Source organism: Microvirga mediterraneensis, from assembly GCF_013520865.1.
Taxonomy (GTDB): domain Bacteria; phylum Pseudomonadota; class Alphaproteobacteria; order Rhizobiales; family Beijerinckiaceae; genus Microvirga; species Microvirga mediterraneensis.
Window position 1 is genome coordinate 3,564,589 of the sequence record NZ_JACDXJ010000001.1, and the last position, 220,759, is coordinate 3,785,347.

Annotated in this window: 229 protein-coding genes, 4 tRNA genes and 2 pseudogenes (2 of these 235 running past the window's edge); 128 read left to right on the forward strand and 107 right to left on the reverse strand. The window is 64.0% G+C overall.

The window, feature by feature from the left end:
- The 6 genes in view from H0S73_RS16870 to H0S73_RS16895 are tightly spaced (at most 2 nt apart) and all read right to left on the reverse strand, a layout consistent with a single transcriptional unit that may run on beyond the window.
- Positions 1-14, reverse strand: partial view of a hypothetical protein gene (locus tag H0S73_RS16870; protein ID WP_202049821.1) — the start only. 346 nt of this gene lie to the left of the window's left edge; only the first 14 of its 360 coding nucleotides appear in the window; it begins with the start codon at positions 12-14; its stop codon lies off the left edge, out of view.
- Positions 14-277 carry a hypothetical protein gene (locus tag H0S73_RS16875; protein ID WP_181053236.1) on the reverse strand — a complete coding sequence of 88 codons (264 nt, stop codon included), beginning with the start codon at positions 275-277 and terminating at the stop codon, positions 14-16. The genes H0S73_RS16870 and H0S73_RS16875 overlap by 1 nt, the downstream gene beginning before the upstream one ends.
- A complete protein-coding gene (locus H0S73_RS16880) occupies positions 274-759 on the reverse strand; it encodes a RuvC family protein (protein ID WP_181053237.1) in 486 nt (161 codons plus the stop codon). The genes H0S73_RS16875 and H0S73_RS16880 overlap by 4 nt, the downstream gene beginning before the upstream one ends.
- Positions 760-761: 2 nt before the next feature.
- Positions 762-1,037, reverse strand: a complete 276-nt coding sequence (locus tag H0S73_RS16885; protein WP_181053238.1) for a DUF2312 domain-containing protein — start codon at positions 1,035-1,037, stop codon at positions 762-764.
- Positions 1,034-1,339, reverse strand: coding sequence for a hypothetical protein (locus H0S73_RS16890; RefSeq protein ID WP_181053239.1), 306 nt, complete (start codon positions 1,337-1,339; stop codon positions 1,034-1,036). The genes H0S73_RS16885 and H0S73_RS16890 overlap by 4 nt, the downstream gene beginning before the upstream one ends.
- Positions 1,339-1,833, reverse strand: a complete 495-nt coding sequence (locus H0S73_RS16895) for a phage regulatory CII family protein (RefSeq protein WP_181053240.1) — start codon at positions 1,831-1,833, stop codon at positions 1,339-1,341. The genes H0S73_RS16890 and H0S73_RS16895 overlap by 1 nt, the downstream gene beginning before the upstream one ends.
- 457 nt (positions 1,834-2,290) lie before the next feature.
- On the opposite strand from H0S73_RS16895, the gene H0S73_RS26280 reads away from it, so the two are divergent.
- Complete coding sequence (locus H0S73_RS26280) at positions 2,291-3,112, forward strand: S24 family peptidase (RefSeq protein WP_181053241.1); 822 nt, start codon at positions 2,291-2,293, stop codon at positions 3,110-3,112.
- Here the strand turns inward: H0S73_RS26280 and H0S73_RS16905 are convergent.
- Entirely contained in the window at positions 3,109-3,369 is a 261-nt protein-coding gene (locus tag H0S73_RS16905; protein ID WP_181053242.1) for a hypothetical protein, read from the reverse strand. The genes H0S73_RS26280 and H0S73_RS16905 overlap by 4 nt on opposite strands.
- Before the next feature lie 313 nt (positions 3,370-3,682).
- Between H0S73_RS16905 and H0S73_RS16910 the strand changes: the two genes are divergently transcribed.
- From H0S73_RS16910 to H0S73_RS16990, 18 genes are all read left to right on the forward strand, one after another.
- Positions 3,683-4,162 carry a hypothetical protein gene (locus H0S73_RS16910; RefSeq protein ID WP_181053243.1) on the forward strand — a complete coding sequence of 160 codons (480 nt, stop codon included), beginning with the start codon at positions 3,683-3,685 and terminating at the stop codon, positions 4,160-4,162.
- A complete protein-coding gene (locus H0S73_RS16915; RefSeq protein ID WP_181053244.1) occupies positions 4,159-4,380 on the forward strand; it encodes a hypothetical protein in 222 nt (73 codons plus the stop codon). Before H0S73_RS16910 ends, H0S73_RS16915 begins: the two co-directional genes overlap by 4 nt.
- Complete coding sequence (locus H0S73_RS16920; RefSeq protein WP_181053245.1) at positions 4,373-4,615, forward strand: hypothetical protein; 243 nt, start codon at positions 4,373-4,375, stop codon at positions 4,613-4,615. Before H0S73_RS16915 ends, H0S73_RS16920 begins: the two co-directional genes overlap by 8 nt.
- A 232-nt stretch (positions 4,616-4,847) precedes the next feature.
- Positions 4,848-5,018, forward strand: a complete 171-nt coding sequence (locus H0S73_RS16925; protein ID WP_181053246.1) for a hypothetical protein — start codon at positions 4,848-4,850, stop codon at positions 5,016-5,018.
- Entirely contained in the window at positions 5,015-5,209 is a 195-nt protein-coding gene (locus H0S73_RS16930) for a hypothetical protein (protein ID WP_181052421.1), read from the forward strand. The genes H0S73_RS16925 and H0S73_RS16930 overlap by 4 nt, the downstream gene beginning before the upstream one ends.
- On the forward strand, positions 5,206-5,334 hold the full coding sequence (locus H0S73_RS26130) for a hypothetical protein (RefSeq protein WP_281369164.1): 129 nt from the start codon (positions 5,206-5,208) through the stop codon (positions 5,332-5,334). Before H0S73_RS16930 ends, H0S73_RS26130 begins: the two co-directional genes overlap by 4 nt.
- The gene (locus H0S73_RS16935) at positions 5,331-5,477 is read left to right on the forward strand and encodes a hypothetical protein (RefSeq protein WP_181052420.1); all 147 of its coding nucleotides are present in this window, start codon (positions 5,331-5,333) and stop codon (positions 5,475-5,477) included. The genes H0S73_RS26130 and H0S73_RS16935 overlap by 4 nt, the downstream gene beginning before the upstream one ends.
- Entirely contained in the window at positions 5,474-5,740 is a 267-nt protein-coding gene (locus H0S73_RS16940; protein ID WP_181053247.1) for a hypothetical protein, read from the forward strand. The genes H0S73_RS16935 and H0S73_RS16940 overlap by 4 nt, the downstream gene beginning before the upstream one ends.
- Complete coding sequence (locus H0S73_RS16945) at positions 5,740-6,243, forward strand: siphovirus Gp157 family protein (protein WP_181052418.1); 504 nt, start codon at positions 5,740-5,742, stop codon at positions 6,241-6,243. Before H0S73_RS16940 ends, H0S73_RS16945 begins: the two co-directional genes overlap by 1 nt.
- The gene (locus H0S73_RS25810) at positions 6,243-6,860 is read left to right on the forward strand and encodes a trna delta -isopentenylpyrophosphate transferase (protein WP_246388847.1); all 618 of its coding nucleotides are present in this window, start codon (positions 6,243-6,245) and stop codon (positions 6,858-6,860) included. The genes H0S73_RS16945 and H0S73_RS25810 overlap by 1 nt, the downstream gene beginning before the upstream one ends.
- On the forward strand, positions 6,857-7,291 hold the full coding sequence (locus tag H0S73_RS16955) for a hypothetical protein (RefSeq protein ID WP_181052417.1): 435 nt from the start codon (positions 6,857-6,859) through the stop codon (positions 7,289-7,291). Before H0S73_RS25810 ends, H0S73_RS16955 begins: the two co-directional genes overlap by 4 nt.
- Complete coding sequence (locus tag H0S73_RS16960) at positions 7,288-7,647, forward strand: HNH endonuclease (protein ID WP_181052416.1); 360 nt, start codon at positions 7,288-7,290, stop codon at positions 7,645-7,647. Before H0S73_RS16955 ends, H0S73_RS16960 begins: the two co-directional genes overlap by 4 nt.
- On the forward strand, positions 7,644-7,916 hold the full coding sequence (locus tag H0S73_RS16965; RefSeq protein ID WP_181052415.1) for a hypothetical protein: 273 nt from the start codon (positions 7,644-7,646) through the stop codon (positions 7,914-7,916). Before H0S73_RS16960 ends, H0S73_RS16965 begins: the two co-directional genes overlap by 4 nt.
- Positions 7,913-8,485: a hypothetical protein gene (locus tag H0S73_RS16970; RefSeq protein ID WP_181052414.1), complete on the forward strand. Its 573-nt coding sequence runs from the start codon at positions 7,913-7,915 to the stop codon at positions 8,483-8,485. Before H0S73_RS16965 ends, H0S73_RS16970 begins: the two co-directional genes overlap by 4 nt.
- Positions 8,475-8,762: a DUF551 domain-containing protein gene (locus H0S73_RS16975; RefSeq protein ID WP_181052413.1), complete on the forward strand. Its 288-nt coding sequence runs from the start codon at positions 8,475-8,477 to the stop codon at positions 8,760-8,762. Before H0S73_RS16970 ends, H0S73_RS16975 begins: the two co-directional genes overlap by 11 nt.
- Positions 8,755-9,420 carry a hypothetical protein gene (locus H0S73_RS16980; RefSeq protein ID WP_181052412.1) on the forward strand — a complete coding sequence of 222 codons (666 nt, stop codon included), beginning with the start codon at positions 8,755-8,757 and terminating at the stop codon, positions 9,418-9,420. Before H0S73_RS16975 ends, H0S73_RS16980 begins: the two co-directional genes overlap by 8 nt.
- Positions 9,417-9,845, forward strand: coding sequence for a hypothetical protein (locus H0S73_RS16985; protein WP_181052411.1), 429 nt, complete (start codon positions 9,417-9,419; stop codon positions 9,843-9,845). Before H0S73_RS16980 ends, H0S73_RS16985 begins: the two co-directional genes overlap by 4 nt.
- Positions 9,846-10,220: 375 nt before the next feature.
- Positions 10,221-10,436: a hypothetical protein gene (locus H0S73_RS16990; protein WP_181053248.1), complete on the forward strand. Its 216-nt coding sequence runs from the start codon at positions 10,221-10,223 to the stop codon at positions 10,434-10,436.
- Here H0S73_RS16990 and H0S73_RS16995 read toward each other — a convergent pair.
- The gene (locus tag H0S73_RS16995) at positions 10,400-11,707 is read right to left on the reverse strand and encodes a site-specific integrase (protein ID WP_246389013.1); all 1,308 of its coding nucleotides are present in this window, start codon (positions 11,705-11,707) and stop codon (positions 10,400-10,402) included. The genes H0S73_RS16990 and H0S73_RS16995 overlap by 37 nt on opposite strands.
- Before the next feature lie 236 nt (positions 11,708-11,943).
- Between H0S73_RS16995 and H0S73_RS17000 the strand changes: the two genes are divergently transcribed.
- Positions 11,944-12,297, forward strand: a complete 354-nt coding sequence (locus H0S73_RS17000) for a Rid family hydrolase (protein ID WP_181053250.1) — start codon at positions 11,944-11,946, stop codon at positions 12,295-12,297.
- Positions 12,298-12,301: 4 nt separating this feature from the next.
- Here H0S73_RS17000 and H0S73_RS17005 read toward each other — a convergent pair whose 3' ends face one another.
- The 3 genes from H0S73_RS17005 to H0S73_RS17015 form a co-directional block, all read right to left on the reverse strand.
- Positions 12,302-13,105: a glycosyltransferase family 2 protein gene (locus tag H0S73_RS17005; RefSeq protein WP_181053251.1), complete on the reverse strand. Its 804-nt coding sequence runs from the start codon at positions 13,103-13,105 to the stop codon at positions 12,302-12,304.
- Between the two features lie 62 nt (positions 13,106-13,167).
- On the reverse strand, positions 13,168-13,782 hold the full coding sequence (gene gstA, locus H0S73_RS17010) for a glutathione transferase GstA (RefSeq protein ID WP_181053252.1): 615 nt from the start codon (positions 13,780-13,782) through the stop codon (positions 13,168-13,170).
- Positions 13,783-13,913: 131 nt separating this feature from the next.
- Positions 13,914-14,723 carry an endonuclease/exonuclease/phosphatase family protein gene (locus H0S73_RS17015; RefSeq protein WP_181053253.1) on the reverse strand — a complete coding sequence of 270 codons (810 nt, stop codon included), beginning with the start codon at positions 14,721-14,723 and terminating at the stop codon, positions 13,914-13,916.
- Between the two features lie 247 nt (positions 14,724-14,970).
- Here H0S73_RS17015 and H0S73_RS17020 point away from each other — a divergent pair, with 247 nt between their 5' ends.
- Both H0S73_RS17020 and cueR read left to right on the forward strand, forming a co-directional pair.
- The gene (locus H0S73_RS17020) at positions 14,971-17,496 is read left to right on the forward strand and encodes a heavy metal translocating P-type ATPase (RefSeq protein ID WP_181053254.1); all 2,526 of its coding nucleotides are present in this window, start codon (positions 14,971-14,973) and stop codon (positions 17,494-17,496) included.
- Positions 17,493-17,948 (forward strand): Cu(I)-responsive transcriptional regulator, encoded by a 456-nt coding sequence (cueR, locus tag H0S73_RS17025; protein WP_181053255.1) that lies wholly within the window; start codon positions 17,493-17,495, stop codon positions 17,946-17,948. Before H0S73_RS17020 ends, cueR begins: the two co-directional genes overlap by 4 nt.
- Positions 17,949-18,145: 197 nt before the next feature.
- Here the strand turns inward: cueR and H0S73_RS17030 are convergent, their stop codons facing one another.
- Complete coding sequence (locus tag H0S73_RS17030) at positions 18,146-18,724, reverse strand: tyrosine phosphatase family protein (RefSeq protein ID WP_181053256.1); 579 nt, start codon at positions 18,722-18,724, stop codon at positions 18,146-18,148.
- A gap of 329 nt (positions 18,725-19,053) precedes the next feature.
- On the opposite strand from H0S73_RS17030, the gene H0S73_RS17035 reads away from it, so the two are divergent.
- The 3 genes from H0S73_RS17035 (at position 19,054) to H0S73_RS17045 (ending at position 20,737) form a co-directional block, all read left to right on the forward strand.
- Entirely contained in the window at positions 19,054-19,713 is a 660-nt protein-coding gene (locus tag H0S73_RS17035) for a L,D-transpeptidase (protein ID WP_425488229.1), read from the forward strand.
- A 107-nt stretch (positions 19,714-19,820) separates the two neighbouring features.
- A complete protein-coding gene (locus tag H0S73_RS17040) occupies positions 19,821-20,024 on the forward strand; it encodes a YgaP family membrane protein (RefSeq protein ID WP_114945121.1) in 204 nt (67 codons plus the stop codon).
- 332 nt (positions 20,025-20,356) lie between these two features.
- On the forward strand, positions 20,357-20,737 hold the full coding sequence (locus H0S73_RS17045) for a DUF1622 domain-containing protein (protein WP_246389015.1): 381 nt from the start codon (positions 20,357-20,359) through the stop codon (positions 20,735-20,737).
- Here H0S73_RS17045 and H0S73_RS17050 read toward each other — a convergent pair.
- Complete coding sequence (locus tag H0S73_RS17050) at positions 20,720-21,679, reverse strand: homocysteine S-methyltransferase family protein (protein WP_181053258.1); 960 nt, start codon at positions 21,677-21,679, stop codon at positions 20,720-20,722. The genes H0S73_RS17045 and H0S73_RS17050 overlap by 18 nt on opposite strands.
- A 206-nt stretch (positions 21,680-21,885) precedes the next feature.
- Between H0S73_RS17050 and H0S73_RS17055 the strand changes: the two genes are divergently transcribed.
- The 3 genes from H0S73_RS17055 to H0S73_RS17065 all read left to right on the forward strand — a co-directional run bounded on the left by H0S73_RS17055 (position 21,886) and on the right by H0S73_RS17065 (position 23,420).
- Positions 21,886-22,662: an EAL domain-containing protein gene (locus H0S73_RS17055; protein ID WP_181053259.1), complete on the forward strand. Its 777-nt coding sequence runs from the start codon at positions 21,886-21,888 to the stop codon at positions 22,660-22,662.
- Between the two features lie 231 nt (positions 22,663-22,893).
- On the forward strand, positions 22,894-23,193 hold the full coding sequence (locus tag H0S73_RS17060) for a hypothetical protein (protein ID WP_181053260.1): 300 nt from the start codon (positions 22,894-22,896) through the stop codon (positions 23,191-23,193).
- Positions 23,194-23,282: 89 nt separating this feature from the next.
- Positions 23,283-23,420, forward strand: coding sequence for a hypothetical protein (locus H0S73_RS17065; protein WP_181053261.1), 138 nt, complete (start codon positions 23,283-23,285; stop codon positions 23,418-23,420).
- 12 nt (positions 23,421-23,432) lie between these two features.
- Here the strand turns inward: H0S73_RS17065 and H0S73_RS17070 are convergent, their stop codons facing one another.
- Entirely contained in the window at positions 23,433-24,173 is a 741-nt protein-coding gene (locus tag H0S73_RS17070; protein WP_181053262.1) for a LuxR C-terminal-related transcriptional regulator, read from the reverse strand.
- Between the two features lie 418 nt (positions 24,174-24,591).
- On the opposite strand from H0S73_RS17070, the gene H0S73_RS17075 reads away from it, so the two are divergent.
- Positions 24,592-24,792 (forward strand): hypothetical protein, encoded by a 201-nt coding sequence (locus H0S73_RS17075; protein WP_181053263.1) that lies wholly within the window; start codon positions 24,592-24,594, stop codon positions 24,790-24,792.
- Positions 24,793-24,974: 182 nt separating this feature from the next.
- Here the strand turns inward: H0S73_RS17075 and H0S73_RS17080 are convergent, their stop codons facing one another.
- Together H0S73_RS17080 and H0S73_RS17085 are read right to left on the reverse strand one after the other, a co-directional pair.
- A complete protein-coding gene (locus H0S73_RS17080; RefSeq protein WP_181053264.1) occupies positions 24,975-25,370 on the reverse strand; it encodes a hypothetical protein in 396 nt (131 codons plus the stop codon).
- A 96-nt stretch (positions 25,371-25,466) separates the two neighbouring features.
- Positions 25,467-25,634 (reverse strand): hypothetical protein, encoded by a 168-nt coding sequence (locus H0S73_RS17085; protein ID WP_181053265.1) that lies wholly within the window; start codon positions 25,632-25,634, stop codon positions 25,467-25,469.
- Positions 25,635-25,888: 254 nt separating this feature from the next.
- Here H0S73_RS17085 and H0S73_RS17090 point away from each other — a divergent pair, with 254 nt between their 5' ends.
- Positions 25,889-26,113 carry a NepR family anti-sigma factor gene (locus H0S73_RS17090; protein WP_181053266.1) on the forward strand — a complete coding sequence of 75 codons (225 nt, stop codon included), beginning with the start codon at positions 25,889-25,891 and terminating at the stop codon, positions 26,111-26,113.
- A gap of 24 nt (positions 26,114-26,137) precedes the next feature.
- Here the strand turns inward: H0S73_RS17090 and H0S73_RS17095 are convergent, their stop codons facing one another.
- On the reverse strand, positions 26,138-26,497 hold the full coding sequence (locus H0S73_RS17095) for a hypothetical protein (RefSeq protein ID WP_181053267.1): 360 nt from the start codon (positions 26,495-26,497) through the stop codon (positions 26,138-26,140).
- A gap of 102 nt (positions 26,498-26,599) precedes the next feature.
- A complete protein-coding gene (locus H0S73_RS17100; protein WP_181053268.1) occupies positions 26,600-26,995 on the reverse strand; it encodes a response regulator in 396 nt (131 codons plus the stop codon).
- 379 nt (positions 26,996-27,374) lie between these two features.
- Here H0S73_RS17100 and H0S73_RS17105 point away from each other — a divergent pair, with 379 nt between their 5' ends.
- Both H0S73_RS17105 and H0S73_RS17110 read left to right on the forward strand, forming a co-directional pair.
- The gene (locus tag H0S73_RS17105; RefSeq protein WP_181053269.1) at positions 27,375-27,614 is read left to right on the forward strand and encodes a hypothetical protein; all 240 of its coding nucleotides are present in this window, start codon (positions 27,375-27,377) and stop codon (positions 27,612-27,614) included.
- 153 nt (positions 27,615-27,767) lie between these two features.
- Positions 27,768-27,920 carry a hypothetical protein gene (locus H0S73_RS17110; RefSeq protein ID WP_181053270.1) on the forward strand — a complete coding sequence of 51 codons (153 nt, stop codon included), beginning with the start codon at positions 27,768-27,770 and terminating at the stop codon, positions 27,918-27,920.
- 782 nt (positions 27,921-28,702) lie between these two features.
- Here the strand turns inward: H0S73_RS17110 and H0S73_RS17115 are convergent.
- The 5 genes from H0S73_RS17115 to H0S73_RS17135 form a co-directional block, all read right to left on the reverse strand.
- The gene (locus tag H0S73_RS17115) at positions 28,703-29,959 is read right to left on the reverse strand and encodes a porin (protein ID WP_181053271.1); all 1,257 of its coding nucleotides are present in this window, start codon (positions 29,957-29,959) and stop codon (positions 28,703-28,705) included.
- A 284-nt stretch (positions 29,960-30,243) separates the two neighbouring features.
- Entirely contained in the window at positions 30,244-30,534 is a 291-nt protein-coding gene (locus H0S73_RS17120) for a hypothetical protein (RefSeq protein WP_181053272.1), read from the reverse strand.
- Positions 30,535-30,650: 116 nt separating this feature from the next.
- Complete coding sequence (locus H0S73_RS17125) at positions 30,651-32,207, reverse strand: AMP-binding protein (RefSeq protein WP_181053273.1); 1,557 nt, start codon at positions 32,205-32,207, stop codon at positions 30,651-30,653.
- 18 nt (positions 32,208-32,225) lie between these two features.
- Complete coding sequence (gpt, locus tag H0S73_RS17130; RefSeq protein ID WP_181053274.1) at positions 32,226-32,732, reverse strand: xanthine phosphoribosyltransferase; 507 nt, start codon at positions 32,730-32,732, stop codon at positions 32,226-32,228.
- Between the two features lie 41 nt (positions 32,733-32,773).
- Positions 32,774-33,520, reverse strand: coding sequence for a competence/damage-inducible protein A (locus H0S73_RS17135; RefSeq protein ID WP_181053275.1), 747 nt, complete (start codon positions 33,518-33,520; stop codon positions 32,774-32,776).
- 154 nt (positions 33,521-33,674) lie between these two features.
- Here H0S73_RS17135 and sfsA point away from each other — a divergent pair, with 154 nt between their 5' ends.
- The gene (sfsA, locus tag H0S73_RS17140) at positions 33,675-34,394 is read left to right on the forward strand and encodes a DNA/RNA nuclease SfsA (protein ID WP_181053276.1); all 720 of its coding nucleotides are present in this window, start codon (positions 33,675-33,677) and stop codon (positions 34,392-34,394) included.
- 170 nt (positions 34,395-34,564) lie between these two features.
- On the opposite strand, the gene H0S73_RS17145 is transcribed toward sfsA, so the two are convergent.
- Entirely contained in the window at positions 34,565-35,392 is an 828-nt protein-coding gene (locus H0S73_RS17145; protein WP_246389025.1) for an FkbM family methyltransferase, read from the reverse strand.
- Positions 35,393-35,626: 234 nt separating this feature from the next.
- On the opposite strand from H0S73_RS17145, the gene map reads away from it, so the two are divergent.
- Together map and radC are read left to right on the forward strand one after the other, a co-directional pair.
- The gene (map, locus tag H0S73_RS17150; RefSeq protein ID WP_181053278.1) at positions 35,627-36,448 is read left to right on the forward strand and encodes a type I methionyl aminopeptidase; all 822 of its coding nucleotides are present in this window, start codon (positions 35,627-35,629) and stop codon (positions 36,446-36,448) included.
- A gap of 92 nt (positions 36,449-36,540) precedes the next feature.
- Positions 36,541-37,227, forward strand: a complete 687-nt coding sequence (gene radC / locus H0S73_RS17155) for a RadC family protein (RefSeq protein ID WP_181053279.1) — start codon at positions 36,541-36,543, stop codon at positions 37,225-37,227.
- A gap of 27 nt (positions 37,228-37,254) precedes the next feature.
- Here the strand turns inward: radC and H0S73_RS17160 are convergent, their stop codons facing one another.
- On the reverse strand, positions 37,255-37,851 hold the full coding sequence (locus tag H0S73_RS17160; RefSeq protein WP_181053280.1) for an exopolysaccharide biosynthesis protein: 597 nt from the start codon (positions 37,849-37,851) through the stop codon (positions 37,255-37,257).
- Positions 37,852-37,933: 82 nt separating this feature from the next.
- Positions 37,934-38,203 (reverse strand): usg protein, encoded by a 270-nt coding sequence (locus tag H0S73_RS17165; protein ID WP_181053281.1) that lies wholly within the window; start codon positions 38,201-38,203, stop codon positions 37,934-37,936.
- A 207-nt stretch (positions 38,204-38,410) separates the two neighbouring features.
- On the opposite strand from H0S73_RS17165, the gene H0S73_RS17170 reads away from it, so the two are divergent.
- Positions 38,411-39,259 carry a methionyl-tRNA formyltransferase gene (locus H0S73_RS17170; protein WP_181053282.1) on the forward strand — a complete coding sequence of 283 codons (849 nt, stop codon included), beginning with the start codon at positions 38,411-38,413 and terminating at the stop codon, positions 39,257-39,259.
- Between the two features lie 440 nt (positions 39,260-39,699).
- Here H0S73_RS17170 and H0S73_RS17175 read toward each other — a convergent pair whose 3' ends face one another.
- The gene (locus H0S73_RS17175) at positions 39,700-40,227 is read right to left on the reverse strand and encodes a flavin reductase family protein (protein WP_181053283.1); all 528 of its coding nucleotides are present in this window, start codon (positions 40,225-40,227) and stop codon (positions 39,700-39,702) included.
- A 301-nt stretch (positions 40,228-40,528) separates the two neighbouring features.
- Here H0S73_RS17175 and H0S73_RS17180 point away from each other — a divergent pair, with 301 nt between their 5' ends.
- The 7 genes and pseudogenes from H0S73_RS17180 to H0S73_RS17210 all read left to right on the forward strand — a co-directional run bounded on the left by H0S73_RS17180 (position 40,529) and on the right by H0S73_RS17210 (position 46,906).
- On the forward strand, positions 40,529-41,449 hold the full coding sequence (locus H0S73_RS17180; RefSeq protein ID WP_181053284.1) for a branched-chain amino acid ABC transporter permease: 921 nt from the start codon (positions 40,529-40,531) through the stop codon (positions 41,447-41,449).
- Positions 41,450-41,462: 13 nt separating this feature from the next.
- The gene (gene livM / locus H0S73_RS17185) at positions 41,463-42,875 is read left to right on the forward strand and encodes a high-affinity branched-chain amino acid ABC transporter permease LivM (RefSeq protein WP_181053285.1); all 1,413 of its coding nucleotides are present in this window, start codon (positions 41,463-41,465) and stop codon (positions 42,873-42,875) included.
- Positions 42,875-43,687: pseudogene (locus H0S73_RS17190) on the forward strand (ABC transporter ATP-binding protein); the annotation flags it as partial. The gene livM and the pseudogene H0S73_RS17190, both read left to right, overlap by 1 nt.
- Positions 43,688-43,713: 26 nt before the next feature.
- Positions 43,714-44,481, forward strand: a complete 768-nt coding sequence (locus H0S73_RS17195) for an ABC transporter ATP-binding protein (protein ID WP_181053287.1) — start codon at positions 43,714-43,716, stop codon at positions 44,479-44,481.
- Positions 44,481-44,843, forward strand: coding sequence for a DUF6867 family protein (locus H0S73_RS17200; protein ID WP_181053288.1), 363 nt, complete (start codon positions 44,481-44,483; stop codon positions 44,841-44,843). The genes H0S73_RS17195 and H0S73_RS17200 overlap by 1 nt, the downstream gene beginning before the upstream one ends.
- A 241-nt stretch (positions 44,844-45,084) precedes the next feature.
- A complete protein-coding gene (locus tag H0S73_RS17205; RefSeq protein WP_181053289.1) occupies positions 45,085-46,212 on the forward strand; it encodes a branched-chain amino acid ABC transporter substrate-binding protein in 1,128 nt (375 codons plus the stop codon).
- 307 nt (positions 46,213-46,519) lie between these two features.
- Positions 46,520-46,906 carry an ACT domain-containing protein gene (locus H0S73_RS17210; RefSeq protein WP_181053290.1) on the forward strand — a complete coding sequence of 129 codons (387 nt, stop codon included), beginning with the start codon at positions 46,520-46,522 and terminating at the stop codon, positions 46,904-46,906.
- Here H0S73_RS17210 and H0S73_RS17215 read toward each other — a convergent pair whose 3' ends face one another.
- Positions 46,907-47,374, reverse strand: coding sequence for a DUF1203 domain-containing protein (locus H0S73_RS17215; protein ID WP_181053291.1), 468 nt, complete (start codon positions 47,372-47,374; stop codon positions 46,907-46,909). It abuts the gene before it with no gap.
- Between the two features lie 71 nt (positions 47,375-47,445).
- Positions 47,446-48,174, reverse strand: a complete 729-nt coding sequence (locus H0S73_RS17220) for a cytochrome c biogenesis CcdA family protein (RefSeq protein WP_181053292.1) — start codon at positions 48,172-48,174, stop codon at positions 47,446-47,448.
- Between the two features lie 97 nt (positions 48,175-48,271).
- Here H0S73_RS17220 and H0S73_RS17225 point away from each other — a divergent pair, with 97 nt between their 5' ends.
- The gene (locus H0S73_RS17225) at positions 48,272-49,273 is read left to right on the forward strand and encodes a P1 family peptidase (RefSeq protein ID WP_181053293.1); all 1,002 of its coding nucleotides are present in this window, start codon (positions 48,272-48,274) and stop codon (positions 49,271-49,273) included.
- Here H0S73_RS17225 and H0S73_RS17230 read toward each other — a convergent pair.
- A complete protein-coding gene (locus H0S73_RS17230; protein WP_181053294.1) occupies positions 49,270-50,511 on the reverse strand; it encodes an NAD(P)/FAD-dependent oxidoreductase in 1,242 nt (413 codons plus the stop codon). The genes H0S73_RS17225 and H0S73_RS17230 overlap by 4 nt on opposite strands.
- Positions 50,512-50,727: 216 nt before the next feature.
- Here H0S73_RS17230 and rpe point away from each other — a divergent pair, with 216 nt between their 5' ends.
- The 5 genes from rpe to H0S73_RS17255 all read left to right on the forward strand — a co-directional run bounded on the left by rpe (position 50,728) and on the right by H0S73_RS17255 (position 55,379).
- Positions 50,728-51,399 (forward strand): ribulose-phosphate 3-epimerase, encoded by a 672-nt coding sequence (gene rpe, locus H0S73_RS17235; protein WP_181053295.1) that lies wholly within the window; start codon positions 50,728-50,730, stop codon positions 51,397-51,399.
- A gap of 58 nt (positions 51,400-51,457) precedes the next feature.
- The gene (gene purB, locus H0S73_RS17240) at positions 51,458-52,771 is read left to right on the forward strand and encodes an adenylosuccinate lyase (protein ID WP_181053296.1); all 1,314 of its coding nucleotides are present in this window, start codon (positions 51,458-51,460) and stop codon (positions 52,769-52,771) included.
- A 72-nt stretch (positions 52,772-52,843) separates the two neighbouring features.
- The gene (locus H0S73_RS17245; RefSeq protein WP_181053297.1) at positions 52,844-54,097 is read left to right on the forward strand and encodes a cyclopropane fatty acid synthase; all 1,254 of its coding nucleotides are present in this window, start codon (positions 52,844-52,846) and stop codon (positions 54,095-54,097) included.
- 31 nt (positions 54,098-54,128) lie between these two features.
- Positions 54,129-54,680: an RBBP9/YdeN family alpha/beta hydrolase gene (locus tag H0S73_RS17250; protein WP_181053298.1), complete on the forward strand. Its 552-nt coding sequence runs from the start codon at positions 54,129-54,131 to the stop codon at positions 54,678-54,680.
- A gap of 114 nt (positions 54,681-54,794) precedes the next feature.
- Positions 54,795-55,379, forward strand: coding sequence for a Spy/CpxP family protein refolding chaperone (locus tag H0S73_RS17255; RefSeq protein ID WP_181053299.1), 585 nt, complete (start codon positions 54,795-54,797; stop codon positions 55,377-55,379).
- A gap of 114 nt (positions 55,380-55,493) precedes the next feature.
- Here H0S73_RS17255 and rpsD read toward each other — a convergent pair whose 3' ends face one another.
- From rpsD to H0S73_RS17290, 7 genes are all read right to left on the reverse strand, one after another.
- Positions 55,494-56,111 carry a 30S ribosomal protein S4 gene (rpsD, locus tag H0S73_RS17260; RefSeq protein ID WP_009494134.1) on the reverse strand — a complete coding sequence of 206 codons (618 nt, stop codon included), beginning with the start codon at positions 56,109-56,111 and terminating at the stop codon, positions 55,494-55,496.
- 208 nt (positions 56,112-56,319) lie between these two features.
- Complete coding sequence (locus tag H0S73_RS17265; RefSeq protein WP_181053300.1) at positions 56,320-59,478, reverse strand: multidrug efflux RND transporter permease subunit; 3,159 nt, start codon at positions 59,476-59,478, stop codon at positions 56,320-56,322.
- Position 59,479: 1 nt separating this feature from the next.
- On the reverse strand, positions 59,480-60,673 hold the full coding sequence (locus tag H0S73_RS17270; RefSeq protein ID WP_181053301.1) for an efflux RND transporter periplasmic adaptor subunit: 1,194 nt from the start codon (positions 60,671-60,673) through the stop codon (positions 59,480-59,482).
- A gap of 103 nt (positions 60,674-60,776) precedes the next feature.
- Positions 60,777-61,655: a glutamate racemase gene (gene murI / locus H0S73_RS17275; RefSeq protein ID WP_181053302.1), complete on the reverse strand. Its 879-nt coding sequence runs from the start codon at positions 61,653-61,655 to the stop codon at positions 60,777-60,779.
- A gap of 9 nt (positions 61,656-61,664) precedes the next feature.
- Positions 61,665-62,867, reverse strand: coding sequence for a dienelactone hydrolase family protein (locus H0S73_RS17280; RefSeq protein WP_246389027.1), 1,203 nt, complete (start codon positions 62,865-62,867; stop codon positions 61,665-61,667).
- A 65-nt stretch (positions 62,868-62,932) separates the two neighbouring features.
- Positions 62,933-63,667: an RNA methyltransferase gene (locus tag H0S73_RS17285; protein WP_181053303.1), complete on the reverse strand. Its 735-nt coding sequence runs from the start codon at positions 63,665-63,667 to the stop codon at positions 62,933-62,935.
- Between the two features lie 165 nt (positions 63,668-63,832).
- The gene (locus H0S73_RS17290) at positions 63,833-64,120 is read right to left on the reverse strand and encodes a hypothetical protein (protein WP_181053304.1); all 288 of its coding nucleotides are present in this window, start codon (positions 64,118-64,120) and stop codon (positions 63,833-63,835) included.
- A 249-nt stretch (positions 64,121-64,369) separates the two neighbouring features.
- On the opposite strand from H0S73_RS17290, the gene H0S73_RS17295 reads away from it, so the two are divergent.
- The 5 genes from H0S73_RS17295 (at position 64,370) to H0S73_RS17315 (ending at position 67,912) form a co-directional block, all read left to right on the forward strand.
- Positions 64,370-64,753, forward strand: a complete 384-nt coding sequence (locus tag H0S73_RS17295; RefSeq protein ID WP_343058398.1) for a phospholipase A2 family protein — start codon at positions 64,370-64,372, stop codon at positions 64,751-64,753.
- A gap of 109 nt (positions 64,754-64,862) precedes the next feature.
- Positions 64,863-66,077: an NADP-dependent isocitrate dehydrogenase gene (locus tag H0S73_RS17300; protein ID WP_181053305.1), complete on the forward strand. Its 1,215-nt coding sequence runs from the start codon at positions 64,863-64,865 to the stop codon at positions 66,075-66,077.
- Between the two features lie 629 nt (positions 66,078-66,706).
- A complete protein-coding gene (locus tag H0S73_RS17305; RefSeq protein ID WP_246389029.1) occupies positions 66,707-66,958 on the forward strand; it encodes a hypothetical protein in 252 nt (83 codons plus the stop codon).
- A gap of 85 nt (positions 66,959-67,043) precedes the next feature.
- Positions 67,044-67,427 (forward strand): hypothetical protein, encoded by a 384-nt coding sequence (locus H0S73_RS17310; RefSeq protein ID WP_181053306.1) that lies wholly within the window; start codon positions 67,044-67,046, stop codon positions 67,425-67,427.
- 23 nt (positions 67,428-67,450) lie between these two features.
- Positions 67,451-67,912 (forward strand): GFA family protein, encoded by a 462-nt coding sequence (locus H0S73_RS17315; protein WP_181053307.1) that lies wholly within the window; start codon positions 67,451-67,453, stop codon positions 67,910-67,912.
- A 17-nt stretch (positions 67,913-67,929) separates the two neighbouring features.
- Here the strand turns inward: H0S73_RS17315 and H0S73_RS17320 are convergent, their stop codons facing one another.
- Together H0S73_RS17320 and alaS are read right to left on the reverse strand one after the other, a co-directional pair.
- Positions 67,930-69,096, reverse strand: a complete 1,167-nt coding sequence (locus tag H0S73_RS17320; RefSeq protein ID WP_181053308.1) for an ion transporter — start codon at positions 69,094-69,096, stop codon at positions 67,930-67,932.
- A gap of 11 nt (positions 69,097-69,107) precedes the next feature.
- Entirely contained in the window at positions 69,108-71,762 is a 2,655-nt protein-coding gene (gene alaS / locus H0S73_RS17325) for an alanine--tRNA ligase (RefSeq protein ID WP_181053309.1), read from the reverse strand.
- Positions 71,763-71,961: 199 nt separating this feature from the next.
- Between alaS and H0S73_RS17330 the strand changes: the two genes are divergently transcribed.
- Both H0S73_RS17330 and H0S73_RS17335 read left to right on the forward strand, forming a co-directional pair.
- Complete coding sequence (locus H0S73_RS17330) at positions 71,962-72,411, forward strand: DUF2231 domain-containing protein (RefSeq protein WP_181053310.1); 450 nt, start codon at positions 71,962-71,964, stop codon at positions 72,409-72,411.
- Positions 72,408-73,733, forward strand: coding sequence for a PQQ-dependent sugar dehydrogenase (locus H0S73_RS17335; protein ID WP_181053311.1), 1,326 nt, complete (start codon positions 72,408-72,410; stop codon positions 73,731-73,733). The genes H0S73_RS17330 and H0S73_RS17335 overlap by 4 nt, the downstream gene beginning before the upstream one ends.
- Before the next feature lie 132 nt (positions 73,734-73,865).
- On the opposite strand, the gene recA is transcribed toward H0S73_RS17335, so the two are convergent.
- Entirely contained in the window at positions 73,866-74,960 is a 1,095-nt protein-coding gene (gene recA, locus H0S73_RS17340; RefSeq protein WP_009489491.1) for a recombinase RecA, read from the reverse strand.
- A 333-nt stretch (positions 74,961-75,293) separates the two neighbouring features.
- Between recA and H0S73_RS17345 the strand changes: the two genes are divergently transcribed.
- From H0S73_RS17345 to H0S73_RS17355, 3 genes are read left to right on the forward strand one after another with little or no spacing between them, the layout of a single operon-like run.
- Complete coding sequence (locus H0S73_RS17345; protein ID WP_181053312.1) at positions 75,294-75,698, forward strand: DUF350 domain-containing protein; 405 nt, start codon at positions 75,294-75,296, stop codon at positions 75,696-75,698.
- A gap of 37 nt (positions 75,699-75,735) precedes the next feature.
- On the forward strand, positions 75,736-76,290 hold the full coding sequence (locus H0S73_RS17350; protein WP_181053313.1) for a DUF1190 domain-containing protein: 555 nt from the start codon (positions 75,736-75,738) through the stop codon (positions 76,288-76,290).
- Positions 76,290-77,450, forward strand: a complete 1,161-nt coding sequence (locus tag H0S73_RS17355) for a glutathionylspermidine synthase family protein (protein ID WP_181053314.1) — start codon at positions 76,290-76,292, stop codon at positions 77,448-77,450. Before H0S73_RS17350 ends, H0S73_RS17355 begins: the two co-directional genes overlap by 1 nt.
- A 26-nt stretch (positions 77,451-77,476) precedes the next feature.
- Here the strand turns inward: H0S73_RS17355 and cckA are convergent, their stop codons facing one another.
- Positions 77,477-80,008, reverse strand: a complete 2,532-nt coding sequence (cckA, locus tag H0S73_RS17360) for a cell cycle histidine kinase CckA (protein WP_181053315.1) — start codon at positions 80,006-80,008, stop codon at positions 77,477-77,479.
- A gap of 387 nt (positions 80,009-80,395) precedes the next feature.
- On the opposite strand from cckA, the gene H0S73_RS17365 reads away from it, so the two are divergent.
- Complete coding sequence (locus H0S73_RS17365) at positions 80,396-81,607, forward strand: hypothetical protein (protein WP_181053316.1); 1,212 nt, start codon at positions 80,396-80,398, stop codon at positions 81,605-81,607.
- 71 nt (positions 81,608-81,678) lie between these two features.
- Here the strand turns inward: H0S73_RS17365 and dksA are convergent, their stop codons facing one another.
- The 4 genes from dksA to H0S73_RS17385 all read right to left on the reverse strand — a co-directional run bounded on the left by dksA (position 81,679) and on the right by H0S73_RS17385 (position 85,838).
- On the reverse strand, positions 81,679-82,098 hold the full coding sequence (gene dksA / locus H0S73_RS17370) for an RNA polymerase-binding protein DksA (protein ID WP_009489488.1): 420 nt from the start codon (positions 82,096-82,098) through the stop codon (positions 81,679-81,681).
- A 174-nt stretch (positions 82,099-82,272) separates the two neighbouring features.
- A complete protein-coding gene (locus H0S73_RS17375) occupies positions 82,273-83,259 on the reverse strand; it encodes a YcjF family protein (RefSeq protein WP_181053317.1) in 987 nt (328 codons plus the stop codon).
- Positions 83,256-84,704, reverse strand: coding sequence for a YcjX family protein (locus H0S73_RS17380; RefSeq protein ID WP_181053318.1), 1,449 nt, complete (start codon positions 84,702-84,704; stop codon positions 83,256-83,258). Before H0S73_RS17380 ends, H0S73_RS17375 begins: the two co-directional genes overlap by 4 nt.
- 69 nt (positions 84,705-84,773) lie before the next feature.
- Positions 84,774-85,838, reverse strand: a complete 1,065-nt coding sequence (locus tag H0S73_RS17385; RefSeq protein ID WP_181053319.1) for a hypothetical protein — start codon at positions 85,836-85,838, stop codon at positions 84,774-84,776.
- Between the two features lie 252 nt (positions 85,839-86,090).
- On the opposite strand from H0S73_RS17385, the gene H0S73_RS17390 reads away from it, so the two are divergent.
- Complete coding sequence (locus tag H0S73_RS17390) at positions 86,091-87,602, forward strand: MDR family MFS transporter (protein ID WP_181053320.1); 1,512 nt, start codon at positions 86,091-86,093, stop codon at positions 87,600-87,602.
- 10 nt (positions 87,603-87,612) lie between these two features.
- Here H0S73_RS17390 and H0S73_RS17395 read toward each other — a convergent pair whose 3' ends face one another.
- Complete coding sequence (locus H0S73_RS17395; RefSeq protein WP_181053321.1) at positions 87,613-87,864, reverse strand: hypothetical protein; 252 nt, start codon at positions 87,862-87,864, stop codon at positions 87,613-87,615.
- A gap of 201 nt (positions 87,865-88,065) precedes the next feature.
- Between H0S73_RS17395 and H0S73_RS17400 the strand changes: the two are divergent.
- Positions 88,066-89,605, forward strand: a pseudogene (locus H0S73_RS17400) (helicase HerA domain-containing protein).
- Positions 89,606-89,710: 105 nt separating this feature from the next.
- Here the strand turns inward: H0S73_RS17400 and H0S73_RS17405 are convergent.
- The gene (locus H0S73_RS17405) at positions 89,711-90,532 is read right to left on the reverse strand and encodes a class I SAM-dependent methyltransferase (RefSeq protein WP_181053322.1); all 822 of its coding nucleotides are present in this window, start codon (positions 90,530-90,532) and stop codon (positions 89,711-89,713) included.
- Between the two features lie 223 nt (positions 90,533-90,755).
- Here H0S73_RS17405 and H0S73_RS17410 point away from each other — a divergent pair, with 223 nt between their 5' ends.
- The 3 genes from H0S73_RS17410 to H0S73_RS17420 all read left to right on the forward strand — a co-directional run bounded on the left by H0S73_RS17410 (position 90,756) and on the right by H0S73_RS17420 (position 94,891).
- Entirely contained in the window at positions 90,756-92,609 is a 1,854-nt protein-coding gene (locus tag H0S73_RS17410) for an ABC transporter ATP-binding protein (protein WP_181053323.1), read from the forward strand.
- A 249-nt stretch (positions 92,610-92,858) separates the two neighbouring features.
- Positions 92,859-94,295: a M20 family metallopeptidase gene (locus H0S73_RS17415; RefSeq protein ID WP_181053324.1), complete on the forward strand. Its 1,437-nt coding sequence runs from the start codon at positions 92,859-92,861 to the stop codon at positions 94,293-94,295.
- A 71-nt stretch (positions 94,296-94,366) separates the two neighbouring features.
- Positions 94,367-94,891: a GNAT family N-acetyltransferase gene (locus H0S73_RS17420; RefSeq protein ID WP_181053325.1), complete on the forward strand. Its 525-nt coding sequence runs from the start codon at positions 94,367-94,369 to the stop codon at positions 94,889-94,891.
- On the opposite strand, the gene H0S73_RS17425 is transcribed toward H0S73_RS17420, so the two are convergent.
- Complete coding sequence (locus H0S73_RS17425) at positions 94,888-95,412, reverse strand: SixA phosphatase family protein (RefSeq protein WP_181053326.1); 525 nt, start codon at positions 95,410-95,412, stop codon at positions 94,888-94,890. The two genes, H0S73_RS17420 and H0S73_RS17425, sit on opposite strands and share 4 nt — an antisense overlap.
- The gene (locus H0S73_RS17430; protein ID WP_181053327.1) at positions 95,412-96,260 is read right to left on the reverse strand and encodes an AAA family ATPase; all 849 of its coding nucleotides are present in this window, start codon (positions 96,258-96,260) and stop codon (positions 95,412-95,414) included. Before H0S73_RS17430 ends, H0S73_RS17425 begins: the two co-directional genes overlap by 1 nt.
- 109 nt (positions 96,261-96,369) lie before the next feature.
- On the opposite strand from H0S73_RS17430, the gene H0S73_RS17435 reads away from it, so the two are divergent.
- From H0S73_RS17435 to H0S73_RS26135, 5 genes are all read left to right on the forward strand, one after another.
- Positions 96,370-97,656 (forward strand): cystathionine gamma-synthase family protein, encoded by a 1,287-nt coding sequence (locus tag H0S73_RS17435; RefSeq protein ID WP_181053328.1) that lies wholly within the window; start codon positions 96,370-96,372, stop codon positions 97,654-97,656.
- Between the two features lie 358 nt (positions 97,657-98,014).
- Positions 98,015-99,862 carry a cation:proton antiporter domain-containing protein gene (locus H0S73_RS17440; protein ID WP_181053329.1) on the forward strand — a complete coding sequence of 616 codons (1,848 nt, stop codon included), beginning with the start codon at positions 98,015-98,017 and terminating at the stop codon, positions 99,860-99,862.
- Between the two features lie 113 nt (positions 99,863-99,975).
- A complete protein-coding gene (locus H0S73_RS17445; RefSeq protein ID WP_181053330.1) occupies positions 99,976-101,151 on the forward strand; it encodes a vWA domain-containing protein in 1,176 nt (391 codons plus the stop codon).
- A 61-nt stretch (positions 101,152-101,212) separates the two neighbouring features.
- On the forward strand, positions 101,213-101,779 hold the full coding sequence (locus H0S73_RS17450) for a hypothetical protein (protein WP_181053331.1): 567 nt from the start codon (positions 101,213-101,215) through the stop codon (positions 101,777-101,779).
- Positions 101,780-101,949: 170 nt separating this feature from the next.
- Positions 101,950-102,078, forward strand: a complete 129-nt coding sequence (locus H0S73_RS26135) for a hypothetical protein (protein ID WP_281369183.1) — start codon at positions 101,950-101,952, stop codon at positions 102,076-102,078.
- Between the two features lie 97 nt (positions 102,079-102,175).
- Here H0S73_RS26135 and H0S73_RS17455 read toward each other — a convergent pair whose 3' ends face one another.
- Both H0S73_RS17455 and H0S73_RS17460 read right to left on the reverse strand, forming a co-directional pair.
- Positions 102,176-102,601, reverse strand: a complete 426-nt coding sequence (locus H0S73_RS17455; protein WP_181053332.1) for a universal stress protein — start codon at positions 102,599-102,601, stop codon at positions 102,176-102,178.
- Positions 102,602-102,616: 15 nt separating this feature from the next.
- Complete coding sequence (locus tag H0S73_RS17460) at positions 102,617-102,937, reverse strand: 2Fe-2S iron-sulfur cluster-binding protein (protein ID WP_181053333.1); 321 nt, start codon at positions 102,935-102,937, stop codon at positions 102,617-102,619.
- A 316-nt stretch (positions 102,938-103,253) separates the two neighbouring features.
- On the opposite strand from H0S73_RS17460, the gene H0S73_RS17465 reads away from it, so the two are divergent.
- The gene (locus H0S73_RS17465; RefSeq protein WP_181053334.1) at positions 103,254-107,993 is read left to right on the forward strand and encodes an apolipoprotein A-IV repeat region-like domain-containing protein; all 4,740 of its coding nucleotides are present in this window, start codon (positions 103,254-103,256) and stop codon (positions 107,991-107,993) included.
- Between the two features lie 90 nt (positions 107,994-108,083).
- Here the strand turns inward: H0S73_RS17465 and H0S73_RS17470 are convergent, their stop codons facing one another.
- The gene (locus tag H0S73_RS17470) at positions 108,084-108,692 is read right to left on the reverse strand and encodes a flavin reductase family protein (RefSeq protein ID WP_181053335.1); all 609 of its coding nucleotides are present in this window, start codon (positions 108,690-108,692) and stop codon (positions 108,084-108,086) included.
- A 25-nt stretch (positions 108,693-108,717) separates the two neighbouring features.
- Entirely contained in the window at positions 108,718-109,281 is a 564-nt protein-coding gene (locus tag H0S73_RS17475) for a nitroreductase family protein (protein ID WP_181053336.1), read from the reverse strand.
- 291 nt (positions 109,282-109,572) lie between these two features.
- Between H0S73_RS17475 and H0S73_RS17480 the strand changes: the two genes are divergently transcribed.
- The 3 genes from H0S73_RS17480 (at position 109,573) to H0S73_RS25815 (ending at position 114,652) form a co-directional block, all read left to right on the forward strand.
- Positions 109,573-112,017, forward strand: a complete 2,445-nt coding sequence (locus H0S73_RS17480; protein ID WP_181053337.1) for a YfhO family protein — start codon at positions 109,573-109,575, stop codon at positions 112,015-112,017.
- Between the two features lie 16 nt (positions 112,018-112,033).
- The gene (locus H0S73_RS17485; protein WP_181053338.1) at positions 112,034-112,915 is read left to right on the forward strand and encodes a hypothetical protein; all 882 of its coding nucleotides are present in this window, start codon (positions 112,034-112,036) and stop codon (positions 112,913-112,915) included.
- A gap of 363 nt (positions 112,916-113,278) precedes the next feature.
- Positions 113,279-114,652, forward strand: coding sequence for a CBS domain-containing protein (locus H0S73_RS25815; protein ID WP_246389037.1), 1,374 nt, complete (start codon positions 113,279-113,281; stop codon positions 114,650-114,652).
- Positions 114,653-114,947: 295 nt separating this feature from the next.
- Here H0S73_RS25815 and thrS read toward each other — a convergent pair whose 3' ends face one another.
- From thrS to H0S73_RS17510, 3 genes are all read right to left on the reverse strand, one after another.
- The gene (thrS, locus tag H0S73_RS17500; protein ID WP_181053339.1) at positions 114,948-116,960 is read right to left on the reverse strand and encodes a threonine--tRNA ligase; all 2,013 of its coding nucleotides are present in this window, start codon (positions 116,958-116,960) and stop codon (positions 114,948-114,950) included.
- A 74-nt stretch (positions 116,961-117,034) separates the two neighbouring features.
- On the reverse strand, positions 117,035-117,364 hold the full coding sequence (gene yidD, locus H0S73_RS17505) for a membrane protein insertion efficiency factor YidD (RefSeq protein ID WP_181053340.1): 330 nt from the start codon (positions 117,362-117,364) through the stop codon (positions 117,035-117,037).
- Complete coding sequence (locus H0S73_RS17510; RefSeq protein WP_181053341.1) at positions 117,365-117,811, reverse strand: iron-sulfur cluster assembly scaffold protein; 447 nt, start codon at positions 117,809-117,811, stop codon at positions 117,365-117,367. It lies immediately after the preceding gene.
- Positions 117,812-117,970: 159 nt separating this feature from the next.
- Here H0S73_RS17510 and folE point away from each other — a divergent pair, with 159 nt between their 5' ends.
- The 4 genes from folE to H0S73_RS17530 all read left to right on the forward strand — a co-directional run bounded on the left by folE (position 117,971) and on the right by H0S73_RS17530 (position 121,367).
- Complete coding sequence (gene folE, locus H0S73_RS17515) at positions 117,971-118,606, forward strand: GTP cyclohydrolase I FolE (protein ID WP_181053342.1); 636 nt, start codon at positions 117,971-117,973, stop codon at positions 118,604-118,606.
- 8 nt (positions 118,607-118,614) lie between these two features.
- A complete protein-coding gene (hisI, locus tag H0S73_RS17520) occupies positions 118,615-119,031 on the forward strand; it encodes a phosphoribosyl-AMP cyclohydrolase (RefSeq protein ID WP_181053343.1) in 417 nt (138 codons plus the stop codon).
- An 82-nt stretch (positions 119,032-119,113) separates the two neighbouring features.
- On the forward strand, positions 119,114-120,268 hold the full coding sequence (locus H0S73_RS17525; protein WP_181053344.1) for an MFS transporter: 1,155 nt from the start codon (positions 119,114-119,116) through the stop codon (positions 120,266-120,268).
- Positions 120,269-120,356: 88 nt separating this feature from the next.
- Positions 120,357-121,367 (forward strand): patatin-like phospholipase family protein, encoded by a 1,011-nt coding sequence (locus tag H0S73_RS17530; protein ID WP_181053345.1) that lies wholly within the window; start codon positions 120,357-120,359, stop codon positions 121,365-121,367.
- On the opposite strand, the gene H0S73_RS17535 is transcribed toward H0S73_RS17530, so the two are convergent.
- Together H0S73_RS17535 and H0S73_RS17540 are read right to left on the reverse strand one after the other, a co-directional pair.
- Positions 121,368-121,799, reverse strand: coding sequence for a CBS domain-containing protein (locus tag H0S73_RS17535; protein WP_181053346.1), 432 nt, complete (start codon positions 121,797-121,799; stop codon positions 121,368-121,370).
- Between the two features lie 139 nt (positions 121,800-121,938).
- Complete coding sequence (locus tag H0S73_RS17540) at positions 121,939-122,754, reverse strand: rhomboid family intramembrane serine protease (protein WP_181053347.1); 816 nt, start codon at positions 122,752-122,754, stop codon at positions 121,939-121,941.
- Positions 122,755-123,040: 286 nt separating this feature from the next.
- Here H0S73_RS17540 and H0S73_RS17545 point away from each other — a divergent pair, with 286 nt between their 5' ends.
- Entirely contained in the window at positions 123,041-123,724 is a 684-nt protein-coding gene (locus tag H0S73_RS17545; protein ID WP_181053348.1) for a transglutaminase-like cysteine peptidase, read from the forward strand.
- A gap of 210 nt (positions 123,725-123,934) precedes the next feature.
- Here H0S73_RS17545 and H0S73_RS17550 read toward each other — a convergent pair whose 3' ends face one another.
- The 5 genes from H0S73_RS17550 to cysE form a co-directional block, all read right to left on the reverse strand.
- The gene (locus H0S73_RS17550; protein ID WP_181053349.1) at positions 123,935-124,216 is read right to left on the reverse strand and encodes a type II toxin-antitoxin system RelE family toxin; all 282 of its coding nucleotides are present in this window, start codon (positions 124,214-124,216) and stop codon (positions 123,935-123,937) included.
- Positions 124,206-124,451: a type II toxin-antitoxin system prevent-host-death family antitoxin gene (locus tag H0S73_RS17555; protein WP_181053350.1), complete on the reverse strand. Its 246-nt coding sequence runs from the start codon at positions 124,449-124,451 to the stop codon at positions 124,206-124,208. The genes H0S73_RS17550 and H0S73_RS17555 overlap by 11 nt, the downstream gene beginning before the upstream one ends.
- A 118-nt stretch (positions 124,452-124,569) precedes the next feature.
- Positions 124,570-125,100 carry a gamma carbonic anhydrase family protein gene (locus H0S73_RS17560; protein WP_181053351.1) on the reverse strand — a complete coding sequence of 177 codons (531 nt, stop codon included), beginning with the start codon at positions 125,098-125,100 and terminating at the stop codon, positions 124,570-124,572.
- A 61-nt stretch (positions 125,101-125,161) separates the two neighbouring features.
- Entirely contained in the window at positions 125,162-125,374 is a 213-nt protein-coding gene (locus tag H0S73_RS17565; RefSeq protein ID WP_040637969.1) for a DUF3126 family protein, read from the reverse strand.
- A 91-nt stretch (positions 125,375-125,465) separates the two neighbouring features.
- Positions 125,466-126,302, reverse strand: a complete 837-nt coding sequence (gene cysE, locus H0S73_RS17570) for a serine O-acetyltransferase (protein ID WP_181053352.1) — start codon at positions 126,300-126,302, stop codon at positions 125,466-125,468.
- Between the two features lie 77 nt (positions 126,303-126,379).
- Here cysE and H0S73_RS17575 point away from each other — a divergent pair, with 77 nt between their 5' ends.
- A complete protein-coding gene (locus H0S73_RS17575) occupies positions 126,380-127,180 on the forward strand; it encodes an enoyl-CoA hydratase (RefSeq protein WP_181053353.1) in 801 nt (266 codons plus the stop codon).
- Between the two features lie 2 nt (positions 127,181-127,182).
- Here the strand turns inward: H0S73_RS17575 and H0S73_RS17580 are convergent, their stop codons facing one another.
- From H0S73_RS17580 to H0S73_RS17600, 5 genes are all read right to left on the reverse strand, one after another.
- Positions 127,183-127,674 (reverse strand): class I SAM-dependent methyltransferase, encoded by a 492-nt coding sequence (locus tag H0S73_RS17580; protein ID WP_181053354.1) that lies wholly within the window; start codon positions 127,672-127,674, stop codon positions 127,183-127,185.
- Positions 127,675-127,690: 16 nt separating this feature from the next.
- Complete coding sequence (locus H0S73_RS17585) at positions 127,691-128,455, reverse strand: alpha/beta fold hydrolase (RefSeq protein ID WP_181053355.1); 765 nt, start codon at positions 128,453-128,455, stop codon at positions 127,691-127,693.
- Between the two features lie 355 nt (positions 128,456-128,810).
- On the reverse strand, positions 128,811-129,134 hold the full coding sequence (locus tag H0S73_RS17590; RefSeq protein ID WP_181053356.1) for a hypothetical protein: 324 nt from the start codon (positions 129,132-129,134) through the stop codon (positions 128,811-128,813).
- Between the two features lie 585 nt (positions 129,135-129,719).
- A complete protein-coding gene (locus H0S73_RS26140) occupies positions 129,720-131,876 on the reverse strand; it encodes a calcium-binding protein (RefSeq protein ID WP_181053357.1) in 2,157 nt (718 codons plus the stop codon).
- A gap of 257 nt (positions 131,877-132,133) precedes the next feature.
- Positions 132,134-133,624, reverse strand: coding sequence for a cadherin domain-containing protein (locus tag H0S73_RS17600; protein ID WP_181053358.1), 1,491 nt, complete (start codon positions 133,622-133,624; stop codon positions 132,134-132,136).
- 860 nt (positions 133,625-134,484) lie between these two features.
- Here H0S73_RS17600 and H0S73_RS17605 point away from each other — a divergent pair.
- The 6 genes from H0S73_RS17605 (at position 134,485) to H0S73_RS17630 (ending at position 139,093) form a co-directional block, all read left to right on the forward strand.
- Positions 134,485-134,748, forward strand: a complete 264-nt coding sequence (locus tag H0S73_RS17605) for a hypothetical protein (protein WP_181053359.1) — start codon at positions 134,485-134,487, stop codon at positions 134,746-134,748.
- An 87-nt stretch (positions 134,749-134,835) separates the two neighbouring features.
- Complete coding sequence (locus tag H0S73_RS17610) at positions 134,836-135,099, forward strand: zinc-finger domain-containing protein (protein ID WP_009489367.1); 264 nt, start codon at positions 134,836-134,838, stop codon at positions 135,097-135,099.
- Positions 135,100-136,287: an FAD-dependent oxidoreductase gene (locus H0S73_RS17615; protein ID WP_181053360.1), complete on the forward strand. Its 1,188-nt coding sequence runs from the start codon at positions 135,100-135,102 to the stop codon at positions 136,285-136,287.
- 65 nt (positions 136,288-136,352) lie between these two features.
- Positions 136,353-136,438: transfer RNA gene (locus H0S73_RS17620), tRNA-Leu, on the forward strand.
- 95 nt (positions 136,439-136,533) lie between these two features.
- Positions 136,534-138,177 (forward strand): site-specific integrase, encoded by a 1,644-nt coding sequence (locus H0S73_RS17625; protein ID WP_181053361.1) that lies wholly within the window; start codon positions 136,534-136,536, stop codon positions 138,175-138,177.
- A 346-nt stretch (positions 138,178-138,523) separates the two neighbouring features.
- A complete protein-coding gene (locus H0S73_RS17630) occupies positions 138,524-139,093 on the forward strand; it encodes a hypothetical protein (protein WP_181053362.1) in 570 nt (189 codons plus the stop codon).
- A 1,146-nt stretch (positions 139,094-140,239) separates the two neighbouring features.
- Here the strand turns inward: H0S73_RS17630 and H0S73_RS17635 are convergent.
- Positions 140,240-140,881: a hypothetical protein gene (locus H0S73_RS17635; RefSeq protein ID WP_181053363.1), complete on the reverse strand. Its 642-nt coding sequence runs from the start codon at positions 140,879-140,881 to the stop codon at positions 140,240-140,242.
- A 278-nt stretch (positions 140,882-141,159) separates the two neighbouring features.
- Between H0S73_RS17635 and H0S73_RS17640 the strand changes: the two genes are divergently transcribed.
- The 6 genes from H0S73_RS17640 to H0S73_RS17665 all read left to right on the forward strand — a co-directional run bounded on the left by H0S73_RS17640 (position 141,160) and on the right by H0S73_RS17665 (position 145,726).
- A complete protein-coding gene (locus H0S73_RS17640) occupies positions 141,160-141,705 on the forward strand; it encodes a recombinase family protein (protein WP_181053364.1) in 546 nt (181 codons plus the stop codon).
- A 390-nt stretch (positions 141,706-142,095) separates the two neighbouring features.
- Positions 142,096-142,452, forward strand: a complete 357-nt coding sequence (locus H0S73_RS17645; protein ID WP_181053365.1) for an HNH endonuclease family protein — start codon at positions 142,096-142,098, stop codon at positions 142,450-142,452.
- A 264-nt stretch (positions 142,453-142,716) separates the two neighbouring features.
- The gene (locus H0S73_RS17650) at positions 142,717-143,376 is read left to right on the forward strand and encodes a hypothetical protein (RefSeq protein WP_181053366.1); all 660 of its coding nucleotides are present in this window, start codon (positions 142,717-142,719) and stop codon (positions 143,374-143,376) included.
- 66 nt (positions 143,377-143,442) lie between these two features.
- Positions 143,443-143,895: a ribonuclease HI gene (rnhA, locus tag H0S73_RS17655; protein WP_181053367.1), complete on the forward strand. Its 453-nt coding sequence runs from the start codon at positions 143,443-143,445 to the stop codon at positions 143,893-143,895.
- Positions 143,896-144,086: 191 nt separating this feature from the next.
- Positions 144,087-145,211, forward strand: coding sequence for a hypothetical protein (locus tag H0S73_RS17660; RefSeq protein WP_181053368.1), 1,125 nt, complete (start codon positions 144,087-144,089; stop codon positions 145,209-145,211).
- Positions 145,208-145,726, forward strand: a complete 519-nt coding sequence (locus H0S73_RS17665) for a hypothetical protein (protein WP_181053369.1) — start codon at positions 145,208-145,210, stop codon at positions 145,724-145,726. The genes H0S73_RS17660 and H0S73_RS17665 overlap by 4 nt, the downstream gene beginning before the upstream one ends.
- Before the next feature lie 267 nt (positions 145,727-145,993).
- Here the strand turns inward: H0S73_RS17665 and tyrS are convergent, their stop codons facing one another.
- From tyrS to msuE, 7 genes are all read right to left on the reverse strand, one after another.
- Positions 145,994-147,262 carry a tyrosine--tRNA ligase gene (gene tyrS, locus H0S73_RS17670; RefSeq protein WP_181053370.1) on the reverse strand — a complete coding sequence of 423 codons (1,269 nt, stop codon included), beginning with the start codon at positions 147,260-147,262 and terminating at the stop codon, positions 145,994-145,996.
- Between the two features lie 1,106 nt (positions 147,263-148,368).
- On the reverse strand, positions 148,369-149,082 hold the full coding sequence (locus H0S73_RS17675; RefSeq protein WP_181053371.1) for a hypothetical protein: 714 nt from the start codon (positions 149,080-149,082) through the stop codon (positions 148,369-148,371).
- Between the two features lie 170 nt (positions 149,083-149,252).
- Entirely contained in the window at positions 149,253-150,227 is a 975-nt protein-coding gene (locus H0S73_RS17680) for a phosphoribosylaminoimidazolesuccinocarboxamide synthase (RefSeq protein WP_181053372.1), read from the reverse strand.
- 126 nt (positions 150,228-150,353) lie between these two features.
- Positions 150,354-151,454 carry a LolA family protein gene (locus H0S73_RS26145; protein ID WP_181053373.1) on the reverse strand — a complete coding sequence of 367 codons (1,101 nt, stop codon included), beginning with the start codon at positions 151,452-151,454 and terminating at the stop codon, positions 150,354-150,356.
- Positions 151,455-151,464: 10 nt separating this feature from the next.
- Entirely contained in the window at positions 151,465-152,145 is a 681-nt protein-coding gene (locus H0S73_RS17690; protein ID WP_181053374.1) for a DoxX family protein, read from the reverse strand.
- A gap of 117 nt (positions 152,146-152,262) precedes the next feature.
- The gene (galE, locus tag H0S73_RS17695) at positions 152,263-153,255 is read right to left on the reverse strand and encodes a UDP-glucose 4-epimerase GalE (protein ID WP_181053375.1); all 993 of its coding nucleotides are present in this window, start codon (positions 153,253-153,255) and stop codon (positions 152,263-152,265) included.
- A 575-nt stretch (positions 153,256-153,830) separates the two neighbouring features.
- A complete protein-coding gene (gene msuE / locus H0S73_RS17700; protein WP_181053376.1) occupies positions 153,831-154,415 on the reverse strand; it encodes an FMN reductase in 585 nt (194 codons plus the stop codon).
- Between the two features lie 374 nt (positions 154,416-154,789).
- Between msuE and H0S73_RS17705 the strand changes: the two genes are divergently transcribed.
- Both H0S73_RS17705 and H0S73_RS17710 read left to right on the forward strand, forming a co-directional pair.
- A complete protein-coding gene (locus tag H0S73_RS17705) occupies positions 154,790-156,163 on the forward strand; it encodes a pyridoxal-phosphate dependent enzyme (protein WP_181053377.1) in 1,374 nt (457 codons plus the stop codon).
- A complete protein-coding gene (locus H0S73_RS17710) occupies positions 156,163-157,323 on the forward strand; it encodes a cystathionine gamma-synthase (protein WP_181053378.1) in 1,161 nt (386 codons plus the stop codon). The genes H0S73_RS17705 and H0S73_RS17710 overlap by 1 nt, the downstream gene beginning before the upstream one ends.
- Positions 157,324-157,551: 228 nt before the next feature.
- Here the strand turns inward: H0S73_RS17710 and hutC are convergent, their stop codons facing one another.
- Positions 157,552-158,256 carry a histidine utilization transcriptional repressor HutC gene (gene hutC / locus H0S73_RS17715; protein ID WP_246389038.1) on the reverse strand — a complete coding sequence of 235 codons (705 nt, stop codon included), beginning with the start codon at positions 158,254-158,256 and terminating at the stop codon, positions 157,552-157,554.
- Between the two features lie 17 nt (positions 158,257-158,273).
- Entirely contained in the window at positions 158,274-159,632 is a 1,359-nt protein-coding gene (locus H0S73_RS17720; RefSeq protein ID WP_181053380.1) for a formimidoylglutamate deiminase, read from the reverse strand.
- 150 nt (positions 159,633-159,782) lie between these two features.
- Between H0S73_RS17720 and hutI the strand changes: the two genes are divergently transcribed.
- From hutI to H0S73_RS17775, 11 genes are all read left to right on the forward strand, one after another.
- Positions 159,783-160,985 carry an imidazolonepropionase gene (hutI, locus tag H0S73_RS17725; protein ID WP_181053381.1) on the forward strand — a complete coding sequence of 401 codons (1,203 nt, stop codon included), beginning with the start codon at positions 159,783-159,785 and terminating at the stop codon, positions 160,983-160,985.
- Positions 160,982-162,532 (forward strand): histidine ammonia-lyase, encoded by a 1,551-nt coding sequence (gene hutH / locus H0S73_RS17730; RefSeq protein WP_343058401.1) that lies wholly within the window; start codon positions 160,982-160,984, stop codon positions 162,530-162,532. The genes hutI and hutH overlap by 4 nt, the downstream gene beginning before the upstream one ends.
- Positions 162,529-163,359: an N-formylglutamate deformylase gene (gene hutG / locus H0S73_RS17735; RefSeq protein WP_181053382.1), complete on the forward strand. Its 831-nt coding sequence runs from the start codon at positions 162,529-162,531 to the stop codon at positions 163,357-163,359. The genes hutH and hutG overlap by 4 nt, the downstream gene beginning before the upstream one ends.
- A 16-nt stretch (positions 163,360-163,375) precedes the next feature.
- Positions 163,376-165,040, forward strand: a complete 1,665-nt coding sequence (gene hutU / locus H0S73_RS17740) for a urocanate hydratase (protein WP_181053383.1) — start codon at positions 163,376-163,378, stop codon at positions 165,038-165,040.
- A complete protein-coding gene (locus tag H0S73_RS17745; RefSeq protein ID WP_181053384.1) occupies positions 165,040-165,618 on the forward strand; it encodes a HutD/Ves family protein in 579 nt (192 codons plus the stop codon). Before hutU ends, H0S73_RS17745 begins: the two co-directional genes overlap by 1 nt.
- Positions 165,619-165,800: 182 nt before the next feature.
- A complete protein-coding gene (locus tag H0S73_RS17750; protein WP_181053385.1) occupies positions 165,801-166,742 on the forward strand; it encodes an ABC transporter substrate-binding protein in 942 nt (313 codons plus the stop codon).
- A 103-nt stretch (positions 166,743-166,845) separates the two neighbouring features.
- On the forward strand, positions 166,846-167,622 hold the full coding sequence (locus tag H0S73_RS17755) for an ABC transporter permease (protein WP_181053386.1): 777 nt from the start codon (positions 166,846-166,848) through the stop codon (positions 167,620-167,622).
- Complete coding sequence (locus H0S73_RS17760) at positions 167,619-168,410, forward strand: ABC transporter ATP-binding protein (RefSeq protein WP_181053387.1); 792 nt, start codon at positions 167,619-167,621, stop codon at positions 168,408-168,410. Before H0S73_RS17755 ends, H0S73_RS17760 begins: the two co-directional genes overlap by 4 nt.
- Before the next feature lie 232 nt (positions 168,411-168,642).
- Positions 168,643-169,767 (forward strand): hypothetical protein, encoded by a 1,125-nt coding sequence (locus H0S73_RS26150; protein ID WP_181053388.1) that lies wholly within the window; start codon positions 168,643-168,645, stop codon positions 169,765-169,767.
- A 248-nt stretch (positions 169,768-170,015) separates the two neighbouring features.
- Entirely contained in the window at positions 170,016-170,237 is a 222-nt protein-coding gene (locus H0S73_RS17770; protein WP_181053389.1) for a hypothetical protein, read from the forward strand.
- 163 nt (positions 170,238-170,400) lie between these two features.
- Positions 170,401-170,574: a hypothetical protein gene (locus tag H0S73_RS17775; protein ID WP_181053390.1), complete on the forward strand. Its 174-nt coding sequence runs from the start codon at positions 170,401-170,403 to the stop codon at positions 170,572-170,574.
- A gap of 95 nt (positions 170,575-170,669) precedes the next feature.
- Here the strand turns inward: H0S73_RS17775 and H0S73_RS17780 are convergent.
- A tRNA-Phe gene (locus tag H0S73_RS17780) sits at positions 170,670-170,746 on the reverse strand.
- 174 nt (positions 170,747-170,920) lie between these two features.
- Between H0S73_RS17780 and H0S73_RS17785 the strand changes: the two genes are divergently transcribed.
- The 7 genes from H0S73_RS17785 to H0S73_RS17815 all read left to right on the forward strand — a co-directional run bounded on the left by H0S73_RS17785 (position 170,921) and on the right by H0S73_RS17815 (position 180,221).
- Entirely contained in the window at positions 170,921-172,213 is a 1,293-nt protein-coding gene (locus tag H0S73_RS17785) for an integrase arm-type DNA-binding domain-containing protein (protein WP_181053391.1), read from the forward strand.
- Positions 172,210-173,439 carry a hypothetical protein gene (locus H0S73_RS17790; RefSeq protein WP_181053392.1) on the forward strand — a complete coding sequence of 410 codons (1,230 nt, stop codon included), beginning with the start codon at positions 172,210-172,212 and terminating at the stop codon, positions 173,437-173,439. The genes H0S73_RS17785 and H0S73_RS17790 overlap by 4 nt, the downstream gene beginning before the upstream one ends.
- Before the next feature lie 994 nt (positions 173,440-174,433).
- The gene (locus H0S73_RS17795) at positions 174,434-175,126 is read left to right on the forward strand and encodes a hypothetical protein (RefSeq protein WP_181053393.1); all 693 of its coding nucleotides are present in this window, start codon (positions 174,434-174,436) and stop codon (positions 175,124-175,126) included.
- Positions 175,127-175,739: 613 nt separating this feature from the next.
- Positions 175,740-177,740, forward strand: coding sequence for a phage tail tape measure protein (locus H0S73_RS17800; RefSeq protein WP_181053394.1), 2,001 nt, complete (start codon positions 175,740-175,742; stop codon positions 177,738-177,740).
- Between the two features lie 10 nt (positions 177,741-177,750).
- The gene (locus tag H0S73_RS17805) at positions 177,751-177,978 is read left to right on the forward strand and encodes a hypothetical protein (RefSeq protein ID WP_181053395.1); all 228 of its coding nucleotides are present in this window, start codon (positions 177,751-177,753) and stop codon (positions 177,976-177,978) included.
- A 39-nt stretch (positions 177,979-178,017) separates the two neighbouring features.
- Positions 178,018-178,461: a hypothetical protein gene (locus H0S73_RS17810; protein ID WP_181053396.1), complete on the forward strand. Its 444-nt coding sequence runs from the start codon at positions 178,018-178,020 to the stop codon at positions 178,459-178,461.
- A 570-nt stretch (positions 178,462-179,031) separates the two neighbouring features.
- Positions 179,032-180,221 (forward strand): IS3 family transposase gene (locus H0S73_RS17815; protein WP_425488198.1). Its coding sequence is split into 2 segments (ribosomal slippage): positions 179,032-179,284 and positions 179,284-180,221, totalling 1,191 coding nucleotides; the frame shifts between segments, so codons are not numbered across the junction.
- A 314-nt stretch (positions 180,222-180,535) separates the two neighbouring features.
- Here H0S73_RS17815 and H0S73_RS17820 read toward each other — a convergent pair.
- From H0S73_RS17820 to H0S73_RS17850, 7 genes are all read right to left on the reverse strand, one after another.
- Positions 180,536-180,611: transfer RNA gene (locus tag H0S73_RS17820), tRNA-Phe, on the reverse strand.
- Between the two features lie 100 nt (positions 180,612-180,711).
- Positions 180,712-180,915: a DNA gyrase inhibitor YacG gene (gene yacG / locus H0S73_RS17825; protein WP_181053398.1), complete on the reverse strand. Its 204-nt coding sequence runs from the start codon at positions 180,913-180,915 to the stop codon at positions 180,712-180,714.
- A gap of 70 nt (positions 180,916-180,985) precedes the next feature.
- Positions 180,986-181,636, reverse strand: coding sequence for a Maf-like protein (locus tag H0S73_RS17830; protein ID WP_181053399.1), 651 nt, complete (start codon positions 181,634-181,636; stop codon positions 180,986-180,988).
- A 107-nt stretch (positions 181,637-181,743) separates the two neighbouring features.
- Positions 181,744-182,598: a CDP-alcohol phosphatidyltransferase family protein gene (locus H0S73_RS17835; protein WP_181053400.1), complete on the reverse strand. Its 855-nt coding sequence runs from the start codon at positions 182,596-182,598 to the stop codon at positions 181,744-181,746.
- A 203-nt stretch (positions 182,599-182,801) separates the two neighbouring features.
- Entirely contained in the window at positions 182,802-183,503 is a 702-nt protein-coding gene (locus H0S73_RS17840; RefSeq protein WP_036352163.1) for a phosphatidylserine decarboxylase, read from the reverse strand.
- Positions 183,504-183,559: 56 nt separating this feature from the next.
- A complete protein-coding gene (locus H0S73_RS17845; protein WP_181053401.1) occupies positions 183,560-185,473 on the reverse strand; it encodes an ABCB family ABC transporter ATP-binding protein/permease in 1,914 nt (637 codons plus the stop codon).
- 105 nt (positions 185,474-185,578) lie between these two features.
- Positions 185,579-186,886 (reverse strand): LysM peptidoglycan-binding domain-containing protein, encoded by a 1,308-nt coding sequence (locus H0S73_RS17850; RefSeq protein ID WP_181053402.1) that lies wholly within the window; start codon positions 186,884-186,886, stop codon positions 185,579-185,581.
- A 127-nt stretch (positions 186,887-187,013) separates the two neighbouring features.
- On the opposite strand from H0S73_RS17850, the gene H0S73_RS17855 reads away from it, so the two are divergent.
- Positions 187,014-187,622: an LOG family protein gene (locus H0S73_RS17855; protein ID WP_181053403.1), complete on the forward strand. Its 609-nt coding sequence runs from the start codon at positions 187,014-187,016 to the stop codon at positions 187,620-187,622.
- Positions 187,623-187,628: 6 nt separating this feature from the next.
- Here H0S73_RS17855 and H0S73_RS17860 read toward each other — a convergent pair whose 3' ends face one another.
- Positions 187,629-188,078 (reverse strand): DMT family transporter, encoded by a 450-nt coding sequence (locus H0S73_RS17860; RefSeq protein ID WP_181053405.1) that lies wholly within the window; start codon positions 188,076-188,078, stop codon positions 187,629-187,631.
- A 239-nt stretch (positions 188,079-188,317) separates the two neighbouring features.
- Between H0S73_RS17860 and H0S73_RS17865 the strand changes: the two genes are divergently transcribed.
- A complete protein-coding gene (locus H0S73_RS17865) occupies positions 188,318-188,671 on the forward strand; it encodes a BA14K family protein (protein ID WP_246389043.1) in 354 nt (117 codons plus the stop codon).
- A 37-nt stretch (positions 188,672-188,708) separates the two neighbouring features.
- Here H0S73_RS17865 and cimA read toward each other — a convergent pair whose 3' ends face one another.
- Genes cimA through cysS form a run of 4 tightly spaced genes read right to left on the reverse strand, consistent with a single transcriptional unit; the run spans position 188,709 to position 192,428 of the window.
- Complete coding sequence (cimA, locus tag H0S73_RS17870) at positions 188,709-190,304, reverse strand: citramalate synthase (RefSeq protein ID WP_181053407.1); 1,596 nt, start codon at positions 190,302-190,304, stop codon at positions 188,709-188,711.
- A complete protein-coding gene (locus tag H0S73_RS17875) occupies positions 190,301-190,810 on the reverse strand; it encodes a GNAT family N-acetyltransferase (RefSeq protein ID WP_181053408.1) in 510 nt (169 codons plus the stop codon). The genes cimA and H0S73_RS17875 overlap by 4 nt, the downstream gene beginning before the upstream one ends.
- Positions 190,810-190,962, reverse strand: a complete 153-nt coding sequence (locus tag H0S73_RS17880; RefSeq protein ID WP_181053409.1) for a hypothetical protein — start codon at positions 190,960-190,962, stop codon at positions 190,810-190,812. Before H0S73_RS17880 ends, H0S73_RS17875 begins: the two co-directional genes overlap by 1 nt.
- The gene (cysS, locus tag H0S73_RS17885; RefSeq protein WP_181053411.1) at positions 190,959-192,428 is read right to left on the reverse strand and encodes a cysteine--tRNA ligase; all 1,470 of its coding nucleotides are present in this window, start codon (positions 192,426-192,428) and stop codon (positions 190,959-190,961) included. Before cysS ends, H0S73_RS17880 begins: the two co-directional genes overlap by 4 nt.
- A 293-nt stretch (positions 192,429-192,721) precedes the next feature.
- Between cysS and H0S73_RS17890 the strand changes: the two genes are divergently transcribed.
- Complete coding sequence (locus H0S73_RS17890) at positions 192,722-193,045, forward strand: hypothetical protein (protein WP_181053412.1); 324 nt, start codon at positions 192,722-192,724, stop codon at positions 193,043-193,045.
- Here the strand turns inward: H0S73_RS17890 and H0S73_RS17895 are convergent.
- Complete coding sequence (locus H0S73_RS17895; RefSeq protein ID WP_181053414.1) at positions 193,042-193,932, reverse strand: LysR family transcriptional regulator ArgP; 891 nt, start codon at positions 193,930-193,932, stop codon at positions 193,042-193,044. The two genes, H0S73_RS17890 and H0S73_RS17895, sit on opposite strands and share 4 nt — an antisense overlap.
- A 94-nt stretch (positions 193,933-194,026) precedes the next feature.
- Here H0S73_RS17895 and H0S73_RS17900 point away from each other — a divergent pair, with 94 nt between their 5' ends.
- A complete protein-coding gene (locus H0S73_RS17900) occupies positions 194,027-194,638 on the forward strand; it encodes a LysE/ArgO family amino acid transporter (protein ID WP_181053416.1) in 612 nt (203 codons plus the stop codon).
- A 15-nt stretch (positions 194,639-194,653) separates the two neighbouring features.
- Here H0S73_RS17900 and H0S73_RS17905 read toward each other — a convergent pair whose 3' ends face one another.
- Together H0S73_RS17905 and H0S73_RS17910 are read right to left on the reverse strand one after the other, a co-directional pair.
- Positions 194,654-195,157: a CreA family protein gene (locus tag H0S73_RS17905; protein WP_181053417.1), complete on the reverse strand. Its 504-nt coding sequence runs from the start codon at positions 195,155-195,157 to the stop codon at positions 194,654-194,656.
- A gap of 63 nt (positions 195,158-195,220) precedes the next feature.
- The gene (locus H0S73_RS17910; RefSeq protein ID WP_181053419.1) at positions 195,221-195,604 is read right to left on the reverse strand and encodes a VOC family protein; all 384 of its coding nucleotides are present in this window, start codon (positions 195,602-195,604) and stop codon (positions 195,221-195,223) included.
- 158 nt (positions 195,605-195,762) lie between these two features.
- Here H0S73_RS17910 and H0S73_RS17915 point away from each other — a divergent pair, with 158 nt between their 5' ends.
- The 3 genes from H0S73_RS17915 (at position 195,763) to H0S73_RS17925 (ending at position 198,720) form a co-directional block, all read left to right on the forward strand.
- Positions 195,763-196,887 (forward strand): DUF2865 domain-containing protein, encoded by a 1,125-nt coding sequence (locus H0S73_RS17915; RefSeq protein WP_181053420.1) that lies wholly within the window; start codon positions 195,763-195,765, stop codon positions 196,885-196,887.
- Positions 196,888-197,014: 127 nt separating this feature from the next.
- A complete protein-coding gene (locus H0S73_RS17920; protein ID WP_181053422.1) occupies positions 197,015-197,962 on the forward strand; it encodes an ABC transporter ATP-binding protein in 948 nt (315 codons plus the stop codon).
- Complete coding sequence (locus H0S73_RS17925; RefSeq protein WP_181053423.1) at positions 197,959-198,720, forward strand: ABC transporter permease; 762 nt, start codon at positions 197,959-197,961, stop codon at positions 198,718-198,720. The genes H0S73_RS17920 and H0S73_RS17925 overlap by 4 nt, the downstream gene beginning before the upstream one ends.
- A 143-nt stretch (positions 198,721-198,863) precedes the next feature.
- Here H0S73_RS17925 and gltX read toward each other — a convergent pair whose 3' ends face one another.
- From gltX to gor, 4 genes are all read right to left on the reverse strand, one after another.
- Positions 198,864-200,204, reverse strand: a complete 1,341-nt coding sequence (gene gltX / locus H0S73_RS17930; protein WP_181053425.1) for a glutamate--tRNA ligase — start codon at positions 200,202-200,204, stop codon at positions 198,864-198,866.
- 151 nt (positions 200,205-200,355) lie between these two features.
- Positions 200,356-202,092, reverse strand: a complete 1,737-nt coding sequence (locus H0S73_RS17935) for an NAD+ synthase (protein ID WP_181053426.1) — start codon at positions 202,090-202,092, stop codon at positions 200,356-200,358.
- A gap of 388 nt (positions 202,093-202,480) precedes the next feature.
- On the reverse strand, positions 202,481-203,866 hold the full coding sequence (locus tag H0S73_RS17940) for a class II 3-deoxy-7-phosphoheptulonate synthase (RefSeq protein WP_181053427.1): 1,386 nt from the start codon (positions 203,864-203,866) through the stop codon (positions 202,481-202,483).
- A gap of 129 nt (positions 203,867-203,995) precedes the next feature.
- A complete protein-coding gene (gene gor, locus H0S73_RS17945; RefSeq protein WP_181053428.1) occupies positions 203,996-205,381 on the reverse strand; it encodes a glutathione-disulfide reductase in 1,386 nt (461 codons plus the stop codon).
- A 232-nt stretch (positions 205,382-205,613) separates the two neighbouring features.
- Between gor and H0S73_RS17950 the strand changes: the two genes are divergently transcribed.
- From H0S73_RS17950 to H0S73_RS17960, 3 genes are all read left to right on the forward strand, one after another.
- Positions 205,614-206,585, forward strand: a complete 972-nt coding sequence (locus H0S73_RS17950) for a Bug family tripartite tricarboxylate transporter substrate binding protein (RefSeq protein ID WP_181053429.1) — start codon at positions 205,614-205,616, stop codon at positions 206,583-206,585.
- Between the two features lie 68 nt (positions 206,586-206,653).
- A complete protein-coding gene (locus tag H0S73_RS17955; protein WP_181053430.1) occupies positions 206,654-207,127 on the forward strand; it encodes a tripartite tricarboxylate transporter TctB family protein in 474 nt (157 codons plus the stop codon).
- 10 nt (positions 207,128-207,137) lie between these two features.
- Positions 207,138-208,637: a tripartite tricarboxylate transporter permease gene (locus H0S73_RS17960; RefSeq protein ID WP_181053431.1), complete on the forward strand. Its 1,500-nt coding sequence runs from the start codon at positions 207,138-207,140 to the stop codon at positions 208,635-208,637.
- 74 nt (positions 208,638-208,711) lie between these two features.
- Here the strand turns inward: H0S73_RS17960 and H0S73_RS17965 are convergent, their stop codons facing one another.
- From H0S73_RS17965 to H0S73_RS17975, 3 genes are all read right to left on the reverse strand, one after another.
- Positions 208,712-209,218, reverse strand: coding sequence for a DUF2059 domain-containing protein (locus tag H0S73_RS17965; protein ID WP_181053432.1), 507 nt, complete (start codon positions 209,216-209,218; stop codon positions 208,712-208,714).
- 30 nt (positions 209,219-209,248) lie between these two features.
- Positions 209,249-209,944, reverse strand: coding sequence for a ribose-5-phosphate isomerase RpiA (gene rpiA / locus H0S73_RS17970; protein WP_181053433.1), 696 nt, complete (start codon positions 209,942-209,944; stop codon positions 209,249-209,251).
- Between the two features lie 127 nt (positions 209,945-210,071).
- Complete coding sequence (locus H0S73_RS17975) at positions 210,072-210,527, reverse strand: hypothetical protein (protein WP_181053434.1); 456 nt, start codon at positions 210,525-210,527, stop codon at positions 210,072-210,074.
- Positions 210,528-210,618: 91 nt separating this feature from the next.
- Between H0S73_RS17975 and H0S73_RS17980 the strand changes: the two genes are divergently transcribed.
- On the forward strand, positions 210,619-211,320 hold the full coding sequence (locus tag H0S73_RS17980; RefSeq protein WP_181053435.1) for an HAD family hydrolase: 702 nt from the start codon (positions 210,619-210,621) through the stop codon (positions 211,318-211,320).
- A 66-nt stretch (positions 211,321-211,386) separates the two neighbouring features.
- Here H0S73_RS17980 and H0S73_RS17985 read toward each other — a convergent pair.
- Positions 211,387-211,461 (reverse strand) — tRNA-Val (locus tag H0S73_RS17985).
- Between the two features lie 247 nt (positions 211,462-211,708).
- Between H0S73_RS17985 and H0S73_RS17990 the strand changes: the two genes are divergently transcribed.
- On the forward strand, positions 211,709-212,293 hold the full coding sequence (locus H0S73_RS17990) for a L,D-transpeptidase (protein WP_181053436.1): 585 nt from the start codon (positions 211,709-211,711) through the stop codon (positions 212,291-212,293).
- Between the two features lie 66 nt (positions 212,294-212,359).
- On the opposite strand, the gene H0S73_RS17995 is transcribed toward H0S73_RS17990, so the two are convergent.
- Complete coding sequence (locus tag H0S73_RS17995; RefSeq protein ID WP_181053437.1) at positions 212,360-212,728, reverse strand: gamma-butyrobetaine hydroxylase family protein; 369 nt, start codon at positions 212,726-212,728, stop codon at positions 212,360-212,362.
- 94 nt (positions 212,729-212,822) lie between these two features.
- Here H0S73_RS17995 and moaA point away from each other — a divergent pair, with 94 nt between their 5' ends.
- The 3 genes from moaA to H0S73_RS18010 all read left to right on the forward strand — a co-directional run bounded on the left by moaA (position 212,823) and on the right by H0S73_RS18010 (position 215,722).
- Complete coding sequence (gene moaA, locus H0S73_RS18000; RefSeq protein WP_181053438.1) at positions 212,823-213,860, forward strand: GTP 3',8-cyclase MoaA; 1,038 nt, start codon at positions 212,823-212,825, stop codon at positions 213,858-213,860.
- A gap of 10 nt (positions 213,861-213,870) precedes the next feature.
- Entirely contained in the window at positions 213,871-214,677 is an 807-nt protein-coding gene (locus tag H0S73_RS18005) for an ABC transporter substrate-binding protein (RefSeq protein WP_181053439.1), read from the forward strand.
- Between the two features lie 109 nt (positions 214,678-214,786).
- A complete protein-coding gene (locus H0S73_RS18010; RefSeq protein ID WP_343058459.1) occupies positions 214,787-215,722 on the forward strand; it encodes an NAD(P)-dependent oxidoreductase in 936 nt (311 codons plus the stop codon).
- 67 nt (positions 215,723-215,789) lie between these two features.
- On the opposite strand, the gene H0S73_RS18015 is transcribed toward H0S73_RS18010, so the two are convergent.
- Complete coding sequence (locus H0S73_RS18015; protein ID WP_181053441.1) at positions 215,790-218,105, reverse strand: caspase family protein; 2,316 nt, start codon at positions 218,103-218,105, stop codon at positions 215,790-215,792.
- 180 nt (positions 218,106-218,285) lie between these two features.
- Here H0S73_RS18015 and H0S73_RS18020 point away from each other — a divergent pair, with 180 nt between their 5' ends.
- Positions 218,286-219,578, forward strand: a complete 1,293-nt coding sequence (locus tag H0S73_RS18020) for a cadherin domain-containing protein (RefSeq protein ID WP_181053442.1) — start codon at positions 218,286-218,288, stop codon at positions 219,576-219,578.
- Between the two features lie 36 nt (positions 219,579-219,614).
- Here H0S73_RS18020 and H0S73_RS18025 read toward each other — a convergent pair whose 3' ends face one another.
- The 3 genes in view from H0S73_RS18025 to H0S73_RS18035 are tightly spaced (at most 11 nt apart) and all read right to left on the reverse strand, a layout consistent with a single transcriptional unit that may run on beyond the window.
- Complete coding sequence (locus H0S73_RS18025) at positions 219,615-219,821, reverse strand: hypothetical protein (protein ID WP_114945452.1); 207 nt, start codon at positions 219,819-219,821, stop codon at positions 219,615-219,617.
- Positions 219,822-219,832: 11 nt separating this feature from the next.
- A complete protein-coding gene (locus H0S73_RS18030) occupies positions 219,833-220,624 on the reverse strand; it encodes an enoyl-CoA hydratase-related protein (protein ID WP_181053443.1) in 792 nt (263 codons plus the stop codon).
- A gap of 3 nt (positions 220,625-220,627) precedes the next feature.
- Positions 220,628-220,759 carry the end of a uracil-DNA glycosylase family protein gene (locus H0S73_RS18035; protein WP_425488230.1) on the reverse strand. It continues 519 nt past the right edge of the window, so 132 of the gene's 651 nt are visible here — the last part of the coding sequence; its start codon lies beyond the right edge, outside the window; the stop codon is at positions 220,628-220,630.

A 220,759-nucleotide genomic window follows, 5' to 3' on the forward strand; every position in this document is an offset into this window, starting at 1 on the left:
GCAGAGATAGGCATCAGGAAGCGCTCCTTTTGCTGGCGACGTACTCGCGAACGGCTTCCTCATTGGCCTTGAGCCAGCGGAGGGTTTCGACGGCAGCCTCAAGGGCAGGCTGCGATTTGAGGGTGTTCATGCGATCAAGTTCGATGACCTGGCGCTCGTTGTCCTTGAGCTTTGGGCTCATCAGCCGGCGCTCGGCAGCATCAAGGAAGCCGCGCCGAGACAGCATGTCGGAGGCAACTGCACTGATCTGCTGATCGAGGCTCGGCTTCTCGCTCATTCGGCGGCTCCCTGACGGAAGTCCGCGTACATCGTCTCTGCGGCATAGCGGGCGATGAGGGCGGCCTCGGCACGGCCGTGATCCTTCTTGCGAGAGAAGCACGTAGCGGCCGGCCAGAGACGGGTAGCAAGCGCCCTCGCCTCTTCCTTGTCGGAGGACAGGCGGAAATGCTTCTTCCACTTGCCGGGGGTGACAAGGTGCATGGGGATGAAGGCAGCACCGATGACGCCACGGACGAGGCCGTAGGCAACGCCGAACTTGAAGGTGGACGACACGCCCTGCTTCGGCATGGCGCCGACGAGCTCGACCATCGCGAGCGACGGACGTGCCTCTTCTAGGCGGCGGGCAAGGGCTGCCGGGTTGATCGCGCCGTCAACGGTCGGAACGTCCTCGGCAATGATGGTGTGCGGGGCGGAAGGCCAGTACAGGGCGATTGCGCCCGATGAGCCTGGATCCACGCCGAGAATGCAGATCTCGCTCATGCTCAGCCCTCACGCGTATGCGTATGCGCGTGAGGCGCGTTCGTGTAGGCGTCGAGATACAGGTCGAACAACGACGAGCGCTCGGCCTGCTTCTCAGGGTTCTTCGCCTGCTTGCGGAGATGGGTGACCAGATCGCCCAGGGCAGTCTTGTCCAAGCCGTTGCTCTTAGCCTCAGCGTAGATGTCCTTGATGTCCGCCTTCAGCGTGTCCTCTTCCTCCTTGATGCGGAGGATGCGGTCCACGTAGGAGCGGATAAGATCGGGGGCCATGTCGCTCATGCAGCGCTCCTGCCGGTCTTGAGGGTGCGGTGAACGTTGGAGACAGCGCAGCCGAGACGTGCAGCGATGGCCCGGTAGGTGAGCCCCTGATCCTTCAGCGCCTTGCAGACATTGAACGCGATCTTCTTCCGGGGGCCGCGCTTGAGCGGGCCGAAGGGCAACTGGATGCCCTGCGTATGCCGGTGGATCGTGCCCCTGCCCCGAACCTTCGTCAGTGCAGCGACCTCGCTGATGCTGTGCCCCTTGGCACGTAGAGCCTTGATGGCGGCGATCTTGTCGTCAGAGATCGGGAGGCCGGGCATTAGCGGCCCCCCTTCGCCGCACGGGCCTTTGCGGCTTCCGTGAACTCATGCACTTCCGCGCCCGCCTTCTGACCGACAGCGGCAAGGTTCTCGGCTTCCTTGGGAGTGATCACTCCGTCCTTTGCGGCCTCGTAGAAGGCAGATGCCATCTGCCCGACTGCGCCAATGGCTTCGACGGCGGCAGTGTCGAGAACGGGGAGAGGGTTCTCAACGGCGGCTTTCGGAACAGCCACGAACCCGAGCGCATCGGCATAGGCCATCAGGAATTCAGGGCGGCCACCAGCGTCGACGACCGCCTTCTCGATCTCGTACATGATGTCGATCGGCGTGAAGACGCTCTCGTGAACCTGCCCGTATCGAGACAGGAGCGATGCGCTGCCTCGCGTGAGGTCCGCGCGCTCGACCGCGGAGACACCGCCAAGCGTATCGAGCAGCATACGCCAAGCAGCCTTGAAGCCGGAGAAGGGAAGAATACGACCGCGATCTTGAGACATGCGCGTGTTCCGTGAGTGTTCTAAGTTCGATTGAAGATGACGGTGGGCAGAGCCGGTGCGATATTCCCCAGCGTGGAAGCGGGGGCTGAAACGAAAGCGCGGGCGGCTAAGGGATTGGCGGTTGAGCCGCCCGCGCTCTTCTCATCGGCCGAAGGGGCAGAGCCGATGGAAGCGGAAAGGGATAGGAGAAAGCTCAAGCAGCCCTCTCCGTATTAGCTGTGGCCCCTGGCTCGTTTGCGGGACTATCTTTTCCGCGCACAGAGGGACGAGCATGGGCAGCTACAAGCACCTCGTAGGAGACCCCCTTGATGCGCCGCTTTTTTGCGGCCTGCACCAAGGCTGGCCAGTAATCGACGGGGATGGAGCCGCGCGCCTTCATGACAGTGGCGTGGCTCTCCCGTTTCAGACCCAAATCACGGGCCAATTCCGAAGCGGATGGCCACAGGGCGAAGATCTCGTGAACGCTGCTCATCCCTTATTACTACGATACGTAGCAGATGAAGTCAACACCATTCGGAGTAGCGAGTTTGCTACAACCAGTGTCATGAAGACACGGGGCGAACGTCTGGCTTGGGCCAGGGAGCAAGCAGGATATAAATCCAAGAGCGAAGCAGCGCGCGCTCTCGGCATCGCCGTCGCCACTTATAACGCGCACGAGCGGGCCGAAGAGCCAGGCGGCAGAGACTTCAGCCCTGAACAGGCAGAAGCGTACGCCCGCAAGTTCCGAGTCGCCCACGCATGGCTTGTGACCGGAAAAGGGGACCCGAAGGCGGGAGGTGACGAAGTGCCACCTCAACTCCGCCCGGTAGAAATGTCAGTGACGAACTACGTCATTGCCGGCGCCGTTGCAGCTGGGACATTCCGCGAGGTTAGCGAATTCTTTGACGAGGAACTGCCAAAGATCACCGCTGCCGCAGACATGAGATACCCTGAGGCCCGACATATGGCCTTTGCGATCGAAGGCGATAGTATGAACAAGGCCCGGCCGCCGATGCTTGAGGGCGGCTATCTCCTCTGCGTCGATTACGAGGATCTGGAGGGCCGCGTTCCGCTCAGAGACGGCATGAAAGTCGTTATCGAGCGTACAAAGGACGCCGGTCACCTCCGCGAGTGGTCTGTCAAAGAGGTCGAGCTGTACGAGGACCGGGTCGAGTTTCACCCCCGATCTGACAACCCCAAGCATAAGCCCATTGTTGTGAGACGGGATTTTCAGCCGGACGACGGAACTGAGGTGAAAGTCCTCGCGCTGGTCAACAGCGTTCACTACCCGACTTACTAATAGGGAACGCTGATCCATTCGACCTTCACTCCGGTGATAGTCCCGATTGGGCACTCACACTTCCCGCACAGGAAAGCCTGCTTCGCCAGTAGGCCACTCTCAATCAATTCGTCTTCTGTCGTGATCTCCGGTGGAATGGCCTGAAGGTAGCGCGATGAGGGCCGCTGGCAGTTGTAACAGTTGAGGAAAATTTGAAAGCGCGGCACCTCGCTTCGATAATCGTCGCCGTAGTACTCGGGAATCATTTGGCTCGACATTCGCCCCTCCTGTTTACCCCGTTAGGCTGAACGAGGTTCTAGAACAAAACAAGAACATACCCCTGTGGAAAACGGGGATGGACGTTCTTTTTCTTCCTAAGCGGATCGAAGCCCATGCGGATTATATCTGCTACGTATCGTTACAAGTCGCTTGACAAGTCTTACTACGTGTTGTAGCAATAAGCATCCAACGCCAATCGGATGACCCTCATGCCCCTCCTGAAATCCATTGCTGGAACAGCACTTGAATTAGCCTGCCTCGCCATGTTCGCGTCGGCGGTCGGCGTCCTCTCGATTGCGATGGGGGCGTAACATGGCTGAAAGCAAGCGTCCGACCAGCCGCTCTCCTGAAGTCATTGAGATCGCGGCTGAGAAGCTGGCTCCAGAGGTTGCCAAGTGGTGCAACGAGCCGGTCAATGATGAAATCCGCGAGGGCCTCGTTAGCGCCCTACGTTATGGCACTGACGGCTACAAGCTCGCACGAGAGCTTGAAGACAAGTGGTACATCAGCCCTGACGCTGAACTGGTCGAGATCCTCGAAGGCGCATCTTCTATCGTATGGGATGCCGAGCGTCAGGCTGTAGCCGAGTGGGTCAAGACGAACGGCATCGCCGCTGACCTCCCGATCGAGACCCTCGTTGAGACGCCGCATGGCACTGGGGTCATCCGGGATAAGAGCGAAGAGCAGGCTACCTATACGGTCTGCATTCCTGAGCATGCAGAGCGCAGCACCGGTTACATCGGCACCATCTACCCGGTCGAGAAGTGCAAAGTCGTGGAGGTGGCGCAATGAGAGCCTCCCGTTCTCCCCGCCGTTCCCTCCCCGGCTTTTCCGTCGATATGGCTCTGCGTGATATGCGCAGGAAGCCGGATCCGGTTTTCGATGACATGCTGACCGCCTTGAAGGCTGTCTCGTCGTATCACGGCAACATCGGCTTGAATGAGCCCTTCGGTGGCATCCTTTCGCTTGTTCGTGATGCGATCGCCAAAGCGGAGGCGCGCAATGGCTGATGTCATCGCCTTCCCGCGCCATCTGCGCGTCGTCTGCTCCGAAGTCACCGAGGCCCGGACAACAGCCCTGACAGCGTTCTTCCGCGATGTTCTCCCGGCTTGCCCATGCTGCCATGGCCGGGGCGTGTTCCTCTTCCGCGATCCTGTGACGAGGCTTCCCGATCATGCTCCCTGCCCTTGCGGCGGGACGGATGAAGACCGGATCGACCTGAACGACTTCGGAGGGGCTGCGTGATGAGAACTCTCAGCACTAGCCGCCTGAAGAAGGGTGATGTCGTAGAGATGGCCTCTGGCGGCTCTCGTGACATCGGACGGCGCTTTCTCATCCTCGATCCGCCGTCACCTCTCGATAGCTTGCATCTGACCTACGCCACGAAGGCAGGGCTTGAGGATCGCAGACATACACCGTGGACCGGATGGTACGGCGATTGCACGTGGCGGCTCATCCACCGAGCGGAGGCTGCCTAATGCCCCACTTCTCCAAGGAAGAGCGCGAAGTCCTGATCCCTCTCATTGAGGATTGGGCCAAGAACGCGAAGGACGAGAACGCTCGGCGGCAGCTCACCCGCTCCCTCAAGCGGTTGCAGGACTCCGATCGTCACCATGCAGCCAAGGACGCCGAAGGGAGGAAGGCATGAGCAAGCGCCGCCCCTGGAGCGAAGCGGACGACCGGTTTCTAACGACCTACTACGGCGAGTGCGGCGTCTCCGCTGAAATGCTCGCCGAAGACCTGCAACGCACGGTCGGATCTGTCAGGCAGCGTCTTCTGGTTTTGGGCGTGAAGGCTCCTGAATGGAAGCGCAAGTCAAAACAAGGAGCACAGTCATGAACCTCTGCTCTCCCCGCTGCAAGGCCTACTGCGAGAAGGCGTTCACGATCTTTCTGATCGCCACGATCCCCGCTCTGGTCGGGTTCATCGTCTTCGCTGCCTGCCAGGCGATGAAGACACCATGAAGCCGGTCGTGATCAATCCGCGCTGGCGCGGACCTCTCACCAAGCGGGCCGAACGTGTCCGCATCGAAACAACGGCGCGTCTGTGCCGTGAGCTGGGGCGCGAGAAGCCGGTGATCCGGCTCCCCAAGGGAGACCAGAAATGACCATCCTAAAAGCCTTCGGCCCACGTGCCCGAGAGATCAAGCATTCGGTCGACAACTTCGCCCACTGTGCCGACATCGCCGCCGCCTACATGAGCGACACGGCCAACGGACCCGGGCAGGCGGAATACGACATCGAGCAAGCCGTCAAGGAATTGCGCCGCGCCGCCGACACCCTGGAAGCGCTGGACGCCAAGATCAAAGCGGCCCGCCCGATGACACAGCAGGCCCCGCGTGTTCCCGTTCTCACATACGGACAGTACTGATGAACCCCATTCAAATCTCTGCCCTTGAGCGGCAGATCGAAGACCTGATCGCCTCCTATCCGGAGCTTGCCGAAGACGAGACGCTGCGGGCGGATATGGTCCAAGGCTCCACCGATGCCGAGGAGATCCTCTCCAAGGTGGTTGATCGGATGATGGAAGCCGAGAGCATGGCTTCCGCAATCGGCAAGCGGGTAGACGATCTGAAGTCGCGTCAGGCTGCCTACGACCGCCGCAGCGATGCAATGCGCAAGCTGGCGTTCCGCATCATGAGTGCGGCCCAGGTGCGCAAGATGCCCCTACCCGAGGCGACCCTCTCAATCCGGGCCGTTCCTCAGTCAGTCGTTGTGACGGACATGACCAAGCTCCCGCGTGAATACGTGAAGACCAAGACCGAGGAGAGCGCCGATCGACAGAAGCTCAAAGAGGCTCTGCAGGAAGGCAAGGAGATCCCCGGCGCCATGCTGTCGAACGGTGGCGAGACGCTCGCGGTAAAGGTGAAGTGATGAACCACAAGGACAAGAAGATTGCCGAGACCCTCGCCAAGTTTGGCGAGCCTATGGGCGACAACATCTGGCGCGTCCAAGGGACAGCAGTCATCTACCACAAGACGCTTGAGCGGATCGCAGCGCAGGCAAAGATCCAGTTCGACGTTCCGACCGTCCTTCGTGCCGAGAAGGAGGAAGCTGTCCTGATGGTCGTGGGCCGGATGGGCGACCGCCTGGAATGGTCCATTGGTGAAGCCACCATCGGCATGAACTACCGGGTTTCCGGCAAGCAAGCAGCCTACCCCTATGCCATGGCCGAGAAGCGCGCGAAGGATCGCGTCATCCTGAAACTGATCGAACTCTCTGGCGACGTGTATTCGGAAGAGGAAGCCGACGAGTTCAAGGAGAGCCGACCGGATCGCGGCCAGTCTCAGCAACGACAGGAGCAGCGCCAGAGCACGAAGGTGAGCGAGGCCGACATCATTGCCGAGTTCCGGAAGGCCGGCAGCGTGGAAAGCCTGAAGGGAGTCTATGCGACGGCCAAGCAGTACATCGATCTGATGAACGAGAAGGCTGTCGATGAGGTGCGCACAGCCTACACCGAACGGCTCCATGAGCTCCGGGAGGCGGCATGACCACCCGCGTCGTCGCCACGGAAGCTGACCGGCAAGGTCTGATGCGCCTGATCCAGGCCCGCGAGCTTCCCTTCACGGTTGAGATCGTGAAGGGCAAGCGTCGCTCCGTCGATCAAAACAGGCTGCAGCGCCGACTCTTGAGCGAGATTGCCGAGCAGACCGACCAGACCGCGGAGGAGGTTCGCGCCTACTGCAAGTTAACGATCGGCATCCCAATCCTGCGGTCTGAAAGCGAGCTGTTCGCGCAGAAGTACGACGCGCATATCCGCTCCCTGCCCTATGCGACCAAGCTGGCAATGATGGCTGAGCCGTTCGACTTTCCCGTAACTCGTTTGATGTCGGTGGCGCAGAAGACCCGCTACCTCGATGAGATCCAGCGCCACTTTGGCGCCCAAGGCGTGATCTTCTCTTCTCCCCTGGAGGCAGCATGACCGATCCCCGCCCCTCCCTCTCTGACAAGAAGCGCCGGGAGCTCTTCCTCATGCACGGCGGCGTCTGCCACCTGTGTGGGATGAAGATCGACGGCACCCGCCAGCGCTGGGAAGTCGAGCATGTCATCCCCCGCTCCATGCTTGGGAAGCTTGCCGACACCGACGACAACATGAAGCCTGCGCATGTCGACTGCCACAAGGTCAAGACGGCCGAGGATAAGGGGAACCTGGCTCGAGCCGTTCGCCGGCAGGATCGCCATACAGGCGTTCACCGATCAAAGACGCCCATGCCGTTCGGACGCAATTCGCCATTTAAGAAGCGGATGGATGGGTCTGTCGTTCGGAGGTCGAAATGATCACCGTTCAAGACCGCTATGCGCAGGAGTGGCGCCCGGGTTCCTGGCGCAAGCAGGGCGTGGACTGGAGCTGGCGCCGAGGCACGCTCGGCGGATCCCGCTGGCGCATGCGGCTCGATGGCGTGACGGTCGGATCTGTGTGGCCCTCTGGTGCCGGCTGGCGGGCCTTCGGCGGCATCGGATCCACGGCCAAGAGCCTCGGCGTCTATGACGATCTGGAGCGGGCCAAGACCATCGTAGAGGCATGGACGAGAGGGGTTGAACAATGAGCACGACCGAGACCGAGAAGACCCTCCCCCCTGGAGATGTAGAGAAGGTGATAGCCCGACTGCGCGGGTTTCGATCCATCAATGAGTGGGGCGACCCATGTCATCATACGGAACTCGACGCAATCGCCGATCAGTTCGCCTCCCTCCTCACCACCTCTACAGAGGGAAACAAGAGGCTGAGAGTGGAGAATGAGCGGCTACGGGCGGATTTGCACGACGAATGCTTTGAGCATGGCAAGGTGATCGCCCAAAGGGACGCCTCTCAATCTCAAGCAGAAGCGATGAAGGCGGCTCTGGAGGAGTCCGCCAAGATCGTCCGCGCTTATGAAGATGCAAAACGCGATTGGGGCAACGAGATCGAGCGGCTACAGGGCGTCAAGGCACGTCTGGAGGGGGAACTGCTCGACATGACCGAAACCGCCAGCCACGCCCGCTCCGAGGCCAAGCGGTTACGCGAAGCCCTCAAGGGAGAGATGCGCAGCACCGGGCTCTATCGCCCTTCGATGAGGCAGATGGATGAGGGAGATGCTGCCCTCTCCATAAAGGGAGGCGAGAGCAATGGCCGGTAAGATGACAGATTGGATCGACGTGAATGATCGCCTCCCCGGCGAGCAGGGCCAGGACAGCGAGGATGTGCTGTGCTTCCTCAACGGCCATTGCGGCATTCTCGATACCGAGGCTCGTATGGGCGGCGGATGGGGCATTCGGCTGGGGTTCTATGACGCCGGTAAGCGCATGTTCCGCTGCTCTGGCCAGCCCACATGGGAGGTGACCCATTGGATGCCTCTCCCCGAGCCTCCCTCCCTCACCCGCCCCACCATCAAGAATGAGACACGCCATGACTGAGATGCGAGAGAAGATCCTCGAGCGCGCCCTCCGTTCGATTATGCAAGCCTGCGAAGATGGTCGTGTCTGCGATGATGTGGCTTGGTACGACCAGTACATCACCCTGTACGACTTCTGCGCCACGGAACTGGAACGCAGCCAGAATGCTGAGGCTCAGACGGAACTCGCCCTCCTGTCCCAATCCTCTCCTTCGGGAGGGGGTATGAGTAAGGGCGCACCCCTGACGGGGCCAGGCTCTCGTCCTGCGGACCATGCCCTTTCAGGTCATGGCCGTTCCGGCTTCGATCCTTTGCGCGAGACGGAGGCAAGCCGCCATGTTGAACGCATCACGCAAAGCATTCTGGACAACTGCCCAGGCGCGACACCTGACGGTGCCCGGTATGCTGCGGTTGAACCGGCCCAGGAAATTGAGCGGCTGGAGCGAGAGCGCGACGGCGCACACAAAGCCGCCGATTGGAATATGCTGGTTGTGGCCGACAGGGATGCTGAAAACGAGCGGCTGAAGGCGGAGATTAAAGCTGTCCGCGAGGGCATCCAGAAAGCCAAGAACATGCTGGACGAAGGTATCCCATCAGGAGAGCCCGTCCACCCTGTCTCCGCCTACCTAACGACGCTCGCCGTGCGCCTTGGAGAAGCCTTCAAAGGAGAGAAGGCATGAGTGACATCGTTAAGCGGCTACGCCAGTGGGACGAGAACAGCCAGTTTGGGAAAGCCCTCTTAGTGGAGGCGGCTGGCGAGATCGAGCGGCTGCGGAAGGACGCCGCGCGGCTCGATTTCCTCGACGGGCTGAATGCTCGGCTCAATACGGCCTGGGGCACGACCTACAAATGGGAGCTGGTCATCAACCACAACGTCAACCGTCTGCTGCTGTCGGACATGAAGGTTGACCTGAACGACATGGCGGCAAATGGCCTGAAGTCGTGCCGGGACGCCATCGACGCGGCAATGGTTCGCGTCAGCGATCTGCGCCCCGAAGGGGTCAAGACCGAAGGGCTTGATCCGAAGGACGCGAGCGCGGTCGGCGTAGCCGAGACGCCCTTTTCCCCCTCTTCAATCTCCCAGGAACAGGAGAAGGGGGTATGAGACGACACGAGCGGGAAGGCTACACCAAAGGCGATATCCAACGCCGTGCCAATGACGCCCTTGTAGCCGATCAGGAACGCCGAGGCTTAGATGTGCGTGGCTGGTCTATCCCAGGCACAGCCGCCCGAGGGTTCGCAGAATTGGCCGCGGCCGCATGGAACAGGTTCTACCGGCTTTGGCTCTTGCGGGCTTACCTCACACCCTATGAACGTGAATACCATCTGCGCCGAGCCCGCATCTGCTTAGATTATGCCCGCCAATGCGACAGACCCCGCTTGCCGGGCGCTTCCCTAACCCCCTGAACTCAAACAATCGAAGCGCGGAGACGGAAGGGATCTGCGCTTCCCCTACGGTCATGGATGATTGAGGAAGATGATGGGACAGGAGCCTGTCACAGAAGAGCGGTTGGAAAGGGCGCTCGCGTATGCGGCCTGGGTAGTTGCGCGGCATGGAGCGGTCTATGTGCCCCTCTTCGACCGGCTGGAGCGCGAGTTGACCGCCTACCGCAGCCAGCACTCCTCGATTGAGGAGCGCGTCAAGCGCCTCCTCTCGCCTCAGACCCGCGATGGTGCCGTAAAGGCGATCCGCTGAAGCCACTCCCGTTTCTGTGCCAGGCTTGGCCCTGTTCCGTACTTGGGTCGGCTGTATTTATGCCCCATGAGATTGGCGATGAGCTTTTCCGGGGCCTCCACGGCGGTAAGCCGGTCCTCGAAGGTATGCCGTAAAGAATAGAGGGTTTGCCCTTCCGGACGCAGCTTGGCGTTCCTCATCACCTTGTTGACGATGGCAGACAGGCCGGCGCCCTTATCCCGGTAGCGGGGGAAGCCGTCAGGCTGGGCCTCCATGGCCATGAGCGCCACCCCGACCAAAGGGATATCCCGTGCCGATTGCTCCGTCTTCATCTTCCGGCCAATCGGTCGGACGGAAACATAGGGGATCGCGGCGTTGAGATGGATCGTCCCTCGCGTCAGGTTCACGGCCTCGGACAGACGGAGCCCGGTTTCGGCGATCAGATACAGGACCCGCCGCGCCTCGTCGTTGAGTTGATCGAGCGCCCCGTCCTTCAAGATATGCTCCTGCACGAAGCTGGCGGGGTACGGGATGCGCGAGGCCGTGGACTCGCCCTCGATCCGCAATTCGCCGAAGACTGGCTGGAGCCCGAGCCGGTCGGCCCGTTCGATCTCGCGGAACATCTTGTTCAGGTGCCCGATGTCCTTGTTGGCGGTCCCAATATCGACCTCTCCAGTAAGAACACGGTCCTGCCACCAGACCCGGAAATCTAAGGCGTCGCCTCGGGTCACGCGGTTGATGGGCTTGTCGCCTATGACCTCCAGCAGGTTGGCGATGGCCCGCTTCTTCGGGTTCTTCCACTTGCGGATCTGGTCGGGCGACATGTTGACCCGAGAGGCCGCCGTGATGGTCTCGAACCGCTCGAACAGGCCAGAGAGGGACAATTCCGGCTCCGGCTCACCACCCAGGACAGCAGCATGAACTTGCTCATCATCGGGTAGCTTAAGAGCGATCAGGCGCTCGAACCGCTCCAGAATGTCGGCAATGGGCCGGTCCACCAGCTCGGGCACGGTCGCATAGTCGAAGCCCAGGGACCGGGCACGGCGGCGGGCCTCCATATAGCGGTCGCGGGCCTCCATCGACCGGCCGTCCCTCAGCCCCTTCCAGTAGGCTTCCGTTTCCTTATTCAGGCGCTCGGCCACCTTGCGGGCTCTGACGGCTCTAGGGTCATCGGCAATGCGGATCTTGGTGGAGAGCTTGACCACGCCCCGCAGATCGAGCTTTGTGAACTCGTCGGGCACCCGTCTGGCGTATTGCCAGAACCCGTTTCTCTTGGTCAGATAATCGGCCAATTGGATGCCTGCATGTTGGACGCCGTGTTGGACGTTTTGTGGCAGACATCGAAGGAGGGAGTCAAGGAAAGTTTCAAAAAACCCTTGCTTTTCAATGAGAAATGGGGATGATGGTTGACGGACTCCGTCTCCGCCATTTCCCACGGCTCCATTCTTCTGAAAATCTTCGGCTGTCATCCGTGCGCGGACCTGTGGTAGGAGCCTGGCCTGTGATCGGGCATGGGGAGAATCGCATCGTGGCGGATATTCGGCGGATCGGCGTTGCGGCGCGCTACAGCGACCTCGTGATTCTCGACGGAAGAGCCTATTTCTCCGGGTACGTGCCCGAGACGACTCTGGGCCAGTCGGCAGCGGAGCAGACCCGGGACATCCTGGGGCAGATCGAGCAATCCCTTGCGGAGATCGGCAGCGACAAGTCCAGGCTCCTCCAGGCGACGATCTGGCTGGCCGACATCGCCTTCTACGACGAGATGAATGCTGTCTGGGATGCCTGGGTGGTCCCCGGGCAGGCGCCTGCTCGCGCCTGCGTGGAATCCAAGCTGGCGGACCCGGATTACAAGCTCGAGATCCAGGTCGTCGCCGCGCTCTGAGCGCTTAGGCCTTGACCCGCTTCACCTGGGCGTCCGATTTCGCGAGCGCTCCCAGGCGCTTGCGCTCGTAGTGCTTCGCCAGACGCAAGTGACGCCAGGTCGCGTAGTTCATGGATATCAGAAAGCCGTAGGTGCCGCGCAGGAAGTGCAATCGGCCGAAATAGACTTTCAGGAACGCCGCCGGAAACTCGAAATAAACGCGCCATGTGGGGATCGAGACTCCCCTCACCTCGAGGTCGACCGCCTGCTGGTCCGCGTAGCTGTTGAGCTTGGCCAGCTGGTCGCCGAGAGAACGGACCGACCTGTGATGCACGAGCCCTTTCAGCTTGCCGACCTTGGTCTTCGGCTTCAGGTCGACCCGGTCGTGAACGAGCGACGACGAATACCGCCCGGCATCCCGGCGATAGAGCCGGACGGGCGCGATCCGGTAGGCCAGCGGATGGGGTGCCGCCTCGCCTGGATAAGTCTCGGCGATGCGGATCCCATAAGCCTGGCAGGGCGGCTCTCCTTGAGCGAACAGCCTGCGGATCTCGGCCAGCAGCTCCGGCGAGACCTCCTCATCCGCGTCGAGGTTCAGCAGCCAATCGTACCGGCACTGGTCTTCCGCGAAGCGCTTCTGGAGCCCATAACCGGGCCAGGGATTGAAGATCACCCGAGCACCGAGTTCCTCGGCCACCGTCTGCGTTCCATCCGTCGAGCCTGAATCGACCACGACGATATCGTCCGTCAGCCCCCGGATGGCGCGGATGGTCGCTCCGATACGGTCGGCCTCGTTCTTGGCAATGATGAAAACGGAAACAGGAAACATGGCACCGGGTGCCTAGCGCATCGTGCAAACAAGTGAAACCGGTTTTTCGTCGCCGTCTCGCTTCAGGCGACGATCGACAGGCCCTCGGCCTGCAGGGCCCGCTTGACCATCTGGCGAGTGGAGATCCGTCGCATGTACTCCAGAACCGTCACATGGCCGGTCAGGTCGATTCTGTGGAAGCGAGCCCAGCTCAGTACGGTGAAGCAATAAGCATCGGCCACAGTGAACCTGGGACCACCCAGATAGAGCTGCCCTCGAAGGCACTGATCCACGTAGGCGATGCGCTTCTGGAGGCGGCAGACGGCCAGTTCCCGGGCGTTCGGGGGTGTGGGTGCCTCCCAGAGCGGATCGAACCCCTTGTGGAGCTCGGCTCCGGTGAAATCGAGCCATTCCTTGACCTGATAACGCTCCCAGGAGCCGAGTTTCGGAAGAAGCAGGGCCGACGGGGCCTGATCCGCGAGGTATTCGAGGATCACGGGAACCTCGGCCAGGATACCGCCGCTCTGTAACGCCAGGGCGGGAACATGGCCCTTCGGATTGATCCGGCTGAAGTTTCGTCCCGACGCAGTGGTCTGCGTTCTCAGGTCGACCTTGTCGTATTCGATGTCCAGCCCGGCCTCGAAAGCGATGATACGCGGCGCAAGCGAACTGGCCCCGGGAGAGTAGTACAGCTTCATGACGGTTCTGCGCCCCGCTGACACATGGATACGTAACGTGACAACGAGGGTTGTTTCTATGTCACAAAATTACACCTTCAAGGCATCCTGGCGACCTGCCCCATCATTTCTGTTGCCGGCGCAACGATGACCTACAGGAACTCTCCCTCGCGCGCCTGACTCGGCATGGCGGTTCCGAGCCGCTTGCGCACACGCAATTCCGCAAGGAGCGGGAAATGATCCGATGCGACGCGGGTCATGGGATTCCGAACGGGACCGGCGTCCACCACCTCGATGGATTTCGTGACGAAGACATGGTCGAGGCGCAGGACGGGCGCCCGCGTGTGGAATGTCGGCTGGGGCTCGCCGAAGGAATTCGACAACTGGACGTCCTGCATCCGGTTCGCGATCAGACGGTAGGAGCGCGAGTAAGGCGGCGCGTTGAAATCGCCCAGCAGGATCGCCGGGTCGCCGCAATCCGGATGGCCGATCCAATCGGGGCCGATCAGGGCGGCCGCCTGGGTCCGCCGCTCCCCGGAGCGCAAGGAGAGATGGGCGTTGACCACCTGGACGGTCTGGCCGTCGATCTCGACGGACACCCAGAGGGCGCTCCGCTTCTCGAAGGACGGTCTGGTCGATTGCGTGGGAAGGCGGCCCGACTGCACGATTTTCGACGCATGGCGGGTCAGGACGGCAATGCCGTACTGCTCTCCCAAGATGCGGATTGTGGGCTGGAAGTGCAGATCCATGCCGAGCCTCGACGCCACGGCTGCGGCTTGATCGATCTCCCCTGCCCGCACGCGCCCGACACGGACCTCCTGCAGGGCGACGATGTCCGGATTGCAGGACGCGATGACATCGGCGATCCGGTGCGGTGAAATCTTCCTATCCGTGCCGAGCCAACGATGGACGTTGTAGGTGAGGATCCGAAGGGTTGGCCCCTGTTTGTCGCTATGCTTCAAAGGTCGGCACCGGCTCGATTATCGTTAAAGGTCAGAATACCGCGTCATTCGCCAAAGCGGGAGGTCGCCTCCGCCACCTAGGTGGCAAACGTGTCGGATCAATGACCCAGGTTCAAGCATGGTTCCCCAAGCAGGGCCGGAGTTCCCGTCGACCTGGGTATGCGAAGCCCATATTCAGGGCGCGCTTGACCTTCCCATGATTGGAAGGATTACACCTTGCTCCTATATGAAGAGCAGGAGATTCATCATGCCCGCCGGCAGCCTCGCCCCTATCGACAGCATCGACATCCCCGTCCACGGCATGACCTGCGCGTCATGCGTGGGACGTGTCGAGAAGGCGATCCGCGCCGTGGAGGGCGTCACGGCCGCGAACGTCAATCTGGCGACGGAGCGGGCGCATGTGGAGTTCGCCCCGTCCGGAGCCGATCCCGCGGCGGTCGCGGAGGCGATCCGGGCCGTGGGCTACGAGCCGTCCGAGAGCACGGTCGAACTGAAGATCGACGGCATGACCTGCGCCTCCTGCGTCAACCGGGTCGAGAAGGCGCTCACGCGCGTACCCGGCGTGGTGGGAGCCTCCGTCAATCTCGCGACCGAGCGGGCTGCCGTCCGCTATCTCGGCAGCGGGGCTATCGTGAGCCGCCTGATCGGCGCCGTCGAGCAGACCGGCTACGAGGCCAAGCCGGTCCAACGGGAGGGGGGCCAGGCTGACCGGGAGCGCGAGGCTCGGGAGGCCGAACTGGCCTCTCTGCGGCGTTCGCTCGTTTTATCCGCCGTTCTGACGCTGCCTGTCTTTGTCCTGGAAATGGGCTCCCACTTCGTCCCGGCGATCCACGACTGGGTCATGGACACGATGGGACACCGGGAGAGCTGGTATCTGCAGTTCGCTCTCACGACCCTGGTGCTGTTCGGCCCAGGCTTGCGCTTCTACCTCAAAGGCCTTCCGGCCCTCGTGCGCCTTGGCCCCGACATGAACTCGCTCGTCGCCCTGGGAACGCTGTCGGCCTACGGATACTCCCTCATTGCGACCTTCGCATCCACACGCCTGCCTGAGGGCACGGTGAACGTCTATTACGAGGCGGCGGCCGTGATCGTGACCCTGATCCTGCTCGGCCGCTTTCTCGAAGCCAAGGCCAAGGGCCGCACGTCGGAAGCGATCAAGCGCCTCATGGGCCTGCAGGCGAAGACCGCCCGGGTGCTGCGCGACGGCGCGGCCCGGGAGGTCCCCCTCGACCGGGTCGAGGCCGGTGACCTCGTCCAGGTCCGGCCCGGCGAGCGGATCCCGGTCGACGGCATCGTCGTGGACGGATCGTCCTATGTGGATGAATCCATGATCACGGGCGAGCCCCTTCCCGTCGAGAAAGCAGCCGGCCAGGAAGTGGTCGGCGGCACCGTCAACCGCACCGGCAGCTTCACCTTCCAGGCCACCCGCATCGGCGCCGACACGGTGCTGGCCCAGATCATCCGCATGGTCGAGCAGGCGCAAGGCTCGAAGCTCCCGATCCAGGCCCTCGTGGACCGGGTGACCGCCTGGTTCGTGCCCGCCGTCATGGCCGCGGCCGCCCTCACCTTCCTGGTCTGGCTTGTCTTCGGCCCCGACCCGGCCCTCACCTTCGCGCTGGTCAATGCGGTCGCCGTGCTGATCATCGCCTGCCCCTGCGCCATGGGCCTGGCTACCCCGACCTCGATCATGGCCGGCACCGGCCGGGCGGCGGACCTCGGGGTGCTGTTCCGCCAGGGCGAGGCCCTGCAGAGCCTCAAGGAGGTCGGCGTCGTCGCGCTCGACAAGACCGGCACCCTGACCCAGGGCCGCCCCGCGCTGACCGACTTCGTCACGGCTCCCGGCTTCTCCGAGGCCGAGGTGCTGGGGCTGGTCGCCGCTGTCGAGAGCCGCTCCGAGCATCCGATCGCGCAGGCCATCGTGGCGGCGGCCGAGCGGCGCGGCCTGCCTCCCTCGTCGCCCGACGGCTTCGAGGCCGTGCCGGGCTTCGGCGTCTCGGCCCTGGTCGAGGGACGCAAGGTGGAGGTGGGGGCGGACCGCTTCATGGCGAGGCTCGGCCACGACACGGCTGAGTTCATGCCGGCCGCCACCCGGCTCGGCCTCGAGGGCAAGAGCCCGCTCTATGCCGCCCTCGACGGCCGGCTCGCGGCCATCGTGGCGGTGGCCGATCCCGTCAAGGCGACGACGCCGGAGGCGATCGCGGCGCTGCATGCGCTCGGGCTCAAGGTCGCGATGATCACCGGCGACAACCGCAGGACCGCCGAGGCCATCGCGCGGCGGATCGGGATCGACGAGGTGGTGGCGGAGGTTCTGCCCGACGGCAAGGTCGAGGTGGTCAAGCGCCTGCGCCGGGCGCACGGCTCGATCGCCTTCGTGGGCGACGGCATCAACGACGCGCCGGCTCTGGCGGAGGCGGATATCGGCCTCGCCATCGGCACGGGCACGGACATCGCCATCGAGAGCGCCGACGTGGTGCTCATGTCGGGCGACGTGCGCGGCGTCGTGAACGCCATCGCGCTCTCGAAGGCGACGATCCGCAACATCCGGCAGAACCTGTTCTGGGCCTTCGCCTACAACGTGCTGCTGATCCCGGTCGCGGCGGGCGTGCTCTATCCGCTGGACGGCACCCTGCTCTCGCCGATGGTCGCCGCCGGCGCCATGGCGCTGTCCAGCGTCTTCGTCCTCGGCAACGCCCTGCGCCTGCGCGGCTTCAAAGCGCCCATCGCTACGGTGCAATCGGCTTCTCACATCCAAACCGTCGAAGGTGTCGCATGAATATCGGACAGGCAGCCGCGGCATCGGGCGTATCGGCCAAGATGATTCGCTATTACGAATCCATCGGACTGATCCCCAAGACCGTGCGGACGGAATCCGGATACCGGGTCTATTCGGATCACGACGTGCACACCCTGCGCTTCATCCGTCGCTCGCGCGATCTCGGCTTCTCCGTGGAGCAGATCACGGATCTCGTGTCGCTCTGGCAGGATCGCGAGCGCGCGAGCAAGGACGTGAAGGCCATTGCGCTCCAACATGTGGGCGTGCTCGAGCGCAAGATCCAGGAGCTGCAGGAGATGGCATCGACCCTGAAGCATCTCGCCAGGAACTGTCACGGCGATGCGCGTCCCCATTGCCCGATCATCGAGGAACTGGCGAGCGACCACGTGGAGCCTGTTCCCGCGAAGGCGGATGCGAAGTTCGGCGCGTTGGGGAAAGTGGCGGCGCGATGAGGGCTGCTGAGCACGAGTGCGTCAAGCCTCATTCAAGAGGCGGAGCGGGTTCTAGCGTCTTATCATCACCGGCCTTGTGCCGGTGATCCCGATGATATGATGCGCAGCGCCTCACTGGATCGGGATGGCCGGCACAAGGCCGGCCATGACGTGGAGGACGGCATTCACAGCAGGAGCATCAACGGATGGTTGCTCTATTATGCTGCCATCTCGACCTCGCGGCCGCGCCCGAGATCGTGCATCACCTGCACATAGTTCGGCATGCGGCGGATCTGCCGGCCGTAATGGCGGCGCAGTGCGTCGGTGAGCCGTCCATGACGCGACAGGAGGTCGTCCGCGAAATCGACCATGAGGGAATTCGGCCAGGCCTGGGGCCGGATCTCCGCCAGCCGCTCGAACAGCCTGTCCTCGCTCTCATCCGGATTGGCCTGAGCCATGAGCGTCAACATCGCGGCGGTCGAACGCGAGATGCCCATATGGCAATGGACGAGCAGATGCCCCTCGACGCGCCCGCCTTCCTCCTCCGCCACGTCGTCTCCGAAGCGGAGAATGGCTTCCACGTCCTGCGGCGTGGGTAGGATCATGCCCGGGATCGGGTTGATGATGTCGTGGAAGCGCAAGATCGTCCTGCGATGCCGGTCGTAGGCCTCGAAAGCCTCCGGATCGGGGTGGTTGGGATCGAGAATCGAGAGAACATGAGTCACGGACCTGTCGCGCTGGTCCGGCAGTTCGGCGATGCCGCAGATCGTGAGCATCTGTATGGGTATGCGCTGCATGAAAACGCTCGCTCGAGGCGTGATTGAGACAGAAAACTTAACGAACCTATCCAAAGCATTAACTCGCCACCAGTCGGTTGGATCGAGACGTTCAAAATACTGTGTCTTGCAAACCACACCCAGGCCTTGCCACATTTCCGCCATGCGAGATCCACCTTGTCGTCACCGCCAAGACTATGTCTCTTCATGAGTATTGCCGTCGCGCCCGAGCCTCGGCAGATGACACCCAAAAACAGAAACTGCAGGTCACCCTACTGATGTTTGCTGCCCTGGCTTCGCGCCCGTTACCGTTGAAAAACGCGCCCCGCTTCCTTGCGGTTCTTCTTCCGATGGCCTTGGCGGCCTGCGTTTCCACGCAAGGTCCCTCGCAGCAAGCCGTCCGCCGCATCGACCCCGCCTATGCGGCCATGTACGGACCGCGCCCGGATGAGCCGCATCCGCTGCCCGCCACCGACATTTCCGAAGTCGATCCGCGCTTCCTGCGTCGTGAGGTCGCCTATTACGGGCGCGAGGAGCCCGGCACCATCGTGGTCGACACGGAGGCCCGCCATCTCTACCTCGTGCGCGAGGGCGGCCGCGCGATCCGCTACGGCATCGGCGTCGGCAAGGAAGGCCTCGCCTGGAGCGGCCGTGCCCGGATCGGCCGCAAGGCCATGTGGCCGCGCTGGACTCCCACCGCCGCCATGATCCGTCGCGAGCCGGAGCGCAACGCCCGCTGGGCCGGCGGCATGGAAGGCGGTTTGAACAACCCGCTCGGCGCGCGCGCGCTGTATCTCTACAACAACGGCGTGGACACCATGTACCGTCTGCACGGCACCACGGAGCCCTGGTCCATCGGCCAGTCCGTGTCGAGCGGCTGCATCCGCCTGTTCAATCAGGATATCATCGACCTCTACAGCCGCGTGCCCGTCGGCTCGCCGGTGGTCGTGCTGCGCGGCCAGCGCCTGTTCGAGGTCGAGGACGAAACGCGGGTGTCCTCACGGTATTGAGTGACAGGAATAAAGTTCTAAAAAGGGTCGGCCGATCGCCGGCCCTTTTTCTTTTGTTCCCGTCAGGCCCGAGGTAGAATCGGCATGTCTCTGCTGGAGGCATGGTCATGACCGTAGAACGCGCGATCCTTCTGACCGTCGGCGGGCTCATCATCGTTTCTGTGCTGCTCGCCGTTACAGTCAACATCAACTGGCTCTGGCTCACCGGACTCCTCGGCGCCCATCTGGTGCAGGCATCCTTCACCGGGATGTGCCCGGTCGTGATGATGTTCAAGCGCATGGGTCTTCCCAGCAAACCGGGATTCACCTGACCGGTACGCAGCCATACCCCGTGAGCCGACCGCTTGATCCCTCATTCGAAGGAGGCGTGTCGCGTCGTCTCGAAGGAACGAGGGCGTCCACCTCCTCGTCATGACCGGCCTTTTGCCGGCCATCTCGCTTCTTTGAAGCGCCGCGCCTCATGGGGTCGTAATCACCGTCACAAGGCCGGTGATGACAAGGCGGGAGCTTCTTGTCTGGCTCTGACGATAAGCCGTGTGCTTGATGCATCCCTACCCACCCCGTTCATTTCCCCGCATGCCGCCGCTGGCAGCTTCGTCGAGCTGTCCTATGAATCTAAGTCCATGAAGGTGAAGGATCGCTCATGGACGATTGGTTTTTCTCGGCGCTGAAGCTGACGACACGCGCCATCGAGGTCGGCGGGATCGCCATCATCGTCCTCGGCATCCTCGGATCGAGCATCGCGGCGCTCTGGCAGATCCTGCACGGCCGTCCGGGTGCGGGCGCCTTCACCCTCTACCGCTCGAATGTGGGCCGCGCCATTCTGCTCGGCCTCGAGTTCCTCGTCGCTGCCGACATCATCAACACGGTCGCCATCGAGCCGACGTTTCAAGGACTTCTGATCCTCGGCGGCATCGTGCTCATCCGGACGTTCCTCAGCTTCTCGCTCGAAGTCGAGATCGAGGGACGCTGGCCCTGGGACCGGCATAAGGCCGAAATCGAACCTTCACGCCGGCCGGCCTGAGGACGGAATGCAAGCCTCGCAGATTGCCGCGATATGACGATGATCGGTGCCGCAACATCCTCCGAGCACGGAAAGCCGGGGCAGGCGCTGGCGCAGCGCCCGGTAATGCCGCCCGATATCGACCGGATCGCCGGAATCGAGCTCGGTGGATTCATCGAGCTCCGCGTGGCTTTTGACCGAGGCATTGGCGCGCAGCCCCCGGACACGCCGGGTCCATTCATCCCTCTCAGACAAGATACCCTCGAAGTGGGTCGGGTGCGCGCAATTGATCATGTAATAGGCCGGAGCATCCCCCGTCTCCCGATCTGTCCGCTCGATGGCGGATCGGAGCGTCTCGCCTGAAGCGAGCCTGCCGTCGGTTTCGACCGTGAACGATATCACCACCGGCATGCCGAGCGCCTCTGCGGCACGGGCAATTCCAATGGCTTCTTCCGCATAGTTCATGGTGATGGCGCTCACCAGGTCCGCCCCGGCCTCGCGGAAGGCCTCCAGCTGCGGCGCATGATAGGCCTGAGCCGCCTCCGCCGTCATCCGCGCATCGGCCCTGTAACCGTCCCCGCGCGGGCCGACGACACCGTTGATCAGGATCCGATCCGGCTCATCGGAAAGCCGTTCGCGAAGAGAGGCGGCCCAGCGGACGGCCTCCCGGTTCACCTCCGCCACTTCGTCAGGCAGGACATTCAGCTTCGCGCCCCAGTCCGCATTGGCCCGCCATGTGGGCGTATCCAGAATGAACCCGACATCCCGATCCATGGCAGTGCGGATGTATGGCTCGAAATACCGTTCGAGCCGGTCCCGTCCCTCCTCGCTGCCCAGAAGGGGAAAGGCCGCGAAGCAGGGAAGATCGAGGCCTTCGGCGAAGACGAGCGTGGTCTCGAGACCGCCGTCGGTCAGGAAGATCGCATCGTCGGAGGGTGGAAAAGCAAATCGGCGACCGCGCATGGCAACGCCTCCCGCATTCCTTGCGAAACACCGCGCCGTCAGCCCGCCTCACGGCGATGACCGGCATTGCTCCACCGTCGTTCGACCTCAAAATGGCGGGCCCGGCGATCCGCAAGCTTGCCCCAGCGCCCGTCCGCTGGATGTGCCATTCCTCACGTTAGGGCAATCGCAAGATCTTTCCCCGTATTACTCTGTGAAATTCTCCAATGATCAGATCGGAAACGCCCGTGGACACGAGATCGGGATGCCAGGGATGCCGGACCAGTGACCGGCTTCCCTTCGAGTTCACCATGGCGTTCCACCCGATCGTGGATATCGACCGGGAAATTGTCTGGGGCTACGAAGCGCTGGTCAGGGGGACGGAGGGGCAATCGGCATGGCAGATCCTGAGTCAGGTCGATGAGGACAGTCAGTACAAGTTCGACCAAGCCTGCCGGGTGAAGGCCATCGAACTGGCCGGCCGCCTCTTCCCGAAAACCGAGGAGACGCGGCTTTCCATCAACTTCATGCCGAATGCGGTCTACGAGCCCTCGGCCTGCATCAGGACATCCCTCGAAACCGCTCGCCGCGTGGGATTCGACACGCGGCGCATCATGTTCGAGTTCACGGAAAACGAGCGGATGTCGGACACGAAGCACGTCGCCCGGATCATCGCGGAGTACAAGCGCCTCGGGTTCATCACGGCCATCGACGATTTCGGCGCGGGCCACGCGGGCTTGAACCTCCTCGCCAATTTCCAGACCGATCTCATCAAGATCGACATGGAAATCGTCCGCGGCATCACGGATTCGTCCGCGCGCCAGGCCATCATCGCCGGCATCCTGGTGATGGCGCGCGCGCTCGGCATCACGATCATCGCCGAGGGCATCGAGACGGAAGCCGAACTCTCCACCCTGCGGGCCGCGGGCATCAGCCTGTTCCAGGGCTTCCTCTTCGCCCGGCCCGCTCTCGAAGACCTTCCGGCGGTTGCGCTCAGCTCCTGATACGACGGGGTTCGCCCGGACATGCGCCATGAGCGCGACCGGGATGCGCCGAACCTCCGGAACATCCCGTCGACGGTAGCCCTGACGAGGATGGGCAACGCCTCTTCATCTCCCTGAGCCCGACGGGAGCCGCGATGGCCATGAATGACCCCGCTGCGGTATTATCATCGGCGGCATGGTCTTCGTCCTGGCCGGTGTCAGGACGGAGCGCTCCACACAGGGAGGTTAGCCATGGATCGCATGAAACTCGCATGTGCCGCCATCGCGCTGATCGGTATCCGCTCCGACGCCGTCGCGCAAAGCCACCCGCCGACCACCGGAATGACCTGCGCCGAAGCACGAAGTCTCGTTGTGGCGCACGGCGCCGTCGTCCTCAGCACCGGCCCGACGACCTATGAACGCTACGTGTCGTATAGCGGGTATTGCGGGCTGGGCGAACTCGCGGGACCGGTGTGGGTTCCGACCCAGGATACTCGCCAATGCCCCATCGGCGGGCGCTGCGTGCCCGTCGGTCGCGGCGACCGGTCTTGATCGAGCGCATGACGTGAAACGCTTCACAGCGGCCTCGGCCGAACTGCGTCATCCTTCGGGCTATCGAGAAAAGCCGAAAGGAAGACGTCATGAAGGCGACGGATCATCACTGCAAGGAACTGGAGCCGGCCTTGCGGCCCTTCCCCGTATCGGTCGCACTGCTGCTCGTGGTCATGGGCATCAACGTCGCGGCAACCATCCTGTCCCTGCTCGCGACGCTGGCATGACGCTTCCCTTGCTCAGCTCAAGCGCCGCACTTCGCGAACCGCGCCGGTCGTCGAACCGGCATCGCGGAGATTCCCTGTCGCCCACATGGCGGCCTGAGTGCGGTTGGCAACGCCGATCTTGCGCAGGATCGCCTTGACGTGAACCTTGATCGTCGCCTCGGTGATATCGAGCTTGCGCGCAATGACCTTGTTCGGGTCGCCGCCCATCAGGGACTGGAGGATCACGGTCTCGCGCGGCGACAGCTTCGAAACCTTCGCATCCGGCAGCCGGTGCTCGACCACGGGGGCGACCTGGGCCGCGCCGGCGGATACGTACTCCCGGGCGAGGAGCTGGCGCACGACCGAACCAGGCAGGATCCTCTCGCCCAGCATGGTGAGTTCGAGCGTCCTGATCAGAACCTCACGGGCACTTGTGGCAAGGCAAAAACTATCCACCCCGGCTTCGACGGCGGATTGCACGGCCTGAATATCGAACTGCTGCGAGATCGCCACGACCCGCGTGGCGGGATGCTGAGCCTTGGTCTCCCGGATGAGAGCGAGCGTTTGCTGGAAATCTCCAGTGGCGTCGACGATGCAGAGATCGGGTCCGCTCGATGCCGTTCCGGGCACATCGAAGCAGGTGCCCGACAGAAGCTGTGAAAGGCCAGCCTGCAGCAGAACGTTCCCGCAGAGCAACTTTGTTGCCACGCGCTGCATGGAATCGCTTGCCGGCGCAGCAGGCGCTGCGGCATGTTCGGAATGATCCTTGATCATCGGTTGCCCCCCTTAGGACAAAATGGTGCGAGTTAGTCCTCCTGGGCGTATCAGGACTCAAAGTCCTAACTTGATCAAGGGATGAAAGCCCTCCTCTACTCACTAAGGAGTACTACGTACCTCCTAATGGCTCCGTTACGGAAAGCTCCTGTTAATATCTTCCAAGAACACGCCCGAAGCTCAGGCTCGGCAACCAACCAGCCAAGTCAGAATCGACAGGGATGTCCCGCCTTTCATCCTCCGGATTACCGACTTGGAGCCGGGCCTTTAATCCGCAAGCTTAGATTGCATGCGTTGCCGCCTCACCGTCCAGGACGATATTATTCCTGACGGCTTGGGAAGGCTGGAGGGGCACATGCAGGTCGGCAAGGCGAGTAGGTCGGATGAACATCCCGGGAGGAACCCGCTCAAAGGCTGCATGACCGACAATGACTTGAAAATTCTCTGGGTGGCGCGGACGCTCACCAATATCGACTTCCAGTACGGCGAGGACATCCTGAACCTCGACCACAGCGCCATCGATGCCGAGCAGAAGCGATATATCGCGACGCAGCTGCTCCTGAAGTATCGCGAGAGGCGGGCCCCCTATCAGCAGCTCCTCGATAGCCTCCGGTCCTGAGAGCCGCCGAAGAATAGTCAATAAAAGAGGCCCCGAGAGGGGCCTCAGTTCTTCGGAGGGAGCAACCAATGCTGTCGGCCACGCATCAGTGTCACTCCGTCCGAGGCAAGGGTCAATTCACGTATCCTTACGAATCATGACGTTTGCGAGCGCCGCGCCCCTCCCCCAAAGCCAGCTGTCCTTCAACGCGCGCCCGACGAAGGCTCCTCCTTCGTCCCGGGCCGCTGGATCTTGCTCTCGTGGAAGCGACGGACATTCTCGGTGCCGATATTCGTTCTCGAGACGCTCGCAGCCTGCTCGCGGTTGGCCGCGTAGCAATCCTGCATGGCGAATTTCTCGTTGGCCCGAGGATGATAGAAGGTCTTTTCCGTGCGGTTATACGTCCACGGCTCGTCGCTGCAATTGCGCCCGAAAGCCCCGATCGTATTCTCGACGGCCATCCATTTCAGAGCAGAGCCGGGGCATTGTCCCTCATACTGCCCGCTATAGGGGCCGATGCGGGGATAGCAGGTCGTCTGGGCCTGAACTGCGCCGAGGGATGACAACAGGATCGCGGTGGACAGGATCGCTCTGGACATGGGTTCATTCGAGAAGTGGTTGCGGCTCAGCTTAGCAACAACAATTCCGCAAGGGAATGCACCTGCGCGTCAGAATGGACCCGAGAGCCCGCGCCGTCAGCGGCCGTTCCACGCGCGCAAGGCGAGGATCGGCGTCAGGATGGGCCAGCCGAAGCCCGCGATGAGGATGTGGTCGAGACCGACACCCTCCTCGCCGTCGATCGTGGTCGACACTGCCAGCAGCAGGATCACACCGCACAGATAGACCATGAGAACTTCACGCATGAACCCAGCCCGCCTTTGTCGTTAAGGTCGAGCTTTGACGCAGTGCTCATGGGAATCCAATGCGACCGGCGGTCGCCGCATCCTTTGGTCGAAGATGCCCGGGCCGCTCCGGAGGAAAGAGAAAGTTCGTCCCAAGGCTTGGCCCGGCGCTTCAGCTACCCCAAAAAAGTATTCTCTTCCATAAAGTTAGCTGAAACCCAATTCGGTCTCGCCCGTTCTCAGGCTCAAGGATGCGAAGCAGATGGAGGACATGGATGCCAAAGCGGCACCACCCTTATGACGCAGAGAGTGAACGAGGCTGGAGCATCGGCTCCGGCAATCTGACGCCGACCGGCCAGTCGGAACTTCTGAAAGATCTCGGGCGGCAGTTGCAGCAGAACTATCAGCCCATGCTGAAAGAGCCTGCCCCGGATCGAATCCAGCACCTGCTGGAGCGTCTGGAGCAGGCTCAGCACCAAGAAGACGACGAGGGTCTCTGACCCCCGGACCGGCCGCTCGCGGCCTTAGCCCCTGCGGCGTTTCCGGTGGCCGGAGGACGTCTCGCGCGGAATGAGATTATAGATCAGGAATCCCGTCAGGATTCCGGCCCCGAGCAGAACCAAAGGGTACGACCTGGCGCTATGAACCACGTCGGAAGCTTTCTCCCGCACCACATACAGTGGGGCGGAATCGTGGATCAGACGCTCGGCGCGCCTGAGATTCTCGCGGCGGGTATGAATTTCCAGGTCATATCCATCGTCGTCCTCGCGCTCGTGGACGGCAATGCTGTTGCGGGCGAAGCCACCCGCTACCAGACGCTGAACGGCCTGGTTGGCCTCCTTGCGAGACGGGAAGCTTCCTGTGGCGATGGACGTATGCGGCATCAGTCAATCCTTTTCAAACTGCTGACGCAAATTCCTGGCAAGCGCCAAGGTTCCACGCACCCCGGCGGGATGAGAACCCGGGTTCGCCCGATCGCCGTAGTGTCAATGCCGCCGGGAGGCGTCCGCCGCCCTCTCGGCTTCCATCAGGACCTCCAGCGCCTTCCAGGGCTTCGGCATGAAGCGAACATCGCGCGGAACATCGGCCTCACGTTGATCGAGAGGCCGTCCGGATGTCAGGACGGTGCGCACCCAGGGCCATTTCAGGCGCACGGTACGGACAAGGTCCAGCCCATCCATCAGACAGGGAAGACGGACATCGGCGAACAGGAAGGCCACCTCGTCGGAATGCTGCCGCAAATAGTCCAGGGCCTCTTCCGCGCTGGAAGCCTCAACGACCTTCAGGTCGGTTTCCTCAAGGAGCGCTGCCGCCAAGCCTCTGACCTCGAAGTCGTCCTCGACGATCAAGGCGACGCGATACGGCTCGATCTTCTGTCCCATCCGGTCATCTCCTCTATAATCCGGCGGCTGTTCTTGGAGCCTGCCGCGCGTGCAACGACGCGCGAGGCCCGGTGATCGTTGGAAGGACCGTCCCGGAAACGCAAAGCGGGTGGTCGCGGTGACGAAGCGAGGCGCGACGCAAGCTGCTGTCCGGCTTGTCGCGCAACGAAGAAATCTATTCGTGGGCGCGAATACAAAAACTCGATGTCCCGATGGTTCGCCATCGGGTGAAGCCCTGATCACAGAACGGTGAACCTCGGGCTCCGTTTCAGCTTGGCCGTTAAGAAAATTATCGGAAGGTCGTTTTTGCCTTGGAGGAACCTGCCCCCAGGCTGTAGCTTAAGCTCTGACCCGACTGTCCGCACGCGAGATCCCGATTGTGCTCAAGGAGACCAAGCTTCATCAAGAGTTCTTGGATCTGGAGCAACACATGCGGCTTCTGGATCGGCAGCTTGCAGACGCCATTCAGCGCATCCGCCACGGCTCCTCCCCTGATCTGGTCGAGAAGGCCAAGGAGGACGAGAAATTTCTTCTCTCCGAGCTCGATCGCCTGATGACCCGGATGCGCGCCGTCGAAGGTCAGCTTCTGCAGATTCAGAAGACCGCCACGCGTCACTGACACATCGTGCGATCCCTGAGGACCTCCCTAAAGGATTTTCCCTCAACGAGAGGCGCATCGTAGCCCGTGTGCGGCAGAGCACCTCGCGCAGCCCGATGAAGGTTCATGGTGACACGCGATTAACGTTAGGTCAGATCACGAAGAGGATGAGGTATGACCTTCGACGGTTCTCATCTCACATCACGACGAACTGAGATTGCCAGCGATCGTGCTCCCCGGCGCCTTGGCATTCCGCTGATCCCGGCTTTGCTCAGCGCATTGGCGATCCTGAACGTCGTGTCGGTTGTCATGGCGCTAATGGACTAGCTCACTTCGCCGGCCGTCGATGAGGCGAGAGTTCGTGGGACAAACAGGAAGAACTGCAAGGCGCGTTCCGGAGAAGGCGGCCTTGCAGTTTCATGAAAAATGGTCAGCGCATCGTGCGAACTTAAGTGTTTGCGTCAGATGGTGCGCCGGCCGGAAACGAACACCGCAATGGCCCAAAAGCATCCTCGCTTTTGGGATCTATGCCTTATCGCAACCCGAGGAACGACAAGATCGCGAGGACGACCACGATCGCTCCGATGAGCCAGATGATGTTGTTCATGATGATGCTCTCCTGACGTTGGCTTGACCCCATGCCAACGGTCAAGGTGAGCCTTCGTTCCGTCGATTGAGCCGGTCCGACTAATCGGCCGCGCAATCGGTCACATCCCGGCCAGCCACGTTTCCTGCGGGGCCGATCTGGCGTCTCGACACGGTCGTGCACGCCTCACGCGTCAAGCCACGGCTCGTATCCGCCCGCACGCTGCCGTCAAAGACGCGCTCCGTTTCATAGCCCGGCCCGGATTGATATTCCCAAGTGGAAACGCCCGCCGTGCCCACGCATCCGGACAGCCCGGCTGCAAGAAACGCAACAGACGCCAGGTTTCTGAAGGCTTTCCGCATCGCTCATCCCAATTGTTGGTTTCGCCTGTTCCACGCACGTTATAAACCGCACTTCCGATACGGCAACGCAGTTCGCGACATCTCACCGAGATGCCGAAGACATCAAAAGAAAAACCCCGGCGTTGCCACCGGGGTTCTCCGATCGGATCGGGATAGGCCGATCAGAAGTCGCGCTGAACGCGCAGGCGGCCTTCCCAGGTGTCGCTGTCCTGGCCGAAAGTCGGGCCGCGCGGATCGATGTTGGAGTAGAGAACCTCCACACCGAGATCGAGGCCCGAAACAGGCGACCAGATCAGGTTCGTGCCGGCGCGCCACTCGGTGAAATCGAACACCGAAGCGTTGACGAAGGTGCCAACCGGAACGCCTACCAGGTCGTTGCTGTAGTCGACGCGGGCATACGAACCGAACACGCTCTGGCGGACCGTCGGGGTCCAGTAGTGGTTCAGGCCACCGGCGATCGACCAGCCGCGGCCGGTATTGATGTCGCCATTGGTGCCCACATAGGCGTCGACCACGTCGCGAGTCGTGGCGCCGGACGTGACGTTCGGATCGAAGCCCAGGTAGCCGAGAGCGCCGTCCGCATAGGTGGCGGCGAGCCACAGGGCATCACCCTGGCCGAGCGCCGGCAGGTTGACATAGCCCTGCCCCGTGACGGCCCAGCCGAGCTTGGTGTCAGGGTAATCCACGCCACCGCCGGGGAACGTGACCAGATTGTCGCTGCGCAGCTGGTGCAGGGCGGCACCGAGCTGAGCCGAGCCCCAGGAGCCCTCATATTTCAGGTTGCCCACCACGTCCGGCATCGTCTGGCCGGCTTCGGTGAATACGGTGGTTCCGGCGAAGGTGTTGCCGGTGAAGCTGCCCTCTTCGATCGCCAGCGTGGCCGAGAAGCCGTTGCCGAACGAGAAGGTGTAGGCGAACGCGTTCACAGTCGGAGCGTCATAGAAGCGGAGCGTGCCCCAGTTCTCGTTCGGCAGGTCGCTGTTCATGAAGAACGAGATCGTCCGACCGGCGGTGAGGCCGCCGAACTGCACGAAGGCCTGGTCGACGTTCGGCGAGGTCGAGCTGAATTCGTAGGCGCCGGTGTTGCGGGTCATCTCGAAGCGCACGAAGGTGCGGAGCAGACCGTAGGCGGTGGCGGTGCGGGCGTCGAGCTGGATACGGCCACGAGCGCGGAAGCCGATGGCGTCATCGGCGCGTGTGTTCGGCTCAAGGTACAGGGCCTCGGCGCGGACTCGGCCGCCGATGCGGAGACAGGTTTCGGTGCCGGGGATGTAGAAGAAGCCTGCGCCGTAGGTGGAGCAGACGCGCACGTATTCAACAGCAGCGGCCTTCTTCGCGGGAAGATCGGCAGCTTGAGCTCCGGCAACAGCCGCGAGACCCGCGACCGATCCGAGGAAGAGGCTCTTAGCGAGCTTCATGGTGATCTCCAAATATTCCTGAGTCCATGACTCATACACAACCGTGACCATAATCGAGCGTCGGCTTGGCGCAATCGGGGCCACCGCGCAGTTCGCCCATTCATGGCGCAATCTGCTGAAAAGATAAGCAAATCTGGATCGCGCCCGAAATTATCTCCGCCAGTGTGTCATTATTTCAACATCGACAACCCGGGCTTACGAAAGGTCATTTGGAGTGCCAGGATGCTTCCGTAACGGAAGAAAGCGGAATGGTCCTATCCCCGAGCAGCAGGCCGTTTCAGTCCTCAGTCGTTGAAGAAATAATCGGAGTCCCGACAGACATATCCCGCAAAGCATTGCGGCGTGTCCCGGGTCGGCACGTAGCGCGGCTCGATCGTCTCGTTGATCTCGCAGAAGCTGCGGTCCCTGACGTACCGGTCGTAGGTATAGGTGCCCGTGCCGAGAACGACGGCCCCGCGCGAGAACACGAGGCCACGGGCCTGGGCGCAGGTCATGCTCGGAGTGAAGGGTCGGTTTTGAGCCAATGCGCTCGAAGCGAAGGACAACGCGACCAGAACAAGAGCAACTCGTCTCATACCCGAACCCTTCATGCGGATGTCCGTAGCGGAAGCATATTCCCGTATGACAACGTGGAAAGGCGGGCCCGGTTACGCACGAGGTTCGAGGTTTTCGGGAAAACGAGAGCGCGATCCTAAAGCATAGGCTGCAGGCGCCGCGCCAGCTCGACGGCGGCGGCGTAATCGGTCTTTCCCGAGCCCAGCACCGGAATGCCGGAGACCAGGATGGAGCGGGGCACCCAGAGCTCGGGAAAGCCCTGTGCCTTGGCGTGGGCCAGCAGCACGTCCCGGTCCGCTTCCGGCTTGTCCGTGATGAGGATGATCTGCTCGCCCTTGCGCGGATCCGGCACGGCCACGACCACATGGTTACTGTCGGGCCAGAGGCTCTGAACGGTGGCCTCGATGGCGGCCAGCGAGATCATCTCGCCGCCGATCTTGGCGAACCGTTTCGCCCGCCCCCGGATCGTCACGATCCCGTCGTCCACGGTCACGATGTCGCCGGTATCGTGCCAACCCTGGACGGGAGGACGCAGACCGCCGGGAGCGGTGGGATCGAGATAGCCCTTCATCACGTTCGGGCCGCGCACGTGCAGGCGGCCGCCCTCATGGATCCCTTCCACCGGGTCGAGGCGCCATTCGAGGGCCGGCAGGATCGGGCCGACCGATCCGGGCCTGTTGCGGTCCGGTAGACTCACGGAGATGACCGGAGAGCATTCGGTCGCCCCGTACCCTTCAAGGATCACCGTGCCGTGCTTGGCCCAGAGCCTGCGCGTCTCGTCCTTCACCCGTTCGGCCCCGGCGATGACATAGCGGACGCTCGCCAGATCGTTCTCCCCCGCCGCGCGGGCATAGCCCTGCAGGAAGGTATCCGTCGCGAGCATGATCGTGGCGTGCGTCCCGGCCACGAGCTTCGGGATCTGCCGGTAATGGAGCGGACTCGGATAGAGCACGGACTTCATGCCGTTGAGAACCGCCGTCAGCAATCCGGCGGTCAGGCCGAAGGAGTGGAAGATCGGCAGGGGATTGAAGAACACGTCGTCCGGCCGCAGCACGTCGCCCGCGAGCGCCTTGACCTGATAGGCATTGGCGACGAGGTTGGTGTTCGACAGCGCCACGCCCTTCGGCACGCCTTCCGAGCCTGAGGTGAACAGCACGACGGCCGTATCGTCGGGTTCGACCTTGGCGCCGGCGTGAACGCGCCTCGCCATCCAGGAATCGACGAGCCCACGCAGCTTGTCGAGGCTCGTCAGCTGCCCCCGGACATCCTCGAGCCACAGGATCCGCCGCCCCTCCCCCAGGATCGCCACGAGGTCGTCGAGCTTGCCCTGCTCGACGAAGCGGCGGGAGGTCACGATGGTCTTTATTCCGGCGAGCTCGCATGCGGCCTTGAGATTCTTGGATCCCGCCGTGAAGTTCAGGAAGGCGGGAACCCGCCCGAAGGCGTTGAGCCCGAACAGGGTGACGGCGATGGCCTGGACGTTCGGGAGTAGCACGCCGATCGTCTCGCGCTCCGCCGTCAGGCCCGCCAGCTTTCGCCCGAGGACAAGCGAGCCCAGGACGAGGCGCCCGAAGGTGATCGGCTGGCGCTCCAGATCCTCGAGGGCGACCTTGTTCCGGCCGAAGCGGTCCCTCGCGTCGAGAAGGGCGCCGAACAGGCTCTTGCGCGTCCGCGCGATGTCGAACTCCACCACCGGCGCCCCTCGATCCTGTTAACCCGCCGAGCCTTCGCGGATCGGCGCCTGGTAGGCGAGACCCATATCCCAGGGGAAGTAGATCCAGGTGTCCTGGCTCACTTCCGTCACGAAGGTGTCGATCAAGGGACGCCCGGCGGGCTTGGCGTAGACGGCGGCGAAATGCGCGTTGGGGAGCATGTCGCGCACGATCTTGGCGGTCTTGCCCGTATCGGTGAGGTCGTCGATCACGAGGACGCCCTTGCCCTTTCCGTCGCCCACGGCCTTGATCGAGGGCGCGATGTCCTTCAGCACCTGCAGGTCGCCCTGGTTCTTGTAGTCGTGGTAGCTCGCGATGCAGACGCTCTCGATGAGACGCAGGTCGAGCTCGCGCGCCACGATGGCGGCCGGCACGAGGCCGCCGCGGGTGATGCAGACGATCGCCTCGAAGGGACCGGCGGAGGCCAGACGCCAGGCAAGGGCCCGGCAATCGCGGTGGAACTGATCCCAGGAGACAGGGAAGGCTTTCGGAGAGGTCGGGGACATGGCTCTGCTCTTGTAGGGCTGTCTGGTGAAACGAATAACGCTTACAGGGGTGCCCGGTCGCCCTTGAGGCGGCCGAGAAGCTCGCGCACGGCAGCGGCGGCACCGGCCACCGCGTCCGGGTCCTTGCCCCGCACGACGATCTGGTTGCGGAAGCCGCTCGTCGAGAACGACGGATAGGATCCGATGGACACGGCCGGGTTCGACGCGGCGATCAGGCTCAGCCCCTCGGCATAGATGCCCTCGGCCAGACCCTCGGCCTCGATGGTCTCGATGATCATGCGGGCGCCGGTCTGGAGCGATGGGGCGATGAGGTCGAGCATGGCCTGCATGATGGACGGCACGCCCGCCATGACGAACACATTGCCGATCCGGAAGCCGGGCGCCTTGGAGATGGGGTTCTCGATCAGGTCGGCCCCCTCGGGGATCCGGGCCATGCGCAGGCGCGCCTCGTTCAGCTCGTGGGGCTGGTAGCGCTCCCGCAGCATCGCGACCGCCCGGGGATCCTGCCCGATCCCGACATTGAAAGCCTTGGCGATGCAATCGGCCGTGATGTCGTCATGGGTCGGACCGATGCCGCCGGTGGTGAAGAGATAGGTGTAGCGGCCGCGCAGGGCATTGACCGCCGCGACGATCTCCCCCTCCACGTCCGGCACGACGCGCACCTCGCGCAGGTCGATGCCGATCCCGGTCAGGTACTCGGCGATATAGCCGATATTCTTGTCCTTGGTGCGCCCCGTGAGGATCTCATCGCCAATGATGAGGAGGGCGGCTGTAACGGAAACGGCCATGCGCAGCGATCCTTTTGGGGGCGTTTAGCGTTAGAAGCTGCAATTCTCAAGCGGAAGCAAGCGTTCATTCCCTGTCGTCCCCTCGCTTCGGTCGCAGTTGAACCCCCACCGCCTCCCCTGCTACCAGGAAGTCCCTTTCAATCATTGGATACCGATGCGTTTTCAGGAAACCCTGCTCGAGGGCCGCCTCATCGAGCGATACAAGCGCTTTCTGGCGGATATCGAGCTCGATACGGGCGAGGTGGTCACGGCCCATTGCGCCAATCCCGGCGCGATGATGGGCCTGAAGGAACCCGGCAGCCGGGTCTATCTCTCCCGGGCGACGAACCCGAACCGCAAGCTCAAGTACAATTGGGAATTCGTGGAGGTCGCGGCCGGCGGCGGGCCGCGCCAGCTCATCGGCATCAACACCTCCCGGCCGAACCTCCTGGTCGCCGAGGCTCTGGCGGACAAGCGCCTCGCCCCCTTCGCGGATTACGAGCGGGTCAGGCCGGAGGTGAAGTACGGCCGGAACAGCCGGGTCGACTTCCTGCTCGAGAAGGACGGCGAGCCGCCCTGCTACCTGGAGGTGAAGAACTGCCACCTGATGCGGGAGGCAGGCTTCGCCGAGTTCCCGGATTGCGTCGCCGCCCGCAGCGCCAAGCATCTCTACGAACTCGCCGACATGGTAGCCACGGGCGCGAGGGCCGCGCTGGTCTACGTCATCCAGATGGACGCCGAGCGCTTCGACGTGGCCCGCGACATCGACCCGGCCTACGACAAGGCCTTCCGCCACGCCCTGGCGGCGGGGGTCGAGTCCTACGCCTATGTCTGCCGCATCACGCCGGAGGAAGTGACCATCGACCGGCCGGTGGCAATCGTGACGCCGCGGTAAGGCGTCAGCGGCCGGCTTACAGGTCTCCAACCTCATCCTGAGGAGCCACGAAGTGGCGTCTCGAAGGAGGATCCAGAGAGCACAGGCAACGCCCTCGTCCTTCGAGACGGTCGCTCCGCGACCTCCTCAGGATGAGGGCTGGGTTGGAGGCCAACTTTTCGTCGGACCATTCACCCCCGCTCGAAGGCCAGGTTCATCTTGTTCTTGAGGATCTGCCGGTAGCCCTTGCCCTTCAGGAGCTTCACCACGTCGATCTGCCAGCGCTCCGGTACGTTGGCGACGATGAACAGTGAGGGGTAGAGGGACGCGGGGGCGTCCCGGAAGAACGGGTCGAGCACCAGGTCCTCGGCCCCCTCCACGTCGAGCTTGATCGCGTCGACGCGGGTCAGGCCTTCCCGGCTCAGGAGCTCCAGCATCGTCACGGCCGGGACGCGGATCGCGTCCGTCTGGCTCGAATTGACGATCTTCAGGCTTGCCTCGCCCCGATTGAGGGGATCGAGGAAGAGGGTCAGCTCGCCGGTCTTGTCCGCCACCGCGCAGTCCACGGCCTTGATGGTGCAGGAAGGGTTCTGACGGATGTTGTAGATCAGGCGGTCGAAGATCTCCGGCTGCGGCTCCACGGCCAGGATCCGCACCGGAACGGCGCCCGCCTCCCGGGCGACGGAAAGGGCGTACCAACCGACATTCGACCCGATGTCGATGAAGGTGAAGCCGTCCGCGATCCGGGACGTCAGGATCTTGATCTCGTCCACGTCGAAATATTGCGGCGTGAACAGGATGCGCCGCTCGCAGACGTTCTTGTAGGGGTAGAGCCGCATGCGCAGGCCGAAGGTCTCCAGGTCGAGCGGCACGCCCTTCAGCGTCTTCATCGCCAGGCGGCGCAGCATCAGGGCCACCCGGCGGCCGGCCCATCCCTCGGGCAGCCCGCGCGTGCGGTCGATCACCCAGCGGGCGAGTCCTGAAGGCGCAAAATCGCCGAAGGGGCGAGAATCATTCATTAAGCGGGAATCCACGGCCGTCGAATGGGAACGAACAGGGTTGCTCATGACACCCTCGGCGGCCAATCGCAAGCGCGGCAGCAGGTCTTTAGAACATCGGGCGGAAAAGTAGGTCCCGGTTTTCCGCAAGAACGATACTCTCATTCAAGGGGCAAGCATCGGATCGATCCGATGCTTTAACTTGCGTCAGGCGCGACGATCCTTACATTCCGGACAAGAGTTCAAGGAACGAAAATGACCGAAACCGACATTGTCGAGCGCAAGCGCTCCGCCGAGATCCCGCTCCACGGGCCGGAGGATTTCGAGGCCATGCGGCGTGTGTGCCGCATGACGGCCGAGTGCCTCGACATGCTGACCGACTATGTGAAACCCGGCGTCACGACGGAATTTCTAGACAAGCTCGCCTTCGAGTTCATCCGCGACCATGGCGCCTATCCGGCCTGCCTGAACTATCGCGGCTACACCAAGACGATCTGCACCTCGATCAACCACGTGGTCTGCCACGGCATTCCCAACGACAAGCCCCTGCGCGACGGGGACATCATGAATATCGACGTGACCCTGATCCTCGACGGGTGGCACGGCGATTCGAGCCGGATGTATTATGTGGGCGAGGTGCCCCGCCGGGCCCAGAGGCTCTGCGAGATCACCTATGAATGCCTGATGCGCGGCATCGCGGCGGTCAAGCCCGGGGCCACCACCAACGATATCGGGGCGGCGATCCAGTCCTATGCCGAGGCCGAGCGCTGCTCGGTAGTGCGGGACTTCTGCGGCCACGGCCTCGGCCGCGTGTTCCACGACTCGCCGACGATCCTCCATTACGTGGAACCGGCCTACAACGTGGAGCTGAAGCCCGGCATGCTCTTCACCATCGAGCCCATGATCAACCTCGGCAGGCCGCAGGTGAAGGTGCTCGCCGACGGCTGGACCGCCGTGACCCGCGACCGTTCCCTATCGGCCCAGTTCGAACACACGGTCGGCGTTACGGAAACCGGAGTCGAGGTCTTCACCTTCTCGCCGAAGGGCATGGACAAGCCGCCCTACAACGCGTCTTGACTCTAGCCTGACGCGTCGCTTCAAGCCTACAAAGTAACATCGGCGCTCCTGGTTTTCTCATGGAGCACCGCAGGCAACGGCGACGGGCGGGCATGAGCGGCGACCAGATTCCCCATTATCACGGCCATCGCGACCGGCTGCGCGCCCGCTTCATGGAGACGGGCGGCGACCCGCTGCCGGATTACGAATTGCTGGAACTGGTCCTGTTCCGATCGATCCCGCGCCGGGACGTGAAGCCCATCGCCAAGGAGCTCATGAAGCGCTTCGGCACCTTCGCCGAGGTGCTGGCGGCCTCCCCGGCCCGGCTCATGGAGGTGGACGGGATCGGCGAGAGCGTGGTGACCGACCTCAAGATCGTGGAGGCTTCCGCCCGCCGCCTGGCCAAGGGCGAGGTGGCGAAGAGGCCGGTCCTGTCCTCCTGGACATCCGTGCTCGATTATTGCCGCACCGCCATGGCGTTCATGGACAAGGAGCAGTTCCGGCTGCTCTTCCTCGACAAGCGCAACGCGCTCATCGCCGACGAGGTGCAGCAATCGGGCACGGTCGACCATACGCCGGTCTACCCGCGCGAGGTGGTCAAGCGGGCGCTCGAACTCTCGGCCTCCGCCCTCATCTTGGTCCACAATCATCCAAGCGGCGATCCGACCCCCTCCTCGGCCGACATCAAGATGACCCGCGAGATCATCGACGTGGCCAAGCCCCTGGGGATCGCCGTCCACGACCACATCATCGTCGGCCGCGAGGGACATGCCAGCCTGAAAGGCCTGAAGTTGATCTAAGTCCCGAAGGGGGGGCCGCACGATGCCCTAGAAAAGCGTCTCGATCCCGGCGAAGATCGCGTAGACGAAGCCGAGGCTCAACGTCAGGCCGATGGAGCCGATGATCAGGCCGCCGATGATCACGAGGCCGTCGCGCTCGACGAGGCCGAGCCCCACCAGGCATACGGCAAGTCCCAGCGGGATCTGCCCGACGAACGGGGGCGCGAACAGCAGCCCCAGGGCCAGGATCAGGATGACCGCGCCCATGAGCCGCATGGAGATGGGCGTGTCGAGGAAGGTCATGCGCGGGCGCGAGATGCGCTCCAGCCGGCGGAAGACCGGGATCGCCCGCCCGACGGCCCGTTCCACGTCCGTGCGGGCCACGGACCGGTTCAAGAGCTGGCGCGGCAGCCAGGGTGCCTCCCGGCCGAAGGTGATCTGGATGGCGACGAGCGCCAGCAGCAGGCCGCAGACCAGGGGGATCGGCGGCGGCATGGGCAGGCAGTTCGGCAGGCCGAGGAGAACGATGAGCAGAGCGAAAGCCCTGTCCTGGAGCACCGTCATGATCTGACGCACAGTCAGGCGCTCGCCAGGCTGTGAGGCAAGGGCGAGCAGGATTTGTGAAGTGCGCGCGTTGGAAAACAAGGAGCCCTGGCAGGTTCGGGGATGCTCAGGGCGCCTCTCTACCTGACTTAAGGTCCGGGGCCAAGGGTTTGAGGTCACTTCCTCAATGAATGTTGATCTCGCCCTGGACCGCCCGAAATTCCGCCGGCTTGATCAAGCGGGCATGGGTGACGGTGACCGAATGCAGAGGGCCGGCGAGTTCGCGCTTCCAGAAATCGAGAAAGTCGATGAGGATGGGAAAACGGGGAGCCAGATCGTATTCCTGCCAGATATAGGTCTGCAGGAAGGTCGGATGATCGGGCATACGGTAGAGGATCTTGGCGGTCGTCAGCCCGTAGCCTTCCATCTGGCGGATGAAGTCTTGGGATACCATGCGAACTCCTTCTCTCAAGCTCCAGCGAGCCTAGCGACAGGTGTCCGCCCCAATGGCACAGGCGGTTCACTGCCCTATGCTCAAGGCTAAATCTTGAGTGTGATTCCGGGTTCCCGCAAGCCGATGGGGTTGCACATTCCTGCGATGTTGCGTTGATTGCCTGCAATCACATGTGAGCCAGGACGCCGGAGAAGGAGATCACCGGGAATGCGCTTTGCCTTCGCCGGAATCGATTTTCTCGGAGATGTCTTCGAGACGCTGGTCGCCCGAGGCTGGGAGCCGGTCAAGCTCTTCAGCCGCCCCTGCGATGGCATCTACGACTTCAATGACGTAACGGTGGCCCGCGCCAGAGCCTTGAGGCTGCCGATCCAGATGTCGCGGATCCTTCCAGCGGATCTGGCCGGCCTGAAAGCCCTGGGCTGCCAAGCCCTGGTGGTTGCGGGCTATCCCTGGCTGGTGACCGGATGGGAGCGGCACCTGCCCTTTGCGTTCAACTTCCATCCGTCCCCGCTCCCGATGGGCCGCGGGCCCTACCCGCTCTTCCAGGCCATCCTGGACGGCCATCCGGAATGGGGCCTGACCGTCCATCGGCTGGAGCCCGCATTCGACACGGGCGCCATCGTGACCCAGACGCGGTTCTCTTTAAGCGGAACGGAGACGCACGACACGCTCCTGGCCAAGTGCCAGATCGCCGCCAAGGAGATTTCCGTGCAGCTGGCCGAGGATCTCCCCCGGCTCTGGGACGAGGCACGCCCCCAGGGTCCGGGCAGCTACTGGCCCCGGGTCACGCAGGCGCAGCGGACGATCCACTGGACGGGAAGCGTTCGCGACGTCATGCGCACCATCCGCGCCTTCGGGTCCATCGAGGCCTTCGCGCAGATCGAGTCCCGCTACGTCTATGTTTGGGAGGCTACCGGCTGGGAGGAGCCGCACCGCTACCGGCCCGGCACCCTGGTGCACAAGCACCGCAGGCACATGGTCGTGGCCGCACGAGACGGCTTCGTGCAGATCACGGGCTGGAGCCCCTACGCTCCGGGACCCGCGCGGGGCAAGTAGCGTTTCGGCCCTTTTCAGCGCCGGCGCTTCACCAGCTTCCAGGCCTGGCGGAGGATGAAAATGTTTCTGATCAGCTTGAACATCGGGTCTCCTTGAAATTCTTCCTGGCTTTCAAGGGCGGACGGACGGGAAGGTTCCAAGCCTGACCAGGAACGGGACCCGTGCTGGATTTTTGACCCCTGATCGTGGAACCAAGCATCCGCAACGGCATTATTCCCTCACGAAGGCCATATGCCCCCAGGTCTTCGAGACCCTCAAAGCCCTTCACAGCCCCCGTGAAGGGCTTTTTCTTTTTCCGCATTTCATCGCAGCCGAGCTGAAACCCTCCGGCGCCTCGCCCGTTGCCCTGTCGAAGGCCATCCTGTGGCCTTCGGGACCGGGAGGCCTCCTCATGTGCCGGCGACGGCGGGTGAGGAGGCCTTTCCGTTTGTCCACAGATTTCAGAGCCTTTGGTAATGCCGTCCCTGGTAGACGAGCGTCGGCCTGCGTTCGCCCAGCCGGATGCGGACGATCTCGCCGATGATGACGTGGTGGGTCGCGATGATCCGTGCCTCGGCGATGCGGCAATCGAAGGAGACGAGGCTTGTCGCCAGAGCGGGCGAGCCCGTATCGAGCTTCTCCCATTCCCCAACCGTGAAGCGCTCCTGGCCCTGGAGACCGGTGCGCCCCGCAAAGATGTCCGCGAGCGCCTGATCCTCGGCGCTCAGGGTGTTCACGCAGAAAACCTTGTTGGCCAGCAAGGCTTGGGCCGAGCGCGAGGTGGTGTTGACGCAGACCAGGAGCGAGGGCGGGCTGTCCGTCACCGTGGTGACGGCCGTAGCCGTAAAGCCCGCGCGCCCGGCCGCGCCGTCGGTCGTGACCACGTGAACGGCAGCGGTCACCCGGCTCATGCCTTCCCTAAAGAGAAGGGCATCGGGGCTCGCGGCACCTGTGGCGGCGGAATCGGGAGAGGCTTGAGACTTCGACATGATGTTCCAGACGAGCCTCTTCCACTCTTTCAGGGCAGAGCACAAGGCCGTTCGGCCCCATATGGTTCCTGGCCTTAGCCTTTGGAAGCGGTATGCAGACCGGAACTTGCACAGTATTGCATCAGCCCCCGCCGCTTATTCCATCATGGACGGGAATAGGAAACTTAACAGAAAGTTGTCGAACGAAAATCTGGTTGCTAGAGAAACAACATCTTACGACAGGCTTGGCGTTGCTCAGGCATCGTGCTTTCCTGCAGTGTTTCCCAAGAATGACCCCATTCCAGAGGGGCAAGGGTAGGACATGGAAATTTTTGTGCAGCAGCTCATCAATGGGCTGACTCTCGGGTCGATCTACGGCCTCATCGCCATCGGCTATACGATGGTCTTCGGCATCATCGGCATGGTGAACTTCGCCCACGGCGACGTCTTCATGCTCTCCGCCTTCATCGCCCTGATCTTCTTCCTGATCCTGACGACCTGGCTCGGGATCTCGTCGGTGGTGCTGGCGCTGTTCTTCGTCCTCATCATCGCGATGGTGCTCACCTCCCTATGGGGCTGGGCCATCGAGCGGATCGCCTACCGGCCCCTGCGCGGCTCGTTCCGCCTGGCGCCGCTGATCTCGGCCATCGGCGTCTCGATCTTCCTGTCCAACTTCGTCCAGGTCGCCCAGGGCGCGCGCAACAAGCCGACCCCGCCGATGGTGCAGGACGTGATCGTGCTGTTCCAGGGCGAGAGCGGCTACAACGTCGCCCTCTCCTACAAGCAGATCATCATCATGGTCGTGACGGCCGTGCTGCTCTCGATCTTCTGGTACGTCGTCCAGAAGACCTCGCTCGGCCGCGCCCAGCGCGCCTGTGAGCAGGACCGCAAGATGGCCGCCCTTCTCGGCATCAACGTGGACCGCACGATCTCCCTCACCTTCGTGATCGGCGCGTCGCTCGCGGCCGTCGCTGGCACCATGTATCTGCTGTATTATGGCGTGGTGAGCTTCAACGACGGCTTCGTGCCGGGCGTGAAGGCCTTCACGGCAGCGGTCCTGGGCGGCATCGGCTCCCTGCCGGGCGCGGTCCTCGGCGGGCTGATCATCGGCCTCATCGAGACCTTCTGGTCGGCCTATTTCTCGATCGAGTACAAGGATGTGGCCGCGTTCTCGATCCTCGCCATCGTGTTGATCTTCATGCCCTCCGGTATTCTCGGACGGCCTGAGGTCGAGAAGGTTTAAGGGGCCTGAGAACATGAACGCTCCTTCCATCACCACCGCGGGCCAGACCCAGGCCGCGACGCGGACCTTCGACCTGGGCGCCGCCCTGAAGGATTCGCTGAAGACGGCCCTCATCATGCTGGGCCTGTCGATCCCGATCCTCGCCTACAAGACCGACCAGTCCGGCGCCGACCTCTTCCTCACCCCCCGATGGGGCCTGGTTGCGGTCATCTGCGCCATCGTGTTCGGCATGCGCCTCGTGCTGCACGCCTTCACCGCCTCCAGGGCCTATCGCCAGGCGACGCCCAGCGCCCATCAGGCGACGGAGCCGGTCCATGCGGAGCCGAGCGCCTTCCAGCACGTCTCCAGGTTCGCCATTCCCTTCTTCCTCGGGGTGGCCCTGTGCTTCCCGGTGATCATCTACCTAATCCAGGGCGGCCTGAACGAGTCGCGCTACTGGGTCGACCTGGGCATCCTGATCCTCACCTACGTGATGCTCGGATGGGGCCTGAACATCGTGGTGGGCCTCGCGGGCCTGCTCGACCTGGGCTACGTCGCGTTCTACGCGGTCGGGGCCTATTCCTACGCCCTGCTCTCGACCACCTTCGGCCTGTCGTTCTGGATCTGCCTGCCGCTGGCCGGCATCCTGGCGGCCTTCTGGGGCATGATCCTCGGCTTCCCGGTGCTGCGCCTGCGCGGCGATTACCTCGCCATCGTGACCCTTGCCTTCGGCGAGATCGTCCGCCTCGTCCTCATCAACTGGGTGGACCTGACCAACGGCGGCGCCGGCATCTCGTCGATTCCGCGCGCGACCTTCTTCGGCATCCCGTTTACGGCGGGCGAAGGCGGCTTCGCGCAGACCTTCGGGCTCGAATTCAACGGCATGCACCGGATCATCTTCCTCTACTACCTGATCCTGGTGCTGGCACTGATCACCAACTTCGTGACCATGCGCCTGCGCAAGCTGCCCGTGGGACGCGCCTGGGAGGCCCTGCGAGAGGATGAGATTGCCTGCCGGTCGCTCGGCATCAACACCACGAACACCAAGCTGACGGCCTTCGCCATCGGCGCCATGTTCGGCGGCTTCGCCGGCTCGTTCTTCGCGGTCCGCCAGGGCTTCGTCTCCCCGGAAAGCTTCAACTTCCTGGAATCGGCGATCATCCTGGCCATCGTGGTGCTCGGCGGCATGGGTTCGCAGATCGGCGTCGCCATCGCGGCCATCGTGCTGGTCGGCGGCCCCGAGATCCTGCGCAACCTGACCTTCCTCCAGGCCATCTTCGGATCGGGATTCGACCCGAACGAGTATCGCCTGCTGCTCTTCGGCGCCGGCATGGTGGCGATGATGGTCTGGCGTCCGCGCGGCCTGATCTCGGAACGTGAACCCTCGGTGATCTTGAAAGAGCGCAAGGCCATTTCCGGCTCGCTCGTGAAGGAAGGACACGGCTAATGCGCTGGCTGCAGGATCCCATCCTCGACGTACAGCATCTCACGATGCGCTTCGGCGGCCTCGTCGCCATCAACAACCTCTCCTTCCAGGCCGGGCGCGGCGACATCACCGCCCTCATCGGTCCCAACGGAGCGGGCAAGACCACGGTCTTCAACTGCATCACCGGCTTCTACAAGCCGTCGGAGGGCATGGTCGCCCTTCGCAAGCCCGACGGTTCGCACCTGCTCCTGGAGCGGCTGCCGGGCTACGACATCAACTGGAAGGGCAAGGTCGCCCGCACCTTTCAGAACATCCGCCTGTTCTCCGGCATGACCGTGCTCGAGAACCTGCTGGTGGCCCAGCACAACCCGCTCATGATCGCCTCGGGCTTCACCTTCCTGGGCATTCTCGGGATCGGCGGCTACCGCAAGGCCGAGAAGGAGGCCATCGAGAAGGCCAAGTACTGGCTGGAGAAGGCCCGCCTGATCCATCGGGCGGACGATCCGGCCGGCGACCTGCCCTACGGCGACCAGCGTCGCCTGGAGATCGCCCGCGCCATGTGCACGGACCCGCTCCTGCTCTGTCTCGACGAGCCGGCGGCCGGCCTCAACCCGCGCGAGTCCCTGGAGCTCAATGAGCTGCTCCTGTCGATCCGCAAGGACAACGGCACGTCGATCCTCCTGATCGAGCACGACATGTCGGTCGTGATGCAGATCTCGGACCACGTGGTGGTGCTCGATTACGGCACCAAGATCTCGGACGGCGCCCCCGCCGATGTCAGGAACGATCCCAAGGTCATCGCCGCCTATCTGGGCGTGGCCGACGAGGAAGTGGAAAAGGTCGAAGCGGAGATCGGCGCATGACCGCTGCAACGAGCATTCAACAAGCCGCCATCGACGCGGGCCGGCAGCCGCTTCTCAGCGTCCGCGGCGTAAAGACCTATTACGGCAACATCATCGCCCTCAAGGGCGTCGACATGGATGTCCATGAAGGCGAGATCGTCACGCTGATCGGCGCCAACGGGGCGGGCAAGTCCACCCTGATGATGACGATCTTCGGCAACCCGCGCGCTCGCGAGGGCAAGATCACCTATGCGGGCCAGGACATCACCAAGATGGCCACCCACGAGATCGCCCGCATGTCGATCGCCCAGTCTCCCGAAGGCCGGCGCATCTTCCCGCGCATGACGGTGTTCGAGAACCTGCAGATGGGAGCGTCCCTGCACAACATGGCGCATTTCGACCAGGATCTGGAACGGGTCTGCACCCTGTTTCCGCGCCTGAAGGAACGCCTGCAGCAGCGCGGCGGCACCCTGTCGGGCGGCGAGCAGCAGATGCTGGCCATCGCCCGGGCGCTCATGAGCCGCCCGAAGCTCCTCCTCCTGGACGAGCCGTCGCTCGGTCTGGCGCCCCTGATCGTGAAGCAGATCTTCGAGATCATCAAGGAGCTGAACCAGAAGGACGGCATGACGGTCTTCCTCGTGGAGCAGAACGCCTACCATGCCCTCAAGCTGGCCCATCGCGGCTACGTGATGGTGACGGGCAACATCACCATGAGCGGCACCGGTAAGGAGCTGCTCGAGAACCCGCAAGTCCGGGCAGCCTATCTCGAAGGGGGGCATCACTGATGCAGGGCATCCTTTACGAAGAGCCTTCGATCTGGCTCTTCCTTCTCATCACCGTGATCATGGGCGGCTGGGCGGCCTGGATGACCGGGCGGGCCATCGCCCTGACCTGGCGTCCGTTCTGGACCCTGATCGTCTACCTGTTCATCCTCGGCGCCGCGGTGCGCTTCATCCACTTCGCCCTGTTCGGAGGCACGCTGCTGTCGGTCCATTATTATGCCGTCGACACCATCGTGCTGCTGATCATCGGGGCGCTGGGTTTCCAGTACCGCCGCGCCCGCATGATGACCACCCAGTACCGCTGGCTCTACGAGCGGACCGGCCCTTTCTCCTGGCGGGAAAAGGCGTCTGCCGCCAAGGGCTAAGCGCAGCGTGCGGAAAGGTGGATCAGCCTTCCGCGCCAAACGACGCGCCGCTTTAAGAAGCAAGTGCATCGGATTGATCCCAAAAGTGGTTTCCACTTTTGGGCCCGATGCTCCGGCCTTCAAAATTCCCAGGTGACATCCGCTTAAAAAACAGCATGATGTTACCTTGGATGACGGATCTACCGTCAAACCGGCCCCCAAAGGAAGGGGGGCCTATAAAACCACCCAGAGGAGTGACCTCATGAAAAAACTGCTGTTGACCGGCGTGGCGCTTGGTCTTGGCCTCGCCTTCTCCAGCGCCGCCAGCGCCCAGATCAAGATCGGCGTCGCTGGCCCCATCACCGGCCCGAACGCGGCCTTCGGCGCCCAGCTGAAGAACGGCGTCGAGCAGGCTGTCGAAGACATCAATGCCGCTGGCGGCATCAACGGGCAGAAGCTCGTGGTTGTCGTCGGCGACGACGTGTCCGATCCGAAGCAGGGCGTGTCGGTGGCGAACAAGTTCGCGGCCGAGGGCGTGAAGTTCGTCGTCGGCCACTTCAACTCCGGCGTTTCGATCCCCGCCTCCTCGGTCTACGAGGAAGCCGGCATCGTCCAGGTTTCGCCGGCCTCGACGAACCCGCAGTACACCGAGCGCGGCATGTGGAACACCTTCCGCACCTGCGGCCGCGACGACCAGCAGGGCCTCGTTGCCGGCAGCTACCTGGCCGACAAGTTCAAGGGCAAGAAGGTCGCCGTCATCCACGACAAGACCCCCTATGGAAAGGGCCTTGCCGACGAGACCCAGAAGACCATGAACTCCAAGGGTCTGAAGGAAGTCGTCTATGAAGGCGTGAACCCGGGCGAGAAGGACTACTCCGCTCTCGTGTCGAAGCTGAAGCAGGCCGGCGTGGACGTGGTCTATTTCGGTGGTCTCCATACGGAAGCCGGCCTCATCATCCGCCAGATGCGCGACCAGGGCCTGAACGCCCCGCTCATGTCGGGTGACGGCATCGTGTCGGCCGAGTTCGTCTCGATCGCCGGCCCGGGCGCCGAAGGCACCCTGATGACCTTCTCGCCGGATCCGCGCAAGAACCCGAACGCCAAGGACGTGGTGGCCAAGTTCAAGGCCAAGAACTACGAGCCTGAAGCCTACACGCTCTACAGCTATGCGGCCGCCCAGATCCTGGCCGAGGCCGCCAAGCAGGCCGGCAGCTTCGACGGCAAGAAGGTTGCCGACGTCATGAAGGCCGGCAAGCCCTTCAAGACCGTCATCGGCGATCTCTCCTTCGACAAGAAGGGCGACATCACCCGTCCGGACTACGTCATGTATGTCTGGAAGAAGGGCGCCGACGGCAAGATCGACTACACGGGCAACGAGATGTCCATGTAATCCATCGGCCCGATAGCCGACATTCGGAAACCCGCCCTGGCGACAGGGCGGGTTTTCTTATGGATAGTGAATTATCCCGGCCATCCCGATACGGAGAGGCGCCCCGCTATCATCCCCGGCGAACCGAAGGCTCGGGAAGGGGATCCATGATCAAGCGAGACGCTATGAACTCTCTACGTCATGGCCGGCCTTGTGCCGGCCATCCCGATACAATGAAACTCAGCGCTCCTCCAATCGAGATCACCGGCACGAGGCCGGTGATGACGAGCGAAGTGATCCTATTGGCCACCCGCAGAAATTGGTGATCATGCCCACTCTCAGCCTGTCCCTGCTCAGTGGCCCCTACGCCATCTGCCGTTTCCCAGTCGGGACACCGGTGGCGGCTCCTGCGCCCGGTTCGTTCTCGCTGCTCGTCCAGGCGGCCGAGGAAACCACGCTCGTCTGCCTGCTCGACCAAGCTCCGCCGGGAGCCGAGATCGATTCCGGTTGGCGCTGCTTCCGGATCGAGCAGAGCTTCGATTTCAGCGTCCCGGGAATCCTGGCCTCCGTACTCGCGCCGCTGGCAGGCGCCGGAATCGGCATTTTCGCCACCTCCACCTTCAGCACCGATTACGTGCTGGTGAAGGCAGGCGACGCGGACAAGGCGGCGGCGGCCCTGAGAACCGCCGGGCACATGGTGCGGACCGCGGATTGATCAGGCCCGTTCGATCCGGGCCGCGAAGCAGCCGCGCCGGGCGAAATGGGCATCGATATGCGCGACCCGGGGATCGGCGAAGAACCGCCCGATCACCTGGAGAACGTCATCGCCCTCGGCCACTTCCGCGTCGACGATGAAAGCATCCGCATCATAGGCCCGCAGGGACAGGAGCCGGTCCCGCATCATCGGCGGCAATTCGCCCCGATACAGCCCCGTCCTGGCGGTTCGGCTGACGAAGATCGGCCCCGCCGCGCGATAGGGCGATGTCGCCATCGTCTGGTGGGCATGGTTGAGCAGCAGAAGCTCCTCCCCGACCGCGACCCGGGTCAGGGACACACGGCACGGATACGCATCGGCTTCGACGGCATGAACCCTCTGGGCGCCGATGGCCCTGAGGTCGGCCTCATTCAACTCGAAAAGCGGCGCGAAAGGCTCGGCGTCGAGGCCGCGGATTTGGAAGGACATGGGTGATCTCCGTGTGAGATCACCTCATTGCCAAACAGGATGTCTCTGGACGACCCGATTCCTGTGGGGGCCTACCCCAAAGTCCCCAGCGCCGGGAATGTCTCCAGGAGCCAGAACGACATGTTGCTGATCCAGCCGGTGAGGAAGGCGATGCCTGTGAGGACGAGGAGGACGCCCATGATCTTCTCGATCATGGCGAAACGCGAGCGCATGCGCTTCAGGAGCGCCACGAACGGCTTCATGGCGAAGGCGGCGAGCAGGAACGGGATGCCGAGGCCGGCCGAATAGGCGGCGAGCAGGAGGGCACCGTAGGACACGCTGTCCTCCGAGCCGGCAACCGTCAGGATCGCGGCCAGGACCGGGCCGATACAGGGCGTCCAGCCGAAGGCGAAGGCAAGGCCCATCACGTAGGCGCCCCAGAGCCCCACCGGCCTCGCCACCTGGAACCGGGCCTCGCGGTAGAACAGGCCGATGCGGAAGATCCCGAGGAAATGCAGGCCCATCACGATGATGGCGATGCCCGCCACCGTGCTCAGGACATCGAGATATTGGCGGATCGCCTGCCCCAGGGCCGAAGCGGTGGCGCCGAGCAGCACGAAGACGGTCGAGAAGCCAGCCACGAACAGCAGAGCCGCCAGCATCGCCCGCTGCCGGACGGCGCGGTCGTCGCCCGCGCTCAGCCGGTCGAAGGTGGTGCCGGCGAGAAACGACAGGTACGGCGGCACCAGCGGCAGGACGCAGGGACTCAAAAAGCTGATGAGGCCGCCGAGCGCCGCGGCCGGATAGGAAACACTGAGCATGGAAGCCTTCTATCCTGTCGCGGCGACTTGAGAAAGGCGGTGAAAGGCCGGTTCTCCAGCTTGTGAAGACCGCTGTTTTTCGGTTTGCTTCACCCCCATGACACAGCGCCGCAACCTCATCACCGACGTCCCTGGCCTTCGCATCGGCAACTCCCAAGATTCCGCCCTCGGCTCCGGCGTGACCGTCGCGCTCTTCGATGAGCCGACCGTCGCCTCGGCCTTCGTCATGGGCGGGGCACCGGCCACCCGAGAGACCGATCTGCTCGACCCGGACAAGATGGCGCCCGGCATCCACGGGGTCGTGCTTTCCGGCGGCTCCGCCTTCGGCCTCGATGCGGCCAGCGGAGTCCAGGCCTATCTGCGGGAACAGGGGATCGGCTTTGCCGTCCGGGATGCGCTCGTCCCGCTGGTCCCACAGGCGTGCATCTTCGATCTCATCAACGGCGGCGACAAGGATTGGGGCCGTTACCCGCCCTATCGGGAGCTCGGCTACGAGGCGGCCCGCCAGGCCGGCCCGGACTTCGCGCTCGGCACGGCCGGTGGCGGATACGGCGCCACGACGGCGAATTTCAAGGGAGGCCTCGGCTCGGCCAGTGCCATCACCTCCGCCGGACACATGATCGGGGCGCTCGTGGTGGTGAACAGCATCGCCTCGGCGGTCATCGGCAATGGCCCCCATTTCTGGGCCGGCGCCCTGGAAGAAGGCGAGGAATTCGGCGGATACGGGCATCCCGAGCGCGTCGATGCGGAGAAACGCAGGCTCATCTGGAAGGGCGGCCCGCAGCCGGCCACGACCATTGCGCTCGTCGCGACCGATGCGGCCCTCACGAAGGCTCAGACGAAGCGCCTCGCCATTGCGTCCCACGCGGGTCTCGCCCGGGCCCTGCGCTTCTCTCACGCCCTTTTCGACGGCGACACCATCTTCGCCGCCGCCACGGGCCGAAGGCCGCTCACGGAGGAGGCGGCGGAGTTCACGGAACTCACGGCTCTTGCCGCCGACGCGCTGACCCGCGCCATCGCGCGCGGCGTCTATGAGGCAACGGCCTTGCCCTATCCGGGCGCGCAGCCGGCGTGGAAGGATCGGTTCCCGCGAGCCTAGAACCGGTCCGCCCGGTACGGCTTGGGATCGACCACGGGCGTCTCGCCGGTGATCATCTCGGCCAGGAGCCGCCCCGTCACCGGGCCGAGGGTCAGGCCGTGATGGGCGTGGCCGAAGCCGAACCAGAGATTTTTGTGCTTGGGCGCCGGGCCGATGATCGGCATCATGTCCGGGGTGCACGGGCGCATGCCCATCCAGGGCTCGGGATCGACCCGCTCGCCCAGGGGGAAGAAGTCACGGGCGATGGGCTCGGCCCGCTGAAGCTGGACCGGCGTCTTCGGCGCATCGCGATTGGCGAACTCGGCCCCCGTCGTCAGGCGGATGCCCTTCGTCATCGGGGCGAGGAAATAGCCCCGGTCGAAATCGAGCGTCGGCCGGTTGAGCACCGCATTGCCCACGGGCTTGTAATGCATATGGTAGCCGCGCTTGACCGCGAGCGGCAGGTTGTAGCCGAGCTTCGTCGTCACCACGTCGGCCCAGGCGCCCAGGGCGATGACGACCTCTCCGGCCTCGACCGGTCCCTTCTCCGTCTGGACGCGCCAGCCGGTCGGCGTCTGTTCCAACGACCGGGCATCACCCGCCGCGAGCTCGCCGCCGAGGCGTTCGAACAGCCCGACATAACCCATGGTCAGCATGTGCGGATCGGACACGGAAGCCGGATCGGTCCAATGAATGCCGCCCTTCGTCTCGACCTTGAGATGCGGCTCGCGCTCAGCGACGGCCCGAGTGTCGAGCGCATCGAAATTGACGCCGAAATCGCGCTTGACGTCTTCCGCATCCTTGAACTGCTCGTCGCGGCTCTTCTCGTCGCGGAATACCTTCATCCAGCCGGTCGGGCGGATCAGGTGCGTGGAGCCGGATTCCTCCGCAAGGGCCATATGTTCGGTGACGCTGCGCTCGATGAGCGGCGCGTACATCCGGGCGATCGCCTTGTGCTGGGCGGGACGGGAATGCATCCAGTACTGCCACAGGAACGGCGCGAGCTTCGGGATCGCCGCCCAATGGTAGTGGGCGTCGATGGTGTTGTTCAGGGCATAGCGCAGCAGGGCGCCGAAATCGTGCGGGAAGCCGTAAGGATAGACGCCTTCGCGTTGAATCAGGCCGGCATTGCCGAAGGAGGTCTCCTCGCCGGGCTTGCGCTTGTCCACAAGGAGAACCGACCGCCCACGCTTCTGCAGGTGCACGGCAATCGACACGCCGACGATGCCGGCCCCAAGAACAACCACATCCTTACGCATGAAGACCCTGCCCCATTAAAGCCGCTTCGGTCGAGAAGCGAACCCGTATCCTTGTGACGTGGCCATCTTTACTCCCGTTGACGGAACGCCGTCCATGACTTTCCTGTCGCAAACGGACCTCTCCCCAGCCAAGTGGTCTTCAATTGGTTCTGGGACCATGCGCCGGTGGCTCAATGTCCCGTTGCGGCGGGGAAAGGCTCGTGCTACCGGCGCGGCATGACACGCCCGCTCCTCATCGCCCCCTCCATCCTCGCCTCCGACTTCTCGAAGCTCGGAGAGGAAATCCGCGCCATCGACTCCGCCGGCGCGGACTGGATCCATATCGACGTGATGGACGGGCATTTCGTGCCGAACATCACCATCGGGCCCGATGTGGTGAAGGCCCTGCGCCCTCACACGTCCAAGCCCTTCGACGTCCACCTGATGATTGCTCCGGTCGATCCCTACCTCGAGGCCTTCGCCAAGGCGGGCGCCGACATCATCAGCATTCACGCGGAAGCCGGGCCGCATCTGCACCGCTCGCTCCAGACCATCCGCAAGCTCGGCAAGAAGGCCGGCATCGTCCTCAATCCCGGCACCCATGAAGGCTCCATCGAGCCCGTGATCGACGAGGTCGACCTGATCCTCCTGATGACCGTCAATCCTGGCTTCGGCGGGCAGGCCTTCATCCCGTCGGTTTGCCACAAGCTGCGCCGGATCAAGGAGATGGTCGGCGACCGCGACATCGATATCGAGATCGACGGCGGCGTGACGCCCGAGACCGCGCCGCTCGTGGCCGAGGCCGGGGCCAATGTGCTCGTCGCCGGCTCCGCCACCTTCAAGGGCGGCCCGTCGGCTTACGGGGCCAACATGGCGGCCATTCGCGAAGCGGCCGCAAAGGCGCGTTGAGATCAAAGGGCTATCGTGCTACCGCGCGGGCACATCACCCGCGTGGAAGTGGAAAGCCATGATCCCCCGTTACAGCCGTCCCGAGATGGTGGCCATCTGGTCGCCGGAAACCAAGTTCCGCATCTGGTTCGAGATCGAGGCCCACGCCACGACGGCGCTCGCCAATCTCGGCGTCGTGCCGAAGGAAGCCGCGGAGACTGTCTGGGAGAAGGGCTCCAAGGCCACCTTCGATGTGGAGCGGATCGACGCCATCGAGCGCGAGGTCAAGCACGACGTCATCGCGTTCCTGACCCATCTGGCCGAGATCGTCGGTCCCGAGGCCCGCTTCGTCCATCAGGGCATGACCTCCTCGGACGTGCTGGACACGACCTTCAACGTGCAGCTCGCCCGCGCGTCCGACCTTCTGCTGCGCGACCTCGACGAGCTGCTCGCGGCCATCAAGCGCCGTGCCTTCGAGCATAAGATGACGCCGACCATCGGCCGCTCGCACGGCATCCATGCCGAGCCCACCACCTTCGGCCTCAAGCTGGCCCAGGCCTATGCGGAGTTCGAGCGCTGCAAGGTGCGCCTGATCGAGGCGCGGCGGGAGATTTCCACCTGCGCCATCTCGGGCGCGGTCGGCACCTTCGCCAATATCGACCCGAGCGTCGAGGAATACGTGGCCGAGCAGATGGGCCTCCAGGTGGAGCCCGTCTCGACCCAGGTCATCCCCCGCGACCGGCACGCCATGTATTTCGCCACGCTCGGCGTCATCGCGTCCTCCATCGAGCGCCTGGCCACGGAAGTGCGCCACCTGCAGCGGAGCGAGGTCCTGGAGGCGGAAGAGTTCTTCTCGGCCGGCCAGAAGGGCTCCTCCGCGATGCCGCACAAGCGCAATCCGGTGCTCACCGAGAACCTGACAGGCCTTGCCCGCATGGTCCGCGCCTATGCCATGCCGGCCATGGAGAACGTGGCGCTCTGGCACGAGCGTGACATCTCCCACTCGTCCGTCGAGCGCATGATCGGCCCCGACGCCACCGTGACCCTGGACTTCGCCCTCGCCCGCCTGACCAACGTCATCGACAAGCTCGTGGTCTACCCGGAGAACATGCAGAAGAACCTGGACCGTCTCGGCGGCCTCGTCCATTCGCAGCGGGTTCTCCTGGCGCTCACCCAGAAGGGCGCATCCCGTGAGGACGCCTATCGGCTCGTCCAGCGCAACGCCATGCCGGTCTGGCGCGGTGAAGGCGACTTCCTGACCCTCCTGAAGAACGATGCCGATGTGACGAAGTACCTGTCGGCTGACGAGATCGCGGCCTGCTTCGACCTCGGCTACCACTTCAAGCATGTGGATACGATCTTCGCGCGGGTCTTCGGCGCAGGAGGCGCATAGCTCGGGGGGTGGAAATTTTTCCAGAGTGAGCAACAATCCCCTGTCAGGAGACCAACGGCGGGGATTGTTGCCATGCTGTCGGAGAAGCTTCTCGATCTTGCGTTCACGCGCGCCGTGAAACACGGCACCCTGGAAATGACGACGGCCAGGGGCAGGCGGTTCACCTTCGGCGACGGGGCCGAGCCGCAGGTCTCGATCCGGTTCACGGACGCCGCGGCCCAGATGGCCCTCTGCCTACACCCGGAGCTGAAGCTCGGCGAATTGTTCGTCGACGGCCGCCTCATCATCGAGAAGGGCAATATCCTCGACCTGCTCCAGCTCCTCCTCCAGGACACCCATGGGGAGCTGGACGAACTTCCTCTCCATCGCCTGCGCAAGATCCGCGCCTGGATGATGCGCCGGGCCGAGAACGATGCGATCCGCTCGAAGCGCAACGTCGCCCACCACTACGACCTGGACGGCAGGCTCTACTCCCTCTTCCTCGACAGCGACCGCCAGTATTCCTGCGCCTATTTCGACCACCCCGACGCGAGCCTCGAAGAGGCGCAGATGGCCAAGAAGCGGCACATCGCGGCCAAGCTGCTGGTCGATCCGGGCCATAGCGTGCTCGATATCGGCTCCGGTTGGGGCGGCATGGGGCTCTATCTGGCCCAAGTAGCGGGAGCCGCGACGGTCAAGGGCATCACCCTCTCCGAGGAGCAGCTGGAGGCTTCGCGCAAGCGCTCCGCCACGGCCTGCCTTCAGGACCGGGTGCGGTTCGAGCTTCAGGACTACCGCGACACGAGGGGCTCCTTCGACCGGATCGTCTCGGTCGGCATGTTCGAGCATGTGGGCGTGGCCTCCTACGATGCATATTTCCAAGCCTGCCGGAGCCTCCTGAAGCCGGACGGCGTCATGCTGCTCCACACCATCGGACGAACGGGCACGCCCTACCCGACCAATCCCTGGATCACGAAATACATCTTCCCCGGCGGGCACCTGCCCGTCCTGTCGGAGATGATGCCCGCCATCGAGCGCGCGGGGCTTGTGGTGGCCGATATCGAGGTCCTTAGGCTGCACTACGCCTATACGTTGAAAGCCTGGCGCGAGCGCTTCATGGCCCATCGCGACGAGGTGTTGCGGCTCTATGACGAACGCTTCTGCCGGATGTGGGAATGCTACCTCGCCATGTCCGAATCCGCCTTCCGCTGGCAGGACGCCGTGGTTTTCCAGCTCCAGCTCGCCCGCCGCAACGACGTGGTCCCCCTCACCCGCAACTACATCGCCGAACGGGAGGCCGTGCTCAAGGAGGCCGAGCAGAACAGGGAGTTGAAGCGGAGCGCTTGAACCTGCCTCCGCGGGTCTTTATCTCCGGCTCATGAAAACCTCCGATTGCGAAATCCTCATCGTTCCCGGCCACACCAATTCCGGCGACGACCACTGGCAGAGCCGATGGGAGCGCCAGCTCTCGACCGCGTGGCGCGTCGAGCAGGAGAACTGGGACGCTCCCAACAAGGACGCCTGGGTCGAGCGCATCGTGCGCGACGTGGAGCGCGCCGAGAGGCCGGTCGTGCTCGTCGGGCACAGCCGGGGCGTGTTGGCCATCGCCCATGCGGCGCCCCGGCCCGCGGGCGGCAAGGCGAAGGGCGCCTTCCTAGTCAGCCTGCCGGACGTGGGGCGGCCCGACTTCATCCCGGCCATCGACCGGGCCTTCGCGCCGATCCCGCGCGAGCCGTTCCCCTTCCCGTCGGTCCTCGTCGCCAGCCGGACCGACCCGCATTGCGACTACGCCAAGGCGGAAGACATCGCTTATGCCTGGGGCTCGGCCATCGTCGACGCGGGTGATGCCGGCCATCTGAACACGGAAAGCGGCCACGGCCCCTGGCCGGAAGGCCTGATGCGCTTCGCCGGGTTCCTGAAGCGGCTCTGAAGCCCGTTCGTTTCCTCCAAACCTTGTCCACATGACGAAAAGTTCATGCGGCGGTCCCCTGGGTGAGAGCAGGATCGGAGCAATCTTGTCCTATCGCCACAACGGAGGATATTCATGAAGACCCTTGCAACCGTCGCTCTGGCCGCCCTGCTGGCAGGCTCCGGGACTTACGCGTTCGCACAGCAGCAGACGCCGGCCCCGAATGCGCCGGCGGCCTCCCAGGACCAGGGCCAGCAGAACCGTCGTCCCCGCATGAGCCAGGACGATTACAACCGGCTCGTGGATGCCCGCGTCGCCTCGATCAAGGCCGGCCTGAAACTGTCCGCCGATCAGGAGCGCCTGTGGGGTCCGGTGGAAACCGCGATCCGGACCTCGGCCTCCGAGCGCTATACCCGCATGCAGCAGTTTCGTGAGAACCGCGACCAGCGCCGGTCCATGGACATGATGCAGCGCCTCGAGCAGCGCAGCACGATGCTGAACGAAAGCGCCCAGCGCTCCGCCGCGCTGACCAAGGCCCTTCGCCCGCTCTGGGACAGCTTCAGCGAGGACCAGAAGCGGATCGCCCCGCGTCTCATGCGCGAAGCCATCAACGGGGGCTGGGGCGAGCGTCGCGGACGGGGCGATCGCGACGGGCATCACGGCCGACGCGCCGGGATGATGATGGACCATGGCCCACGCGGCCCGGCCCAGCAGCAGTAATGCATCGAACGCAAAGGCGAGAACCGGTTCTGCGTGAGGGATGCAAAAACCCAAACAATAAAAAAGGCCGCCCTCGGGCGGCCTTCTTCATTTTCGAAACCGGCTCTTCGCGGATTAGCGCGAATAGAACTCGATCACGAGGTTCGGTTCCATCTGGACCGGGTACGGCACTTCCGACAGGGTCGGGATGCGCGTCACGCGGGCCGTCATCTTGGAATGATCGACCTCGATGTAGTCCGGAACGTCGCGCTCGGCGAGCTGGGACGCCACGACGACGACCTCGAGCTGCTTCGACTTGTCCTTCACCTCGATCACATCGCCGGCCTTCACCTGATAGCTCGGGATGTTCACGCGGCGGCCGTTGACCTTCACGTGACCGTGGTTCACGAACTGACGGGCGGCGAACGGGGTGGCGACGAACTTCGCGCGGTACACAACCGCGTCGAGACGACGCTCGAGCAGGCCGACCAGGTTCTCACCCGAGTCGCCCTTCAGGCGGATCGCCTCCGCGTAGTAGCGGCGGAACTGCTTCTCGGTGATGTTCGCGTAATAGCCCTTGAGCTTCTGCTTGGCGCGCAGCTGCGTGCCGAAGTCAGACATCTTGCCCTTGCGGCGCTGGCCGTGCTGGCCGGGGCCGTATTCGCGGCGGTTCACAGGGCTCTTCGGGCGGCCCCAGATATTCTGACCCATGCGGCGGTCAAGCTTGTGCTTGGCCTGAATGCGCTTCGACATCGCTGTTCCTCTTGTTGTCGAATCTGCGAGGAACGCGCCCTCCTCTTCCCTTCATGCCCGAGGAGGTCCAAAGGACCGTCTCGAGGGACGGGACGACAGGCCGGCCGGAACCGGGCCACGGGAGCGTAAAAAGTTACGCGGCCCCGTTAAGGACCGCGTGAACGGAATTGCCTTAGTCGAGACGGGCCGACCTGTCAAGGAACTCGCCTCATTCGGCTGCCTGGGCACGCGGCTCAGGCCGCCCCTCGACCTCGGGATGGCGGCCGGACCACCAGGAGCGGACCGCCAGGGACAGGCTGTCGAGATAGAGATAGACCACCGGCGTCGTGAACAGCGTCAGGGCTTGGCTGACCAAAAGGCCGCCCACGATGGCGTAGCCGAGGGGCTGGCGGATCTCCGAGCCCGTGCCGTGTCCTAGCATGAGCGGCACGCCGCCGAGAAGCGCCGCCATGGTGGTCATCATGATCGGGCGGAACCGCAGGATCGCCGCCTTCCGGATCGCATCGCGGGGGCTAAGCCCCTCGTCCCGCTCGGCGCTGATCGCGAAATCGACCATCATGATGCCGTTCTTCTTCACGATGCCGATCAGCAGGATCACCCCGATGAAGGCGATCAGGCTGAAATCGAACCCGAACAGCATGAGCGTCACAATGGCACCGAGACCCGCCGAGGGCAGCGTCGACAGGATCGTGATGGGGTGGATGTAGCTCTCGTAGAGAATGCCGAGGATCAGATAGACGACCACGAGAGCCGCCAGGATGAGGAGCGGCACCGTCGCGAGCGAGGCCTGGAAGGCCTGCGCATTCCCTTGGAACGTCCCGGCGAGCGACCCAGGCGGATTGAGCGAGGCCACGGCCCGCTGGATGGCCTGGGTCGCTTCTCCCAGGGCGGTGCCCTGCGCGAGGTTGAAGCTGATCGTGATCGCCGGGAACTGCCCCTGGTGGTTGATCGCGAGCGGCGCGATCTTGCGCGTCGTCCAGCTCGCGAAGGTCGAAAGCGGGACCTGCTGTCCGGACATCGGAGACTTCAGGTAGATCTTGCTGAGCGTTTCCGTGTCGCCCTGCAGCTCCGGCAGGACCTCCATGACCACGTTGTAACTGTTGAGCTGGGTGAAGTACTGGGTGACCTGTCGTTGCCCGAAGGCGTCGTAGAGCGTGTCGTCGATCTGCTGCGGCGTGAAGCCGAAGCGCGAGGCCTGGTCCCGGTTGATCGTCAGGGTCAGGGTCGTGCCGCTCACCTGCTGGTCGGTCGCAACGTCGCGCAGTTCGGGCAGCGAACGGAGCTTTTCCAGGATCCTCGGAGCCCAATCGTTCAGCTCGTCCAGGTTCGCGTCCTGGAGGGTGTACTGGTACTGGGTGCGCGCCTGGCGCCCGCCCACATTGATGTCCTGCGAGGCCTGAAGGAAGAGGCGGATGCCCTCCACCTTGTCGATTTGCGGCCGCAGGCGGGCGATGATCTCGGTGGCGGATGCGCTGCGCTCCGACCGGGGCTTGAGACTGATATAGAACCGGCCCGTATTGAGGGTCGAAGCGCCGTTGCCCGCCCCGATCGACATGGCGAAGGTCGCGACGTCGGGGTCGTTCGCCACGATTTCGCCGAGCGCCTGCTGGCGCTCGTACATGTCCTTGAACGAGATGTCCTGTGCGGCTTCGGACGTGCCGACGAGAAAGCCCGTATCCTGCTGTGGGAAGAAGCCCTTCGGGATCGCCATGAACAGCGCGACCGTCGCGGCGAGCGTCGCGAAGAACACGAGGAGCGTGAGGAAGCGGTGGCGCAGGACCGCGTCGAGGCCCCGCTCGTAGCCGCGCTCCATGGCGGTGAACGACGCCTCGAGCCGGCGGTAGAGCCGGCCGTGCCTCTCCTCGGGCCCATGCGGCTTGAGGAGACGGGATGCCATCATGGGCGTCAGCGTCAGCGACACGATGGCCGAGACCGCGATCGTCATGGTCATGACGATGGAGAACTCGCGGAAGAGCCGACCGATGATGCCGCCCATCAGCAGGAGCGGGATGAAGACGGCGACCAGGGACACGCTGATGGACAGGATGGTGAAGCCGATCTCCCCGGCCCCCTTGTAGGCCGCGTTCATGGGCGTCTCGCCGCTCTCGACGTGACGGACGATGTTTTCGAGCATGACGATGGCGTCGTCCACGACGAAGCCTACGGAGATCGTCAGCGCCATGAGGGACAGGTTGTCGAGACTGTAGCCCGCGAGATACATCAAGCCGCAGGTGCCGAGCAGGGCCAGGGGAACCGTGACGCTCGGAATGACCGTCGCCCAGAGCCGCCGCAGGAAGACGAAGATGACGAACACCACGAGGGCGATGGTGATGAGCAGCGTGAACTGCACATCGGCCACGGAGGCCCGGATGGTCTGGGTCCGGTCGCTCAGGACCCCGATCCGGATGGCGGGCGGCATCGCGGCTTCGAGCCGGGGCAGCTGGGCCTTCACCCGGTCTACGGTCTCGATCACGTTGGCGCCGGGCTGCTTGAAGACGATGAGGAAGACCCCGCGCTTGCCGTTTGCCCAGGCGGCCAGCTTGGTGTTCTCGGGGCCGGCCACTGCCCGGCCGATGTCCCGAACCCGGATGGGAGCCCCCTCCGCATAGGCCACGACGACGTCGTTCCACTCCTCCGCCTGGACCAGTTGGTCGTTGGCATAGATGGTGAAGCTGCGGGTCTCGCCGTCGATGGAGCCCTTGGGCGCATCGACCGTGGAGATGGCGAGCTTGGCACGCACGTCCTCCAGGGACAGGTTCTTGTTCACGAGCTTCGTGGGGTCAACCTGCACCCTGATCGCCGGCTTCTGCTGCCCGCCGATCACCACCTGGGCCACGCCCGAGATCTGGCTCACCTGCTGAGCGAGCTTGGTATCGGCATTGTCGCTGACCTCCGTGAGCGGCAGGGCATCGGAGGTCACGGAGACGATGAGGATCGGCGTGTCGGCCGGGTTGACCTTCCTGTAGGTCGGCGGACTCGGCAGGTTCTTCGGCAACTGCCCGCTGGCGGCGTTGATGGCCGATTGCACGTCCTGGGCAGCCGCGTCGATGTTCCGGTCGAGATCGAACTGAATCGTGATCGAGGTCGAGCCGAGGGCGCTCGCCGACGACATCTGCGTCACGCCCGGAATCTGCCCGAACTGCCGTTCGAGGGGCTGGGCCACGGACGAGGCCATGGTCTGCGGGCTCGCGCCCGGCAGCGTTGCGGAAACCTGGATCGTGGGGAAGTCGATCTGGGGCAGCGGCGCAACCGGCAGGAACGGATAGGCCGCGAGCCCTGCGAACAGGATCCCGATCATCAGCAGCGTGGTCGCCACCGGATAGCGGATGAACGGTGTCGAGACGCCGCCTGGAAACCCCACGCTCATCTCACTTGATCTCCCCGGCGGCGACATGGGCTTCCGAAGCGTTCGTCACCCGCACGGGCGACCCGGGCTGGAGGCGGTAATGACCCGCCGTGACGACACGTTCCCCAACGTTCAGCCCATCCTCGATCACCGCCTTGTCGCCGGTGATCACCCCGACCTTGACCGGACGCATCTCGACTGTGTTGTCGGGCTTGACGACATAGGCATAGAGGCCCTGCGGCCCTCTCTGGACCGCCGTGCTCGGCACGGCCGCGACTCCTTGCAATGTGCGCACGAGCAGGCGCGCATCCACCGACATTCCGGGCCAGAGGCTATGATCCTTGTTGGCGAATTGCGCCTTGAGCCGCACGGTCCCCGTGGCGCTGTCGACCTGGTTGTTCACGAGGGTGAGCTCGCCTTCGGCCAGGGGTGTCTTGCCGTTCGACGACAGAGTCAAGACCTTGAGCGGCCCCTCGCCATGCGCTTTCAGGATGCCCGACAATTCCGCCTCGGGGGCGGTGAAGATGACGGCAATCGGCTCGATCTGGGCAATCTGTACGATGCCATTCGTATCGGCCGCATGGACGATATTGCCCTGATCAACCCGGCGCAGGCCCGTGCGGCCAGAAAGCGGAGCACGGATCGTCGTGTAGCTCAACTGTGTGGTGGCATTGTCGATGGCCGCCTGATCCGCTTGGATCTGGGCGTTGAGCGAGCTCACATTCGCCTGCTGAACGTCGAGTTGCTGCTTGGACGCGAAGTCGCGGGTGATGAGCTGACGGGTCCGTTCGAGGTCCGCCTTGGCGCTCACGAGCTGCGCCTCGTCCTGCGCCTTCTTCGCGACGGCCTGGTCCAGGGCGGCCTGGAACGGGCGCGGGTCGATCTGGAGCAGGAGGTCGCCCGCCTTGACCATCTGCCCTTCCTGGAAGGCGATCTTCTCGATCTGGCCGTCGACCCGGCTCTGGACAGTCACCGTGTTCAGGGCCTGCACCGAGCCGAGCCCCGTCAGGTAGATCGGGATGTCGGCGGCTTCCACCGGTGCCGCCTGGACCGGAACGGGAGCAGGCGCGGCAGGCCGCGCTGCGGCCGCCCTTTGCGCCGTTCGGGCCTCATACCAACGCCAAGCTCCCCAGCTCCCTCCGACTAGGACGAGAACGAGAAAAACGGCAAAGAGGCCTCGGGACCTGTGCCCCGACGTCGGCTTCGGCTCGACCATGGAGCTCTCCCGCGCGTGGACCTGAGCTTCGTATTTAGGAAGCGCCACCAGGAGAGATAGGGCGAGGCCCTACACACTTTCGTGCGTCGGATCTTATTCCGAGTTAAGGCGCCGGGAGGCGCATCGGCCAGGGTTCCACGACCACCTGCGACAGCCCCCGCGCCTGGAGCGCAGACCGCAAGGGGGCACCGATCCCGGCGCCGTCCGTGAAGACCGCAATGGCTTCGTTATCGTCGGCCTCGTGGCCGGGGACAAGACCGCCGATGAGCTGGATCACCCGCCGGGCGATGGCCGGGGCCGGGTCGATCCAGGTCACGGGCCAGGGCGCCAGGGCCTGGAAGCGCGGGAGCAGCAGCGGGTAATGGGTGCAGCCCAAGGCCACCACGTCCGTCCTTCCGCCCGAACCTTCGATGAAGCAGGGCAGCAGCTCGTCCAGCAGGTCCTGATCCGGAACGGGCGTCCCCGCAAGCTCCGCCTCCGCGAAGCCCGCGAGGCGCCGCGAGCCGACGAGGTTGACCTTGCAGTCCGCCGCATAGGTTTCGATGAGATCGCGCGTGTAGTCCCGCGCCACGGTGCCGGGGGTGGCGAGGATGGAGATGTATCCGGATCGCGTCGTCCGAGCTGCGGGCTTGATCGCCGGGACCGTGCCGACGAAGGGAACGGAAAACCGCCCGCGCAGATGCGGCAGGACGATTGTAGAAGCCGTGTTGCAGGCGATCACCACGATGTCGGGATCGTGCAGGCCGATCAGCCGCTCCATCACGGCGACGACCCGCTCGGCCAGGACCGTCTCGCTCAACCGTCCGTAGGGAAATCCCGCATCGTCCGCCGCATAGACGTAGCGCGCATCGGGGCGAGCCTTCAGCACCTCGGCAAAGACCGTGAGGCCGCCGAGACCGGAATCGAAGACGAGGATGGTGGGAACGGGAGACGGCATGACGGCGGGATTATAGGTGGCCCCCGCCAGAAGATCGACACGCATAACCAACCCTTACGAACGCGACTTGGTCAGAAAGTCTGATAATCCCTGTTTGGTTTCCGGAGGCGCCATGTTCAGCTTGCGGCGCGGCGCCGGCTCGTCCTTGCTCTCCGGCGTCGCTCCCTTCGGCACCTGGGCCGAGAGGCGCTTGACGGGCCAGCCGTCGCTCCAGGTGCTCATGTCGACGAATTTGGGATCGCGCAGGAGAACCGAAGCCTCCTTGCCGGAGAAGGCCGCATCGGAAGCAAGATCGAAGGTCTTCCAGAAGGCGAGGAAGTCGAGAGCGTCCGTGCCGTTGGTGCCGAGCTGCTGGGTCAGGATGGTCTGCGGCCCGCTGAGGGACATGTCGGCGCTCCAGCGCCACGTGCTTCTCTGCTTCGGATCGCGTGGCGGATCGGGCGGCAGCTTGATGGCGGAAGCATCGTACTCGGCCTTAGGAGACCCGGGCGATGCGAGAGTCGCCGTCAGCGCGGGATAGCCGTGGTCGTCCGAAGCCGCCCGCATGAACAGCTTGCGGGACGAGGGAACGGCACTGGCCTGCTGGAGCAGCAGGCGGGATGCGCGATCGCTCGGGATATAGTCCCTATCGCCGCTCATCGCGATGATCATGGTGGCCGGATCGACCGCCGAGAGATCGCGCAGGAGGATCCCGCGCTCCTTCTCGTTCGACGCGATGCCGCCCGGCATCAGGCCGAAGATCAGCTTCGGCGCCGGGACCTTGCCCGAACTCACCCCGGCCGCCAGGTTGAGCGCGATGGGCACGCCCGCCGAATGGCCGATGAAGGCGACCCGCTCCTTGTCGGGCCTGGCCTTCGGATCGCCCGCCAGCTCCGCGAGGGCGCTCTGGATCAGGTCTTCGGCCAGGTTCGAGGCATCGGCCGGACGGGAGCGGTTCACCTCCTGGAAGCGTGGGAAGAGCACCAGGTTGCCCCTGCGGGCCAGGTGATCGATCCAGCCGCCGTAGAGACCCGGGTTCACGGCTCCCCAGGAATGCAGGAACACCACCACGGGGCGCGGCCCGGAGGGCTCGTCATTCCCATGAAACACGAAGGTCCCGCTGCTGGCGGTGCCGAGCGCCCGCTTCACCACCTCGGACGAGGGGTACTCGCGCCCGCCCGCACCCTGTGCGGGCTGTTGCGGCGGCGTTGCCGCAAGAGCCGCCGGGGCAACGAGGGAGGCGCCAAGGAGCAGAACAGGCAGCAGGAAGCGGCGCATCGTCGTCTCGAACTCTTTTCACAACCGGCCAGATAGGGCCCAATCATCATAAGGCCACGATTAGATTAAGGTTTTCTCAAGCGTCTGCCTTCCGCGAGGGCCCGAATCGCCCCGCGCAGGGTGCGCACCTCCTGCTCGGTCATTTCGAGCCGGTGGAAGATGTCCCGCATGTTGCGGGTCATGGTCGGCTTCTTGTCCTCGGGATAGAAGTTCACCGCCTCGAGTTCGGCCTCGATGTAGTCGAAGAACGACGTCACCATCTCGCGGGGCGCCGGGGGCGATTGGCGGCCGCCCTCGAAGGGTAGCGCGCCGCCGGTGGCAAGCTTGTACCATTCGTAGGAGACCAGCAGGACCGCCTGCGCGAGGTTGAGCGAGGAGAATTTCGGATCGACCGGGAAGGTGATGATCGCATCCGCCAGCGACACCTCGTCGTTCTCCAGCCCCGTGCGCTCCCGCCCGAACAGGATGCCGATCCCCTGCCCCGACCCCAGGCGTCCCTGCGCCTCCTTCATGGCTTCATCCGGCGCGAAGACCCGCTTCATCTGCCCCCGCTCGCGGGCCGTGGTGGCGAAAACGAAATTGAGGTCCGCGATGGCTTCGCGAACCGTGTCGAAGAGCTTCGCGCCTTCCAGGACATGAGTCGCGCCGGAAGCCGCCGAATGCGCGCCCTTCTTGGGCCAGCCGTTGCGCGGCGACACGAGGCGCAGCTCCGACAGGCCGAAATTGGCCATGGCCCTGGCCACCATGCCGATGTTCTCGGCGAGTTGGGGTTCCACGAGGATGATGATCGGGCGGGTCATTGCGGCTTGGTCTGCTTGGATGAGGACGATCTCCCATACCGCCAAAACCGATGCCGCGACTAGCTCCGTCGAGAGATCCTGCCGTTCTGGAGCGCCCTGTGAAAAAGCCTCTCCGGGAAAGCCCGGAGAGGCCCTGCGGCACCCGCCTGGTCGCGGCCCGGCCGCTTACCAGCAGCCCCAGCCGCAATGGTAGTACGGGCGCGCCGAAGCCGCCCCAAGGGCGGCGCCGCCGACGACGCCGACTGCCGTGCCGACGGCCACCTGGCTAGCGGCCGCGTTCGATTGGGCGACGTTGTTGCGGTAGTTCGCGTTCCGGCAGCGCTCGAAGGTTTTCGTGCCGGGCTTCAGGCCCGATTCCATGCACACGGAATCGGCGTTGGCCATGGATTGCTCGGCCGTCTGGCAGCCCGCCAGGACCAAGGCCGCCGTTCCAAGAATGATAGCAAGACGCATGTCAGCTCCCCTTGATGTTCAACAAAGTCTTCCGACGGCGCCCCAAATCCGAAGTGTCGGACCAGATGCCTCAAGGGGAGCCGCCGGAACGAGACGATGTGAACTATGGATAAGGTTATGTTTCCGTGCGGCAGCACACGTGGCGTGGTGAGTATTCTCCTGAGGGGAACTCAGACCCATCGCTGTCTCTTATTTCCTGCCCCACCGAAGTCATATCGTCCCAATCCTCGCCGCTGTCTGGAGTATCGAGTGCCCCTATTGCGTTCCCTTGCGCTGCGTCTTTGCCTGATTCCGGTCCTGGCGAGCCCTGCCCTTGCGGCCCCCGCAGCCACCCTGGTCAGACCGGCGCCGCCGCTGTTTCACGGCAACTGGTGCGGCGCGGGCGATTCGAACCGGGCCGCTCCCATCGACGCCCTGGACGCCGCCTGCCGGGCTCACGATCTCTGCTACGAGAAGCTCGGGCGCAGCGCCTGCGAATGCGATAGGGCCATCCTCAAGGCGACGGCTTCCCTCGTCAGAAGTCCGAAAGTTCCCGAGATGGTCCGGAGCAAGGCGGCGACCGTCAATTCGCTGTTCAGCGCGGCCCCGTGCACCGAGACCCCGAAATTGCGCTCGCAGGCGGGAAAGCGCTGAATTCCTGACCCGCCCCCCCCTTCCCCCCCGGCCATAACCGCGCTATAGCCCCCGCAACCATCCTGCCGCACGGCAGGACCGTTTCAGCCCTAAAGCGCAAGGTGAGATCATGGCGAAGATCAAGGTTGCCAATCCGGTCGTCGAGCTCGACGGCGACGAGATGACCCGCATTATCTGGCACTTCATCAAAGAGAAGCTGATCCACCCCTATCTCGACATCGACCTGAAGTACTACGACCTGGGCGTCGAGCACCGCGACGCCACCAACGACAAGGTCACCGTCGAGGCCGCCGAGGCGATCAAGAAGTACGGCGTCGGCGTGAAATGCGCCACCATCACGCCGGACGAGGCCCGCGTGAAGGAGTTCAACCTCAAGGAAATGTGGAAGTCGCCCAACGGCACGATCCGCAACATCCTGGGCGGCGTGATCTTCCGCGAGCCCATCATCTGCAAGAACGTTCCGCGCCTCGTGCCTGGCTGGACCCAGCCGATCATCGTCGGCCGCCATGCCTTCGGCGACCAGTACCGCGCCACGGACTTCAAGGTGCCCGGCAAGGGCCGCATGACGATTAAGTTCGAGGGCGAGGACGGCACGGTCATCGAGAAGGAAGTGTTCAAGTTCCCGGGCGCCGGCGTCGCCATGGCGATGTACAACCTGGACGAGTCGATCCGCGAGTTCGCCCGCGCGTCCATGAACTACGGCCTGATGCGCAAGTACCCGGTCTATCTCTCCACGAAGAACACCATCCTCAAGGCCTATGACGGCCGCTTCAAGGACATCTTCGAGGAAGTCTACCAGAACGAGTTCAAGACGAAGTTCGACGCCGCCGGCATCACCTACGAGCACCGCCTGATCGACGACATGGTGGCCTCGGCGCTCAAGTGGTCGGGCGGCTATGTGTGGGCGTGCAAGAACTACGACGGCGACGTGCAGTCCGACACGGTCGCGCAGGGCTTCGGCTCGCTCGGCCTGATGACCTCCGTGCTGATGACGCCGGACGGCCAGACCGTGGAGGCGGAAGCCGCCCACGGCACCGTGACCCGCCACTACCGCGAGCACCAGAAGGGCAAGGAGACCTCGACGAACTCCATCGCGTCGATCTTCGCCTGGACCCGCGGCCTGGCGCACCGCGCCAAGCTCGACGACAACGCGGATCTCGCCCGCTTCGCCTCGACCCTTGAGAAGGTCTGCGTCGACACGGTGGAAGCCGGCTTCATGACCAAGGACCTCGCCCTCCTGGTCGGCGCCGAGCAGAAGTGGCTCTCCACCACAGGCTTCCTCGACAAGATCGACGAGAACCTCAAGAAAGCGATGGCGGCGTAAAACCCATTCGCCCGTCATGGCTGGGCCTTATCCCGGCCATGACGAACGAAAGACAGCGACCGATCCAGAGCCCGGCTTCATGCCGGGCTTTTTTGTTACACGGGACGCCGCAGCAAGCTTGATAATGTTGCTACTTTGTTCTAAGAATATATCCATATTTGAGAACTGCTGGATAGTTTATGTCCTTATCACCTTCCTCTCACCGCGAATGGCTCGGCGCCCGAAGAGCCTTCTCCATCGCGCAGCTAGAACCCCGGAGCCTCCGCATCGCACTCGCGCTCAAGCGCTTCAACCCGAGCCAACCACGCGTTCCGGCTGGAAGTCCCAATGGCGGACGATGGGTGGGCGAGACAGATGGAGCGCCGGCGCATCCTTCAGAAAAACCTCGAACTGCGTCGGAGAATTCGTCCGGCATCACGCTTGCTGGCGGTTTTGAGCGAAACCAGCTTGGCATGAGGGTTCAGGATTTTGTTTCGGCGCACTGCAAAGGCAAAATCCGCTCTGTGCTTCCGAGTCAATTCCTTGGATTGACGATTGAAGACGTAATGAAAGCGGCAAAAGGTGGGGATTCCGCCGCTAGGACATGCCTCAAGATTCTCGGGCGAGACGAATACCGAAAGTGAGGAACAATGATGACGTTAAGTGGCATCAAAGATTTGATACCCTTCCTGAATTACCTTGATCGAGAAAAGATCTACTATCGGCTGGATCATGTCCGCGACGATACTATCATGGTCTCGTTCACGCTCGTCGGCGCACGCATCGAACTGGACTTCTTCGACGATCACATCGAGTTCAGCATCTTCAAAGGCACGGAAGCGGTCGAAGATAATGTTGAGCTTCTGTTCCAGCAGATCCAAGCTCACTGGGGCGACGATTGACTTTATCAGGGGCGCTGACGGTGGCTAATTTCTTTGTCGGTAGCGTCCACTCAATCGTCATACCTGACGATAAGGTACATCAGAAATGACCGACGAACCACGTGAATGGCGCTCCGGTGAAACGCTGAGCGAATACATCAAGCAGGTCGCCAACGAATTGCCTGTCGACGCGGTCGGCATGTGGCAGATCGTGCCCCAGGGACGGTTCGGTTTCGGATTCGAAGGCGAGGCGCTGACCGATTTCGTGCGCCGCTGCATCGCCGAGCTTCTCTCGCGCGGCGCGGTGCCGGTGGTCGGCGGCGGACTTGACGGCGAGCACGAGTGGATCGTGCAGCGGCAATACGGTTCCACGCCCGGAGAGATCATCGACAACGTCGTACGCGAGTGGCTGGCGAACGGTGCCAAGGACGAAGATCCCGGCGGGCTCTGGTTTGCCTTGCGGGAATACGCCTGGACGCCGCCATCATAATCTATCGGAGGAGGAAGAAGATCATGCCAGACTTCAAGCCCACCCTGACCGGAGGCTGCCAGTGCGGCGCGGTTCGCTACGCGCTCCTATCCGAGCCGACCCATGCCAGCATCTGTCATTGCCGCATGTGCCAGAAGGCTTTCGGCAATTACTTCTCCGCGCTCACCGGCGTTCCGCGCGGGGATCTGGTCTGGACCAAGGGGCAGCCTGGGACCTTCAAGAGTTCGGAGGCGGTGGAGCGGGGCTTCTGCCGTGATTGCGGCACGCCGCTGACCTTCTCCTATGTGGAGCAGGATCGCATCACCGTGTCGATCGGCAGCCTTGACGAGCCAGGCCGGGTCACGCCGGAAATCCAGTACGGCCTGGAGAGCAAGCTCCCCGCCTTCGCGATGCTGCACACCCTGCCCGGCCAGCGGACGGAGGATTATGCGAGCCCGGAGGATTTGAGGAAGATGGCCTCGCGCCAGCATCCCGACCACGATTGAGGCCGAGAGAGGCCTCGCTACGAGCTCTTCCTGCTCCCGCGCGCCTGGGCGACATTGTGGAGATGCGCCGCGATGGACGGGTTCGCCTCCAGGAGCTCATGAAGGTCGTCCGCATCGAGGACGAGCAGCCGGCAATGGGTCGATGCCTTCACGGTGGCGGAGCGGCGGCGGCGACGCAGGATCGCCATCTCGCCGAAGAAGTCGCCCGGTCCGAGTCTCACGTGTTCGCCCGGCAGCACCACCTCCACGTCGCCGGAGGCGATCAGATACATGGAATGAGCCTCCTCGCCCTTGCGGACGATGACCTCCCCCGGCCGACAGCTGCGTGACCGGAGACATTGCATCACGGTGCCAATTTCGTGCGCGTTGAGATCGGCGAAGAGCGGCACGCGGGCCACCATGCTCCAGGTCACCACGAAGTCCCGCCGATGGATCTCCCGCGAAAAGGCGCTCGCCACGATGCCGACCGGCAGGGCCAGCATGATGAGACCCATGACGGCCGTCACGGCTGCAATCACCCGTCCGATTGGCGTCACGGGCACGGCGTCGCCGTAGCCCACCGTGGTGAGGGTCACGATGGCCCAGTACATCGCCTCCGGGATCGTGCCGAACGTGTCAGGCTGCACCTCCCGCTCGGCGAGGTTCATTGCCGAGGCCGCGAGGAGCATCGCGCCGATCAGTATGACCCCGCAGGCGACCAGCGCCCTCCGTTCCGCGTAGATGGCTTCGGCAAGGCTCGCGAGACCCGGCGAATAGCGTGCGAGCTTGAAGAACCGGAACAGCCGCAGCAGCAGGAGGGTGCGCAGGCTTTCGACATCCCAATAGGCCAGATAGAAGGGCAGGATTGCCAGGAGATCGACGATGGATTGCGGGTGCAGGGCCCATCGCAGGCGCGCCCGCCACGGCCTCATGTGCTGGAACGGCGGGTCTTCCGGCGCGCACCAGAGGCGTGCCCTGTATTCGACCGTGGAGATGAACCCCCTGACGATCTCGATGGCGAAGAAAAAAGGACCGTAGCCCTGCCCGATCGACGGGACGCTCTCGAGGACGACGGCCGTGACATTCACGCCGATCAGGAGGATCAGGCAAAAATGAACAGCGCGAACGACGGGGTCGTTCGCGCTGCCACGTTCAAGGATTTCGTAGATCCTGCGCCGCGTCGGGTGTGGATGAACCCTCGACACGGCGCCTGACCTCATGCGGCGTCGGAGAGCGCTGCTTCGATGGCGGCGAGAGCCGCTTCGGCCTGCGCCCCGTCGGGGCCGCCGGCCTGGGCCATGTCACGGCGACCGCCGCCGCCCTTGCCGCCGAGCTTTTCCGAGCCGACCCGCACGAGGGCGACCGCGTCGACCTTCGCGGTCAGATCCTCGGTCACGCCGACGACGATGCCGGCCTTGCCGTCCTCCGCCACGCCCACGATGGCCACAACCCCGGAGCCGAGGCGCTTCTTGCCCTCATCGGCGAGGCTCTTCAGGTCCTTCATCTCGACGCCGGTGACCGCGCGGGCCATCAGCTTGATGCCGGCCACGTCCTTGACCGGATCGCCACCGCTCGCGGCACCGCCACCCATGGCGATCTTGCGGCGGGCCTCGGCGAGTTCGCGCCCCAGCTTGCGGCGCTCGTCCAGCAGAGCCGACAGGCGGGCGGACACCTCGTCCACCGGGGTCTTGAGGAGGCTTGCGACCTCGCGCAGCTTGCGGCTCTCGTCCGCGAGGTGGCGGCGGGCGGCATCGCCTGTCATCGCTTCGAGGCGGCGGACGCCTGCGGCAACCGCACCCTCGCCCACGATGGTGATGACCCCGATATCGCCCGTGCGGCCCACATGCGTACCGCCGCAGAGCTCCACCGAGAAGGCCCTGTTGGTCTCGCCCTTGCCCATGGACACGACCCGGACCTCGTCGCCGTACTTCTCGCCGAAGAGCGCGCGGGCACCCGACTCGATGGCCTCGTCCACGGCCATGAGCTTGGTGACCACCGGCTCGTTCTGGAGCAGAACCCTGTTGGCGATCTCCTCTACTTCCTTCAGCTCGTGATCCTCGATGGGCTTGGGATGGCTGAAGTCGAAGCGCAGGCGGTCGGGGGCCACCAGCGAGCCCTTCTGGGCCACGTGGTCGCCGAGGACCTGCCGCAGCGCCTCGTGCAGGAGATGGGTGGCCGAGTGGTTGGACCGCACGGCCGAGCGGCGCTCGTGATCGACGATCAGCTCCAGGGACTGGTTGAGCTTCAGGGAGCCATGCTCCACGGTGACATGGTGCACGAAGAGGTCGCCGAGCTTCTTCTCGGTACCGGTCACGAAGACGCGCGCGCCCTCGCCCTGCATCACGCCGGTATCGCCGACCTGACCGCCAGACTCGCCGTAGAACGGCGTCTGGTTGAGGACCACGAGCCCGGTCTCGCCGGCCTTGAGCTCCGTCACCTCCTGGCCGTCCTTCAGGAGCGCCAGGACGATGCCCTCGGCACTTTCTGTGTCGTATCCCAGGAACTCGGTGGCGCCCGTGCGCTCCTTGACGGAGAACCACACGGTCTCCGTTGCGGCCTCGCCCGATCCGGACCAGGCGGCGCGCGCCATCTCACGCTGGCGCTGCATCGCGGCGTTGAAGGCGTCCGTGTCGACGCCGATGCCCCGGGGCTTCAGGGCGTCCTGCGTCAGGTCGAGCGGGAAGCCGTAGGTGTCGTAGAGCGTGAAGGCCGTCTCGCCCGAGAGGTTCTGGCCCTTGCCGAGGCCGCGGCTTTCCTCGTCGAGGATCGACAGGCCACGCTCCAGGGTCTTGCGGAAGCGGGTTTCCTCCAGCTTCAGGGTCTCGGTGATCAGCGCCTCGGCACGGATCAGCTCAGGATAGGCCTGTCCCATCTCGCGCACGAGCACCGGCACGAGGCGGTACATGAGCGGATCGCGGGCGCCGAGGAGCTGGGCGTGGCGCATGGCGCGGCGCATGATGCGGCGCAGCACGTAACCGCGGCCCTCGTTCGAGGGCAGCACGCCGTCGGCCACGAGGAAGCAGGAGGTGCGCAGGTGATCGGCGATCACGCGATGCGATGCCTTGCGCTCGCCCTCGGGCGCCATGCCGGTGGCATGGGCCACCGCCTCGATCAGGGTGCGGAACAGGTCCGTGTCGTAGTTCGAAGTCACGCCCTGCATGATCGCCGAGATGCGCTCGAGTCCCATGCCCGTGTCGATGGAGGGCTTGGGCAGGCCGATGCGGTTGCCGGGCTCGATCTGCTCGTATTGCATGAACACGAGGTTCCAGAACTCGAGGAACCGGTCGCCGTCCTCCTCGGGGCTGCCGGGAGGTCCGCCCCAGAGCTTGTCGCCCTGGTCGATGAAGATTTCCGAGCACGGGCCGCAGGGGCCGGTATCGCCCATTTGCCAGAAATTGTCCGAGGTCGGGATGCGGATGATCTTGGAATCCGAGAACCCGGCGATCTTCTTCCAGAGGTTCGCTGCCTCGTCGTCGTCATGGTAGACGGTGACCAGCAGCTTGTCCTTGGGAAGGTCGAATTCCTTGGTGATCAGCCCCCAGGCGAGCTCGATGGCCCGCTCCTTGAAGTAGTCGCCGAAGGAGAAGTTGCCGAGCATCTCGAAGAAGGTGTGGTGGCGCGCCGTATAGCCCACATTGTCGAGATCGTTGTGCTTGCCCCCCGCGCGCACGCATTTCTGCGCCGTCGCGGCCGTGCTGTAAGGGCGCTTCTCGGCTCCCGTAAAGACGTTCTTGAACTGCACCATGCCGGCGTTCGTGAACATCAGGGTCGGATCGTTGCGCGGCACGAGGGGGCTCGAGGCCACGACCTCATGGCCGTTCTTGGCAAAGTAATCGAGGAAGGCCGACCGGATTTCGTTGACGCCGCTCATGGAACTCTTAGCTCGGAATAATGGGCCCAATCGCCCCTCATGCTCATGTTTCGGCCGTTTCTAGACGTCCCGGCTTTCCCTGTCGAGGTGGCGCTTCGTCCAAAGTGCGACCTTGAGACCCGTATCGCAAGGGCGAGACCCGGGAACATTCGCCTCCTGCCGCCGTCAACTCCGGAGACCACACCGAGGACAGGCCGCGATGAGCGAACGTAACCCTCCGTCAAAGGCCAGCATTGCGGGCCACCCGATCCATCCGATGCTTGTCCCCTTCCCCATCGTCTGCTTCACCGGCGCGCTCGTGACGGACATCGTCTACTGGCGGACGGCCGACATCATGTGGTCGAACTTCTCCGCATGGCTTTTGACCGTCGGCCTCCTCATGGGGGGCTTGGCGGCCCTGGCGGGATTGATCGATTTCCTGAGCAGCCGCTCGATCCGGGCCCAGACGCCCGCGTGGCCCCACATGCTCGGCAACGTGCTCGTCCTGGGCCTGTCCATCGTCAACGCCTTCGTCCACAGCCGCGACGCCTGGACCTCGGTCGTCCCGACCGGTCTCGTCCTCTCCGCCGTCGTCGTGCTCCTCATGCTCGTGACCGGGTGGCTGGGCTGGTCGATGGTCTATCGCCACCGGGTGGGAGTCCTGTCATGATGGCCCCATCCCGCACCGCTCCCGCCTGGATTGCCCTCCTAAGCGTTTCCATGCTGGCTCTCGCCGGCTGCCAGGATGAGGAGACCTTCGACCCGCAGAGCCAGATCGGCCCGAATCCGGCCCTGCCCGCGCCAAAGCAATATCTCCTTCCGCCCATGCACCTGGCAAAGCCCATAGGCTGGGGCGCGAACGAGACCCCGAAGGTCGCCGCCGGCCTGAAGATCCAGGCCATGGCCCGGGATCTGGCCAATCCCCGCGTCGTCTATCCCCTGCCCAACGGCGATGTGCTGGTGGTCGAATCCGGTGGCCCCGACACAGAACCGACCACGCGTCCCAAGGACCTGATCATGGGCTGGATCATGTCGTACGCCCATGGCGATACGAAAGCCGGCAACCGCATCACCCTCCTGCGAGACACCAACGGCGACGGCGTGCCCGAGATGAAGACCATCTTCATCGACCATCTCAACTCGCCCTACGGCGTCGTTCTCGTCGGTCAGGATCTCTACGTCGCCAACACCGATGCAATCATGCGCTACCGCTATACGGAAGGTCAGACGCAGATCACGGAGCCGGGCACCAAGCTGACCGACCTGCCCGGCGGGCCCATCAACCACCATTGGACGAAAGCCCTCGCGGCCAGTCCCGACGGATCGCTGCTCTACGTGGGCGTCGGCTCGAACAGCAACATCACCGAGAACGGCATGGAGGCGGAGAAGGACCGCGCCGCCGTGTGGGAGGTGGACCGGGCATCGGGCCGCTCGCGGGTCTTCGCCGGGGGTATCCGTAACCCGACGAGCCTGGCCTTCGAGCCGCAGACCAAGGTCCTCTGGGCCGTCGCCAACGAGCGCGACGAACTCGGTCCCAACCTCGTTCCCGACTACCTGACCTCCGTCCGCGAGGGCGCTTTCTACGGCTGGCCCTACAGCTATTTCGGCCAGCACGTCGACCCGCGCGTGATGCCGCAGCGGCCGGATCTCGTCGCGAGCGCCATCGCGCCGGATTACGCCCTGAGCTCCCACGTCGCCCCCTTGGGCCTCGCGTTCAATACGGGCGCCGGCTTGCCGGACTCCTATCGCGGCGGGGCCTTCATCGGCGAGCACGGGAGCTGGGACCGCGACCGGTTCAACGGCTACAAGGTCGTGTACGTGCCTTTCCAGGACGGCAAGCCGAGCGGCAAGGCGCAGGACGTGGTGACGGGCTTTCTCGCCGGAGAAGACAGCGTCCATGGCCGTCCCGTGGGCGTGGCCATGGACAGAACCGGGGCCCTGCTGGTCGCCGACGATCTCGGCAATGCCGTCTGGCGGGTGACGACGCAGTAAGCCCGAAAGTCTTCACATGAAAAGACCGCCGCGATCTCTCGCGACGGCCTCTCTTTGCCCTTGAAGGAGAGCGAAGTTTCTTTCGTGCATGGCCTTATCGGATAACCGGATCCCACTTATCCGGGCCATGCATTACTCTGCGGAACCCTCGTCCAGGTCGTCGGCGGTCGGAGTCGCCTGCTCCAGGATGCGATCGGCGAGCAGGCCGGCGTTCTGGCGGATGAGCGCCTCGATCTTGCCGGCAACCTCCGGGTTGTCGCGCAGGAACTGCTTGGCGTTCTCGCGGCCCTGGCCAAGGCGCTGGCTGTCGTAGGAGAACCAGGCGCCGGACTTGTCGACGATGCCGGCCTTGACGCCGAGATCGATGAGCTCGCCCACCTTGGACACGCCCTCGCCGAACATGATGTCGAACTCGACCTGCTTGAAGGGCGGAGCGACCTTGTTCTTGACGACCTTCACGCGCACCGAGTTGCCGATCGGGTCGTCGCGATCCTTAAGCGTCGAGACGCGGCGGATGTCGAGGCGCACGGAGGCGTAGAACTTCAGGGCGTTGCCGCCCGTCGTCGTTTCCGGCGAGCCGTACATGACGCCGATCTTCATGCGGATCTGGTTGATGAAGATCACCATCGTGTTCGAGCGCGAGATCGAACCGGTGAGCTTGCGCAGGGCCTGGCTCATGAGACGGGCCTGAAGGCCCGGCTGGACCTCGCCCATCTCGCCGTCGAGCTCGGCCTTCGGGGTGAGCGCCGCCACCGAGTCGATGACGAGCACGTCCACCGCGCCGGAGCGCACCAGGGTATCGGCGATTTCGAGGGCCTGCTCGCCGGTGTCGGGCTGGGAGATCAGGAGATCGTCCAGGTTGACGCCGAGCTTGCGGGCATAAACGGGATCGAGCGCGTGTTCCGCGTCCACGAAGGCGCAGACGCCGCCCTTCTTCTGGGCTTCGGCGATGGTGTGCAGAGCCAGCGTGGTCTTGCCCGATGATTCCGGCCCGTAGATCTCGATGATGCGGCCGCGGGGCAGGCCGCCCACGCCGAGCGCGATATCGAGGCCGAGCGAACCCGTCGAGACGGTCTCGATTTCCACCGGCTGCTGGCCCTTGCCGAGCCGCATGATCGAGCCCTTGCCGAAGGCACGCTCGATCTGAGAGAGCGCCGCGTCGAGAGCTTTCGATTTGTCTTTATCCATTGATGAGCTTTCCACCAGTCTCAGGGAGGACTGTGACATGACCTAACATCCTTATGGCAGGAGGAAGAGTGAATCTCAACGCGGTGTTGAGAGAATATATGTACTCACTTTGTTCCTGTCCGCAAGTTCTTTTTTTGTTCCATTTGCAATTTTATCTATGGCTTGTCCAGGCGCTGTATAATCCCTCCACGTCGACTAAAGAAGCATTCTAAAACAGCAACTTAGGGAATATCCCTCCTGAAAGCGCCAAGCTTTGCGAGCGGTGAGAATGGGTCCGTTTGTCCTGTCTATCACTTTGCAAACCAAAGCCCTACGAATAATATATCAAAAGACACGCCCAACCGTGATGCGGCGCTTGTCCGGAGACACCTGATGCTTGCGTCCTCTCTGACCGGGCTTTCTGCCTTTGCCATATACCTTGTGACAGCCCTGGCCATGGTCGGCGCTTTTGGCACCGTCTATACGCTCATTACCCCGCATCGGGAATTTCACTTGCTCAGGTCCGGCTGCACGGCGGCCGTACCTGCCTTCCTGGGTGCAATCATCGGCTATGTGATCCCGTTAAGCGCCGCGATGAGGTGGAGCGCCAGCCTTGCCGACTTCGTTATCTGGGCCTCTATCGCAGCTTGCGTGCAGATCCTCGCCTATGGCGCGACACGCCTTCTCGTACCCGATGTCTCGAAGCGCATCAGCGCCAACGATGTCGCGGCCGGTATCCTGCTCGGCGGGATCGCTTTGGCCTTTGGCATGCTCAATGCGGCAAGCATGACCCCGTGAGACAAGCTCCTCAGCGGAAATGGCAAGGCACCTCTCCATGAAAAGCTCTACAGGCCTCAAGCTCACCCTTATGACAGGGGCCGCTGCAGCAGGCCTCTCGTTCTGCTCAGCCCCCCAGAAGAGCTTTTCCAACGTGGCGGAATGTGTCGGTGCCGGCAACACGGAAGCGCTCTGCCGTGGAGCCTATGAAGCCGCACTGGCCGAGCACGTACAATCCGCCCCCACCTTTGCCTCGCTGCAGGACTGCCGGGCCAATGTGGATGTCGATCAATGCATCAGCACGCTCAAACGAGATAGCAACGGTACCGTCAGCAACGTCATCGTACCGATGATGGCAGGCTATATGCTCGGTCAGAACGTGCGGGATGAGCGTGAGAACCAAGGCAGCACAGGAGGCGGTAGCGGCAGATATTTCTACGGTGGACGATCCTATGGCGGCGCCCCCCTCTACCAGTCCCGTAGGAATCCCGGAAACTATTGGACCGCTCCCGAATTGCGGACCTCCACGTTTCCATCGAGCCGCCCTAACGTCAGGACGGCGACCGTCTCGCGAGGCGGCTTTGGTGGACACTCGTCGTTCGGCGGCGGCTGATGCGGAGGCTCACCGTTCCACGGCGCCCGGATTGGGAAGCCAAGGCCAAGGCCTATGGCTTTCACTTCACCCACATGTATGGGCAGCTCTACTGGGACGAGAGCGCATGCTTCGCATTCACGCTGGACGAGATCGAGCGCGACATCGAAGACCCGAGCACCGAGCTTCATGCCATGTGCCTCGAGCTTGCGGACGAGGCTTCACGCGACGAAGGAATCCTTGATCAGTTGGGCATCCCGGAAGCATTCCGGGACTATGTCGCCGAGTCGTGGCGGCGACGCGATCCGACGATCTTCGGCCGTTTCGACTTAGCCTATAGGGGCGAGGGTCCTGCGAAGCTTCTGGAATACAATGCGGACACGCCGACAAGCCTCTACGAAACCGCCTTCTTCCAGTGGCTCTGGATGCAGGATGCCAAAGATTTGGGGATCATTTCTCCGGATTGCGATCAGTTCAATTCAATCCAGGAGAGGCTGATCGCCGCCTATGATCGTCTGCCCAAGCGCTCGATCCTGCATTTCGCCGGGTACGGCGGCGATGTCGAGGATACGGGCACATTGTCATACATGATGGACTGCGCCAGCCAAGGGGGACACGCGGTGAAGTTCATCGACATCACGCAGATCGGCTGCGATGCCGCAGATCGGTTTACCGACACTGATGACCTTGTCATTGACGTTCTGTCGAATCTCTATCCTTGGGAGTGGTTCTTCGAGGACGAGTTCGGCCCCAAGATTCCTTCGTCAGGCACGCGGATGATCGAGCCTGCCTGGAAAGCAATGCTCTCTACGAAGGCTATTCTGCCGCTGCTATGGGGGCGCCACCGCGGGCACCCTAATCTGCTGGAAGCATATTTCGAGGACGACCCGCGCAGCTCGTCCCTGATGAATTACGTCCGGAAGCCGCTTTTCTCACGCGAGGGCTCGAACATAACCCTGCACCGCAGTGGCATCGATCTGATGGCCTCCGATGGCCCCTATGGCGAGGGCGGCTGGATCCGGCAATCTGCCACTGATCTTTTCCAAAGCCCTGAAGGAGGCTATGCGGTGATCGGCAGCTGGATCGTCGACGATACGGCGTGCGGGATCGGCATTCGCGAAGACAGTTCACCGATTACAATGAACCTATCTCGCTTCGTCCCTCATATCATTGCCGACTAGCGCAATGGCGCAGCACACCGGAGAGCCTACCGCCCCATCGCCTGCTTCACGGTCTCGACCAGCTGGCGCAGGCTGAAGGGCTTGGGGAGGAAGTTGAAATCCTCACCTTCGGGAAGGTTCTTGCGGAAGGCTTCCTCGGCATAGCCGGAGACGAAGATCACTTTCAGGTCGGGGTAAAGCTTGCGCAACTCGCGCAGCAGGGTCGGGCCGTCCATCTCCGGCATGACAACGTCGGACACCACGAGATCGACCGGGGCGCCGCGCTCCTCGATGATCTCCATGGCCTCGATGCCGGAGGCGGCCTCCAGCACCGTGTAGCCGCGGGCGGAGAGCGCCCGGGCATTGACCGCGCGGACCGGGTCCTCGTCCTCCACGAGCAGGATGGTCCCCTGCCCGGTCATGTCGGCGGCTGGCTTCTTGGGCGCATCGGCCTTGGCTTCTTCGGGAGCCTCCTGGACCTCCGGGATATGGCGCGGCAGGTAGATCCGGAAGGTGGTGCCTTCGCCGGGTTTCGAATCCACGTCGATATAGCCGCCCGACTGCTTGACGATGCCGAACACGGTGGAGAGGCCGAGGCCGGTTCCCTTGCCCACTTCCTTGGTGGTGAAGAAGGGCTCGAAGATCTTCTCCACCACATCCGGAGTCATGCCCGATCCCGTATCGGACACCTCGACGACCACATAATCGGCCGGCGGCATGGCGCTCACGTTCAGCCGGGCGGCCTCTGCGGCCGAGATGTTCGCCGTACGGATTGCGAGCTTGCCGCCATTGGGCATGGCGTCGCGCGCATTGACGGCGAGGTTCACCACCACCTGCTCGAACTGGTTCACGTCGGCCTTCACGAACCACAGGTCGCGGCCATGGCTGAGATCGAGCTCCACCCGCTCCCCGAGCAGGCGCTTGAGCAGCATGGAAAGATCGTAAAGCCGGTCGTTGAGGTTCAGCACCTCCGGCCGCAGGGTCTGGCGGCGCGAGAAGGCGAGCAGCTGGCGCACCAGGCTCGCGGCCCGGTTGGCGTTCTGCTTGATCTGCATGATGTCCTGGAAGGACGGATCGGTCGGCCGGTGATTGGCCAGCAGCAGGTCGCTGTAGCCGATGATCGCTTGCAGGACGTTGTTGAAATCGTGCGCGACGCCCCCCGCCAGCTGGCCCACGGCGTTCATCTTCTGCGACTGGGCGAGCTGCTCCTCCACCTTGCGGAAATCGGTGGTGTCGAGGGCATAGAGAATGGCCGTCTCGCCGTCTGCGCCCGTATCGCCCACGGGCGTCACCCAGATCCGGACGGAGCCGCCGCTGTCGCCAGCCGTCTGAAGCTCCAGGGGCAGGATGTCGCCCCGGTTCTCCGCCGCCGCCTTGAGGGCGGCCTCGATCGGCCCGCGCTCGCGGAAACTGTCGAGAATCGAGGCTCCGGCGGCCCCGCTCTCCGCCATGCGGGTCAAGGCGCCGAACAACTTGGTGAAGGGTGCGTTGGCATGGACGATCCGCCCGGACCGGTCGACAGTCGCGATGGCAATCGGCGTGTTGTTGAAGAAACGGGCGAAGCGCACTTCCGCCGCCCGCTGTCCCTCGTCGACCTCTCCTCCCGCCGAGCGGTTGAGAACGAGCGTCCGGGACGGCCCCATCCGCCCGTCCTGCCCGAAGGCGATGCGGTGATACAGGCGCACGGGCAGGAACTGGCCGTTGCGGCGGCGCAGGTCGAGATCGAAGGTTTCCGTGCGAACGCTGCCCGGCTCGCCGGAGAACGACGTCATCAACGAGACCACGTCGCGAGGCACGATATCGGTGAGGTTCAGCCCGCCGGACCCGACCTGGGCGAGATCGTAATCGAGCCAAGACGCAAGTGTCGCGTTGAGGTAGATGATCGAGCCCTCGGGAGCGACCGACAGGAATCCCGCCGGGGCGTGGTCGAGATAATCGATGGCGTGCTGAAGTTCCTGGAAGACGTTTTCCTGCCGCTCACGCTCGTGCGTCACCTCGCTGATGGTCCAGAACGCAGCCTGCCGTCCGCTGGGACGCGGCACCGGGCGCACGCGTACGCGATACCAGCCGAACTCCTGGGCGCCGCTCAACGAGGGAGAGAGGCGGATTTCCTCCGTGCCCGGGCGATGCTCGCGCGCCGCCTGGGCAAGCCGATAGATCGCCTCCGAGACCTCGGGCGCGCCCATGAACAGACGCTCGACGGGACGTACTTCCCCACCCTGCAATCCTGCGATCGAGAGGTAGGATTCATTGGCGTAGGTGATGCGCCCATCGTCCTCGATCACCACGAGACCGTCGCCGGAGGTATCGGCCATGAGCTTGGTGATATCGTTTCGCGCCGTCTGACCGGAAAACTGCACGACGCCGATGGCCATGGCGAAAAGGAAGAAGACACCCGCCATGGCGAAGAAGGCGAGAAGTCCGAGGATCAGCGGCTGTGTCTGTTCGATGTCCAGGAACCGCAGGCTCAGGGTCGCGCCGACCAGAACGCCGGCCAGAAGCAGGACCCATCCGATATGGCCGGAACGGTCGGAACGGTCGATGGCCGCGCTCTTCGGCGTGTCGCCCTCGTAAGCCATGGAGTGTCAACTTCCTCAACGGAGGCGGATGCGCCTCAAGGCACAGGTTGCAACGTTGCAGCGATCCGCTCGATCTTCGTCGCTCATCTTACGCGCCAATTATTGATCGACCTCTAAGGCGGAGCCGTGAGCCGACGCAAGGTCCCAACGGCTCACAAACTGCCACGGCCATACGATTTCGCCATAGGAAATCCCTATTTTCCTTGATGAAGAGGGGATCAGACCCATTTTGGTCCCATCATCGAGGACCGTTCCTCATCCACATGCCGCGCCGAAAGCAGCGCTCGTTAACCATCTGTTAACCTTGTCGCTGGCTTTGGCGGTCAATGTGGTACAACCAACACAGAACCGGCCTGCAAAGGCCTGCACAACGCTTGAGAGTTCATCGTGTCATCTCTTTTCGGTATCGAAGCGTCACGGGCGGTCCAATTCGCGATTGCATTCGCGATCATTCTGATCCTCCTCGTGCTCTTCGGTGTAGTCTTCCGCAAGCTGACGGGCGCCCGCCTGATGATGCCCGGCAGCGGTCGCGGCAGCCGTCAGCCCCGGCTCGGCATCGTCGACGTTTACGACCTCGACCGGCAGCGGCAACTTCTTCTTCTGCGCCGCGATAACGTCGAGCACCTCCTTCTTATCGGCGGTCCCAACGACGTGGTCATCGAGACCAACATCGTCCGGGTTGCCGGAGCGCGCATTCCCGCCCCGTCCAACGATACGGGCATGGAGCGCTTCGAGCCGACCCTGGATCAGGCGCCCCGCCCGCCGCAGGTCGAGCCCGGTGGCCGGCCTTCCATCGAGAGCCAGCTCGCGGCCCAGCTCGGCACCTTCGTGCGGCGCCCTTCGGAGGAGTCGGATATCGATGAGGAACTCTCGCCCATCGCCACTGTGAGCGCCCCGATCCCGGCCCATCCGGAGCCCGTGCTGAAGCCCGATGCCGTTGCCGTCTCGGCCGCCCCGACCATCCAGGGCCTGCGCGCCGAGGCGAGGACGCCTTCCTTCCAGCATGCTCCGTCCGCTCCGGCACCCGCCGTGGAGCGCCCTGAGCCGCGCCCGTCCTTTACGCCTCCGCCTTTCCAATCCCGGCCGACGCCGGTTCCTCCGGCCCCTCCGGTGCAGCCCGAGCCGGTCCGCCCGCCCGAGCCGGCACCGGTCGAGCAGCATGCCGCTCCGTCGCGCCCGGGATCGGAGGCCGGCCTCCTGTCGGACATGGCCAAGCAACTGGAAGAAGCCCTGAAGCGTCCGGCGATCCCTGTTCCGCCCCCCCCGATGACCCCGGCGGAGCCCGTTGAGGCGACCAGGGATGATGAGGAGGTTGAGGCCGCTCAGACCGATGCGGAGCCCGTCGCCTTCGATAAGCATCGGGACGAAGAATCCGTCGAAGAGGAACGGGAGACCGCCCCGCCGGCCAAGCCCGTTCCGGCTCCGGAGCCCCCCCGGCCCGCGACGCCTCCCCCGCCCGTGACGGCTCCGCTTCCGCCTCAGGGGAAGGAGGCACCGGCCGCCTCCCAGAAGCCGACGGATCCGTTCTCTGTCGAGGATATCGAAGCGGAGTTCGCCCGCCTTCTCGGACGCCCCTTGGATCCGACCAAGAAAGGCTGACGTTTTCCAGAACGGTCAACGAAAAGGGGCCCCGCAAGCGGAGCCCCTTTTTTATTGGATAATGGAAGGTTTCAGTCGTCCCGGTAGACCCGCTCGTTTCGCTCATGGCGTTCCTGGGCCTCGAGAGAAAGCGTTGCGATGGGGCGTGCCTCCAGGCGCTTGAGGGAGATCGGATCCCCGGTCTCCTCGCAATAGCCGTAGGAGCCGTCCTCGATCCGCGCGAGGGCGGCATCGATCTTGGCTATGAGCTTGCGCTGGCGGTCGCGGGCACGAAGCTCGATGGCGCGGTCCGTTTCCGAAGAGGCGCGATCCGCAAGGTCAGGATGATTCTCGTTCTCGCTCTGCAAGGTAGCGAGGGTTTCCTGAGCCTCTTTGAGGATGTCGTGCTTCCAACGGATCAGCTTGCGCCTGAAATACTCCCTCTGCCGTTCATTCATGAAGGGCTCGTCTTCTGTCGGACGGTAACCCTCATCAATCACGATGTCTGTCATGTTCAGCCGTTCTTCCCCGATGAACCGTGGCGCCCCTATATAGGCAAGGAGGACCGGGGACAACGAGATTAAGCGTCATCGATTTGTCTAACGGGCACAGGCACCTCTTTTGCACCATGGAAAGACTGGGCCAGAACGATTTGCCGCACCTCTAAAGTATAGTCCGACGATGCGTTAAGAAGCGGCCGCCTCGGCCCGGCTGATCAACTCGCCGGCCACGTCGCCGATCTTGGGCGTCTCCTCGCGGATGAAGGGCAGCGGGCGGCAGACGGACAGGGCCGCGAGGCCGAACCGGGCGGTCATGAGCCCGTTCAACACGCCCTCCCCGAGCTTGGCCGAGATCCGCGCCGCGAGGCCCAATCCCAGAACCTGCTGCATGAGGCTGTCGCCCACGGCCATGCCTCCCGTGACCGCAAGGTGGTTGAAGGCGGCCTTGGCCAGCCGCAGGAATCCGAACAGGCCGGGCCGCCCGCCATAGATGCGCGAGAGCGTCCGCAGGAGCCGCACGGCGGCGAAGATCACGAAGGCCACGTCGACGATGGCCCGTGGGCTCACCGCCGTCACGAGCGAGACCTGCTTCGCGGCCCCCGCGATGGCCCGTTTGGCCTGGGCGTCGAGGGGGGCGAGAAGCTCGCGCTCGGCGATGGCGAGACGGTCGTCCGCATCGATGATTTCGTCGGTCAGGCCGCGCAGGCGAGCACTCCCCTGAGCCGCAGAGGCACGGCCGCCATAGAGGCTCAGGAGGTCGGACACGATCCCCTTCGCGGCCTTGTGGTCCTTGACCGCCAGGGCATCGATGGCGGCCTCGCGCAGGCTTTCGATCTTCTGCTCGCGCCAGATGCCCGCCACCTCGCGGCCGATGATGGCGAGGAAGGCGAGAACGGCCAGGACGGCGAGCCCCAGCGCGACCCAGCCGAGCCAGGGCGCCACGCCATAGAGATCGACGATCAGCTTCTCCACCGCGAGCCCGAGGCCCAGCAGGAGGAGACCCGACAGGGCGGAGAGCAGGATGCCGAGCCAGGGCGCGCGGCGCTTCTCGCCCATGGGCACTACGATGCCATCGGCGGCCTCGATGGCGTCGAAGGGCTCCTCCGTCACCTGGATGGCGCCGGCCGTGACGTTCGGGTCGTCGAGGCGGTAGGCGCGAGGTTGGCGGCTCATGCGAAACGATCCCCCAGCAGGAATTCAAGGGCCCGGTCGAGGCGGATATGGGGCATCCTGGCCATGCGGCCCGCCGCATCGACCGGCAGCTTCGGCGGGCGGAAGCGCGGAAACCGGAAGGAACCCGGCGGGATAGCTCCCTGAAAGACCGCCTCCGGCGTCTCCGGCAACTCTCCCGGAAAGATGGCGGCCTCCGCCTCGCCGTCGAAGATCTCATCCCCGACCCGCTCGCCGGCCTCGGGAATGCCCGCGACGGCGCGCAGGGTCTCGCGCCCCTCGCGGATGGTCGTCTCGCGGGTGGCGCGCACGGAAGCGAGCGCCACGGTGCCGACCCGCGCCCCGGCCGCTTCGGTCCGGCGCGAGGCGCGGTTGACGAGAAGGCGCAGGATCGCGTCCAGCCGGTCGTGGTCCGTGTGATGGATGTGATCGGCCTTGGTGGCGGCGAAGAGGACCCGGTCGGCCCGCGGCGAGAACAGGCGGGACAGGAGCGTGTTGCGTCCGATCCGGAAGGCCATCAGCACCTGGTCGAGGGCCTCCTCCAGCTCGGCAAGCGCCACCGGCCCCGCATCAATGGCCGCCAGCACGTCGACGAGCACGATCTGCCGGTCGATGCGCTGGAAATGATCGCGGAAGAAGGGCCGGACCACATGGGTCTTATAGGCCTCGAAGCGCCGCTCCATGAGGGCCGCGAAGCTGCCCGGCGCGATCGGCTGTCCTTCAGCCAGATCGAGCGGCGCGAAGGTGAGAGCGGGCGAGCCTGCCAGATCGCCCGGCATGAGGAATCGACCCGGCGGCGTGGTCGCCACGGCCTCGGAATCGGCCCGCAGGACGGTGAGATAATCCTTGAAGGCTTCGCTCGCCCGCGACGCGAGCATCTCGTCCGAAGCACCTGCGGGGTCGAGGGTTTTCAGGGTTTCGTGCCAGCGCCCTGCCGCCGCGATCCGGTCGCGCTTGCGGCTCGCCTCGATGGTCTGGCGGGACCATTCCGCATAGCCGGCGTCGAGGAGCGCGAGGTCGAGCAGCCATTCCCCCGGATAATCAACGATGTCGAGGGCGAGCGAGGCCGGCCCCGTGCGCCAGCCGGACTTACGCTCGTATTCCACATCCACCCGCAACTCGCTGGTGCGGTTGGTGGATTGCGGCCAGCGACGGCTTTCGGTGAGAGCCGCCATATGCTCCTCATAGGGGAAGCGCGGCACCGCGTCGTCCGGCTGGTGCGCCAGATGCGCCCGCCGGATGCGGCCCTCGGCCGAGGCCCGGAAGGCGGGCAGGTTCGTGCCGCGCGTGAGGTGATGCACGAGGGCGGTGGTGAACACGGTCTTGCCGGAACGGGCGAGACCCGTCACGCCGAGGCGGAGAGAGGGCTGGATCAGCTGCCCGGAGACCTCCCAGAGAGATTGCGCCGCGGACCCGGCGCGGGAGGCGAGATCGGTAATGACAGACACGAAGATGAACCCAATTCTCTCAAGCCAAGCTCGTAGGTGGGGCTTGAAGTCCTAACCTGCAAGGCAGCGTCAGCGCTCCAGGTGCTGCGGCGGCACCTGGGAGAGGTGCGCCTTTTTCTCCTCCGCCCCCTCCTTCAGCCGGGCGGCCGCACGCTCGATCGCCTCCTCCACGAGATCGGGGCTGGCGCGCAGGGTCCCCAGTTCGAAGGATGACATGGCGAGCATCACATGCGTGAGGTTCGGTTGGGGCGTGCCGTCCGGGGCGAACAGCTTGAGGTCGTCACTCGGGCCCAGGCCAAGTCCTTCGACCATCCGGGTCGCATAGTTGCGGTGGCGCTGCTCCTCGGATGGACAGGCGGAGGCCACCTGGACTTTCGGGGCCGGTCTGGGAGCGGCCGACGTCGTGGTCGTCGGCTCCTTCGCGGGCTCGCGACGGACGAGGGCCGTTGGCTGACTGGACGGCTTCGGCTTCTCGCCCATACCCTCGGCAATGCTCGGCACCCGGTATTGCGGGGTCCTGGGCGCCATCGGAATCACGATGGAGACCCGCCCCTGTTTCCCGCCGGGACCGGCCTTCGCCGTGTATCGTACCGCGCCCCCCTTCTTGCGCCGCGATGCGAGATATTGCGCCCGCACGGTCCCGCCGATGCCCCGCACCGCCAGCAGCGCGATGTCGCCGAGGCTGGTCGCGACGTTGCACTCGGCCGGCGCCCAACGGCGGACGATGTCGAGAGCGGATTTGCGGTTGAATTCGAGATAGTAGCGCCGCAACAGGGTGGCGGCGGCATCGGCTCCATGATCGGCCGACGCGAAGCCCACATGGCCTTCGCCGTCCGTGGCGAGCTCGCCGTTCCAGCGGGCGCTCTTGATGCACCAGTAATTGTTGAGCTTCACGCAGCGCGTCACGAAGGGCCGTTCGGCTCTGAAGAAGGCCACCATGGCCACGACGGGCTTCGGCTCCAGGGAACCCATGGCCTGACGGCGCCAGTTGGTCACCTCTCGGGTTGCCGGCTCGTAGCGCGCCTGGCTGGCCTGGACATCCTTCACGGGCGAGGCGGCCTCGTCCGCCTCGCCGGGCGCCAGGGCGCGCAAAGCGAGGGCGAGGGCGAGCGCCAGGATCGTCTGTGGCATCATGATGATCAGCCCCCGCTTCCGCCGGACACGATGGAAAAGCTTCCAGACAGAACGATGATGGAGCCGCTAGGTTCAGTCTCAAGATCCGGACCGTCTTTTCCGCATCGGACGCACGCGGGCCGATGGCCCCAGGCCGAATCCGCCGATCAATCCCGACGATGGAACGAACCTGACCTGAGAGCATATCTGACTTGCAGTAGAAGTCCGGACAGAACGGCCCGTTCTCCTCTAGATGGGTTTTCCCGGAACGCGATGGACATAATGGATCAACCACCGAACGAGAGCGTGCGGGACAACCCGGCACCCGCCCTGAGCCACACCGAAATCCGCACGATCATTCTCGGCGTCATGCTGTCCATGTTCCTGGCGGCTCTCGACCAGACCATCATCGCGACGGCTCTCCCGACCATCGGCCGCGAACTCGGCGACCTTGAGCACCTGCCCTGGATCGTGACGGTCTACCTCCTGACCTCCACGGCCGTGACCCCGCTCTACGGCAAGTTCAGCGATTCCTACGGCCGGCGCGTGACCATGCTGATCGGCATCGTGATCTTCATCATCGGCTCCATCGCCTGCGCGCTCGCTCCCAACATGATCTTTCTCATCCTGGCGCGCGGCCTGCAGGGCATCGGCGGCGGCGGGCTCATCGCGCTGGCCCAGACCATCATCGCCGACATCGTCGCGCCGCGCGAACGGGGCCGCTATCAGGTCTATTTCGCCAGCGTGTTCATGACGTCGAGCCTGCTCGGTCCGGTCCTGGGCGGCTTCTTCGCCCAGCATCTGCACTGGTCGGTCATTTTCTGGATCACCCTGCCGCTCGGCCTCTTCGCTCTGACCATCGCCTTCCACTCCCTGAAGAAGCTTCCCCGCTTCGAGCGCCCGCACCGCCTCGACCTCCTCGGCGCGCTTCTCCTCGTGGCGGCCACCGTCGCGCTGCTGTTGGCTCTGAGCTGGGGCGGGCTGCGCTACCCCTGGGCCTCCCTGCCGATCCTCGGGCTCTTCGCAGCCTCCGCGGTGCTCTGGATCCTCTTCGCCATCCGCATGCGCCTGGCGCCGGAGCCGCTGATCCCGCCGGGCGTGCTGCACAACCCGGTGGTGCGCATGGCCGTGCTCGCCGCCTGTTTCGGCATGGGCACCTATATCGGCCTCACCATCTACCTGCCGGTCTATTTCGAAGCAGTGCGCGGCCTCTCGGCGAGCCTGTCCGGACTTGCCCTCATCCCGCTCATGGCCGGGACCGTCGTCGGCGCGACGATGTCGGGCCGGAGCATGGCGAAGGTGAAGCACTACAAGCGGCTTCCGACCGTGGGCCTCATCGTGGCGATGGCCGCCACGGGCGTGCTCGCCCTGTACGGCCAGTCCCTGTCCATCGTGACCGTCGAGATCATCCTGGCCGTGATCAGCATCGGCCTGGGCACCGTCCTGCCCGTCACCATGGTGACGACCCAGAACGCGGTCGCCCCCCACCAGATGGGAACCGCGACGGGCACGGCCAATTTCTTCCGCTCCCTCGGCGGCGCCTTCATCGTGGCGATCTTCGGGGCCATCGTGCTCGGCGCATCGGGCATCGGCGGGGCCGCGAGCTTCGAGTCCCTGGGCGCGGTCGCGGCCCAGAGCGGCGTCGACCTGGCGGATGTGTTCAGCTACGTGTTCATGGCCGCCGTCGTCGGCTTCGGACTCTCGCTGGCATTCCTTCTCGCCCTTGAGGAGCGGCCCCTGCGCGGCAGCGCGGTCAAGGCCGCAGAGGCCGTGGTTGCCGACTGAGCGCCTTCCCTCATCGACGGCGATGGCGAAGCAGCGTCCAGAGGAGCGAACAGGCGAGAATCAGCAACAGGAAGGCGCCCACCGTCGTAAAGACCGTATCCGCGCGCGAGGCGCCGGCCGGCGGAAGCATCGGCCCGTCGGGATCCTCCTGGAAGATGGAGCGCCCCGCCGCCACCTTGAGGGTTCCCGCTCCGCTGCCTCCCTCCTCGAACACAGCCGGGACGGCGTGAAAGGCGGGCCTGACGGAAGGCTCGACGGGCATCGATCCTCTCCTGCATCGAGGACGGCGGGTCTCCTGAAAGTTAATGACCTGGGGGCGGCCCGGTTTCGCCCGGCCTGCGGCGTCGTGGCTGGGGACAGCGCATTTCGCCTGTGGAGGACTTCACGTTCTCCGGCACTTCCTTAAGCCTTGCCGTGTTAGGACCGTGCCCGATCGTTTTGAGGTATCGCAAGAGGGAGGCTGATGAAGGTCGGCATCGACATGGGGTTGGCGTCCTCCGCCCCCGGGGGACAATCGGCATTGCTCGATCTGGAAGAGCTTCTGGCGACGCGTCTGCTCGTCCAGGGCAATTCCGGCTCCGGCAAGTCGCATCTCCTGCGCCGCCTTCTCGAACAGAGCGCCAACCTCGTCCAGCAGGCCATCATCGACCCCGAGGGCGATTTCGTCACCCTGGCCGACAGGTTCGGCCACGTGGTGGTCGATGCATCCCGCAGCGAAGGCGATCTTCAGCGCATCGCCGCCCGGGTGCGCCAGCACCGGGTCTCCGTGGTCCTGAGCCTGGAAGGTCTCGACGCGGAAGCGCAGATGCGCTGCGCGGCGGCTTTCCTCGGCGGCCTCTTCGATGCGGAGCGCGATTACTGGTATCCCATGCTCGTGGTGGTGGACGAGGCCCAGCTCTTCGCCCCCGCCGCCGCAGGCGACGTGTCGGACGAGGCGCGGAAGGTGTCCCTCGGCGCCATGACCAACCTCATGTGCCGTGGCCGTAAGCGCGGATTGGCCGGCATTATCGCGACCCAGCGCCTCGCGAAACTCGCCAAGAACGTGGCGGCGGAGGCCTCCAACTTCCTCATGGGCCGCACCTTCCTCGACATCGACATGGCGCGCGCCGCAGACCTTCTGGGCATGGAGCGCCGTCAGGCCGAGATGTTCCGCGACCTCGAGCGCGGCCACTTCGTGGCCCTCGGCCCCGCCCTGTCGCGCCGCCCGCTGCCGATCCGCATCGGCGCGGTCGAGACCTCGACCCGCACCGGCACGTTCAAGCTCATGCCCCTGCCCGAGCAGCCGAAGGAAGAGGCCCGCGATCTCATCTTCAAGGCCGGCGAGGACGAGATCGCTGCCCGCCCGGTCATGCCCGCCGCGCCCCGCCGCCTCCGGCCCCTCCACGAACGACCTCCTGGCCCAGCTCGCCCGCACGAGGCCTGCCGCCGCGCCGGAGCCGCAGGTGGAGGAAACCGAGCAGTCCAAGGCCGAGCGCGAGACCGCCCTCGATGCGATCCTGCGCGAGATCCTGGACGATCCGGAGGCCGCCTTCCGGTCCGTGGCCGTGCTCTATCAGGACTTCCTCGTCCGCTGCCGCATCCGCCGCGTCTCCGGCGAGCCGCTCAACCTCAACGCCTTCCGCCGCCGTCTCGCGGTCGCCCGCGCGGGCGTCGACACGGCGACCGCCGACGGCTCGGAATGGGACCGTGCGGTCGCCTTCGCGGCCGATCTCGCCGAGGACATCCAGGGCGTATTTCTCCTCATCGCCCGCGCGGCCATGGAAGGCAGCCCCTGCCCGCCTGACGGCGAGATCGCCCGCGCCTGCGGCAGCCGCTCGCCCGGACGCGCCCGGCGCCTCATCGCCTATATGGAAAGCCGCAACATCGTCGTGACCCGCAACGATCCGCGCGGCCTGCGCATCATCGCCCTCCCCGATCTCGGCTGGGAAACCGGCCCTGGCGACCCGAACGCCTTCGAGGAGCCCCAGGCACCCGAAACGCGTGACCTCTTTGCGATGGGGTAGAGAACGCCCCCTTCGGCCCAAAAGCTGCGACGGAGCGCCCAGCGCCAGGTCAGAGACTCTGTGCCAGGACACTCTCGCCAGGGCATGGCGAGCCTTCAGGAGAAATCATCTCTTCCGGCAAACGGTCTCGATCAACGCAATCCGGTTCTCTTCAAGGTTGCGGCGCTGGTTTGCGGCCATTGTCTTGAACTCAGGACCCATCAGGAGAACGAAGCTGACGGGGGGCGGGCCGTTCTCCTGAAGACGGCGGTCCACTTCAATGAACCAGTCCCGACCTGCTGCCGTCGTATCCTGCCAATACTCGACCTCGAAGCCGGCCTGTTCGAGCAGGCTTCGCAACTCCGCCGGCGTAACCAGGTGGCTGATCGAGGGGTCTCGTGCCCATGGCACCGGAAAGATGACCTCCCCACCGGATCCTTGCAGCACATCGTAGAGGGCAAACACTCCACCGGGCTTCAGGACGCGAAAGGCTTCCCGGTACATTGTCGCCTTGTCCGGAATGTTCATGGCGACGTGCTGCGTCCAAGCGATGTCGAACGATCCGTCCGGAAATGGAAGATCGAGAGCGTTCGCCTGCTGATATGTGACATGATCGCCAAGACCGACCCATTCCGCCAGTTGGCGCGCAGTCCGGCAGTATTCTTCCGTCAGGTCGACACCTGTGACATGGCAGCCATAGGTCGCGGCGAGTGCGCGTGAGGCCCCGCCCAAGCCCGAACCGATGTCGAGAACACGGTCTGTCGGCGCTGGCTTGATCCTGTTGGCCAGTTCGAGGGTCGCTTGCCGTCCCCGAATATGAAACTCATCGACGGCTGCAAGATCAGGAGGTTGAAGGTGCGCGAGGTCCTTCCCCGCCCGTTGGAGAGCCTCTCCAATAGCCTCGACCAGATCAGGGCGCGTGTAGTGCTCCTCGACAGCGACATCCATGCTCGCCTCCCTCAGAACATCCCGGGAGGATGTCACGGGTCATCAAGTGGAGTAAATCATCCTTCCGAGCACGGCGAACCGTGCATTTTCAGCCCACCGAGGTGGCTATCGCGGCCCACCAGGTCCTCAACTTCACGCGATCGTCACCTCTAGGACAAAGATCACTGCATCATTGCGCCCCCTTGGTCTCGTTGATTCGAGCCAAAGCCGATGAGATGCGCCGATGTTCCGCTACTTCGAGACCCGGATCGACTTTTCCAGAAAGCCCCCAGAGGAATCGCCGCCGGACAATCTCTGGGGCTTCTACTGGCACTTCATCGCCCAGGCGAAGGGGCTGTTCGTGGCGCTGTTCGCGCTGGGCTTCGTGCTCGCCGTGGTCGAGGCGCTCGTCCCCTGGCTCATCGGCCGTCTGGTCAATGCCATCTCGCATACCTCGCCCGAAGGCATCTTCCATGAGGCCGGGCCGCTGCTGATCGGCATGGGGGCGATCATCCTCCTGGTGCGGCCGTTCGGGACGATCCTGTTCCGGCTCCTGGTCAACCATTCCCTGGCAGTCTCCTTCACCACCATGGTCCATTGGCAGAACTACTGGCACGTGGTGCGCCAGCCCTTGGGATTTTTCCAGGAGGATTTCGCGGGACGCATCGCCAACCGGGTGCTGCAGACGGGCCGCCCCCTGCGCGAGACGATCCTGTCGGTGGCGCGCGCCGTGTGGCAGATCCTGATCTTCGGCGCCGCCTCCATCGGGCTTCTGGGCACGCAGGACTGGCGGCTCGCTTTGCCCATGACCGGGTGGTTCGTTCTCTATGCGACCCTGCTCGCCGTGTCCCTGCCGCGCATCCAGAAGCTGTCCCGCACATCGAGCGAGGCGCGCTCGGCCGTGACCGGCAAGGTGGTGGACAGTTTCACCAACATCATGACGGTCAAGCTGTTCGGACGCCGCAAGGACGAGGACGACTACATCAAGGAAGGCTATCGCTGGCTCAACGACGCCTTCATGAGCCAGCAGCGCGTCAACACGCTCTATGTGGCCGGCCTCACCTTTCTCAACGCGGTCTTCCTGGTCTCCACCGGCGCCATGGCGGTGTGGCTCTTCAGCGCGAACCGCATCGATGCGGGCACCCTGACCACCGCCCTGCTTCTCTCCACCCAGATCGTCTCCATGTCCGGCTGGGTCGCCTTCGAGGTCATGGGCATCTTCGAGAATGTCGGCACGGTGCAGGAGGGCATGAAGACGATCTCGCGTCCGCTGACCATGCAGGACAAGCCGGACGCCAAACCCTTGACCGTGACGCGCGGCGAGATCCAGTTCGATCACGTGGACTTCTCCTATGGCGACGGCGACAAGGTCATCGACCGGCTGAACCTGATCATCCGCCCAGGCGAGAAGATCGGCCTCGTCGGGCGCTCCGGCGTCGGCAAGACGACGCTGGTCAACCTGCTCCTGCGCTTCTTCGAGCCGCAGGAGGGGCGCATCCTGATCGACGGCCAGGACATCGCCGACGTGCGCGAGGAAAGCCTGCGCTCGCAGATCTCCGTGGTGACGCAGGATACCTCGCTGCTGCACCGCTCCATCCGGGAGAACATCCTCTACGGACGGCCTGCCGCGGGTGAGGACGCCATGCGCGAGGCGGCACGCCAGGCTCACGCGGCCGAATTCATCGAACGCCTCGCAGACGGGCGCGGGCGGCGCGGCTTCGACGCCCATGTGGGCGAGCGCGGTGTGAAGCTCTCCGGCGGCCAGCGCCAGCGCATCGCCATTGCCCGGGTGATCCTCAAGGACGCCCCGGTCCTGGTCCTGGACGAGGCGACCTCGGCCCTGGATTCCGAGGTGGAGGCCGCGATCCAGGAATCGCTCGCGACCCTCATGGAGGGCAAGACCGTGATCGCCATCGCCCACCGGCTTTCCACCCTGCAGCTCATGGACCGCCTGATCGTGATGGACGATACCCGGATCGTCGAGGAAGGCACCCACGAGGAGCTTCTGGAGAACGGCGGTCTCTATGCCGGCCTCTGGTCGCGCCAGTCCGGCGGCTTTCTCCCGGCGCGCCGGGGCGTGGCGGACGAGGCGGTTTAGACGAATGTCGGCATCGCCTCGTTTCAGGACGTGTGGCTCGCGGAATGCGACACCCTCGGACGTCATGGGCGGCCTCGTCCCGACCATGACGAAATCGAAAAGTGCGGTCAGACACCGAGGATGCCGCAAAAATAAGGTAGTGCTTTTCCGACTGATCCGACCTGCGGCAAGCGAATGCCCCCTCCCTTCCCTATCAGCATGAACCTGATAGTGTTCGCGCCGGCCTCCTTATCAAGATAAGATAACATTATGCAGAACGACCGCCTGAGCCTCGATGCCATCGCCCGTCACGTGGATGCCAAAGCCGAAGATTATTGCGCATTGAGCGATCGGATCTGGGCCGCGCCGGAACTCGCCTTCGAGGAGCATCGCGCCGTGGCCGAGCAGGTCGCCATGCTGGAGCGCGAAGGCTTTCGCATTGCGAGGAATGTCGGCGGCATGGCGACGGCCTTCGTGGCGGAATGGGGGTCTGGCGGGCCCGTCGTCGGCATTCTCGGCGAGTTCGATGCCCTGCCCGATCTGGCGCAGGAATCCGGCCGCACCGAACATCGCCCGACCATGGCGGGCACGCCGGGCCATGGCTGCGGCCACAATCTCCTGGGAGCGGGGTCCGCCCTGGCGGCCGTCGCCCTCAAGGATGCGCTCGAGGCCGAGGGGATCGCCGGGACCGTGCGCTATTACGGCTGCCCGGCGGAGGAGAGCGGATCGGGCAAGACCTTCATGGCCCGGGCCGGGCTGTTCGACGATCTCGACACCGCCTTCTGCTGGCATCCGAGCGTGGTGAACGAGGTCCAGACCTCCTCGTCGCTCGCCTGCATCCAGGCCTATTTCCGCTTCAAGGGCCGCGCCGCTCATGCGGCGGAGGCTCCGCATGTGGGCCGCTCCGCGCTCGATGCGGTGGAATTGATGAATGTGGGCGTGAACTACATGCGCGAGCACATGCCCTCGGATGCGCGCGTGCATTACGCCACCACCAACGCGGGCGGCAATGCGCCGAACGTGGTTCAGGCCTTTGCGGAATCGCTCTATCTCGTGCGTTCGCCCCATCTGCCCGATACGGAGCGTCTGTTCGAGCGGGTGAAGAAGATCGCCGAGGGCGCGGCCCTGATGACGGAGACCACCGTCACGGTGCAGATTACGGACGCGACCTCGAACGTGCTGCCGAACAAGGCGTTGCAGGAGGCCATGTACGAGCACATGCGCCGCCTCGGCCCGCCCGATTTCGACGCGGCCGATTTCGCCTTCGCGGAAAAACTGCAGAAAGCGGCCCTGACGGATGAGGAAATCGTCGCGAGCGTCAAGCCGCACGACCTCTCCCTCCGGACCAAGGTGCTGCACGACGGCGTGCTGACCATGCCGGTCCGCGAGGAGGTGATGATGGGCAGTACCGACGTGGGCGACGTGAGCTGGATCGTGCCGACGGTGCAGTGCCACACGGCGTGCTTTGCCATCGGCACACCTTTCCACACCTGGCAGCTCGTGGCTCAGGGCAACCTGCCGGCCGCGCACAAGGGCATGGTGCTGGCCGCCAAGGCCATGGCGGCAACCGCCGCCGATTGCCTGCGCAATCCCGACCTCATCGCCCGCGCCAAGGCGGAGCTGAAGGAGCGCAATGGCGGCCGCGAGTACCGCTGCCCGATCCCGGACGACGTCACGCCCGACGATCTGCGCGCCAAAGCAGCCTAACTCAATGAACCCTCCGCTCCGCTTGATTGTGACGGGGTGGAGGGCTCTTTCTCAATGAACCGTTGGAATCCATGTCCGCGAGCTTTTCCATCCGCCCTCTCCGACCGTCGGACGCCCGAGCCTATCGGGATCTGAGGCTGGAGGCCTTGCAAGGCAGCCCGGAGGCCTTCGGCTCCAGCTATGAGGAGGAGGCGCCGCTGCCGCTGGAGACGATCGAGGCGCGCATCCCCACATCGGGCCCGAATGCGATCTTCGGCGCCTTCGCCGGAGAGGCCCTCGTCGGCATGGCGGGCTTTGCCGTCTATGAGCGCGTGAAGGCCCGGCACAAGGGCGTCATGTGGGGCGTCTTCGTGAGGCCGGAATGGCGCAAGCAGCGCGTCGGAAAGGCCCTTGTCCGTCAGGTGATAGACCACGCCTCCCGGCATGTGATCATGATTGAGGCGGCGGTGGGCCTCGCGAACGAGAGCGCGCGGCGCACCTATCACGGCCTCGGCTTCACGCCGTACGGCGTCGAACGCAAGGCGATCCGCATCGGCGACGTCTTCCACGACGAGGAGCTGCTGTACCTGGACCTGCCGCAAGCCCAGGGCGTCTAATCGTCCTCGCCGCTCCCGAGGGATTTCGGCGTGACGAAGCGTTCGAGCCGTCCGGATTTGTGCGCCACATCGGCCCAATCGTCCAACGCGAAGTCGATGACGGCGAGACCCGCGGTCGGGTATTTCTGGCCGAGCCGCAGGATTCCATCCATCTCGCCCTCGCCGATGAGGAGCTTCGCCAGCTCCTCGAAACCGGGATTGTGGCCGATCAGCAGAACGGTGCGGGCCTCGGGCTCCACTTCGCGCAGGACGTCCAGCAGCCTTCCGACCGGAGCCTCGTAGATCCGCCCGTCCCGGCGCATCTCGATCTCGCCGAGGAACGGCTGGACGCGCTCCCAGGTCTCCTGCGTCCGCCGCGCGGGCGAAACGACGACGAGATCCGGCTCCAGCCTCTCGCTCTTCAGGTAGTTTCCCATGACGAGGGACGCCTCCTGCCCCCGCTTCGCGAGGGGGCGGTCGAGGTCCAGCGTGCCCGAGGGCCAGGCAGCCTTGGCATGGCGAAGAAGCAGGAGACGGAGCATCAGCGTCCTTCCCTTCTGGCGATGAAGGCGAGCTTCTCGAACAGGCTCACATCCTGCTCGTTTTTCAAAAGCGCCCCATGGAGCGGCGGGATGAGCTTGCGGGTGTCGCGCTCGCGCAGCTGCTCCGGGCCGATATCCTCGGAGAGCAGGAGCTTGAGCCAGTCGAGCAGCTCGGATGTGGATGGCTTTTTGCGCAATCCCGGCACCTCGCGCACGTCGAAGAAGATCTTCAGGGCCTCCTCGACCAGGCGATGCTTGATGCCGGGGTAATGCACCCCGACGATCCGGGCCATGGTGTCGGCGTCCGGGAACTTGATGTAGTGGAAGAAGCAGCGGCGCAGGAAGGCGTCCGGAAGCTCCTTCTCGTTGTTCGACGTGATGATGACGATAGGCCGCCGGGCCGCCTTCACGGTCTCGCCCGTCTCGTAGACGAAGAACTCCATGCGATCGAGTTCGAGAAGCAGGTCGTTCGGGAATTCGATATCGGCCTTGTCGATTTCGTCGATCAGCAGCACGGGCCGCGCCTCGGAGGCGAAAGCCTCCCACAGCTTGCCACGCTTGATGTAGTTGCGGATGTCCGTCACCCGGCTGTCGCCGAGCTGGCTGTCGCGCAGGCGGGAGACGGCGTCGTATTCGTAGAGCCCCTGCTGGGCCTTGGTGGTCGACTTGATGTGCCAGGTCAGGAGCGGAGCGCCGAGGCTCCGGGCGATCTCCTCGGCGAGGACCGATTTGCCCGTGCCTGGCTCACCCTTCACCAGGAGCGGCCGCTCCAGGGTGATGGCGGCATTGACCGCCACCGTAAGATCCTCGGTCGCCACATACGAATCCGTCCCGGCAAAACGCGCCATTCTTCCACCATTCCTTCCAATGATCCCGAACCTATGACCTCACCCCACCTTTCGGCAATCGCCCTCATAGGTTAAGCCCATGACAAACGAACCGGGAGGATACTGACCTATGGCTTACAATCGCTATCACAAGGACCGAATCGGAAATCACAAGCTGCACCCTGAGACCCTGATGCTGGGCTACGGATACGATCCGACCCTGTCGGAGGGAGCGGTGAAGCCGCCGGTGTTCCTGACCTCCACCTTCGTGTTCAACAGCGCCGAGCACGGCAAGGAATTCTTCGATTACGTGGCGGGCCGCCGTGAGCCGCCGCAGGGCGAGGCGGCGGGCCTCGTCTATTCCCGGTTCAACCACCCCAATTCCGAGATCGTCGAAGACCGGCTCGCCGTCTTCGAGGAAGCGGAAGCCGGTCTCCTCTTCTCCTCCGGCATGTCGGCCATCGCGACGACGATCCTGGCCTTCGCCCGGCCGGGCGACGTGATCCTCCACTCGCAGCCCCTCTACGGAGGCACCGAGACCCTGATCGCCAAGACGCTCGCCAACATGAGCATCGGGGCCGTGGGCTTCGGCGACGGCGTGGACGAAGCCGGCATCAGGGCTGCAGCCAAGGAAGCTCAAGGCAAGGGTCGCGTCTCGGTCATCATGATCGAAACGCCCTCCAACCCGCTCAACACTCTAGTGGACATCGCCCTGATCAAGAGGATCGCGGACGAGATCGGCCAGGCCCAGGGGCACCGCCCCGTGGTCATCTGCGACAACACCCTGCTCGGCCCGCTCTTCCAGAAGCCCCTCGAGGACGGCGCCGACATCTCGGTCTATTCGCTCACGAAATATGTGGGCGGCCATTCGGACCTGATCGCCGGCGCGGCGCTGGGGTCGAAGGACCTCATGAAGACCGTGCGCCTGCTGCGCTCGGCCATCGGCACCCAGCTCGATCCCCATTCCTGCTGGATGCTCGGCCGCTCGCTCGAAACGCTCGCCCTGCGCATGGAGGCGGCGAACCGCAATGCGGAGATCGTCGCCAAGTTCCTGCATGAGCACCCGAGCGTGGTGAAGGTGCACCACCTCGCCTACCTGCCGGAAGGCTCGCGGGCGAAGGAGGTCTATGAGGCACAATCCGACGCGCCCGGCTCCACCTTCTCCTTCGATGTGAAGGGCGGCGAGGCCGAGGCCTTTCGCGTCCTCAACGCGCTCCAGGTCTTCAAGCTGGCGGTGAGCTTAGGGGGCACGGAATCGCTGATCTCGCCCCCGGCCTCCACGACCCATTCCGGCGTGCCGAAGACGACCCGCGACCGCCTCGGCGTCTCCGACGCCACGATCCGCGTCTCCATCGGCATCGAGCATCCCGACGATCTCGTGGCGGATCTGGCGCAGGCGCTGTCCACGTTGGGATAAGGACGTCGCGTCCTCCGTGTCGTTCCTGGCCGGAGATGGCGGAGCCATCGGAGGAGAAGGGAAACCATGAGCAAGCGCAGTGCTATGGATCCCCTTCCCTCGCTTCGCTCGCCGGGGATGACACCCGTCACGTCATGGCCGGCCTCGTGCCGTCCATCTCGATGCTGTGAAACGCTGCGCCTTTCCAATCGGGGTCACCGGCACAAGGCCGGTGACGACCTGGCGGATGTCAAACCAGAGGGCCACCTGCCGTTTCTCCATGCGCCCATGTCGCGCCCGCTATTCCGCTTTGCACTGCAATAAACCCTTGCGCATGTCCGGTCGCTAGAACGAAAATGGTTCGAACCGGAAGGAAGCAATGGCCGCTGCGATAGACTTGCAGTCTTATCAGGAACCTATTCTTTTTCTGGCAACGGCAGGCATCGTCGTCCCCCTGTTCCACCGGCTCCGAATCAGCCCGGTCCTGGGGTTTCTGGCGGCAGGCGCGTTGCTGGGACCCTATGGGCTCGGGCGGCTCATGCCGAGCCAGCCTTGGATCAACTGGATCACCTTCACCAATCCGGAGGGCACCTCGCGGCTGGCCGAATTCGGCGTGGTCTTTCTGCTGTTCACCATCGGCATCGAGCTGTCCTGGCAGCGCCTTCGCACCCTGCGGCGTCTCGTCTTCGGGTTCGGCTCCCTGCAGGTGCTCCTGGGCGCCCTCGTCCTGGGGCTGGCCTTCTACGCCTTCCGGACCGTCGAGACGATCACCGCGGCCACCATCGTCGGCCTCGCCCTCGCCCTGTCGTCCACGGCCATCGTGATTCCGGTCCTGGCCGAGCGGAAGCGCCTCAACACGGCGGCCGGGCGGGCCAGCTTCTCGGCCCTGCTGTTCCAGGACCTCCTGGTCGCGCCGATCCTGTTCGCCATCGCGGTGCTCGATACGAGCAGGCCCGAGGTAACCCCGTCGTCCTTTGCCATCCTGGTCCTGCAGGCGGTCGTCGCGCTGGTGCTGATCGTCGGCCTCGGCCGCTTGATCCTTCGCCCCTTCTTTCAGCTCGTCTCGACCACGAAAAGCCCGGAGCTTTTCATGGCGGCGTGCCTGCTCGTCGTGCTGGTGACCAGCCTGATCGCCGCCGTCAGCGGCCTGTCGATGGCCTTGGGCGCCTTCATCGCCGGCATCCTCCTGTCCGAGACGGAATACCGGCGCGCCATCGACGTCACCATCCAGCCCTTCAAGGGGCTGCTCCTCGGCGTATTCTTCGTCTCGGTCGGCATGAGCCTCGACTTTTTCCGCTTCCTCGAAGCGCCGCTTCTGATCCTCTCGTTGGCGGCTACGGTCATCGTCATCAAGGGCATCACCATCGTGGGGATCGCCCGCCCCTACGGCCTCAACACCGCGGAGGCGGCCGAGACCGGACTGCTCCTGGGTCCCGGAGGCGAATTCGGCCTCGTCATCCTGGGCGCCGCGATGATCGCCGGGCTCGTCCCTGCCGGGATCGGCCAGAACCTCCTTCTGGTGACGACCCTCACCATGGTGGCGATCCCGCTCCTGGCCCGGCTCGGGCAGCGCCTCGGCCGCAAGCTCGAGGTTCGCCGGCCGCTCGATCCGCTCGCGGCCGTCGCGCCGCCGACGGACGAGGTCGGCCGCGTCATCGTCGCCGGGTATGGGCGCGTCGGCCAGCTCGTCGCCGAAATGCTCGAACGGCACAAGGTGCCCTATCTCGCCATCGACCTCGACCCTGCCCGCGTCGCGTCGGAGCGAAGGGCCGGGAAGCCGGTCTATTACGGGGACGGAACCTATCCCGAGTTCCTGCGGGCCTGCGGCATCGACCGGGCGCCGGCCCTCGTCATCACCCTCGACACCGTGAGTTCCATCGAGGGGGTCGTGTCCGCCGCCCGGCAGGAATGCTCGGACATCACCATCGTGGCCCGGGCCCGGGATGCACGTCATGCGACGCAGCTCTACGAGCTCGGCGTGGACGACGCGGTGCCCGAGACCATCGAGGCGTCCCTTCAGCTCAGCGAAGCGATCCTGAGCGATATCGGGGTTCCCATGGGTCTCGTGATCGCGTCGATCCACGAACGGCGGGACGAATTCAGGGAAATCCTCCGGAAGAAGAACCCGAAGCGCGATCCGAACCGGGTCGTGTTCCAGGCGCGCCGGCGCGTCGGCAAACAGGCTCCCGAGGCCACGACCGAGCAGACCACCGAGGTTGAGGGCTGAACGGGGCTCTCGCCTCTTGACCTTACTGCGAAGGACGATGCGACGCTTAAGGGGTTGAACATCGGATCAATCCCAAAAGTGGACTCCACTTCCAGGTCCGATATTCTGACGCGATGTTCCTGAACTTCTTCACAGAGCTGCGCGCGGCCAAGGTGCCGGTCTCCTTCCGCGAATATTTGTCCCTTCTGGAGGCGCTCGACCGGGATCTTGCCGACAAGAGCGTCGAGGAATTCTACTATCTCTCCCGCGTCTGCCTGGTGAAGGACGAGCGGCATTTCGACCGGTTCGACCAGGTCTTCGCCCATGTGTTCAAAGGGATCGCCAGCATGGGCCACGCGGTCGACGAGGCCGGGATCCCGGAGGAATGGCTGCGCAAGCTCGCCGAGCGCTACCTCACGGACGAGGAGAAGAAGCAGATCGAGGCCATTGGCTGGGAAAAGCTCTGGGAGAATCTCAAGGAGCGCCTCAAGGAGCAGAAGGGTCGCCACCAGGGCGGCAACAAATGGATCGGCACCGCCGGAACCTCGCCCTATGGGGCCTATGGCTACAATCCGGAAGGCATTCGCATCGGCCAGGACAAGAACCGCAATTTCCGCGCCGTGAAGGTGTGGGACAAGCGCGAGTTCAAGGATTTCGACGACAGCGTCGAGCTCGGCGTGCGTAACATGCGCATCGCGCTGCGGCGCCTGCGCCGTTTCGCCCGCACCGGCTCGGCGGAAGAGCTCGACCTCGACGAGACGATCCACGAGACCGCCCACAAGGGCTATCTCGACGTGCGCCTGCGGCCCGAGCGGCGCAATGCCGTGAAGGTGCTGCTCTTTCTCGATGTCGGCGGCTCCATGGACTGGCACATCGAGATCGCCGAGGAGCTGTTCTCGGCGGCACGGCTCGAGTTCAAGCATTTCGAGCACTTCTACTTCCACAACTGCGTCTACGAGAACCTGTGGAAGGAGAACCGCCGGCGCTTCGACGAGGTGATCCCCACCCTCGACGTGATCCGCACCTACCCGTCCGATTACCGGGTCGTGTTCGTGGGGGACGCCTCCATGAGCCCCTACGAGGTCACCCATCCCGGCGGCTCGGTGGAGCATTGGAACGAGGAGCCCGGCCAGGCCTGGCTCGGACGCATCCTCGATCATTTCCCGAAAGCCGTGTGGCTGAACCCGGTGCCGCAGCCGCATTGGGCCTATACCCAATCCATCGGCCTGATCCGGCAGGCCTTCGGCGAGCGCATGTATCCGCTCAACCTCGAGGGCATCGATCACGCGATGCGCGAGTTGGTCCGATAGGTTTCATCCGGCAGCGCGGAAACCGGTTTGCCGAAAGATCCGCACGCAGATAAGAAACCGCATGACCCAGACCTACACCCACAGCCCCAAGCCCTTCGGCGGGCCGATTTCGTTCATCCTCAAGGGCGACAGGCTCACGGTGGATTCCGGCCGCAAGGTGCATGAGGTCCAGCTCGGCGCCGTCAGCACGGTCCGCATGACCTTCGAGCCCGGCCGGCTGGCGCAGAAATCCTTCCGGACGAAAGTGACCATGAAGGACGGCAAGTCCTTCACGTTCAACTCGCTCAACTGGAAGAGCCTGGTCGAGGCTCAGGAACTGACCCAGGAATACCGCGGCTTCACTCAAGCCCTGTGCGAGGCCATCGCGCGCGCCAATCCCCAGGCGCGGTTCGTGGCGGGAAAGCCCATGGGACTCTGGCTGCCCACCTCGGCGCTGGCCATCGCATCGCTGCTGGCCATGGCCTACCTGATCTGGCAGGCCATGCGGATGGGAGCGACGGGCGTCGCCCTGCTGGGCGCGCTCTTCGCCGTCGTGGGCGTGTGGCAGATCGAGCCGATGATCCGGCTCAACAAGCCCCGCCCCTTCCGGGCGGGCGAACTGCCGGCGGAGCTTCTGCCGAGGTCCTGAGCCTGACGTGGCGGCGCGGTGCCTGGTCCTCGTCAACAGGCCATATTCCCTGCCAGGGCTTTAAGGAGGCCTTCTGCCCGATAAGTTCGTTGACATACCCTCTTTATGAAATATTGTAACAAACAAGTGCCCGCAGAGGTACTTTCAGGACACCAGAAGAGGGAATGGTTATGAAACTCACTATCTGCATCAAGATCGCACTCGCCTTCGCCCTCATGGGATCGGCGGCAGCGATGTCGTTTCCCGGGGCGGAAGGAACCGTCGTGGCCCGCGCGGGCGATCCGTCCCAGTGGGGCTAGGCGTTCTGTCATCCTGAAGGAGACGCCCCTGATCATAGGGCAAGCCGGGATGCCTTCGGGCTCCCGGCTTTTTGTTGGCTTGAGGGGCAGCCCGGCGTTAGGCCCGCACCACCAGCACCGAGCACTTGGCGTGGCGCACGATGGTGGCGGCGTTGGAGCCGAGGAGATAGGTCGCCATGGTCGGCCGGTGGGAGCCGATGACGACGAGATCGGCGCCGGTCTTCTCGGCCTCGTCCAGGACCTCGTTGTAGACCGAGCCGAGCCGGACGACGGCGGAGACGCGCTCGGCCGGTAGGGCCACCCTGGCTGCCAGCTCGGCCAGCTTCTTCTCCGACTCGCCCTGCTGCTCGTCGTCGAAGGTCGGCGGCATGAACTCCATGTAGGTGACGGGCACGATGGCCCGCACATAGATCAGGCGCAGGGAGCCGCCCGACGCATTGGCGAGCTCGACGGCCTTGTCGATGGCGGGCTGCGCCTGATCGACCTCTCCGAGATCGACGGGAACCAGGATCGTCTTGAACATGGGCTTTCTCCGGATTCAGCCTTGACGGGTGGGCGTGTGAACGACGAGGCCGTCGAGTTCGGGCCGGACGCGGATCTGGCACGAGAGACGGGAATTGGGGCGCACATCGTAGGCGAAGTCGAGCATATCCTCTTCCATCGGCTGAGGCTGGCCGGTCGCGGCTTCCCATTCCTCTGCGACATAGACGTGACAGGTCGCACAGGAGCAGGCCCCTCCGCACTCCGCCTCGATGCCCGGGATGCCGTTGCGGATGGCGGTTTCCATCACGGTAGAGCCCTCCTCCGCCTCGACGGTGCGGGCTGTACCTTCGGCATCGATGAACGTGATCTTGATCATTGCGGACCTCTTCTTGTCGGCGCATACTTAAGACAGACTGCACCGGAAGACGAGAGACGGGCGCGAAACCTGCCGTCTTTTCGCCGTAATTTTCCCTGGTAGAGCAGGTTACTAAGCCGTTAACGACGTTCATAAATGACAGGGGACATCGGGTTTCCTTGTTGCAGATCGGCCGCTAGACTTGCTTGGTAAATAACAGATTACCGTGCGGAATCCCTTGAACGGGGCTCCGTGCCGGTTGAGGCCACGCATTCACCTCGTTTTTCAGGGAATGAAGCGGGCTCAACCATCATCAGTTGCGTCACGAGGGCGGATCATGGCGACCGAGAACAAGAAGATGAAGGACCCGGCTGAGGCGGCCCTGTCGGCTGTCGAGCAGGCACTCAACCTCGAAGAGACATTCGTGATCCATACGCCGGAGCGCTCGGGCAACAAGCCTTATGAAGAGCCCAAGCTGCCCGATATCGACGATCACGACTTCACCAAGGGTCCTTTCGGTCTCGGTTCCGATTCCCTGTCCGCCCAGGCAGACGACCATGACCCCAGGCTCGACGACATGGCCCGTTCCGGTTTCATCGCCCCCGACCGGAGCGCCGTCGCGAATGATGACCGCCAGAACATGGGCGTGATGCTGCAGGCCCTCCAGGTCCGCCCGTCCCGCCGCGCCTATTGGATCGCCGCCCTCGCCTCCCTGCTCTGGCTCGGCGGTATCGGGGCCCTGGTCTATGCACAGGGGATCACCACCCCCGAACAGCTGCTCGCCGCCTTCTCGACCTCGCAGTTGGCTCTCGGGGCCGTCGGGCTCGTGGCGCCGATCTTCCTCTTCTTCATCGCCGCGATGCTCACGATCCGCTCGCAGGAAATGAAGCTGGTCGCACGGGCGGTCGGCGAAGTCGCCGTACGTCTGGCTCAGCCGGAAAACTTCTCCACCGATGCGGTCCTGTCCGTTTCGCAGGCCGTGCGCCGTGAAGTCGCCGCCGTCGGCGATGGCGTCGAGCGGGCCCTGGCCCGCGCGGGCGAACTCGAAACCCTCGTGCGCAGCGAAATCTCGACGCTGGAGCGCGCCTATTCCGACAACGAAATCCGCATCCGCTCGCTCATCGACGAGCTCGTGGCGCAGCGTGAGGCCATCGTGTCCAACGCGGAGCGCGTGCGCGGCTCCATCACCGGCGTGCACCAGAGCCTGATCCAGGATCTCGACGGCGCCAGCGAGCGCGTCGTTTCTGCCGTCAGCGGCGCGGGCGACAAGGTCACCGCCTCGCTCGAACAGCAGGGCGATCACATCACGCAGGCCCTCGGCCGCGCCGGCGAACGCGTCGTCGAGGAAATGGCGAGCCGCGGCGTCGAGCTGGTGGAACGCCTGTCGGGCTCCAGCGAAGAGATCAAGAACGGCATCTCGGAGGTGGGCACCACCATCACGAGCGCGCTCGAGAGCAAGGCGCAGGACATCACGGGCGCCTTCGAGCGCACCGGCGACCTCCTGACCCGCCACCTGCAGGACGGCGCGAGCCAGGTCACCCGCACGCTCGCCGAAACCGGCCGCGGCGTGATCGACGCCCTCGCCCAGCAGGGCAACGACGTGCGCGAAGCCTTCGAGCAGACGGCCCGCACCCTCGAGGACAGCTTCGCCCAGCGCGGAGCCGAGATCACCGAGAAGCTGGCGGCCACCGGCGGCGTCATCGCCGACGATATCTCGGCCCGCACGACGGAAATGCGCGACCAGATCGCCACGGCGGGCGCCCTGGTGGGCGAGGAGATCGCGACACGCGGCACGCAGCTGCGCGAGCAGCTTTCAACGACGGGCGCCACGCTCGTCGAGGAACTCACCGCCAGCAGCAGCAATCTGCGCGAGGAATTCGCCCTCACCGCCGGATCCCTCATCGAGGAACTGGCGACCCGCGGCACCAGTCTGCGCGAGCAGCTCGCCACGACCGGAACGGGCGTCGTCGACGAGATCGTCCTGCGCGGCAACGAGTTCCGCGAGCGTCTTGCAACCACGGCCGCCGACGTCACCCGCGAGATCAGCGAGCGGGGCGGAGAAGTGCGCGAGCAGCTCGAAAGCGCCGTGCGCCTCGCCGACGAATCCATCGGCAACCGCGTCGAGGATCGGGCGCCCCGCCTCGAGACCGCGAGCCAGCGCGTCAGCGAATCCGTCACCGTCCAGGGCCAAGCGCTGGAGACCAGCCTCGCCGAGGCCGGCGAGCGCGTGTCGCTGCTCATGGGCAACCAGGTCGAGGAGTTCCGCACCGCCTTCGAAACGCGCGGCAAGGACTTTTCCGAGACGCTCGCTCTCCACACGGACGAGGCTCAGACCCGTCTCGCGACCACCGCCAAGGACATCGTCCTCGCCATCGCGTCGCAAGGATCGCGCGTCAACGAGGTGCTCAGCCGCACGGCGGAAACTCTTTCCACGACGGTCGACACCCGTACTCGCGAGATGGAAGAGGCTCTCGGCTCGCGCCTCACGGCCCTGGAGGGCGTCATGGCCCGCGGCGGCGAGATGGCCGAGCGCATGTCCCGCGACGTGGGCAGCCTGACCGAGACGATCAGCGGCCGCTTCGAGGAGATGGACCGTCTCATCACCGTGCAGGGCCGCGCCGTGGCCGAGACCTTCGCCGAGCGCGCCCGCGAGGCGACCACCGCCATCGAAACCCAGCTCGCCGCCCTGGAAGAGCACGCCTCACGGCGCAGCTCGGAGATCACGGTCAACTTCGACACCATCGTCGAGCGGGTCGACACCGTTCTCGGCGCCCGCGCCACGGCGCTCAACGAGGCCCTGGTGGTGCGCACCGGCGAGATGGCACGCGTGATGGCCGAAGGCGGACGCGACGTGGCGGCCTCGCTCCAGGCGCGTGTCGACGAGATCAGCCAGGCGATCAGCGCCAAGACGAACTCGATTGCCGATACCCTGTCCTCCAGGGCCGAGCAGATCGGCGTATCCCTCGACAGCCGCATCGCGTCGATCAACGAGGTTCTCGGCAGCCGCGCCGACGAGATCACGGAAACCCTGGGCACCCGCGCCTTCGAGATCAACCAGACCCTGGGAAGCCGCGCCGAGGAAATCGCCAACGCGCTCAACCAGAGCGTCACGATGCTCGAAGACCGGGTCGTCAACCGCCTCAGCGGCGTTGCCGAGACCATCGACGAGCTTGGACAGGCCGTTCTCGGCTCGCTCACCAGCCGCATCGGCGAGATCCGCTCGATCTTCGACACGGAAGGCGCATCCCTCGTCGAGAACCTGGGTAGCCGTGGCGAAGTGATCGGCCGCGAAGTCGCCGCCATCAGCGATACGACGCTGCGCAGCCTCGAAGAGCGCAGCAGCACCCTGCTCTCCTCTCTGCAGGATCGCACGATGGAGCTGACCGCCTCCTACATGCAGTCGACGGAGGCCATGCGCAGCGCCCTCGACCTGGGCACGCAGCAGACCGTCGAAGCCCTCACCGGCACGAGCGACCGCCTGCGCGGCGAGCTCACCGACGTGCTCGGACGCCTTCAGGACGCCAACCGCCTGCTCCAGCAGGTCGCGGCCTCGGCCAGCAGCAATCTCGGCGCCGTCGAGGACGGGTTGGCCGGGCGCGTCCAGCACATCGAGTCGCTCTTGACGGAGATCGCCACCCAGACGGGCCGCGCGTCCGATCAGGTAGGCGATCAGGTCGATGCCCTGCGCAGCGTATCCTCCGGAGCCATCCAGCAGGCGCTGGAACTGGCCCAGAGCCTCGAGGAGCGCGGTCGCACGCTGACCGACACCACCCACGAGCAGATGCGCACCCTCACCGAGGCCACGACCGCTCTCGAGCGTGTCGAGGCCCGCATGAGCGAAGCCCTGTCCGGCCGCCAGCAGGCCCTGGACGAGCTTCTCGGCCGTATCAACGCGCGGGCTCAGGATCTCGAATCCGCCACGCGCTCCTTTACGACCCTGCTGGAAGGCTCGCTCGAGAACGCCGACGCGAAGGCGCGCCAGCTCGGCTCCGTCCTCGCCGCTGCCGCCGATACGGCGACGAACGCCATCGGCGAGCAGTTCGAGCGCATCCGGTCCAGCACGGGCGAGGAGAGCGCCCGCACGGCCGCTGCCCTGCGCGCCAATTACGAGCAGGCCGCCGCCGAGATGGCCCAGGCCCTCGGCAGCGCCACCGCGAAGTTCCGCGACACGATGGGCGAGCTGCGCGGCATGACGGGCCAGATCCAGCGCGAGTTGGAGGCGACCCGCGCCGAGCTGCGCCGCGGCGTCGTGGAGCTGCCGCAGGAGACGCAGGAAGCCAGCGCCAACATGCGCCGCGTCGTCGCCGACCAGATCAAGGCTCTCAACGAGCTGTCCGCTCTGGTATCGCGCTCCAACCGTCTGGTCGATGCCGCTCCGGCCGCCCAGCCCCGCAAGGCCGCCGTCAACGAGACGCCCGTCGCCGCCACCATGGCCGCCGTCGCGGCCGCGGTCGAGCAGCGGATCGCGCAGAATCCGGCCCCCGCCCCTGCCGCGACGGTCGCCCGTCAGGCGGAGCCCAAGCCCGCTCCTGCCCCGACGCCTGCGCCTGCACCGGTCCCCGCGCGCCCGGCTCAAGCCCCGGCTGAGCGTCCGGCTGCTCGCCGGGAGGAGGCTCCCGCCCGCGACGCCGGCAATCGCGGCGGTTGGCTGTCGGATCTCCTGAACCGCGCCTCCCGCGACGAGGCCGTCGAGCCCGCCCGTGCACCGGCTCGTACCGACCGCGCCCGCACCAACAGCCTCGAATCCCTGGATTCGATCTCGGTCGACATCGCCCGGATGATCGATCACGAGGCGGCCGTCGAGCTGTGGGACCGCTACCGCCGGGGCGAGAGCAACGTGTTCACCCGTCGCCTCTACACCCTGCAGGGTCAGCAGACCTTCGATGAGATCCGCCGCAAATACCGCCGCGACGACGAGTTCCGGCAGACGGTGGACCGGTACGTGGAAGAGTTCGAGCGTCTGCTGTCGGAAGTCTCCCGCGACGACCGGGACTCCATGCTGACGAAGACCTATCTCACGTCCGAAACCGGCAAGGTCTACACCATGCTGGCCCATGCCAGCGGCCGGTTCGATTGAGGCGATTGACGCTTCATACAGACATGAAAAACGCGGCCTTCGGGCCGCGTTTTTTGTTGAGGCGCCACCTCGCTCGCTTGGGCGCCGGTGTCAGCCGCCGGGGCGCGTGATCGAGAACCTGGTCTCCGGCGTCGCCACGAAATAGTCCCGGTAGCCGGAGCGGGCGATGGGGCGCATGGCGGCGGTGTCGACGAGACCGTTCACGATGTAGCGGTCGTCGATGTGGATGCCCACGACCTGCCCGATCACGAGGTAATAGGACGGGTCGCCCCCGCCCAGGGGATTGAGCGGCACGGTCTGCAGCCACTTGCATTCGAGTGCCGCAAGGGCATCGGCCACCCGTGGCGGCTTCACGAGCCGGGAGGGAGCGGATTTCAGGCCCGCATGGTCCATCTCGTTCTCGCCGCGCGGCAGAACGGCCGACGTGACGTTCATCTGCTCGCGCAGGTCATAGGTCGCCAGATTGCAGACGAACTCCCCAGTCTCCTCCACGAAGGTGAGCGCATCCTTCTTGCCGGCGGACGAGAACGCCACCATGGGCGGGCGCTCGGACACGGCGTTGAAGAACGAATAGGGCGAAAGGTTCACCTCTCCTTTAGCGCTCATGGTGGTGATCCAGCCGATGGGCCGGGGCGTGACGATGGCCTTGAAAGGATCGTGCGGCAGGCCGTGGGCGTTGGTCGAGGTTTCGTAGAACATGAGGGATCAGCTACCGGCGAGTTGTTCAGAAACGCGTCACGATGTCAGCCAGGGCGGGACGGTCGCGGTCGGTCGGCGTCTCCTTGGCCGTTCCGATATGCACGAAGCCGGCGATCCGTTCATGGAGCTTCAGCCCCAGTGCGTCGAGCACACGCCGGTCGAAGGCTGCCCATCCGGTAAGCCAGGAGGCGCCATAGCCGAGAGCGGTCGCTCCGGTGAGGAGGTTCATGCAGACCGCCCCGGCAGAGAGAACCTGCTCCCAGTCCGGGATCTTCGCATGCGGCACCACGCGGGACACCACCGCGACGACCAGGGGGGCGTTGGAGAAGCGCTCCCGCTCGGCCGCGACCTGCTCGGCGCTGGCATTGGGATTATCCGCCTGGAAGGCCGTCGCAAGCACCTCGCCGAGGCGCCCTCGAGCCTCGCCCTGGATCAGGATGAAGCGCCAGGGAACGAGCTTGCCGTGGTCCGGCACCCGGGATGCGACCTTAAGAAGCGTTTCGACTTCCTGCTCGGACGGCCCCGGCTCGCCCAGCCAACGCGGAGGGACGGAACGGCGCTGCAGAAGGCGGGAGATACTATCATTCATGGGATCTTCATCCGGCGTGAATAATGTGGAACAATGTAGATGGGTGCTAAAGGCGGCAGGTCAGGAAAGCCCCGGCTTGCCATCGTCTCGCCGTCTTGCTGCGTTTGAGGAAGCGCGGGCATCCCGAAAACACATCGCTGAACAAAAGAAACAGCAGCGGATGTATAGGGGGAGTGCGGTCAGACGCCAAGCAGGTTTCCAGCCATGGCGGACCCGGGGGGCGTGCGCGTGCAGGCCGGTCGATGGGTCTCGTGGCGAGAGATGAGTGGGCGGGATGCCGCGTTGAGTGCAATGCAGACATCGATTTCCGGACTGGATAGTCCAGCGTCCCTGCCAGCCTGGTCGCAGCGCCAGGTTCTGACGGCTTTTGCCCTTATCCTTGCGGCCTGGGCCCTGGCGGTCTCCATCTGGCCCCTGACCGGGACAGTCGTTCCCTGGGATTCCAAGAACCAGTTCTATCCCACCCTGCGCTACCTGGGCAGCGCCCTCGCCAACGGTGAGCTGCCCCTGTGGAACCCCTACCATTTCGGCGGGCATCCCTCGGCGGCGGATCCGCAGTCGCTGCTTTTCACGCCCACCATGCTCCTGTTCGGATGGCTCGTCCCCGAGCCGTCCATGCAGCTCTTCGACATAGTCGTCTTCGCCCATTTCCTGCCCGGAGCGCTGGCCTTCGTGCCCCTGTTCCGCCGGCGGGGATGGCACCCGGCGGGCGCCGTGGTGGCGGCTCTCGTCTTCATGCTCGGCGGCTCCGCCACGGCCCGGCTCCAGCATACCGGCATAATCTTCAGCTACGGCTTCTTCCCCCTCGCCTTCTGGCTCCTCGAAGAGGCCCTGGACCGCCGCTCCTACCTCTATGGCCTGCTCTTCGCGGTCAGTGCGGCCATGATGGTCATCGGGCGTGACCAGGTCGCCTTCCTCTGCGGCCTGACGCTCATCGCCCTGGCTGCGCAGCGGATCTGCACCGCGCCTCGCTCTCTGGTCTATCTCAAGTCCCGCCTCGGGCTCTTGGTCTTCATGGGGCTGATCGGCGGCGCGCTTCTCGCCGTTCCGATCGTACTGACGATGCAGTTCCTCGCCACCTCGACGCGCCCCTCCTTCGGGTTCGGCGTGGCGGCCATGGGGTCCCTGCCCCCGGAGAGCCTGGCGACGATCCTGTTCGGCAACGTGTTCGGCTCCCTGCGCTGGACCTACGATTACTGGGGGCCGGACTGGCACAGCCTGTCCGAGGGAACCTGGACCGACCGGGCGACGAACTACCTGTTCATCGGCACGGTCCCGGCTCTGCTCCTGCTCTGGCACGGGGTGGCGGGCGGTCGCCTGTTCGCCCGCGAGTTCCGCTTCTTCCTCGTGATGGGGATCGCGGCAACGCTCTATTCGCTCGGGCGCTATACGCCCGGCTTCGTCATGATCTTCGATCACCTGCCGGGTGTGGACCTCTACCGCAGGCCGGCCGACGCGACCTTCCTCATCAACATCGCCCTGGCCTTCGCGGCAGGCTATCTCGTCCATCGCTATGCGACGGAGGGGCTGCCGCAATGGAACCGGTCGGCCCTCGGCCGGCTCTGGGTGGCTCTGCCGCTCCTCGCCCTTGGCCTCGTGGCTGCGGCCGTCGCCAGCGCCATGGCCTTCGCCGTCAAGGGCGGCTTCGTCTCCCCGGCCCTGACGGAAATCGGCGTGAGCCTTGCCGTGGCGACCCTCGCCATCGTGGTCATCACCCGGATGAGCGGTGCATCGCGCTGGCGCGAAGCCATCGCCCTCGTGCTCGTGACCCTGACGGGCGCGGAGCTGATCGGCCGTCACGCGGCTTCGGCCCTGAATGCGGAGCCCGCCGAGCGCTACACGATTTTCACGAAGCTGCCGCCGGAACAGTTGCAGGGCCTGCAGATCCTCAAGCGCGAACTCGCCGACCGCCATGCGAGGGGCGAATATCCCCGCGTCGAGATCCTCGGCCTGAAAGGGGCGTGGCAGAATGCGTCCATGGTCCTCGGGATCGAGGACACCATCGGGTACAACCCGCTGCGCCTCGCCGATTACGAGCGCGCGATCGGCCCCGGCGAGAATGCGGAAGACCCCAACCTGCGCAGTTTCCCGACGAGCTTCAGGGGCTACAATTGCGAGCTCGCCAGCCTTCTCGGGCTCGATTACGTCGTGCTCGACCGACCCGTGGAGAAGCTGCCGCGCCATTTCCCGCGCCTGACCGATGCCGAGATCGTCTATGGGACGGGGCGGATGTGGATCTACCGCCTGAACACCTCCGTTCCGCGCGCCTACGTGGCGCATCACGTCTCGCCCGTGAATTCGGAGGATGTGCTGGGCGAAGACGAGCTGCCGGAGTTCAATCGCGAGACGGAAGCCCTCATCGACAACGAGAGCATGCCCCTGCTCAAGGCTCCCTACACGGCGGCCGGGGCCGCGTCCGATGAGTCCAGGGGACAGGCACGCATCGTCAGCTACAGGCGCAACTCGGTCGTCCTCGATGTCGAGAGCAGCGACAACGGCATATTGGTGCTGCACGACATCAACTATCCCGGCTGGGAGGCCTGGGTCGATGGCGAGCGCCGGCCGATCCTGCGCGCCAACCTTCTGTTCCGAGGCGTCGAAATCGGCCCCGGACGCCATCGGGTCGAGTTCCACTTCCGGCCGATGTCCCTCGAGAATCTGGTTGCGGCCGCCTCCGATCTCGTCAAAAGCGAGGGCCAGCGGATTCAGACGGCGGTCGCCTCGCCGCCCCCATGAGAACCCATTTCAGCCGATGCCCTTATTTGACAAACAGCCTTTTGCCATTCTCGGTCTTCTCAGCCTGATCGCAGCCGGGCCCGTCCTGGCGCAGTCACCCGCCGTTCCCTCCATGTCGCAGAACCTCCCGGCGATCTCCGTCGGGCAGGTGGTGCTGAATGCCGGAGCGAATTTCGCGGGAAGCAACGAGCCGATCCGCTCGGGCCTGGTGTGGCGGATCTTCGAGGATCGCGGAGATGCGTCGCAGCCCAATATCGTCGCCCGCTCCACGAGTCCCGCGCCGAGCTTCACCCTGTCGCCCGGCAACTACATCGTCCACGTGGCTTACGGCTTCGCGAGCGCGTCGAAACGCATCAGCGTGCAGCGCGGCAACCTCAACGAGCGGCTCGCCATCAACGCCGGAGCCCTCCAGCTCAAGGGCGCCGTGAGCGGAAGCCCCATTGCGGCGAACCGCCTCTCGTTTTCCGTCTACGTGCCGGAGGCGCAGAATTCCGAAGGCCGGCTCGTGATCGCCGACGCCAAGGCCAACGACATGATCCGCCTGCCCGAAGGCACCTATCACGTGGTCTCCACCTATGGCGACGCCAACGCCATCATGCGCAGCGACCTGAAGGTGGAATCCGGGCGCGTCACGGAAGCGACCCTCAACCATCGCGCCGCCATCGTGACGCTGAAACTGGTCGGCTCCGCGGGCGGCGAGGCCTTCGCCGGCACGGCTTTCAGCGTGCTCACCCCAGGCGGCGACGTGATCCGCGAGGCCATCGGCGCCTTCCCTTCCGTCACCTTGGCCGAGGGCGAGTACGTCCTGATCGCCCGTCACGAGGGCAAGGTCTATACCCGCGAGTTCAAGGTCGAAAGCGGGCTGGACCGGGACATCGAGATCATCTCGACGCCCTGACATTCTCGTCATTCTCCCCATCCTTCGAATCGTGTGACCCATGGAGCGGCAGCGGCCCACCTCTCACAGGTGGGGAGAGGACGAGCGCAGCGAGGGCGAGGGGGAGAGCGCTCTCCGGATGGACCTGTAACCCCTCACCCGCGCCAGACCCTCATGGGCTTTCGCTCTCGTCATCAACTTTTGCCCGATCCTACGAGGGGGAACGCGCGTGCATTGCATCGTAACTCGGGAGTAAGCTTCCCACTCGACTTCCGAGGACCGCTGAACCTTTCCCGCCTGGCGGCATTGACCGACAGCCTATGATTGGTCGCGCCGCCCATGAGCCTGAACTCCCAAGGCGTGACCTTGCTGGAGAGGAAGCTCATGAAAATCGCAGAGATCATGACCCGCAACGTCCGCGTGGTGAGTCCGGATCGGACCATCCAGGAAGCGGCGCGTCTCATGGACGAGATGAATGTCGGCGCGCTGCCCGTCTGCGACGGACGCCGCCTTCGGGGCATGGTGACCGACCGCGACATCACCGTTCGAGCGACGGCCGCCGGCCTCCCTCCCGATACGACCCGGGTGCGGGACATCATGTCCGACAATGTCTGGTGGTGCTTCGACGACGACGATGTGGGTCACATCGTCGAGCTGATGAGCGACCATCAGATCCGCCGCCTGCCGGTGGTCGATCACGACAAGCACTTGGTCGGGATCGTGGCGCTCGGCGATCTCGCGACGGACCGCGAGGGCGACGCCTCCCGGGCGTTGCACCGCATCTCCACGCCCTCCGAACCCGACCGCACCGGCACCCCGACATCCGCCCGTGCGGATCAGACCCGAGGCGGCGGACGCGCCCGCCTGACCGGCGACGAACGCCGCGAGCTGGATCGGCGAATGAGAAACGACGATGACGATTGGCGCCACCGCCCGCACGACTATCACGAGGACAGGCGCGGACGGGCCGAGCGCTCCCGCAATCCCGGACGCGAGCCGTTCCGCTTCCGCGAGGAGGACGACGTGCGCGCCGCCTTCGGCAGCTTCGGCTATCCCGGCGAGGAAGGCGCCCGCAACGCCCGCATGCGCGGCGGCTACGGCGGCGAGGGCTACCAGAGCTACGGCGACGAATATGCGGGACGCGGCTCCGCCGGCCGGGGCTATCACCCGAAGCGCTTCGGCGCCTCGACGATCACCGGCGAGCGCGCCCGTCCCGGCGACGACAGCAGCGAGAACGATCGCCGCATGCAGGACCGCGAGCGCACCTGGAGCCTCGTGAACGAGAGGCGGGACCACAGCAATTACGGCGTGGGTCCCGGCAACACCCGCTTCGGCAACGACGCCACCGCCAGCCGGGGCGAGGTCCGCCGGGGCGAGCATCAGGGACGCGGCCCGAAAGGCTACCAGCGCTCGGACGAGCGCATCCGCGAGGACATCAGCGAACGCCTGACCGACGATGCCATGATCGACGCCTCGGAGATCGAAATCCAGGTCCAGAACCGGGAGGTGACGCTCACCGGCACCGTCCGCGACCGCAACGAGAAGCGGCGCGCCGAGGATCTGACGGAATCCGTGTCGGGCGTGAGCCACGTGCAGAACAACCTGCGCGTCGGCCAGCGGCAGGGCACGCACGCCACGGGCACCGAGGCAGGCGATGCGGGCGCAGCGACCGGCAACCCCGGCAGCGGCACGGCGGGAACGACCGCCGGAACGGCTTCGGGTGGTCGCACGACGGGGCGGCAGCGGCAGACGAGTTGATCCGTCCGATCAACTCCACCCTCAGCGTCATTCCCGGCCGGAGCGTCAGCGGAGGGGAAGGGAATCCACGATCAGGCGCAACGCTCTGGATCCCCTTCCCGCACTGCGCGCGCCGGGGATGACACCCATCACGTCATCACCGGCCTCGTGCCCGTGATCTCGATTGGAAAAGTGCATCGCTTCACGGAAACGGGATGGCCGGCACACGGCCGGCCATGACGTGGGAGTTATGGTTTCAACAGAAAAGGCGGCGCTTCCTTTCGGAGGCACCGCCTTTCCTTCATCCGATCAGATTTTATGCGACCGTCCGCTCGACCACGTGATGTCCGTCGAGGGTGGCATGGCCTTCCGGCTCCGATACGGCCTTGGCCTGGCGTCGGCGGTCCGGCGTGACGGCCTCGGCGGCGAGAACCTTCAGGGCCTCGTCGAGGGTCATGGTCTGCTGGTTGGGGCTGCCCAGGCGGCGGATCGACACCGTCCGCTCGGCGGCCTCCTTGCGGCCCACCACGAGAAGCACCGGGACCTTCACGAGCGAATGCTCGCGGACCTTGTAATTGATCTTCTCGTTGCGGAGATCCGCCTCTACGCGCAGGCCTGCGGCCTCGGCGGCGCGCACCACTTCCATGGCGTATTCATCGCCCTCGGACGTGATGGTGGCGACGACCGCCTGCACGGGCGCGAGCCAGAGCGGGAAGTGACCGGCGAAATGCTCGATCAGGATGCCGGTGAAGCGCTCCATGGAGCCGCAGATCGCGCGGTGCACCATGACGGGCGTCTTCTTCTGGCCGTCCGCGTCGACATAGAACGCGCCGAACCGCTCCGGCAGGTTGAAGTCCACCTGCGTGGTGCCGCACTGCCAGTCGCGGCCGATGGCGTCGCGCAGCACGTACTCGAACTTGGGCCCGTAGAAGGCGCCCTCACCCGGGTTGATCGCCGTCTTGATGCGCCCGCCGGACTGGTCCTCGATCTGCTTGAGCACGCGGGTCATCACGTCTTCCGCATGATCCCACATTTCGTCGGTGCCGACGCGCTTCTCGGGACGGGTCGAGAGCTTCACGACGATCTCGTCGAAGCCGAAATCGGCATAGGTCGAGAGGATCAGGTCGTTGATCTTCAGACACTCGGCAGCCAGCTGATCTTCCGTGCAGAAGATATGCGCGTCGTCCTGCGTGAAGCCGCGCACGCGCATGAGGCCGTGCAGCGCGCCCGACGGTTCGTAGCGGTGCACGTTGCCGAACTCGGCCAGGCGCAGCGGCAGATCGCGGTAGGACTTCAGGCCGTGCTTGAAGATCTGCACGTGCCCCGGGCAGTTCATCGGCTTGATCGCGAAGACGCGGTCGTCCTCGGTCTGGGTCGCGAACATGTTCTCGCGGTACCAGCCCCAGTGGCCGGAGGTCTCCCAGAGGGCCTTGTCGAGGATCTGCGGCGCGTTCACCTCCTGGTAGGTGCCCTTCAGGCGGCGGCGCATGTAGGAGATCAGCTCCTGGAACACCGTCCAGCCCTTCGGGTGCCAGAAGACGACGCCCGGCCCCTCTTCCTGGAAATGGAACAGGTCCATCTCGCGGCCCAGGCGGCGATGGTCGCGCTTCTCGGCTTCCTCGAGCTGGCGGATGTAGTTGTCGAGATCCTCCTGGTTCGCCCAGGCGGTCGCGTAGATGCGGGTCAGCATCGCGTTGTTCGAGTCGCCACGCCAATAGGCGCCCGCCACCTTCATGAGCTTGAAGGCGTTGCCGACCTTGCCCGTGGAGGTCATGTGCGGGCCGCGGCAGAGGTCGAACCAGTCGCCCTGGAAGTAGATCTTGAGGTCCTGGCCCTCCGGGATCGCGTCCACGAGCTCGACCTTGTAGGCCTCGCCCTTCTCGGCGAACACCTTCTTGGCCTTGTCGCGGCTCCAGACCTCTTTCGTGAAGGGCTTATCCCGCGCGATGATCTCGCGCATCTTCGCCTCGATGGCGGGGAAATCCTCGGGCGTGAAGGGCTCGTTGCGGGCGAAATCGTAGTAGAAGCCGTTCTCGATCACGGGACCGATGGTCACCTGTGTGCCGGGAAAAAGCTCCTGCACCGCTTCCGCGAGCACGTGCGCGGCATCGTGCCGGATCAGCTCCAGGGAACGGGGATCCTCGCGGTTCAGGAATTCGATCCTGGCATCGCGGGTGATCGGATCGCCGAGATCGGCGACCGTGCCGTCGAGGGCCATGGCGACCGTGCGCTTGGCCAGGGACTTGGCAATGCCTTCCACGATCTCGCGGCCGGTGATGCCGGATTCGTACTGGCGCTCGGCGCCATCGGGGAATGTCAGGGTAATCATCAAAATGTCTCCTGGCTCACTCCTGCCAACGGAGCAGGTAAGCGGGGGCCGACGGCGAGTTGGGAAAGGCGAATTCAGCCGCCGTCAGGTTCGACTGAATCGCAGGTGATCGGGGGAGCGTTCACGCCCCGCCAGCGACCATAGGCCCAGGGCTTATACCAGGCCGAGCCGTCGGGCAACGTTTCGGGCACCAGATCGAGGCCATGCGTCCCGAAGGGGCCGCAGCGGCAGATGCGGGCGAGCCCCATCCAGCCGCCCGGCCAGAATCCGTGCCGCTGGATCGCCTCGTCCGTGTATTCCGAACAGGACGGCAGATGGCGGCACTGGCGGCCGATCAATCCGGACAGGCTCAGCTGGTAGCCGCGGATCGCCCAATGGGCCGCCTGCTGGACCGGGCTCGGCATTTATTCAGCGCTCGCCGAGCGCCGGGCCTCGACCTGGTCGAGGGCGTCGACAACGGCATCGAAGGTGAGCAGGATCGAGGCGTGGCGTGCCTTATACTCCCGCAGGGGCTCCAGGACCTTGAGGTCTTCCCATTTGCCGGCGGGAGCCTCTCCACCGGCCTTCAGCAGACGACTTGCCGCATCGCGGACGTCGCGAAGCTCCTCTATGGTTGCGCCGATTATATTCCGCCCCATGATGGACGATGAGGCTTGGCCGAGGGCGCAAGCCTTTACGTCATGGGCAAAAGCCGTCACGACATCGCCTTCGAGCTTGATGTAGACCGTCACGGTCGAGCCGCAGAGCTTGGAGCGGGCCGTCGCAGACGCATCGGGCGTGGGAAGCCTCCCCAGATGCGGGATATCGGCGGCCAGTTCGAGAATGCGCCGGCTGTAGATGTCGTTCAGCATATCGTCTCATGACATGACGGTTGGGAATGTGCTCATATACCTATATAAGCGCCGTGATAGAGTTCTGCGATATTGGCCACATGGCGCTGAATGGAAAGAAATTGGAAACTGCCGGGCGGCCAAGCTTCCTCGGTGCAAAGTTGAGAAAAGAGGCTCCACGTGAGTGATGTGGTTAAGTCCCTGTCCACGCGTCTGACGACCGCTGCCGACAAGCCGGTTTCATCCCCGACCCGGGAGGAAGCCGAAGCGGCTGTTCGCACCCTGCTCCGGTGGGCAGGGGACGACCCGAGCCGCGAGGGCCTGCAGGACACGCCCAAGCGCGTCGTCAAGGCATTCCGGGAATTCTACTCCGGGTACAACGAGGATCCGTCGGAAATCCTCGACAAGATCTTCGCCGAGGTCGAGGGCTACGACGATATCGTGCTCGTGCGCGACATCCCCTTCTACTCCCATTGCGAGCACCACATGGTGCCGTTCTACGGCGTCGCGCATGTGGCTTATTACCCCACCAAGGGCGTCGTCGGCCTGTCCAAGCTCGCCCGCCTCGTGGACGCCTATGCCCGCCGGCTGCAGACCCAGGAGACCATGACCTCGCAGATCGCCAGGGCGATGGTCGAGGCCCTGGACCCGCGCGGCGTCGCCGTCATGATCGAGGCCGAACATATGTGCATGTCCATGCGCGGCATCCAGAAGGCGGGCGCCCTGACGCTGACCACCCAGTTCACCGGTGTCTTCAAGGAGGATCCGGCCGAGCAGGTGCGCTTCCTCACGCTCGTGCGGAACGGCCGGGGCTGACATTTCCCATGAGCCTATTCGGGTCCAATCCCTTCCCCGCCCCCGGCCCCAAGGCCGAGCTCGAGGAAGGAGCCGTCCTGTCGCCCCGCTTCGGGGCGGACGGGCTGATCACCTGCGTCACCACGGATGCCGCGACCGGCGAGATCCTCATGGTCGCCCACATGAATGCCGAGGCCCTGGAGAAGACCATCGAGACCGGCGAAGCCTGGTACTGGTCGCGCTCGCGCGGGGAGCTCTGGCACAAGGGGGCGACCAGCGGACAGATCCAGACGGTCAAGGAGATGCGGATCGACTGCGACCAGGACGCCCTGCTGCTGAAGGTCGAGGTCGCCGGCGACGGCGGCTGCTGCCACACCGGGCGCCGTTCATGCTTCTATCGCAAGGTCGAGTCTTCCGGCGCCGCCGCTCGGCTCGTCGTCGATTGAGTCGGCAGCCCCTCGAATGTGCGGGGCTGCCGTCGTCCGGCACGCGGGTGCAGTTTCCGGATCTTCGGGTTAGGAAGGCCCGATGATGCGACACGATCTTCTCCCCGCGCGCCTAGCCGCGAGCGCCATCTTCTTCGGCAACGGCTTCGGCATCGGAACCTGGGCGGCCCAGCTTCCCCGGTTCAAGGAATCGCTCGGGCTTTCCGACGGCCAGCTCAGCCTCGGCCTGTTGGCCTTTTCCCTCGGGGCGGTCGCGCTCATGCCCGTCATCGGCTGGGCCGTGACCGTCGTCGGCAGCCGCACCATGACGGTGATCGCCGCCTTCTCCTTCGCGGCGGCCCTGCCCCTCCCGGGCCTCGCGCCGAACTTGAGCCTGTTCGTGGCGGCCGCCCTTCTGGCCGGAGCCTGCAACGGCACCATGGACATCGCGATGAACACCAACGCCACGGTGGTCGAAAAGGCCTGGGGTTCGGCCATCATGTCCTCCTTCCACGCCTTCTTCAGCCTCGGCGGCCTGGCGGGAGCCGGAGCCTCGGGCCTCCTCATCGCTCTCGATGTCGGCATCGTCCCGACACTTCTGATCTCCTCCCTCGGCATGGGCCTGCTCTTCCTGATCGCGGCCTTCCGGACGCTCGGGGAAACGGAACGACCAACGGAGGGACACGGCTTTGCCTGGCCGCGGGGGAGCGTCCTCATCCTGGCCGTGCTCGCCATGTTCTGCTTCCTCGTCGAGGGCGCCATGGTCGATTGGACGGCGATCTACCTCCAGACCGTCGCCGGAGCGAGCCTGGAGACCGCCGTCACCGGGTTCGCGGCGTTCTCCCTCGCCATGACGATCTGCCGCTTCATGGGCGATTTCGTCGTCCGGCATCTCGGCCGCGTCCGCACCCTTCAGCTCGGAGGGCTGCTCTCGGCTTTCGGCCTTGCCCTGGCGATGCTCCTGCCGCAGCCTCTGCCCGCCGCCATCGGCTTCGCCCTCGTCGGAACAGGCCTGGCCAACACGGTGCCGGTCCTGTTCAGCACGGCGGGGCAGATGAAGGATTTCCCGCCGAGCATGGGCGTCGCCATGGTGGCGACCCTGGGCTATGGCGGCCTGCTGCTGGGCCCCCCGCTCATCGGGTTCGGAGGGGAAATCTTGGGCCTCCGCGCGATGCTCGGCGTGCTCATCGGCCTCGCCTTCATCATCATCATTTTGTCGCAGCGGGCTTTGCAGCGGGCCGCTGTTCAGTTTTCCTGAACCAGTCCTACTTGAAACTTAAGGGCAACCTTCATGCGGTCTTCATGCCGGGACCGCTAGAATGGGAAGCAAGGCCTTGGAGCGATCAATGTTGTGGGACGGGATTGCCCGGCGCAGCGCCGGATCAGGGGATGGCGGAGGAGCGACCGAGGTGAAGCAGCCGACGGAACGCGACCCTCGCGCGAAGACCAGGATCGGTCTGGCCCTGGGCGGCGGCGCGGCGCGCGGCTGGTCCCATATCGGCGTCCTGCGCGTCCTGACCGAGGCGGGCATCGTCCCGGACGTGATTGCCGGCTCCTCCATCGGCGCCGTGGTCGGCGGCTGCTATGCGGCCGGGAAGCTCGACGAACTGGAGGCCTTCGCCCTGTCCTTGACCAAGCGGCGCGTGATGGGCCTTCTCGATTTCCATTTCAGCGGCGCGGGCCTGATCGCCGGGGGGCGCCTCCAGCGCCTGCTCGACCAGGACCTGATAGACCGCCGGGTCGAGACCCTGCCGGTCAAGTTCTGCACCATCGCGACCGAACTCGTGAGCGGCCACGAGATCTGGCTGACCCGCGGCCCCCTCGTGCAGGCCATGCGGGCGTCCTATGCCCTGCCCGGCATCTTCGATCCGGTCATGATCGGCGGGCGCTGGCTCATGGACGGCGCCCTGGTCAACCCGATCCCGATCACGGCCGCCCGGGCGCTCGGCGCCGACATCGTGATCTGCGTGAACCTCAACGGCGAGGTGCGGGTTCGCGGAACGGTCATCCAATCCTACGACACCGAGACGAGCGACGAGCAGGAGATCGAGGAAGCCATCGAGGAAGCGCCCCGCCGCTGGGGGATCTTTCCGGGAACCAGGGGAGACAAGCCGCGTAAGCCGAACGCTCCGGGCCTCGCCACGGTGATGGTCGACGCGTTCAACATCACGCAGGACCGCATCGCCCGATCGAGGCTCGCCGGAGACCCGCCCGACATCATGGTCGCGCCGAAGCTCGCCAAGATGGGCCTGTTCGAGTTCCACCGGGCCCAGGAATGCATCAGTTTGGGCCGGCAGGCGACGGAACGCGCCCTGCCGGACATCCTCGAACTGCTGCAGGAAACGCAGCCCAGGTAATCAGGCCGTCGCGATATATTCCTTGATCGCCTGCGTCTCCGCCTCGACCTCCTCGAGACGCAGCTTCACCACGTCTCCGATGGAGATGATTCCGGAAAGACGCCCGCCCTCGACGACGGGAATGTGCCTGAATTTCTGCTGGGTCATCAGCTCCATGATGTCGTTGATGGAGGTTTCTCCCGTGCAGGTCACCACCTCCTCGGTCATGAAACGGGAAACCGGCTCGTCCAGGGCACTGGCCCCATGCCTCGCAACAGCCCGCACGATGTCCCGCTCCGAGATGATGCCGACGACGGGCCGGTGACCATCCACGATCAGCAGGGCGCCAATTCTGCGCTCCGCGAGAACGCCGGCGGCTTCGCTCAAGGACCGGCTCGGCTCGATGGTGGCGACGTCGCGACCTTTGATCGAAAGGATTCGATTGACGATCATTCATTCCCTCCCGTTGTGCGAACGGCGAGGACGATCAGCCCTCCATTCGCAAGGCTGAAGTCGGGCCCGAACCCCCAAACGACATTGGGATGAGAACCCTAAGTCAGCCTCACGATGATTGGAGCAAACCGTGTTGGTTTCAAGCCGAGATGCGGCTTGGCCGGGCCGGAAGCGGATCCAGCAGAGGGAAAATCGCGAGGCCCGCCAGGAAACCGCCGATATGCGCCTCCCAGGCGATGCTCGCATCCATCATGCCAACGGGTTGCACGAAGGCGAACACGTAGTTGGCGGCGAACCAGATGCCGAGAAAGATCAGGACCTGACGGTTTTGCACCATGTGCCCCAGAGTTTCCCGTGGCCTCTCGTGCGGCTGCGTGAGACGCCCCTCCCAGTGCCAGGCAGGCGGCGAGAAGATGAACCAGGATGCCGCCGCCATGAGTCCGGACACGGCCCCGGAGGCGCCGATCATCGGCAGAACCTGCGTGGGGTTCATGAAGGCGTAGAAGACAGCTCCACACACGGCCGAGACGGCCATGAGAATGAGGAACCGCGCGGCGCCGCAGCGCCTGACGATGGGCGTGCCGAACGCGGCGAGCCAGACGCCGTTGATGAGGACATGGGCCCAGGAGCCATGGAGGAACGCGTAGGTCAGGGCCGTCCAGGGCCGCCCTTCCTCCTGGGCCAGCACGTATTGCGCCAGCGCCATCATGGGGGAGATGGTGTCCTGCGGCACGCCCTCCCGAAGGGCCTGCATGACCTCGTCGATCCTGAACCCTCCGAACGCCACGGACCAGCGCGCGGGAATGACGGCCCAATCGATGATCAGCGTGAAATCCGTTTCATCGGACAGGACCAACCGGACGGCATGAATGCCGATCAGCACGGCCAGGGACAATGTGATGGCCGTCGGCAGATTGAGGATCGGCTCACGGACGCGGGGCGGGTTTGGGGACATGAACAGCTTTTTGTCTGGCAGCCGACCTCGTCACGCCGGCAGCATTCGGTCTCTCATGTGAGTAGACCCGATCAGGGGCATCCGTCGAGCAAAACCCACAGGCGGCAGCGGCCGAGCCTGACCGAGAGGAACGTGCTCGTTCATTCGCTCGGATGTCTCGATATTTTTGTTAACCATAGTGGAACCGGTTGGGCCGCGACGCGTTAACTCACCTTTTACTTTTCTCTTGAGCCGCCAATGCAACCATGTCAGTTTGGTTAAAAGAACGTTAACCGGCTGGTGGGGCATGCGGCAGGATTATTTCAAGAACAGCCTTTTCTGTGGCGTAAATGAGAAGCCTGCCGCTTTCGGCACAATCATCAAAACAGCTATTCTGGGTGCCTCGCTCCTGCTCTGTGGCGCAACCGCTCAGGCCCAGACCCTGGCCTCCCTGCCCTCGTCCAGCGCCCCGATCACCAGCGTCGGGTCGGCCCGCCCCCTCCAGGGCTGGTCGGAGTTCTGCACGAAATTCCGGTCCGAATGCGCCGTGGACGTCTCGGAGGCCAGCACCATCGAGATGACCCCGCAGGTCTGGAAGACCATCGTGGCCGTGAACCAGCGCGTGAATTCCTCGATCAAGGCCGTCACGGATGCCGATCATTGGGGCGTGGTCGACATCTGGGGCCTCCCCGACGATGGCCGCGGCGATTGCGAGGATTTCCAGCTCCTGAAGCGCAAGCTCCTCGTCGAAGCGGGCCTGCCCCGCCGTGCCATGCGCATGACTGTCGTCATCGACGAGCTCGGCGAAGGCCACGCGGTGCTGATGGTCCGCACCAGCCGGGGCGACTTCGTTCTCGACAACAAAAAGAACGCCATCCTGCCCTGGCACCAGACCGGCTACGTCTACATCAAGCGCGAGAGCCAGGACATGGTCGGATGGGTGTCGCTCGGCGGCATCATGTCGTCGCCGACCACGACCGCGAACCGGTAAGGCAAACGCCGAGGTTGCTTCTCAGTGTCGGGCCGGCAATGCACGGCCAGTCCCTCCCACGTCATCACGGCCTTGTGCCGGTGATCTCGATTGAGTGAAGCGCCGTGGCTCACCGGATCGGGATGGCCGGCAAAAGGCCGGCCATGACAAAGAGAGAAGCGATTTATCGGCCAGATACTCAGGAAGAATGCCGAACGATCATGCCGGTTGTCAGCGCTGCTTCGCCGACTTGTAGATTTTGGCTCCTTCACGCTTGCCGACAGCCACGACGAGCACGGTGACGGTACCGTCATCGACCCGATACACGAGACGATAGCCCGCAGCCCGAAGCTTGATCTTGTAGTGATCGGTCATGTTGCGGAGCGCGTCGGCGGGAACGCGCGGTTCCTTCAGCCGCTCCGCCAGTGTCTTCTTGAACTGCTCGCGAAGCGTGCTCCCGAGCTTGCTCCACTCTTTCAGGGCCGACGGCAGGAACTCGAGCTTATAGGTCATCGAGGGCGACGGGCACCGGGACCTCACCGGAACGCCGTTCGATGATCTCCGCCAGCGCGATGTCGTCCAACTGCTCCATCATGGCCTCGAAGGTTTCGGCCGGCACCATATAGGCCATGACCCGGTTGTGGTTCAGGACCGCCACAGGCGAACCATCGGCCTCGTTCATGATCGCTGTCGGGTTCTTCTTCAGGTCCGAGACGCTCACCGCGATCTCCGCTTCCACACGCTGCATCGAACGCCTCCTGTCGAGAGACGTAATATAGTAAAATAAGACCTGAATTCAATACTATTTTAGGTGCGACTAAAGGTGCTGTTCCTTCGGATGCCTAAGGCTTAAGCCTGGAGGCGGATCAATCGATCCGCTTCATTCCGTTGGCAAAGCGCTTCCAGTTGTCCACGTAGTTCCTAGCCGACCAGCGGAGCCGTTCGATCGCGTCCGCGTCGAGCACGCGGATGGCCCTGGCGGGCGCCCCGACGATAAGGGAATTGTCCGGAAACTCCTTGCCTTCGGTCACGAGCGCGTTGGCACCGACCAGGCAATTGGCCCCGATGCGAGCATGGTTCAGCACCGTGGCGCCCATGCCGACCAGCGAGTTCTCGCCGATCGTGCAGCCGTGCAGGATGGCCTTGTGGCCGATGGTGCAGCCTGCTCCGACCGTGAGGGGAGCTCCCATATCCGTATGGAGCAGCGCCCCTTCCTGGATATTGGTGCCGTCACCGATGTCGATCAGTTCGTTGTCGCCGCGCAGCACGGCCCCGAACCAGACGCCCACATCCAGCCCCAGGCGCACCTTGCCGATCACATGGGCATCGGGAGCGATCCAGAAGCGGCCGGACTCGGGGAGGGTCGGAGCGGTGTCGTCGAGGCTGTAGATCGGCATCGCGGGTCCAGATGGGAAAAACAGCAGAACCCGAGATCGAGGTTCTGCTGCGAGAGCCGGTTTAGTCCTCGAGATCCGTATCGAGGATCGCCATGGTGAAGTTGTAGGAGCGGTCCCCGTCCTCGTCGTCGAGGAACAGCACCCCGACGAATTCCTCACCGATGTAAACTTCCGCCGAGTCAGCCTTCTTCGGGCGACCGACGACGCGGATCGAGTGGTTCGCAAAGGTCTGGCGCAGGTAGCGCTCGACTTTAGCCATCTCGGTTTTATCCACTACAGGTCCTTTCTTGATGTCACGGATGGTGCACTTGCCATGCCCGGCCAACGCGGGCAAGCGGGGTTAGGCCCGGAAGCGGCCTCTCGCCTCAGTTTCCATCGGATTCGGAAAAGCAATGATCCATGGAGCGGGCGGGCTCCTCGCATCCGGCCGTGCCGATGACCTTGGCCGGAACGCCGGCCACCGTGGCATTGTGGGGCACGGGCTTGAGCACGACGGACCCGGCGGCGATTCTGGCGCAATGCCCGACCTCGATATTGCCGAGGATCTTGGCCCCGGCCCCGATCAGGACGCCGTGGCGGATCTTGGGATGCCGGTCGCCCCGCTCCTTGCCGGTGCCGCCGAGGGTCACGTCCTGAAGCATGGAGACGTTGTCCTCGACGACCGCAGTGGCGCCCACCACCAGGCCGGTGGCATGATCGAGGAAGATGCCGCGCCCGATCCGGGCCGCGGGATGGATGTCGGTCTGGAACGTGTCGGAGGAGCGGCTTTGAAGATAGAGCGCGAAATCCTGCCGCCCCTTCGTCCAGAGCCAATGGGCCAGGCGGTGGGTCTGGATGGCGTGGAAGCCCTTGAAGTAGAGCACGGGCTCGATGGCGCGGGTCACGACCGGGTCCCGGTCCATGACCGCGCTGATATCGGCCCGGAAGGCCGCCCCGATGGATTTGTCGTCCTCGACGGCTTCGAGGAAGATCTGCTCGATGATATCGGCCGGGACGGCGGCATGGCCGAGGCGGGAGGCCACGCGATGGATGACGGCGGCCTCCAGGCTCGGCTGGTGCAGGACGGCGCTGAGCACGAAACCGGCGATCGCCGGTTCGGCCTGGACGACCGCTTCGGCCTCGGAGCGCAGACGGTTCCAGACCGGATCGACCTTGCCGGCCACCGCGTCCGGGGCACCCGGCTTCAAGCGCGTCTGTGTCATCTCACTCTCCTCGGCGACTTCTCGACCGTCTTCATAGATAAGAAGCCCAAGCCCCTTACCATAGGTTCCAACGAGCCATGACCTACTCTTTTTCGCCCGCGACGTCCAAGCTTGCCGTGTCCCTCTCGGACGGCATCGCGACGCTTTCCATCGACAATCTCCCCAAGCACAACGCGCTCGACCTGGAGATGTGGCAGGCCTTTCCCGGCCTCATGGCGACGCTCGACCGGGACCCGCGGGTGCGCGTGGTCGTGCTGAGAGGGGCTGGACAGGAATCCTTCGCCTCGGGGGCCGATATCGGCGAGTTCGCGACCCTGCGGGCCGATGCGGAAGGCGGGCGCCGCTACGAGGCCACCAACGAGGCCGCCTTCTGGGCGGTCGCCCATTGCTCCAAGCCCGTCATCGCCATGATCCGCGGCTTCTGCCTGGGCGGCGGCTTCGGCCTCGCCCTCTCCTGCGACCTGCGCGTGGCCTCGGAGAGCGCCATCTTCGGCATCCCGGCCGCCCGGCTCGGGATCGGCTATCCGCCCGGAGCCATGAAGCTGGTGACCGCCGCCGTGGGCGCCCCGGCCGCGAAGGACCTGTTCTTCACCGCAAGGCGGATCGACGCCCAGGAGGCCGCGCGCCTCGGCGTCGTGCAGCGCCTGGTTCCGGACAGCCGCCTGGAGGAATTCGTCCTGTCCCTGGCCCTGGCGATCGCGGAGAATGCGCCTCTGACGATTCAGGCCGCCAAGGCCGCCATCGACGAGGCGGTCGGGGTCGGGCATCCCGACGCCGACCCGGTCGCCCTCGCCGACCGCTGCTTCGACAGCGCCGACGCCGTCGAGGGACGCAAGGCGTTCCTGGAGAAGCGCAGGCCGCTATTCAGCGGCCGCTGACCTCAAGCCTCCCGCCGGTACACGAAATAGCGCCCCTCCGGCACCTTCGTCTCGGCCGAGATGTCCCGGCAGGACGGCATCGGGAAGGCGCGATCCCCCAGGAGGATCCCGCCCGGCTGGAGCAGGCTTTCGAGCAGGGGAGACAGGCGCCGGGCGAGGCTCAGGTTCGCGTCCTCGTCGCCGGTCCCGATATCGATGTGGATCAGGGCGGCCGAACCCCGCCCATGCCGTTCGATGAAGGGCGGCAGGGTGTCGAAGAGGTCGCCGACGATCAGGTAGCCGTCCGGCGGATAGCAATCGGGATGGGCGGCGGGCGCGCGCTCGAAGACGTAGATCTCGCGCCCCGGCAGCCGGTCGCGCAGATGGTCGTAGGTGCGCCCGTTGCCGAGGCCGATCTCCAGCACCAGCCCGGCGGGGCCGATCGCCCGGGAGGCCCAGTCGAGCAGGTCGCGCTGGGCGGTCAGGCGCCGGATGGCGCTGTCGAGCCGGGTCATGCGCCCCTCCCTTCGCTCAAGGCCTGCTGGCCAGGAAATCGAGCACGCCCTGCTTGTGCACCTTGTCGCCGACGGCGAGGTTGTGATCCCGTCCGGGGATGTCGAGCGCCGTCGCGTTGGGCATCAGGGCGGCCAGTTCGGGCCCTGAGCCCGACACGTCGTCGGCCGTGCCGACGGAGACCAGGGTCGGGAGCGTGATCGAGGCGACCTCCGCCTTCGACAGCACCTGCCGCGAGCCCCGGATGCAGGCGGCGAGCGCATGCAGGTCGCTGCCGTTCTGATCCGCGAAGGCGCGGAACATGCGCTGCATGGGGTCCGTCAGGTCGTCGAGGGAGCGCGCCTCCATGGCGTCCGCAATGCCGAGCGGCAGGCCGACGCCTTCCACGAGATGGATGCCCAGCCCTCCGAGCAGCATGGAGCGCATGCGGTCCGGCGTGGCGAGCGCCATATGGGCGGTGATGCGGGCGCCCATGGAATAGCCCATCACGTCGGCCCGCTCGATGCCGAGGTGATCGAGCAGCCGCCGCCCGTCCTCGGCCATGCGGTAGGAATCGTAGGCCGCCGGATCGTAGAGCTTCTCGCTCTGCCCATGACCGCGATTGTCGAAGGCGATAACCCGGTAGCCCGCCCGCGTCAGGGTCTTGACCCAAAGCGTATTGACCCAGTTCACCGCGTGGTTCGAGGCGAAACCGTGAATGAGGAGGATCGGATCGCCCTGCCCCTCATGAGGCGGAACGTCGATATAGGCGATGCTCACGCCGTCGGAATTGAAATAGCGCATGGACCTAAGGGGAAGGTTGCCGGATGGGCGCAACCTAAATCATTTTTCGGAGAAGTGGATCCGGTTGGCCTTCAAAAAATGAGAATAGGCGAAGACAGAGGTGTTTTCGCCGCCCCTCCAGCCGGGAATGACATTCTCCTCGTCATGGCCGCCCCCATCTTCCTGTCCAACTCTCCACCCTCATCCTGAGGAGCAGCCGTGAGGCTGCGTCTCGAAGGAGGATCCAGCGCGCACTGGACGATCCTTCGAGACGGTCGCTGCGCGACCTCCTCAGGATGAGGGTGGAGGACGTGACAAGCGAGTTGACCGAGTGGAAGTCCGGCGAGGCGATGACAGGAAAACCGGAGCCTTTCCCTCAAGGCCGCCGGACCGGGCGCGCCAGCGGCATGTCATCCAGCTCCGCGCCTTGCAATTCGCGCACCACGCCGCGCGCATACTTCATCAGGCGTCCGTCCTCGGTCCGATAGATCGCATAGAGCGGCTCGCCCTGCCGCTCGCCGCGCCGAACGACCGTCCCGGCGACCTCCTTCACCGCCTGCAGAAGGTAGAAGCCTAGGCCCACCAGCGTCACCGGCACCATGACGAGCCAGAGCGCCTGAATCCATTCCGGCGCGGTGTGAAACTTGGACAGCGCATCGGCCAAAACGGAATAGGTGTGAGGGCTGGACAACGGCTCCATCGGCAACTCCCTTGAATGGAAGCGACCACCAGCAATGCGCTGGTGGCCGGGGAGCTAGAAAGCCGCCTGTAGACGGCCGCATTGGCCTTTGGGCTTGCGCCTTGGACATGCGCCAATACCTCCCCGGCCATAGGGCAAGGGAGACATCGTTGCGGTCGATGCCGACCGCTACAGGAAGAGGTTTCTAGGCCCCGGAACCGGGTGTGCCCGGCTCCGGTGACGAGGTAACACGCAACAGGGGTGCGGGGTCAATGGGGGGCGATGAGCGAGACAACGCCTCGCCTGTCATTCCGGGGCGAGCATGAGCGAGAACCCGGAACCCATTTCCGGCGGCCGAGCACGATGAGTCGTGACGCTGCTCGCCCATTGCTGGAATGCCGTGATTATGATTTTCCACGCCTTCGGCGAGACCCTTCGGATCTGGTTCGTACCGAAGGTGCGCCCGGACTGCACCCTCCCCCACATGGCCGTGCTCGTCACGGCCACCCACGCCTTAATACCGCTATCGAAAACGTGGATGGCCGCACGGGTCCCCGGATCAAGTCCGGGGAGGCCATGACGTGAGAGACTCCCGGACGGTGTTTGTCAGAACACGAAGAAGTCAGCGTTCGTGAGCTTCAGGTTCTTCTCCAGCTGGGCGATCTGGATCGCCGCTTTCGCACCCGTGCCGTCCGCATCGTACCAGAGCGCGCCCTTCTTCTTGTCGTAGATGATGCGGTCCGAGGCATCGTGCGCCTTGGTGTCGGTATAGAACGCCGCCTTCGCCAGCACACCCTTCTTGGCGATGCCCTTGAACACGCTCTTCATCAGATGGATGGTGTCGTCGGCCACGACGAAATCGGTGATCGTATCGACTTCCGTCCGCTTGTGCGCAGCGTTCGTCTTGGCGAGCCGGTTGAAGACGAAAATGTCCCGACCGGCTCCGCCCGTCAGCACGTCCCGGCCCGCGTTGCCGGTAAGCCGGTCGGCGCCGCTCTCGCCCGTGAGCGTATCCGTGCCCGCCGTGCCGATGAGGACGAGCGGGTTGGTCTCGACCACATTCGTCAAATCGAGCGTGAAGCTATTACTGGTTTTTGCGCCGAACTGGTCCTTGGCCTCGACGCTAATCGTGTATAGGTGCGGACCGGTATCGTAGTCGAGCGCGCGGTTGAGCACGAGGTTGTTGCCCTCGATCCGGAACGCGCCGCCGGCATCGTTGGCGAGGACATAGCTCACCGCGTCTCCATCCACGTCGACGGATGAGAGCATCGCCACGACTGCGTGCACCGGCAGCGTCTCGGATAACGCGGTCTTGGAAAGCGCCACGTTCGTCGGCGCGGCGTTGACGAGCGCGACAGTCTGGTCGGAGAACTGCAGCACGCGCACGTTCTTGATCGCGTCCGCCCCGTCGCCGCCGCCCGGCAGGTAGGTGACGGTCACATAGCCGTTCGCGTCGGGCGCGCTGATCGAATACTGGCTGCGGGATCCGGCGAACCTGGCGACGTCGCCTCCGCCGCCGCCGTCGATGGTGTCGTTGCCGCCGCCGCCGGTGAACACGGTCTTGGCGGCATCGCCGATGAAGTGATCGCCGAACTTCGTGCCGACCAGCGCCTCGATGCTGATATAGGTGTCCGCGCCAGCGCCGGTAATCGTTGCATTGCCATCGTTGTTCATCGGGTCGGACGGATTGGCCATATTGACATAGGCACCGGTTTCAAAACGATCCACGTAATCGACGATGACCGTATCGAAGCCGTCACCGCCATTGAGGGTATCATTGCCGAATCCGCCATCGAGCGTATCGTTGCCGAGCCCGCCTATAATTAAGTCATCTTGGTTTGATGCACCCGCATTAAGAAGATCGTCGCCCGAGCCACCATCGAGAGTATCGGTGTTGGCACCACCGTCGAGTACATTAGAGCCCGCATTGCCGATCAGACGATCCTTTCCTGAACCAGACGTGACGTTTTCAAAATTGAGAAATGTGTCTGTACCATAGCCGGTCGACTGTGGCGTATTCTGCGATAAATCTATCGTTAGATTAGCTTCGGCAGTATCGAGATTGAGAGAATCGATACCATCGCCCGCATCGATGAAATCATTTCCGAAGAGTACCCTGAACGTTTCAGAAAAGACGCCGCCATAGGCAATGTTGTTTCCACTGCCAAGATCGATGAGATCCAAGGCCCGACCTAACCGACCATCGTAGATATCTGCAGCTGCACCGAGGCTTATTTTGTTTTCGATGACACCGAAGTTGTTGATGATGGTGGCACCGGAATTGCCAAGATTGTTCTTAATTGCAAATGCAGAGACGGTCGACTTGATCAGTCCGTAGTTCGTAATATTCAGGACCGATCCACCTACAGCATTAATACCATCCCAACCTTGAATGGTGTTGAAATTGAGTATTGTGGCACTTCCCAGGACTCCAACACCAATCCGGCTGTTCTGAGCACCAACAGTGCCTGTATTGACCAGTAAATTGCCACCACTGGAAGTGTCGACGCCGAGCTGCACGGCCCGGTTTCCGCCTGCGATCGTCCCGGAATTGTCGATAGTGCCGTTGGTTCCGAGTTGAATCCCGTAATTCGTCCCAGACACTGAGCCAATCACCTGAACCCGATTATCGGGCGCCGTGGAGGTTATCCCGATGTCGGCATTCAGGCTTCCCGCTGCCGTGACCAAAACGGTATCCGCTGCAGCAAGTGTTTTCCAGGTTCCAACGACGGTTGTGGGGGTTGAGATTTCATAATTTGCCATAGTAGGTCATGCCCCAATTATGTTACGTTAATTCATAATTAGCGTGACTCCCTCAACGCACCAAGTGCTATCTTACGTTACATCATGGCTTTGTTCGGCGGGCGCCGAAGTAAAAATGATTGCTGGGAACTCTCCGAAAGCCGCTCCTCTCCATGTGGAGGTTCAGAACGGAAAGAGCCTCCACGGTGGCGGGTGAAGACATAGGAGGTCGCAACAAGCCCGGCCATGACGCGAGGGTTTGTCAGACGGGCATCGCGTCAGACGACGAAGACGTCGAGGTGGGTGAGCTTGAGGTTCTTGGTGACGGTGGCGAACTGGATCGCCTCGGCCGCCCCGGTGCCGTCCTTGTCGTAGAACAGCGCCCCGGTCTTCTTGTTGTAGATCACACGATCGTCCCGGTCATGGGCCTTGGTGCCGACATAGAACTCGCCCTTCTTGAGCACGCCCTTCCTCGACAGGGCCTTGAACACGCTCTTGGCCAGATGGAGCGTGTCGTCCACCGCCACGAAGTCGACGATCCGGTCGAGGTTCTGCTTCTTGTTGAGCGCATTGGTCTTGGCCAGTCTGGCGTCGAACACGAAGATGTCCTGACCGGCGCCGCCGTCGAGCGTGTCGTTGCCGAGCCCGCCGGAGAGCCGGTCGTGGCCGGCGTTGCCGTAGAGCCGGTCCTTGCCGGCCAAGCCAACGATCACGTCGTTGTTGCCGCGTCCCGCGAGCGTGTCCGCAGCCGCAGTGCCGGTCAGCGTGAGCGCCGGATCGCTCGGGCTGCCGGGGGTGCCGGGGGTGCCCGGGCTGTCGGCCACGTCGGTGACGGTAAGGACGATCTCCTGCGTGGCGGCGAGGCCGTACTGGTCGGTGACCGTCACGGTGACGCTGTGGCTGGTCCGGGTCTCGTAATCGAGGCTTTTGAGCAGCACCAGGGTGGTGCCGTCGAGCTTGAAGGTGCCGGTGGGATCGGCCAGCGTGTAGGTGAGCGCATCGCCCTCGGCATCGTGCGCCGACAGGGTGGCCAGCGGCGTGCCGGTGAGCGCGTTCTCGGCGAACGTGGTCTGCGAGAACGCGAGGCTGTCCGGAGCGGTGTTGTAGAGGGCCATTTTCACGCCGTTGAACAGGCCGAAACGGATGTCCTTCAGGCTGTCCTTGCCGTCCTTGCCAGCGCGCTTGTCCTCGACCGTGACCCGATGGTTGCCGAGATCGGTGATCGTGTAGTCGCTAGATGCGCCGGAGAATATGGCCGTGTCGTTGCCGCCGCTGCCATCGAGCGTGTCGTCGCCGCCGCCGCCCGTGAAGCTGTTGGCGGCGGAAGTGCCGATAAAGCTATCGTTGCCGCTTCCGCCGATCAGGTTTTCAATGCCAATGAGCGTATCGTTGCCCTGGCCCGTATTCTGCTCTGTCGCTAGGGAAAGGTCGACCGTAAAACCTGCAGCCCCCGTGTAGATCGCGGTATCCGAGCCGCCGCCGCCATTGATCAGATCATCGCCCTCGCCACCGAAAAAGATTTCGGCGCCATCGCCGCCATAAGCCTGATCGTTGCCGGCTCCGAGATCGATGACGCCAACCGACCTGCCGCCATTCCGGGCATCGTAAAGATCGTTCCCTCCATTCAGGGAAACTGCATAGACCCCGCCTTTGATGCTTCCGGTATTCGTAACTTGATCCGCAGTATTCCCAGTGCATACACCGCCTGTACCGCCGTCGATGACTCCGGAGTTTGTAATGATGGACTGCCCATCGAACTGCAGGTGCAAATCACCGCATAAGACACCGATGCCGCCGACTTTGATTTCACCTCGATTGATGACCTGGCCATCATCACCCATGAAGTCGATACCATGGATTCGTGCCGTAACCGTTCCGAGCGCAAATATTGTGACGACGGTCGAATACAGGGCAATGGCGGAATTCAGTTCCGAGTTGATGGTTCCGCCATTTTCGATCTGAACGGACGATACGTTTCCGCTGCTCGTAACAGCACTTGCCCCATTCGATGGATCAATCGTTCCACCAGATATGACCCTCAGGCCGTCTCCTGGCGAGAGAGAAAAGGTCGAGTTCCAATACGTTTGAACGATTTGTGTGACGGCCATTCCTGGTACCCCGATACGTAGTTCCGCCATCGCTGGTTAGGGCCGCTGGGACGCGCCACATGTTTCGATGGGCCGGTAACTCACTGCGCATCATTTAGAGATCGAATTTATATGTTGTAACATAATAATGAAGGTGCTCGTCAAAAGTTTTATGGGCCATGCTCATTTGTTCCGTCTTTGTTCTTGACAGCGGGTTCAATTTTGGCTATATCGTTGCAAGTCTGATCCGACGAGGGGCGCGCTTCGCGAGGCGTCGCACAGTGTGGGAGCAGGCACGGTCCTGCCCGCCGGTCACGCAGCCGGCGGCAGGAGGCCCTTGGTGCCGCAAGGCTGCCAAGTCCGCCTAAAAGAACCGTGCGCGAAGCGGCCGTCCGGCTCTTCCATCCAACATCACACAGCGAGCCGGGCTGCCCGACGCGCCACCCTCGATCTCCTTCAAGCTCCGGGCTCTCTCAGCCCGGAGACGAAGGTGCGTGACTTATCCCATTTCATGTCCTGTCAGATTGCCGGAAGATCATTCCATGAAACGCTTTCATCCCATCCTGTCCGACCTGCCCGATTGCGACGATACCCTGCGCCGCCTTGCCGACGTGCTGCAGATGCCGCACACCTGCCGCAGAAGCCGCTGCCAGCGCAGGGGCGCCTGCCAGGGCGGCTACGGGCCGCCCTGCTACCTTGAGGACCGCCGGTCCTTCGTTCTCGGCGTGGGCGAGCAGATGCAGGAATACCGGGAGTTTTGGCACGGCCGGTACAGGGCGATCCAGGCGGAGGAGCGGCGGCGGTAACGCCGTCCCTCCGGAAAAAGGCTCTAGGCGCATGGCCCTTCGGCCATTATGGTGCCGGCCGAATTTCATCCCTCGAGAGCAACGGCCATGGCTGACAAAGGCACACCCCATTTCCACAACGACCCGGGCGTTCCCGTCATTCACGTGGGCTCGAAGGAGTTCATGTGCATCGGGGCGACGCCGCCCTTCGATCATCCCCATATCTTCATCGACATGGGCTATGACAGCGAGACCGTCTGCTCCTATTGCTCGACGCTGTTCAAGTACGATCCGTCCCTGAAGGCCGACGAGGCCCGCCCGGCCGAATGCGTGTGGGAGCCCGACTTCGCGACCGATCCCGCCTCGCGCTAAGTGCAGAATCTCTCGATTGCCATTGTCGGCGCCGGAATCGGCGGCCTGACGGCGGCCCTGGCGCTCGCCCGGCAGGGCCATGCGGTCACGCTCATCGAGCGCCGGACCGGGTTCAGCGAGGTCGGCGCCGGGCTCCAGCTTTCGCCCAATGCGAGCCGGATCCTGCTCGGGCTCGGGCTCGGCGCCGCCCTGCGCCGGGTCGTGACGGAGCCGCAACGGGTCGTCGTCCGCTCCATCCGCTCGGGCAAGACCATCGGGCAGGTCGCCCTCGGGGCCTTCATGCGCGAGCGCTTCGAGGCTCCCTATTGGGTCGTGCACCGGGCCGATCTCCAGACGATTCTCCTCGACGCCGTCCGGTCCGAACCCGCGATCCGGCTCGTCATGGGCCGCACCGTCGAAGACGTCGCGGACGGGCGCGATCGGGCCCGCCTGACCTGGACCTCCGCCGGCGGCGCGCGGGAGAGCATCGAGGCCGACCTGATCATCGGCGCGGACGGCGTGTGGTCGAAGGTCCGGCAGGCCCTGGGCGACCGGACGCCGCCCGCCTATCGCGGCGCCATCGCCTGGCGCGCCACCTTCGAGCGGAATATGGCCCCGGCCGAACTCGCGGGCGACGAGACCGGCCTCTGGCTCGGCTCGCGGGGCCACGTGGTGCATTATCCGATTGCCGGGGGCAGGCTCGTCAACGTGGTGGCCATCCAGAGGAGCCCTGCTCCCGTCGACGGCTGGGCCGCGCCGGGCGACCGGGACGAACTTCTCGGCCACTACGCTTCCGCCGCCCCTGCCCTGCGCAACCTCCTGTCGCAGCCGCTGGACTGGCTGCGCTGGTCCCTGTTCGACCACCCGGCCGGGCGCCTCGCCCAGGGCCGGATCGCCCTTCTCGGCGACGCCGCCCATCCCGTCCTCCCCTTCCTGGCCCAGGGCGCGGCCCTGGCCATCGAGGATGCGGCTACCCTCGCGGGACTTCTGGGACAGGACCGGCCGAGCATCGCCGAAACTCTGTCCGCCTACGAGGCGCATCGCCTCCCGCGGGCCCGCCGGGTGCAGAACGAGGCGCGCAGGAACGGGCGCATCTACCATGCGGTCGGCCTCATCGGCTTCGGGCGCAACCAGGTCATGCACCATCTCGGGCCCGAAGGCATGACCCGGCGTTACGACTGGCTCTACGGCTTCCGCATTGCTGCGTAACGCTGGGAAAGGAACCCTCTTGGCCCTTGCACTCGGCCCCCCGGCCCGATAACCCTCATACCGATGCGGACGTGGCGAAACCGGTAGACGCAAGGGACTTAAAATCCCTCGGGCTATGCCCGTGCGGGTTCGACCCCCGCCGTCCGCACCAACCTCCTTGAAAATGCTTGCCCTGCAAGAAGTTCTTGTGCTTCAAGGGGTTCGGTCGCCCTAACGCTACAAAGGGCGCTACAAATGGCCATTCCCATGACTACCCTAACCCGTGCCCCAAACGGTGACTGGTTCGCCCGCAAGGGCATCCCGAAAGACATCCGAGTTGCCTATAAAGCTGCCTTCGGGGTCTCCCAGGAGGAGCGGTTCCGGCGTCCTGCGGCGATGTCTCAGGGCCGCGCCAAGCAGGAGTTGCGCGATTGGGACGCAACAATCAGCAGCCGGATTGAGGCGCTGCGGGCAAAGACGAACGGCGAGGGGCAGTCCCTCACCCAGCGTCAGAGCATTGCCCTTGTGGGCGAATGGTACGCTTGGTTTATCCAGAAGCATCAAGAAAACCCCGGCCCTGCCCTCGGCTGGGATTTGAAAAGAGACGAGCTTGAAGGCGTCTACAGTAGGTTCGGGGTCTCGGACCAAGACCTAGAAGACCCGAATTGGGAACCGCCCCCGGTTGTGAAGAAGAGGCTCCACCAGACTCTTTCCTCCCTGGCCGAGGTGCCGAGCTTTCTGGCCGCAAAGAACATTGCCCTCAACGATGAGGCGTCCTCCCTTTTCCTCGACGCCCTACAGGGCGACTTCCTCAGCGCCCTCGCCACCTTGAGACGGCGCAGCGAGGGGGACTATCGACCCGACGAGCGCCCGAAGGTGTTCCCAGAGTTCGAGGTAAAGAAGGCGTCCGGGCTCACCGCTTGGGGCCTCTTTGAAGCCTGGGTGAAGGAGAAGAAGCCGCGTCCCCAGACTGTCGATAGGTGGAGGGCGGTGTTCCTGAACCTCCAGGGCCAGTTCAACGATAAGGACGCGAATGAGATTACCGAGGCCGAGGCCCGCCAATGGGCCAAGGGGTCGGTCACCGAGGAGAGGTCAGCGCAGACGGTTCAAGAGGTTTGGCTCAATGCGGCTAAGACCGTCTTCCGCTGGGGCAAGGAGACCAAGACCCTCGACCACAACCCCTTTGCAGAGGTGAAGATCACCGTTCCCAACAAGGTTCGGCTCCGGGAGACCAAGGCGTTCACCTCTCAGGAAATCCAGACGATCCTTGCTGCGACCCTGCAAGAGCCCCCGCCCCGCCTGTCGGCGCACTACCGGGCTACGCGCCGCTGGGTGCCTTGGATTTGTGCCTACTCGGGAGCCCGAGCCGGAGAGATTACACAGCTTCGGGGGACTGACGTGGTCAAGCGCGATGGAATTTGGGCAATCCGCCTCACACCCGAGGCCGGAACGATCAAGACGGGCGAGGCCCGTACTGTCCCGATCCATGAACATTTGATTGAACAGGGCTTTCTTGAGTTTGTGAAAGCCGCTGGCGACGGGCCCTTGTTCTACCACCCCTCAGCCCGCAGGAAGTCCCAAGCAGACGACCCGACTAAACCGGGACAATCCCAGGCAGTGAAGACCCGCAACCACCTTGCGGAGTGGGTCCGCGAGATTGGAGTAGATGACCCAGAACTCCGTCCTAATCACGCGTGGCGGCACACGTTTAAGCAAATTGCCGACCGCTGCGGGATCAGCGAGCGAGCATCTGACGCGATTACCGGTCATGCTCCAATCAACGAGGGACGAGCTTACGGCAAACCCACGTTGGCTGACATGGGAGAGGCTTTGAAGCGTTTCCCGAGGTACGACGTGCGGCCCACTAAGAAACTCGCGACTGCAAACGAAGGAGCGTTCGACGAGAAGTAGGACCTGCCATGAAGGGCCAGAGTTCCGCCAGTCCCGCCTAGACCTCCACGGCTTCCGAGTTTGGTACGTCACCAAGGCCGAGCGGGCATATTAGCTGACCCACTTCATTGAGGCATTGTGGGGCTACAAGCGCACGCCCTTTGGGCTCCACTCGGGGGGAATCTGAGGCGCGGCAACTCAGGGACATGGCGAGGATCGTAAAGCTGCTCACCGGGTGCAATTGCGCATGATGTAGCGGCTGCCGCCCTGCTCTAGGCATATGAACCTTCGACATATCTTAGGAGGCATTTCGGAAACATCGTGAAGGCGTTACAATAGCCAAGGTTTAAGCCAGGGAGCAGCATTGATGGCGGCAGTCATAGCAAGGAAAGTAGCTCTAACCTTCGTGCTTGCGCTAGCTTTGGCTTCGGCAGCGAGCGAAACCTGGGCCCAACGATTACGAAAGCCATGTAATGCGGTGAGAACTCTCGCCGAGGTCGATTATGACCCAACCCTTGCCATTGGTATGGCTAGCAATAGAGACGCGGGCACTTGCGTGTTCTACGTATCACTGCCCCCTCCGGCGGGAACCAGCCCAGGATCAAAAGCGGCTGGAGCGTTCAAAGCGTTTCTTCGCTCCTATGATCCGAAGTCCGCAGCTCCCTCAGCAGAACTTACTCAACAACTAATCGAGGCACTTGTAGCCCCGCTTCGAGAGGAGCAATTTAGGACAAGTGATGGGCGGGAGTTGGAGAACATCATAAGAGAAAAGGAGGCGAAAACGGTTGAAATCTGCGCAATAAAAGTCGCTACTTCAAAGATGCCCGTAGGACGGCAGGGAGAATTTATTTCCTGCGGTCTATCTCCTGAGGGGAGATTTGTTCTTGAAGCAAGCTATAAATCTGTAACCTTCGCCCTTCAGCTCCCAACAGTATGAGCCACGCCGATGCCCGGCATCTGGAGAAGACCGCGCGTTACGTGGAATGAGCTGAAATCATTTTGGCTTGTCACCGATACGCGATCGGCCATCGTAGGGTCAGTAGCAGGCTCAATAATTACATTCATAGGCACAGCACTGTCCGCAAATCCGCCCAGGGAGGTATCAGTATTTACAAATGTAGACGGGTATGCTCAGCCAATGTACTCTCTTGTTGGCCCCCTCGAGGATGAGAAAGACAAAATTAAAGTCGTCTTTGACCCACCTAACTTAAAAGATATCTACGTTTGCGAATATTCTCACCTTGTCGGAACGTCTTCAAAAGAGATATTTTTCTCTTACATTAATAAATATTCTATGTGTTTTTCAATTAGTGAAAAGTCCCCATCTGAAGTCGTCGTTCGTCCCAACAAAAATTCGGGCTTCCTAACTAAGCGAGAAAATTCCTGGCTCTGCAAATGCGGCTCATAGAACCGCTAAAAAACGCCTCGGCCCGAGCAACACACCGTTCCCACTACCTGCAGGAGAATGCTTGAAGTTATTGCCCAAACCCGCGGTGGCAGCCCGGGGGGGGTTAGTTTCCGGATATTCTTGGGGCAAAAATCTTTCCGCCCAAATCTACGGAGCATCGAGGCCAATTCCCCCCGAGGGGTGGAGACGCTGGCCTCTTGGTTCCACGACATCAGCGGCGCAGACAGCCGCTCCCCTTCACGCCGACCCACCGTAGAGCCCCTTTCGCGGCCCGCGAGGCCGCAGTACCGGCGCACGATAATGCCCGCCGTGTTCGACTGTTGTGGGAGACTTGGCACCCGAGAAAGCAACGACCTTGGACAAAGAGAGACCCGAGAGAGCGTGGCTCAATCTCGGGCCGAGGTAGACCGTATCGGGAGGAAGTAGTGAACGGCCGCCCCCCTAACAACTCACGTATGGGGATGTTCCATCGCTCTACACCGGTCCACTGTAGACGGCCACGGCCACTGCCACTGCCCTACCCGGCGCACCGCGACAGGCCTCCTTGAACGCCCTATGTGGAAGCCCGTCAGCCTTGTCTGTTACCTTCACAACGAACCCTCACGACTGATTTGTATCTTGAGGAAACATTGGTCTTCAAGCGCAGCGTATGCGGGAGGTCGTGGTAAGGGCAACCTATGATTTCCGGCGCGATCCTTCGATGATCCGCAGTGCTTCTGCGACCTCATCAGGTGTTCTGACAGCGAACCGGGTATAGCCGGGACGATCTAATTTGAGGTCCAACGAGGATGGCAGAAAGCGTTGAGGAACGCCTCTCACAGTGATCGAAAGCGACTGAACTCGTGGCTGCACAATGACATACCAGAAATTGTCTGGCGTATTCTTAAAATTCAGGCGCAGACCTTTCTCTAGGTCGCCAGGGTAGCGAGAACGTACCGCGCGAAGAATTTGCTCAGCGGCCTCTTTCGCCTCTCCCATAAGCTCGCTGCGAACAAGGCTTAAAAACTCTTGGTCGCCCGGGCCATAAGTACCTGTGGCAGACTGTGATCTGACTGCAGCCAATTTTGCGGCCGGGCTGTTGCTCAGAACAATGATGTCATCAGTTGTACCAAGGTTGAGAACCGTAGCTTGGCTTGCGTCGAACCGAAGGGATTTATCCGCCTCGTCAAATCTAAGGGCCTCAACAAGTAACACACTACGCGTACCCGCTGTGACCTTCGCCTGCCCTAACATTGTTAGAATGTGTGGCGGCGCGGAACCAGACCAGACATCTTTGCCAAGCGGCACTACCCCATCAATTAGCATCATCATTCCCATAAGAAATTCTCTCTGGCTTTTGCTCTAATCAGAGCAAACATCAGCGCAACGCCTCTGTCAATATTTTTGATGTTCCCAGCGTAGTCTTGGATGAGTTGGAGCAACGCCCTTAAGCTCGGCCCAAGTAACGCCCTCAATGAACCTATTCGTTCCAATTGAGCCTGCTCATGTGGATCGTTCCAGCTCTTCACCTCCGCCGTTCCAAAAGAATAACGTTTGACATTTGGAACGGGGTAGGCGAGTAAGTCTAAGACTTCATTGGAACGGAGACCCCCTTCATGCTTATCGGATACGCCCGAACCTCGACCCTCGAACAGGAGGCCGGTCTTGAGGCTCAACTCCGCGACCTCCAGGCGCTCGGGTGTGAAAAGGTCTTCAAGGAACAGACCAGCTCCGTAGGCCGCCGTAAGGGCCTGGAGGAGACGATAGAGTTTGCCCGCGCAGGGGACACTTTGGTCGTTACGAAACTGGATCGCCTCGCCCGTTCCGTCCCTCACATGTGGGAAATCATTGGGAGGCTTCAGGCTAAGGGCGTGGCCCTGCGGATCGTAAACATGGGCATCGACACCAACACGCCTACCGGCAAGCTAATGCTCAATGTAATCGGGGGCGTGGCCGAGTTCGAGCGGGAGATGATGCTGGAGCGTCAGCGGGAGGGCATCGCCAAGGCCAAGGAGGAAGGCAAGTACAAGGGCAGAAAGCCCACCGCGCGGGCCAAGACGGACGACATCAAAGCCCTTCATGCGGAAGGGTTGAGCATGGGCGAGATTGCCAAGCGTCTCGGCATTGGCAAGGGCTCTGTCCACCGGGCCCTTACCAATTAAAGCCAACAGTACCTTTGGTGCAGTCACTGCACCTGTGCAGCGGGGTCGCTTCGGCGGCCCTTTTTCATTTCGTTGCACCATCGGAGAGAAGGCAGTTGGCAGATTATCTTGCACCTCTAACCAATGGGATCGGGAATTAACCCCCACCACTAGCCCGAGAAGGCGTGGAGCCAATTAGGTTCCACCTCTACTAGAAGAAGTGGCTCCCGCAGTTGCGCCGCGCTCGGAACCCCTACCCCATTCCTTGGGCCCCAACGAGTAGGCCCACGCCGCGCTTACTGGGAGGCCCGAAGACACAATGACCTCAGATCAAGGAAGGTCGTCTCTACCCTCGCTGCGGATGTCCTCACGTCCGTGTCCTCCTACCTGTTTTAACTCGGTAATATAGCAATGACCACTCGCGCCCTTCGAGAGGCGAAGACCTCTATCGACAAGGATGGTCGTGGGATCATCTTGGTCCCGCTCGCCAACACAACAAAACATGCCAGGTTATTTATCGAGGATTGGCAACAGCTCCTCGCGGACGGCTTCAGTCCCAACCTCTGCTTCAACCTCGGCATGGTGAAAATCTCCGACTGGAGACGCCGCACTCCCCGCCTATCTCGCATCCTCGTTAAAGCGGGACCGGGCTACATGGTTCGGCATCGAGACGGCGATCCGCTCAACTGTCGCCGTGACAACATCGTCCTTATCAAGACCCACAAGTTCACCCACAGAGCCCAACGAGGCTTCCCTCAATCATCCTAATCTGACGTGCCGCAATCCAAACATCACCAACCCTCATCCTGATCGCTGGAGCTTGATGAAGGAGGTCTTCCCCAGCGTAATCCGGTGAGTTTCTTACACTTGAGAGGAACCGCTCCGTACTCATAGCCAACGCCTCACACCTTTACCCGCAGGGTGCTTGGTCTGGTCGAGTTAATTACTCAAGCTCACAACACCTCAAAAACCTCCCCTATCGCACCCGTCGAGACCTCCTCGGCGGGTTTTATCATTTGAAGGCTCACTCCCATGCTTTACACAGTCGAAACTCTTGACCGCTCCACAGGCGTCCTCGCCCCTATCAATGGGGATTGGGTCACCGTCACCGAACTCGGCCACCGCTACAATGTCGGCTCTCGAAAGGTTCGCGTGATCCTCCATCACATGGGTCTGCTTCAGAGAGAGGGAGAACGCTATCGCCTTTCCCATACGTTCGTCCGCAAGGGTTATGGTCTTCGACACGACAAGCCCCGCAGCGGTTACCCCTTCGATGTCATCTCACCCCTGGGGCAAGAGCTTGTCGCCCAGGCGTGGGACATCGCCTTTCAGGATTGCGAGGCTGACCTCCGCGCGGATGCTCAGGTGGACACCGCACGGGCCGCTCTGGAGGCTTACAAAACTAATCGCCTGGAGCCTTTAGCGGCATCAGCAGAGGCGCTCTGGCTCCTCGATCACTTCCCAAAGCTCACGCATGAGCGGGTCGGGGAGATTATCGGAGTCACCCAGCAGCTCGTCAGTCGTTACGCAAAGCAGCGGACCAAGAAGCGGGCGAGCCACATTACGCCCAGATGCAAAGAGCTGCCCGTAAACGCTAGGCCCTTCGACGCTTCAAAGGTTGACCGAGAGCGCGGGCTAGTCGGTGGATTGCCCTCTCATAGTCAGAGGATCTTAAACCCTGTCCTGCTCTAAGCCCCCTCCTCCGTTTCGCTCATATAGAGCAAACCCATTATCTCTAACCCATCAATTGAGACTTCTATGACTGAACAAGCCATCATCTTCACCGACGGCGCTTGCCTCGGAAATCCTGGACCGGGCGGCTATGCCGCCGTGATCACCATTGCAGGACAAGAACAAGTCATCACCGGACACGACCGCACCACCACGAATAACAAGATGGAAATGACAGCGGCGATCAAGGCGCTTGAGGCTGTGCCTCATGGCGTCCCGATTATTCTCCACAGCGACAGCCAATATGTCATCAAGGGAGCGCGGGAGTGGCTCCATGGATGGAAGGCCAGGGGCTGGCGTAAAGCTGACGGCAAGCCTGTCCTAAACCAAGACCTATGGATGCAGATGGATGCTGTGATGGTTGGCAGGAACATCACTTGGAAGTGGGTGAAAGGCCATGCCGGCCACACCGAGAATGAGCGTGTCGATGGTCTGGCGAATTGGGAAGCGGTGAAAGCTGCGGCCGGAACAGCGCAATGATTTAGGCTCGGTATTCTGCGACTTACTCGATTGCTATGCGGTCTGGGGGTGTAAGAGCCCCCCCTTCCATAGATAGCAACTTGTCCCCTTCTGGCTAATGATCGCCCCCTAGAAAACATCCTTAAATTCCCATAGAAAGAATTCTATCATTCAGTAAGAAGTGGCGCGAGAGATTAGGGGCTAACTTCACGATGCTAACGATTGATATTGCTACGAAGATTGTGCCAGAAGACCAACGCATTTGGGTAGTGTTCTCTGGTAGCCGTAGGCAACATTACGAGTATTTCCTAGACAACAGCCTCGTATTCATTGACTACCCCGGCATAGCTCTCACAAGGAAATCACTGGAGAGTATGGATGCTATTCGCCAGCACGTACGTATGGCAATCGCACTAAATGAATACCACCGAAGCGGCGTTCAAAAACGACCTCCTTCAAGAAATCCGAAAAGGTACTCAGACGCCCCTTTTGAAGAACACTCTTCACGCGTTCGTGCTGGCAATGTACGCCGTTTGTATAAGGAGGTTCGCGCGGGCGATCTTGTAGTCGTCCCAGGGGCTGCCTTTCAGCCAGTTCTTTTTGGCGAAGTGACAGATGATTTTGACCCGAAAAATCAGGTGTCTGTTCCCGGACGTGACTATCTGCCCATTCAATACCGATCCGTGAAATGGACCAGAACGGACGTCTCACGGTCAGATATTCCCGTCGATCTACAAAGGTATTTTCTAAAGCCTCCTGCGGTTGCTGAAATCGCTCGTACTGACACTACGGAAAGACTCTACAGCTTTGCTTACGATTCCTACATATTGCGGGATAGATCATTCACTTTCTTTCCGGGGCCAAACTATAGTGGCAACGATCCATTAGAAACATCCGAAGCAAATCAGCTAATAAGCTACTTCGTTGCAGCATATTCTGCAATCGAGCGTGATGAAATAGATGACTTCGTCTCTCTTAGTATGCTTGATGCTATTGCGGAATATTACGATAAAGAACTCTTAGAATCTTACGTCCAGGTATTTCGTTCACCTGGGTACTTTAGCATGATGACTAAGGTTACTTTGTTAGCTGCCTTTGTCGCCTCAAGAGTGACAATTGCGACGACTAATGTCCTGCCAGCGGTAATGAAAGATGGGATCAAAATCACAAATAGTGCAACCGCTAAGCCGAATAAAGATCAAGAGCATTTAGAAGCCCAGATGAACTTGCTTATGAAGAGCCTTAAAGAGCCTCAACTCAATGAGATGAGGGCAAAAGGTAAAAATGCAAAGAAAAAACTCGGTCTTAAGGCTCAGTCGAAAATTGTGAAACAATGAAATTCTTTCGTTATCTGTGGGATGTCCTACGGGATACGTCAACCCCGCTTTGGGTAACACTTCTCGGCGTTGGCTTGAGCGCTTATGGGGCTTATAAAATAACCCCAGCAATCAATCATGAACTTGAGAAACAAAAAGTCAGGACAGAGTTTGTTATCCGGAATATGGATAGCCTCAACGGGAAAACGCAAGAGTTACTTGCAGAGCTTTCGATAGCCAATCGGAAAATTGTTGAAGGTGAAAAAGGATTTGGTGACAACGTCGACAAGGCTACACGCCTAACCACAGAGCTACAGTGGAAAGCTGTCGAACTCTCGGCCGTCTTACAAGACGATAAAAGCAGACAAGTCCTTATGGAATTTCAGCGGACTCTCGACGAAGTTCACACTGCAGTTCAAAATATTAAAGCACCTGATTCTGCTTTCTCGGCGCTCCAAAAGGTTAGAGCGTTTATACCCGCTTCCTTGGCCGTAACCCGTCGGATCGCCGAATTAAGTTCGATCCGGTTCGATTAGATACATCTCGGATCAACTGGCTCACGGCAGCGACAGCCTCGCTATGGCTTTGCCGTGGTCTCCGCCGATTAGGGCGCCACTCCTCTCCCTCCGGACCATTCATTTCGACTTGCTCTCCGCTACAAAGGCCACTACAAAGGTGCGGACTGGCGAACGAAAAAACTCAGTATTTTCAAGTTTAAATTGGTGTGAGAGCGGTTCCCCGCCGTCCGCACCATGACAAACAGGGGACGGATCCCGGGAAACCCGAGATCCGTGAGCGAAGGCTCAGGCAGCGCCCCCGCCGTCGTTCACCCGAACCAGCACATGCCGCTTCTTGCCGGCTGTCAGCTTCAGGGCACCGTCGACGAGATCCGCGGCGGCGATCCGCGCATCGGCATCCTGCACCACTTGTCCGTTGAGCCTAGCCCCGCCGTTGAGTGCTAGGCGGCGTGCTTCGCTCTTGGAGCGCGAAAGGCCTGCAAGAACCAGAAGCTGCGTAACGGTGACACCGGTCTCGAGCTGCGAGCGCGCAAGATCGAGGCTCGGAAGCCCCGATGCGTTCTCCCCGTCCTCGAAGGTGCGGCGCGCGGTGTCGGCGGCGGCGCAAGCGGCTTTCTCACCATGCGCGAGACGCGTCGCCTCATGGGCGAGAACACGTTTCGCCTCATTGATCTCGGAGCCCTTCAACTGGCCCAGGCGATGCACCTCGTCGAGCGGCAACTCCGTGAACAGGCGCAGGAAGCGGGCGACATCGTCGTCATCGGTGTTGCGCCAGAACTGCCAGAACTCGTAAGCACCGAGCTTCTCGGCGTTGAGCCACACGGCGCCGCTCGCCGTCTTGCCCATCTTGGCTCCCGCCGACGTCGTGAGCAGCGGCGTCGTCAGCCCGAAGAGCTGGCGCTGGTCGATCCGGCGGGCGAGCTCGATGCCGTTGACGATGTTGCCCCATTGATCGGAACCGCCCATCTGGAGCACGCAGCCGTGATGACGCGACAGCTCCAGGAAGTCGAAGGCCTGGAGGACCATGTAGTTGAACTCCAGCAGCGTCAGCGGCTGCTCGCGGTCCAGCCGCTGGCGCACGCTGTCGAAGCTCAGCATCCGGTTGATCGTGAAATGAGTGCCGAAATCGCGCAGGAACGGCAGGTAGCGCAGCGGATCGAGCCAGACTGCATTGTCCACCATCACCGCATCGGTGGGCCCGTCGCCGAAAGTGAGGTAACGGGAGAAAACCTGCCTGAGCCCTGCGGCGTTCCTGGCGATCTGCTCGTCGTCGAGCAATGGTCGGCTCGCATCGCGAAAACTCGGATCGCCGATCCGCGAGGTGCCGCCGCCGATGAGCACGACGGGCTTGTGCCCGCACTTCTGAAGCCAGCGCAGAGTCATGATCTGCACGAGGCTGCCGACATGCAGACTGTCGGCCGTGGCGTCAAAACCGATATAAGCCGCGACGGGACCGCCGGACAGCCGCGCATCAAGGCCGTCGAGATCCGTGCATTGGTGGATGAAGCCGCGCTCGGCGAGCGTTTTCAGGAATTCCGATTTCGGGGTGCTCATTGTCTTGTCTCCTCGGGGATGGCGGGAGCCGCTGCCCGGAGACCTGATCACCTCATGAAGATGCCGCCGGAGAGCGGCGGCATCGAACGTCTGGTCGCAACCGAACGGAGCCGCCCTATGGGGACGGCGTAAAATAGTTCGTGAACATGGTGCGACCGGTGATCATGGACGCATGTCATATGGAGATGGAGCGGTATCGTCAATCCGCTTCTCACCCATCGGGCCGGTCTTTGCCGGAACGCGCCGCGAGGCCCAACTGCAACGCTCCGGAGTCTTGTCCTATCCGTAGGGAGTAATTCGCAACGACCGGTCGCATTACTCCACTAGAGCCGGGGTAAGCCAAATCGCCATCAACATAATTGCCGGCTTACCTCCATATACCAATAATATATCTATACTTTCGAAAGTATTAACTCCGGATAGAAGGAATATATACTGAGCTCATAATGGAATAAAACTGTTCTCTGCTCAAGAATGAGTTCTGAAAAGCACTTCAGAGAGCAGGAGCATTCATGTCAGTTCGCCTATGCGTTGGGCTAATCGCCCTTTTATCTTCAACAAGTGCATTTTCGGCTGATCTTCCGAAGAGAAATACTGCACGTAGTAATTCCTACGAAACATACACTGCTACGGAAGCACGACAGCCGGCTGCCAGAAGCGCGAGGCGCTCCGAAGCGGCGAATGCGAGGTCCGTTACGCGTGGAGCGAGCCGCAGCGCCGGCGCGGCGCCGGTCTACACCGAGAATGTTGACGCCGCGTTCCAGCAATATTGCCGGCCCGCCAGGATCCGTGGCCTGTTCGGCCCGCGCCAGGTGTGGGAATGTCCCACGGTCCCGAGCGCGCAGTTTGCCCCAGGGCTCATCAGCACCTATCGCGACAGGGGCGAAAGCCCGCAGGCCAGCGCCAGTCTTGCGGGGTCTACCCCGTCCGGCCCGACCACCGGCGGCCCGAGCAATCCGCCTGCCTCAGGCGGCGGATCAGGGGGAAGCAACAATCCGTCTCAGAGCGGCGGAGGCGGTCAATCGTCCGGTGGCGGCAGCTCAAGCCCAGCTGGAGGTGGCTCGAGCCCCGTTGGCGGCACGGGACCCAGTGCAGGCAGCGGAACGTCACCGGACCAGAGCGGCGGCACAACCAACCCAGGCGGAGGAACCAATCCGGGAGGCGGAACTAATCCGGGCGGCAACACTGAGCCGGGCGGCAGCACCAATCCTGGTGGTGGCACCAATCCAGGCGGCGGCGCCAATCCCGGTGGCGGCACTGATCCAGGAGGCGGCACGAATCCTGGTGGCGGCACGAATCCAGGCGGCGGACACCCTGGAGGTGGCCACCACGGCGGAGGTAAGGGAGACCACGGTGGAGGCAAAGGCGACCACGGCGGTGGCAAAGGTGAACATCACGGTGGTGGCTGGTCCGGTGATCATGGCGGCAAGCCGGATCGCGATGGGCATGGCGGTGGACGCGGTGGAAAAGGTCACGATGGCGGCGACCGCGACGGCGGTAAGGGCCACGGCGGACGAGGAGGTGACGGTGACGGACGCGGAGGTCACGGTGGCGGCAAAGGCGACCACGGTGGCGGGCGCGGCGAATACGGCGGAGGTAAGGGAGACCAGGGCGGCGGACGCGGCAACAATGGTCACGGCAACGATGCCGATCACAACGATGCCTCGAACCCCGGCAAGTCCAATAACGGCGATGGCACCGATCAGGACGGAACACCTGGCAACGGCCGTGGCGATCGCGGCAACAGCGGCGGCAACAGCGGTCAGGGCAGCGGAAACAGCGGCAGCCAGGGCGGCGGAAACAATGGCAACGGCAGCCAAGGTGGCAGCGGGAATGGCGGCCAAGGCGGCGGTGATCGCGGCGGCAACGGAGGCAATGGCGGCGGCAAGCGCTGACCCTGAGCCAGTCGATCCTCAAAGGGGCGCTCCGGCGCCCCTTTTCATTTCGTTTTGATCTCGCGATCAAACCTTTAAGGATTTTGCATCGCCCGTCAGAAATACGCCTTCAGGTTCTTGCGCACCCGCTCCAGCACCGGCACGTCTCTCGGCGGCAGCGCGAAAGTCTGGCCCGTAATGCGTTCGAAGGCATCGATATAGACGCGGGAGGTTTCCAGCACCACGTCCTGCGGGATCTCGGGGATCTCGTCCTTGTAGGGATCGCATCGGGCGACGACCCAGGTGCGGATGAAGTCCTTGTCGAAGCTTTCGGGCCGCTCGCCAGCCTCGAAGCGGCTTTGGTAGCTGTCCAGGAACCAATAGCGGCTCGAGTCGGGCGTGTGGATCTCGTCGGCGATCATGATCCTGCCGGCCTCGTCGATCCCAAATTCGTACTTCGTATCGACAAGGATCAGACCGCGCTCCCGAGCCATTTCCCGCCCCTTCGCGAAGAGCGCGAGAGCGTAGTCGGAGACCGTCTGCCACTGCTCCGCGCTGAGAAGCCCGCGCTCAACGATCTCCTGCGCGGTCAGGGGCTCGTCGTGTCCGCCGTCGAAAGCCTTGGTGGTGGGCGTGATGATGGTCTGCGGCAACTTCTCGTTATCGCGCATGCCGTCGAGCAGGCGAATGCCGTACATCTCGCGCTGTCCCGTCTTGTAAAGCGAGAGGATCGAGGTGCCGGTCGTACCCGCGAGATAATCGCGGACCACGATCTCTACGGGCAGGATCGTGAGCCTGCGTCCGACCAGCACGTTCGGATCCGGATACTCGATCACGTGGTTGGGGCAGATCGCCGCCGTCGCCTCGAACCAGAACTTGGCGGTTTGCGTCAGCACCTGCCCTTTCAGGGGAATGGCCGCGAGGTTCCGGTCGAAAGCGCTGATGCGGTCCGACGCGATGATGATCCGGCGCCCGTCGGGCAGGTCGTAATTATCGCGCACCTTGCCGCGATAGTGGTTCGGCAGTTCCGGGATGGTCGCCTCCTCGAGGACGTAACCGGCATAAGCTCCAAGGGCTGCTTTATCCACCATGCTCACCTGCCAAGGATTTCGAGGGCCGCGCTGCGGCGGCGTGATGGCGGTGTTCTAAACCGAAATCCGGTGCATGCTAGGCCCCAGGCGCCGAAATGCGGCACTTTCTCGTGAACGGCCGGCGGGCTACTGGCCGGCTCTCGCATCCCGGCGATAGGTCGCGTTGAGGCCTGACAGGGTCACGGAGGTCTCATAGCCCTGGGCGTCGATGATGGTCCATTGCTTGAGGGCATTGGCCCGGCTGTCGAAGCGCAGGGTTATCTTCGAGGTGCCGCCGAGGGTGGCACTGTCGTCGAACCGGACCGTGACCATGCCGTCGCGCCCGACCTGCACGTCACGGACCTTCGTGTCCCTCGACAGGTCGATGTTGTCCTGAACCAGAAATTTTAAGGGCGTCTGGCTGACGGGATAGACATCGTTCGTGCCGAGCTTCTTGTCGCGAATGGCGACGTTGCGACCGTCCGAGATCACCTCGAGAGTACTCGGCGGGGAATAGGCGAAGTGGAACTGGCCCGGGCGGCGCATGGAAAGCGTGCCTTCGGCCTGCTGGCCATTCGGATTCTTCTGAACGAAATAAGCCGACATCACGTCGATGCTGTTGAAATAGGCATTGATCCGGTCGAGAGCCTCCTCGGGCGTGCGTGGGCCGGGAGGCGAGGTCGGCGTCGGTGAGGAAGACGGCGCGGCGACGGAGGTTGGAGCAGGCGCCACAGGCTGTGCCGGGGTGGTGCGGGCAGGCTTGGGCGGCTCCGCAACCTTGGCCGGAGGCGGTGCGGCGGGCTTGGGCGGTTCGGCCGATGCCTGGACAGGCGTCTCAGGAGCAGATTTCTGCGGCTCTGGGGCAACCGGTTTTGCTTCGACTTTCGCGGCAGCCGGCGCAGGTTGCGGCTCTGGTTTCGCCACCGTCTGCGGGGCGGCCTGGGGCTGCGGTTTCGCGGCCCGCTGGGGCTGAGGTTTTTGAGCCGTCGCTTTCGGCTTCGGAGCTGGCTGAGGCCGTGCCTGCGGCTGGGCCTGGGCGCGCGGGGCGGCCGGAGCTTGGGGCGCCGCTTGCGGTGCAACCGGGGGGGCAGCCTGCTGAGGGGCGCTCTCGACCGAAGCCGCCGGCTTCTTGAAGACGCCGTCGAGGAAGCGGGTCAGTGGATCCGATGCCTGCTGGGCAGCGGCAGGAGTGAGGCACGCAAGGGCGAAAGCCAGACCGAGAATGCAACGCGAGGACAAATGGAGCATGACGCCAGAGCTAACCTGAAAAATCATCGATGGTCGTGCGCAAAAGCACGGCGCAGCAATGCTTTATGGCCTGGATAAGAGGCTGAATGAAGGCAGGAGCCTTGCAGGCAAAACCGAGTCGTGTCCAGAGCGGGCGTCCATCTCGCACCCTTAAGCGGCATCCGCCAGCTCTTCCTCGTCCGCCATGGGGCGGGCGGCGCAGGCCAGGGCTTGGGCGTCCGCAGGCGGACGGCTGCTTCTTCTTGCCCTTGGCGGGCTTCGCCTTGGCGTTCAGCCCCCTCCACCAGCCCTGCCAGCTCCAGGCGCCGGGGCCCATCAGTCCGTAGAAGAGGAGGCCGGCGAGAACACCGAGATGGGACAGGAAGATCGCCTGCTCGGCCTGGCGGTTCAGGCCGCCATAGTCCCAGAACCGGTGCATGGTCCCGGTTGTCACCACAAGGGCCGCGATGAGAACGGAGGCGCTCAGGCGCGGCGCGAAGCCGAAGATGAGAGCCAGGGGCCCGAACACTTCGGCCAGGACGATCATGGTCGCCACCACATCGCCATAGGGCATGCCCTTCAGGGTCAGCGTGGCGGCAAGCCCGGAGATGTTCGACAGGCGCCCGATGGCAACCGGCAGAAAGCAGCCTGCCAGCAGCAGGCGGTTCAGCAGCAGAATTCCATTGATGCCCGCTCCCCTGCCCTCGCCCATGCCTTTGCCCTCCAGCTCACCGTTTCAGTGGCGCCGGGAATCGTCCCCGCGCCTGACGAGCATTTGAGGCAGAGGTTCTTAACCCGACCTTATCGGGAGCCGGCAATCCACCGGACTTCAGAGCTTCAGGTTCCGCTCCCGCAACATGCTTTCCCAACGCAGGGAGTGATCCACGATCGTGGCGAGATCGTCATGCCGGGGCTCCCAGCCGAGCTTCGACCGGATGCGGGTCGGATCGGCCACGATGCTCGCCGGGTCACCGGCCCGGCGCGGTCCGATCCGCGCCTCGACGGGCTTGCCGGAGACCTTCCGCACGGTCTCGATGACCTCGGACACGGAATAGCCGTGTCCATAGCCGCAGTTCATGACGAGGCTCTCGCCGCCCTGGTCAAGATGGTTCAGCGCCTGCATATGGGCCGCAATCAGGTCGCTTACATGAATGTAGTCGCGAATGCAGGTGCCGTCCGGCGTCGGGTAATCCGTGCCGTAGACCTCCATGTGGGAGCGCATACCGAGCGCCGTCTGCACGGCCACCTTGATCAGGTGAGTGGCGTTCGCCGTCGATTGGCCGTGGCGCATCAGGGGATCGGCTCCCGCCACGTTGAAGTAACGCAGGGCCACGTAGCGCATGCCATGGGCGGCTGCGACGTCGCGCAGCATGATTTCCGTCAACTGCTTGGAGCTTCCGTAGGGTGAGAGAGGTCCCAGAGGCGCATTCTCGTCGATGGGCTTGTCGGATGTGTCGCCATAGACGGCCGCCGTCGACGAGAACACGAATTTCTTGACGCCGGCGGCAACGGCCGCCGCCATGAGGGCTCGGCTTTTGACGGTGTTGTTCAGGTAGTAGCCCAGCGGGTCGGAGACCGATTCCGGTACGATCAGCTTGGCGGCGAAATGGGCGATGGCGTCGATGCGATGCTGTTGAAGCGTCCGGAGAACCAGCTCGAAATCGCCCACATCGCCGACGACCAGAGGCACACCTTCAGGCACCGACCAGCGAAAGCCGGTCGAGAGATTATCGAACACGATGGGATTGTGGCCCGCGTCAAGCAGCGCAAGCACCATGTGGCCGCCGATATATCCTGCTCCGCCTGTGACGAGAACGTTCATGAAATCTCCTGGAAGCCCATCTCGCATGTGAACCATGCTGGCTTTATTCGTTCAAAGTTTCTAGATCGAGTCGATCCTGACGACAGGAAGGCTAGGGCATCGCGTGGAAAAGTGTATCGGGCATTTCGCTGCCTCGACCTTTGCGCCGCCCTGGAAGAAGAGTGACAGCCCAAAGGTAGCTCCTACCGATGGACCTGAGACTCCGGCGGAGCGCGAGCGAGAGGGTGCAGGATGGATGATCGCAGGGAATATTGGTGGGTCAGCTATGAGTCCAGAATCCAACCCGCCGAGGTCGATTTCGTCGGCGGCATCCCCGTGGGCTTCAGGTTCATCGGATGGGCGGCAGCATCCCCGCCGCGTCGGCTGAACTGATCGAGCGCCTGCCGGCCCTCCCGCCCCGTCATACGCCCCTCCGCGCCCCAGCCGGTCCCGGCTCAACCGCAGCGGAAAGGTTCGTGGCTCTGGCTGATCGGCATTCTCCTGCTGATCCTCGTGGCTCAGTGCTCAGGATCTCTCTTCGATCTCCTCAAGTGACGGGAGGTCGAGACCGACCGCCCATTCCGGTCGGATCGCTCTCAACGGACGGCCGCGAATCGCGCCGGCTCATGATCGCGGGCCTGCTCGATGCGCTGGCCCAGCACGTCCGAGAGCTGCGCGGCCGCCTTCGATGCCCGCTCGCGCACGGCCGCATCCACGAGGGTACCGTCGATGAAATTGCTCTCGCTCGCATAGACGGCCGTCGGGATGGTGAGCGCCTCGAAGAAGCCGAACAGCGGGCGAAGGTAGTGCTCGACCACAAACGCATGGCGTAAGCCTCCGCCCGTGGCCGTCAGCAGCACGGGCACATCTTTCAGGGCATCGGGCTCGACGAGATCGAAGAGATGCTTGAACAGGCCCGCATAGGACCCTTTGAAGACGGGCGTTCCGACGATCAGGGCATCGGCGGTCTCGATGTCTCTCAGGATGCGCGCGGCCTCGGGAGACAGGTGCGCGCGCGAGGAGGCGCCGCCGAGACCGGCCCCGATTCCCGCCAGATCGTGAACGATGAAATCCAACGGCCTCGACCGCCCGACCTCGGCCCCGATGGCTTCGACGAGGGATCGTGTCTTGGAAGGCCGCCGAGAGCTTCCGGCGATGCCGACGATGCGAGGGCGCGCCATGGAGAACCCTTTCTGATGCGACGGGCAAGGCCTCGTTCCCGATCCGGGTGGAGTTGCTCCGCCTCCGATCTGCCCTGCCATGGAAGTCGCCCGAGGTTCCTCCGCCAAATCCGCTCTGTCAATTGGAATGTTCTTTAAAACGAACAGACAACAAGAATTTTCCCGTTCTTGAATGCGCTGGGGGATTTCGCCTCCCGCCCATGGCCGGTGCCCGTTCCCCTTCGTGATGTATCGAGCCCCTGGGACCAAAGCCGATGCACAGCCGTTGAGGAATGAGAACGGCAGGTGACAATTCACCGAAGGGTCTGTAAGGACAATCCTGTTTCACATTCAAAAAGAAACAAATAATATATTTTACATTAGAAAGATGCAAAATGGCTGCTCATGGAGCCCTCGAGCTGATCGGCAGAACTCCCCTCGTGGAGCTGACGAGTCTGGACACTGGCCCGTGCAAGCTCTTCCTCAAGCTTGAGAGCGCCAACCCGAGCGGCTCCATCAAGGACCGCCCTGCCCGCGCCATGATCGAGGCAGCGGAGGCCGACGGGCGCCTGAAGCCGGGCGGCACCATCATCGAGGCGACGGCCGGCAATACGGGCGTCGGGCTGGCCCTGGTCGGCGCCAGCAAGGGCTATCGCACCCTCCTGGTGGTGCCGGACAAGATGTCCCGCGAGAAGGTCCTGCATGCCAAGGCCCTGGGGGCCGAGGTCGTGATCACCCGCTCCGACGTCGGCAAGGGCCACCCGGACTACTACCAGGACCTCGCCCAGGCGATCACCAACAGGACGCCGGGCGCCGTCTACATCAACCAGTTCGAGAACCCGGCCAACCCGGCGGCCCACGAGGCGAGCACCGGGCCCGAGATCCTGGAAGGGATGGACGGCGACGTAGATGCCGTCGTGGTCGGAGTCGGCTCGGGCGGCACCCTGACAGGCATCGGGCGCTATCTCAGGAAGGTTTCGCCCAAGACCGTCATGGTGCTGGCCGATCCGGCCGGTTCGATCCTCGCCCCGCTCGTCGAGACGGGCCAGATGACCGAGGCCGGCTCCTGGGCGGTGGAAGGCATCGGCGAGGATTTCGTGCCGCCGAACTGTGACCTCTCCCTGGTCAAGAAAGCCTATTCGATCGGCGACAAGGAAAGCTTCTCCGCGGCGCGCGAGCTCCTGCGCCGGGAGGGCATCCTGGCAGGCTCCTCGTCCGGCACTCTTCTGGCGGCCGCCCTGCGCTATTGTCGCGAGCAGACCGAGCCGAAGCGGGTCGTGACCCTCGTCTGCGACACGGGCGCCAAGTACCTGTCGAAGGTGTTCAACGATGCCTTCATCGCGCAGGAGGGCTGGCTCGACCGCAAGACGACCGGCACCGCCCGCGACGTGGTGATCAATCCCTTCGGCGAGGGCGCGACCATCTTCGTCTCGCCGAACGAGACCCTGCGCTCGGCCTTCGCCCGTATGCGCTCCTCCGACGTCTCGCAGTTGCCTGTGATCGAGGACGGCCGCGTGGTCGGCCTCGTGGACGAGAGCGATATCCTCGATGCTCTCGTGGCCAACGAGGGCGTCCCTCAGGGCGTTTTCGACAAGCCGGTGCGCGACGTGATGGTGACGCGCCTTCGGACGATCTCCGCCGATGCTCCGGTCAAGGAGCTTCTGCCCCTCTTCGCCGCCGGCCTCGTGCCGGTGATCATGGACGGCGATTCCTTCGTCGGCCTCGCCACCCGCATCGATCTCATCAACTATTTCCGGATCCATTCATAATGACGACCCGCAACCAGCTCGATTTCGCCACCCGCTGCATCCATGCGGGCCAGTCGCCGGATCCCACAACGGGCGCCGTGATGATGCCGATCTACGCCACATCGACCTTCGCGCAGGAGAGCCCCGGCGTTCACAAGGGCTTCGAATACGCCCGCTCGCAGAACCCGACCCGCATGGCTTTCGAGCGCTGCATCGCGGATCTGGAAGGCGGCAACGCGGCCTTCGCCTTCTCGTCCGGTCTGGCGGCGAGCGCCACCGTGCTCGACATGCTGGACCACGGGTCCCACATCGTCGCTTCCGACGATCTCTACGGCGGCACGCGCCGGCTCTTCGAGCGCGTGCGCCGGAAGTCGGCCGGGCTCGACATCACCTATGTCGATCTCGGCAACCCCGACGCCGTGAAGGCGGCCTTGCGCCCCAACACCAAGCTCGTCTGGGTCGAGACGCCCACCAACCCGCTCCTGAAGCTCGCCGACCTCGAAGCGATCGCCGCAGCGACCCGCGGGCACGGCACCTGGCTCGTGGCCGACAACACCTTCGCCAGCCCATGGGTGCAGCGTCCGCTCGAATTCGGCTTCGACATCGTGGTGCATTCCACGACCAAATACCTCAACGGCCATTCCGACATGGTCGGCGGCGTGGTGATCGTCGGCCAGAACCAGGAGATCCGCGAGAAGATCGCCTTCCTGCAGAATGCAGTCGGTTCCGTGTCCGGTCCGTTCGACAGCTTCCTGGCGCTACGCGGCCTCAAGACCCTGTCCCTGCGCATGGAGCGGCACTGCAGTTCGGCGCTCAGGATCGCCCAGTTCCTCGAAGCTCACCCTGGCGTCGATGGCGTGATCTATCCGGGCCTCGCCTCGCATCCGCAGCATGAGCTGGCCAAGCGCCAGATGCGCGGCTTCGGCGGCATCATCACCGCCCGCATCGCGGGCGGCCTCGACGGCGCGACGCGCTTCCTGGAACGCTGCCAGCTCTTCACCCTGGCGGAGAGCCTCGGCGGCGTGGAAAGCCTGATCGAGCATCCCGCGATCATGACCCACGCTTCGGTGCCGGCGGAAGTCCGCGCCGAACTCGGCATCGACGACGGCCTCGTGCGCCTGTCCGTCGGCATCGAGGATGCGGACGACCTGATCGACGACCTGCGTTCCGCTTTGGCTTGAAGAAGGCTTATGCTCCTTGTCATCACCGGGCTTGTCCCGGTGATCTCGATCGGAAAAGTGCGCCGCCTCACAAAATCGGATGGCCGGGACAAGCCCGGCCATGACGTGGAACGTGTCATTCCCGGCCGGAGATGGCAAGGCCATCGGAGGGGAAGGGAATCCACGTTCAGGCGCGACGCCATGGATCCCCTTCCCTCGCCTTCGGCTCGCCGGGGAGAACAAACCCCCTCACGCCACCGGCGAGAAGCGGCCCACGAGCTGGTGCCGGTCGCCCGGATAGGTGATGCGCGCTTCGGTCACGAAGGCGCCTGCCTGCCAGGTCCGCCGCTCCAGCACGAGACAGGCCGTTCCCGACTGGATGCGCAGCCGCTTCGCCATGGTGGCATCTGCGTTGACGGCGCGCACGATGTGCTCCGCGTCGGTCCACGGCACGCGCCGCAGGAGCCATGTGCCCGGCGGATCGTCCTTGAACGGCTCCTCTCCGGCCTCCGGCACCGTGGCGAGGTTGATCAGGCGCTGCTCGAAGGCCTGGGGCACGTCGTCCATGACGTGAAGCGTCGAAAGGCAGAGCATCTTCGTGCCCACAGGCAGGCCGATCCGTTGCGCGGCGGCCGCGTCGATCGGTTCGACGGCGCGATGCAGGATCTTGAAATGATAGTCCACGCCTGCGCGGACCGCCTCGAGGGCGAAATCCTGGATCTGCAGCACGGCCTGCTGGTTGCTCGGCTCGGCCACCACTGTCCCCGCACGGCGGCGTCGCGTGATCAGGCCGTTCGCCGCGAGCGTGGACAGCACCTTGTTTACCGTCATGCGCGAGCAGCCGTATTCGGTCATCAGCTCGTGCTCGAAGGGAATGCGGTGGCCCGGAGGCCACTCGCCCGACATGATCTTGGCCTCGATATCGTCGCGGATGCGCTGATGCAGATGTTTCATGCCGGACGACATTTCTTTCAGGACAGGATGCGCGCCATGGCGCGCGAATAGCGGGCGCGGATCGCCTCGCGGTTGACATGCCGGCCATTCCTTACCACGGCCTCGCCCGCCACAAATACCGTATCGATGACGGCCTTGCCCGCGACGAACACGTAAGAATCGACCCACCGGTCGCCCGAGACGGCGGCGAGGTCCGGATGCGCGGCATCGAGCACCACGAGATCGGCGCGATGCCCGGCTGCGATGGCCCCGATGCGGCGGCCGAGCGCCTGCGCGCCGCCCGCTAGCGCCCTGTCATACAGGCTGCGTCCCGTCGATTGGCCCTCGTGCTCGGCCAGGACGTTGCGGGCGCGATGCTTGAGACGCTGGCTGTACTCGAATTGCTTGAGTTCCGCGGGCGCGGAAATCTCGATGTTGGAATCGGACCCCACGCCGAAGCGGCCGCCCCGTGAGAGGTAATCGGCCCCCTCGAAGATCCCGTCGCCGAGATTGGCCTCCGTGATCGGGCAGAGACCCGCCACCGCGTGGCTCGACGCGATGCCTTCGACCTCTTGCGCATCGAGATGGGTCGCATGGATCAGACACCAGCGGCGATCCACGGGCGCATGATCGAGCAGCCAGGCGACCGGACGCTGACCGGACCAGGCAAGGCAATCCTCGACCTCCTTCACCTGCTCGGCGATATGGATGTGGACCGGCGCCTCGCCTGCCGGTGCAATCACCTCGCGAAGGCTTTCGGGCGTGACGGCGCGCAGGCTGTGCGGCGCGATCCCCACGACCGCATCGTCCAAACCGACCACGGCCTTTCGCGCCCCGTCGAGAAGACGCGCATAGCTCTCGACATCGTTGACGAAGCGCCGCTGCCCTTCCGTAGGCGCTGCGCCGCCGAAGCCGCCCTGCGCGTAGAAGACCGGCAGGAGCGTCAGACCCATGCCGGTTTCACGGGCGGCAGCCGCGATCCGACCGGAGAGTTCCGCGATGTCAGCGTAAGGGCGGCCATCGGCATCGTGATGGAGGTAGTGGAACTCGGCGAGCGCCGTGAAGCCGCCTTCCAGCATCTCCATCATGGCGAAGGCCGCGATGGCCTCCACGTCGTCGGGCGTCAGCGAGCCGAGGAAGCGGTACATCACCTGCCGCCAGGTCCAGAAGCTGTCGCCGACCGGACCGCGGGTTTCGGCCAGTCCCGCCATGCCGCGCTGGAAGGTGTGGCTGTGCAGGTTCGGCAAGCCGGGAAGCGCGATCCCAGCGACGCGCTCGCGCCCCTCGGAGGCGGAGTTCGGGTGGACGGCGGCGATCGTCCCGCCCTCGATGTCGATCCCGACATGCTCCGCCCAGCCGTCCGGCAGGAGGGCGTGATCGAGAATGAGCCTGCGCATGCTGACACCTTCATCGTTGCTGGCCCGGGACGAAAGCCGCCAAAAAGCCATGCCGGCGCCGGACCATCGAAACCTGTCGAATACGTCTAGACAATACCGATCTTTCGCGATTATGTATAGACATTATCGCAACCTATCCGGAGCAGGAACATGCGCTTCGATCGGGTCTGGTTCAACGCTCGCCTTGCAACGCTCAGGGGCGACGGTCTCGGGATCGTCGAGAGCGGAGCCGTCGCCTCCAAGGATGGCCGGATTGCCTTCGTGGGACCGGAAAAGGATCTCCCGAACGGCTGGGACGCGGCCGAGCGAATCGACTGCCAAAACCGCTGGATCACTCCTGGCCTCGTGGATTGCCACACTCATCTCGTCTATGGCGGCGACCGGGCGCATGAATTCGAGCTGCGGCTCAACGGCGCCAGCTACGAGGAGATCGCCCGCGCGGGCGGCGGCATCGTGTCCACCGTGAAGGCGACGCGCGCGGCGAGCGCGGACGAGCTCGTGGCGAGCGCCCTGCCCCGCCTCGACCATCTGATTGCCGAGGGCTGCACCACTGTCGAGATCAAGTCCGGCTACGGCCTCGATCTGGAGACCGAGGCCCGGTCATTAAGGGCGGCGCGCCGCCTCGCCGGGGAACGCCCCGTCTCCGTCGTCACCACGTTCCTCGGCGCCCATGCCCTGCCGCCGGAGGCGAACGGCGACAAGGACGCCTTCATCGACACGATCTGCCGCGAGATGCTGCCGGCTCTCGCCCGCGAAGGATTGGCCGATGCGGTCGATGCCTTCTGCGAGGGCATCGCCTTCTCGCCCGAACAGACTGCCCGCGTGTTCGACGCCGCCAGGGCGCATGGCCTGAGGGTCAAGCTCCACGCCGACCAGCTCTCCAACCTGCACGGCGCGAAGCTCGCCGCCGATCACGGCGCGCTCTCCGCCGACCATCTGGAATACACGGACGAGGAAGGCGCCGCCGCGATGGCGAAGGCCGGCACGGTCGCCGTGCTCCTGCCGGGCGCCTTCTACATGCTGCGCGAGACGAAGCTGCCGCCGGTCGCCGCCTTCCGCCAGCACGGCACGCATATGGCGCTGGCGACCGACTGCAATCCCGGCACCTCGCCGCTCACATCGCTCCTGCTCACCATGAACATGGGCGCGACCCTGTTCCGCATGACCGTCGAGGAATGCATCGCGGGCGTCACGCGCGAGGCCGCGCGTGCGCTGGGCCGCCTCGACGAGATCGGCACTCTGGAGATCGGCAAGTCGTGCGATCTCGCGATCTGGACCATCGAGCGCCCGGCGGAGCTCGTCTACCGCATCGGCTTCAACCCGCTTCACGCCCGCATCTGGAGGGGACAGTGACCAAAAACGTATTGCTTCATCCCGGCTCCGTCGCGCTCGCCGACTGGCAACGCGTCTATTTCGGAGCGCAGGTGACGCTCGATCAGGATTGCCGCTCCGCCATCGAGGCGGGCGCCAGGACCATCGACGCCATCGTGGCCAAGGGCGAGCCGGTCTACGGCATCAATACCGGCTTCGGAAAGCTCGCGAGCGTGCGCATCGGCGCGGGCGACCTCGCGACGCTCCAGCGCAACATCGTGCTCTCGCATGCGGCCGGCGTCGGCGATCCGCTGCCGGTTGCGGTGGTGCGGCTCGTCATGGCGCTCAAGCTCGCGAGCCTTGCCCAAGGCGCGTCGGGCGTGCGCTGGTCCACCATCGAGCACCTGACGGCCTGCCTGAAGGCGGACCTCGTCCCCGTCATTCCGGGACAGGGGTCCGTCGGCGCATCGGGCGATCTCGCGCCCCTCGCCCACATGACGGCGGCCCTCATGGGCGTCGGGGAGTTCTTCGTCGACGGACACCGCGTGCCAGCGGAAGCGGCGCTCGCGCAGGCGGGCCTCGCACCGCTCTCGCTCGGCCCGAAGGAAGGACTCGCGCTTCTCAACGGCACGCAGGTTTCGACGGCGCTCGCCCTGGCGGGACTGTTCGAGGCAGAGCGCGTGTTCCAGGCAGCCCTCGTCACGGGCGCGCTCGCCACCGACGCCGCCAAGGGGTCGGACGGCCCCTTCGACGAGCGCATCCAGAAGCTGCGGCGCCATCGCGGTCAGATCGAGGTGGCCGCTACCTTGCGCGCCCTGATGCAGGGCAGCGCCATCCGCGCCTCGCACCTCACCAACGACGACCGCGTGCAGGACCCCTATTGCCTGCGCTGCCAGCCGCAGGTCATGGGCGCGGTGCTCGACCTGCTGCGCCAGGCAGGCGAGACGCTCGGCACCGAAGCGAACGGCGTATCCGACAACCCCCTCGTCTTCTCGGAAACCGGAGAAGTCATCTCCGGCGGCAACTTCCACGCGGAGCCTGTCGCCTTCGCGGCCGACATGATCGCCATGGCCCTGTGCGAGATCGGCTCGCTCGCCGAGCGGCGCATCGCCATGCTGGTCGATCCGGGCCTGTCGGGCCTCCCCGCCTTCCTCACGCCGAAGCCGGGGCTCAATTCCGGCTTCATGATCCCGCAGGTCACGGCGGCCGCCCTCGTGTCCGAGAACAAGCAGCGCGCCTATCCGGCGAGCGTGGATTCGATCCCGACCTCCGCCAACCAGGAGGACCACGTGTCCATGGCGACCCATGGCGCAAGACGGCTCCTGCCCATGGCGGCGAACGCCGCCAACGTGATCGGCATCGAACTTTTGGCCGCTGTCCAGGGCTGCGATTTCCATGTTCCCATGAAGTCCAGCGAGCGCCTGGAGCGCGCCCGTGCGCTGCTGCGTGGAAGCGTCCCGCATCTCGACGACGACCGGCACATGGCGCCCGACATGGAACGGGCCACGGCCCTCGTCGCGTCCGGCGCCCTAGCGGATGCCGCCGGCGCGGACGTTCTGCCCGTCGTGACGAGCGAGATTCGGGCATGAGCACGCATCCGGACTGGCTCACGGTTTCCCGAGGCGACGCGCCGCTCGTCGTGAGCCTGCCGCATACGGGCACGGCGATTCCGGACGCGTATGCGCGCGGCCTCGTCTCGCCCTGGCTCGCGCGCAAGGACGCGGATTGGTGGATCGAGCGGCTCTACGACTTCGCCGCCGGACTCGGCGCCACCGTGATCCGCACCGCGATCTCGCGCACGGTGATCGACGTGAACCGCGACCCGTCCGGCGTCTCGCTCTATCCCGGACAGGCGACCACGGAACTGTGCCCGACGACGACCTTCGACGGCGAGCCGCTCTACGAGCCGGGAACGGAGCCGACGGCGGACGAGATCGCCGAGCGCCGCGCCCGCTTCTTCGAGCCCTATCATGCCGCCCTTCGCGCCGAGATCGAGCGCCTGCGGGCGCGGCATGACACCGTCGTGGTCTACGACTGCCACTCGATCCGCTCGGTGATCCCGCGCCTGTTCGACGGCGCCCTGCCCCATTTCAACATCGGCACCAATGGCGGCGCCTCCTGCGCGCCGTCCCTGAGCGCTGCCATCGAGAACCTCTGCGCGCAGAGCGGCTTGAGCCATGTGATGAACGGCCGTTTCAAGGGCGGCTACATCACGCGCAGCCTCGGCAGCCCCGACGAGGGTGTTCACGCCGTCCAGATGGAACTCGCCTGCCGCGGCTACATGCATGAGCCGCTCGGCCCCGTCTCGGAGCGTGAATGGCCCAGCGCCTACGACGAGAGCTATGCCGCGCCCATGCGCGCGACGCTGACCCGCATTCTTCAGACCTGTCTCGCCTTTGCCCCATCCAAAGCCTGATCCGAGGATCCATCCCATGACCCGCATCGACAACGCCCGCGTGATCCGCGCCGCCCACGGCACCGACCTGTCGGCCAAGAGCTGGCTGACCGAAGCGCCCCTGCGCATGCTGATGAACAACCTCGATCCCGACGTCGCCGAAAGGCCGGGCGAACTCGTCGTCTATGGCGGCATCGGCCGCGCGGCGCGCGACTGGGACAGCTTCGACCGCATCGTCGCCGCGCTGAAGAACCTCGAAGCCGACGAGACGCTCCTCGTGCAGTCCGGCAAGCCGGTCGGCGTGTTCCGCACCCATGCGGATGCCCCGCGCGTGCTGATCGCCAATTCCAACCTCGTGCCGCACTGGGCCACCTGGGACAAGTTCCATGAGCTCGACCGCAAGGGGCTCATGATGTACGGCCAGATGACGGCCGGCTCCTGGATCTATATCGGCACGCAGGGCATCGTGCAGGGCACCTACGAGACCTTCGTGGAAGTGGGCCGCCAGCACTATAACGGCGATCTCTCCGGCCGCTGGATCCTCACCGGCGGGCTCGGCGGCATGGGCGGCGCGCAGCCGCTCGCCGCCACCATGGCGGGCGCCTCCTGCCTCGCCGTCGAATGTCAGCCGAGCCGCATCGAGATGCGCCTGCGCACCGGCTATCTCGACCGCCGCGCCGACACGCTGGATGAGGCTCTCGCCATCATCGAGCAATCCTGCCGCGATAAAAAGCCTGTCTCGGTTGGTCTTCTCGGCAACGCCGCCGAGATCTTCCCGGAGATCTACCGGCGCGGTATCCGTCCGGATGCGGTGACGGACCAGACTTCGGCACACGACCCGATCAACGGCTACCTGCCGAAGGGCTGGACCCTGGCCGAGTGGGAAGCCAAGCGCGAGATCGATCCCAAGGCCGTGGAGCACGCCGCCAAGCAATCCATGGCCGAGCACGTGCGCGCCATGCTGGATTTCTACAAGGCGGGCGTCCCGACCCTGGATTACGGCAACAACATCCGCCAGATGGCGAAGGAAGAAGGCGTCGACAATGCCTTCGACTTCCCGGGCTTCGTCCCGGCTTACATCCGCCCGCTCTTCTGCCGCGGCATCGGGCCGTTCCGCTGGGCCGCGCTGTCGGGAGATCCTGAGGACATCTACAAGACCGACGCGAAGGTGAAGGAGCTGCTGCCGGACAACAAGCACCTGCACAACTGGCTCGACATGGCGAAGGAGCGCATCAAGTTCCAGGGCCTGCCCGCCCGCATCTGCTGGGTCGGCCTCGGCGACCGCCACCGCCTCGGCCTCGCCTTCAACGAGATGGTTGCCAAGGGCGAGCTGAAGGCCCCCATCGTGATCGGTCGCGACCACCTCGATTCCGGCTCGGTCGCAAGCCCGAACCGGGAGACGGAGGCCATGAAGGATGGCTCGGATGCGGTGTCCGACTGGCCGCTCCTCAACGCCCTGCTCAATTGCGCGTCCGGCGCCACCTGGGTGTCGCTGCACCACGGCGGCGGCGTCGGCATGGGCTTCTCGCAGCATTCCGGCATGGTGATCGTCTGCGACGGCACACCGGAAGCCGCCAAGCGCATCGAGCGCGTGCTCTGGAACGATCCGGCGACCGGCGTCATGCGCCATGCGGATGCGGGCTACGACATCGCCATCGACTGCGCTCGCGAGCACAACCTCAACCTCCCGAGCCTGCGTTGATGCGGGCGCGCGTCGTCCGCAACCACGATCTCGTCCGGGTCCCCTGGAAGAACGGCGGCGGCACCACGGCTGAGGTCGCCGCCTTTCCGGAGGGCTCGACCTTCGAGACCTTCGGCTGGCGCATCAGCATGGCCGATGTGGCCTCGGACGGTCCGTTCTCGCTGTTCCCGGGGATCGACCGGACATTGATCGTAGTGGAAGGCGACGGCATCGAACTCGACGTGGAGGGCATCGCCTATCTGCTGGACGAGGCCTCGCCCAAGCTCTCGTTCTCCGGCGACGACATCACCACCGGGCGCCTTCTCTCGGGGCCGATCCGCGACCTCAACGTGATGACGCGGCGCGGACAGTTCCGGCACCGGACGCGTTTCGTCGAGTCCGGCGTGGCGCTGCTGGCGGAGGAGACCGCCGTCGCGTTTCTCGTCCCGCTCGATGGACTCTTCGACGTGACGCTCGATTCGACGATCCATTCGCTTCAAGCCCTCGACACACTGATGCTGGACGCCACGCAGGACCTCATCCTGCTCTCCGGCTCCGGTCGGGCAATCCTCATCGAGATCACGCCGGATCCAATCTGAGCGCGCAACTTTTAGCGCGCATTGCCCAAAACAGCGGCAGGTTGAAATGTCTATACATTTGACATTGCCGCTCCGTCATGGTGCCATTCGCCCGCTCGCAAGGAAGCGCCGGCGGAGAAGCAAGAACTTCAGGGAAACAGCCGGCGGAACGAGCCAGGGAATTGGACAGGACGGAGGCAGCAATGAAAGCGGTATTGGGTGGTTTGGCCGTGTTGGCGCTGGCGGCGGCGTCCGCCTCGGCGCAGGAGACGAAGGTGGCCATCGGCATCTCGGGCTGGACGGGCTTCGCGCCCCTGACGCTCGCGAAGGAGGCCGGCATCTTCAAGAAGAACGGCCTCGACGTCACGATCAAGAAAGTCCCGCAGGCGAGCCGCCACCTCGCCATCCAGTCCGGCGATATCCAATGCGCGGCAACGACCGTCGAGACATGGATCGTGTGGAATGCCAACGGGGTCCCCACCAAGCAGATCTTCCAGCTCGACAAGAGCTACGGCGCTGACGGCATGGTCGTGAAGAACGACATCGCGTCGATCAAGGATATCAAGGGCAAGCAGGTCGCGGCTTCCGCGCCCGGCACGTCGCCCTATTTCGCGCTCTCCTGGATGCTCAAGAAGAACGGCCTCTCCGTGAAGGACGTCACCGTCGTCAACATGGAGCCGGGCCCTGCCGCCCAGGCCTTTATCGCCGGGCAGAACGACGCGGCCATGACTTATGAGCCGTATCTCTCTTCCGTGCGCGCCGCGCCGCAATCGGGCAAGATCATCGCCACCACGCTCGACTACCCGATGGTGATGGACACCTTCGGCTGCACGCCGAAATTCCTCGCCGACAACCCGAAGGCCGCCAAGGCCTTTGCCGACAGCTATTTCGAAGCTCTCGACATGATCGCCAAGGATCAGGCGAAGGCCTACGACATCATGGGCGCAGACGTGAAGCAGACCGGCGAGGCCTTCGGCAAGTCGGCCCAGTTCCTGCGCTGGCAGGACCGCGCGGCGAACAAGAAGTTCTTCGAGAGCGAGTTCAAGACCTTCTCGGCAGAAGCCGCCGACCTGCTGCTCGAAACCGGCATCATCAAGCAGAAGCCGGACATGGACGCGCTGGCGGATACCAGCTTCATCCAGTAAGGCCGTTGCCGAGGCCCTGGCCCGTGGAAGCGGGCCAGGGCCTCGGCCTTTTCCTCAGGCACACATCCGGCACTGAACGTCCGGATGGCAGAACAGATTCTTCATGCCCCGTCCTCTTGAACCCGTCAGCCAAGGCACGCGCGTCGCGCTCGGCATTTCCTTCTTCGTCCTTTTCTTCGCGGCCTGGGCCTTCGCAACGCTCGGCGGCTTCGTCTCGCGCACGTTCCTGGCCGATCCGATCACCATGGTGCAGGACGGCTGGCTGCTGCTCACGCGGTTCGGCTTCCTGAACGATATCGGCGTCACGGTCTGGCGCGTCGTCGGCGGCTTCGTGCTTGCCGCCCTCGTCGCGGTGCCGCTCGGCATCATGATGGGCGCGTATAAATCCTTCGAGGCGTTCCTCGAGCCCTTCGTGTCCTTCGCCCGCTACCTTCCGGCCTCCGCCTTCGTGCCGCTCCTCATCCTCTGGGCGGGCATCGGCGAGATGCAGAAGCTCCTGGTGATCTTCATTGGCTCCGTCTTCCAGATCATCCTGATGGTGGCCGTGGCCGTGGGCAACACGCGCCGCGACCTCGTCGAGGCCGCCTATACGCTGGGCTCGAAGGATCGGGGCGTGGTCAGGCGCGTGCTGATCCCCGCCAATGCGCCGGAGATCGCCGAGATCCTGCGACTCGTGCTCGGCTGGGCGTGGACCTACGTGATCGTTGCGGAGCTCATCGGCTCCTCCTCCGGCATCGGCCACATGATCATCGACAGCCAGGCGCTTCTCGCGACGGGACAGATGATCTTCGGCATCATCGTCATCGGCGTGATCGGCCTCATCTCTGACTTCCTGTTCAAGGCGCTCAACCGCTCGCTCTTCCCCTGGAGGCTCGCATGACCGGCACGATCCTCCAGATCGAGAACGTCTCACGCGTCTTTCCGGGCGTGCGCGGCGGCGCGCCCGTGCGGGCGCTGGAGCCCACGAGCCTGCAGGTGGCGCAGAACGATTTCATCACCATCCTCGGGCCCTCGGGCTGCGGAAAATCCACGCTCCTGCGCATCGTGGCGGGCCTCGACCGCCCGAGCGGCGGGCGCGTGATGCTCAACGGCCGCGAGATCAAGGGCCCCGGCGCGGACCGGGGCATGGTGTTCCAGTCCTACACGCTGTTTCCCTGGCTCACGATCGCCGAGAACATCGCCTACGGGCTGCGCGAGAAGGGCATGCCGAAGGCGGAGCGGCAGGAGATCGTCGCGTCCTATACCGAGAAGGTGGGTCTGCGCGGATTCGAGAACCATTATCCGAAGCAGCTTTCGGGCGGCATGCAGCAGCGCACGGCCATCGCCCGCGCGCTCGCCAACGATCCCGACATCCTGCTCCTCGACGAACCCTTCGGCGCCCTCGACAACCAGACCCGCGGCCTGATGCAGGAATTGCTGCTCGGCATCTGGGAACGGGAGCGCAAGACCGTTCTTTTCGTGACGCACGACATCGAGGAAGCGATCTTCCTCGCCTCCCGCGTCATCGTCATGTCGGCCCGCCCCGGTCGGATCAAGGCCGACATCCCTGTCGACCTGCCGCATCCCCGTCATTACAGGATGAAGACCACACCAGAGTTCTCGAGCCTGAAGGCCCAACTGACAGAGGAAATCCGCGTCGAGGCGATGCAGGCGGAAGGGGTGCATTGAGGCGGCGAGGCAGGGCCCGGGAAGCAGGATCGAACGATCCGACCCAACCCTTGTAAGCGGAATGCCGGGCCGTCGCATCGCAAGCGGCCCGTTCGCATCCTCTTGCCCGGCGAGGCGGGCTATAAAGGCTCGCTCCGCGCAAGTGAGGTGGTATTTGCGGTACTCTTCCGGGTGAATTGACGCTTCGGGCCCCTTCAGGCGACGCTTTGCTTCTCCGAAGTGGGAAGCCACGATGCTCACACGCCTGTTAGCCGGATCCATCCTGATCGCCAGCGGCATGCCTGCCATGGCGGATATCCTCATCGATCAAGCCATGATCACCGCCGGCGAGCTGCGCGTCATCGGACGGCTGAGCAAGCCACGCCAGGTATCGATCTTCCTCGACGAGCGCTTCGAGACCAAGGCGGATGCGAACGGCCGGTTCACCTTCAGGCTCCCCTATCATCCCGCCACCTGCATCGTGAACCTCCAGGCGGAGAGCGAGGAGCGGCAGGCGGTTGTCGGGTTCTGCGGTCAGCGCGGGCCGGAAGCACCGGGCGCGGCACAGCAGGAAGCGGCTGCGGCCCCAGCGCAGCCCGGACCGGCCGGCCCGCCCGGGCCGCAGGGGGAGCCCGGTCGCGACGGATCGCCGGGCCCGCAGGGACCCGAAGGCCCTCCCGGTCCACAGGGAGCCGCCGGCTCGCCCGGCCCGCGCGGAGAGACTGGCCCAGCCGGTCCGATGGGACCGCAGGGACCCGCCGGGCCTCCAGGACCGCCTGGGACTGCGGAAGCACAAGCAAGCCCGGGAGGGCAGCCCGGACCAGCCGGACCGATAGGGCCCGAGGGCCCAGCGGGGCCGCCCGGGCCACAGGGTCCTCAAGGCCTGGCCGGCCATCAGGGCCCGCAGGGTCCTCAAGGAACGCCGGGGCCGCGGGGTGAGCCTGGACCCGTCGGACCACCGGGGCCCATGGGAGCCATGGGTCCTGCCGGCCCCATCGGCGCCGTGGGGCCCGCCGGCCCTCCGGGTCCGCAGGGTATCGCCGGAGAGATCGGCCCCATCGGCCCTCCGGGTCCTGTCGGGCCGATCGGCCCGGCAGGCCTGACAGGTCCGGTCGGACCTCCCGGTCCCGCCGGCCCGGAAGGAAAGGTCGGGCCTGAAGGGAAGCCCGGTCTCGCCGGCACGATCCTGAGGGTCTTCGTGCAGGAATGCGCCGCACAGGGTCGATGCATGGCGCGCTGCAACGAGGACGAGTATCCCGTCAACGGCACATGCAGCCGGGGCGATCGTTTCGACATGGATGAGACAGGTGTCTACTGCTTCTCCACGAGCGACGGCTCGAATGCCATGATCGCCCGAGCGATCTGCGCGAGGAAGTGAAGGAGAGCGGACGGCCCGATCGTTCGTAGCGCATGGCCAACGCGGCCCCATGGGCACTTTCCATTAAGCCTGGGCGGCGGGTTGAGAAACGCCGTTGGAAAGTTTCCTAGAATGCCTCTTGGCCGAAAGCGGTAGCGCATCCAATGATTACAGCAACTTATGCTCCATCATCGGGAGTACCCCTAAAGAGACAGGGAACGAATACCTCCCTTGTTACCTATCTGGTTAATAGGTGCAGGGAGACTTGCATGACGCCGAACCAGGTCGAGCTTGTCGCGCAGGCGTTTTACGCCTCTGAGCATTCAGACGATTGGGACGATGCTCCCGAGGTCGTGCAGGAGGAATTCAGGGATCTGGCGCGTGTAGCGATCTCCCTCTTGCACCAGCAGACCTCCCGCCTTCCGCCCTCTCTCACGGTGGCGAAGGAGGCTGGGGACGGTCGCAGAATTGAAATCTCCGGACGATGCTAGAGACACCCGCGTGTGACGATCTGTTCGGAAGGAACGTGGCCTTCTCGATCAGTGTTTCCTTGCCAAGGCCGGCGGCGCCCTCTACTCAACCCCGCACGATGACGTGCTACGATCATCGCGTGCAGCCGCGCCGTGAATCGATAGACACCGCGAAGAAAGAGCGATGACCCAGGACCTGACGAAAACCCACCTCGATTGGCGCCAGCTGCCGCTGATCATCGTTACCGGACTGGTTATCGGGGCGCTTTTCGGCCAGGTCGGAGCAGCACTTGCGCAGTATGAGTACAGCAAACTCGATAACCTGAAGCTGCACAGGGCTGCGAAGAGGGCCGGATAAAAGCAAAGGCACGCGGCCTCGCGCGCACTCGAACCAACGCAAGCGGCACCGCAGTTCGCGAGCTTTCAAACCATTGAGACTTCAAGGGAAGGAAGTGGTGCCCAGGGGCGGAATCGAACCACCGACACTGCGATTTTCAGTCGTGTAATTATGGATTTCCGGGGATTTCGGCGAATTTTGGTGGAAAACCCAAACAACTGATATAACATGCGTTTTCGTCTTCGGGTGTACACCTACGTCCATCACCAGCCGGGGCACTTTGTGCCCCCGGCGTGCCCCCAGATCGCTGGGGGCACAGGCTGGACCTCCTGGGGGCAACAGGATCTGCCCTCTGGAAAGTTCAGTCGTGAAGAAAGCACTTACCGACATTCTCGTACGGTCGATCCCGGCCCCTGCTTCCGGACGGGTCGAGATCTCGGATCTGCGCTGCACCGGGCTCGAGCTAAGGGTCTCAGCCAAGGACGCGAGATCGTGGTCTTTCCGGTTCCGGGATCCCCAAACCGGCAGGGTCTCAAGAGCGACACTTGGCAGTTATCCTGACGTCACCCTCTCCCAGGCCCGGACAGCGGCCGATGACATGCGCCGGACAGTCGCCGCCGGTCGGAACCCAGTGGAAGAAAAGCGCAGGGCCCGGCTGGAAGCGACAACCAACACCTTTCAGGCTCTATCTGACCGCTACATCAAGGAGCGCGCCCGCCGGTTCAAGCGGAGCGCCGATGCTGACGAGCGGAACCTCCGGCTCCACATTCTACCGAAGTGGAAGGACCGGCCTTATGCCTCGATCGAACGGAGGGATATCATCGCCCTGTGCGAGGGGATGGTCCAGCACGGCAAGGCAACCCAAGCGAACCGGATTCAGGCTCTCATAAGCTCGATCTTCTCGTTTGCCATCGATGCCGACCTTGTGCGAGCGAACCCCTGCCATCGGCTTCGAAAGAGAGGGGTTGAGACGGTCGCGACGCGGGTCTTGAGCGATGCCGAGGTCAAGCTCTTCTGGAACGGCGTCACTCTCCCACCCGTATCTCGCCGGGTCGGCTTGGCCCTGAGGCTATTGCTGCTGACGGGCGCCCGGGCCGGCGAGGTTGCCGGGGCCCTGCGGTCGGAGTTCGAGAGTCTGGACGATCCGGCCAGAGCCGGATGGGTTATCCCTGCTGATCGGTCCAAGAATGGACGGGCACATTTTGTACCCCTTTCGCCCTTAGCGGTGGGTACCATTAACGACGCCTTAACCCTGGTAGGCAAAGACGAAGCATACCTTTTCCCGTCTCCGTCGGTCGATGAAGTGCCCATCACTGCGCACGCGCTTGCCGTCGCCATGGCGCGTTTCGGCAGAGAGCTCAAGGAAATGGAAGATGATGCAGCAGTTTGTACTTGGCAGGCCGAACCGCCCTCCCCGCACGATCTACGGCGGACCATAGCCACTCGGCTCGCGAGCCTTGGCATCCCTGGCGAAGACGTGTCCGCTGTACTAAACCACATCCGGCGCGATGTGACTGGGCGCCATTATGACACTTACGACAGGGCCCGGGAAAAGCGGATCGCGCTCGAGCTTTGGGCTCGAACTGTTGAGCAAATCGTCGCCGAAAAAGCCAACACATCGACGGTGGTCATTATGAAACCGAAGAGGGCCGCGCGATGACACGGTCATTTCATGCCCCTGAACTTCACGTGGTTGATGACCAGGAGACTTCCGCACGGCCAGGCTTCGTCCTCCGAAAACTAGTCGGTGAGCAGTTGCCGGATCGGCTCACGGGAGGTGATCTTGTCTGGATCGACACGACCCGAAAGACGCCGGAGTGGGGTTGTTGGATTGCTGTTCGGGTTGATGGTCGTGAAATGCTTGGGCGTTTCGAGACCGGCCTCAGACGACCGAAGGATGGCCCTCTGGAGGTCTGGTTGGGCGCCCTAGATGACGGTGAAGAGCCCCGCCAGCGTTTCAAAGCGACACCTGATTTTTTGGAGCAACACGCTATTGGCCACCTCGCTGGATACTTTAAGCCCGATGGGCTCCATGCGCATGCTCAGCACCAGTGGACGGACGAAGACGAGGCCGCCGTGCTCAAGCGGATCAAGGAGGAAGAAGACGCCTGGCTCGAAGAAGAGAGACAGGCTGACGAGGCAGCTATTAAAGCGAAATATCGCACCCGTCCGATAGCAGGACGATATGCGCCCATAGAGTTTACAGCTCCAGACCTCAGCAGAGATCAATTGCATGCGCCGGAGGGCTCATGCAACCTAGATGCCATTACCCGCAAACTCCTCAACCAAGGCCGGATCTGCAACATGCATCTCGCGGAAAATCCATTTGCTTGTGTGCGTAGCTATGTGCTGTCATTCGCCAACACAGCCCTGGAAATTACCCGACTCCGCAGCGAGATATGGCCTGCGCAACGCCGTACTGCCGAACTCATTGCAACACGCGTTGACGAGATGCTCCAGGGTATGAGCGATTTTCTTGAGCACGTCAGATACGAAGACACAGGCTATTTCATCTCGCAGGAAGAACTGGATAGCGATCCCTCTGAGGAGAAAGAGGGCGCGACCGCCGTGGCAGAAAGTCGACTAGGTGATGCAAGGGAAGCCGTGCAGCTTGCCATATGCAAGCTGCAGGCATTTCGGAAGCCTTTCAGAGACGAGCAACCCGGACACAACGGCCGTAAGGATGTGCTGGTGCATGAATTCCTGCGTGGGATGGCTATCGCTTGGTACCTTCTTACCAGTGAGACCGCCGGTAAAACGGGAAACGGCCTGTTCGTCGGATTTTGCGTTTCAGGCTGGAAACTGGCGGGGTGGCCTTATGATAGTGATGCAGACCTCAGGTCTCGTTTCGCGAAGCGGATCGAACGCGGAGTGCACTTGAGATAGATACCCCCAATTAAAGCGCTCTTCGAAACCCTATGAATGGGGGCTCTTCTTGAGGCTCCCTCAAATTTCCTCGCAACTGGGGTTATTTTTCCGAACGAGTTCCATCACCGTGCACCTCAACGCAGCAACATTCGCCGCGGTTTGTGGAGGTACACACATGGCAAAAGCCCACACGGTTGAGGCACTCGTAAAGACCGGGCCTTTCGGTCGATCGAAGCTTTACGAGGAGATTCGCGACGGCAACTTGATCGCCCGAAAGTGCGGACGAAAAACGCTGATTCTTGATGAGGACTGGGAGCGCTTTTTGAAGAGCCTTCCGGTCCTTGATTCCGGAACACGATCCCCCTCCCCGCGTAGACCGCGGATAGCGTGAGGGGTCCGCCATGATTGATGACTTGCCCCTTTTTCTGACTGCGAACGCTGAGACGCCGCAGCTGGAAGCCAGGAAACCCAAGCGCTGTGCGACGCGGAAGGCGGCTCCGCCGAAGGCCGGAAAGGCAGCACAGCGGCGACCGGCGCGGGATGTGAAAGCCGAGCGCCTTGCCCAAATCGAGGCGCTTCGCGAGGCACTGCCCTTCCTGAGCTCGAACGATCAACGTTTCGCAGCATCTCTCCTCCGGTATTGGGGCGAGCGCGGGGAGCTTTCTCGGGCGCAATGGAAATGGGTACGGAAACTGCCCCACAATGCGATGCGTGACGAACCGCCCCGTCCAGTGCCAGTGCCTCTTCGCATAGCACAGGCCACGAACGTGATCCCCCTGCGGCTGGCTCATAATGAGAAGCTGATCAATGAGGTTGCGGCTCGCCTTCGATCCGCCGCGGCGCATTGCAGTCCGACTGAGATCGCTCAGTTGAGATGCCAGGAGACGGAAACCTTGGAGCGCATGAACATCGCCCGCGGCATTCCATGGACCATGGCGTGGCAGGATGTGGCCGACTTCATGAACTCCGTCGATGCTCGGCTCCATGAGAGCTCTCAAGGGGGACATGCAGCATGACAGCAAATGCAAACGCCCGCCGGCTGGCACCGGACGGACGTTCAAGAGCACAAGAGCAGTCTGAATATAGTGCTCCTCATGCTAGAAGTGAAGTCAGGGTCGGCAATGCGGTTTTGGGGTATCGGGCGCGCAAGCATCCGCGCCGTGTGGAGTTTGCGCACCTGCGTGTCGTCGCCATCGAACGGTTGATCAGGGCGCGTCATGGCGGGCCCGTGGATACTGACGATGGCGAAGCCTATGCCCGCGCTGCGGTTGGGCACGTTTCAGAAATCTCGGACAAACACCGCCGCCTGAACGATCCGGTGGAGTGGTGCCGCCGATGGTGTCCCGGTGTCCTTAACGAATTCGGCGAGTTGTGGGTTCTCGATCTGGTTCATGAGCACCGCCGCCGCAGGCGCGGGCTCAAGGCAGATGAGATCGCTATCCTGTTGGGAGTGACAGAGGCCGAGCGTATCCATCTCGGACTGGAAACGTTTGGAGCCATTGACCGGCGCAAGGATCAGCGAACCCGCGAGCGGAAGGTGCAGAAGGCGCAACGGGAAAAAGCCCGCCGCATCGCCAATGGAGCCACCCCGCGAGAGCGCTGCCTGCGCGCATTGAAGCCGTGGGAGGGATATGGCTGGAGCGAAGGTTACTGGCGCCGTCAGATGAAGGCAGGCCGGGTGCCTGACCCAAGGAAACAGGGGTAGGTTCGAAATTCATGGTCATCAAACCTGTGGAACTCGGTTGGCACGAATTTCGAACCTCGACACCTGACATCCGCGTCGGAAGCGGCGGCGGCCCTCAAGGCCGTCCGCCTTCATCCTAACGACGATGAGTTCGACAGGGTGCGAACCTCCCCAGAATTTCGCCCAGTCCCCCGCGCGCGATCACGAGATGGCCTGCTCGCTCGCTGCCCTCAAGGGCCGCTCGCAGGCCTCTCTATCACCCCGTCAGAACTGCAAGGGTCACGCGAGAGCCAGAAAATGTCACGGAATTGAGTTCAGGTGTCACAACAGGAGGCCGATGTGTCACGTCAACACCCCAAAGTGTCACAAGATGCGCGGGAAATGTCACGCGGTGTCCGGCAATTGTCCGCTCTCGCGAAGGGAGGGGCTGACGTGATGTCCTCAAAGTGTCCGCCATCTGTCCACCGCGCCCGCCACCCGTCTTCCTCTCCTCCCTCCCGGGGTTTTGGGTCCTTCCCGACGCCCCCCTAAGAGCGGGGCCGACCCCCCGCGGCTTTCGAGTGTATTTCGGTGCGCCGAAATCGCGTTTTGATTTGGAAATCTCGCCCGTCCTGCAACAACCTTCGGAGTTAAAATGGCTAACCAAACTTCAAACCTAATCGTCCGACTGCGTGACGAAGTCTCCGGTCCGACGAGCCGGGCTTCGCGATCCCTCAAGAACCTGAAAAGCGATGCCAGAGGGACGGCGCAGATCGGCTCTGCCGTAGCCAATGCCACCCGTGGTATTGTGCCGGCTGCCGGCGGTGCCTTGGGCGTTGCCGGCATCGCGGTCGGGCTCAGGACAGCTTATCTCGAAGCCGCCAAATTCGACCGCCGCATGACCCGCATCGGCATCACGGCCGATGCCACGGCCGATGCGACAAGAGCGGCCACGAAACAGGTGCAGGGCATCGCTCGCGAAGTGGCGGTGCCGATCAACGATGTCACGAGCGGACTTGAGACATTGGTTTCACAGGGACGCTCGCTGTCGGATTCGCTCTCCTTTCTGCCATCCGTTGCCAGGACCGCGCAGGCATCAGGGGCAGCGGTGGACGACATCGCCAGCACAGCGAATGCGGTAGGACGGAATTTCGACATCGCCGGCCAAGATATGCAGCGGGCCTTTGATATTATGGTTCAGGGTGGCAAAGCCGGTCAATTTGAGCTGCGGGACATGGCGAGGTATCTGCCGTCCCTTGCACCATCCGCCGCGTCGGTCGGGCTGAAGGGCGCGCAGGGTCTTGAGCAAATGGTCGCCATGTTGCAGGTCGTGCGCCAGAACACCGGCACGACGGAAGAGGCGGCCGCTTCGATGGCGAACATCTTTCAAAAGATGGAGAGTGAAGAAACCGCCAAAAAGTTTGGAAAGTTCGGCATCAATCTCCGCAAGGAGATGGCGACAGCCAGGAAGCAGGGCCGAAACCTCCTCGAGGTCTTTGAAGAGCTTTCTGCTAAAGCGCTCAAGGGCGACCTCTCCAAGCTGCCGCAACTGTTCTCGGACATGGAACTGGCGCGCGGCATGCGCGCTCTGCTCATGTATCGGGGCGAGTGGCAGCAGCTTCAGGCCGAGATCCACAAGACGGCGCCTGGTTCTGTGATGCGCGATCTCGGACGCGTGACCGGAGATGCGCAGGCCTCCGTCGATAACCTGAGCAATTCGTGGGATCGCTTCACCAATTCGCTCGGCCGTGGACTTGATGCCATCGGCGTGTCCTCAGGGCTCAACTCGATCTCGTCTTCTCTCGAACGGTTCGTTGATCAGAACGAGAAGGCCAACGATCTGCGCCGCATCGCCAGGGAGGAGATGGAGAAGGAAGGGCAGAACAGGAAGACCTTCGATCCATTCGGGTGGCTGCCTAAGACGAAAGACGTTCCCCAATCCGAGAAGGATCAGAAGATCCTCGAAGGCCTCAGCGGGGGAAAGCACATCCGAGACAACATCGGAATCGGACGAGGCAGCTATCGCCTCAAGAATACGACGCTCAACCTCAACGATCTGGTCGGCAGTGAGAATGAGGAGATCCGAAAGGCGGGTGCGCAACGGTATCTGGAACAGCAGCGGTCTCGGGCCGCTGCATACCATGATGCCGATCGAACGTCGGCACTGCGCAGGGCCGGTGAACTGAATGAACTAGCCGCCCGTCAAAAGGAAGGCGGCCATTTCGGGCTTCGTGACACCGAACGGAAGCTGTTCATGGTCAATCACGACCTGGAAGTCATGCGTCGCACGGCGCAGGGCCGGATGACCCGCAGTCAGTCGACCTTGCCCTGGGCTGGTGACGACAGCGAGGCGCGCGGCGGCGGTATGCCGTCGACTGCGCCGCTTCCGCCGCGGCGACCGGATCTCGATATCGTCAAGGGCAAGGCGGCCGATGCCGGCGGCGCCATTCAGGCGCTTGCCGAACCGGTCTCGCTCAACGTCGATGACTCGAAGCTCGATGCGACTTTAGCAAAGGCGAGAGCCGTAAATGCGGAGCTTGAGCGGATCGCAGGGAATGCGAGCCGCGCGTCCGCCGCGGTGCAGAGCTCGACATCCGGCAGCTTCGGGCAGCGCTTCCAGTCCCGTCGCGATGGGTCTTTCGCGGATTGGGAATGAGAAGGTGAACATGACGAAACCATTGGAAAGCAAAGCGCTCGCCCGAGCTTACCAAGATGGCATTGAACAGGGTTTGAAGCTCGCTGCTGAGCGAATGTCTGCATATCTCGAGCACCTGAGTGGTGACCCTCATTCATACATCTCCGAAGTGATCGCAGGCCGCCTGACAGGCGAAATGGTCGCTGAGCGGATGGAGTTCGCTGAGCCTGTCGCAGACGAATCACAAGTGGTACATTGATGCCGAAGGCTGCAGGCACATGCGGCGAAGGGGGCATCAATGGATGACGGAAGCTTTATGGCGGGCTTTGTGCCCGCCTTGTCGATGGAGATGGAGATCGCAGCGCCGGAGCTGTCGGCACCGTCTCCCACTCCGCAGGACCTAGCCTGCTCCATCGCTACCCTTTCGGCCGATGGTTATTCGGCAGAGGAGATCGGCAAAGCCCTCAACATACCGATGGCTCGAGTCCATCGCATCGCGCGCCGGAAGGGCATCGATCTTGCCGGCGCCGCTGGCCGGCGTCGGCTTCGTGTCGAACTTCCGGCTGCGCATGTCGAGCGCATCGCCGCCCTAGCTGCGGTGGCAAAGGTGACCCGTGCCAAGATGATTGAGAGGATGATCGCCGCCGCGCTCGAGGAGGACGATTCCCGGGTGCGCCGCAATCTTGGGAAACGGGCGCTGCCGAAGCGCCGCTACACCCGAAGAGCGAAGGCGCCGGCATGAAGCGAGGAGGCCCGAAATGGATTCCGGACGCCTAGCCGCTCCTGATGACGCGAGCTGAGGTTTGCGAATACCTGGATATTCCACCTGAGCGGTTCTTCGAGATCTGCCCTGTCCCGCCTGTCGACCTTGGTGCCAACGTCACCCGCTATCATCGCTGGCAGATCTGGGAATGGGCGAACGCCATGCCGCCAACGCTGATGAAATATCGGACCGAGGCCGCGCCCGCCGGCCGGAAGCTATGACCGGCGGTTGAACCTGCCGGCTGTCGTGATAGAGTTCGTAGTTGAGGGGGCGGCGCTAATCCCCTTGGCGCTTACCTGAAGATTAGGATGAGTTCTCGGCCAAGGAACCTGATCGACAGGACCAGCTTCGGAAGACTTATGCGGTGCCGCCCCCTTCCGAGCGCCCGCTCTTCCTGACCGGCACCTCAAGGTCATGGCCGATACCCGTAAGATGCATAAGGACCTCGGGAAAGCTGCGGCTGATTTTTCAGCCGCAGTTCAAGTTTGACCTGCCCCTGAGATTTCCCTCCAACTGGAGTTAGAGTCCGGCCCATCATAAGGACGGACCATGAAGCGTTCACGGTTTACGGAAGAACAGATCATCGGGATCCTGCGCGAGCAGGAGGCTGGGGCAAAGGCGGCCGATCTGTGCCGCAAGCACGGCATGTCGGAAGCCACCCTGTATAACTGGAAGGCCAAGTACGGCGGCATGGACGTCTCGGACGCCAAGCGCCTCAAGGCGCTGGAAGACGAGAACGCCAGACTGAAGAAGCTGTTAGCCGAATCCATGCTGGATGCCTCGGCCCTGCGCGATCTCCTCTCAAAAAAGTGGTAGGGCCCGCCGCGAAGCGCGAAGCCGTCGCGCACCTGCAGGCCGGCTTCGGCCTGTCGGAGCGGCGGGCCTGTACCCTGATCGGGGCTGACCGAAGCACGATCCGATACCGCTCATGCCGGCCGGACGATGCCGTCTTGCGCGGCCGCCTGCGTGACCTGGCGCGGGAACGGCGTCGGTTTGGTTATCGGCGGCTGTTCGTGCTGCTTCGGCGTGAGGGCGAGACGGCGGGTCTCACCCGGATCTACCGCCTCTACCGTGAGGAGGGTCTGGGCGTTCGCAAACGTCAGGCACGTCGGCGGGCGGTCGGCACGCGAGCGCCCATTCTGGTGGAGGCGAAGGCCAATGCGCGCTGGTCGCTGGACTTTGTCCATGACCAGTTCGCGAACGGCCGGCGCTTTCGCATTCTGAACGTCGTCGATGACGTGACACGGGAGTGCCTGGCGGCGATCCCCGACACCTCGATCTCAGGCAAGCGGGTCGCCCGGGAGCTGACGACCCTGATTGAGCGACGCGGCACGCCGGGGATGATTGTGTCCGATAACGGCACCGAACTGACCTCGAATGCCATCCTCGCCTGGTGCACCGAGCACCGGATCGAGTGGCATTACATTGCCCCAGGCAAGCCGATGCAGAACGGCTACATCGAGTCGTTCAACGGCCGCATGCGCGATGAACTGTTGAACGAGAGCCTGTTCTTCGGACTGGATCATGCCCGCGAGCTGATCGCCGCCTGGGTCGAGGATTACAACACCGAGAGACCCCACTCTTCCTTGGGTTATCAGACGCCGCAGGCGTTCTCCAAAGCCCTACGAACCGCAAGGGACCATCGCGCTGCGCAACGGACAGGCTCCGCGCGCTGGCCCCTTGCTCCTGTCGCGCCATGCGGCCTATCACCGGTCGAGGCTCTAAACGCCATTGGATGAAGCTTCGGTGGCAGGTCAGCAATTCTTCGCCCCTGGCTTTTGATCCTCTCCCCCGTTCACATTGACGCATCCGGGAGGCGGCCCAATCAACTGGACAATGCGCAAAGCAGGACGTTCCCACAAGTGGTCGCCATACCGCAACTTGCAATTTATAATCGTAAATTCGTCGAAGCCGTCCGAGTACGACATCCCCGAGCGCGTCGCAGAGCGCAACACTATGGAGCTTTGTGCCCCCGGTGTGCCCCCAATCCTTCAATAGGGCATTAGAACCTGCAATGCAGATTCTAAAAGCTTCCAATTATCAAAGGGATAGATGGTGCCCAGGGGCGGAATCGAACCACCGACACTGCGATTTTCAGTCGCATGCTCTACCAACTGAGCTACCTGGGCATCCGATGCGCGGCGGAGCCGTGCGCGTCGTGGAGGGGTGTATAGTCAGACCTGAGCCGCATGTCCAGCGGTTCGGACGACAAAATTCGGGGAAATTGATTCAGGCTTCCCTATCGTCCTCGTCCCGGTCGTCTTCCTCGCTTTCGACGGCCGGAATCGCGTAGCTGCCGGACAGCCAGCGGTTCAGGTCCACGTCGGCGCAACGCTTCGAGCAGAAGGGCCGGGACTCGGCCTGGGCGGGCTTTCCGCAGATCGGGCATTTGCCGGCCGAAGCGAATGGCTTGTTCTCATTGGCGGCGTTCATGGCGCGCCTCCTTTCCTGCTGAGCGGCAAGGTGGTTGCCGGGGCTCCCTGGCGCAAGGCGGCGAGCGGCGTCAGGCCGCGTCGAGCCAGCTGGACCGGACGGGATAGCCCTCCCCGTCGAGCAGGGCCGCCGCCTCGTAAAGGGGCAGGCCCACCACGTTGGAATAGGACCCGACCAGCTTGACCACGAAGGTGCCGGCGAGGCCCTGGATGGCATAGCCGCCGGCCTTGCCGCGCCAGTCGCCGGAGGCGAGATAGCGCTCGAACTCATCGCGGGAGAGACGCTTGAAACGCACGCGGGTTTCCACCAGCCGCTCGCGGACGGAGTCCTTCGGCGTGATAAGACAAACGGACGTATAAACCCGGTGGGCGCGGCCCGAGAGAAGCCTCAGGCAGCCTGCCGCCTCGTCCACGAGCTCCGCCTTGGGCAGGATCCGCTTGCCGACGACCACGACCGTGTCGGCGGACAGGATATAGGCGTCCTTGAGGTCTTCGCGGACCCGGGCGACCTTACGGGCCACCTCCGCCTTCGAACGGGCCAGCCGCTTGGCCAGATCCTTGGCGCTCTCGTTCTTCAAGGGCGTCTCGTCCACATCGGCGGGCAGAAGGGCATCGGGCTCGATGCCGGCCTGCTGCAGCAGGCCGAGCCTGCGCGGCGAGGCGGACGCGAGCACAAGCTTCGGACGCCCGCTGGGATTCGACACCTCGGAAGAAGACGCCACTTTTCTCTCCACGCTCCGGGATCCTGCGGGATCCGTCCAGGATACTCATCGGCACAAACGGCCACGCTGGGTGCAACATGGCACCGGGCCGGCTTGAATCAAGTCGATCAGGCGACGGGGGGCGGCTCGACATCGGACGGGGACGGGCCGACTCCGGCGATACCTGAGCCGTCCTGCCGGTCCAGCTTGCGGTAGCGCATCACGCTGATCGGGATCGTCGCCAGGAAGGCGACCGTGATCAGGCTCAGCATCTCCCATGGGAAGCTGATGAGCAGGCCGAACGCCGCGACCGACAGGACGAAGATCGGCAGAACCCACTGGCGCGGCACGTACTTGCCCATGGTCTTTCCCGAATAGGTCGGAATCGTCGAGACCATGAGGAATGCGACGCCGACCACATAGACGAGGATGATGGGCCCGACGGAGGAATCCTGAATGGGAATGCCGAGGAACGAGAGGTAAAGCGGCAGCAGGGCGCACATGGCCCCCATCGGGGCCGCCATGCCCACGAAGAAGTTCTTCTTCCATTCGGGCCGGTTCGGGTCGTCGATCATGACGTTGAACCGCGCCAGGCGAAGGGCCGCCGCGATGGCGAGCACGATGGAGCCGATCCACCCGACCCGTCCCAGCTCGTGCAGCACGAAACTGTAGATGATCAACGCCGGAGTGACGCCGAAATTCAGGAAGTCGGCCAGGGAATCGAGCTCCGCGCCGAACCGGGAGGTTCCCTTCAGGAGACGGGCGATGCGCCCATCGACGCCGTCCAGGAAGGCGGCCACGATCACCGCCACGACCGCCCGCTCATATTGCCCGTCGAAGGCCAGCCGTATGGCCCAGAGCCCCAGGCAGAGAGCAATCAGGGTGATGATGTTGGGGGCGATCATCCGGAAGGGGACCGGCTTGAAAAGCCGCTTGCGCGGCTCGTTCGGGTCGGGAGCGAAGGGCGGAAAAAGGTCACTCATGGCACCAACCTAGCGCATCGAGCGGAAAATGGATCCGGTTTTCCGCCTTGAACGATGCGCTCATCAAGAGGAGAGCATAGGGGCCAGCCCGAGCCATAAGCAGAGCTGGACAGTTTGCGCGTGACGGAAAAGCGCAAACCGCGTCAACGGTTCCGCCCAAGCGGCCCGCCGTGAAGCCTTCCCTTCCAGCGGGCGAGAGGGCATCAGCCCACGCGGTACTGGCGCGCCGGCTCGTTGGCGGTCAGGTCCGCGAGCACCGTCTCGCCGGCTACCGCCGTCTGGCCGAGACCCACGAGAACCTGGGCGTTGAGCGGCACGAAAATGTCGAGGCGCGAGCCGAACCGGATCAGGCCGAAGCGCTCGCCGGTGCTCAGATGCTCACCCACCTTCACGAAGGACACGATGCGCCGGGCCACGAGGCCGGCGATCTGCACCACGCCGATCTTCGTGCCCGCCGTCTCGATCACGAGGGCGTTGCGCTCGTTGTCCTCGCTCGCCTTGTCCAGCTCCGCGTTGAGGAAGAGGCCCGGCGTGTAGAGGATCTGGGCGATCCGGCCCGTGACCGGGGAGCGGTTCACGTGGCAGTCGAACACGTTCATGAAGACCGAGATGCGGGTCATCGGCTCGGGCGGCAGGTCGAGCTCGGCCGGCGGCACTGCGGTGGTGATGAGGTTCACCCGGCCGTCGGCCGGGGAGACCACGAGGCCTTCCCGGATCGGCGTCACGCGCGGCGGATCGCGGAAGAAGTAGCAGACCCAGACGGTCAGGATCGCGCCGATCCAGCCGAGCGGCGACCAGAGCCACGCCAGGACGATCGTCGCAAACAGCGCGATCAGGATGAAGGGATAGCCCTCCTTGTGGATCGGCACGAAGATGCGGCGCATCGATTCCAGGATATCGGTCATCGTTTCTCAAGCCTTAAGAGCATTCGTTTGGGGATGGCAGGCGAAAGAGCTTTTTGTCAACCTGCCACGCTCTCGGGGCTGCGCTCTTCCTCCTCAGCCCGCTTGAGGGTTTCGCGGGCCTCATCCGCCTCGCGCTGGCGGTTCCACATGGCGGCATAGACCCCGCCAAGGCTCAGCAGGCTCGCATGGTTGCCCCGCTCGACCACCCGGCCCTGGTCGAGGACGATGATCTCGTCGGCTCCGATGACTGTGGACAACCGATGGGCGATCACCAGGGTGGTCCGTCCCCGGCTGACCCGGTCGAGGGCGTCCTGGATCTCCTTCTCGGTGAAGGTGTCGAGGGCCGAGGTCGCCTCGTCGAGCACCAGGATCGGAGGGCTCTTGAGGATCGTGCGGGCGATGGCTACGCGCTGCTTCTCACCCCCGGAGAGCTTCAGGCCGCGCTCGCCCACCGGCGTATCGTAGCCCTCCGGCAGGAGCGCGATGAAGCGGTCGATCTGGGCGAGGCGCGCGGCCTCCCTCACCTCTTCCGGGCTCGCATCCCAGCGGCCGTACTGGATATTGTAACCGATGGTGTCGTTGAACAGCACCGTGTCCTGCGGAACCATGCCGATGACCTTGCGCAGGGAGGCCTGCTGGACCTCGGCGATGTTCTGCCCGTCGATCAGGATGCGCCCGCTGGTGGGCTCGTAGAAGCGGAAAAGCAGGCGCGAGATGGTCGATTTGCCCGCGCCCGAAGGCCCGACGATGGCCACCGTATGGCCCGCCGGCACCTCGAAGCTCACGCCCTTGAGGATGGGGCGCTCGGGAACATAGGAGAAGTGCACGTCCTCGAAGCGCACGACGCCCTCGGCCACCTGAAGCGGCTTGGCGCCGGGCTTGTCCTGGATCTCGGGGTTGCGCTCGATGATCGCGAACATGTCGTCGATGTCGATGAGAGCCTGTTTGATCTCGCGGTAGAGCATGCCCATGAAGTTCAGCGGGATATAGAGCTGCACCAGCATGGCGTTGACGAGCACGAAGCTGCCGATGGAGGCGCGTCCCGCCATGATGTCCCGCGCCGCCAGGACCATGACGATGGCCATGCCGATGGAGAAGATCACGGCCTGACCGGCATTGAGGACGGCAAGCGACGTATAGGTTTGAGTGGAAGCGCTCTCGAACTTGGCCATGGAGCGGTCGTAGCGGGCGGTCTCCCGCTGCTCGGCGCCGAAATACTTCACCGTCTCGTAATTCAGGAGGGAATCGACCGCCTTGGTGTTCGCATCCGTATCGGAATCGTTCATCTGCTTGCGGATCGAGATCCGCCATTGGGTCGCCTTGTAGGTATAGGCCAGATAGACGACCACCATCACGAAGACGACAGCGGAATAGACCCAGTTGAACTCCCAGGCGAGCAGCCCCAGCACGAGGATGAACTCGAGGATCGTCGGGACGAGGGTGAGCACCACGAGACGCGACAGTTCCTCGATGCCCTCGCGGCCGCGTTCCAGGACGCGGGTCAGTCCGCCTGTCTTGCGCTCCAGGTGGAAGCGCAGGGATAGGCGATGCATGTGCTCGAAGGTCTGCAGCGCGAGATTGCGCACCGCATGCATGGCGACCTTGGCGAAGAGGCCGTCGCGTATCTGGGTCAGCACTGCCATGAGGATGCGCGTGACGCCATAGACCACGGTGAGCAGGATCGGCGCCTTCCACAGCCAGGAGCCCGACGTGGCGGCCGCCTCGGCGCTCTGCCCGGCGCTGCCCGTGACGGCCACAAGGGCGTCGGTCGCCCATTTGAAGGCGAAGGGCGTGACCATGGTGACGCCCTTCGCCACCAGGAGCAGGCCGAAGGCCAGGAACACCCGTCGCTGGAGATCGGGCCTGCCGTGGGGCCAGAGATAGGGCCAGAGTTTCGTCCAGGTGGCCGCCAAGCCGTTGGGCTTCGGCGCAGCAGCGCTCGTCGTCGGGACGGCGGTAGAGGGGGGCATACGCAAGGATCCAATCGAAATGTCGGATCCCGATATAGTCGATCATCGGGATGAATTCACCCCGAGTCTGTCATTGTTCTAACTTATGCGGCCTGCATGAGAGCTTCAGTTGCTCTTGGGCTCCTGATCGCCCGGCAGGACGAAAACCTGTCCCGGATAGATCAGGTTCGGATTTCTGATCTGTTCCTGGTTCGCGCCGTAGATCACCGTATAGCGCAGGCCCTTGCCGTAGATCCTCTGGCTGATGCGCCAGAGATTGTCGCCCCGGGACACGATGGTGGTATTGATGTTCGGGACCACGACCGTTCCGGCACTGGCCATCTGCCCTTCAGGCAGGGCGGAGGCCACCTCGCGGGCGGGCTGCGCCCGGGTGGACGGCTGGGCCGGCGTCGGGGCCTGAGGCTGTCCGGAGGCCACCTGGACCGGGACGTTGAAACCCACCTCCGCCCGTGACCTGACCTGCCCCGAGACCGGATCGACGTCGTCGAGCCGGATCCGGTAATCGCCGGGCTTCACCCCGTTGGCGATCGAGAAGGAGACCTTGCCGTCGCCGCCTGCCCCGCCCGGAGCGATGAAGCTCTCGTTGAGGTAGAGGCGCACGGTCGCGCCCGGCGCCGACAGGCCGGACACGAAGAGCTTCCCTTCCTCCGCCTCGACAGTCACGATCTTGATCTCGGGCCGCGGGGCCGGCTGCGCGGGGGCAGCCGGTGGGGAGGACGTGGCCGGCGGGACGCTTGCCTGCTGCTGCGGCGCCGGCTGACCGGGCTGCGGCGTGGCCGGAGGGGTCTCGGCGGTCTTCGTCTCGGTTTTCGTTTCGGGCTTGGGCTCCTCGGCCACCTTGGCGGGCGGCTCGGGATTGGAGAGGACCACCGTCGGCTTGTCCGGCGCCGTCAGGGTCACGAGAGGCCGCGTCTTGGCATCGGTGATGACGACCGTCACGCTCTGGGACGAGCGCTGGCGGGTACCGTCCGGCGCGATGGATTGCAGCACCACCAGATGGGAACCCGGCGGCAGAGGCGGAGGCACGATGGCGAACAGGCCGGAAGCATCGGCTGCGGCGCGGGCATGAACCTGATCGCCTCGCAGCAACTCGATGGTGGCCCCAGGGGCGGCACGCCCGGCGATCACGCTCTCGCCGTCCGGCTCGACGCGCACCAGATCGAAGGAGGGAGCGACCGGACCGTCCTTGGGCTTCGCGGCGGCAGCCTCGGCAGAACCGGCCGGTTTGGCGGCAGCCTGCTGGCCGGAAGCCGCTTGGGATGCGGCGGATGGCTGGGCGGGCACGGCCGTCTGCGGAGAATCCGACCTTCCGGTCCAGGACCAGTACAGCACCCCGAGAAGAACTGCGACAACCGCTGCAGCAGCAACGCCGAGCAACGCAATTGTACCTTTTATTTCCTTCGGTTCCGCCATGGTGCTTTTCTCGAACGCGGCACTTTCGTGCATTTAAACCGTTTATCTTTCAAAAGGCTACGGCCATAAAGGACAATTAATGCTTCACGACTCAGCGCGGGAGGCTCCCCGCCTCCCCAGAATAGACATGTCATCCAACAGTTCGATCAAATCCATTTGCGTCTATTGCGGCTCCGGTTTCGGGGACGATCCCGTTTTCGCCGAGAATGCGGCCGTATTGGGCCGATCCATGGCCGAGCAGGGGATCAATCTGGTCTATGGCGGCGGGAATGTGGGCCTCATGGGTACGGTCGCTCAATCCGTGCTCGACCATGGCGGTTATGTCACAGGGGTCATCCCCGACTTTCTGAAGTCCCCCGAGAAGCTCCTCGACGATGTGCAGGAAACCATCGTCGTGCCCGATATGCACACCCGCAAGCGCCTGATGTTCGAGAAGGCCGATGCCTTCGTGGCCCTGCCCGGCGGCATCGGGACCCTGGAAGAACTCGTCGAGCAGATGACCTGGTCGCAGCTCGGCCAGCACACGAAGCCTATCCTGATGCTGAGCACCAAGGGTTTCTGGAAGCCCCTGCTCACCCTGATCGCCCATATGCGCGAGCAGGGCTTCATCCGCCCGGGACTCGAGCTCAACTATCTCGTGGCCGAACGGGTGGAAGAGGTCATTCCCATGATCGAAAACGCCGCGCGCCGGGTCGGGATCGTCCGCAACGAGGACGAGATCGAGACCCGGTTTTAAACTTCATCATCCTGCGCGGGACAGAACCAGCCCGCCCAGGATCATGCCCGCCGCGACGAGCCGCTGCCAGGTGATCGCCTGGACAGGGAGACCGAAGGCGCCCACCGCGTCGAGGACCAGCGCGGCCACCACCTGACCGAAGATCAAGGCCGCCACCGTGCTGACCACACCGAGCTGGGGCACGCCCCAGATGACGATGGCGACATAGAAGGCGCCCAGGAAGCCGCCAAGCCAGGCCCACCAGGGCGCCGCCGCGATAGCGGTGCCGGACGGCCAGGAGCCCCTGAGGATGCTGATCGCCGCCAGGACGACGAAGCCGATCCCGAACGAGATGCAGGCGGCCAGGATCGGATCGCCGAGAGACCGCGCCAGGGCAGCGTTGATGGGGGCCTGGGACGCGAGGAATATGCCGCCAAGAAGGATTCCGAAGAGCGGCAGCAGGATCGAGATGTTCATGGGAAATCCGATGGAAAGAATGACCGCCTTCCGTATCGCGGTGTCAGTTTCGATCAATGGAAACGCAAAGTCCGGCATTTGCCGGCGGCATGACGTGAATGCAGGTCAGGCAAGCTTTTTAGAGAGGTTTTCGGTGGGCGAATATCGCAAATGTGATTTCCGCTCCCGCATTTGAACCAAACTCGAGGATCATACTGTCAACTGGTAGAAATCTCCGACCGTATCGACAGGAGATGGTCATGAAGAAATCCCTCTTCCTTATCGCCGCATGTGGCCTGGTATCGGGATATGTGTCATCCGCTCAGGCCCAGGACATAAACCTCGACTGTAGCGCAGTACCGGACTCGCTGACCTATTACTGCAACCATCGGGACCAGTTCGGCAAGAACGGTCCGACGACCACCATGAACCCTTATGGGCCCGACGTCCCGGGCGTCGCTGCGCCCCTATCGACCGGCAGCGTGGCAGGGACGATGCCGCAGGCGGGCCCGGCGCAAGCGCACGCAGCTCTCTGCACCCAGAGGTTCCGGACCTACGATCCGAACTCTAACACCTATATGGGCAGCGACGGCCGTCGGCACGTGTGCCGCTGAACGACGGGAGCGGGAGCCTCATCGAGCTCCCTCTTCGTCATAGCGATGCCTTGCTCGTCAACAGCTTGTAGACCATCGAATCCGTCAGCGCCTGGAACGAGGCGTCGATGATGTTGGCCGACACGCCGATCGTGTTCCAGCGTTCGCCGGAGCCGTCCGTGAACTCGATCAGAACGCGCGTCACCGCATCCGAACCGCCCTGGTAGATGCGGACCTTATAGTCGACCAGCTCCAGGTCCTGGATCAGGTGCTGGTACTTGCCCAGATCCTTGCGCAACGCGACATCGAGCGCGTTCACGGGGCCATTGCCCTCTGCGGCTGAAATCAGCACCTCGTCGCCCACGCGCACCTTCACGATGGCTTCCGAGGCGGTGACGAGTTCGCCGACCGCATTGAAGCGGCGCTCCACATTGACGGAAAAGCGTTCCACGTCGAAGAAGGCCGGCACCTCGCCGAGCATGCGCTTGACCAGCACATAGAACGACGCGTCCGCGCCTTCAAACGCGAAGCCCTCCGCTTCCTTGCGCTTCACCTCGTCGAGCACGCGCGCGATGCGCGGATCGCCTTTTTCGAGCTCGAAGCCGCAGCGCTTCAGTTCGGCGAGAATGTTCGATTGGCCGCCCTGGTCCGACACCAGGACTTTTCGCGCATTGCCGACGATTTCCGGCTCTACGTGCTCATAGGTGTGTGGATCCTTCAGCACGGCCGAGGCATGGATGCCCGCCTTCGTGGCGAAGGCGCTGGAGCCCACGAAGGGTGCGTGGCGGTTCGGCTGCCGGTTGAGGATCTCGTCCACCTGCCGCGAGACATGGGTAAGCCCGCTTAAAGCATCGTCCGTGACGCCGAGATCGAAGCGGGACGCATAGCCGTCCTTGAGTTTCAACGCGCCAATGAGCGTGATGAGATTGGCGTTGCCGCAGCGCTCGCCGAGGCCGTTGAGGGTGCCCTGGATGTGGCGCGCGCCCGCTTCGACGGCCGCAAGGGAGTTCGCGACCGCGCAGCCGCAATCGTCATGGGCATGGATGCCGATATGCGTGCCCGGCACGCTCGACGTCACCGCCGTGACGATGTCGTTCACCTCGTGAGGCAGCGTGCCGCCGTTGGTATCGCAGAGCACGATCCAGCGTGCTCCGGCCTCGTAGGCCGTCTTCACGCAGGACAGGGCGTAATCGGGATTGGCCTTGTAGCCGTCGAAGAAATGCTCGCAATCGACGAGGACCTCGCGGCCCCTGGCGCGGGCGGCTTCGACGCTCTCGTGAATGCCCGCGAGATTATCCTCCAGCGAGATCTCGAGAGCCACGCGCACATGGTAATCCCAGGATTTCGCCACGAAGCAGATCGCGTCGGCCTGCGCCTCGAGCAGCGCCGCGACGCCGGGATCGTTCGAGACGGAGCGCCCCGCCCGCTTGGTCATGCCGAAGGCCGTGAACTTGGCGTTCTTCGTGCGCTTCTCGGAAAAGAAGGTGGTGTCGAGCGGGTTCGCCCCCGGATAGCCGCCTTCCACATAGTCGATGCCGAGCCTGTCGAGGAGCGCTGCGATCGCTTTCTTGTCTTCGAGGGAGAAATCAACACCCGTGGTCTGCGCCCCGTCGCGCAGGGTCGTGTCGAAGAGGGTGATGCGTTCACGGCTCATGACGACAATTTCCTGTCTTCCTGCGGCGCCAGGCGCTTTTCCATGGTCGTGGTGGCGAGCCATTCGTCGCTGAGCGGCATCGTGTTGCGGCGCTGCGGCTGGAAGCCCTGCTTCTGGAAGAACGGCAGCGCGTTGTCGCTGACCTCCGCCACGAGACGCGGGGCCCCGCGCGCACCGGCGAGCTTCTCCACCGCATCGTAGAGCATGGTGCCGATCCCCTGCCCGGCCGCGGCGGGATGCACGTAGAACAGGTCGATCAGCTCGTTGTCCTTGAGCGCGATGAAGCCGACCGGAGAGCCCTCCACGGTCGCGATCAGCGTAAGGCTCTGCGTCAGCCTCTGGGCGAACGCATCGTCCTCGGCGCGCGCGATCCAGGCTTCCTGCTGGCTCTCGCTGTAATCCTCGCCGGTAAGCTCCGCGATACTTTCCTCGTAGATGTCCACGAGAACCGGCAGGTCCGCCGGCAGGAAGGGACGAAGTCCCGGTTTCGGCAAGGCCTGTCCCATCAGCGCGCCTCTTTCTTCGTCACGTGCATGTTTTCACATTCGTCATCACCGGCCTTGTGCCGGTGATCCCGATCCTTGGAAGCGCCGCGCTTTTCCGTATCGAGATGGCCGGGACAAGCCCGGCTACGACGTTGAGAAAGAACATCCCTCATCGCGCCACCTCCCAGGTGGTGGTACCGTCCTTGTTGTCCTTCACGACCACATTGAGCGCTGCAAGCTCGTCGCGAATGCGGTCGGACTCGGCCCAGTTCTTGGCCACGCGGGCTTCCTTGCGGGCTGCGATCAGAGCCTCGACCTGCGCGGGATCGACGCTGAGCGTGGCCTGCCTGCGGGCTTTCCAGACCTCGGCTCCTTCGAGCAGGAAGCCGAGCGTACGAAGGTTAGCGCCGAGCTCCTCGTGAGCGCCCTGCCCGTCGAGGGCGTGAAGCTCCGCCAGCATCTTCGGCGTATTGAGATCGTCCGCGAGCGCGTCAACGATGTGGTCCGACAGATACGCATTCCCGCCTCGGCCCGCCAGTTCGTACCAGCGGTCGAGGGTCTTCTCGCTTTCCTCGAGCCCCTTCACCGTCCAATCGATGGGCTGGCGGTAATGGGTGCGCAGCATGTTGAACCGCAGAACCTCGCCGGGCCAATCCTGCAGCAGCTCGTTGATGGTGAAGAAATTGCCGAGAGACTTCGACATCTTCTCCCCTTCCACCTGCAGGAAGCCGTTGTGCATCCACACATTGGCCATGCGCGGGGTGTCGAAGGCGCAGCAGGATTGGGCGATCTCGTTCTCGTGGTGCGGGAAGACGAGGTCGATGCCGCCGCCATGGATGTCGAAGATCTCGCGCTCCGTCGGATCGGAGCAGGACAGCCGCGTCTCGAAGGCCTGGACCAGGTGCTTCCACGCCATGGCCGAGCACTCGATGTGCCAGCCGGGGCGTCCGGGCGTCCTGATGCCGGCCGGCGACGGCCAGGCGGGGTCCTGCGGCCCGGAGGGCTTCCAGAGCACGAAATCCATCGGGTCGCGCTTGTAGGGCGCCACGTCCACGCGGGCGCCGGAGAGCAGCTCGTCCAGGGATCGCTTGGAGAAGGCGCCGTATTGAGGCACGCGCGGCAGCTTCTGCATGGCCGCGACCGAAAAGAGCACGTGCTCCTCGGCCACATAGGCCGCCCCGCGCGCGATCAACCGCTCGATGATCATGCGCATCTCGTCGATGTGTTCGGTCGCCCGGGGCTCGACGAAGCGGGGAGCCTTGCCCGCTTCGTTCACGTCCTCCGGCATGAGCACGCCCAGCGCCCAGATGTCGGCGTGGAACTGCTCCTCCGTCTTGCCCGTGACGACGCGGATCGCCTCGTTCTGGGGCAGGTCCGGGTAATCCCGGGCCGCCCGGGCGTTAATCTTGTCGTCCACATCGGTGATATTGCGCACATACGTGACGGCTTCCTTACCGTAAACATGTCTCAGCAGACGGAAGAGAAGGTCGAAGACGATGATCGGGCGGGCGTTGCCGATGTGGGCGTAGTCGTAAACGGTGGGGCCGCAGACGTAGAGGCGCACGTTTCCGGGGTCGATCGGGACGAAAGCGTCCTTGGACCGGGTCAGCGTGTTGTAGAGCCTCAAGCGTGCCGCCATGAAACCATATCCCTGTCAGGCCGCAGGCCGGAGGATGGTTTCGATCTTGGAATGAGAACGAGACGGCTCCAGCCAGCGAAATGCGCTAGCCGCAAATAATCCCGGAAATGAGGATCGTTGCCGTGTTCATGAAGCCATCAATGCCTTTTCGCCCCTGGGACGTCAAGGTTTCCGATTCGGTAAGCATGTTTTATTTGCACGGCCGCATGAAACGGGTTCCGGCAAAGCGCGTTAGAGCTTTGTTCACGCACACTCGTGGCATAATAGCCCGAGTTCAAACAATGAGGTCTTCGATGCGCCGCGCATTCACCATGCTCGGAATGGGTACTGTTGTGTTTCTTGCAGCCGCGTCCCTGACGCTGCTTCCCAACGGCACCAAGGCCTCTTCGACCCAAGCGACCTTCATGGTCCCCGCCGCCGACGGGTACGGCGTCGCGGAATGCCTGATTTCAAACCAGGCATGTGGCCAAGTTGTGGCAACCGCTTGGTGCGAGGCTCATGGCTACGTCAAGGCGGTGTCCTACCGCCAGATCGCCCCCGACGAGGTGACGGGCGCCATCCAGAAGGCCGCCCTCGCCCCCGAGGAGCGTCCGGTCTCCGTGACCTGCTCCAACTAAACCGGCATGGGAGACAGCATGGTCCGGGCGGTCGCGACGACGGCCCGGGTCAGGTCTCCCAGCAGCGGACCGACGATCCGGCTCTGCTGCCAGAACAGGGGCACCTCCAGCGGCTCCGACGGCTCCAACGCCATGAGGCGACCGGCCCTGATGTGCTCCTGAACCATCGATTCCAGGTTCATCCCCCATCCCAGGCCCGCCAGGGCCGCATCGACGAAAGCCTGCGATGACGGCAGCCAATGGGCCGGCGGCGTGACATCCGCCCCAAGGGCCCGTCGGAGCCAGAGCGCCTGAAGCTGGTCCTTCCGGTTGAAGACGAGGCACGGGGCACGAGCCGCCGAATCCTCGCTCAATCCGTCCGGCAGCCACCGTTCCACGAAGGCGGGGCTGGCCGTCGCGAGGTACCGCAAACGCCCCAAGGGATAGCTGTCGCAGCCCTGGATCGGCTTGCCGTGCGAGGTCACGGCGGCCACGACCTCCCCTCGCCTCAGCCACTCGGCGCTATGGTCCTGATCGTCCACCACGAGGTCGAAGAGGAATCCCTCCGTCTCCGCCATGGCCGGAACGAACCAGGTGGCGAGACTGTCCGCATTCACCGCGATGCGCAGGGTCACCGGGCGGCTCTCGGGCTGCAGCCCGGGCAGGTTCTGGCGCAGGGAGCCTTCGAGAAGGGCGACCAGCTCGACGTGCTGGCACAGGCGCCGGCCGGCCTCCGTCGCCATGCAGGGCTGGCCCCGCACCACGAGGATGGCTCCGATCCGCTCCTCCAGAAGCTTGATCCTCTGGGACACGGCCGAGGGCGTGACATTGAGCTGGTCGGCGGCACGCTCGAAGCTGCCGGTCCGCACAACCGCCGCGAGGGCGGACAGGTGTGAATAGTCCAGCATTGGATTAGTTTCTCTAAATCATGTTGAGAAAATTTAACTGCACTAATCCTAAGACTGGATCTAAGACACGTCGACTCCCTTCCGGACCGTCGGCATGACCTCTCCTCTTCTCGCGGGCTTCCTGCTCGGCCTCAGTCTCATTCTTCCCATCGGAGCGCAGAACGCCTTCGTCCTGCGCATCGGGCTGCGCGGCGAGCATGTCTTCGCCGTATGTCTGACCTGCGCCCTGTCGGATGCCATCCTCATATTGGCCGGCGTATCCGGCTTCGCGCAGCTCAGCGCGAGAGTGCCTTGGGCCGAGACCGTCCTGCTCTACGGGGGCGCCGCGTTCCTTCTCGTGTATGGCGCGCGCAGCTTCATGGCCGCTTTCGGGACGGCCTCCTTACGGCCGTCCGACGCCCCTCCGGAAAGCCTCGGCCGGGTGGTCCTCACCTGCCTGGCCTTCACCTGGCTCAACCCGCACGTCTACTTGGACACAGTGGTCCTGATCGGCTCGATCTCGACGCAGTTCGACCAGGGCAAGGGGGCCTTCGCCGCCGGCGCCATGCTGGCCTCCTTCGCGTTCTTCTTTACCCTCGGCTTCGGAGCCCGCCTCCTGAAGCCGTTCTTCGCCCGGCCCGTCACATGGCGGATCCTCGACGTCATTATCGGGCTCGTCATGTGGGTGACGGCCGCGAGGCTGCTGCTCGGCCAGGAGGCGGCCTGAGGACCGCCCCTTTTCCTACTTCAGCCACTCCCCGCATTTCGGCGGAACCTCGGTGCCCCAGGGCATGAGCGGGACGGTCGAGGTGGAATTCTTGGGCGAGCCTTCGATGGGCCGGTCGGAATAGACCATGTAGACCAGGGTGTTGCGCTTGGCGTCGCAGCCGCGGACGATCTGCATCTTCTTGAAGATCAGGGACCGGCGCTCGCTGAACACCACGTCGCCCTGCCCGAACTTCTGCTTGAACTTCACCGGGCCCACCTGCCGGCAGGACAAGGAGATGTCGGAGACCTCCTCGGCGACGCCGAAGGTGCCGGAAATGCCGCCGCGCTCCGGGGTCGTGTAGTGGCAGGCCACGCCTTCCACCATGGGATCGTCGATCCCATAGACGGTGAGCTTGTCGTCCGGAGTAAGCGCCCGCCAAACGGTCGACTTCTTGAAGATCAGGTCGGGCTCCTGAGCCGCGGCTCCCGTCACGGCAGCCATCGTCACAGCCAGGGTCAAAGCAATTCGCGCAAGCATCTTACCAGTCGTCTCCCACGGTTACGCTGTCATGTGGGGATGGCGTCCGACTTTGACGAGGTCTTATTCGGCGTGGTGGCTCACAATGCAGATCTTGTTGCCGTCCAGATCGCGAAAGTACGCGCCGTAATAGTTGCGGTGGTATTGGGGCCGCGGGCCAGGCGCCCCCTCGTCCGTTCCGCCAAGCCCCAGGGCAGCCGCATGGCAGGCATCGACGAGGCTGCGCTTCGAAGCCAGCAGAGCGATCATGGACCCGTTGCCCGGGCTCGGCTCACGGCCGTCGAACGGGCGCGCGACCAGAAATTGCGGCCGCCCGCCGGGCACGCCCCAGCCCACCATGCTGTCATCCGAGTACCGGACCTCGAGCCCCAGGGGAGCCAGGACCGCATCGTAGAAGGCTCTCGCCCGGGCGAGGTCATTTGCTCCAATGGTCGTATGAGAGTACATGCGGGATCACTTTTCGGAGTCGCTGTTCAGGACGAGGCTAGACAGCTTCCCTCGAAGGGGGCAAGGCGTTAATCACAATAGGGTCAAATTCCAGCGGCACATGACCTGCCTGACCCAGGCATTCGATGCCGCAACGGACCGGTTCTGCGATCAGCTCAATGGCAAAGATATCTTTTCTCCGCTCCCTCATCGCCGTGACGGCCTTTCTGGCCGCCGGCCAGGCGGCCTATGCCCAGTCGGCGCAGTGCCAGCGCTTCCAGGCAGAACTCGCGGCCCTGGACCGCAGCGGCGGGAGCGCGCCGACCGGCCAGATGCAGGCCCAGCGGATGGAGATCAACCGTCTCGTCGGCTATTACCGCAACATCGGCTGCGAGCGCGGCCCGCTCGGCTTCCTGTCGGGTCCGGCGCCGGCCGAATGCGGCTCCATCGCTCAGCAGATCCGCCAGCTCGAGGCCGGCTATGCCCGCCTCGCCTCGCAGGCCATCGACCAGAGCCAGGTCGAGGCGCGCCGCCGGCAGCTCCAGGTGGCGGTTCAGCAGACCTGCTCCACCGACCAGCCGCGCGGCTTCTTCGAATCGCTGTTCGGCGCTCCGCGCCAGCAACAGCAGCAGGAGATCATGCCCGAGGGGCAGCCGATCATCGCCGATGACGGACCGCCCGCCATGGGCGGCGGACGCCTGATCTGCGTGAAGACCTGCGACGGGTCCTTCTTCCCGCTGACCACCCCTCCGGGCGGCGGGCAGAGCGCCAACGAGATGTGCCAGGCTCTCTGTCCCGGTACGGAAACCCTCGCCTACGCCTATCCAGGCGGTGACCAGGGCCTCAGCCGGGCCGCCTCGCTGTCCTCGAACCAGCCCTATACGTCGCTGGCGAACGCCTTCAAGTTCCGCAAGACCTTCGACGAAAGCTGCGCCTGCAAGAAACAGGGCGAGAGCTGGTCCGTGGTCCTGCGCAAGGCCGAGAGCATGCTGGAGCAGCGCAAGGGCGACCTGATCGTCACGGCCGAGAAGGCCGAGGAACTCTCCAGGCCGAAGGCGCAGGCCGCCCGCAAGGCCGCCGACAAGAAGGCCGACGAGGAGACCAAGGAAGCCGCCGAGATCGCCGCCTCCGCCCCGACCGCCAGCAAGGAATCGGCCGGCATCGGCCCGCAATCCATCGAAACCAACGCCGTGGTCGGCCAGGGCGAGGGTTCGAAGCAGGAGGTCGTCGCGGGCAACGGTCAGAAGAAGACCGTGCGCGTGATCGCTCCCAGCATCATTCCGGTCCCGCACGCGCCGAACTGACCCGGTTCGGAACGGCGCTCTCGGCCTAAGGCTTCCGGGAACGACAAGGCAGGGCCGGTGGTGATCCATTCCGCCCTGCTCACCGTCGTGCTATCACGCCGGCATGAAACCGCTCGATTCTCCTGAAATGTCCCGGCCCGCGGGGGCGTCCGATCCGATCATTTCCGTCTCCGGCCTTGCCAAGACCTACGCGTCTGGTTTCCAGGCCCTCAAGACGGTCGACCTGGACATCCGCCGGGGCGAGATCTTCGCGCTGCTCGGGCCCAACGGGGCCGGCAAGACCACTCTGATCAGCATCATCTGCGGGATCGTCAATCCGAGCACGGGCACCGTCACGGCCGACGGCCACGACATCATCCGCGACTACCGGGCGGCGCGCACCAAGATCGGCCTCGTGCCGCAGGAGCTCACCACCGATGCCTTCGAGAGCGTATGGGCGACGGTGACGTTCAGCCGGGGGCTCTTCGGCAAGCCGCCCAATCCCGCCTACCTCGAGAAGATCCTGAAGGATCTTTCCCTTTGGGAAAAGCGGGACAGCAAGATCATGACCCTCTCGGGCGGCATGAAGCGCCGGGTCATGATCGCCAAGGCCCTGTCGCACGAGCCCAAGATCCTCTTCCTCGACGAGCCGACCGCCGGGGTCGACGTGGAGCTGCGGCAGGACATGTGGAACATGGTCCGCTCCTTAAGGGAGAACGGCGTCACCATCATCCTGACCACCCACTACATCGAGGAGGCCGAGGAGATGGCCGACCGGATCGGCGTGATCCGCAAGGGCGAGATCATCCTGGTCGAGGACAAGAACGTCCTGATGCAGAAGCTCGGCAAGAAGCAGCTCACCCTCCACCTGCAGAGCCCTCTCGCGGGTCTGCCGCCCGAGCTGCAATCCGACAGATTGCAGCTTTCCTCGGACGGCAGCGAACTCGTCTATACGTTCGACACGCAGACGCCTGAAACGGGCATCGCGGGCCTACTGCGCCGCCTGAACGAGCACGGCATCGACTTCAAGGATCTTCAGACTTCGGAGTCTTCGCTCGAGGAGATCTTCGTCAGCCTGGTCAGGGGGCGCCCATGAATCTCTACGGTATCAAGGCCATCTATCTCTTCGAGATGGCCCGCACCTGGCGCACGATGATGCAGAGCATCGCCTCGCCGGTGATCTCGACCTCGCTCTATTTCATCGTCTTCGGCTCCGCCATCGGCTCGCGCATGGCCAATATCGATGGCGTGAGCTACGGCGCCTTCATCGTGCCGGGGCTGATCATGCTCTCCATCCTGACGGAGAGCATCTCGAACGCTTCGTTCGGCATCTACATGCCGAAATTCTCCGGCACCATCTACGAACTCCTCTCGGCTCCGATCTCGGCCGTGGAAACGGTGATCGGCTATGTGGGGGCGGCGGCCACCAAATCGGTGATCATCGGCACCATCATCCTGATCACGGCACGTCTCTTCGTGGATTTCTCCATCGAGCATCCCGTCTGGATGATCGCCTTCCTGGTGCTGACCTCCGTCACCTTCAGCCTCTTCGGCTTCATCATCGGCGTCTGGGCCGACAGCTTCCAGAAGCTGCAGGTCGTCCCGCTGATGATCGTGACGCCCTTGGCCTTCCTCGGCGGCAGCTTCTATTCCATCAACATGCTGCCGCCCTTCTGGCAGACGGTCGCCCTGTTCAATCCGGTGGTCTATCTGGTGAGCGGCTTCCGCTGGAGCTTCTACGGCGTCGCCGACGTGGGCGTGGGCTTGAGCCTCGCCATGACTATGGTCTTCATGCTGATCTGCCTCAGCGCCGTCTGGTGGATCTTCCGGACGGGGTACAAGATCAAAGCTTAGGATACTCCATCCGTCACGGCCGGTCCTAGGCTCACGCCCACCATGTCATCATCGGCCTCGTGCCGGTGATCTCGATGGGTTGAAGCGCCGCGCCTCACCGAATCGGGATGGCCGGGACAGGCCCGGCCATGACGGGGAGTGTCCTAAGCCGCCTGTCCGGACAGGCGCGCCTTCGCCCGCTCAGGCCCGATCAGCGGCAGCAGCGCGCCCAGTTCCGGGCCATGATCGAGCCCGGTGAGCGCCTGCCGCAAGGGCATGAACAGGGCCTTGCCCTTTACCCCGGTGGCGGCCTTCACGGCCTCGGTCCAGGCCTTCCAGGTCGCCTGATCCCAGGGTGCCTCCGGCAGAACGGCCATGGCCGCCTCGATGAAGGCCTTGTCCTCGATGACCGGTTTCACCGGGCCGCGCACGACCCTGGCCCAGTCGGCGGCATCCCGGACCTTCGTCAGGTTGCCGCGCACGGCGAGCCAGAAGGCCTCGCCCGCATCCGCATCGAGCCCGGCCAGCCGCTCGCGAGCCGCCCCATAGGGCATCTCGTGGATCAGGCGGGCGTTCAGGTGCTCCAGTTCGCTCTCGTCGAATTTCGCGGGCGCACGGGAAATGTGGGAGAAGTCGATCAGGCGGGCAAGCTCGTCGAGATCGGCCACCGGCCGCACGGCCTCCGCCGAACCGACGAGGACGGCGAGCGAAGCCACCGCCTGCGGCTCGAGGCCAGCATCGCGAAGGCCCTTGATCGAGAGATGGCCGAGGCGCTTGGACAGGCCCTCCCCGCTCGCCGTGATCAGTAGGCTGTGATGGGCGAAGGTGGGAGCGGCGGTGCCCAAGGCCTCGAAGATCTGGATCTGCACGGCCGTGTTGGTGACATGGTCCTCGCCGCGGATCACATGGGTGATCTTCAGCTCGATGTCGTCGACCACGGAGGGCAGCGTGTAGAGATAGGTCCCGTCCTCGCGCACCAGAACCGGATCGGACAGCGAGCTGCAATCCACGTGGCAATGGCCACGCACGAGATCGTCCCAGGCGACATTGGTGGGCTCGAGGCGGAAGCGCCAATGGGGCCTGCGCCCTTCCTGTTCGAGCTTGGCCCGGTCCTCGTCCGTGAGTTTGAGGGCCGCCCGGTCGTAGATCGGCGGCAGGCCACGGGCGAGCTGGCGCTTGCGGCGGAATTCCAGCTCTTCCTGGGTCTCGTAGCACGGATAAAGCCGCCCGACCGCCTTCAGCCTCTCGGCGGCGGCGTCATAGAGATCGAACCGGTCCGACTGACGGACGACCACGTCGGGCGGGATGCCCAGCCAGTTCAGATCGGCCTCAATCGAATCCGCGTATTCCTGCTTCGACCGCGCCACATCCGTATCGTCGAAGCGCAGGATGAAGGTGCCGCCCTCGCGCCGCGCATAGAGCGCGTTGAGCAGGGCGACGCGGGTGTTGCCGATATGGATGTGCCCGGTCGGGGACGGGGCGAAGCGAACGATGGGCTTGGACATGGGAGATGCTATGGCGAAGGGAATAGAGCGACGCAAGGGGTGACGGGACTTTCGGCAGCATTCCCGGCTATCCCGATCCGGTGAAGCGCCGTGCCCTTTCAATCGGGATCACCGGCACAAGGCCGATGACGACGTGGATGGTGCGGTTAGCCTAAACGTCCATCGAGCCCACACGCGGCCTGCCGATGGCGCGCTCCAGGGCCTCGTCCTTTCGGTGCGCCTCTAAGCCTTGGTCGCGATAGCGGTTGACGATGGGGTAGCGGCGGTCGCGGCCGAAATTCCGGCGCGTGACCTTCACGCCGGGCGCCGCCTGGCGGCGCTTGTATTCGGCAATGTAGAGCAGGCGCTCGACCTTCTTGACGGTTTCCATGTCGTAACCCTTCGCCACGATGTCGGAGACGCGCAGCTCCTCTTCCACGAGGCCGCGCAGGATCTCGTCGAGATCCACATAGGGCGGGAGCGAATCCTGGTCCTTCTGGTTCTCGCGCAGTTCGGCCGTGGGCGCCTTGGTCAGGATGTTCTCGGGGATGACGATCCCGTCCGGCCCGAGCGCCCCCTTGGGCTTCCAGCGGTTGCGCAGGGCCGCCAGGCGGTAGACCTCCATCTTGTAGAGGTCCTTGATCGGGTTGAACCCGCCGTTCATGTCGCCGTAGATCGTGGCGTATCCCACCGACATTTCCGATTTGTTGCCGGTCGTCACCACCATGGCGCCGAATTTGTTCGAGATCGCCATGAGGATGGTGCCCCGGGCGCGGCTCTGGAGGTTTTCCTCCGTGATGTCTCGCTCCCGGCCGGCGAAGATCGGCTCCAGGGCGGTCTCGAACCCTTCGACCGGGGCGGCGATCGGCAGGATGTCGTAGCGGACGCCGAGCATCTGCGCGCAGGATTCCGCATCCTTCAGGGACTCGCCCGAGGTGTAGCGGTAGGGCAGCATCACGCAATGCACCCGCTCAGGCCCGAGCGCATCCACCGCCATGGCGGCGCAGATAGCGGAATCGATGCCGCCGGACAGGCCCAGCACCACGCCCGGGAAGCCGTTCTTCTCCACGTAGTCGCGAAGCCCCAGGACGCAGGCGGCGTAATCGGCCTCCTCGCCTTCCTCAACGGTGACCATGGGTGCCTCGCGGCAAGTCCAGCCTTCCTCGCCTTTCACCCAGGTGGTGAGCGCCACGGTCTCCTCGTTGGCGGGCAGCTGGCAGGCGAGCGAGCAATCCGCGTTGAGCACGAAGGACGCGCCGTCGAAGACCAGCTCGTCCTGGCCGCCGACCTGGTTCAGGTAGACGAGCGGAAGCCCGCTCTCGGTCACGCGGGCGGCCGCGATGTTGAAGCGCTCCTCGGTCTTGCCGCGCCAATAGGGCGAGCCGTTCGGCACGAGGAGCATCTCAGCGCCCGTCTCGGCGAGGCATTCCACCACATCGCCCGTCCAGATGTCCTCGCAGATCGGGAGGCCCAGACGGATGCCGCGGAAGTTCACGGGCCCGGGCAGAGGTCCGGCGGCGAAATTGCGCTTCTCGTCGAAGACGCCGTAATTCGGCAGGTCGACCTTGAAGCGCACCGAGATCGAGCCGCCATCGAGGAGTGCATAGGCGTTGTAAAGCTCGCCCTCCTCCCGCCACGGGAGGCCGATGAGCATGCCGGGACCGCCATCCGCCGTCTCACGGGCGAGCCGTTCGAGGGCGGCGCGGCAGGCATCCTGGAAAGCGGGCTTCAGCACGAGGTCCTCGGCGGGATAGCCCGCGAGGAATTGCTCGGCGAACATCACGATGTCGGCCCCGAGGCGGGCCGCCTCCGCGCGGGCAGCCCTCGCCTTCTCCTCATTGCCGGCCACGTCGCCGACGACGGGATTGAGCTGCGCGAGCGCGATCTTGAGCGTGTACTGAGCGGTCATACCGGGGATCTAGCGCGCGGAAGGGTTGGCAGCAATGCAAGGATAGAGCTTTCCCAGGGTCTCTTGGATACTCACGGGGCAGCGCCGGTCCAATGTCTTTGCAGGCCTCACGATGGCGGCGAGACTCTGCCGATCCAACATGCTCTGCACAGCTCAAGCTTTGTGGGAACCGGTAACAGTCCAGTTCGTTATTTCCACACGAAACACTGGGAGACTGACATGTTGAAAGGCGGCCTTCTCTGGCTCATCGGCATTCCTCTGCCGATCATTCTTATTCTCTTCTTCATGGGTTGGCTCAGCTGAGCCAAAATACCAGTAGAGTTGCGTATGCGTAAAATAAAAGGGGCGCCGAAAGCGCCCCTTTTATTTGATTAATCGGCCCAATCGCTCACTCCGCCGCGAGGGCGGCCGGTTGTTCCCTTGACTGGCGCTCCCGTTTGATGAGCTCCGAGGTCAGGAAGGCGATTTCGAGCGCCTGCTCGGCATTGAGGCGCGGGTCGCAATAGGTGTGGTAGCGGTCTCGCAGGTCCGCATCGGTGAGCGCGCGGGCGCCGCCCGTGCATTCCGTCACGTTCTTGCCGGTCATCTCCAGGTGGATGCCGCCCGCATGGGTGCCTTCCGCCTGATGGATGGCGAAGAAGTCCTGCACCTCGCCCATGACCCGCTCGAACGGCCGGGTCTTGTAGCCCGAGGCCGCCTTGATGGTGTTGCCGTGCATCGGATCGCAGGACCATACGACCGTGCGCCCTTCCCGCTGCACCGCGCGGATCAGGCCCGGCAGGTGGTCGCCCACCTTGTCGGCGCCGAAGCGGCAGATCAGGGTCAGGCGGCCGGCCTCGTCCTCCGGGTTGAGCATGTCGATGAGCTTGAGCAGCCCATCGGCCGAGAGCGACGGGCCGCATTTGAGCCCGATCGGGTTCTTGATGCCGCGCATGTATTCCACATGGGCATGGTCGAGCTGGCGCGTGCGGTCGCCGATCCAGAGCATGTGGCCGGACGTGGCATACCAGTCGCCGGTCGTGGAATCGACGCGGGTCATGGCCTCCTCGTAGCCGAGCAGCAGCGCCTCGTGGCTGGTGTAGAAATCCGTCGAGCGCATCTCGGGATGCGTTTCGGGATCGATGCCGATCGCCCGCATGAAGTTCAGGCTCTCGGTGATGCGCTCCGCAAGCTCGCTGTAGCGGGAGGATTGCGGCGAATCCTTCACGAAGCCGAGCATCCAGCGATGGGCGTTCTCGAGATTGGCATAGCCGCCGGTCGCGAAGGCGCGGATCAGGTTGAGCGTCGCGGCCGACTGGCGGTAGGCCATGAGCTGGCGGCGCGGATCCGGCGTACGGGCTTCCGGCGTGAAGGCGATGTCGCTGATGATGTCGCCCCGGTAGCTCGGCAGCTCCACTCCGTCGATGGTCTCCGTCGGAGCCGAGCGCGGCTTGGCGAACTGTCCGGCGGCGCGGCCGACCTTCACCACGGGCGAGCCGCCCGCATAGGTCAGGACCACGGACATCTGGAGGAACAGGCGGAAGAAATCGCGGATGTTGTCCGCCGAATGTTCGGCGAAGCTCTCGGCGCAGTCGCCGCCCTGGAGCAGGAAGGCCTCGCCCTTGGCGACCTTGCCCAGCGTCCGCTTCAGCTTCCGCGCCTCGCCCGCAAAGACGAGCGGGGGAAAGCCGGCGAGCTGCTGCTCGACGCTCTCAAGCGCCTCAAGGTCCGGATAGGCCGGAACCTGCTGGATTGGCTTGTTTCTCCAGCTATCGGGCGTCCACCGCTCGGTCATGACACTAACCCCCGTGTCCTTTCTTCAATGCTCATCGTGCACCGCAACAAGCGGCATGAAAAGGCAGCTATACACGACATATTCAAAAAGGCGAGTGCCGAGACGCTCGGCGCCGCTGCGACGATTGAGTCAGCCGACAGCAACCGGCTTCTTCACCACCACCGGCGTGCGCATGGTGACCAGCTCCTCGGCTGCCGTTGGGTGAACCGCCACGGTGCGGTCGAAATCGGCCTTGGTGGCCCCCATGGTCACGGCGATGCCGGCGAGCTGGATCATCTCGCCCGAGTCATGGCCCATGATGTGGACGCCCACCACCTTGTCGGTCGCCTTGTCGACGATGAGCTTCATGAAGACCCGGTCCTTGCCGCCCGAAAGCGTGGCCTTCATGGGTCGGAAGGCGGTCTTGTAGACATCCACATCGCCGTAGATGGCCCGGGCTGCGTCCTCGCCGCAGCCGATCACGCCGATCTCCGGTGTCGAGAAGACGGCCGTGGGGATCAGGTCGTGGTCGACGATGGTGGGCTTGTCGCCGAACACCGTGTCGGCGAAGGCATGGCCCTCCCGGATGGCGATGGGGGTGAGGTTCGCCCGGTTGGTCACGTCGCCCACCGCATAGATCGAGGGGACGAGGGTTTGGGAATAGCCGTCGACGGGGATGGCCCCGACCTCGTCGACGGTGATGCCGGCCTTCTCAAGCCCGAGCCCCTTCGTGTTCGGACGCCGGCCCGTGGCGACGAGGACCTGATCGACCGTGATCGTCGAACCGTCGGATAGGGTCGCGGCGATGCCCTCCGCCGTCTTCTCGAGGCTCGTGAGGGTCCTGCTCAGGGCCAGCTTGATCCCGCGCTGGGCATAGGCCTCCCCGAGCGCATCGCGGACGTCCTCGTCGAAGCCGCGCAGGAGCTTGTCGCCCCGGTGCAGGAGCGTGACCTCGCTGCCGAGACCTGCAAAGACCCCGGCGAACTCGACCGCGATATAGCCGCCGCCGACCACCAGGATGCGCTTCGGCATGCTTTCCAGATCGAAGACCTCGTTGGACGTGATGCCGAGCTCGCCCCCGGGAATGACCGGTTCCAGAGTCGGATGGGCCCCGACGGCGACCAGGATGGTGCGCGCGCGGACGCGTTCGCCGGTCTTGAGCAGATGGACCGTATGCGCGTCCTCGATCACGGCGCGGCTGTCCACGACCTCGACACCGGCCCGTTCCAGATTGGCGCGATAGATCCCCTCGAGCCGGTCGATCTCCCTGTCCTTGTTGCGGATCAGGGTCGCCCAGTCGAAGCGCGTCTCCCCGACGCTCCAGCCGAAGCCCTCCGCATCGTGGAAATCGTCGGCGAAGCGGCTGGCATAGACCATCAGCTTCTTCGGCACGCAGCCCCGGATCACGCAGGTTCCGCCGACCCGGTATTCCTCCGCCAGCATGACCTTCGCCCCGTAACCCGCGGCGATCCGCGCCGCGCGCACGCCGCCGGATCCTCCTCCGATCACGAACAGGTCAACGTCGAATGAGGACATAGTGCGGTCTCCGCTCAATTCTGAAACTTGGATTCATTCATATAGTGACGGTCTTCGGCAACGTCGCCCGCCGGCTCTGCTCCGGGTGCATGGCTGCCCGCCTGAATCGGGAAGCTCTTACGCTAAGGTTCAACAACGATAAAGGAGCAAGCCGCTTGCCGCTCCCCTGTTCCCTCATTAGGGTCTGCCGCGGCTACGCCGACTGGAAGTCGGCCCCAAGTGGAGGAAACATATGAGCCATTTTCGTAAAGGTCTTTGGCGCAGCGCTCTCGCTGCGGCGGCCGTTGCAGGATTCGTGACATCGGCGGCAGCTCAGATGGAGCTCAAGATCATGGCTCCGGCGGCACCCGGCGGCGGCTGGGACCAGACGGCCCGCTCCATGCAGCAGGCCCTGACCCAGGCCGGCATCGCCAAGAGCGTGCAGGTCGCCAACGTGCCGGGCGCCGGCGGCTCCATCGGCATCGCCCAGCTCGTCAACAATTCAAAGGGCGACGGCAACCAGCTCATGGTCATGGGCTACGTGATGGTGGGCGCTCTTCTCACCAATAAGTCGCCGGTCACCCTCGACCAGACGACGCCCATCGCCCGCCTGACGGCGGAATACGAAGCGATCGTGGTTCCGGCCAGCTCGCCGATCAAGTCCGTCAAGGAACTCGCGGATGCCATCAAGGCCGATCCGGCCAAGGTGACCTGGGCTGGCGGCTCGGCCGGCGGCGTCGATCACATCGCCGCGGCTCTCTTCGCCAAGGCGGCCGGCGCCGACCCGACCAAGATCAACTACATCCCCTTCTCCGGCGGCGGCGAGGCTCTCGCGGCCATCCTCGGCGGCAAGGTGACGGCCGGCATCTCCGGCTATGGCGAGTTCGAGAGCCAGGTGAAGGCCGGCAAGCTGCGCCTCATCGGCCTGACCACACCGGCTGACAAGGCCACCGCCGACATGCCGTCGATCAAGGCGCAGGGCCTCGACCTCGAGATCGCCAACTGGCGCGCCGTCGTCGCACCTCCCGGCATCTCCGCCGAGCAGAAGAAGGCTCTGACGGATGCCATGGACAAGATGGCGAAGTCCAAGGAGTGGCAGGAGATCCTGAAGGCCAAGGGTTGGGAGGACTCCTACGTGTCCGGCGATGCTTTCGCCAAGATCCTTGCCGACGAGCAGGTCCGCACGAAGGAAGTGCTCACGGCCGTGGGGCTGGTGAAGTCTTAATTTTCAAGCTAAAGGCCGTTGGAAGCGCCGCGTTCTCGGAGCGCGGCGCTTCTTTTTTGGGACAATCCATGACCACATTCCCTAAGCGGCGTCTCGACGTGGCAGGCCTCGTCATCGCGCTCATTCTCATCGGCCTGGCCGGTCTCGTCTGGTGGGACATGACCAAGCTCCAGATCCTTTCCCCCTACGATCTCGGCCCCAAAGTCATGCCCATCGTCATCTCGGGCGGCCTGACGCTTCTCGCCATCGGCAACGGCATCGGCGCCCTGCGCGGCGATCTTCCGTCCCGCGACAGCCTCGACTGGAAGCCGATCATCCTCATCCTCGGCGGCCTCGCCTGCCTGATTGCCCTGGTCGCCGTCGGCGGCGGCTTCATGATCGGCACGGCCATCCTGTTCGCCACCACATCGGCCGCCTTCGGGCGCCGGGCATTCCTGACCGATCTGCTGATCGGCGCCGTGATCGCTGTCTTCATTTACCTGCTCTTCGGCAAGCTCCTGACCCTGTCCCTGCCGGCAGGGCCGCTCGAGCACCTGTTCTGAGGCCCTGATCATGGAAGCCTTCACCTCCCTCGCCAGCGGCCTGTCCGTCGCCATCCAGCCGATGAACCTGCTGTTCGCGCTCATCGGCGTGCTTCTCGGCACGGCCGTCGGCGTCCTGCCCGGCATCGGCCCGGCGCTCACCGTGGCGCTGCTCCTGCCGATCACCTTCAAGCTCGATCCGGCCGGCTCCATCATCATGTTCGCCGGCATCTATTACGGCGGCATGTATGGCGGCTCGACCACCGCCATCCTGATCAACACGCCCGGTGAAAGCGCCTCCATGGCCACCGCCCTGGAGGGCAATCTGATGGCCAAGGCGGGCCGCGGCGGCCCGGCGCTCGCCACCTCCGCCATCGGCTCCTTCGTGGCCGGCACCATCGCGACGCTCGGCCTGACGCTGCTCGCCCCCTACCTCGTGGAAGTCGCCGTGAGCTTCGGGCCGGAGGATTACTTCGCCCTCATGTGCGTGGCCTTCGTGACCGTCTCGGCCACGTTCGGCGATTCCCCCGTACGGGGCCTGACGAGCCTGTTCATCGGCCTGCTGCTCGGCCTCGTGGGCATCGACATCCTGTCGGGACAATCCCGCCTCAGCTTCGGTATCCCGGAACTCTACGACAACATCGAGGTCACGACGCTTGCCGTCGGTCTCTTCGCGGTCGGCGAGGCGCTCTACGTGGCGTCCCGGCGCCATATCCACGAAGAGAAGCTCGAGGCCGTTCGCGGCTCGCTGTGGATGACCAAGGAGGACTGGAAGCGCTCCTGGAAGCCGTGGCTGCGCGGCACGCTCTACGGCTTCCCGATCGGGGCTCTGCCGGCCGGCGGCGCGGAGATCCCGACCTTCCTGTCCTATGCGACCGAGAAGCGCCTGACCAAGTACCCGGAGGATTTCGGCAAGGGCGCCATCGAGGGCGTCGCCGGGCCGGAGGCCGCCAACAATGCGTCCGCCGCCGGCACCCTCGTGCCGCTGCTGACGCTCGGCCTGCCGACCTCGGCGACCGCCGCCATGATGCTGGCGGGCTTCCAGCAATACGGCCTCAACCCCGGCCCCCTGCTCTTCGCCGAGCAGCCGAACCTCGTCTGGGGCCTGATCGCCAGCCTGTTCATCGCCAACGCCATGCTGCTGGTGCTGAACCTGCCGCTGGTCGGCCTCTGGGTGAAGCTGCTCGCGATCCCGCAGCCCTGGCTCTATGCCGGCATCCTGGTCTTCGCCACCATGGGCACCATCGCGGCCAATCCCTCGCCGGTGGAGCTCATCATGCTGACGGTGTTCGGCGTGCTCGGCTTCCTGATGCGCCGGTTCGACTTCCCGATCGCCCCGGTGGTCGTCGGCCTGATCCTCGGTCCGATCGCGGAAAGCCAGTTGCGGCGGGCGCTCTCGATCAGCCTGGGCGACCCGATGGTGCTGTTGCAGAGCCCGATCTCGGCCACGCTCCTCGGCATTGCCCTGATCGCCCTGATCCTGCCCTTCGTCCTGAAAGGCATGGGACGCTTCAAGGCCGTCGAGGACTGACCCTCAGGCAAGACGCTTGCAAAAAGAAAGGCCCGGTTTCCCGGGCCTTTTTCATGTCGACGAAGCAACCGGCCTCAGTTCAGCTGATGGCCGCGCTTGCTCATTTCCTCGCGAGCGCGCACCAGGATGAATTCCGAGGTCTTCTGGGTCCAGATCGCCATGTCGCGGACGATGGCGTCGAGAATGCCCGGCTGCAGCTGCACCCATTTCTGGCCGACCGGAGACTTGTAGAAGGCCGCGATCTCCTTCAGCTCAGCCTCGCTCAGGCGCGACGCGAGGGTCTTGGCCGTGGCATCGATCATTTCCTTCTTCTTCTGATCGACCTCGGGGCGGATGAGAGCCACCACCTGATCCAGGTCCTGGCGGATCTCCGGGCGGGTCACGTTCATCTGCTGGAGCTGGTTGAGCAGCGGATCGGTCATGGCATCGAAGGCGCCGGTCAGGCCGGAGCTGACGGCGACGTCGTTGGCGGCCGCCAGCTGGCTGGCGCTGGGTTGCGGCGCCTGCTGGGCGAGAACGGGACTTGCGAGCATGAACAACGCGACCGAGGTCGCGGCCAAGCGGGAGGCGTTGCGGATCATAGAAGTGGCTCCAATCGTCATGGTTTTTGGTCAGAGCTGACCGAGTTCGACGAGCCCGTCACCCGTCGCGAGGATCGCTCCGGTGGCCAGACCCAGGAAAAGACCGTGCTCCACGACGCCGGGGATGTTGTTCAGCGTCGAGGCAAGCACGTTCGGCTTGTCGATGCGCCCGAGATGCGCATCGAGAATGAAATGGCCACCGTCGGTGACATAGGCGGCTCCATCGGGAGCGTGCCGCAGGATCAATTCGCCGCTCATGCCCAGGCTGTCCAGCAGCCTGACGATGGCGCGCTCGGTGGCCGTGAGGCCGAAGGGCACGACCTCGATGGGAAGGGGAAAGCGGCCGAGCTTCGAAACGAGCTTGGATCCGTCGGCGATGACGATCATCCGCTGGCTCGCGGAGGCCACGATCTTCTCGCGCAGCAGAGCGCCGCCGCCGCCCTTGATGAGGCGCAGGTCGTCGTCGATCTCGTCGGCTCCGTCGACCGTCAGGTCCAGGTCCGGGGTCTCGTCGAGGGTCGACAGAGGAATGCCCTCGCGCTGCGCCTGCTCACGGGTGGCCTCGGAGGTGGGAACGCCTACCACCTTGAGCCCGGCCCGGACCCGCTCGCCGATGGCCGACACGAAATGCGCCGCGGTCGAGCCGGTTCCCAGGCCCAGCCTCATGCCGTCCGTGACGAGTTCGGCAGCCCTGTCGGCCGCAGCACGCTTGAGATTGTCGCTCACTGAAATCCTCTAGGAATGCGTCCGTCCCGGCATGCGAAAGCTGTTTTGTTCGCCTCTAGCATGCCGGAAGGGCTGAAAGAAAGAACGTTTCATCCGTGATCGACCGAGGTGGCTCGCCCCGGCTCCGTCAGGGACGCTGCGGCGAAGCCCCCGTGCCGGAGCCGCCGCTCGGGGTGGCAGCCGTCGGCGCGGCCGACGAAACGGCGGGAGACGGGGTCGTCTGGGGCGTGCAGACCACGCGCTCGTCGAAAACGTAGCAGATGCTCATCTGGCCGGTCCGGTAATTGACCCGGAAGACGCCCCCTTCCCGCTCGTGGCGGGACGCGACGAGGCCGTATTCTCCGGGTGCCTGGGCTCCCGCGCCCTCGCCTGCGCTGTAGCAGAGGGTGACCCCGACCGTGCCTTCCTGTAGACCGTATTGGCAGGAGCTCACCTCGCCGGTGATCCGATCGATCCTATAAATCCTGTTCAGGTCGGTCTGAGGCGCAGGGACGAAATCATAGGACGCCGCCAGGGCGGGGCCGGTCAGGCCTCCCAGCGTCAGGACTGCCGATATCAACGCCGCGGAACCAAGGGGCCGCATTCACCACTCCATCCGGTAAGAACGAATCAACCATAGGCACCATATCATCCCAGTGCTTGATTCCCTTGCCTGCAGCAGGTAGCCGACCTTCATGGCCATTGATACCCCGCACATCGTCTCGCCCATCGCAGTCTTCGACCTCGATGGAACCCTGGCAGACACGGCCGGCGATCTCGTCGGGACTCTCAATGTGATTCTCGAACGCGAGGGCCTCGCTTCCCTGCCGGTCGCCAAAGCGCGCGACATGATCGGCGCCGGCGCCCGCGCCTTGATCGAACGCGGGTTCGAGGCCGCCGGCAAGGAGCTGGCGCCCGCCTATCTCGACGAGCTGTTCCGCCAGTTCATGGTCCATTACGGAGAGAACATCTGCATCCGGACGCAGCTCTATCCGGGCGTCGCCGCGGCGCTGGACCGGCTGGAACGGGCAGGGTTCATCCTGGCGGTCTGCACGAACAAGGTCGAGGAGCACTCGGTCAAGCTGCTCGACGAACTCGGCGTCGGCAGGCGTTTCGCGGCCAATTGCGGCCGGGACACCTTTCCCTATTTCAAGCCCGATCCGCGCCACCTGACCCTGACCATCGAGCGCGCCGGAGGGAGCCCGTCCCGGGCGGTCATGATCGGCGATTCACGGACCGATATCGTGACGGCGCAGAATGCCGGAATCCCGGTGATCGCGGTTCCGTTCGGCTACACGGACGTGCCGGTGCGCGAACTCGGCCCGGATCTCGTCATCGACCACTTCGACGATCTTTTCTCCGCCGTGCAGACCATCATGAGGCCGCTGGCGGCATGAAGCGGCCCATACCGATCCTGCGCGACGACCGCGCACGATAAACCAGGCTTCAATATCAGGAAGGAATGGTGGGCGCGACAGGGATTGAACCTGTGACCCTTCGCGTGTGAAGCGAATGCTCTCCCGCTGAGCTACGCGCCCTGACCAGGGCCTTCTAAAGGCGCAGAACCCCCGGCGTCAAGCCAAAGAAGCATGCCCGAGCCTAAGTATTTTGTTTCGTGAATTGCGGCAGCCTGGCTTTAACGGATTGGTGAGGATGTGGCGGGAATGAGGCACTTCCGCACTAGAATTTTATAGCAGAACCTTGATATGTCATGGATCCGAAGCGGAGCTGTTGTGTTAAGCAATGGCAGAACCTGCCACCAACCATGTTTTATCTGAGGCAATAATGGGACGCACTCGCGCTGCCCTGACCGGGCTCGCCTGCGCCTTCGTCGCCCTCGCGACGCCGGCTGCGGCATTTACGGCAATCGATCCTTTGACCCGCCAGCCGCTCTACAGCGCTGAAGATGCCCTGAAGGCCCAGGCCGCGCCGGTCGCGCGCGAGGTCGTGTCGTTCGACGGCCGCTATGCGCCCGGCACCATTGTCGTGTCGACGAGCGAACGCCGCCTCTGGTTCGTGCTCGGCAACGGTCAGGCCATCCAATACGGCGTCGGCGTCGGACGTCCGGGCTTCACCTGGTCGGGCTCCCATTCCGTCACCATGAAGCGCGAGTGGCCGGATTGGCGCCCGCCGGCAGCCATGCTCAAGCGCCGTCCCGACCTGCCCCGCTACATGAAGGGTGGGCTGGACAACCCGCTCGGCGCCCGCGCCCTCTACATCGGCAGCACGATCTATCGCATTCACGGCTCTAACGAGCCCGAGACCATCGGCGAGGCCGTGTCCTCCGGCTGCATCCGCATGACCAACGAAGACGTGACGGACCTCTACAACCGCGCCAAGGTCGGCGCGAAAGTCGTAGTTCTGCGCTAAAATCCGGGATTCAGGCGTCATGGCCGGGCTCGTCCCGGCCATTTTCGTTAGGCGGTGCTCTGTCCGTCACCGCATCCGGTCCCGCGACAGACCCTTCGCGGCCAGCTCGTCGAGATAGGCCTGCCACTTCTCCCCCTGCTCGACTCCGAGCCGATAGAGATAGTCCCAGCCGTAGATCCCGGTGTCGTGCATGTCGTCGAAGACGAGCTTCACGGCGTAGTTGCCGACCGGCTCCACGCCGATGATCTGCACCTCCCGCTTGCCCGGCACCGTCTTGCGCTCGGCAGGGCTGTGACCCTGGACCTCGGCGGAGGGGCTCGTCACCCTCAGGTACTCGGCCGGCAGATCGAAGGCCGCTCCGTCGTCGAAGACGATACGAAGGCTGCGCTTGTCCTTGGCGAGGCGAAGTTCCGTCGGCCAGCGTTCAGATGTCATAGGCCTCAACCCCTTTCCCGGAACACGATTTCACGCTAACTGCTTGATCATAACATCGAAGGCAAGCGTTCACCCCAACAAGGACGTCTCCGCCATGGGAGCCTTTCCGGCCCATCTCGAGAATGCCGATACCGGCCGGTCCCTCCTGGACCCGTTCGGCCGGGCGATCACGTATCTCCGCGTATCGGTGACGGATCGCTGCGATTTCCGCTGCGTTTATTGCATGTCCGAAGACATGGCCTTTCTGCCGAAGCGCGACCTGCTGACCCTGGAAGAGCTCGACCGCATCTGCACGGCCTTCGTCGACAGGGGGGTGCGCAAGCTGCGCATCACCGGCGGCGAGCCCCTGGTGCGGCGGGATATCATGACCCTGTTCGGTTCCCTGTCGCGCCATCTGGATTCAGGCGCGCTGGACGAGCTCACCGTCACCACCAACGGTTCGCAGCTCGCCCGCCACGCCAAGGACCTCGCCGCCTGCGGCGTGAGGCGGATCAACGTGTCGATGGACACCCTCGATGCCGACAAGTTCCGGGCCATCACCCGCTGGGGTGACCTCGACAAGGTGCTCCAAGGGCTGGATGCGGCGCAGAATGCGGGCCTCAAGGTCAAGATCAACGCGGTTGCCTTGAAAGGCGTGAACGAGGGCGAGATCGTGCACCTGCTCGAATGGGCGCACGGTCGTGGCATGGATCTGACCCTCATCGAGGTCATGCCGCTCGGCGAGATCGACGGACAGCGCATCGATCAGTTCCTGCCGCTGTCCCTCGTCCGCGCTCGCCTTGCCGAACATTACACGCTGGAGGAACTTGCCGACCGCACCGGAGGGCCGGCGCGCTACGTGCGCGTGAAGGAGACAGGCGGCAGGCTCGGCTTCATCACGCCGATGACCCACAATTTCTGCGAGAGCTGCAACCGGGTGCGGCTGACCTGCACGGGCCAGCTCTTCATGTGCCTCGGCCAGGAGGATGCCGCCGACCTGCGGGGCCCGGTGCGCTCCTCCACGTCCGACGAGCTGCTCGAGCGCGCCATCGTCGATGCCATCGCCCGCAAGCCGAAGGGTCACGACTTCATCATCGACCGGCGCCACGCCCGTCCGGCGCTGAGCCGGCACATGAGTGTCACAGGCGGTTAGGCTTAAGGCAATGCGCGCGAATATCCTCATCTTCACGAGAAAGCTGGCTCTCCTGGCATCCATCCTGATCGGCCTGGGAACGGCGACGGCTCTTGCGCAGGATGCAGCGCCCGCATCGACACGGACGGTCCGCGTCGCCATCGAAGGCGCCTACCCGCCCTTCAATTTCATCGATGCCAACAACGAACTGCAGGGCTTCGAGGTCGAACTCCTCAAGAGCCTCTGCGACGTGATGAAGGTGACCTGCGAACTCGTTCAGCATGAATGGGACGGCATCATCAAGGGCCTTCTGAACCGCGATTACGATGCGATCATGTCGTCCCTGGAGATCACGGAAAGGCGCCAGAAACGGATCGCCTTCTCGGACCCTTACTATCGCATCCCGGCGGTCTTCATCGGATCCAAGGAGACCGCGCCCGGCCCCGTTACCCCCGTGGCGATGGCAGGCAAGAAGATCGGCACCATCGAGCGCACCGATCACGAAACCTATCTCAAGACCTTCTACAAGGATTCCGAGATTGTCCTCTTCGCCAAGGCTGAAGAAGCCAATCTCGACCTTCTCGTGGGCCGTATCGATGCCGTCTTCGCCGATGAACTGCTCCTTTCGAAATTCCTGAAGAGCCGCGAAGGCGCGTGCTGCCATATCCTCGGCGATGCACCGGCGGAACCCGCCTATAAGCGCGAATCCTATGGCATCGGCCTGCGCAAGGAGGACGAGAGCCTGCGCCAGCAGTTCAACCGCGCCATCGCACAGGTGAAGGCCGACGGGACCTATGACCGGATCCGAGCCGAATATTTTTCCTTCGACGTCAAATAGAAGTTCTCGGCCATCCCCATACGGCGAGGCTCGGCGCTTCGATCCATTGAGGTCACCGGCACAAGGCCGGTGATGACGTCACGGGTGTCAGTCCCAGCTGCATCAAAAGATCCGGAAAGAGCAGGTCCACAATTGCGCACGATGCGCTAGAACCGGCGAGACATTCAGGGAGCAGACGATGGCGAAGGTTGCATTCCTCGGGCTCGGCGTGATGGGCTACCCCATGGCCCGTCACCTCAAGGCGAAGGGTCATCAGGTGACGGTCTACAACCGCACGGCGGCCAAGGCCGAGAAATGGGTCTCCGAGAACGGCGGACGCGCCGCCACGACGCCGCGCGAGGCGGCCGAGGGTCAGGAGATCGTGTTCGCCTGCGTCGGCAACGATGACGATCTGCGTCAGGTGACGCTCGGACCGGACGGCGCGTTCCAGAGCATGGGCAAAGGCGCTATCTTCGTCGATCACACCACGGCCTCGGCCGAGGTGGCCCGCGAGCTTCATGCCGCCGCTACGGACAAGGGCTTCGCCTTCATCGACGCTCCCGTGTCGGGCGGCCAGGCGGGTGCGGAGAACGGCGTTCTCACGGTCATGTGCGGCGGCGACGCTGATGCTTACGCGAGGGCCGAGCCCGCCATCATGAGCTTTGCCCGTGCCTGTCGCCTCATGGGCGAAGCGGGGGCCGGCCAGCTCACGAAGATGATCAACCAGATCTGCATCGCCGGTCTCGTGCAGGGCCTGGCCGAAGGTATCCATTTCGGCAAGAAGGCTGGTCTCGATATCGAGGCGGTGCTCGACGTGATTTCCAAGGGCGCCGCCGGCTCATGGCAGATGGAGAATCGCGGCAAGACCATGAACCAGGGCAAGTTCGATTTCGGCTTCGCGGTCGATTGGATGCGCAAGGACCTGTCCATCGTGCTGGACGAGGCCCGCAAGAATGGCGCCAGCCTGCCGGTCACGGCCCTGGTCGACCAGTTCTATGCCGATGTGCAGAAGATGGGCGGCAGGCGCTGGGATACGTCGAGCCTGATCGCACGGCTCGACAAGTAAGCGTCGGCCGATACGTCACGGATGCAGGAGAGAGCGCCGGGCCTGCAAGGCTCCGGCGCTCTCCGTTTCAGCGACCTTCCTCAGCGCAGGGCCGTCCGGGCCGGCAGCGCTCCGCATTGCCGCCGCCCTGGCGACCGCCGGACGGCGCCGGAGCCGGGCGAACCTGCGTCGGCCTCTCGAAGCCTCGTGCCGGGGGCGGCTGGAACGCCGGTCGCGGCGGCCCGCGGCCGGCCCGCTCCTCCCGGGGGGCGTCCATGCGCGGGACGGGCCTGGGCTGGAAGGCGGGAGCCTCCGGCCGTTCCATACGAGGCACAGGGCGCGGCGAAGGACGCTCGCGCTCCATCCTGTCCCAGGCGGCCGGCCGCTCACGTTCCATAGGCGGGCGAACGCGGTCGTCCCGGCGCGGACGGCGCTCTTCCGGTTGCGGGAAGGCTGTCGCCGGGCGCCCGGCGACGGGGGCGCCCCGCTCAGGCATGATCCGGGGATCCGGACGATTGAAGTCGTTCCGTCCGGGCCTGTTGCGTTCGATCTCGATCGGCGGCCTCTCGGGGCGGGCCTGCCGCGGGAAGGTATCGTCCCTGTCGAAGCGCGGGTTTCTCGGTCGGGCCGCATCCTGCATGGGAGCTTGTGGGCGGACCAGACGAGGCTCGGGAACACGCTCGGCGGGCCGAGCGCCGCGCGGCGCTTCCGGGCGGAAGGCCGGTTCCCCGATATCCGAGCGTCCCGGACGCGGCTGCTCCTGAGGGATGGTCGCGAGGGGGATCGGACGCGCGGGAAGACGCCCGGGGCGCACCTGCTGCGCCTCGCCGGGTCGAGCGCCCCTGCCCTCGCGCAAACTGCTCGGATCGACCGCGACCGGAAGCGGCCGGATTGGGGCGGCAAGCCCCGGTTGGCGTGGAACGACCGTCTGTTCGGGGCGTAGGCCGCGACGTGGACCGGGACCGCGCTCATTGCCCATGAGACCGCCGAAGACCGGCGGGGCGGCCACCGGGATGGCGACCGGACCGCGCGGCGTGACCGGCGCGATGGGCTGGTAGAACAAGCGCGGCGGACGGGCGCGCACCGGAACGGGCATGGCCATCGGGATCGGCAGCACGCCGGCCATGACCGGCGGCGGCGGCGGCTCGCGGATGATCGTCACGAACTCCTCGTCCTCATCGGCCGGCGGCAGGAGATAGACCGGCACGCGCGGCGGAGGAACCTCGCGGATGATGGTTACGACTTCCACGATCTCGACCCGCTCCACCTCGGGCAGGGGCGGCGGCAGATCGTCGTAGACAACCTCCTCGAAGTCGACCGGCGGCGCATAGGGCGCGGACAGGCGCGCGAGCCGGCGCTGGCAATCCGGCGCGTGAGGGCCGTTCGGATAGCGGCGCAGATAGGTCCAGTACGCCTCGCGCGTGTTGCTGGTGAGCGTACGGCGCCAGACGAGCGCCTCGCGGCGGGCGGCCAGCAGCGCCGTCACGCGGCGCGCGAGGCGATGGTCCGGGTAGCGGCGCAGAAAAGCCTGGTAGTCCTGGATCGTGTCGCGCTCGACCGCGATGGCATAGGCCTCTTCGGCCGGGACGTCCTCGATCCGGCGCACCTCGCGCACCAGGGGCGCGGCCGCCGCCTCCGCCTGCTCGAAGAAGACAAAGGAGCCGCTTCCGAGATTGGCCGAATGCCAGGGGATCTGCAGGCCGTTCGTGGCCTCGTGCGTCCTCAGGCGCGCGCGGGCGAAAACCTCGTCGAGGGGCATCCCCGGCTGGCGGATCATCTCCGCCAGGGCCGTCGCATAGGCCCCGTAAGGCCCCTTATCATCGGCCGCGACGATGTTGGGAGCCGAGGAGAAGGCCATCAGGAACCCGGCGGGCGGCTCCATCAGGGCAAGGCCCCTGGCTGTCGGTCCGCCCGTGGACGCGAGCGGATAATCCCGCGCCATGTCGGCGACGATCACCCGCGCCTGAGCGGGACTCCGCTCGAGGGAGCGGACGAGGTCGGACAGGCGGAAGCCTTCGAGGGGAACGTCCACGTCGCGCTCAACACGGGCATCGACCGGCAGCAGGTAATTCTCGCCTTCGAGCTGGACGCCGTAGCCGGCCAGGTAGACCATGACCGTGGAGCCGGGCTCCAGGTTCTGGCTCTTGTCGAGGAAGTCGCGGACGAGGCTGCGCAGATCGCCGGCACCGAGATCGCGTCCCTGGATCACCTCGAACCCGGCGCCGGTCAGGGTCTGGGCGAGCAGGCCGGCATCGTTGACGGCGGTCGGAAGCTCGCGACCCAGATAGGCGCCCTGCCCGACCACGAGGGCGAGGCGGTCCTGAGCGGACGCAACGGCCGCCTGGCCGATGATAGCCGTCAGCGCGAGGCCGATGAAAACGGTAGCACGTTTCAGACGAGACACGGATTACCCACCCCTTTGTCGCCCTTACGGGTCTTTATGCAGATAAGGCCAAGGCAGTTGAACGGGTTCTGAACGTATCAAACGGTCAAGCCAGAGTCTCCCCTGGTTCGACCTTCGCTGTTGCCACTCGAGCTATGCTGTTTTAGTGCATTGTAACATTATATATTCCTGGGGGATTCTATGGGTTATCTGCATTTCAATGGCCACGCATATGAAGTCCGGCTGGATCCCAGCACGTGGAGTGAGGCGAATGGAGCCGCGAATCTCCTCGGTGGCCATCTCGCGAAAATCGAGTCGGCCGAAGAGAATGCAGCAATCATTGCTTACGTGCTCCGACAAGCCTCGTTAGAGACGTGGGGATACTATGCGGCACCCGATGGCGGAGGCGCCGTATATGTTTGGCTTGGCGCGAACGACATCACAAACGAAGGGCAGTGGAAGTGGGCCGACGGTACAGACGTCGCTTACGCGAACTGGGGATCGGGTTCGCTGGGTAGCGAGCCGGATGATTATACGGATCCGCAATACAGCCCCAATGGGCAAGACGGCGGGGCCCTTGCCGTTAATAGATGGCCCTATCCAGCGGGTGGAATCGGCTCGCCCGGACAATGGAACGACATCAGCGTAAGCAATGCCTTATCCTTCTTGGTGGAGTACGAAACGATCGGCTTGAGGAATGCCAACCCTACCAATCTCACTCTCGCGCGCTCCACGGTCGCCGAGAATGCGGTGATCAACTCCGTCATCACTCCTCTTTCAGCACAAGACGCGGATGGAGACGCGCTCACCTATACGATCACGGATCCCACCGGCACGTTCGCCATCGAGAACGGCAATCTTGTTCTGAAGAAGGTGCTCGATTTCGAGACCGTGCGGCAATACTCGATCACGATCGAGTCTCGCGACGGCTATGCGGGCGTGACCTCCGGATCCTTCACAATCAGCGTGACCGACGTTGCCGAGTCGACGCCGCCGGTTTCCATTACCCGGACCGGAACAGCCGACGCTGATGTGCTCATCGGTGACACGGGTGACGATACCCTCTCCGGTCTTGCAGGAAACGACCGACTTTATGGCCTCGAAGGTAATGACGTGCTGAAAGGCGGCGCCGGCAACGACACGCTCGAGGGTGGCGCAGGAGGAGACATCTTCGTGTTCGATATCAAGTTGTCGAAGACGAACAAGCTGAACAAGAAGCAGAACCTGGACAAGATCACCGACTTCGTCGTGGCCGACGACACGATCCATCTGGCCAAGAGCGTCTTCTCAAAGATTGCCAAGAAGGGCGTGCTCAAGAAGGGCGAGTTCTACGTTGGCAGCGCCGCCCATGATCGGGACGATCATGTGATCTACAACAAGAAGACGGGGGCGCTGTTCTACGACAAGGACGGCACCGGGGTGGCCGAGGCGATCCAGTTCGCCACCGTCACCAAGAACCTCAAGATGACCAACGGAGACTTCCTCGTCGTCTGAGAAAGCAAGAGCACAACTCTGCGGTGACGCGGCGCATCACCGCCGCGTCATCGTCAGGTAGACCACGAAGGCTCCGATGGCGACGGCGAGGCCCATGATCACCAGCTGGCGGGTCTCACCCGTCAGGGCCGCGTCCCGGTACATCTGATTGAGGCGCTCGGCGCGTTCGGGATCGCGCGACATGAAGAGTCCGATGACGATGCTCAACGTGGCGAGACCGAGAATCCAGTAAGTCGGGCGCATCGGGTTTCTCCTTATCGTCCCTCGAACCGGGGAGCTCGCTTCTCGCGGAATGCCGCGACGCCTTCCATGAAGTCGTGGCTCGATCCGGCCTCGGCCTGCAACCTTGCCTCAAGGTCGAGCTGGGTTTCGAGATCGTTCGCCAAGCTCTGTCCCACCGCCTGCTTGGTGAGGCGATACGCGAGCCCCGGCCCCTCGGCAAGCCTTGCGGCGAAAGCCGCCACGTCGACCGCAAACGAGGCATCGTCGAACACTTTGTAGACGAGGCCCATCCTCTGGGCCTCCTCGGCCGGTAGGGCCTCGGCGCTCAGCATCAGGGCGAGCGCCTGCTTGGGGCCGACGAGACGCGGCAGGATCCAGGTGCCGCCGGCATCCGGAATCAGGCCGATCTTGGCGAAGGCCTCCTGCAGATAGGCGGAGCGGGCCGCCACGACGATGTCGCAGGCGAGCGCGATGTTCATGGAGGCACCGACCGCCGGGCCGTTCAGGGCGGCGATGGTCGGCTTCGGGTAATTGGCGAGCCTGAGCACCAGCGGGTTGTAATCGCGGGTGAGCGCGGGCCCGAGATCGACCCGGCCCTTCTCGTCGCGCTTCAGGTCCACCGTCAGGTCCTGGCCCGAGGAGAACGCCCGGCCCTCCCCGGTCAGCACCACCACGCGCACCGACTCGTCGCGCTCGCACCGGTCCAGCGCGTCCCGCAGGTCCGCGTGCATCTCGGCGTTGAACGCGTTCATCTTTTCGGGCCGCGCCAGAGTGATGGTCGCAACCGCTCCGTCGACGGTGCAGCGCAGGGTCGTCGGGCTCATGCCTCAAAGCTCCTTGTCGTCGAGAGCGAACATAGAACGGATCTCGAAGCGGAGAACCGGCAAAAGCTCGGCTTCGAACCAGGAATTAGTCTTAAGCCACCCGTTGTTGCGCCAGGATGGATGCGGCAACGGCAG

Bases quoted from the DNA above. Each gene is read 5' to 3' on its own strand.
- H0S73_RS16875 (WP_181053236.1), bottom strand. From the start codon at position 277: ATGAGCGAGAAGCCGAGCCTCGATCAGCAGATCAGTGCAGTTGCCTCC.
- H0S73_RS16880 (WP_181053237.1), bottom strand. From the start codon at position 759: ATGAGCGAGATCTGCATTCTCGGCGTGGATCCAGGCTCATCGGGCGCA.
- H0S73_RS16885 (WP_181053238.1), bottom strand. From the start codon at position 1,037: ATGAGCGACATGGCCCCCGATCTTATCCGCTCCTACGTGGACCGCATC.
- H0S73_RS16890 (WP_181053239.1), bottom strand. From the start codon at position 1,339: ATGCCCGGCCTCCCGATCTCTGACGACAAGATCGCCGCCATCAAGGCT.
- H0S73_RS16895 (WP_181053240.1), bottom strand. From the start codon at position 1,833: ATGTCTCAAGATCGCGGTCGTATTCTTCCCTTCTCCGGCTTCAAGGCT.
- H0S73_RS16905 (WP_181053242.1), bottom strand. From the start codon at position 3,369: ATGTCGAGCCAAATGATTCCCGAGTACTACGGCGACGATTATCGAAGC.
- H0S73_RS16910 (WP_181053243.1), top strand. From the start codon at position 3,683: ATGGCTGAAAGCAAGCGTCCGACCAGCCGCTCTCCTGAAGTCATTGAG.
- H0S73_RS16915 (WP_181053244.1), top strand. From the start codon at position 4,159: ATGAGAGCCTCCCGTTCTCCCCGCCGTTCCCTCCCCGGCTTTTCCGTC.
- H0S73_RS16920 (WP_181053245.1), top strand. From the start codon at position 4,373: ATGGCTGATGTCATCGCCTTCCCGCGCCATCTGCGCGTCGTCTGCTCC.
- H0S73_RS16925 (WP_181053246.1), top strand. From the start codon at position 4,848: ATGCCCCACTTCTCCAAGGAAGAGCGCGAAGTCCTGATCCCTCTCATT.
- H0S73_RS16930 (WP_181052421.1), top strand. From the start codon at position 5,015: ATGAGCAAGCGCCGCCCCTGGAGCGAAGCGGACGACCGGTTTCTAACG.
- H0S73_RS26130 (WP_281369164.1), top strand. From the start codon at position 5,206: ATGAACCTCTGCTCTCCCCGCTGCAAGGCCTACTGCGAGAAGGCGTTC.
- H0S73_RS16935 (WP_181052420.1), top strand. From the start codon at position 5,331: ATGAAGCCGGTCGTGATCAATCCGCGCTGGCGCGGACCTCTCACCAAG.
- H0S73_RS16940 (WP_181053247.1), top strand. From the start codon at position 5,474: ATGACCATCCTAAAAGCCTTCGGCCCACGTGCCCGAGAGATCAAGCAT.
- H0S73_RS16945 (WP_181052418.1), top strand. From the start codon at position 5,740: ATGAACCCCATTCAAATCTCTGCCCTTGAGCGGCAGATCGAAGACCTG.
- H0S73_RS25810 (WP_246388847.1), top strand. From the start codon at position 6,243: ATGAACCACAAGGACAAGAAGATTGCCGAGACCCTCGCCAAGTTTGGC.
- H0S73_RS16955 (WP_181052417.1), top strand. From the start codon at position 6,857: ATGACCACCCGCGTCGTCGCCACGGAAGCTGACCGGCAAGGTCTGATG.
- H0S73_RS16960 (WP_181052416.1), top strand. From the start codon at position 7,288: ATGACCGATCCCCGCCCCTCCCTCTCTGACAAGAAGCGCCGGGAGCTC.
- H0S73_RS16965 (WP_181052415.1), top strand. From the start codon at position 7,644: ATGATCACCGTTCAAGACCGCTATGCGCAGGAGTGGCGCCCGGGTTCC.
- H0S73_RS16970 (WP_181052414.1), top strand. From the start codon at position 7,913: ATGAGCACGACCGAGACCGAGAAGACCCTCCCCCCTGGAGATGTAGAG.
- H0S73_RS16975 (WP_181052413.1), top strand. From the start codon at position 8,475: ATGGCCGGTAAGATGACAGATTGGATCGACGTGAATGATCGCCTCCCC.
- H0S73_RS16980 (WP_181052412.1), top strand. From the start codon at position 8,755: ATGACTGAGATGCGAGAGAAGATCCTCGAGCGCGCCCTCCGTTCGATT.
- H0S73_RS16985 (WP_181052411.1), top strand. From the start codon at position 9,417: ATGAGTGACATCGTTAAGCGGCTACGCCAGTGGGACGAGAACAGCCAG.
- H0S73_RS16990 (WP_181053248.1), top strand. From the start codon at position 10,221: ATGGGACAGGAGCCTGTCACAGAAGAGCGGTTGGAAAGGGCGCTCGCG.
- H0S73_RS17005 (WP_181053251.1), bottom strand. From the start codon at position 13,105: ATGTTTCCTGTTTCCGTTTTCATCATTGCCAAGAACGAGGCCGACCGT.
- gstA (WP_181053252.1), bottom strand. From the start codon at position 13,782: ATGAAGCTGTACTACTCTCCCGGGGCCAGTTCGCTTGCGCCGCGTATC.
- H0S73_RS17020 (WP_181053254.1), top strand. From the start codon at position 14,971: ATGCCCGCCGGCAGCCTCGCCCCTATCGACAGCATCGACATCCCCGTC.
- cueR (WP_181053255.1), top strand. From the start codon at position 17,493: ATGAATATCGGACAGGCAGCCGCGGCATCGGGCGTATCGGCCAAGATG.
- H0S73_RS17030 (WP_181053256.1), bottom strand. From the start codon at position 18,724: ATGCAGCGCATACCCATACAGATGCTCACGATCTGCGGCATCGCCGAA.
- H0S73_RS17035 (WP_425488229.1), top strand. From the start codon at position 19,054: ATGGCCTTGGCGGCCTGCGTTTCCACGCAAGGTCCCTCGCAGCAAGCC.
- H0S73_RS17040 (WP_114945121.1), top strand. From the start codon at position 19,821: ATGACCGTAGAACGCGCGATCCTTCTGACCGTCGGCGGGCTCATCATC.
- H0S73_RS17045 (WP_246389015.1), top strand. From the start codon at position 20,357: ATGGACGATTGGTTTTTCTCGGCGCTGAAGCTGACGACACGCGCCATC.
- H0S73_RS17050 (WP_181053258.1), bottom strand. From the start codon at position 21,679: ATGCGCGGTCGCCGATTTGCTTTTCCACCCTCCGACGATGCGATCTTC.
- H0S73_RS17055 (WP_181053259.1), top strand. From the start codon at position 21,886: ATGATCAGATCGGAAACGCCCGTGGACACGAGATCGGGATGCCAGGGA.
- H0S73_RS17060 (WP_181053260.1), top strand. From the start codon at position 22,894: ATGGATCGCATGAAACTCGCATGTGCCGCCATCGCGCTGATCGGTATC.
- H0S73_RS17065 (WP_181053261.1), top strand. From the start codon at position 23,283: ATGAAGGCGACGGATCATCACTGCAAGGAACTGGAGCCGGCCTTGCGG.
- H0S73_RS17070 (WP_181053262.1), bottom strand. From the start codon at position 24,173: ATGATCAAGGATCATTCCGAACATGCCGCAGCGCCTGCTGCGCCGGCA.
- H0S73_RS17075 (WP_181053263.1), top strand. From the start codon at position 24,592: ATGACCGACAATGACTTGAAAATTCTCTGGGTGGCGCGGACGCTCACC.
- H0S73_RS17080 (WP_181053264.1), bottom strand. From the start codon at position 25,370: ATGTCCAGAGCGATCCTGTCCACCGCGATCCTGTTGTCATCCCTCGGC.
- H0S73_RS17085 (WP_181053265.1), bottom strand. From the start codon at position 25,634: ATGCGTGAAGTTCTCATGGTCTATCTGTGCGGTGTGATCCTGCTGCTG.
- H0S73_RS17090 (WP_181053266.1), top strand. From the start codon at position 25,889: ATGCCAAAGCGGCACCACCCTTATGACGCAGAGAGTGAACGAGGCTGG.
- H0S73_RS17095 (WP_181053267.1), bottom strand. From the start codon at position 26,497: ATGCCGCATACGTCCATCGCCACAGGAAGCTTCCCGTCTCGCAAGGAG.
- H0S73_RS17100 (WP_181053268.1), bottom strand. From the start codon at position 26,995: ATGGGACAGAAGATCGAGCCGTATCGCGTCGCCTTGATCGTCGAGGAC.
- H0S73_RS17110 (WP_181053270.1), top strand. From the start codon at position 27,768: ATGACCTTCGACGGTTCTCATCTCACATCACGACGAACTGAGATTGCC.
- H0S73_RS17115 (WP_181053271.1), bottom strand. From the start codon at position 29,959: ATGAAGCTCGCTAAGAGCCTCTTCCTCGGATCGGTCGCGGGTCTCGCG.
- H0S73_RS17120 (WP_181053272.1), bottom strand. From the start codon at position 30,534: ATGAGACGAGTTGCTCTTGTTCTGGTCGCGTTGTCCTTCGCTTCGAGC.
- gpt (WP_181053274.1), bottom strand. From the start codon at position 32,732: ATGTCCCCGACCTCTCCGAAAGCCTTCCCTGTCTCCTGGGATCAGTTC.
- H0S73_RS17135 (WP_181053275.1), bottom strand. From the start codon at position 33,520: ATGGCCGTTTCCGTTACAGCCGCCCTCCTCATCATTGGCGATGAGATC.
- sfsA (WP_181053276.1), top strand. From the start codon at position 33,675: ATGCGTTTTCAGGAAACCCTGCTCGAGGGCCGCCTCATCGAGCGATAC.
- H0S73_RS17145 (WP_246389025.1), bottom strand. From the start codon at position 35,392: ATGAATGATTCTCGCCCCTTCGGCGATTTTGCGCCTTCAGGACTCGCC.
- map (WP_181053278.1), top strand. From the start codon at position 35,627: ATGACCGAAACCGACATTGTCGAGCGCAAGCGCTCCGCCGAGATCCCG.
- radC (WP_181053279.1), top strand. From the start codon at position 36,541: ATGAGCGGCGACCAGATTCCCCATTATCACGGCCATCGCGACCGGCTG.
- H0S73_RS17165 (WP_181053281.1), bottom strand. From the start codon at position 38,203: ATGGTATCCCAAGACTTCATCCGCCAGATGGAAGGCTACGGGCTGACG.
- H0S73_RS17170 (WP_181053282.1), top strand. From the start codon at position 38,411: ATGCGCTTTGCCTTCGCCGGAATCGATTTTCTCGGAGATGTCTTCGAG.
- H0S73_RS17175 (WP_181053283.1), bottom strand. From the start codon at position 40,227: ATGTCGAAGTCTCAAGCCTCTCCCGATTCCGCCGCCACAGGTGCCGCG.
- H0S73_RS17180 (WP_181053284.1), top strand. From the start codon at position 40,529: ATGGAAATTTTTGTGCAGCAGCTCATCAATGGGCTGACTCTCGGGTCG.
- livM (WP_181053285.1), top strand. From the start codon at position 41,463: ATGAACGCTCCTTCCATCACCACCGCGGGCCAGACCCAGGCCGCGACG.
- H0S73_RS17195 (WP_181053287.1), top strand. From the start codon at position 43,714: ATGACCGCTGCAACGAGCATTCAACAAGCCGCCATCGACGCGGGCCGG.
- H0S73_RS17200 (WP_181053288.1), top strand. From the start codon at position 44,481: ATGCAGGGCATCCTTTACGAAGAGCCTTCGATCTGGCTCTTCCTTCTC.
- H0S73_RS17205 (WP_181053289.1), top strand. From the start codon at position 45,085: ATGAAAAAACTGCTGTTGACCGGCGTGGCGCTTGGTCTTGGCCTCGCC.
- H0S73_RS17210 (WP_181053290.1), top strand. From the start codon at position 46,520: ATGCCCACTCTCAGCCTGTCCCTGCTCAGTGGCCCCTACGCCATCTGC.
- H0S73_RS17215 (WP_181053291.1), bottom strand. From the start codon at position 47,374: ATGTCCTTCCAAATCCGCGGCCTCGACGCCGAGCCTTTCGCGCCGCTT.
- H0S73_RS17220 (WP_181053292.1), bottom strand. From the start codon at position 48,174: ATGCTCAGTGTTTCCTATCCGGCCGCGGCGCTCGGCGGCCTCATCAGC.
- H0S73_RS17225 (WP_181053293.1), top strand. From the start codon at position 48,272: ATGACACAGCGCCGCAACCTCATCACCGACGTCCCTGGCCTTCGCATC.
- H0S73_RS17230 (WP_181053294.1), bottom strand. From the start codon at position 50,511: ATGCGTAAGGATGTGGTTGTTCTTGGGGCCGGCATCGTCGGCGTGTCG.
- rpe (WP_181053295.1), top strand. From the start codon at position 50,728: ATGACACGCCCGCTCCTCATCGCCCCCTCCATCCTCGCCTCCGACTTC.
- purB (WP_181053296.1), top strand. From the start codon at position 51,458: ATGATCCCCCGTTACAGCCGTCCCGAGATGGTGGCCATCTGGTCGCCG.
- H0S73_RS17245 (WP_181053297.1), top strand. From the start codon at position 52,844: ATGCTGTCGGAGAAGCTTCTCGATCTTGCGTTCACGCGCGCCGTGAAA.
- H0S73_RS17250 (WP_181053298.1), top strand. From the start codon at position 54,129: ATGAAAACCTCCGATTGCGAAATCCTCATCGTTCCCGGCCACACCAAT.
- H0S73_RS17255 (WP_181053299.1), top strand. From the start codon at position 54,795: ATGAAGACCCTTGCAACCGTCGCTCTGGCCGCCCTGCTGGCAGGCTCC.
- rpsD (WP_009494134.1), bottom strand. From the start codon at position 56,111: ATGTCGAAGCGCATTCAGGCCAAGCACAAGCTTGACCGCCGCATGGGT.
- H0S73_RS17265 (WP_181053300.1), bottom strand. From the start codon at position 59,478: ATGAGCGTGGGGTTTCCAGGCGGCGTCTCGACACCGTTCATCCGCTAT.
- H0S73_RS17270 (WP_181053301.1), bottom strand. From the start codon at position 60,673: ATGGTCGAGCCGAAGCCGACGTCGGGGCACAGGTCCCGAGGCCTCTTT.
- murI (WP_181053302.1), bottom strand. From the start codon at position 61,655: ATGCGTGTCGATCTTCTGGCGGGGGCCACCTATAATCCCGCCGTCATG.
- H0S73_RS17280 (WP_246389027.1), bottom strand. From the start codon at position 62,867: ATGCGCCGCTTCCTGCTGCCTGTTCTGCTCCTTGGCGCCTCCCTCGTT.
- H0S73_RS17285 (WP_181053303.1), bottom strand. From the start codon at position 63,667: ATGACCCGCCCGATCATCATCCTCGTGGAACCCCAACTCGCCGAGAAC.
- H0S73_RS17290 (WP_181053304.1), bottom strand. From the start codon at position 64,120: ATGCGTCTTGCTATCATTCTTGGAACGGCGGCCTTGGTCCTGGCGGGC.
- H0S73_RS17300 (WP_181053305.1), top strand. From the start codon at position 64,863: ATGGCGAAGATCAAGGTTGCCAATCCGGTCGTCGAGCTCGACGGCGAC.
- H0S73_RS17305 (WP_246389029.1), top strand. From the start codon at position 66,707: ATGATGACGTTAAGTGGCATCAAAGATTTGATACCCTTCCTGAATTAC.
- H0S73_RS17310 (WP_181053306.1), top strand. From the start codon at position 67,044: ATGACCGACGAACCACGTGAATGGCGCTCCGGTGAAACGCTGAGCGAA.
- H0S73_RS17315 (WP_181053307.1), top strand. From the start codon at position 67,451: ATGCCAGACTTCAAGCCCACCCTGACCGGAGGCTGCCAGTGCGGCGCG.
- alaS (WP_181053309.1), bottom strand. From the start codon at position 71,762: ATGAGCGGCGTCAACGAAATCCGGTCGGCCTTCCTCGATTACTTTGCC.
- H0S73_RS17330 (WP_181053310.1), top strand. From the start codon at position 71,962: ATGAGCGAACGTAACCCTCCGTCAAAGGCCAGCATTGCGGGCCACCCG.
- H0S73_RS17335 (WP_181053311.1), top strand. From the start codon at position 72,408: ATGATGGCCCCATCCCGCACCGCTCCCGCCTGGATTGCCCTCCTAAGC.
- recA (WP_009489491.1), bottom strand. From the start codon at position 74,960: ATGTCACAGTCCTCCCTGAGACTGGTGGAAAGCTCATCAATGGATAAA.
- H0S73_RS17345 (WP_181053312.1), top strand. From the start codon at position 75,294: ATGCTTGCGTCCTCTCTGACCGGGCTTTCTGCCTTTGCCATATACCTT.
- H0S73_RS17350 (WP_181053313.1), top strand. From the start codon at position 75,736: ATGAAAAGCTCTACAGGCCTCAAGCTCACCCTTATGACAGGGGCCGCT.
- H0S73_RS17355 (WP_181053314.1), top strand. From the start codon at position 76,290: ATGCGGAGGCTCACCGTTCCACGGCGCCCGGATTGGGAAGCCAAGGCC.
- cckA (WP_181053315.1), bottom strand. From the start codon at position 80,008: ATGGCTTACGAGGGCGACACGCCGAAGAGCGCGGCCATCGACCGTTCC.
- dksA (WP_009489488.1), bottom strand. From the start codon at position 82,098: ATGACAGACATCGTGATTGATGAGGGTTACCGTCCGACAGAAGACGAG.
- H0S73_RS17375 (WP_181053317.1), bottom strand. From the start codon at position 83,259: ATGAGCCGCCAACCTCGCGCCTACCGCCTCGACGACCCGAACGTCACG.
- H0S73_RS17385 (WP_181053319.1), bottom strand. From the start codon at position 85,838: ATGATGCCACAGACGATCCTGGCGCTCGCCCTCGCCCTCGCTTTGCGC.
- H0S73_RS17390 (WP_181053320.1), top strand. From the start codon at position 86,091: ATGGACATAATGGATCAACCACCGAACGAGAGCGTGCGGGACAACCCG.
- H0S73_RS17395 (WP_181053321.1), bottom strand. From the start codon at position 87,864: ATGCCCGTCGAGCCTTCCGTCAGGCCCGCCTTTCACGCCGTCCCGGCT.
- H0S73_RS17405 (WP_181053322.1), bottom strand. From the start codon at position 90,532: ATGGATGTCGCTGTCGAGGAGCACTACACGCGCCCTGATCTGGTCGAG.
- H0S73_RS17410 (WP_181053323.1), top strand. From the start codon at position 90,756: ATGTTCCGCTACTTCGAGACCCGGATCGACTTTTCCAGAAAGCCCCCA.
- H0S73_RS17415 (WP_181053324.1), top strand. From the start codon at position 92,859: ATGCAGAACGACCGCCTGAGCCTCGATGCCATCGCCCGTCACGTGGAT.
- H0S73_RS17420 (WP_181053325.1), top strand. From the start codon at position 94,367: ATGTCCGCGAGCTTTTCCATCCGCCCTCTCCGACCGTCGGACGCCCGA.
- H0S73_RS17425 (WP_181053326.1), bottom strand. From the start codon at position 95,412: ATGCTCCGTCTCCTGCTTCTTCGCCATGCCAAGGCTGCCTGGCCCTCG.
- H0S73_RS17430 (WP_181053327.1), bottom strand. From the start codon at position 96,260: ATGGCGCGTTTTGCCGGGACGGATTCGTATGTGGCGACCGAGGATCTT.
- H0S73_RS17435 (WP_181053328.1), top strand. From the start codon at position 96,370: ATGGCTTACAATCGCTATCACAAGGACCGAATCGGAAATCACAAGCTG.
- H0S73_RS17440 (WP_181053329.1), top strand. From the start codon at position 98,015: ATGGCCGCTGCGATAGACTTGCAGTCTTATCAGGAACCTATTCTTTTT.
- H0S73_RS17445 (WP_181053330.1), top strand. From the start codon at position 99,976: ATGTTCCTGAACTTCTTCACAGAGCTGCGCGCGGCCAAGGTGCCGGTC.
- H0S73_RS17450 (WP_181053331.1), top strand. From the start codon at position 101,213: ATGACCCAGACCTACACCCACAGCCCCAAGCCCTTCGGCGGGCCGATT.
- H0S73_RS26135 (WP_281369183.1), top strand. From the start codon at position 101,950: ATGAAACTCACTATCTGCATCAAGATCGCACTCGCCTTCGCCCTCATG.
- H0S73_RS17455 (WP_181053332.1), bottom strand. From the start codon at position 102,601: ATGTTCAAGACGATCCTGGTTCCCGTCGATCTCGGAGAGGTCGATCAG.
- H0S73_RS17460 (WP_181053333.1), bottom strand. From the start codon at position 102,937: ATGATCAAGATCACGTTCATCGATGCCGAAGGTACAGCCCGCACCGTC.
- H0S73_RS17465 (WP_181053334.1), top strand. From the start codon at position 103,254: ATGGCGACCGAGAACAAGAAGATGAAGGACCCGGCTGAGGCGGCCCTG.
- H0S73_RS17470 (WP_181053335.1), bottom strand. From the start codon at position 108,692: ATGTTCTACGAAACCTCGACCAACGCCCACGGCCTGCCGCACGATCCT.
- H0S73_RS17475 (WP_181053336.1), bottom strand. From the start codon at position 109,281: ATGAATGATAGTATCTCCCGCCTTCTGCAGCGCCGTTCCGTCCCTCCG.
- H0S73_RS17480 (WP_181053337.1), top strand. From the start codon at position 109,573: ATGCAGACATCGATTTCCGGACTGGATAGTCCAGCGTCCCTGCCAGCC.
- H0S73_RS17485 (WP_181053338.1), top strand. From the start codon at position 112,034: ATGCCCTTATTTGACAAACAGCCTTTTGCCATTCTCGGTCTTCTCAGC.
- H0S73_RS25815 (WP_246389037.1), top strand. From the start codon at position 113,279: ATGAAAATCGCAGAGATCATGACCCGCAACGTCCGCGTGGTGAGTCCG.
- thrS (WP_181053339.1), bottom strand. From the start codon at position 116,960: ATGATTACCCTGACATTCCCCGATGGCGCCGAGCGCCAGTACGAATCC.
- yidD (WP_181053340.1), bottom strand. From the start codon at position 117,364: ATGCCGAGCCCGGTCCAGCAGGCGGCCCATTGGGCGATCCGCGGCTAC.
- H0S73_RS17510 (WP_181053341.1), bottom strand. From the start codon at position 117,811: ATGCTGAACGACATCTACAGCCGGCGCATTCTCGAACTGGCCGCCGAT.
- hisI (WP_181053343.1), top strand. From the start codon at position 118,615: ATGAGCCTATTCGGGTCCAATCCCTTCCCCGCCCCCGGCCCCAAGGCC.
- H0S73_RS17525 (WP_181053344.1), top strand. From the start codon at position 119,114: ATGATGCGACACGATCTTCTCCCCGCGCGCCTAGCCGCGAGCGCCATC.
- H0S73_RS17530 (WP_181053345.1), top strand. From the start codon at position 120,357: ATGTTGTGGGACGGGATTGCCCGGCGCAGCGCCGGATCAGGGGATGGC.
- H0S73_RS17535 (WP_181053346.1), bottom strand. From the start codon at position 121,799: ATGATCGTCAATCGAATCCTTTCGATCAAAGGTCGCGACGTCGCCACC.
- H0S73_RS17540 (WP_181053347.1), bottom strand. From the start codon at position 122,754: ATGTCCCCAAACCCGCCCCGCGTCCGTGAGCCGATCCTCAATCTGCCG.
- H0S73_RS17545 (WP_181053348.1), top strand. From the start codon at position 123,041: ATGCGGCAGGATTATTTCAAGAACAGCCTTTTCTGTGGCGTAAATGAG.
- H0S73_RS17550 (WP_181053349.1), bottom strand. From the start codon at position 124,216: ATGACCTATAAGCTCGAGTTCCTGCCGTCGGCCCTGAAAGAGTGGAGC.
- H0S73_RS17555 (WP_181053350.1), bottom strand. From the start codon at position 124,451: ATGCAGCGTGTGGAAGCGGAGATCGCGGTGAGCGTCTCGGACCTGAAG.
- H0S73_RS17560 (WP_181053351.1), bottom strand. From the start codon at position 125,100: ATGCCGATCTACAGCCTCGACGACACCGCTCCGACCCTCCCCGAGTCC.
- cysE (WP_181053352.1), bottom strand. From the start codon at position 126,302: ATGACACAGACGCGCTTGAAGCCGGGTGCCCCGGACGCGGTGGCCGGC.
- H0S73_RS17575 (WP_181053353.1), top strand. From the start codon at position 126,380: ATGACCTACTCTTTTTCGCCCGCGACGTCCAAGCTTGCCGTGTCCCTC.
- H0S73_RS17580 (WP_181053354.1), bottom strand. From the start codon at position 127,674: ATGACCCGGCTCGACAGCGCCATCCGGCGCCTGACCGCCCAGCGCGAC.
- H0S73_RS17585 (WP_181053355.1), bottom strand. From the start codon at position 128,455: ATGCGCTATTTCAATTCCGACGGCGTGAGCATCGCCTATATCGACGTT.
- H0S73_RS17590 (WP_181053356.1), bottom strand. From the start codon at position 129,134: ATGGAGCCGTTGTCCAGCCCTCACACCTATTCCGTTTTGGCCGATGCG.
- H0S73_RS26140 (WP_181053357.1), bottom strand. From the start codon at position 131,876: ATGGCAAATTATGAAATCTCAACCCCCACAACCGTCGTTGGAACCTGG.
- H0S73_RS17605 (WP_181053359.1), top strand. From the start codon at position 134,485: ATGAAACGCTTTCATCCCATCCTGTCCGACCTGCCCGATTGCGACGAT.
- H0S73_RS17610 (WP_009489367.1), top strand. From the start codon at position 134,836: ATGGCTGACAAAGGCACACCCCATTTCCACAACGACCCGGGCGTTCCC.
- H0S73_RS17625 (WP_181053361.1), top strand. From the start codon at position 136,534: ATGACTACCCTAACCCGTGCCCCAAACGGTGACTGGTTCGCCCGCAAG.
- H0S73_RS17630 (WP_181053362.1), top strand. From the start codon at position 138,524: ATGGCGGCAGTCATAGCAAGGAAAGTAGCTCTAACCTTCGTGCTTGCG.
- H0S73_RS17635 (WP_181053363.1), bottom strand. From the start codon at position 140,881: ATGGGAATGATGATGCTAATTGATGGGGTAGTGCCGCTTGGCAAAGAT.
- H0S73_RS17640 (WP_181053364.1), top strand. From the start codon at position 141,160: ATGCTTATCGGATACGCCCGAACCTCGACCCTCGAACAGGAGGCCGGT.
- H0S73_RS17645 (WP_181053365.1), top strand. From the start codon at position 142,096: ATGACCACTCGCGCCCTTCGAGAGGCGAAGACCTCTATCGACAAGGAT.
- H0S73_RS17650 (WP_181053366.1), top strand. From the start codon at position 142,717: ATGCTTTACACAGTCGAAACTCTTGACCGCTCCACAGGCGTCCTCGCC.
- rnhA (WP_181053367.1), top strand. From the start codon at position 143,443: ATGACTGAACAAGCCATCATCTTCACCGACGGCGCTTGCCTCGGAAAT.
- H0S73_RS17660 (WP_181053368.1), top strand. From the start codon at position 144,087: ATGCTAACGATTGATATTGCTACGAAGATTGTGCCAGAAGACCAACGC.
- H0S73_RS17665 (WP_181053369.1), top strand. From the start codon at position 145,208: ATGAAATTCTTTCGTTATCTGTGGGATGTCCTACGGGATACGTCAACC.
- tyrS (WP_181053370.1), bottom strand. From the start codon at position 147,262: ATGAGCACCCCGAAATCGGAATTCCTGAAAACGCTCGCCGAGCGCGGC.
- H0S73_RS17680 (WP_181053372.1), bottom strand. From the start codon at position 150,227: ATGGTGGATAAAGCAGCCCTTGGAGCTTATGCCGGTTACGTCCTCGAG.
- H0S73_RS26145 (WP_181053373.1), bottom strand. From the start codon at position 151,454: ATGCTCCATTTGTCCTCGCGTTGCATTCTCGGTCTGGCTTTCGCCCTT.
- H0S73_RS17690 (WP_181053374.1), bottom strand. From the start codon at position 152,145: ATGGGCGAGGGCAGGGGAGCGGGCATCAATGGAATTCTGCTGCTGAAC.
- galE (WP_181053375.1), bottom strand. From the start codon at position 153,255: ATGAACGTTCTCGTCACAGGCGGAGCAGGATATATCGGCGGCCACATG.
- msuE (WP_181053376.1), bottom strand. From the start codon at position 154,415: ATGGCGCGCCCTCGCATCGTCGGCATCGCCGGAAGCTCTCGGCGGCCT.
- H0S73_RS17705 (WP_181053377.1), top strand. From the start codon at position 154,790: ATGGCTGCTCATGGAGCCCTCGAGCTGATCGGCAGAACTCCCCTCGTG.
- H0S73_RS17710 (WP_181053378.1), top strand. From the start codon at position 156,163: ATGACGACCCGCAACCAGCTCGATTTCGCCACCCGCTGCATCCATGCG.
- hutC (WP_246389038.1), bottom strand. From the start codon at position 158,256: ATGAAACATCTGCATCAGCGCATCCGCGACGATATCGAGGCCAAGATC.
- H0S73_RS17720 (WP_181053380.1), bottom strand. From the start codon at position 159,632: ATGCGCAGGCTCATTCTCGATCACGCCCTCCTGCCGGACGGCTGGGCG.
- hutI (WP_181053381.1), top strand. From the start codon at position 159,783: ATGCGCTTCGATCGGGTCTGGTTCAACGCTCGCCTTGCAACGCTCAGG.
- hutG (WP_181053382.1), top strand. From the start codon at position 162,529: ATGAGCACGCATCCGGACTGGCTCACGGTTTCCCGAGGCGACGCGCCG.
- hutU (WP_181053383.1), top strand. From the start codon at position 163,376: ATGACCCGCATCGACAACGCCCGCGTGATCCGCGCCGCCCACGGCACC.
- H0S73_RS17745 (WP_181053384.1), top strand. From the start codon at position 165,040: ATGCGGGCGCGCGTCGTCCGCAACCACGATCTCGTCCGGGTCCCCTGG.
- H0S73_RS17750 (WP_181053385.1), top strand. From the start codon at position 165,801: ATGAAAGCGGTATTGGGTGGTTTGGCCGTGTTGGCGCTGGCGGCGGCG.
- H0S73_RS17755 (WP_181053386.1), top strand. From the start codon at position 166,846: ATGCCCCGTCCTCTTGAACCCGTCAGCCAAGGCACGCGCGTCGCGCTC.
- H0S73_RS17760 (WP_181053387.1), top strand. From the start codon at position 167,619: ATGACCGGCACGATCCTCCAGATCGAGAACGTCTCACGCGTCTTTCCG.
- H0S73_RS26150 (WP_181053388.1), top strand. From the start codon at position 168,643: ATGCTCACACGCCTGTTAGCCGGATCCATCCTGATCGCCAGCGGCATG.
- H0S73_RS17770 (WP_181053389.1), top strand. From the start codon at position 170,016: ATGACGCCGAACCAGGTCGAGCTTGTCGCGCAGGCGTTTTACGCCTCT.
- H0S73_RS17775 (WP_181053390.1), top strand. From the start codon at position 170,401: ATGACCCAGGACCTGACGAAAACCCACCTCGATTGGCGCCAGCTGCCG.
- H0S73_RS17790 (WP_181053392.1), top strand. From the start codon at position 172,210: ATGACACGGTCATTTCATGCCCCTGAACTTCACGTGGTTGATGACCAG.
- H0S73_RS17795 (WP_181053393.1), top strand. From the start codon at position 174,434: ATGACAGCAAATGCAAACGCCCGCCGGCTGGCACCGGACGGACGTTCA.
- H0S73_RS17800 (WP_181053394.1), top strand. From the start codon at position 175,740: ATGGCTAACCAAACTTCAAACCTAATCGTCCGACTGCGTGACGAAGTC.
- H0S73_RS17805 (WP_181053395.1), top strand. From the start codon at position 177,751: ATGACGAAACCATTGGAAAGCAAAGCGCTCGCCCGAGCTTACCAAGAT.
- H0S73_RS17810 (WP_181053396.1), top strand. From the start codon at position 178,018: ATGGATGACGGAAGCTTTATGGCGGGCTTTGTGCCCGCCTTGTCGATG.
- yacG (WP_181053398.1), bottom strand. From the start codon at position 180,915: ATGAACGCCGCCAATGAGAACAAGCCATTCGCTTCGGCCGGCAAATGC.
- H0S73_RS17835 (WP_181053400.1), bottom strand. From the start codon at position 182,598: ATGAGTGACCTTTTTCCGCCCTTCGCTCCCGACCCGAACGAGCCGCGC.
- H0S73_RS17840 (WP_036352163.1), bottom strand. From the start codon at position 183,503: ATGACCGATATCCTGGAATCGATGCGCCGCATCTTCGTGCCGATCCAC.
- H0S73_RS17845 (WP_181053401.1), bottom strand. From the start codon at position 185,473: ATGCCCCCCTCTACCGCCGTCCCGACGACGAGCGCTGCTGCGCCGAAG.
- H0S73_RS17850 (WP_181053402.1), bottom strand. From the start codon at position 186,886: ATGGCGGAACCGAAGGAAATAAAAGGTACAATTGCGTTGCTCGGCGTT.
- H0S73_RS17855 (WP_181053403.1), top strand. From the start codon at position 187,014: ATGTCATCCAACAGTTCGATCAAATCCATTTGCGTCTATTGCGGCTCC.
- H0S73_RS17860 (WP_181053405.1), bottom strand. From the start codon at position 188,078: ATGAACATCTCGATCCTGCTGCCGCTCTTCGGAATCCTTCTTGGCGGC.
- H0S73_RS17865 (WP_246389043.1), top strand. From the start codon at position 188,318: ATGAAGAAATCCCTCTTCCTTATCGCCGCATGTGGCCTGGTATCGGGA.
- cimA (WP_181053407.1), bottom strand. From the start codon at position 190,304: ATGAGCCGTGAACGCATCACCCTCTTCGACACGACCCTGCGCGACGGG.
- H0S73_RS17875 (WP_181053408.1), bottom strand. From the start codon at position 190,810: ATGGGACAGGCCTTGCCGAAACCGGGACTTCGTCCCTTCCTGCCGGCG.
- H0S73_RS17880 (WP_181053409.1), bottom strand. From the start codon at position 190,962: ATGAGGGATGTTCTTTCTCAACGTCGTAGCCGGGCTTGTCCCGGCCAT.
- cysS (WP_181053411.1), bottom strand. From the start codon at position 192,428: ATGGCGGCACGCTTGAGGCTCTACAACACGCTGACCCGGTCCAAGGAC.
- H0S73_RS17890 (WP_181053412.1), top strand. From the start codon at position 192,722: ATGCGCCGCGCATTCACCATGCTCGGAATGGGTACTGTTGTGTTTCTT.
- H0S73_RS17895 (WP_181053414.1), bottom strand. From the start codon at position 193,932: ATGCTGGACTATTCACACCTGTCCGCCCTCGCGGCGGTTGTGCGGACC.
- H0S73_RS17900 (WP_181053416.1), top strand. From the start codon at position 194,027: ATGACCTCTCCTCTTCTCGCGGGCTTCCTGCTCGGCCTCAGTCTCATT.
- H0S73_RS17905 (WP_181053417.1), bottom strand. From the start codon at position 195,157: ATGCTTGCGCGAATTGCTTTGACCCTGGCTGTGACGATGGCTGCCGTG.
- H0S73_RS17910 (WP_181053419.1), bottom strand. From the start codon at position 195,604: ATGTACTCTCATACGACCATTGGAGCAAATGACCTCGCCCGGGCGAGA.
- H0S73_RS17915 (WP_181053420.1), top strand. From the start codon at position 195,763: ATGGCAAAGATATCTTTTCTCCGCTCCCTCATCGCCGTGACGGCCTTT.
- H0S73_RS17920 (WP_181053422.1), top strand. From the start codon at position 197,015: ATGTCCCGGCCCGCGGGGGCGTCCGATCCGATCATTTCCGTCTCCGGC.
- H0S73_RS17925 (WP_181053423.1), top strand. From the start codon at position 197,959: ATGAATCTCTACGGTATCAAGGCCATCTATCTCTTCGAGATGGCCCGC.
- gltX (WP_181053425.1), bottom strand. From the start codon at position 200,204: ATGTCCAAGCCCATCGTTCGCTTCGCCCCGTCCCCGACCGGGCACATC.
- H0S73_RS17935 (WP_181053426.1), bottom strand. From the start codon at position 202,092: ATGACCGCTCAGTACACGCTCAAGATCGCGCTCGCGCAGCTCAATCCC.
- H0S73_RS17940 (WP_181053427.1), bottom strand. From the start codon at position 203,866: ATGACCGAGCGGTGGACGCCCGATAGCTGGAGAAACAAGCCAATCCAG.
- gor (WP_181053428.1), bottom strand. From the start codon at position 205,381: ATGTCCTCATTCGACGTTGACCTGTTCGTGATCGGAGGAGGATCCGGC.
- H0S73_RS17950 (WP_181053429.1), top strand. From the start codon at position 205,614: ATGAGCCATTTTCGTAAAGGTCTTTGGCGCAGCGCTCTCGCTGCGGCG.
- H0S73_RS17955 (WP_181053430.1), top strand. From the start codon at position 206,654: ATGACCACATTCCCTAAGCGGCGTCTCGACGTGGCAGGCCTCGTCATC.
- H0S73_RS17960 (WP_181053431.1), top strand. From the start codon at position 207,138: ATGGAAGCCTTCACCTCCCTCGCCAGCGGCCTGTCCGTCGCCATCCAG.
- H0S73_RS17965 (WP_181053432.1), bottom strand. From the start codon at position 209,218: ATGATCCGCAACGCCTCCCGCTTGGCCGCGACCTCGGTCGCGTTGTTC.
- H0S73_RS17975 (WP_181053434.1), bottom strand. From the start codon at position 210,527: ATGCGGCCCCTTGGTTCCGCGGCGTTGATATCGGCAGTCCTGACGCTG.
- H0S73_RS17980 (WP_181053435.1), top strand. From the start codon at position 210,619: ATGGCCATTGATACCCCGCACATCGTCTCGCCCATCGCAGTCTTCGAC.
- H0S73_RS17990 (WP_181053436.1), top strand. From the start codon at position 211,709: ATGGGACGCACTCGCGCTGCCCTGACCGGGCTCGCCTGCGCCTTCGTC.
- H0S73_RS17995 (WP_181053437.1), bottom strand. From the start codon at position 212,728: ATGACATCTGAACGCTGGCCGACGGAACTTCGCCTCGCCAAGGACAAG.
- moaA (WP_181053438.1), top strand. From the start codon at position 212,823: ATGGGAGCCTTTCCGGCCCATCTCGAGAATGCCGATACCGGCCGGTCC.
- H0S73_RS18005 (WP_181053439.1), top strand. From the start codon at position 213,871: ATGCGCGCGAATATCCTCATCTTCACGAGAAAGCTGGCTCTCCTGGCA.
- H0S73_RS18020 (WP_181053442.1), top strand. From the start codon at position 218,286: ATGGGTTATCTGCATTTCAATGGCCACGCATATGAAGTCCGGCTGGAT.
- H0S73_RS18025 (WP_114945452.1), bottom strand. From the start codon at position 219,821: ATGCGCCCGACTTACTGGATTCTCGGTCTCGCCACGTTGAGCATCGTC.
- H0S73_RS18030 (WP_181053443.1), bottom strand. From the start codon at position 220,624: ATGAGCCCGACGACCCTGCGCTGCACCGTCGACGGAGCGGTTGCGACC.